The sequence below is a fragment of the Paenibacillus shirakamiensis genome (assembly GCF_017874255.1).
Taxonomy (GTDB): Bacteria; Bacillota; Bacilli; order Paenibacillales; family Paenibacillaceae; genus Fontibacillus; species Fontibacillus shirakamiensis.
On sequence record NZ_JAGGLD010000002.1, the window covers coordinates 1 to 230,686 of the forward strand.

The window sequence follows — 230,686 nt, forward strand, 5'->3', positions numbered from 1 at the left end:
CGCATCGTCGCCTTGGTGAGCCATTACCTCACCAACTAGCTAATGCGCCGCAGGCCCATCCATAAGTGACAGATTGCTCCGTCTTTCATTCTCTCGTCATGCGAAGAAAGAAATTATCCGGTATTAGCTACCGTTTCCGGTAGTTATCCCAGTCTTACAGGCAGGTTGCCTACGTGTTACTCACCCGTCCGCCGCTAAACTTAATTCGAAGCAAGCTTCGAATTAAACTCCGCTCGACTTGCATGTATTAGGCATGCCGCCAGCGTTCGTCCTGAGCCAGGATCAAACTCTCCATTAAGGATTAAAATGCTCTTCTCCAGAAGAGAAGATCTTTTAATCAGGTGTTTGAATTGCTCATTTTGAAACTGACGAGAATTACTTCTCTTAAAATGAATGTCGATCCGACCGAAGTCGTCTCTCGTTCATGTGTTTTACTCACTCGTTGTTCAGTTTTCAAAGATCAATTTCTCTTATACAGCGCCGCTTTGCGTCTCTTTCGATGTCTCAGCAGCAACTCTTATAATATATCATGTTGGTCACTCAATTGCAAGCACTTTTTTTCAGCTAGTTTTTCAATGTTACTGATGGGCTTTCGCGACCGGACTTATAATATATCATTATTTAATAATGATATCAAGTACTAATTATAACTTTTTAAAAATGAATAAAATTAATTGTAATAAAAATAACGCCTATAAAGGCGTTATTTCTCTACTACTCTCTAATCCAGGGATTATGTTGAACTTTTTTTCTTTCACTTCTATTACTTGTTTTTTTTGTATCCTTCATTGAATTTCGTAATTTATTCTGCTCAGTAGCTTTAGAGATAGGTGAACCCGATACTTTAGCTTTGGCTTTACTCTTTGGTGATTTTGTCTTTGCCTTTACTTCTTTATGCTCCCCAAGATTCGAATTCTCTTCTTCCTCATTCTCTCTAAGGATGTCTGAAACACCAAATCCTCCTATAGGGCTCTGAGGTACTACATTTTGATCTGCATAACCACTGTAATTCAATTGAGGGTTATATCCTGGGACCGAGTATCCAAAAGTACTATAATTCTGATGCTGCCCATACGGATTATATTCTTGTTGAGCGTAGGGATTATATTCTTGTTGTTGCCCATAAGATTGATACGGCACCCCTTGAATCTGGCCATATATGTTCTGAGTATGCTCTGGATAACTAAACTGTGGATAGTCCTGTTGTCCCCCTGGAGTTGGCCAGTTCGTTTCTCCAGAGATATTTTCCTGACCCTTATATCCATAAGATTGGTGCGGTTGTGAATAAGGGTTGTAATTCGATTCATAATTATCGGGATATTGAAATACGGGTGGCCACTCTTGCCCAGGTTGACCCGCAATACCGGGGTAGCCATTTTGTATTGGAGATGCATACTCCTGTGATGGACCCTCATTATAATTGTAAGGTGATATTACAGGCTGAGTTTCGGTAGGATATTGTAAAAATAAAGATTCTGCTCCACCTGAATGATCTGAACATCCACAAGGCGATTCCAATACGGGTTGTTGGGGTAGATACTCTGGCTCTTTGTATTCTGGTACATAATTGTAGATAGGCAGTTGCTGCTGTGCCTGTTGCTGCTGAATACTAATCTCAGAATAATCCACATTAATATTGTAATTTGGAGATGGTTGCTGAGCTATAGGCGCTGTAATGATTGGCGTTGGTGCTGGAATATACGGCTGAACAGGAGGAAGACTTGGAGGTAACGCAGGAAGTGGAGATGGAACCGGAGTAGATATAATAGGTGCCGTGTTCTTTTTCTCGTGGTTCCCCCCATAATAATGATGTTCCGCCCCTGTTGCATAGGTAGGTCCATGTGATTGAGATGGAATATTGATAACCTCTCCCACTTTTAGAACATCAGGGTTGTTCAATTGGGGATTACTCTGAATTAGCTCCTGTAGTGGGATTCCCCAAGCATGGGATAGTTTAAATAATGTATCCCCTTGCTTTACAGTATGTTTGTACACGATACCATGATCTCCTCCAACCGATACGCCTGTTGACGGCACTTTTACCTTTTCTCCTACAATTAATACATCGGGGTTGGATAACTGCGGATTAGCATCAATTAATTTTTGCAATGGAACCTGATACTTATTCGACAATTCAAACAACGTATCGCCTTGCTTAACTATGTGTATCTTCACTCGGTCAAGACCTCCTAAAATGTCTTCTTAGGGCCGTGATATTCGCCCGTTGCCCATTTCTACATCCTATGCAGGAGCCCGCCTTTTGACATCAATTTACGCAAAAAAAATCCCTCAGACACTTATTGGGTCGTGAAGGACAATGATTCTCTATTATTCTGCCAGACATAAAGTACCTAGACCTTATTTTTAAGACAATACTTCATAATTATAACTTAGATAAGATCCTAAGATGCGCACTTGGCAACCTAAAGCCTCAATCTCCTCAATCGCAGAAGGCAACAACACCGAATCCAGCGAATGCAGGACATCAATGTAGAAGTAATAGCTACCTAGCTTCTTCTTGGTTGGACGTGACTCGATACGGGACAAGTTCAATTTTCGCCAAGAAAATGCAGAAAGGACCTGATGAAGAGCACCTGGAAAATCAGAAGGTAGCGTTATGAGTACGCTTGTCTTCTCTTCGCTAACTGGGGCTTTCAGTTGTTCCAGCGCTGTGGGTCCAATTAATATGAATCTGGTAAAATTATTATCATGATCTGTAATATACTTAGCCAGAACATCTAATTCGTGCTTTTTCGCGCCCAGTAAGGTTCCAATTGCAAGCCAGCGTTGATTCGGATTTTTCTTCACAATCTCAATAGCTTCAGCAGTACTTGAAGCATTCTCCAACTCAGCATTCGGCATGTGACTGCGGATAAACTGGAGACACTGCGCCATAGCAACAGGATGTGAAATCACTTTGGTAACCTGAGTTAGATCGACTTTCCCACCGGATTCGAACGATGACATAAATTCATCTTGTCGGCCAATCAAATTCTGAAGGGAGGGATAGACCCATTCTAGTCGCATAGGAATATCAATCTCATGCACTAACCAGTCCATATGAAGAGAAACCGAACCTTCAATCGTATTCTCAATGGGAATTACCGAATAGTCGGTTGTTCCGTTCACAGTAGACAAGAAAACATCGGCTATCTGCTTGTAATGTACCAAGGTTATAGGCTCATCGCCGAATAGATGTAGAACGGCTTCATGAGATACTGATCCTTCTGGTAAACATGCGATCCTCTTCATACAGCAACTTCCCCTTTAATGAAATCCGCAAATGAATCTTGAGCTGAAACTTCAATCACTTGGGGACCTGTTAGATCCGGTTTCAACCAGAGCGTTCGGGCATCAATCTCGTGATCCATCAAAACATCCCCTAAAAATTGCTCTAGTTCAGCACCGGTTCCAGCTTGTCGATTAACTAGGGCTAACAAAGTTGGGCCCGCCCCGCTTAATGCAACCCCTAAAGCACCATGTCGATGTGCTTCTTCTAAAATTTGAGTCATCCCAGGAATTAATGCCCCTCGGTACGGTTGATGAATGCGATCTTTCATCGCTGTAGCAATCATATCGAGTCTTCCAGTACAAAATGCTGCAGTAAGTAAAGAAACATGGCTAACATTAAATACAACATCCTGCATGGATAGACTTTGAGGTAGCACTTCACGGGCAGCTTTCGTAGATAACTGAAATTGTGGAATAGCGACTAAAATATCTAAATCAGCTGGTGGAGTTATTTTAATATAATCAGCATGTTCTCCATCCCAAGTAGCTGTAATCATCCCACCAAATAAAGAAGCTCCCACATTATCAGGATGCTGCTCAATCTGAGTAGCCATATCGAATAGTTTGGATAAAGGTAGGGGATGATCAAGGAGTGCATTCGCAGCAACTAATCCACCAACAATAGCAGAAGCGCTGCTTCCAAGCCCACGCGTCAAAGGTATTTCTGAATACATGGATATTTCAATTTCCGGAATTTCTACGCCAGCTTCTACAAAAACCGCCTGAGCTACTTCATAGATCAGATTGCTCTTGTCTAGTGGAATTCCGTGCAACTCTTCTCCATAAAGATGAATTGCTGTCCTATTGGCTATCTTCATTTCAATCCATGCATATAAGGATAAGGCCATACCCAGTGTATCAAAACCAGGGCCAAGATTTGCTGTACTTGCTGGTATCCTCACTCGTACTGCTTTCTGCTGCAAAGAACTCATCATGTAACTCCTTTTCCTAAATGTAGCTTCACTATTAAGTTAAGAAATGTTAAACGTTAACCTTCAACACGGTATACACTTTTCACGCGATGAATGACATCCAGTCCTTCAAAGTGCTTCAATACTTTATTCATATTAGCTTGGCTTGCGTCATGGGTGACAATAATAATTTCTGCATCCGTATGTTGTTCATTCGGCGTCTGTACTACCGAAGCCAAGCTCACGTCAAATTCTGCAAATACTTGAGTAATCTGAGCAAGAACACCCGCTTTATCTGCTACTTGTAAAAGAATAAAGTTCTTAAATGCTATTTCTTCTTCTGTTTTTAGTTTTTTGAGCTTATAAGGCACGATGGCTTTTAGCCCATTCACCCCAAGCTTCAAGTTCTTCACCACGGCGACAAGATCGGCCACAATTGAAGTCGCTGTTGGCATTTCGCCCGCACCCGCACCGTAAAACATCGTCTCGCCAACGGCCTCCCCATATACATAAACCGCATTAAATACGCCATGTACTGAAGCAATAGGATGGGTATTCTTCACCATTGTAGGTTGCACACTGATACTCAGTTGATCATCTTGACGATCTGCAATTCCTAAAAGTTTCATTTCATAGCCAAGCTGCTTGGCATATTGAATATCTTCCTTAGTTACATTTGAGATTCCTTGAACCGAAACGTCCTCTAATTCTACATTCGTGCGGAATCCCAATGTTCCCAAGATGGCCATTTTGCGTGCCGCATCTAATCCCTCTACATCAGAAGTAGGATCAGACTCTGCATATCCAAGTTCCTGCGCTTCGCTAAGAACAGCTTCATAAGAAGCTCCTTCTTGACTCATTTTTGTTAAAATGAAATTGGTTGTGCCATTCACAATCCCCATGATCTTCATAATCCGATCCGAAGAAAAACCTTCAATAAGGGTTCTAATGATGGGAATACCTCCCGCGACACTAGCCTCATAAAAAACATCACATTGCTTTTCTTGGGCCTTAGCTAGTATTTCTGATCCGTGTAACGCCATTAAGTCCTTATTCGCTGTAACGATATGCTTACCACGGTCTAAGGCTTCAAGAATATATTCCTTTGTACCTGTAATCCCGCCCATAACTTCGATAATGACATCGATTTCCGGATCTCGGATGACGTCTAGTGGATTATCCGTTAATTTGCTTGAATCAATAGATATAGTTCTCTGTTTATCCAGACTCTTCACAGCAATACGTTCGATGACAATCGGAGAACCTACCTGACTGCTTAAATCCTCCTGATGTCCTTCTACAATACGCACCACTCCAGTACCTACAGTTCCAAGGCCCAATAATCCTACTTTAATTGGCTTCATCTCTAATTCCTCCCTAGTCTCTATTCTCGTAAATTATCCCTGTCCAATCGTGTGTACTCGGTGTACGCCTGCAATAGTATGAAGGGACAGAGTCAGATCATCTAATTCCGAAGTTAGTCCTGATGTTTCTACGGAAATCACTACATTTGCCTTGCCTTGAAGTGGGATACTCTGACTAATCGTAAGCACATTTCCCCCTAGTCCTGCAATCCGTGCCAAGACCTCAGATAAAATACCCGATCGATGTTCTAAATCGAATGAGAGAGTTACAATCCGATCCCGTTCAAGCTGGTTTAAGAAGTGAATACCCTCTTTATATTTGTAAAAAGCACTACGGCTTAGACCTACTTGCTCCACCGCTTCATGTACGGTTTTCATTTCTCCGCTAGCCAGAAGCTGCTTCACCTGCATGGTCTTAATTAATGCTTCAGGTAATATGTCTTCTCTTACAACATAATAATGTTCCTTCAAGCTCCGTCCTCCCCAGAAAGACTTTTGTACGCCTCTAGTGGACATTATATCGAAGATTAAGAGATCGAGCAATAGTTATAATACACAGCATTATGTAAAAAAAACCGCCTGCAAATCTCATAAAGATTTGTAAACGGTTTTCGTCTAGATTTAATAGTAACTGCTACCTTCAACAAATTCAAATTCAAATTCGCCAATTCTTACGATCGTTCCATCTTTTGCTCCACGTTTGCGAAGTTCGTCATCTACACCCATATAGCGCATAGTACGAGCTAATTTGAGGATAGCTTCATGCGTATTCAACTGCATACGTTTCATCATCCGATCGATCGCAACACTTTCCACTACGAAAGCTTCGTTATCTCGTTTGACGGTAAAGCTGTTATCTTCTTTTTCCTTCAGCTTATAGATCTTACGCTCTTCTACTTCATTCACTTCTTCAATTACTGGGGCATCTGGAATCTGATCCAACAGATCGGCTGTGCGGTACAACAATTCTTGAATCCCTTCACGCGTAAGAGAAGATATAGGTAAAATCTCCAATTCTGGACGAATCTTAGCAAGTTGCTCTTTAAATTTTTCTAAATTCTCTGCGGATTCTGGCATATCCATCTTATTCGCCGCTACCAGTTGAGGACGATTTTCCAAGTCAGCATTGTATAGCTTGACTTCTTCATTAATCTTCACCCAGTCATCAAAAGGATCTCTACCTTCTGAACCAGACATATCTACCACGTGAACAATGACACGAGTTCGTTCTACGTGACGTAAAAATTCATGCCCCAGACCTACACCTTCGTGCGCGCCTTCAATGAGCCCCGGAAGATCGGCCATAACAAAACTTCGTCCTTCACCTACATCTACAACACCCAGATTTGGAGTAATTGTTGTGAAATGATACGCTCCGATTTTGGGTGTAGCGGCAGATACAACGGATAATAATGTTGATTTACCTACGCTCGGGAAACCGACCAGACCCACATCAGCCATTACTTTAAGTTCAAGAATAATGTACCGTTCTTGGCCCTCTTCCCCGTTCTCTGCTAGTTCTGGTGCTGGATTTTTTGGCGTTGCAAATCTTGAATTTCCTCGGCCGCCTCGGCCGCCCTTAGCTACAACCAATTGTTGACCTTGACGCGTCATGTCACCTAGCACTTCTTCGGTATCTTCATCAATAATTAAGGTGCCTGGAGGAATACGTACGATCATATCCTCTGAGCCAGCACCGTGTTGATTCTTGTTCCGGCCTTTCTCTCCACGCTTAGCTTTAAAATGACGTTGATAACGGAAATCTATAAGGGTTCTTAAACCTTCATCCACCTTAAAAATTACGCTTCCGCCCTTTCCTCCGTCTCCCCCTGCGGGTCCACCGTCAGGTACATATTTCTCACGGCGAAATGCTACGAGGCCATCTCCACCATCTCCGCCTCTAACAAAAATCTTCGCTTTATCTACAAACATGCCTTCACCTCATCCTATATTCAACATGGTAGCCGTAGTTCGAAGGAATGTTGCTCAGCGAGAGTCTGTCCAGTCTTAATTCGCTTGCCTATTACATTCTCTTCAATCCGTCTTCTTAGCATTTCGGCGTTACCACAGTTCCCGTCTTGATTAAATACCACTACAATCTCATCTTTTTCTCGGTACATCTTCATAGAAAGTTGAATGACATCTCCCCATGATGATCGACCTGCAAACTGATACGCACGAATCATTTCCCCAATGGCAGCTGTCAATTCTTCAGCAGAATCCTGATCTAACAAATCTCCTAGCTGGAGTCCATCCTGAATATCCACATCTAGCATTATAGAAGTATTCACTTCTCTGAAGGATTGCAGATAGAACACTAATGAGGGAATTCCCAATCTCGATATACTCGTTTCTTTGTTCATTCGTTCTCTTATTCTGTCCACACATTCCATAAGTTTATCATGTTTGTTCAGCTGAATATAACCATACAAAATTTGCAAATCATTCATCCAGTCATGACGATGATGTCCGAGTGTAGCTGCTGCTGTACGTTGTAATGATCCTACGGATCGCTGTTTATCTAGTATATTCAGTTTATGAATATACCTGAAATAGCCCACGGCAACGAAAAGACCCCATAAGCAAGCTAAGAGGTGCAAAATCAGTGAATGGGCAAAATAAACAAGTATCAAAGGAATCGATGCAATGATTGGCATAGCAATTGGTAACAATTTACGAACATTCATCATTTCCCATTCCCTTTTCCCCAAGTAAACATCTTGAGTTTCAGTATATCACAAAAGATTTGGGCTTCCTAAAAATAACATACAAAAAGAACCCCTGGCATAATGCCGGGGGCTCGGGTAGGCCTCAACATAAAGAATTCTTACGCTTCTACTGCAGCTGCTACAGGAGCAACGGCAACAGGGTATACGCTCACTTTTTTGCGATCGCGACCCCAACGTTCGAACTTAACAACACCGTCCACTTTCGCGAACAAAGTATCGTCTTTACCGATTCCTACGTTGTTACCAGGGTGAATCTTCGTACCGCGTTGACGCACGAGGATACTTCCGCCAGTAACAGTTTGACCGTCAGCACGTTTAACGCCAAGGCGTTGAGCGTGGCTGTCACGTCCGTTTTTTGTGGAACCTACACCTTTTTTCGATGCAAATAACTGGAGATCCAATTTCAACATGATTGTCCACCTCCTTCTTCATAAATTCACGTTGTTAATCCGGATATACTTATTATAGGACTGCTCGATCGACTGTAGCATAATAACTAAGGATGATAAAAGAAGTTGAACTTGTTGATCAGCCGATGAAGTTGAGGATTTCGGAAGAAAAGCGCTTAAAAAGCCATTTTTCATTTGAGTATCCATCTCAATACCTGCAAGTGCCTCAATGGAGTTGACTGTACCTACGGTAACCGCTGATACTCCAGCACAGACGATATCTTTTCCTGCATCTGCATAATTAGCATGTCCCTCTACTTTAAATCCCTGAATATTGCTCTCAGCATCATGTAAAATGGAAACGATAATCAATTATCGCACCTTCTTACGCTTGAATTTTCTCGATTGTCACTTTAGTGTAAGGTTGACGATGACCTTGCTTCTTGTGGTAGTTTTTCTTAGGCTTGTATTTGAAGATCGTCAATTTTTGACCTTTGCCGTGTTTTTCAACTTTCGCTGTTACACTTGCACCGGACACCATTGGAGCTCCTGTTACAAAACCATCACCATTAGAAACCGCCAAAACGCGATCAAAAGTCACGCTTTCGCCGTCAGCTACGTCCAATTTCTCGATGAAAAGAACATCGCCTTCTTGAACACGGTATTGTTTGCCACCTGTTTCAATAATTGCGTACATTTATCTGCACCTCCTCAATTCTCAGACTCGCCTAATTCAGGTGTCGCCCGAAGACGCTCTTATACCTGATCGGAGCGGTTACAGCATGTGCAGAAGAAAACGTTCATGACACATACCAAATGATTTTAGCACGACTCCACTTATAAATCAACCTAATTTCTTTTCGTTACAGGGGTTAACCAACCTGTACCTTGACAAACGTTACAAACTTCAGCACTCTGGGCAGTGCTCTCTCTCATTTTTTTTCGTGTTAGCTCTAATAGCCCTAACTTAGTCCAACCCATAATGTGATGCTGTGTGCGATCTGGACGCATGGAGACTTCAAGCATCTCAGACACTCGAATACGATTAGACTCAAGTTCCATATCAATAAAATCAATAATGACGATGCCACCCGTATCTCTTAGTCTAAGCAGACGAGCTATATCAAAAGCGGCTTCCACATTGGTCTGAACTACCGTATCCTCTAAATTCACAGATCCCGTGAACTTCCCGGTGTTCACATCAATGACCGTTAATGCTTCTGTAGAATCCCAGATTAGGTATCCTCCACCAGGTAGCCAAATCTTTCGCTGGAAGTCCTTATTGATCTGTTGCTGAATGCCGTAGACTTCAAAAATAGGCCGCTCTCCTCGGTACGTATGTATACGCGGGGTACTCACAGGTAACATGTCTTGCAAAAAGATTCCGGCTTCTCGTGCTTGTTCCTCATCGTCCATTACGATTTCAGCAGTAGCTGCCGTGTAAGCATCTCTAAATAGCCGCTGAACCATACTTAGTTCTCGGTGAAGTACTGCAGGAGCTTGCTCGCTTTTAGCAAGAATCTGAATGTCAGTCCATTGCTTGCGTAGCATTCTGAAATCATCTTGAATCGCTTCAGGCGGCTCGTCCTCAGCTACAGTACGTAGAATTAATCCTTCTTGTTCATTTCTTAATTGTTCCCCAATTTGTCTGAGACGAATACGCTCCGCTTCCCGTTCCACTCTCTTAGAGACGGCCACATAAGCAGATATGGGCATATATACAATCCAGCGACCGGGAAGGGAATAATGCGTTGTGACTCTCGCTCCCTTGGTTCCAATGGCATCCTTAGTCACTTGAACAATAATCTCTTGTCCCACTTTGAGCAGATCAATAATAGATGGCTTTACCTTAGGCTGCTTGTCGAGGTGCGGATGAAGCACATCATCAATATAGAGAAATGCATTCTTCTTCTGTCCAATGTCCACAAAAGCAGCTTGCATACCTGGAATGACATTGACAACTTTTCCTTTGAAAAAGCTGCCTACCAAACCTTTTGCTTGTGTACGCTCCACCGCAAACTCTACTAGCCTGCCAGCTTCCATTAATGCCATTTGTGTTGAACTTGGCTCACAGTGAATTATCATCTGTTTCATGATCTCACCCCTGCTTGCACTCTGACAGAAATTAACCTTTTTCATTATATCATGGAACTAGTACTCAAGACCGAGGTGTACCCGACAAAAACGAAGTAATCACCTTCTGTTCCGGAACCACAGCCACAATCTGGCCCTCTGGATTCATTACATAGATAAAATGGTACTTCTCTCGTCTTAATAGACGCAAAAGGGTATCTAAAGGTTTCGAAGCCTCTGTGATAATAGGTTGAACCAAGCTCCCGCGAAGCAAATGACGCGTAAAGGCTTGGTCTCGGTGCATAAGAAATCGCAAAAAACGAAATGGAATATGCCGATGATCCATAATGTTTGAATACAGTAGGAAACTTCCGATTAAAAGAATATTCAGCTGCAGCGCTCCCCCATAGAGAATCCAAGGCAGCAATGCATACCCTACTACAAGACAACTGAACACTACACTAATTCGGGAACACCAAAGCAAAGTTGAATGATACGGCATACTCATGCTACATAACGCCTGACAAATTTTCCCACCATCTAAAGGAAGGATAGGTAACAAATTAAAAAGAGCAATAAAAACATTACATTCTATAAAATAAACCGCAAAAGGCGAATCCCAAACGCCTGTCCAGCGAAATATGATCGTAATAATGATTAGCAACAAGTTCTGAAGAGGGCCTGCTGCCGCAATGATGATCTCCGAGTGAGCACCCATATGCCCTCGATCCTCAAGCAGAGCCATCCCGCCAAAAGGAAGCATTTGTACAGCCATTACTTTCACTCCTAGTGCACGTGCAGCTACAACATGACCCATCTCATGGACAAATACGATAGCAAATAAGGCAATGAGTTCTAAAAAACGACCTGTAAATATCGAAGTCAACATAATGATTACGAATAACGGATGCACTGAAAAGCGGATGCCAGCTACATTAATCAAATGGAATCACATCGGCCGGATCTATGTATCTTCCGTCTTTTTTCAAAGCAAAATAAAGAGGAGACACCTTTTGCTTAGCAGAGGCTGTTTTTAAAGTGCCAATCTCTGTCCCGCCTTCGACCCAGTCTCCTTTTTCTACCGTAATACTTCCCAGATGAGCATATACAGACATATATCCACCTGCATGCTGAATTTGGACGGTTAAACCTTGAACAGCATCTTGTGAGATATCAGAGATTCTGCCCGTCTCCACAGTTCTGATCTGAAGACCAGATATGGACTTACTCGCAGGTATAATTTCTATTCCTTTCAAGTTAAGGGCAAACGGCTGAGCAATTGTTCCTGTTAAAGGGGAGGAAAAAATACGAGAACCCTGAACTTTCTCGCCTTGTACTGCCTGTTGTCCAAAGATAGGAATGAATGAAGGTGCTCCTCCAAAATGATTCTCATACCAGACTTCCGCCGCTGTAAAATCCATTTCGTGAGTTAGATTTTCTTTTACAAATAGCGTAATAGGTAACGACCAAGGGGGCTGATACCGCTGAATACCCCATAGCGCACCAAATATTGCGGCACTTAGTAGGATTCTTATTCGCATCATTCTCCAAAAGGAGGAAGACTTGCCGGGCTCCGGTGAAATAGAATCCCCAGGATAAAATGTAGAGGGGCTTTCTCTCCAGCGGCTGCCATTTTGTTTCCAGACTAACTCTGGGTCAGGTTCAGGGAATACCGTTTCTATTTGCTCGGGGTATGGAGTATATACATTTTGAATTCTATATTCTGCAAGATCAATTTCGTTATTCCATAAAGGAAGCGATAGATTGCCTTGATTTTGCGGCTCGGTAAGCAGCTGCTTGATTCTTTCTTCTCGGCGTTTTTTGATATTAGAATTTATATCCATGGGTTCATCCTCCTCCGCGCCTTTAACCTGATTCAGCTTGTTCTTCTATCCTTATGAATGTGCCTTAAGAAATATGAACAAGCTTCCCTAGATTAAAAAACCCGATATGTAAGGAAACCGCAGTTCTAGTGCAGTCTCCTCACATACCGGGTATGTAGAGGTAGTTCTTAAACGTTCTTAAACGTTCTTAGATATCTTGCTTACTTATTGCATATGTTCTTAACCCATTCCGAAAAATTTCTTAAAGCGAACAAACGCCCCTTTTTTCTGATCCAGTTGCATTAAAGGAACGGTATCTCCCAAGATACGACGGGCAATATTACGATAAGCTATAGCTGCCTTAGAGTCCGGATTCATCACTGTAGGTTCTCCACTGTTAGCTGCTTTAATCACAAGTTCATCATCAGGCACAATACCTACTAAATCAATATTTAGCACCTGTAAAATCCCATCGATGTCCAGCATATCCCCAGACTTCACCATATTAACCCGGATCCGATTGACTACAAGCTTTGGAGACTTGATATGAGAACTTTCTAAAAGGCCTATAACACGGTCGGCATCTCTCACCGCGGCATGCTCTGGCGTAGTGACTACAATAGCTTGATCTGCACCCGCAATTGCATTTTTGAATCCTTGCTCAATTCCTGCAGGACAGTCAATAATCACATATTCGTACTCTTTTTTCAGTTCCAGAATTATATCCTTGACCTGTTCTGGGGTCACAGAGTTTTTGTCTTTGGTCTGCGCAGCCGGGAGCATGTAGAGTTCATCAAATCTTTTATCTTTTACTAAAGCTTGATTTAATCTGCAGCGTCCTTCCGCAACGTCTACCAAATCATAGATGATTCGATTCTCCAGTCCCATCACGACATCTAGGTTACGAAGACCAATATCTGTATCTACCAGACATACCTTTTTGCCGAGCAATGCAAGTGCGGTACCGATATTCGCCGACGTAGTCGTCTTCCCTACGCCGCCTTTACCCGAAGTGACGACGATAGCTTCTCCCATAATCTACACCCCTTTAAACGTGCTTAAATCCGGCCGGATTCTTACAATATTCGTTATCTTATCTATCTGCATGACACCGTCTTGGAGATAGGCGAATTCCATACTGGATTCCCGGTTCTCCCATTCATCCGGTGGACGACTGATGACTTCTGCAATCCGAAGCTGCGTTGGAGCCAAAAAAGAAGCTGCTACGATAGCATCCTCTTGTCCGTCTACCCCGGCATGAGCCATTCCCCGAAGAGCCCCTACTATAAAAATATCTCCCGTGCACTGGATAGATCCTCCAGGGTTCACATCACCCAAAAATAATAAGTGGCCCTCATGATGGAGGACCTGTCCAGAACGGACCATGCCTGTCATGGTTGTCACCGTATTCTTATTACTCTCAGGTAATTCAGCTTCGGGCATGTCTACAGAACGAATCAGTAGATTGCCTTTGCTCTTCAGCACGTCTAACAATTCGTTCTTCTGTATATCAGATACTTCGCGGGAACCTAGTTTGACATCTACATGTACAATTGGCCCGGTTAGTATATTTTGATGGCTGTGTTCAAGCTTATAGCGGAGATCCTCAACTAAATCTATGAATTCACACTGATCATTAAGAAGGAATATCAGGCCATCTTTGGTGCCTTTTATCGTAACGTGGTTTGATTTTACTGTCATATGCCTGTCCCTCCCCTTTATTCATTTCGTGAACGGATGGCCATATCCTTCTTCACCCACGGAATTTGACGAATCAGAGCTTATACCGTCTCTTCCTTGGTACGTTTCGTAGCCATCTTCTCGATTTGACGCCGGAGAGGTACATAAATGATAAGAGCAAAGATGACTTGAACAATCATATTGGGTACAATATGGTCCAATAAATTGAACGCATACGTCTCATGCGTTAATTTGAATAAGGTATAAATTCCAAAAAGAATTGAATCTAGCAATAAGCTCCCTACAATTACAGCAATCATCATGACCGACATGGAGGAGCGCCTCGACCTGAACACAAGTCCAATTAGATATGCTGAGAGCCCCATAGCAAAGGAGTATTGCCCCATCATAGCCCCATAAAAGACTACGTCTTGTAGCAATCCAAAACAAATACCCAGTATAAGTCCCACATGTCGATGATCATAAATAGAAGCGAACAGTATAACTACAAAGACTAAATGCGGGACGATACGGGTCTGCCAAGCTTCAGGCAAAAACAGTACAACAATGGTATTTTCGATGATGAAAAGAATAAACAACAGCAGCGTAATTATATAACGCCGAGCCATTATTCCTTAACCTCCGGTGTAAAGACCACGAACAGTTCCTTCCAATCTACGAAGTTGGCAGCTGGCTTAATCGTAGCTGTATAGGTCATACCAAAATCTCCTTTTTGACGGCTTAACACTTTACCAATAATCTGGTATTTTGGATAAATCCCGCCATCCCCACCGGTTACGATAATATCATCCTTTTTCAGTGGACTATCCAAAGGAATTCGGGTCATTAATAAAGTTCCTGTCTTCTCATCGTAATTGTCTACAATACCAAACGTCTCATTTTCCTTGCCTTCTACTTTGGCCGAGATACCTTTGGATTTAGGGTCGGAAGAATCCATACTAGTTAAGAGCTTTACGGTAGAAGTGAAGTTACTAACTCGGCTAATAATTCCTACTAACCCCTCCGTAGAAGTCACACTCATGTTTTCCTTAATTCCATTACGACTGCCTAAGTTAATTACTAGCGTACGGTTCGAAGCATCATTATTGACGCTCACGACTTGTGCAATACGGTAATCATAATTGTTCAAATTCTTCTGATCTTCCGTGAATTTCAAGTCATTCTTAAGCTGTTCGTTCTGCTTCTCCATGGCATTATACTTAGGTTTCTCCCGTGCATAGTGAGCAAGAGAAATCTTGAGTTCTTCATTCTCTAGCTCCAAAGAACGAAGATCAGATACATCTTCAAAGAAGCCCGCTACTGAACGAGCGGGCTTGTAGAATACATACTGTATGAATCCTACGGTATCTTTCACAAATTTCTCCGGCCAGGTTAGACCAACCCTTGAACCTAGTGTAAATCCCATTACGGAAATGAACAAAATTAGTCCGATCAACAAAATAAATAGTCTTTTATTTCCCAGCAGTTTAAACAGATCCAACACCCTCTTATCTTACAATTTCGCTCCCAAAACCAAGGGCTGTTTCATGAAATTATCTTCTTGATTTCATAGCAGAACTACTTCTCGTTTTGAACAAATGAATATTATCTAGTGCACGTCCCGTTCCAATCGCTACACAATCCAGTGGATTCTCAGCAACGATCACAGGCATGCCTGTCTCATTCACCAATAACTTGTCCAAATTACGTAATAATGCGCCGCCGCCTGTTAGGACAATCCCACGATCCATGATATCTGCCGCAAGTTCCGGAGGACATTTCTCTAAAGTTACTTTTACCGCCTCAACAATAGCATTTACCGTGTCCGACAGTGCATCAGCAATCTCATCTGAAGTAATCGTAATGGTCTTAGGTAGACCTGTCACCAAGTCACGACCCCGAATTTCCATGGTCTCTACTTGCTCTAACGGCATAGCAGAACCAACTTCCATCTTAAGTTGTTCTGATGTTCTTTCGCCGATCATTAGATTGTACTGGCGCTTAATATACTGAATGATAGCTTCATCTGCTTCGTCACCAGCAACTCGAACGGAGCGACTAGTTACAATACCTCCAAGTGAAATGACAGCTACTTCTGTTGTACCTCCACCGATATCAACCACCATGCTACCTGTAGGTTCCCATACTGGAAGATCCGCACCAATGGCTGCTGCAAACGGTTCTTCAATCGTATAGGCTTCTCGAGCACCCGCCTGCTTAGTTGCATCTTCTACAGCACGCTGTTCTACAGCTGTAATTCCTGAAGGTACACAGACCATTACATTCGGATGACGTTGGAACAATGAACGCTGCTTCTGAGCTTGCTTGATAAAATACTTAATCATAGTAGCTGTCGTATCAAAATCTGCAATAACGCCATCTTTCATCGGACGAATGGCACGAATATTCCCTGGTGTTCTGCCAATCATCTTCTTAGCGGATTCTCCAACTGCTACAATGCTTTTTGTATCCGTATTAATGGCAACTACCGAAGGCTCCCGCACAATAATTCCTTTGCCTCGAATATACACCAGCGTATTTGCTGTCCCCAAATCAATTCCTAAGTCTTTCGTAAAACCACCTAACATGAAGTAACTCCCTTTCCATTGTGTGTCTAAGCTATTATATTACATGAGCCCTTGCTCCTTCAAACTTACGAACTCTCCGTCACCAATGATAATGTGATCAAGCACATCAATCCCCACAATTTGCCCTGCTTCATAGAGTCTTCGAGTGATTTGGATATCCTCTGGACTTGGACTAGGATCTCCACTAGGGTGATTGTGAGCACAGACAATGGATGCACTACTGCATTTGATTGCGGCTCGGAACACTTCACGGGGGTGAACAATAGAGGCGTTCAGACTGCCGATAGAGAGGGTCTCTTGTGCTATGACATGATTTTTGGTATTTAGAAACAAACAAATAAAGTGTTCTTTCTTGAGGTAACGCAGTTGTTCAAATACTAAATCCGCAGCATCACGTGGCGCACGAATTGTCTTCAGATCAGATGGGTTGCGAGAAGCAGCCATTCGGATTCCAAGTTCCATTCCTGCTTTGAGTTGAACAGCTTTGGCAGCGCCTATCCCTTTGATCTGCATTAACTCATCTACAGTCACATCTACTAAATTACGTAAGCCTCCCACTTGATTCAAAATACGCTGGGCGACATGTAAAGCAGATTCCTGATGTGTACCTGTTCTTAATAATATGGCAAGTAATTCTGCGTGGCTAAGTGCTCCTGCCCCATACTGTAGCATACGTTCTCTAGGTCGGTCTTCATGGGGAATGTCGCGGAGCATATACGTTGAGGCTAGCTCCATTCCAACATCCTTTCTTCCAAGCTACAAATGGATTACAGTATGTTCTTACCTAGAGACTTAAGCATTTCATTTAACAATGACAAAGATAACCCTACTACATTAAAGTAGCACCCATGAATCCCAGTAACCAAGGTAGCACCTAATCCTTGAATAGCATAAGCTCCAGCCTTATCCAGACCTTCCCCTGTGCTAGCATAAGCATTCATTTCGCTATCAGACAAGGAACGCATTGTCACTTCTGTCATTCTGTAATCAGTCAATCTATGATTGGTGTCCACATCAATACATGTGATCCCAGTATAGACTTGATGTGTCCGTCCTTGCAAAGATTGCAGCATCCTATAGGACTCTGCCTTGTCTTGCGGCTTGCCAAAAACCTTGTGATCCAAAACGACAATCGTATCGCTGCCCACAATAACTTGTCCCGGCTGCGACTGTAACCTATGATATACAGCTTCTGCTTTACGAAGAGAAAGTTCTTCTACCATCTGCTTTGGTGACCATTCGCCAGGAGTAGACTCATCAGCATGACTGGGAACCATTTCGAAAGGAATATGTAACCCGGCAATCAGTTCCCGTCTTCGCGGGGAGGTCGAGGCAAGTATAATTTTAAATGAATCATTGTTCTCCAAAAGGTGATTTCTCCTTATTAATGGGGATTCCTCGCCATTTTTTGACACTTTCTTATTATAAGGTGAATCGCATATCAATACAAACAGAAATCCGGCAGGGGGAAGTATTTCCAACTCCCTGCCGGAGACTTGTATACTTTTAGGAAGATTTAGCACCCAGCATCTTCTGTTCAAATAATATATATTCCATCATGGAGGATTGGATCTCCCACAGGTGTGCCTTAGAACCATTTTTATTAAATTCGCCCATAGATTCCACTGCGCTGTTCATTGTTTTTTCTAATTGCTCAGCTATCTTGGCGGACGTGGTAGTCAACCCTTTTTTCACCGCAGCTGAATTCTCTGTCCATTGGCGATGCTTTTCTTGAAGATTAAGAACCTCATTTGCACTGAGTTTTGTACTGCTCTGATCGCTAAGTAACGAGGCTGAAGTTGTACTTAGTAGCTTCACTAGATCCGCACTCTCTTCGAAATATTGATCTAGAATCCCGATTTGGCCCTTGAATGGAATTTCAGCAACCGCAGGAAAACTAACCTCATGCACAAATAGATTCACTCCATTAGCTTTTAAGAGCGTACTGAGCATCTTCGCCTGTTCACGTTCCGGCGAAACCCCCGCGTAGACACGTTGCTTCTCTAATGTATCTGTTGCCGATGCCAAACCCGATAGCTTGAGCGTCTCTTCTGCTTGCTTCACACCCTCGGGCGAACTGAACACACCATATTGGAGGAAGTAGTACGACTGCACGGGTAAGGCAGCTTGTACAGGCAGAATACTTTCATCTGAGTTGTCTTGCTCTCCAAGGACCGAAATGGCTTCCTTGTTGTCTCCCTTAATACTTTGGCTAGATAACAATTTAGGGATGGGTAGATTGAGATCTTTGTTAAATAAGGAGAGTACTACAAAACCAAATAATGTTCCAGTAATGATCGCTGCAGTCACAGAACCTGCTACCTTCCATCTCGAAGGATGATTAGGGGTTAAGTAATAATAATCATCTGTATTTGCTTGATTTCGAAGAGATTGGTCTTCTGAAGAATAGGTTTCATTGCTTAGATACTGCTGTTCAGAAGTGAATGGAATTCCACTCTGTTGCTGGAAAGGGTCCACCCACGTCTCATAAGGCTCAAACCATTTGGATTCATCTTCTTTAGGTTCTAGTTCCATCTCATCTTTTTTTAACTGTTCTACCTTGGTAAAAAAATTTCTAGTATTCGTATCTTGAACAGGCGAACTCCCTTGTTCTGAACCTGAACCTTGTTCATTCAGCGGTGGTCGGCCGTCAAAACGGAACGTCATTCTAGCTTTGTTCACCTGACACACTCTCCTTGTCCAAACCATAGTCTAGTAAGCTATATGCTTGGACTAAGCAACTTATGACTACTAGATGCCGGTGAAAAAGATAAATAAAAAAAGCTGATTTCACCCTTCCGGATGAAACCAGCATGATACATGTTAACTTGAGAAACTCCTAGTGCTGTTCTGCCTTTAGAACTTTAGCGATCGAATCCCCAACTTTCCAAATATCCCCCGCCCCCATAGTGAGCACAAGATCCCCGGGCTGAATACGACCGGTAAGATCATCAAGCACTTCTTGCTTGGTAGGAATATATCTAGCATGTTCGTTACTATTTTGAACAATTAATTCTACTAGCTTGGAAGAATGTACACCTTCAATCTGTTTCTCCCCAGCAGGTGAATAAATATCTGTGATAATGACTTCATCCGCTTCAGCAAATGCTCGGCTGAACGCATCTAGCAGGAAGAAAGTTCTGGAATAACGCTGCGGCTGGAAGATCGCAATGATCCTTTTACCCGTCGCTTTGGCTGCATTAATGGTAGCTTCAATCTCTGTAGGGTGATGGGCATAGTCATCAATGACTAGTACCTCATTCACTTCACCAAGCACTTGAAAACGTCGTTTGGCTCCCGAGAAGCGTACAATGGCTGCGGATGCTTCTTCAAACGTAATCCCTGCTTCTAGACACACAATTAACGTAGCCATAGCATTCATGACATTATGTGTCCCCGGAACTGAAAGTTCTACGGGTCCAAGCAGCTTCCCAAAGGCATGCAAATTAAAGCTTACCCGGCGGTCCCCAAGCTGAATATCGGTAGCTATATAATCATTGCTTGACTCCAGACCATAGGTAATCATTTCACCACTGACTTTAGGGAGGAGTTCTTTGACGTTCTCATCATCTCCGCAAACAATAGCTTTACCACCCGGTTTCAGTTGACTCAAGAATTGCACATACGCCTGCTTGAGACGATTGAAATCACCTTCATAATTCTCCAGATGATCTGCTTCAATATTCGTAACCACAGCTAAAGTAGGATGATACTGAAGGAAGGACCCATCACTCTCATCCGCCTCTGCTACTACATATTTCCCCTGCCCTGCTTTGGCATTCGTACCGATGTTCATAATTTCTCCACCGATAATATACGTAGGGTCTGTGCCGCACTCTTCCATTACTAGAGCAATCATAGAAGAAGTCGTCGTCTTTCCATGAGCACCAGCCACAGCAACGCCATTACGCTCATTCAAGAGCCGCGCCAGCATCTGTGCACGGTGAATGACTTCAATGCCTTGGGACTCTGCTTCTACGCGTTCAACATTGTCTTTTGGCAAAGCTGTAGAGTATACAACTAAATCCGCCCCATGCACTTGTTCAGCGGTATGCCCAATATATATTTTTGCCCCTTTAGCAGAGAGCTTCTCGATTAATTCCTGGGAGGCAACGTCAGATCCAGTCACGGTATATCCCATTTCTAGCATGACGCGGGCAATCGCGCTCATTCCGTAGCCGCCTATGCCTATAAAGTGTACGTGTTCCATTGTTGAATTCGGCAAAATAAGTCACCAACCTTTTTCAGAATCGGTTTGATGTAATAGGGCTGCGCGCACATCAGAAATTAAATATAGTGTACCGGTGACCACAGCGAGATCTTCGGTTCCAGTCTCTTTCTTCAGCCTATTCAAGGCCTCGGTCCAATCCGGTTCCACTATGATTTCCAAATTCGGCTTCGCTTTCGTATTCCGCAGCTCCTGCACGAGATCAAACAGACTCTGCGCATCCATCTTCTTGCGAAAATCAGGCTCGGTCAAGATAAGCGTATCCACTATTGGTAATATATGCTCCAAGTAGTCGCGATGATGCTTATTACTAAGCATCCCCATCATCAAATTGAGTTTATGATAAGAATAAGTCTCCGAAATGCTTGTAACTAAAGACTGGGCCCCCTCCGGATTGTGGGCACCATCTAATATAATGTGCGGATCGGTAGACACGGTCTCTAGACGACCTGCCCACGCCGTATTGCTAAAACCTTGCTCTACATCTTCGTCTTCCAACACGAATGCCATATATTGACGAAGTACTTCGAGTACCATCATAACTCCAGTAGCATTCTTGACCTGATGTTCCCCTTGAAGAGAAATACTCAGTTTCATATCGCGAAAAGGCCCTTTGAAAGTGAACTGTTGCGTCTTCTCATCAAAAGAGTGCCGAACATAGCTGAACTGATCGTTCAGCAGATAGAGGGTGCTCTTACTCTCCGCAGCTTTACTTTTAAGAATCGCTATAGATTCAGGTTGCTCAACACAACTTACAACGGGGACGCCCCTTTTGATGATGCCGGCTTTTTCCCTAGTAATATCCTCCAAGGTATCCCCCAGAATATCTGTATGGTCCATTCCAATATTCGTAATGAGAGAGACAATTGGCGTAACAATATTCGTTACATCCATTCTCCCTCCAAGTCCCGTCTCCCATACAATAACATCTGGATAACAGACCTTTCCGAAATATAAGATAGCCAAGGCCGTGGACACTTCAAACATCGTTGGAGAGCCAAGTTCTGTCTCCGCCATTTCTGTTACCAAGGGATGAAGTTGATTGGCTAAATCTACCAGCGTCTCTTCTGAGATATTCTCTCCATTGAACTGGAAGCGGTCGGTAAACTTTGTGATATAAGGGGAGGTAAAGGTTCCTACAGTATACCCGCTAATCTTCAACGTCTCCGTCAAAAAAGCACAGGAAGAACCTTTGCCATTCGTTCCAGCAACATGAATAAATTTCAAACGCTGATGCGGATTACCCAACTGATCCATAAGCGCAAGAATACGTTCCAACCCAGGTCTGATACCAAATGGAATTAGACCGTTAATCCATTGAACTGCCTCATCATAAGTGCGAAGAGGTCCTGTATGTGAATTCATAGCGATGATCTCCTTTTAGCCTTTGAGTTCTTCGATTCGGGCAAGCACCTTGGAACGTTTATCCGCGTAATCTTGTTGTTTGGCCTTCTCCTCTTCAATCACTTTAGCTGGAGCCTTCGCAACAAATCCCTCATTGCTGAGTTTCTTATCTACGCGGTCTACTTCTTTAGTCAGATGCTCCACTTCTTTCTCAAGACGAGCAATTTCCTGATCGATATCTATTAGACCTGCTAGTGGGAAGTATAACTCCGCTCCCGTAACTATGGCCGTCATCGCTTTATCTATTGTCTGTACTTCTGCAGAAATCGTAAGTTCAGACGTATTACAGAATCTGCGGATATAGTTCTCATTACGGTTTAAAATACTGAGATCTTTTTCAGTGGCTGGTTTTACGATCAATTCTATTTTTTTACTCATAGGTACATTCACTTCAGCACGAATATTACGAACAGAACGAATCACATCAATAAGCAGATTCATTTCTTGTGCTGCTTCTGGCGCTTCTAGAGAAGATTCATAGACCGGCCATGGTGCTAAAGTAATGGTATCACCTTCATGCGGTAGATGCTGCCAAATCTCTTCCGAGATAAAAGGCATGAACGGATGAATTAGACGCTGTGTACGATCTAGTACATAAGCTAGAACAGATTGGGTCTTGCTCTTGGCACTTGCATCTTCTCCGTACAAAGATAATTTAGCAAACTCGATGTACCAGTCACAAAGATCATCCCAAATGAAATTATAGAGTAGCCGTCCTGTTTCACCGAATTCGTAAATATCGATAAGACGCGTGATATCGCGGGCCGTCTCATTAAATCTATGCAGGATCCAGCGATCTGCCGTACCTAGATCTCCAGTGATATCAATCTCCTCATACTTCACACCTTCGAGATTCATCAGAGCAAAACGAGAAGCGTTCCATATTTTATTAGCGAAATTACGGGCTTGCTCAACACGCTCCCAGCGGAATCGAAGATCTTGACCTGGTGTGCTGCTAGTCGCTACCATGTAACGCATCGCGTCCGCACCATACTTCTCAATAACCTCAAGAGGATCTACCCCGTTACCCAGTGACTTGGACATTTTGCGGCCATCACTATCTCGAACCAGTCCATGGATGAGTGCATCTTTAAATGGAATCTGATCCGTGAACTCAAGTGCTGTGAAAATCATACGAGATACCCAGAATCCAATAATGTCGTATCCCGTAACGAGAACATTGGTAGGATAGAATCGTTGCAGATCTTGAGCTTGTTCATCAGGCCAACCTAAAGTGGAAAACGGCCATAACGCAGAACTGAACCAAGTATCCAGCACATCTTCATCTTGACGCCATTCACTGCCTTCCGGTGCTTCTGCCCCTACGTAAATCTCGCCTGTGCCCTCATGATACCAAGCCGGTATTCGATGTCCCCACCACAATTGGCGAGAGATACACCAGTCTCGAACATTCTCAATCCAGTGCAAATAGATCTTCTCAAAACGATCTGGAACAAAATTAACGCCGGTATTCGTCTTCTGAGCTTCAATCGCTTTTTCGGCAAGAGGCTCCATTTTGACGAACCACTGGGTAGACAAGTAAGGCTCAACCACGGCCCCCGTTCTCTCGCTATGTCCTACTTGGTGAACGTGATCCTCAATACGAATGAGAACGCCAGACTCTTGCAGATCTTTAATGATCTGCTTGCGGCATTCACTGCGATCTAGTCCTTGATATACAGCAGCTTCCGCATTCATCGTACCCGTCTCGTCCATCACCGTAATTTGAGGCAGGTTATGACGTAAGCCTACTTCGAAGTCATTCGGATCATGAGCTGGCGTAATCTTCACAGCTCCACTACCAAATTCCTTCTCAACATATTCATCACCAATGATCGGAATTTCACGTCCCACTACAGGTAATACAAGGAACTGCCCAATCAAATGAGCATACCGTTCATCTTCGGGATGAACAGCTACTGCCGTATCTCCAAGCATCGTCTCAGGACGTGTCGTCGCTACAGTGATAAAGCCACTTCCGTCTTTGAGCGGATATTGAAGATGGTATAAATGACCATTCACTTCTTTGTGCTCTACTTCAATATCAGATAAAGCTGTACGTGCAGCAGGGTCCCAGTTGATAATTCGTTTACCGCGGTAAATGAGCCCTTTCTCATATAATTTCACGAATACTTCCCGTACGGCTTTGGATAGACCATCATCAAGTGTAAATCGCTCACGAGAGTAATCCATAGAAAAGCCCATTTTTGCCCATTGATCATGAATGGTCTGTGCATATAGATCTTTCCACTCCCAGACTTTCTCTAGGAATTTCTCACGTCCCAAATCATACCGGGTAATATTCTGTTCGCGAAGCTTCTGCTCGACCTTAGTCTGCGTTGCAATCCCAGCATGATCTGTTCCTGGAAGCCACAACGCATCATACCCTTGCATACGCTTTGTACGAATGAGGATATCTTGCAAGGTAAAGTCTAGCGCATGCCCAATATGTAGCATTCCCGTAACATTCGGCGGGGGAATTACAATGGTAAAGGTCTCAGCATCACTGCGATCCCCAGCCTTAAAATATCCGCCTTCTTTCCAATAACTGTACCACTTGGTCTCCGCTGTCTTTGGATCATAAGTTGTGGGCATATCCAAAGTTTTAGGTTCTTCGTTCAATTCAGACATCTCGCATACCTCCGCTTAAGCTAATGGCTATTTATCCTTCATCATTCCCTTTAATCTCCGGAATAAGAGAAAAAAACAAAAAAAGCCCTACGTCTCAAAGGACGAAAGGCTCATCTTTCGCGGTACCACCTTTGTTTCGCGGGCGTCATGTTCTAAGTAATTACAAGTGTCCCACGACACTCGGACAGGATAACGGCTGTAACCGGCCCACTCTGGCATCTATACACTCAAATGGGCAACTCCCGGGCGACTTCGGCCAGCGCATCCTGCGGAACTTCACAGCACATAGGTTCCACTCTCTGAAGGGCTCACTGCCTATTATTCCCGTTCAATGTTATTCATGGTTTTATCCCTACTATAATACCTTGGAACTGCTGCATAGTCAATAATTTGACACTCTATGTGGTCTTATGCCTTTTTTTCAACAAAAATAAAAACTTAGATCCACAGGACCTAAGTTTTATTAGCATGAATGATTATAGTGCTGATGGGATATATAGAACCTGACCTTGCTCCAAGCTTTGTTCCGAGAGTCGGTTATACAGCAGCAATTCCCGTGGATTCAACTGATATCGATCCGCAATCGCATCAATGGTCTCTTCACGCTGAACAATCACAAGTTTTACTTTGCGAAAAGGAGTTTGTTCCTGCGTGTTTGTGATGAATAAGTTCTTCCACCGTACTTCTTCCCCATCATCTTTGGCGCTTAACTGCTGCTCTTCCAAAAGGACATCTTGACTATCTTCATCATATCCAGGACGACCCGTGCTAAGTAACTTACTGATCGGCACCTGTTCCTGCGCTACATCTTCGGATTTACTATTCAGAGCAATCTTAAGTTCGGGTTTCTCTTCTACTTGGGCTTCTGTAGCCTGAACGATATCTTGCTCACGAATCCCTTGCGCTTCTAAGTATTCATCAGCAGACTGTACCACATCGCCTTCTTCAAACAAAGGCTCAGCATGCAGCGGAGGTTCCTTTTCCCAAGTATGTTCTGTAGACACAACCTGAGGTTCATGTGGAGTGGATGCACTACTCGATCTATCTTGTTCATTAAAAATGTTCCAGTTATCTTCCTTCTTAGCTTCGCGGTATTCCTGTCTAAACGTAGCAGAAGCATTAGCTGCTTCCTTGTCCGCCCATAATGGAGAAAGGGGCCTCTCGGGTTTGCGAACTGGCTGCTCTTCTCGAACGGTCTCCCGGAGTTGTGGTAATTCCGGCGCAACGCGATAAGGTTCGGCAGCATGGGAATTGAAATCATAATATGAAGGTTCATTCGCACTCGGCTCGTTCACTGCCAGATGTACCTGATCGTCCCGGCTAGGTACTTCCGTCTCCGCTTCATGAGCTACCGTATACTCTTCATTTTTCCATTCTTCAGTCGTAGGCACAAAAGCAACCGTCTCAATCCCCCGCAGGGAAAGAACACCAGTGATGTTCAGACTGTGTGGATTCAGCAAGTCCACATCAAAGTTCTCAATCTCCACCGTAATATCCTCTAGACGATTCACACGACTTAAAGGAACGGTGATCTCGACGGGAATCAAGTGAGATAATTCTTGCGTATCCTCATGACCTCGGTATAGTCCGGTTACATGCAAGTGACCACGAAGCGTTGCATATTCATCTCCCGGAACCACCTGAATTTCAGGGAGGAGTTCCAGTTCGATTAACTCTTCAATGCCCGTGACATCAGCGGATAATTGCACGCGTTCATAAATATCGAACCTTAATCCGTAGGATTGATCTGACAAAGGTATAACCTCCTTTTACACATATCAAAAACAGGTTTTATCACTCGTTTTATCTATATGCTTCAAAAAGGAGAGCATGCCACTCTTTTTCAGAGTCTCTTCTCGTTACGAATTAGTCTGTGAAGAAAGGTTTTGATAGAGCTCCATAAATACCGCTGACCATGGATCTACAATTTCAATGGAATTCCCGGTTAAAGGATGGGTGAAATGAAGCTTTTCTCCGTGCAGCGCCTGATGGGATATATAATCAGTAGGCCCGCCATATAAAGCATCTCCTAGTAAAGGATGACCTGCATAACTCATATGTACCCGAATCTGATGGGTTCTGCCTGTCTCTAGTTGAAGGCGAATCAGACTAGCTTCTTTCATCTGCTCAAGCAGGGTTAAATGAGTTATTGCAAGCTTCCCCGTATCCGATACACGCTGGCGCTGTGGGTGATGACGATCCTTACCTATGGGCGCTTCAATTCGCTGAAGTGAAACTGGAACTTGACCATGGGCAATAGCTACATAGGTTCTACCAATCCGCTTGTCGGCCATATCCGCATCCAGCCTAAGTTGAGCAAAATCATTTTTGGCGTACAGTACGGGTCCCGACGTGTATTCATCCAAGCGATGGATATGACGAACGGCAACTGCCTCGCCTGCAGCAGCATAATGAGCCGCAACTACATGGGCAAGAGTGGGTTGCCGTTCATTTCCAGTGGGATGGACTTTGAGTCCAGCCGGCTTATGAGCCACTAGGCAGAAGTCATCTTCATACAATACATTCAGCGGTTCAAATACAGGATCAAATCCATATTCCCGCGCGGGAAAAAGATGTAGGCGAAGACGATCTCCTGCCACTCGGATACCCGCCTCTGCCTGAAGGCGACGAATCAATTTGGGCGGCATGTACAGCGTGTTCGCAAGCCAATTCGCTGCGGAGAGCTGGGCATCTTCCCCTTTTGCTGCAAGTTTACCTGGGGTGAGTTCCAGCCACTCTCCGCGCCGAACAGCACTTCCTTGATAATTCACAGCGTCTTCAGAGCTCGGCGGTGAGCATCAATAGTAGCATCAATGTCTTCTTCCGTATGAACACCAGACACGAACATGCCCTCGAACTGAGAAGGAGCAACACTAATACCCTCTTCGACTAAAGCGGCAAAATAACTACGGAAGACGTTCAAATCACTTTTTTTCGCGATATCATAATTGATGACCTTCTCTTCCGTAAAGAAAGGACATACCATCGAACCCACACGATTAATCGTACAAGCAATCCCTTTTTCCTTAGCATTAGACTCAAAACCTGATTGAAGACGAGCTGACAATTTCTCTAATCGATCATAGACTTCTGGCGTAAGAAGAGAAAGTGTAGTAAATCCAGCTGTCATCGCAAGAGGATTGCCACTGAGTGTACCCGCTTGATAGATGGGACCAACGGGGGCCATGGATTCCATGATCTCACGTTTACCACCATACGCACCTACGGGCAGACCGCCGCCAATTACTTTACCAAGACATGTAAGATCCGGAGTTACCCCATATAGCCCCTGTGCACAGTTCAGATGAACACGGAAACCCGTCATTACCTCATCAAAAATTAGCAAACTGCCATACTTCGTCGTCACTTGCCGCAAACCTTCTAAAAAGCCTTCTGCTGGAGGAACAACACCCATGTTACCGGCGATCGGTTCCACAATTACTCCCGCAATCTCTTCGCCAAACTTCTCGAAAGCTAGTTGAACCGAAGCCAAATCATTATAAGGAACAGTAATGGTATTAACGGCAACTCCATCTGGAACACCTGGGCTGTCTGGAAGTCCTAGCGTCGCTACGCCTGAACCTGCTTTGATAAGTAAGCTGTCCGCATGACCATGATAAGATCCTTCAAATTTCAAAATTTTATTGCGGTGTGTGTATCCTCTCGCCAATCTAATCGCGCTCATCGTAGCTTCCGTTCCTGAATTGACCATACGAACGATATCAATAGATGGAACGCGCTGAGCCACGAGCTTTGCCATATCCGTCTCAAGTAGGGTTGGTGCACCAAAACTTGTCCCTTTGACAACTGCCTCCTGCAGAGCTTGAACGACATCAGGATGCGCATGTCCCATGATTAAAGGTCCCCATGAACCTACATAATCTATAAATGAATTGCCATCAATATCAAACACACGGGACCCTATTCCATGATCCATATAAATGGGGGTAAGGCCTACCGATTTAAAAGCACGCACGGGGCTGTTCACCCCACCCGGAATATACTTCTTCGCTTCATCAAAAGCTTGACGCGAGCGTTCCTCGCGGCGACCTGAAGATTGAATTGTCATAATCAACACTCCCCTGTGTAGTCGTGTATTTTTTAGTCCCGCAACCAGCGAGCCATATCTTTGGCAAAATAAGTGATAATGATGTCTGCACCTGCTCGTTTCATACCAAGTAACATCTCTGTCACAATCGCTCGCTCGTTAATCCATCCTTGCTGTGCTGCTGCTTTCACCATGGAATACTCCCCACTCACATTATAAGCTACAAGCGGAAGATCGAATTGGTCCCGAAGCAAACGAATGATGTCCATAAAAGCAAGAGCGGGTTTGACCATCAACATATCGGCTCCTTCTTGCACATCCGATTCAGCTTCTCTAAGCGCTTCGCGAACATTGGCGGGGTCCATCTGATAAGACTTGCGGTCTCCGAACTGAGGTGCCGAATCTGCTGCCTCCCGGAAAGGTCCATAAAAGGCAGAGGCATATTTTACGGAATACGACATGATGGGAATGTGAGCATAGCCTGCAGCATCCAAGCCCGCACGAATCGCTTGTACAAAACCATCCATCATGTTCGAAGGTGCAATAATATCTGCGCCTGCCTGTGCTTGAGATACGGCTGTACGAGTGAGCAGCGCCAACGATTCATCGTTCAGTACATCTCCATGGATATGGCCATCACGCTCGAATGTGTGTACCATGCCGCAGTGTCCATGATCTGTGAACTCACATAGACAGGTATCTGCGACAACCAGAAGGTCTGGATATAACCGTTTGATGACCCGCGTCGCTTCTTGCACAATACCATGTTCATCAAAACCTGAAGAACCGATGCTATCCTTCTCTGACGGAATTCCAAACAGTAGAACCGATGAAATACCCAGATCCACAATTTCTTTCAGTTCATCTTCCAAAGTATCCAAAGAGAAATGATACACGCCCGGCATAGAGCTAATCTCGTTCTTAACCTCTGTACCGTAGGTAACAAAAATGGGTTGAATGAAATCATCCACCGTTAAGACGGTCTCTCGAACTAAACCTCGAATGCCTGCGGACTGACGCAGACGACGATGACGTACGTTTGGAAATGTCATAAAAAAATGCCTCCTATTGAAAAGCGCTTCAATTTTTTTTCAGTCTTGAAGTGCCTGTATTTGTGAAATTAACGCTGCGCCGACAACACTTCTGCTGCATTCCATGTACAGAGGGCAGTAAGTAGGCTCTCTAGTGTAGCTTGTTCGGCCACTGAGGTAACCTTGAGTCCAGCTTCACGCGCTGTTGCTGCCGTCACCGGACCAATGCAGAAACTATCTATAGACTTCAAGATTGCTTTAGGATCTTCCATTCCCATTTGAGTCAGCCTATTCATTAAGTTAGTGACTGTAGATGAACTGGTAAAGGTAATGCCATGAATACCGTCTTCATCCAATAACTTTAATAATTCCAGATCCTCTTCACAAGTAGGGACCGTCTCATACACGATGGCTTCCGTAACTTCCAAGCCTCGTTCTCGTAGACATGTGGGAAGCCAAGTTCGGGCAAGGTTCCCTTTAGCGAGGAGAATTTTTTGTCCAGTTAACAATTCTTCTCCATACGCCTCCATTAGACCTTCTGCTTGAAACTTCTCTGGAAGAGGTTCTGCTACAATGCCGTAGCGCCGCAATTCTTCTTGTGTAGCGGGGCCTACCGCAACAATTCGAGCTGTGAATAACTCTCTTACATCTAACCCCAATAAGGTGAGATGTTCAAAGAAATATCGCACACCATTCACACTGGTAAAGAAGACCCAATCGTACTCCTTCAGTTGCTTGAGTGCAAGGGCCGTCGAAGCTAAAGTCGCCTCCTCTTGGGGAAGACGGGTCTCAATCACAGGGAATTCGTACGGTTCACCGCCCATGTCCTCAATGGCGTCTACAAGTTCGCTAGCCTGGGCGCGTGCGCGTGTAACTAAAATTCTTTTTCCAAATAGAGGCATATCTTCAGCCCATTTCAACTTATCCCTTTGCAAGACTACATCTCCTACTACAATAACAGCAGGGGGTTTGAAATCAGCTTGTAGCACTTTGTCCTCAATATTTTCAAGTGTTCCTATTAATGTCCCTTGTTCCGCACGAGTTCCCCACCTGACCAACGCGACAGGAGTCTGAGCTGATCTACCATGCTTCATCAGTTGTCTGCTAATATACCCAATCTTGGCAACCCCCATCATAAAGATCAAGGTTCCGGTAGCCTCGGTTAGTTTGTCCCATTGAATTGAATAATCCAGCTTATCTGGACTTTCGTGACCTGTAATAATGGACAAGGAAGAGGCATAATCTCTATGAGTAACAGGTATGCCCGCATAAGCAGGCACCGAAATAGCGGATGTAATGCCTGGAACAATTTCGTAAGGAATTCCATGCTCTCGAAGAAGTTCTGCTTCTTCCCCTACACGTCCGAATATTGTGGGATCTCCGCCTTTCAACCGAGTCACAACCTTGTCTTCTAATGCCAAATCCACCAAAAGCTGATTAATCTCTTCCTGCTTCATCGTATGTCGATCCGGTAATTTCCCCACATATACTTTTTGTGCACCGGGCTTCATTTTTTTCAGCAACCTCGGATTCGCAAGCCGGTCATAGACCACGACATCAGCTCTTTGAATGCACGTTAATCCCTTTACTGTAATTAAATTAGCAGCACCGGGCCCTGCTCCCACCAAGTAGACCTTTCCCCCCACCTAACCTCAGCCCCTAACTTCTGACAATATTTCTTCTGCTCCTCTACTTCGCAGCATTTCAGCTACCTGCTCTCCGAGCTCATGCGGACGCTCGCCTGATGCGGTTTCTTTCAAGATCACAGTTCCATCCGGTGAACCTACCATACCCGTTAAGCGTATACCTCCCTCGGGTGTTTCATCTCCCCATTCTTTATTATGCAGGGAAGCAAAAGCACCGATCGGAACCTGACATCCTCCGTTAAGTGAACCGAGGAAACTGCGTTCAGCAGCAACGGTGGCCGCGGTATCTGGATCATTATATAACGATAAAAGATGCCTTACTTCCTCATCCTCTTCACGGCATTCGATTCCAAGTGCTCCTTGCCCTACGGCAGGAAGACAAATATCCACGGGTAAAAAGGAAGTAATTCGATCTTCCCATCCCATTCGGTAGAGGCCCGCGGCTGCCAATATAATCGCGTCGAATCCTTCTGTCTCTAGCTTGCGTAGTCTAGAATCAATGTTGCCACGTATGGATTCAATATGTAGGTCAGGACGATAAGCTTTGAGCTGACTTGCTCTACGCAGACTACTCGTTCCCACTTTAGCGCCTTGGGGTAGTTCATCCAGTGTTGTACCAACCCGCGAAATCAGTGCATCTCTAGGATCTACTCTGCGCGGTACAGCTCCAGTCATGAGTCCCTCGGGTAACTCGGAAGGCATATCTTTCATGCTATGCACCGCAAGATCAATTTCTTTATCCATCATGGCCTGCTCAATCTCTTTGACAAAAAGACCTTTCCCCCCCACCTTAGACAAGGTAACATCTAGGATCTGATCTCCTTTGGTAAGTATTTTGCGAATTTCAAATTGGAAAGGCAAAGCTTGCAGTTCGCAGATTTGTTTTAGTGCATTAATCACTTGACCTGTCTGTGTAAGTGCTAATTGGCTCTGTCTAGTGCCTACGACAATGGTACGCATATCAATCAATCTCCTTTATGTAAGTTCGTCCATCGTTATTATGTTTCATCCAGCGAAGGACATCGGATTCATCCCACATTTTGAATTGTTCGGAACGGACATATTGCATTAAATCCATATTTAATGCAGCTTGGAGCAGCTTACGCCGCTTTTGAATATCGGGTTCATGTTGCTTCACTGTGGATCGGATCAAGCTTAGGATATCCAAGTAATGCTCGTATTCAGGGCCATATTGATGCTGAAGTTCTTTCGTTATTTGTACGGCTGCTAAAGGACCTGCACCGAGCGTACTTACTGCGATCACTAAATTCCCTCGGGAAAGAACACTAGGCGATAGGAATGTTCCCATATCCCCTTGATCTGCCCTATTCACGGGAATATGTGCACGATTAGCCTCATCTACGATCTTTGCATTTATTGAAACCTGATCTGTTGCGGCATATACGAGATGAGCGTCCCTCACATCACCTGCCTGATAGGGCCGAAGCAAGCATGTAATTCGCTCTCTCGTCCATTGCTCTGTTAACCAAGCGGTTAACTTAGGACTAACTACACGAACAGCCGCTCCTGCCTTCAAGAGCGACTTTACCTTTCGTTCTGCTACGACTCCTCCACCAATGACGATGGCAGTAACCGTATTTCCTTTTAACATAATGGGGAGATAGGAAGAATTCACTGATTAGTTACCTCCCGTCCATTGATGAAATGCGGACCAAGAATTTAGTAAAAAATTACTTATTGTCACTATATACCCAATCAGAGCCCATTTAGCCATCGACATCCCCGTGTAGCGTTTCATTCGTCTTCCTGCAAAATACAAGAGATAAATCACCAATGCCACAAAAGAGAACAATACCTTCATATCTTCTAATATGTCCCATCGATTCTCTGCTACGACAATCGATACAGCAATACTTAGAGAGACGGCCAATAAAAAAGTACCCCAGATCATTGATACATTCACGTACTTCTCCAGCTTCTCTAAGCTTGGAAATCGCCTTACCGTATCATTCCATTTCTTTAATTTTAGCCTACGGTGTAGGAACCAATACATGACTGCAAATACGGCCGACAGCGTGAAGGCTACATAACTAAGACCGGCTAAAATAATATGCAGACTGAGTAGTCCTTGCACAGCATGCCAGTGATCTAAGGCATAAGCATCTGACGATGAACTTAATCGATTTAATATAGTAAGGATGAATCCAATAAGGTTAATTAGAAATGCAGTAAACTCTGATTTTTTCAGAAATGTGAGTATCAAAGCTGTAATGACCAGACTTATGCATATGAGGAAGAAAAAATCATAATTCGAAAAGAGAATACCTGAGCCATTATGCAAAAACCGCATGCTGAAACTAAATAATTGAAGAAGGAGCACACAAACCAAAAGCCCTGCGCCCATCCTCTTGGCACTCCCATTCCGGCGAATGCAGTCCGAGAAATATAAAAGAAGGCTCAGGGCATAAATATAAATAATCGCGTCATACGTTCCGTTTAGAAGTGCCACGGCTCCTCACCGCCTTAAATAGACACCTGAGCCATGCTTAGCGCTCTGTCCTTAATAGATTCATTAACCTTAAGTTTGGGCAGAACGTCTTCTTTATTCGTGTCCGCTGAGGTTTGAGATGTAGCAAGCTGCTCTTCGAGCGCAAAAATCTGTGTGAACATATCCAATGCCTGATCTCCGCGCTTGTCAGCAGCGAGTTCTTTAATTCGGTTAATTGGATCATGCATCATCTGGTTCACAATACTCTTAGTTAATCGACGAATCACTTTTCGCTGATGTTCATCTAGCTCTGGAAGCTTATTGAAAAGACTTTCTAAAGTATCTTCATGAATAGAAGAAGACTTATCTTGTAAGGCACGAATGACAGGTTTGACACCAAGCGTTTGCAGCCAGTTCGCAAAAGCAGCCATTTCCGCATCAATCATACGTTCAATTTTAGCCGCTTCGGTGCGTCTCATTTCCATATTGCTCTCTACTATACCCTCAAGATCATCGATATCGTACAAAAATACATTTTTCAAGTCTGAGATCGCGGGTTCTATATCCCGCGGTACCGCAATATCAATCATAAATAAAGGCCGAGAAGGTCTCTTTTTCATACTTTGTGTCACTTGGGAGGATGTAAGGACATAACCTTCAGCCCCTGTAGAACTGATAATAATATCTACATCCTTAATGTGTTCCATCGCCTCTTGCATGGTACAAGGTAGTCCGTTGAATTTGCTAGCCAGTTCCTGGGCTCTAGCAAAGGTCCGATTAGCCACCAACACTTGCTCCGCACCGTTAGAATACAGATGCTTAACTGTGAGTTCACTCATCTTCCCTGCACCTAAAATCAGAACCTTTTTCCCCGTAAAATCACCAAAAATCCGCTTGCCTAATTCAACGGCTGCATAACTCACGGATACGGCACTTTCTCCAATTGAAGTCTCGGAATGAGCCCGCTTGCTAAGCGTAATTACTTGTTTGAATAGCATATTGAACCACGTACCTGTGGCCTTCTCTGTCTGTGCTTGAAGAAAAGACTGCTTCACTTGTCCTAAGATCTGTGTCTCACCCAGCACCATCGAATCCAAACCACATCCTACGCGGAACAGATGACGTATAGCTTGATCATCTTCATACATATATAAATGTTGGGTGAATTCCTGACGGGATACCCCGAACCATTGTTCAATAAAGCTGCGGATTTCATAGCCACACATTTGTAATCGATCGATTACGACATATATTTCCGTACGGTTGCAGGTCGCAATAATAACGCCTTCCAATACACTCTTGGTACGTTTTAACTCCGCCAGCGCTGCGGGCATATCTTTGTCGGCAAATGTAAAGCGTTCTCTGACCTCCACAGGCGCCGTCCGATAGTTCAACCCGACTACGACGATGTGCATTGCAAGTCCTCCTGCCTCTATAGTTAGTAGAATTAGTATTGCTCGTCTTCGTTAATTATATCACAGACATTTTGGATTACTTCGAAATGAATATGAATAGTTTATGAAGATCTATAGATTTGTAAACATATTTATAGCTCTAAAAACAAATAACCATGGAATCATCCATGGTTATCTTACTGTCCCACAGAGTAATACTCTATGATGACGTCCATTTGTTTGTGTAAAAAATTCAGTCCGTTATATAAGTTGGGCTTGGGCCATTGCAGGAGTCTCCACCTGAAGCTCGCCTAAACCGCGAATCAATTTCTTCGCATATACTTTTTCCGGTTTTAATATGGACACCAGGTAATCAATAGCTAGTTGTGGATCTACTGTCTCTCCACAAGTGTAGCAATCAACGGCTGCAAAACCTCTCTCAGGATACGTATGAATCGAGAGATGGCTCTCTGACAACATGACAAGGACCGTAGCCCCTTGTGGTTCGAATTGCTTAGACTGTACCGACAGTACTGTAGCTCCGCACGCTTCTGCCGCCTCAACTAAATGGGATTGCAGTAATTCCGCGTTGTTAAGCACCTCAAAGTCGACTCCCCAAGTATCAACAGCAACGTGTCTTCCGAAAGTTGAATATTCCATCTTCCGGTTCCCCCTTCCTAGGAATAAAATGTTTGAAAAATTTCATCCGCTAGGACCTACGTCATTCACTTCCCGAGGGAAAAATCTCTCGTAACATTCAATGTCCTGAGTGAATCCTGGTTCCTATATTCTTTTCAACGAGATTAAAAATAACATCTATTCATGACAAATGCAATACTTTTTACAATTTTCCTCAGAAAAAATACCACCCCTGAAAAGGGGCAGTATGTATTAGGCTTCTAATGCGAATAACCGCTGGGTGTAAAGTGTAAGCTGATGATCTATCTGCATAATATCTTGTTCATTTAGTGGTTTGAAGCGCTGATCTAAAAGTTCATTAATTCCGCGCTGAATCTGATAAATCTCTAACTCAACCTCATTCGAGCAAAATAGTCTATTCAGTTCTTCAACCGTGTTCTTATATTCGTAGACCAGTCGAGTAGATACTCCATGATGCTCTTCAATCTTCCGAACTCGGCCAGCTTCATAGTGATATATCACATTCGTACCTTCATAAATTCTGCTTACGATACCCGAACCTTTAAAAGCAGCAAACAATCGACGTACTACATTGGTAATTCGCGGCTTTACCAGACGAAAAGAGGCATTACAGACGTAATAGCCATCTCTGCGGTCAAAAGGCAAATGCAATTCTTCTCCTTCATCATCCACTAGGACAACTTCCTGACCTCCGCCATCCAGAACTTTAATTCGCTGTCTGACATGAGGATCTCCTACGGTATGAATAAACTCGGCCATTTGAACTTCCGACAACTGCAAACTGGCATTTATATACTCTGTGGCTATCCGCTGAGCCATAAAATCTCCTCAATTCTTTATCCTTTGAAATTATTATACACTACTCATTAAAACAAATGCTCGGCGTTTAAATCATGATTTTCCAGCGAATTATTGTAAAAATAGGAATTTGAGCAGTTTTTGAGTGCATATCCATTAGCATGCTCACTTTCCTGCTGGTACTTCTCGTTTTCCCTACTAATCCTGCCAAATCCTCTTAATCTAATCCCGGTTCCACATGAACCGTCTCTGCTAAATCCGAGTCATCCTTCATATGCTTAGTGATTACATTCCAAAGTTCTTCCTTACCCGTCCCTACTTCAGAAGAGAACATAATTAATTCATCGCCAGCCCTAAGAACTAACGCATCTTTTATAATTTTTAGATGTTTTTGCCAGCGGCTTCTAGGGATTTTGTCCGCCTTCGTAGCCACTACGCAGACCGGGAGATCATAATGCTTCAACCAATCATACATTAGCTCATCATCTTTGGAAGGCGGATGACGCAGATCGATAATGAGTAACAGCAAGCGGAGCTGCTCTCGATTCATCAGATATTGTTCAATCATCTTCCCCCACACCTGACGCTGTGTCTTTGAGACTTTGGCATATCCATAGCCAGGAAAATCTACAAAGTAGAGATCTTCATTAATACGGTAATAGTTCAAATGTTGAGTTTTCCCTGGTGTAGAGCTGGTTCTTGCTAGATTCTTACGATTAATCATTCGATTAATCAATGAAGATTTGCCCACGTTAGAACGGCCAGCCAGACCTATCTCTGGCAGACCATCCTCTGGAAATTGTTCAGGCCTTACGGCACTGATAATAAAATTGGCATAGTTAACTTTCATTCTCGGCTTGTTCCTCTCTAATGCACTTCAGACGGGGCCACTAGGGCATGTTGAAGTACTTGGTCCATATGGGATACCGGAACAAATTCCAACTCATTCCTAATACTCTCTGGAATATCCCCTAAATCACGTTCATTGTCTTTGGGTAAAAGAACTTTCTTATACCCCGCGCGATGAGCTGCAAGCGATTTCTCCTTGAGTCCACCAATTGGCAATACTCGTCCGCGCAATGTAATTTCACCGGTCATAGCAATATCTTTAGAAACATATCGATTGGTTAGGGCTGAAATCAAAGCTGTAGCAATCGTAATGCCAGCAGACGGTCCGTCTTTCGGAATCGCACCTTCAGGGATGTGAATATGAATATCATTTTTCTCATGGAAGTCTGAAGCAATACCTAATTCTCCCGCTTTAGAGCGAGTGTAACTGAATGCGGCTTGTGCAGATTCCTTCATGACATCCCCAAGTTTACCTGTCAAAATGAGCTTGCCCGAACCAGGAACAACGGTAACTTCAATAACTAAAGTCTCCCCGCCTACTTCAGTCCATGCCAGACCTGTTACGGTACCAATCTGGTCTTCTAATTCAGCTACCCCATAACGGAACTTGGAGGGTCCTAGATAATCCTGAATATCACCGGCTTCAATGACGATTGATTCTATTTTATCAGAAACAATACGCTTTGCGGCTTTACGTGCCAAAGAAGCGACCTGTTGTTCCAGATTACGAACGCCTGACTCCCTTGTATACTCACGAATCGTTCGAAGTAGAGCCTCTTCCCCTACAACAAGTTGCTCCGCACGTAGTCCGTGTTCACGCTGCTGTTTGGGTAGTAGATATCTTGTTGCAATTTGAAGTTTCTCCAGCTCTGTATATCCAGGAATAAATAACATTTCCATGCGATCTAGTAAGGGACGTGGAATATTGTGAACAGCATTGGCCGTCGTAACAAACATAACATTGGACAAGTCAAAAGGAAGCTCTACAAAATGATCACTGAATGTGTTATTCTGCTCTGGATCAAGTACCTCTAATAGGGCAGCGGAAGGATCTCCACGGAAATCTGAGGCCATTTTATCAATTTCATCAAGCAAAAAGACTGGATTCAGTGTACCTGCTGTCTTCATTCCTTGAATAATCCGTCCTGGCATGGCTCCCACATACGTTCTACGATGCCCACGAATTTCAGCTTCGTCTCGAACTCCCCCTAAAGAAATCCGCACGAACTGTCTTCCAAGCGATCGAGCAATAGACCTAGCGAGGGAAGTCTTGCCGACACCAGGAGGTCCTACAAGACAAAGTATAGGTCCCTTTAACTTCTTGACCAGTTGCTGAACAGCTAAGTATTCAAGAACCCGTTCTTTCGGTTTCTCTAGACCATAGTGATCCTCATTCAGTACTTGCTCTGCTTTATCTAGATCCAAATCATCTTCCGTCGAGGCCGACCAAGGTAAGCTAAGTAACCAGTCCACATAATTACGTATAACGCCGCCTTCCGCGGAACTAGAAGGCATTTTCTCCAGTCGATCAATCTCTTTACTTACTTTCTCATGAATCTTCTCTGGAAGTTGTTTATCTTCTAATTGCCCACGCAATTCTTCAATTTCACCAGCTCGGCCTTCTTTTTCTCCAAGTTCCTTCTGAATAGCCTTCATCTGCTCCCGAAGATAATACTCCTTCTGAGTCTTCTCCATTTGCTTTTTCACACGCTGGCTAATTTTGCGTTCCAACTCCAGCACTTCACGCTCATTATTTAATATGTCGAGTAATTTTTCTAGTCTTGCTCTTACATCTACCGTCTCTAAAATTTCCTGCTTATCTTTAATTTTCAAAGAAAGATGGCTCGTAATTACATCAGCAAGTCGGCCTGGTTCTTCGATATCGGATACGGCTGCTAATGTCTCTGGAGTGACTTTCTTAGATAAGTTAATGTAGTGCTCAAACTGGGTCAGAACTGTACGCATCAAGGCATCCACTTCAGGGTCTGTAGATTCCTCCTCAGGCAGTTCCTTCGCTAGAACTTCATAATATTCCTCATTGTCTAGATACTCTATAATTTCGGCCCGTTCCGTGCCTTCAACCAGCACACGAATCGTACCGTTAGGTAACTTCAGCATTTGTCTCACTTTCGCTACTGTACCAATACGAAATATATCTTCTTGCGTAGGTTCTTCAATGTTCACTTCTGACTGAGAACAGAGGAGAATCAAATTATCGTCCACCATCGCCTTTTCCAGTGCCTTTACCGACTTATCCCGACCTACATCTAGATGAAGGACCATACTCGGATAAACAAGTAAACCCCGCAATGGAAGTAAAGGAAAACGTCGATTTTTAGCTTTATGGCTTCCCATCGTATTCGCACCTCCCAGAGTTCTCTAAGTTACGTACATTCTACCTCAGCAGGCGCTAATTTCACGGCTGGTCAGGAAATATCATTGTTATTTTAACAAATATTGAACCAAAACACCAATGAAGAGCGACTGCTCAGCAGCCGCTCTTCATTGGTAAATACTTTCTTCTAGATGTTCTCACCACGGGGTGAATCCGCATGAAAGAAGGAAGCTGCTGGCGGATTGAACAAGTCCCCTGGGAGCTGAATTTCTGTGTTTTTCTCTTTTGGGGCTCCGAAGATATGTCCAAAGGCTTCCTGAACCGTCTCTACAGCAATTACACGTACGCCTTCCAGCCCTTCGAACATCGATTGCCAGTTTTCTTTAGGCACTAGTACTGTCGTAGCTCCCGCTTGAAAAGCAGCTTCAACTTTGGCGACCACCCCACCTATTGGCTTAACTTTTCCATGGATTCCAAGTTCTCCAGTCATAGCAATTCGGTGATCTACCGGAATTTTTTGCATAGCTGACGTGATCGCTACAGCCATAGCCAGACCGGCAGATGGGCCGTCGATGGGTGTTCCACCAGGAAAATTAATGTGCAGATCATATAGACTAGGATCCAGACCGATACTCTTTAACACAGTGAGTACATTTTCGATCGAACCTTTGGCCATGCTTTTGCGGCGTAGTGTCCGATTTCCTCCGCCAATTTCTTCTTCATCTACAACCCCAGTAATCGTAAAGCTTCCTACTTTACTGGTAGTTAAAACAGCTGTAGCTTCAATCTCAAGCAGGGTACCCATATTCGGTCCATACACAGCTAGACCATTCACAACGCCTACTTGAGGGTTCGTATGAATCTTACGCTCTGGACGAGGAACGAGTTGACTGCTTGTCGCCACCCACTCCAGATCCGTAGCACTCAGCTGATTTCGCTTCTCTGTTAAGGCCAGACCCGCTGCAAGTTGGACCATATTTACTGCTTCTCGGCCATTTGTAGCAAACTTCTTAATGACATCCACAGCCTCTGAGCAAGGTAGAAATCCAATTCGTCTCACAGCATCCTCAGCAATCTGTGCAATCTCTTCGGGCAAAAGAGGCCGAAAGAATACTTCCATGCAACGTGAACGAAGTGCGGGAGGCAAATCTTGCGGCGAACGTGTCGTCGCCCCTACAAGACGAAAATCAGCGGGTAAACCATTTTGAAAAATATCATGAATATAAGCAGGGGTTCCTTGGTCTTCTGAGTTATAATAAGCACTTTCCAAGAAAACCTTTCGATCTTCTAATACCTTAAGGAGTTTGTTGATTTGAATGGGATGGAGTTCACCAATCTCATCAATGAACAAGATTCCACCATGCGCTTTCGTTACCGCCCCAGGCTTAGGTTGTGGAATACCCGCAACGCCCATAGCGCCTGCGCCTTGATAGATGGGATCATGAACTGAGCCTATCAGAGGATCGGCAATCCCACGCTCATCAAATCTAGCCGTTGTTGCATCAATTTCGGTGAATTTAGCATCAGACCGAAAAGGAGATGTGGGATTCTTTTTCGCCTCTTCCATGACAACCCTAGCTGCTGCGGTCTTGCCCACTCCAGGAGGACCGTAGACAATAACATGCTGAGGATTTGCACTACACAGTGCAGCTTTGAGTGCACGCAGTCCATCTTTTTGTCCCACAATATCATTCATCGTGGCTGGCCTAGCCCGCTCTGCCAGAGGTTTCGTTAACGACACAGCACGCAGTTTTTTAAGCTTATCCATTTCTTTGCGTGATTCCCGGTCCACTGCAGACCGATTTCCTTTCTGACTTTTTAGTAAATTCCAGAAATAGATACCTATAACTACAGCAAAAAACAACTGCACCGACATGATAATCAAACTCAAATCCATGTGTACTCTACCTCCCGTTATCGATTAGCTAATACATGGTAGTATAGCCTTTTTCATGGAGGGTAAACGCGATATCAAAGTTTTTCTTCATCCTTTTACAGCTTCTTAATAGAGAAGTCATTCTAACAAAAAAACCGCAGGCACGATGAGATCGGCCTACGGTTATTCTGTATTTTTATGGTCTTAAAATATGCTCTTTGCGACCCGGAATCTCTCCCGTTTGTTCGAACACTTCTACAATGTGATCAATTTCTTTCTTGAGTTCGTTCAACAGTTCAGCTTCGGGCACTTTACGAATCATTTCTCCATAACGGAATAATAATCCTTCTCCTCTAGCTCCTGCAATTCCAATATCTGCTTCTCTAGCCTCACCGGGCCCATTCACTGCGCAACCGAGAACCGATACTTTAATCGGTACCTTAATCTTGGAGATATACTCTTCCACTTCATTGGCAATGGAGAATAGATCAATATCCAAGCGCCCACACGTAGGACAAGAGACAAGCGTAGCTGCATTTGTAATTAAGCCGAAGGTTTTGAGCAGTTCACGTGCCACTTTCACTTCTTCTACTGGATCTGCACTCAAAGAGATTCGAACGGTCGAACCTATTCCCATGGATAAAAGTGCACCAATTCCTGCTGCGCTTTTCACTGTCCCAGTAAATAAAGTTCCCGCTTCCGTAATTCCTAAATGAAGAGGATACGGAATAACTTCTGCTGCCTTAGCATACGCTGCAATCGCCATAGGAACATCCGAAGCTTTAAGTGACACGATGATATCATAAAAATCAAGTTCTTCCAGAATCTTAATATGATACAGTGCACTTTCCACCATCGCCTCAGGTGTAGGGTAACCGTATTTCTCCAACAAATGATTCTCTAAAGAACCTGCATTCACACCAATTCGAATAGGAATCCCGCGTTCTTTACAAGCTTTAACCACGGCTTCCACTTTCTCACGACGACCAATGTTCCCTGGATTAATACGTACTTTGTCTATACCATTCTCAATAGCTTGGAGTGCTAACTTGTAATTGAAGTGAATATCCGCAACTAGCGGAATATGAATACGTTTCTTAATTTCTTTGATGGCTGCTGCTGCTTCTTCATTGTTCACAGTCACACGTACCAATTGACAACCCGCTTCTTCCAGTCGAAGAATCTCAGCTACTGTAGCCTCAACATCAGCTGTCTTGGTCGTACACATACTCTGAATAACAACTTCATTACTACCACCGATGGTAAGATTGCCCACTTTAACGGGACGGGTGTCCTGTCTCAAGAATGTCATCTCTGGTCTCTCCCATAACGCCAAACTCCACCCCGCTAAAGGCCTATACAGACCTGCGAGGTGGAGAATAAGCATGTTATTTAATCACACCTTCGTAAAAACGATTAGGCGCTTTCTTCTTGTTTGTCACTCTTCTGTACTTGCAGTTCAGGAACAATACGTTCTTCCACAACCTTCTCCGTAATCACACAATTCGTAATATCATCACGAGAAGGTACTTCATACATTACATCCAGCATAATGCCTTCAATAATAGCACGGAGTCCGCGGGCACCCGTGTTGCGTTTGATTGCTTCGCGCGCAATCGCTTCAAGGGCTTTATCTTCAAATTCTAGCTTCACATTATCAAGCTCCAATAGCTTCTGATATTGTTTCACTAGCGCGTTTTTCGGTTCCGAAAGAATACGTACTAAAGTCTTCTCATCCAGCGGCTCTAGTGTGGAGATAACCGGTAGACGACCGACAAATTCAGGAATCAATCCAAATTTAAGCAAATCTTCTGGAAGAACCATACCCAAATATTCACCAGGTTTGAGCTCTTTTTGTCCATCGCCAACGGCGTTAAATCCGATGACTTTTTTGCCCACACGACGTTTGATCATTTGCTCTAGACCATCAAAGGCTCCGCCGCAAATAAACAAAATGTTCGTTGTATCAATTTGAATAAACTCTTGATGAGGATGCTTGCGTCCACCTTGAGGAGGGACCGAAGCCACTGTACCTTCAAGAATCTTCAGCAAAGCTTGTTGAACACCTTCACCAGATACATCGCGCGTAATTGAAGGGTTCTCCGACTTGCGAGCTACTTTATCAATTTCATCGATATAAATAATGCCCCGTTCAGCTTTTTCTACATCGTAATCCGCAGCTTGAATCAATTTGAGCAAGATGTTCTCAACATCTTCACCCACATAGCCCGCTTCAGTTAATGAAGTTGCATCTGCAATGGCAAAAGGAACATTCAAAATTTTAGCCATAGTCTGAGCAAGTAACGTCTTTCCTGAACCTGTTGGTCCTAAAAGAAGAATGTTACTCTTTTGAAGCTCAACATCTTCAATTTTACTTTGCGTATTTACACGTTTGTAATGATTGTATACCGCAACAGACAATGACTTTTTCGCTTGGTCCTGTCCAATAACGTATTGATCCAAAATGTCCCGGATATCACGTGGTTTTGGAATTTCCTTAAGGTCGAGCTCTTCTTCGTGACCGAGTTCTTCCTCCACGATTTCTGTGCAAAGTTCAATACATTCATCACATATATAAACGCCTGGTCCAGCTACGAGCTTACGGACCTGCTCCTGGGACTTGCCACAGAAGGAACATTTCAGCTGTCCTTTTTCATCGTTAAATTTGAACATAGATTGGTTGCACCCCTTTATGATGTAATGGGCTTGGTTATCACCTTGTCAATAATCCCATATGACATCGCTTCTTCCGCGCTCATGAAATAATCGCGGTCGGTATCACGTTCGATCTTCTCTAAGGTTTGACCCGTACGATCTAAATAGATTTGATTCAGCTTCTGCTTTGTCTTGATGATCCATTCTGCGTGAATCTTTATGTCAGAGGCCTGACCTTGCACACCGCCCAAAGGCTGGTGAATCATGACTTCACTGTTCGGCAAAGCAAACCGTTTGCCAGGCGCACCTGCAGTAAGTAGCAAAGAACCCATGCTGGCAGCCATACCTACACAAATCGTAGATACATCCGGTTGAATAAATTGCATTGTATCATAAATACCCATACCCGCAGTTACAGAACCACCAGGTGAATTGATGTACAGATGGATATCTTTCTCTGGATCTTCAGCAGCTAAAAACAATAGCTGGGCAATTACGAGATTGGCTACTTCATCGTCAATTGCGTTGCTTAGGAAGATAATACGATCTTTGAGCAGTCTTGAATAGATATCGTAAGACCGTTCTCCGCGATTCGTTGTTTCTACAACCATAGGTACGAGACTCATGCGACCAACCTCTTTTCCATATCGTCTTTGCAACACATCATTATTTTAACATGTTCATTGCCCTATGTCATTTTTCACGGATGTTACAGTGTATGAGTAGACTAACATCGGTTATGCTGAACCCACACAACGTTTCATGGAAAAAATTGTAACCTTTCTCGGGTGAAAAATAAGGCACGCAATAAATATACGTGCCTTAGTAAATGCATAGGTGTGTATGACTAGCTCTAGAAGCCTAAATACAACCGTTTGATGTTATTTTTCTTCTGCTTCTTCTTTAGCTTCTTCTTGTACTTCTTCAACAGGAGCCAATTGATCAGCAGGAACTTCTTTGCTGTTGTCCAAAAGGAACTTAATTGTTTTACGAAGTTGAACTTCTTCACGAAGGCTACCTAGGGAACCATTAGCAGCAAGAATTTGTTGAATTTCTTCAGGCGTACGTTTGTAAGCTTCTGCCATCGTATTCAATTCTTCCATCAATTCGTCTTCAGATACTTCGATATTCTCTTCTTTTGCGATTTGTTCAAGAACCAAGTTGTTACGAACACGCTTTTGAGCGTCTCCATGCATTTGATCTTGCAAGTCTTGAATAGTTTGTCCAGAGAATCCTAGGAACATATCCAAGTTCATGCCTTGTGTACGAAGACGATTATCAAAATCACGAACCATATTTTGAACTTCGCTTTCTACCATAGCGTTAGGAATTTCAACTTCTGCAGCTTCACCGATTTTGTCAACCAAGTAAGTCTCGCGAGTAGCTTCATTTTCTTTGGCTTTACGATCAGCAAGTTGTTTGTTGAGGTCTGCTTTATATTCATCAAGTGTGTCGAATTCACTTACGTCTTTTGCGAATTCATCATCAAGTTCTGGAAGCTGTTTGCGTTTGATTTCGTGTACTTTCACTTTAAAGACTGCTTCTTTGCCCGCAAGGTCTTCAGCTTGGTAGCCTTCAGGGAAAGTAACAGTTACGTCTTTGAAGTCACCTGTAGCCATTCCAACTACTTGGTCTTCAAATCCTGGAATGAAAGAGTTGCTTCCAAGTTCCAAGGAATAACGTTCGGATTTACCGCCTTCAAAAGGTACGCCCTCTACAGAACCATCAAAGTCGATGACTACAGTATCGCCGCTCTTAGCTGTCTCTTCTTCGATAACAACCAGTTCAGCATGACGTTGTTGTAGACGCTCTAACTCTTGGCCTACTTCTTCTTCAGATACTTCTACATTCTCAGCAGCAACTTCAATTCCTTTGTAGTCGCCAAGAGTAACTTCTGGTTTAACAGTAACTTGAGCTTTGAACTTAAAGGTTTGTCCTTTTGCAAATTGCTCAACGTCCACTTCTGGACGATCTACTGGGAAGATATCCGTTTGCTCTACAGCTTCGGAATATACTTCAGGAAGCAGAATGTCAATCGCGTCTTGGTAGAGAGATTCTACCCCATAACGCGCTTCAAAAATCGGCCGTGGAACTTTCCCTTTACGGAATCCAGGTACGCTTGCTTTCTTTACTACTTTGTTAAAAGCTTTATCCAGTGCGGCAGATACGCGATCTGCATCCACTTCGACCTCAAGAACGCCAAGGTTCTTCTCTATTTTTTCCCAAGTTGCTTTCATTTTATGCTTTCCCCTCCAAAATAGTTCACTCTATTGAGTCCTGATATGTATCCGGCTTCAATACTTTGTCGATTTCACGTTCAGAAATAGAACAACCATTACATTATAAACAAAAACTAACGGTTTTACAAGTACACCCGTACCTGACAACGTCAGGAAAAACGAGTCCTTATCTTTACCTCTGGCGCACTGCGCCTACGAACTGCTTCATGGATCTATAAACCTGCTCAAACCTCAATCGAAGCGCATCCGTAATACCATATGTAGAGCGAATTTCTTCATCACTTTTACCATCAGGAAGACTTTCTGAAACGGTCTGATGCAAAGCTGCGGCCCATATATCCAGCGTACTATCTTCGTCCGATAACATCGATCGATAATCCATCGTTCCGTAAGTTCCCATGACGAACTGAAACCACAATTCCTGAGCAAAGTAGAACAAATTTGGGTTGTGTACTTGGGTCTGCTCAGCTACGCGGTCCAATATATGATGGATAGGAGGCGGAAAATCAGCTGACTTTAAAGGAGTGGTGTCAAGCTCAATATCCACAGCTTCCTGGCCTCTAAAGAACTTAACACTACCCGTTGCTCCGCGGCGCTTCAAAGTCTGTAACACATGATATTGCACCAAGGGATGTAGTTGTTCTCTCTGAAGCCATTCTCGCAAGGCATCATCAATCTCAGGCATATCCACATACGATAATTGTTCCAGCGCAAGCAAGGAATGTTCTGATAAAGGCCCTTCCATAGCTGCATGGAGTAACTTATGTCCGTAATCTTTGTCTAAAGCAAGCTTCGATTCAATATGTTGCCTAGCCAAGTCTTCCTCACTGTCAGGCTCAGAGCTTCCTTCGCTTGTCCCATCTAACGAGGTAGGGAAAGCATCCTTGAGCCATTGTAGCAACGCATTCCATTCTTCATATTGCCTAGAATCTTGCCCTTGGCAGCCAAGTAAGAATTCAAGCAACTCTCCAGCTTCACCGTAACGCTCTGTCTCGAGCATACGAGTCAATTCCATTTGGTAAAAATCGAGTGTCTTGGGAAACAATACAACGTTGTCCCTTCCATCGGGTCCTAATTCACTAATGAGATATCTCCTCCAAACTTCCGCACTTGAATTTGCTAAAGATTATAGCACAGGAATATCTATTTCTGAAAATGAACCGATAAGTGTGTTTCACATAACTTAGATAAAAAATAAGTTGATTAGCAAGCCAGCATATGGTAAGATGTTTTTTGTTGTAATTTTCATTAATTTTGTCCCAGTAGCTCAGCTGGATAGAGCAACGGCCTTCTAAGCCGTCGGTCGGGGGTTCGAATCCCTCCTGGGACGTATAATGTACGAAAAAGTCTCTTCCTCTATTGGGAAGAGACTTTTTTTATGTTTCCAGATAAAATGGTTTGTTCTCTCCTGCTCTTAATTGAGTTCACCGGCTTGAAAGGATATAGTTAAAGGGTGAGGCAAATATAAGGAGGAATGATCATGTCCATCTATGATATTCAAGTAACTACGATTAATGGCGATCAAACAACGCTACAATCCTACCAAGGACAAGTTCTCTTGATTGTGAATACGGCTAGTGGATGTGGACTTACACCGCATTATAAAGGACTTCAGCACCTCTATGAAACTTATAAGGACCAAGGCTTCACGGTACTTGGATTCCCTTCCAATCAATTCGCAGGCCAAGAGCCAGGTACTGAGGAAGAAATCAAACAATTCTGTGAGACGAATTACCAAATTTCATTTCCGCTATTTGCCAAAGTAGATGTGAAAGGTGAACACGCTCATCCGTTATTTCAGCATCTAGTCAAAGAAACTCCTGCTCCCTTTAACACCGGTGACATCGAATGGAACTTTGTTAAGTTCCTCGTAGATCAGCAGGGACAAGTCATCAAACAATATAGCGCTCGGACTGAACCTTCTGCTATTGAAGCGGATATTCAAGAGTTGCTAGCTAAATAAACACAGATGGCTACTTTATCTCATATACGATTGATACATTGATAAAAAGAGCGTCTCTTCTTAGCCAGAATCTGGTCTTAAGAGAGACGCTCTTTGTTTTTTTACATTATCATTAAATTATCTTTTTAGTTTGCGGTTATTGAACCACAAAGGAACACGGAACAAAAGATTCATAAATAGTACAACGAATACTAGAACGGCTGCAGATTTATCAGCAATTTGTTTGGCATCTTCTACGATTGCCTCGGACTGAACGTACCATAGATGTACGGCAAGCGTCTCTCCCGGTGAAAATAAATTGAAGTCCCACATTTCTCCAGAAGTACTTAATCCTGCAGTTAATAGAATTACGGCGGATTCACCAAAGGCACGGCCTGCTACTAAACAAATTCCTGTAATAATGGCATGCATCGATACAGGCAAAATAATCGTACGAATTGTCTGAAACTTTGTTGTTCCTAGGGCATAAGAGGCATTGCGAAGATCTGTAGGCACAGAACGTACTGCTTCCTCCGTTACTCTAGCGAGCGTAGGTAGATTTAAAAATGCCAAGCTCACAGCTCCGCCGAGAATCGTTAGACCCACATCGAAATACTCCGCAAATATCGCTAAACCTAATAATCCAAAAACAATGGACGGCACGGAAGATAATGTCTCCACGCAGATGCGTAGACCTTCCGTAAACTTATTATTTGGCGCGTACTCGGCCATATAAATCCCTGCCCCTACTCCAATCGGAATGGAGAAAAGCAAAGACAATATCAGAATGTAGAACGAGTTGAATAACACCGGTCCAATACCGCCACCCACATCCATTTCCTCAGGAAGCTTCGTCAAGAACTGCCAATTTATACCCGGGAGTCCTTTGCTCAGGATGGTATAGAGAAGCCAGAAGACAAACAACAATACCATAGCTCCTAGCAGATAAAATAATCCTGTTGCTGCCTTATCCCAGACGATCGATCGCTTGTTTTTGCGTGTAGGCGTGAAGCTGCTCATGCGGTATGTCCTCCTCGTCTACTAATAAACCGAATTAACATAATTAAGCCAAAAGAGATTATAAGCAACAAGAATGCCATCATGTGTAGCGCATAGTTCCAAGTCGAGTCAAATTCAACATTCGAGATTTGCATAACGATATTACTCGTGAGTACAGATGTAGGGGTGAAAAAGGATTTAGCCAGCTGAGCGGTATTCCCAATGACCATCACCACAGCCATCGTCTCCCCGATCGCACGCGTCATCCCTAAGATTACAGCAGCTGCAATACCTCTCATTGCCGCAGGCAACACTACTCTGAAAATCACCTGAAGTCGTGTAGATCCCAGCGCATATGCGGCTTCACGGTATTTTTTGGGTACAGCCGTGATTGCATCATCACTAATTCGACTGATGGTCGGGAGGATCATGATGGTTAAGACAATAGAAGCCGCAAGCAAACCATCCCCTAAATTTTCCCCACTCAAGTTACGAATTATGGGAATTAACACCGTAAGTCCTAGATATCCATAGACAATGGAAGGGATGCCTACTAGCAAATCAAGTACCGGGCGAATGAATGATTTCAGCCACTTTGGAGCAATTTCAGCTATAAGAATGGCGAGTCCTACAGATATAGGCACAGCGAAGACCATCGTTAGCAACGTAAGTGATAAAGTATTGATGATAAAAGATGCAGCTCCGAATTTTCCTTCTTCGGGCGTCCAATCAAATGACAAAAAGAATTGAGCAAAAGAAATATCTCGAAACGTAAGTAAAGCTGTTTTTCCAATAAAGAAAATAACAAGTGCTAATACTAGACATAAGGCCAAGATACTGAATAAAAAATAGGACTTAAATAGTTTATTCGTAAAACGAACCCGAGCTGCTCGGTTCCAGCCTGAACGGTTCACCGGTTCTTTGAGCTTAGGTGCTTCACCTCTGGCTAAATCATTCACATGGGTACTCATCTCTTCTATTTCCTCCCACACAGCAACCAGCCCCAAAAAGGGGCTGGTCTGTATTCATGCTATTTCATTCAAGGTATTCCTGTAGAAGTAAATCTTATTTCATGGAAGAAATCGGGATGAATTTCAATTTCTTCAATGAACTATCTTGGAATTTCTTGCTTTGTACATAGTCAATGAATGCTTTAGTAGCACCAGTTGGTTGACCTTTAGTCATATAGTAACCATAAGACCACACTTTGTAAGTTCCTTTAACCACATTATCCGCAGTTGGAGCTACACCATTGAAACTCACAGCTTTCAAATCGCCACCACTTACATATACCAAGTCAATATATCCAATAGAGTTCGGTGTAGTGGATACTGCTGTTTTCATGTCGCCGCTTGATCCAACTTCTTTGTAGTTCTTGTCTTTCTTAGTGATATCCCCACCAGCAAGTGCTTTTGCTTGATAGTTAACGCGTGTTCCTGAACCAAATGCACGAGTAATTACAACGATGTCTGCGTTCGCGCCGCCAACATCTTTCCAGTTCGTAATTTTACCACTGAAGATTCCTTTAAGTTGGTCTGTAGTTAGGTTATCCACGCCAACGCTCTTGTTTACTACTGTAGCAAAAGGAATTACAGCTACTTTATTGGCTACTTGACCTGAGAACGCTTTGAATCCTGGAACGTCTGTGCTTGCATCCCAGTCACATGCTCCGATATCTGCAATGCCTTTATTTACAGCTTGAGGACCCGTTACAGAACCTTTACCAGAAGCTGCAATTTTAACTTTTGGATTCAATCTTTGAAATTCTTTTGCTGCTTGAAGTGATAAAGGTAGAAGTGCAGTAGAACCATTAATTGTGATTTTGCCTGAAATTGATCCTGCCGCTTGTGCAGTAGAGCCAACACCTGCAGAAGAAATAACGAATGCAGCCGCAACAGCTACCAAAGATAATTTTTTAACAAGTTTCATGAAAAGTGAACCCCTTTCGATTTTAAACCATTATTTTGTAAGTTCGATGCCTTTATTGCCTTGAACGATAACTACCTTGCCGCCTGAAATGAGAACCAACTTGCCGTCTTTAGAAACAGCGACTTCGCTTACATCATCCGCTGTGTTATAAAGCTCTGTTTTGGTACCAGTAGCACTAACTTCGAATACGCCCGTCTTACCATCCGCCTTGATTCCAGCCACAATCAGTTTGCCTTCACGAGTCACAACATCGAGGGTTACATCAATATCTTTAACGAGATCTGTCGTTTTGGTGCCATCTACAGAGATGTTCTTCAATGAACCAATTCCTGCTTTATCATCTGGATCTGCACTGACGTATACTAAGCTGCCATCGGAAAGGAAAGAAGGAAGCAGCTTGTTATCCGTAGTCTTGGTCAATTGTACAGGCTTAGCTCCTTTTGTAACGGTGTCTAAGCTATACACTTGAGCTCCGGCTCCAGTGTAATCGATAGTCAGAGAATCTTCTGTACTATCAGCATCATTTTTGGCAACGCCTGTAACGTTAACCAAGTAAGCAATTTTCTTGTCTGTTGCATCCACTTGTAAATCCGACTTATTTTCTACTTTATCTGCCAAGAGTTCGGTAATTTTGCCGTCCTCTACTGTTATGTAAGAAATTTTCTCTTGTTTGTCTCCTTGGATAAAGTAAATCTTTTTGCCGTCCGCCGACCAGATTAGATCAGTCTTTGTACTGCTGTCTGCCCCAACTTGCTTCGCAAGTCCATTGGCAAGGTCGTATACGAAAAGCTGACCACTTTCATTCGCAAATGCTCCCCATTTCCGATCCGGTGAAATCGCTGCTCCCGCTGCACTTTCATTGGAGGTAAGGATTTGGTTTGGTGTTCCAAGCGCTGCATTCAAAGCAAATACTTGTAGAGCATCGCCATCATTCTTGGTTACAATAACTTGACCTTGATCATTGAAAGATGGGGATGAAAAATCGCCTTCAAGCCTTTGTTGACTATAAATGCCTGTGCTTGTAAGTTCCGCTCCCAGTGCATTTATTGTGGCTTCCAGCTCGACATATACTACGCCATCCTGAACTTTAGGCGCTGTGGTGTAATCTTGAGATGCTCCATCCACTTGTAATGTTTTTACATTTGGGCGAATGCTCACGGTATGATAGCCATGGGAATCCGTCAACTGAATGTCACCTTTACCTAATTGAATACCTGCGCTCACAGCATCAGCTAGATCACGAACGGCATACAATTTTTCAGTTCCTACTTGAATAGTCTTCACAATACTATTCTGACCATCTACCTGAACATTTGAATTCAGGACTTTAAATTTGGCAGTAGTTTTGGCCGGGGCAACTGTCTGACTAGGTTTAACCGGTTTGGCGGCTGCTTGTGCAGACCCTGCTGCTGCAACCGTAGTTACTAGTGCTGAAGCCACCAGCATACTGAATACTTTACTATTTCTCATCGGCTATACCCATCTCCTCAAAAGCAAAGTGTTTATATTGTCATTTTCATATACTTTTGTTAATAGCGTTCGATAGATTTGTAATGGTTTGTAAAATGTTTAAAAATTCCATGATTTTTCGGGTCGTTAGGCCTGCGCCTTTTGGAATATATATATCTCTCTCGTCACAGATTGGATATAATCGGAAATATATCACTTATTGCGGAGGTAACTATAACTATGAACTTACATTCGGATACTTACTCGGCTATTAATCACAGAAAAGAACCTTTCCGTTACTCCTTGGAGTTACCTTTGCCTTGTGCAATCGAAATTAATGAAATTAATGGTAAGGCTATGAACACAAAACTTGCAGAAGCAGAACTCATTGATCTTAGCCGTGGTGGATGCAAAATACGTATTCCACTCGACCTTCACGCCTCTGCACATACCATTCGAGGGAAAATTCATCTTCAACTTAATGAAGAAAAATTAATTTTTAATACAGAGATTCGATGGCAGAATTCTCAGCAATCAGATCATTACCTTTACGGCCTTGCCTTATATCTAAATACGGAGGACCAAGAGAAGTTAAATGCAGAGTTAAGAACTATGGCCGGTTCCAATAAAATCAAAGTGAATTAAAAGGAATATGAACTAGATTTCCTTTCACATCCTTTTTCCACAATTCTCACATGAGCCTCTCATAGGCGCTTGATAAGATGAAATCAATCTTAAGAAGAGGTGATGATGATGTTGAATTGGAAAAAGAGTCTAGTATCCGTATTAACCGCAATGAGCTTGGTAGTTGGAGTAAGTAGCGCCTTTGCAAGTCCAGCACAACCCGCTGTAAAATCAACTCAAAAAACTGTAACAACGACTACGGCTAAACCCGCAATCGTGAGCAAAACAACGGTGAAAACTGTGAAGACTACAGCAAAACCTATTAAAACTACTGCAAAGCCAGTCACGAAGAAAACAGCTAAGTCAGTAAAAGTAGCCCATAAAGCGACAGTAAAGGCTACACATACAAAAACGGCTAAACCAGCCAAAAAACATCATAAATGTACACATCACAAAGCTAAACACAAGCATCACAAAAACACACATCACAAAGCTACCAAGAAACCAGTCGTTAAAGCGCCAGCTAAAACAACAACAAAAACAACAACAAAAACAACAACTAAAAAATAAGCTAACGCACAAACGGGAAGGCTGAGGCCTTCCCGTTTAAGCTTTAATTTGATAGATTAAGCTGACAAGCATCATTCATTCTCATGTTGAGGGAGGCAGCAGACATGACACATATTTTTGTAGTAGATGATGACCCTTCTATTCTGCGGCTGATTTCTGAATATTTGAGAAAGGAAAACTTCACCGTCTCTGAATTTCCTGATGGTTTGCAGTTAGTTAATCAAGTTAAAGCATGCAATCCAGATTTTTTGATTCTGGACATCATGATGCCACATATAAATGGCCTTACTTTATTAACTGAACTACGTACATTTACCGAGATGCCCATTATTATGGTATCGGCTCGGGGCGATGAGATGGACCGAATCATTGGTTTAGAACTGGGTTGTAACGATTTTCTATCCAAACCATTTAATCCAAGAGAGCTAGTAGGCAGAGTGAAATCCATGCTTCGCCTAGTGCGTAGAACCATCGAATCAGAGCCTGGCGAAACTACAATTCGACTTATTCAAGCGGGTAATCTGAACGTGAATGAGGAATTCCGAAGAGTATTTATACAGGATACGGGCAGCGAGGAGATTGGGGGATCTGCGCAAGTAGATATGGCCCTAACATCAAGGGAATATGACTTGCTGCTTTTTTTTTCCAAACACGTTGAACGCCCATTTACTCGAGAACAGTTAATTCAGCAGATATGGAATTATGACTATTTGGGGGATGTCCGGGTAGTCGATGATCTAGTCAAAAGAATTCGCAAAAAATTATCCGAACAACAATCCACGTTCCAAATTGATACAATATGGGGCTTCGGTTACAAATCTATGGTGAGACAGTCATGAGAACCTTACGCGGGCGTGTTTTGTTTTCATTAATCGCAGGAATGTTCATTACGGTTGCTATCACTGTGTTTCTTTTTGTTCGACTCATTCATAGCCTTACGATAGATCAAGCCAAATCGGAACTACACGGGCAGATTGGAAAAGCAATTGAAATTTTAAATGAAGATCTCCATGCTCTAGATCCAACCGATCTTAAACTGCATTTTAAAAATAGACTCTATAATGTGGACTATTTCATCATTAATTCAGATCAAGTCGTTGTCGCTGCTAGTCATCCCAGCAAGATGGGCTACCGCCTGCATGTGCCTCTTATAAAAGAAGATGGAATTATGCCGCTAGATAACAAAAAGATGCTTTATGCTACTAGAAAGTTAACTACAGATAACTTGCAGATCGTTGTGTATGCCCCTTTGTCCTCTTTAAGCGCAATTACGGGACAGCTGATGCTAACGACTATGGTCTCTATTTTAGCTAGCTTTCTAGTGGTTCTAGTAATCGGCCTCATGGCTGTGTGGAAAACAACAAAACCTTTAAAAGAACTCACCCAAGCTGTTAGTTCATATGAGCCTTACCGCCCGCAACATCCGCTTCCTAAAGGAGATCGAACAGAGATTGGAGAGTTAATTAATACGTTTCAAGACATGTCTTCTCGTATTCATAAGCAGCATCACTCACAAGTGGAATTTCTGCAAAATGTATCTCACGAACTGCGTACGCCTTTGATGTCCATCCAAGGGTATGCTCTAGCCATCAAAGATCAGGTCGTTACAGTCGACCAAGGCCTTGAGGTCATTCATAAGGAATCCAAACGAATGATTCTCATGGTAGAGAAACTTTTACAACTTTCTCGTCTGGAACATCCAGGGGAAAGTTGGCCTTATACGACTGAAGATATGCGAAATATGGCGGATCAAGCGGCTGCCCTGCTAGCCCCTGCAGCTTCAGAATATGATATTGGGCTTGAGGTCATTGGGGATGTGGTCGTTGCTAACATTCCAGCAGAACAATGTTTTCAAGTTCTTATCAATCTTATTCAAAATGCGATTCGTCATGCCCATTCAAGGGTACTTCTGCGAGTAGAAGAAGGTGAAGTCTTATCTTCAACAGAAGATCAACAATCCTTGAAGCTGTGGGCCATTCATATTGAAGATGATGGTCCCGGCGTCCCGCCTGAAGAAGCTCAAGCTATTTTTGAACGATTCTATAAAGGTCAGGATGGTGTAACCGGGCTTGGCCTTGCCATATGCGGCCAAATTGCTGAACGTATGGGGGCAACCTTAAGTTGCACGCGTTCTACCTTAGGCGGAGCAAGGTTCACTTTCATGATGAAGCTTCAAGATAAATAACCTATTGATTTTCATCTTAGTTTCGTTATAATGATACAAACCCTACAAAACAATTCCATGATTGGGAGAGTAAGGATGTATCTCTATGTCATCAGCGAGCCGGAAGTAGTGAGAGCCGGTACAGAGATTCATTTTGAAACGCACCCAGGAGAAGGTCTTCTGAACTAGCAGTCTCGAACTTTACGTTTGGAACTGTAACATAGGAAGATCCGGCCCAGACCGTTATCTGTTGAGTGGTTAGACAGCCCGTCTAACAACGAGAGTGGTACCACGAGCATAAGCCCTCGTCTCTTAAGAGACGAGGGCTTTTTTTATTTTAAGGAGGAGAAAAACATGCTAAGTCACATCATTACCACCCATTTAACAGAAGCTGTTCAACATTTGTATCAAGACCAGAACCTAAATGAAATTAAGGTCCCCGCTATACAACTGGAGCAACCTGCGCACATAGAGCATGGAGACTACTCAAGCAGTATTGCTCTACAACTGGCAAAATCCCTCCGCACTTCTCCTATGATTATCGCTGGGTGGATTAAAGAGCACATGGATCGTCAACAGCATGCATCCATTCTTAGCAAGGTCGAGGTAGTTGCACCTGGATTTATCAATTGTTTTGTAGATTGGAATCAATGGGTTCATATCGAATGGGAGTCCCCTCCTCTCTCAACTGCTAAGGTTGTAGTGGAACATACTTCAATTAACCCAAATAAATCGGCCCATATCGGCCACCTTCGCAATGCTTGTATCGGAGATACCCTCGTTCGCATGTTACGAAAGACAGGCCATACTGTAGAGGTACATAACTATATTGATGATCTTGGTAATCAACTTGCAGATACGTTAGTAGGAATGCTTCATGTCCCTCTTCAAGCAGAATATGATCGATTCGGAGATTATTGCTGGGATCTATATGGCAAGGTGAACAGACTATATGAAGCGGAGCCTGAATTCACTTCGCATCGGGTAAACGTCCTCCATGCTCTTGAAGAAGGGCATAGTAATCTGGCTTGGATGGGGGAATTGGTTGCAGAGCGCATGGCTCATGAACATATCGAAGAGATGAGACAGTTCGGCATTACTTATGACCTTTTGGTATGGGAGAGCCATATTGTGAGGGGAGGATTCTGGTCCTCAGCCTTTGAGTTATTACAGAAGACCCCTCTTTTTCAGCATATGCAGACGGGTAAACTTGCCGGGTGCTGGGTTCTCAGACAGGATGTGTTGGAAGATCAGACGGATGAGGATGAATATACGAAAGATAAAGTTCTGGTGCGCTCTAACGGCATTCTGACCTACACGGCTAAAGACATTGCCTATCATCTTTGGAAATTTGGGCTATTGCATAAAGACTTCGCTTATCGCCCTTTTGAGAATGCGCTATGGACGACACATGCCTCGGGAATAGCTCAAGCATTCGGACAAGCGGATCGCGTCATCAATGTAATTGACTATCGCCAGCACTATCCTCAGACTATGGTCAGACAAGCGCTAGAGCTACTCGGGTATACCGAACAGGCAGATCAACTTCAGCATGTAAGTTACGGAGTGGTCTCGCTTAGTCCTGCTTCGGCTGTGGCTCTAGGTATAGATATCTCTGAAGGAAAGTCTTCTTACGCAATGTCGGGACGCCAAGGGATCGGAGTGAAGATAACTGATCTTATCACCCTCATGGAAAAAGTCATTGAGAAAAACCGTTCCGATCGTACCGGCTTATCGAGTCGAGATATAGCAACAGCATCCATCCGATATTATGTATTGCGATTCAATTTGCAGACCGAAATCATATTCGACTTCAACCAAGCGACTGAAATTTCTGGAAACACCGGGGTGTATTTACTCTATGCCTACGCCCGGGCTTCCAGTGTTCTGCGTAAAGCTGAAGAACAGGGCTTCATTTCAGCTACGCCCCAGCAGATGCCTTCACTAGAAAAAGCAGAGTATGCTTTGCTTCGTCATATTAGCACTTGGCAGGATACTTTGTTGAAAGCTTGTGAAGAGTTAACGCCCCATACGTTATGTAGCTACGCAAATGAGTTGTCTGCCTTGTTCAGTAACTTCTATGCCCTCTGTCCTATTCTTAAGTCTGAGAGAGAACAATTACACCTGCGTCTATGGTTGACTGAGAAATTCAAAGATACTTTAGGTGAGGCACTTGAGATATTGGGACTACCAAAGCCAGTACGTATGTAATAACGCAAGTGAACATACTCTATTATTAAAGTAAAAATAAAAAAAGCCCTCCCCTAAGGGAGGACTTTCCTGAGTTACGTCCCAGGAGGGATTCGAACCCCCGACCGACGGCTTAGAAGGCCGTTGCTCTATCCAGCTGAGCTACTGGGACATAGTATGTAAGGCACCGTAAAAAAGGATGCGTTATTTATTATACCTTATCTCCTCAACTTGTCAAAGACTTTTTTAAAATTGTTGTCCTGCTTTTTTATGCTTATACTATCAGGGGACAAGGGTAATATATAACATAGTATCTAAAAAGGAGCGTCGTCCATGCGCCAAGTTCTCTCTTCATTATCCTACTTCAGTATTTTCTTTGCCCCATTCATTTTCCCCATTATTCTATGGATCATTGCGGGAGATGTTATCGTTCGAAAGCATGCAAGTAAAGCGTTAATGTCCCATCTATTTCCTTTTCTAGCAGCTATCCCGTTACTATACTTTGTATTTATTTCTTCCAATCATCCAGCATCTTTACTTATCTATATTCTAATCTTCGCCATCATTTACTTTGGATCTTTCGTATATAACATTGTTCAAGGAATCCGGGTACTTACGGAAGGGAACTGGAATCAAAGATATTAGAAAAAACAAACGGTTCCCTCTAATCGAATAGAGAGATCCGTTTTTTTAATGGTTAAACCTTTGAATATGTCTGCTATATCCAAGATCCATTCAAGCTAAGACCTAGTCTTTTGTCGGAAGAGATAGTTCCAATTGTGCAAATAATCCATGAGTACCTAGAAGACTATGTCGGAACTCTTCCCTCTGCAAGGCCGCATCTAATTCTCCTTCGTCCCCGAAGTTCTCTTCTGCTATTTCTTCATAGGCATTATGCAGATTGTTATTGTACCAATCCATCACAATATCCGATTCATTCTTGATCATACGAACTATTTCAAAGTCTGTACCTTCCGCATTGCGAGCTACATACACCAAAAGGGAGGGATCTTCATGTCCAAGCGTGGTCACTTCTACTTCTGCACAAGGCGTCCCATTATATTCTGTAGTTCGTGTTACATTGACATCTTTAATTGAATACATGTCTCTTCACTCCTTTGTATGCACTTCTTCGGTTAATGATGAATGATCCATCTGCGTTTTTGTCTCTAAAGTTCCTAAATCATAGATGCTTTGAAATACCGCCTTCATTCGCTTTGAATATCTAGCATTTACCCCTTCCTCCGGGGTATCTGGCCATGGATAGATAAAGTCGATAAATCCATCTTCCTCCGTCTCTCCAATCAGATTAAGCTGCCGCTTGAGCTGCTCTGCTTCTTCCGCTGTAGCTTCAATGGCCCATTCATAGGAGGCTGCACCTTCTTCCTCCAATACAGAACGTCCCTGAACGGAAACGTAATACGTTTTTTTCATGACCTTCCTCCTTTCCATGGCCCCGCCTTTGTAGTTTTCCATAAAGGACAGACATTTTATGCCTTTCTTCGGCATAATTTGTTAACACCGGCGGAATTGAACCGCATAGTCAATTACTATAGAGAAAGGATGAACTTACATGTGCGGCATAACCGGCTTTATTGAATGGAATCGTGATTTGACCCAAGATTCAGAATCGTTGATTACCATGACAGAAACCTTATCCAAGCGTGGCCCTGATGCACGAGGAACTTGGATTTCTGGACCGTGTGCTTTCGGACATCGCCGTCTTAGTGTTATGGACCCAGATCATGGATCACAACCTATGGTTATCCATGAGGAAGATTACGTATATACCATTGTTTACAATGGTGAATTATATAACGCACCTGAACTTCGAGATGAACTGAAACAGCGTGGACGCAAATTTAAAACTAGCTGTGACACCGAGGTTCTTTTGCAAGCCTATATCGAGTGGGGACCAGACAGCGTAGACAAATTCAACGGTATTTTTGCCTTTGCTATATGGGATAGTCAGCGTCAACATATCTTTTTTGCGCGGGATCGCTTAGGAGTAAAGCCGCTTTTTTACAGTGAGATTGGAGACACATTTATTTTTGGGTCTGAACCCAAAGCTATTCTGCAGCATCCCAAAGTTGAGCCTATTGTTGGTGCAGAGGGCATCGCTGAAGTGTTCATTATGGGACCTGCTCGTACACCCGGACATGGCGTCTATAGTCAGCTAAATGAACTTAGATCCGGCCGGGCCATGATCTATAGCAGAAGTGGGCTCACCACCTATACGTACTGGCAATTGGACAGTCATATTCACGAAGAGAATACGGAACAGACGGCCACCAAACTGCGCGAACTTCTTCAAGATACGGTTGAACGACAGCTCCTATCGGATGTGCCTCTCTGCACACTCCTCTCAGGAGGGCTGGATTCTAGTGCATTAACAGCACTCGCTGTTGACTATTACCAACGTACAGGACAAGGGAACATTCATACTTATTCTGTGGATTATGTAGATAATGAGAAGTATTTTAAGGCACACAGCTACCAGCCTGGTGCAGATGCTCCTTGGATTAAGCGAATGATTGAGGAGCTTGGGACAGAGCATCACTGGGTGCAGTTCGATACACCTGAACTTGTGGAAGCACTGAATGCCTCGACAGAGGCTAGGGATCTACCCGGCATGGTGGATGTAGATTCATCGCTGTATTTATTCAGTCGTGAGATCAAAAAAAATGCCACCGTCGCGCTCTCTGGTGAAGCTGCCGATGAGATTTTTGGCGGATATCCTTGGTTCCACCGCGATGAATTACTAAACTCCGGCACGTTTCCTTGGTCCGTCGCCACAGCACTTCGCACTGAATTGCTCTCGGATGAAGTACGGCAATGGATCAAACCTCAGCAGTATATCGAGGATCGTTATAGTCAAGCGGTGCAAGAGGTACCCAAGCTAAGTGGCGAGAAGGGCAAACAAGCTCAGATGAGAGTCATGTCTTATCTTAATATTACCCGCTTCATGCCTACTTTACTGGATCGAAAAGACCGGATGAGCATGGCCGCTGGATTAGAAGTTCGTGTACCTTTTTGTGATCACAGACTCGTACAATATGTATGGAATGTTCCTTGGGAAATCAAGATGACGGGGGATCGTGAAAAAGGGATCTTGCGCAAAGCGCTCGAAGGTGTGCTTCCTGAAGATGTACTCTACCGTAAAAAAAGCCCATATCCCAAAACACATAATCCTGCCTATCTCAATGTAGTAAGGCAGCAAGTCCTCGATATCCTGAACGATAATAATTCGCCTATCCTCCCTTTAATTAACAAAAATAAAATCCTTGAAATTGCCGCCTCCGAGGAAGCTTCGTCTAATCTACCTTGGTTCGGGCAACTTATGTCTGGGCCACAACTCTTCGCTTGGATTACGCAGGTCAATCACTGGCTTAAAGCTTATAATGTTGTAATTCGTTAATAGAGTCTTTAAAAATGACAAAAGGACGGCTCTCCAAGGGAGGCCGTCCTTTCATGATTAGATATACGTATTTTAGCTAGAAGGGTGGATCCCTAACTTCTGTTGTAAAAGCCGAAGTGCCTCACCACGGTGACTGATGGCTTGCTTTTCCTGCATCGTTAGCTGCGCCATAGTCTTATCGTACTTGGATAGATAAAATAGCGGATCATATCCAAATCCGCCTTGACCGACAGGTTCCGATACGATCATGCCTTCTACTGTGCCCTCCGCTTCCGTAAATTCTCCTGTAGCGGGATCATATAGCGCCAAGTGACATACGAATCTCGCTGGACTTAGCAGGGGTTGTTCCGTATCTTCACCAAGGGAAAGCTCGGCTAGATCATGAAGCAGCTTCTCATTGTTCTCGGCGTCACTTGCATGTTCACCTGCATAACGGGCGGAATAGACTCCCGGTCTACCTTCTAGTTGATCTACACATAATCCAGAATCATCTGCAAGCACTCGTAGTCCAAGAACATCGCCTACAGTCTTTGCTTTTTTGCGTGCATTTTCAGCAAAAGTCAGACCATCTTCAATGACTTCAGGAATATCAGGATAATCCGCCATGCTTTTGACGATGGTATCCTGCGAAGATAAAGCATGAACGAACTCTTTAACCTTACCTGAATTTCCAGTAGCAACTATAAGAACCTGCTTAGTTTGATTAGTCATACGCCTTGACCAGACTGTCCTGAACCAATTTTGAGAGCAATCGGTCCCAGAATCTCTTGCTGCTGCGCGATCATTTCATGAATACCCTGCTGAGCTAGCTCAAGAAGACCATTTAGCTCATCCCGTGAGAACGGGCTCTCTTCGCCTGTTCCTTGAACTTCCACAAACTTGCCTTCTCCAGTCATGACCACATTCATATCTACTTTGGCCTTGGAATCTTCTTCATAGTTCAGATCTAGCAAAAGTTCTTCGCCTACTACGCCTACACTAACCGAAGCCAAATAATCAGTGATAGGAAACACGGAAAGATTATGTTTTTGAGAAAGTTTATTCACCGCAATGGCTAACGCTACAAATGCACCTGTAATGGAAGTCGTTCTCGTTCCGCCATCAGCCTGTATGACATCACAGTCTATAATGACAGTTCTTTCTCCTAATGCTTGCAAATTAATAACAGAACGAAGAGCACGTCCAATCAAACGTTGAATTTCCATCGTACGTCCGGTAAGCTTACCCCGTGCCGACTCCCGTTGATTTCTTGTATGTGTCGCTCGTGGCAACATCGAGTATTCAGCAGTGACCCATCCTTTGCCCTGCCCTTTCATGAATGGAGGGACTTTCTCTTCTACGGTAGCCGTACAAAGGACTTTGGTATCTCCAACTTCAATATACACGGATCCTTCCGCATATTTATTAATATCTACAGTCAATTTCATAGGCCTACGCTGATTGCCAAGGCGCTCATTCTGTCTAATCATGGGTATCCTCCTACGTATCTTCCAGTCTAATACTTCCCCTATTCTACCAAAGTGATTCCATAAAAGCATCTTGGGGTAAAGCTCACTCCTTATCTAAACACAGAAAAAGAGGCCTAGATGGGCCTCAGAAATCAAATCTGACCTTATGTTTAGTGAGCCTCTCAGATAGGAATGTCATTTAATGCTAAGGGGCGAGATACGGGCTCGCTATAATTTTTGTCGTCATCACCCAGCACTTCCTTGCTTCCGTTCACCCAAATTTTCACTTTCGATGCACTCGCATTGTTTTCGGTAACAGTGAGTACAAGAGATTGTAAGAGCTGAGACGGAATTTTCTGATCTTTGGTGAACATATCATCCGTTAGAGACACCGTAACGACACCATCTTTAGCTGCATTCACAGAATCTATAGCGGTATTAGATGTTAGCACTTGCTCCAGTCCATCGCCCAGTGTCGGTCCTTGAATAAGCTGATTGAGGGCTGACTTGACCACATCTTCTCCAGAAGGCACAAGCCTAGTAACCGGTACAAAATAGGGAATACCTGAAGGCGTGGCCGCAGAAAAATATACAGTGACTGGGCTTGTCTGCGAGACACTTGCCCCTGGTGTAAGTTCAAGATTAATCCCTACGGTACGGTTCAACGGCTGACTCAGAGGAGTATGTGCAACTGGCATTTCGCTAAGCTGCTGTCCATCCACCCATAACTGAACATTTTGAACATCTTTGCTGCCTGTTAACGTCCAAGTGACGGCTTCCAGCACTTTACGTTCGTCCTCTGCTTTATAATTGTTGAATTCCTTATTGAATTCCACAATAGCTACTTTATTTTTAAGTGTGACATTAGTAACCTGAGTTCCTTTTGGTAATATACCTTTGAATCCATCCGGTAAAGCGGAAGCGTAACTTCCGTCCTGCACTAAGGACTCCAATAAGCGGTTTAATTTCCCTTCTTTGCTGCCATCGGGCAAGTGCAACGATACGGGTGCTAGCAATCCCTGTCCATTCTCGAGATAAACCGTAGTCGGATCTGACTTTTTATCCGCGTTCTTCCCCGTACTCGTCTGATTCACAACGGACGAAGCTTGCAGCATTTGGGATTCAATATCTGAAGGGGGTGGATCAATTTGTGCAGCACGTTCAGATCCTAGCAGACTACATCCCGATAATAATAATGGCACTGCCAGTAACCCAGCAGCTGCAGATAGATGGACTTTGGATAATGATTTCATAGGTTTAGGTTCCTCCCTAACAATTTTCTATAGTTTGTATTAGTATGTATACGAGCCCTCTGTTAGAAAAATAACTACTATTTATAACAATTGGACACACTGCACATTACATGTGGGATCTGAATATTTTAGAAGCCAGAGGTGATCGTTATGGAACAACCCAAACTACCCTATAGCTTAAATAGCAAAAAGGTAGCCGATGCTACGCGGGCTTGGCTTCACAAGCGGGGCGTCAACTTAAATGAAATTGCGGAACTCGTCATGATGCTTCAGCAAAAGTATTATCCAAATCTAACCATGGAAGAATGCTTGGACAATGTAGAAAAGGTACTGCTCAAGAGAGAGGTACAAAACGCAGTACTCACTGGAATCCAGTTAGATATTTTGGCAGAACAGGGCCTGCTTATTCCTGAACTTCAAGATATGATTGAAAATGATGAAGGTCTTTATGGAGTGGATGAAATTCTGGCATTCTCGATCGTTAACGTATACGGCAGTATCGGATTTACGAATTATGGCTATGTAGACAAATTAAAACCGGGTATTCTCGAACGCTTGAATGATAAAAGCTTAGGTCCCATCCATACCTTTCTAGATGACATCGTAGGAGCTATCGCTGCCTCCGCCAGCAGTCGAATTGCTCACCGCAAGCAAGCTGAACGTGAAGTTCAGAATGGTGAACCCAGCGTATAAAAAAAGAAGAGGATTCCCTCCGCCATCCTGTGGCAAAGGGAACCCTCTTTCTTTTTGAAACACTCTTAAGGTTGTTGAACCGCCGTATAAATAGCGTTCAGAAGCTGCCCGCCTGTATTTTGGCCGTATTCCCAGAACATAATTCCTGCCAACCCTTGAGCTTTTAGATATTTTACTTTCTCCGTGAGGGATTGCTCATCATCATAACTTAGGAAGCTTGTGCCATTTGTTAAATAAGGAGCTTTAGCAACATCATCCCATTGACGTGTCCAGCCATTTTTATTAATATAACTAGCTAACAATTCATCATACGTGTACTCCGCTGTACCATGGGAGTAGAATGCGCCACCAATGACAATCTTGCTTGGAGATACGCCATTCGCTTTATACAATTTCACGGCATTGTCTACACTGTAGCTGGAGTTCAAAGAAGACGTGTATAAGTTCGTATGATGCGTATTGTTGCCCACTTGCATGTCGTAAGTCATGATATTGATGTAATCAAAGTATTGTTGCACGGAAGCGAGATCGATGCCTTCGATTCCGTATTGGGAAGCGCCTGTAGCCGCAGTAATTTGATATTTGTTATTACTTCTTCCATCTGCTGCACTTCCCGCATCTAGAACTTCACGAAGTTTCTTGAGGAATAGTGTGTAATTTGCTTTATCACTTGTAGTCGGGTATTCCCAGTCAATATCAATCCCATCTAGTTTGTTCGCGCGGATGTAACTTAGAGCTGAATTCGCAAAAGCTGTACGGTTAGCATCGGAAGAAGCAATACCTGAGAACCCTGCCGAGTTGCCCCAACCACCAACGGAAATCAGAACTTTCAGATTCGGATTTTTCTGCTTCAAGGAGACGAGTTGAGCAAGCTTACCTGTATCCCCACCGCTTACTGCATTGTTCGCTGCGTTCGCAAAAGCATAGTACACATGAGTCAACTTTGTAGCAGGAACGGTATTAATGTCAGGAAAACTCCAATCTGCTACATAAGCGCCAATGACTTTAGAAGGGGTAGTTCCAGGATTTGGCGTAGTGCTTGCAGACGTCGTAACTGAGAGAACATTACTAGCTGCAGACAGATTGCCCGCGGCATCTTTAGCCTTTACAGAGAAGGAATAAGCCGTGCTTGCTGTAAGGCCTGCTACTGTTGCTGTAGTACCTGTGACCGTAGAGCTCAGTGTGGAACCATTGTATACGTTATATCCTGTTACACCTACGTTATCTGTGGAAGCTGACCAAGCTAACGTAACACTTGTAGCTGTCTTTGCTGTGGAAGTCAGACTTGCTGGTGCTGTAGGTGCTGTTGTATCTCCTGTAGGCGGCGTTGTAGTAGTGCCACAATCGGAGATATATTTCCATGCGCCCCACGCAGCAGATTGTTGTGGATTCTCGTTCGTTGTCCACCATTTTGCCTCGTATACTTTTCCATTTTGGGAGACGCGATTCCCTGCTGTGTAAGTTTTGCTCGCATCCCAAGCGGCATCGGTACATGCGGCTACGGCCTGAATGCTGACTGCTGCCGATACATGTCCTGCCTGAACTCCAAATGAAGCGATTAACGAAATGACTAAAGATGTTGCCATAAATAGGGAGAGAAATCCCCGTTTAACCTGACCTTTCATTACCTGTGTACTACTCTTCATTAAATTACCTCCTCTTTAATTTGAACAACTTATGGGTTTTCCCCATATTCACTCGCGTAGTCCGTGCTGAGACCACCTCCTTTTAACAATTAAAGTGAATAGCACCTTAATTATCTAGGAAAGCGCTCTATTTAATAAGGGAGAGTATTTTATTAACAGGGATAACTTTTTCTAAAGTCAGGAAGGTGCTGAAAAGGAACATACAAGAAAACACAAAAAATCCTCTCTGGAATGAGAGGATTTCACTTATGCATACCATTTCGAATTTGTGTTAGTTCACATTAGAACCAAACACAAGCACATTACTGAGCGAACGACCGGGTTGGGTTAGCACCTTACCATTTGCATACAGCGCTGAAGAAGCCCCGCCGTCTAAGTTCATCGCCTGTTTCGCTCCGAGAGCTTTCATAATGGCTGCCCATTGTTGCATGGTTGCCCCGTTTACTGTCGCTAATATTAGAGAACCATCGGGCATAATCGCAATTCCGCTACGAGCTGCACTGCTTGTTAGAATTTTAGGATCGTTGAAGCCTTCAGCCTTCGCATTCAGTTCTACTTGTCCATCTCGAACGAGACGGGGACCAGCTCCAACAGCTGTAACTACGTGTTCCCATGGGAGGGAATTCCCTTGATCATCTTTGTAGACTAGGCTCTCTTCCACCGTAGATCCTTTAACAAATCGGTCAGCACTCTTTTTTTCTGAACCTGTGAATACAAGAACATAGCCATTACTTGGGATCGCTACATTCGTGTTGGTCCCTTTATCGATAACAACCCCTTTTGCAATCGTTACCGCTATACCGCCAGTGAAGCCTACTCGACTTCCTCGGTCTGGCGTGTATTTGATAATGGTATTGGCCCCATCTGATGGAGTTCTGTTCAAGAATACTGCGTACCATCCCAGTGATTGACCTTGAGGGGTGGTTACTGTTCCAGTCAATGAGCTCCGAAGTGAAGCCATTATGGCTGTACCATCTGGGAGGAATCCAATCGATGTTCCATATCCACCAAAATGAGCGAGACGTCCTTTTACAATCAACGTACCATAAGGGTCAGCCGGACCCCCATAAGCATTAAAAAATGCTCCATTAATGGCTGCGGTAGCACGGTAGTTTTTCACAATCGACGTAAATGCTTCAGTCTGTCCCACTTGTCTCTTAGCTAGTCCAAGCGTAACCGGAGTTCCTTTGGGGATAGATACCGTCTGTACTTGAAAAGCTCTTCCACCTGCTTGAACCCTTACGCTTGCTGATGTTATGGCACCCTTAGCTTCAGCAGGCTCTAATCTGATACCTATCACTATTAGAATAGTTACAATTATAAGTGCAATAGCTTTACTTATAAGACGACTTGCCTCTTGTCTTCCACTCAACCTGCCGCCACTCCCAACCATGCGCATATACTCTTCATTTCTAACTCTTCAAATTTGGAGATGACCAATTGATGATCAAATTCTAATCTGCAATGATCCATGGAACATACCAGCTCCACGTCACACCGAATGGTAGCGAGTTCTCTAGAGAGATGGAGCATCTCTAGATCTTGTTCAATCTTTGTACGTACTCCTTTAGATAAAAGCTCCAAATTGCGGAGGACACCTTCTATGTCGTGATATTCCTGAATAAGCTTCACAGCGGTCTTCTCCCCGATGCCGCGAACGCCTGGATAATTATCACTTGGATCGCCCATAAGTCCCTTAACATCAATAATTTGCCTAGGGGTCAATTGTCTTTCTTCCATTAGACTTTCTGGAGTATAGACCATGTAATTTCCATGGCCCTTTTTCATAATTAGAATACTTGTACAATCGTTCACTAGCTGGAGCATATCATGATCTCCGGTTAACACCAGCACATCCATGTCCGAACAATATGCCGAAGCTAACGTCCCAATGCAGTCATCGGCTTCAAAACCTTCCGCACTGATGTTAGGGATGCCTAGACTATCCATCACTTCACGAATCACTGAGAATTGCGGGATCAGTTCATCCGGCGCTTCGGAACGGTTCCCTTTATAAGATGGGTACTGCTCTTTGCGAAATGTTTTGCTACTCAAATCCCAACAACAGGCCACATGAGAAGGTTCGAATTTCTCCACAGCATCCCAAAAATAACGCATAAATCCGTATATTGCATTCGTCGGAAGACCTGCCTTGGTTCTGCGGATATATCCACTGGCAGCCGAAGCATAATATGCCCGGAACATTAAGGCCATCCCATCTACTAACAATAACCGTTCTCTTTCTGTACTCAAAATCTGTTCTCTCCTTCTTCAAGTCCAATCTATGACTCATCTTTTAGTTGTTTTATTCATGTCTGCAAATAGTATATCATAACCCTGCTAGCATTTATGAATGACCAATGACTGACCAAAGTAGAGTCTCTTCAGCATGTTATATCCCCTAATTATATATGAATCCTCGATCAACTACACAGACAAATCAAGGAAGACATTCTCCATAATAAGGGGACAAGCACACAATAAAAGAGAGAAAATCATAGAGTTACAAATTTAAAAATATTAGTGACAGCTTAATAAAAATCAGATCATAGCTCCTATAAAACTGCTGAAGAAAGATGAACTATTAGAAAACATTCGAGAAAGTATACTTCGAAAGAGGTCAAAAAAAACCAACCCACAACTACGGCTGGTCTTTTTGGAATAGAACACTGCTGTTCAGCACACCCATCTTAGTTTGTAATAAAAAAGTAAGCTGCACCGAAGTTTCGCGTGTGAGATAGACTAATAACTCCCCGGGCATAGGGGCAACCTTCAATATAAACCTGCGGCTGTCCACTTTGTTCCGATCTAATTTCGATGTGATGGGGAGTCAAGCTAGTATGATTCTGGTGGATGGCAATCTTTGCGGCAAGTCTAGCCGAGACACGCTCAATGAGCCTTCCTTTACTACGAATCTCCTGAATTTCTTGGGGAGTGAACCAATCCGATAGGACACTATTATTCAAGATCACTTCCAGCCGTTCATTCTCTAAAATAACAAGTGTATAGTTGTCCGAGCACTCCAGTTGATAGAGAGTATGATGGATTAACTTATCGAACATGGATTAGGACCTGTACTTGCCTATGACAAGGCTTGTATAAGTCCCCCCATAAGCAGAGGAATTGATCATGAAGGTCTCCGCTCTCTGCAAGCGCTCTGCGTGACCCGCAAGCCGAATAGAAGCAATGGGATTATCGTTAGCAATGGCTGGAATGACATGCTCCTTGAGTGCGAAGACAGCCGCCGCCGTATGAACAGGTGTTAGACCGCCAACCGCATATCCGTTCAATCCAGCTAAAGACGTGACGGGTACTTGATCTTTAAATATTCTGCGAACGGCATTAGCTTCTACCATGTCAATGTGCTTGGAGCCACGAGCATCCGTAAATATAGCATCAATCTGTTCCTTAGTCTTTCCGCTATCTTGAAGTGCTAATTCAATGGAACGGGCATAGTCTTTTCCACTTGATTGATTCCCAGCAATTCGGTAAGCATCGGAAGCGATTCCATATCCGAATACTTCTCCGTACACTTCGGCGCCTCTTCGTATCGCATGTTCTTCCGATTCTAGCAGTATCGCCGTACTTCCCCCGGACAAAGCGAATCCTCTTCCTTCACGATCAAACGGGACAGGAATGGTATCCGATAACACACCTAGTCGATCGTAACCTGCATGCAACGTTTCATTATATTCGTCTGAAGCAATAACAAGTGCAGCATCGACGATGCCATCCTTGATCATCTGATGTGCATAAATAATGGCTTGACTCCCTGACACGCCGCCCGAACAAATTGTAGTCGAAGGACCCTTAATTTGAAATGCAAGACAAATATGTCCTGCGGCAGCATTCATGACGGTATTTGGGAAAAGACTAGGATTTACTTTGTCGGCACCTTGTAATACGATGGAACGATTTACCGCTTCAACCGTCTCAATCGGACCTGAACTTGTCCCAAAAATAATAGCGATGCGTTCGCAATTATCCCTATTAACTTTAAGCTTTGCATCGTCCAGAGTCATCTTGGCACTGGCCATCGAATACTTGCTAAGCATATCCAGTCTTCGGACAACGGATGGATTGATATATTTAAGATACTGTTCATTATCCAACAAGGCTCCTACACGTGAATGGTAGACTTCATTCTGGAATGGGATATCTTGAATAGCACTCTTTCCATTCACTATTGCTGAGAAAAACGATTCCTTTCCAATACCGAGCGGTTGAACGATTCCCAATCCTGTTATCACCGTTCGATGGTGTGCTACATTTTGAGGCTCTGTAGATCTAGGGGAATGATCATAATTTTGAAAGAGAAGAGATACATTGTTACCACCAAAAGCAAAAGAATTAGATAAAACGGTATTAACCTGTTGCTTGCGGCTAGTATTCGGAACGAAGTCCAGTCCATACGGATTATGACTCTCATCAAAATTGACAGTTGGCGGAAGTGTATTATGCATCATGGACATCACACAGGTGATGGCTTCAATAGCTCCCGCCGCCCCTAACGTATGTCCTATCATAGATTTCGTACTGCTCACAGGAATGGGTTTCTTAGAATCACGGAACATATTTTTCAGTGCTGAAGTCTCCGCCGAGTCGTTGGCTCGCGTTCCCGTGCCATGACCGTTGACATAATCGATTTCATCTAAATTCAGCGAAGCTTGAGCCACCGCTGTATGCATCGATTTAAATGCACCAGCGCCGCCTGGATTCGGAGCTGTGGGATGGTAAGCATCACTGCTTAGTCCACATCCTCCCACCAAGCCAAGAATAGTCGCACCTCTGCGCTCAGCTAGATCTAATCGCTCCAAAATCAGCATCCCTGCACCTTCGGCAATGGTAATGCCTTTACTTTGACAATAAGGCGAACACGGATCACTTGAGAGCGCCTTTAAGCTATTGAACCCTGATAGCGACAGCATAGATAAGGGGTCGGTACCTCCAACAATGACCAAGTCCGCCTTCCCTGCATTAATTAGTGTTGCACCATAACCTATAGCTCCACTACTGGCCGAGCAAGCTGTAGATATAGTTATTTTGGGACCCTTCAAACGAAATCGGATACTCAAAAAATCAGCAGAGGTATGAAGCGGGTAAGCTAACAATAGCGATTCATCAGTCTGAATGTAGCCATCATGTAGCCACTGGCTATGAAATACCTCTCCGTTAGGAATGCCCCCCAGTGAAGTGCCAATTACAACACCTTTTCGATCATCACTATATTGATCCACTGGCAGGGAAGCATTTTCGAATGCTTCCCATGCTGCCGCGAAGGCAAGCTGGGAGCAGCGTTCCGTTTCGTGCAATTCTTGTTCGCTCATATACTCGCTTGGATCGAAGTTCCTGACCTCACCCACAAAGCGAGTCGACAATTTGCTAGCATCAAATCGGGTCATTTCTTTCAAGCCGCTTCTTCCTAGACGGATGGATTCCCAGAAAGCCTCCCTACCATTGCCTACAGCGCTAAGAACTCCTATCCCTGTAATCGCTACTCCCATAATGCTACCTCCTATGCCATCCGAATCGATAAGCTTTTTGCATAGATCATAGGACTTGAGACCGATTCGATAAGTTCCTGGTTGTCGAGAGCATAGGTGATGCCCGATGCAGCATATTTCACATCTATATAGGAGACTCCTATTTTGCATTTTAGCCCGGGTGAGTACAAGACATGTTGAATATGGCCTATGGTTTCTCCATCTACGACAATGGACTGGTTAGGGGAAATCTCATTAGCAGTAGACTTAAAACAGACTAATTTACGCTGTAAGCCATTTTCCAACACCTCAAGATTTGATCCTTTACCAACAAACTCTTTCCTTAGATCCATCAGCCAATTCACACCCGCCTCAACAGGCAAATAACCCGTTGCTTCGCTAGATAAATCAGGAAATCTTACTTCAAGCCTGCAAACTTCCAACGCCTCAATACCAATCGGTTGAATCCGATTCTCTCCAAGCTTAATATCGGTGGTAATATAACTCCACAATTCTTCAACTGCTTCGCTGGGCCCAAAAATTTTATATCCATACTCAGCCGTATAACCCAGCCTTGCAGCGAATAGCTCATATTCTTGAAACTCGAAAAGGGCAAAGTTCTTATAAGGCAACACTTCAATAGGAAACGACACAAGTTGCTGCATAATTTCCCATGAACGCGGACCTTCGAGCAAGATCATCTGAAGCTTGTCCGATACGTCTTCTAAAGTAACATCTTCTCTCTTATTCTTCTCAAGAATATCGAGTACTTCTTCCGAATATTGAGGCCAAATTTCAATTAAATAGTACTCGTGCATTACATAGATAATAATTTCACCCGCTATCGTTCCATTCTCATGAAGAAGTAGACAAGTTAGTGTCTGCTCTTCAGATAAAAACTCAAGATCACGAGTTACTAGTTGTTGCAGAAATTGTAATGCCCCTGTTCCTGACACACTTACTCTGGTCGTAAAAGATAAATCTAGTAGAGCAACCTCATTACGAATAGCGTGATACTCATCTTCTAATGTAGTCAGTACAGATGGCACTTCAGTATTACCGATTCGTTTTGAGGAGACCTGTCCGTTCAGACAGGCTTGATACCGTTCAATTGTTGTCGCCATAAATAAAGCCCCCCATGTATATAAATTAATAAGTTATACCTTCTCAGACACGTTAATTATGCCTTCTACAACGTTTTTTCCGTCCACATCTGCGAATACTTGGACCTGACTCATCGGTCCAAACTTGCCGACGATAGTAGCCCGCATGATGAGTTGATCGCCAGGAATTACCTTAGCCTTGAACTTCATATTTTTGAATCCTAGCAAATAACCTACCTGATCCGAAAACGGAATATCATGGGTGGCGTAATCATCCGCCTTTTCCATACTTTCGGCAATATAGATGAGGGCTATCAACTGAGCCATAGCCTCAGCAATTAGCACGCCTGGCATAACTAACTCCTCTGGGAAATGTCCTTGGAAGAAAGGTTCATTGATTGTTACATTTTTCAGCGCCGTACCTGAAACCCCAGGTTCTAATTTAGTTACTCGATCAACTAGTAAAAAGGGATAACGATGAGGAAGCATTTTCTTAATTTGATCAGCATAAATCGGCATATTTAGTTTGGTTGAAGTGTTCATAATTCACCTCTGGGATTCAATAAAATCAGCTATTTTATTCACTGAACCCAATACTTCCATATTGTCATCTGTTAACATACAATCAAATCTATCTTGCAATCCGATTGTGATCTCAAGTGTATCAATGGAATCGAGTTCTAGCCCCCGACCGAACAATGGCTGATCATCGGCAATCCATTCTGGCTGAATGCCTAGTGATAACTGTTCAATAATCATTTCTTTGACCTCTCGGCACAGCTGTTGTCTTGCTCCTACTTGGTCCAATAAATTTTCTTTTGAGTTCGTAAATGTACTCATATACATCGCTCCTTTTCGTTGAATACGTATTCAAATAGCTAATCCCCCGTCGACTACAAGACATTGCCCTGTAATGTATGAGGCATGGGTAGAAGCTAGGAATAAGACGGAACTGGCCACTTCCTGCGCTTCGCCAACACGCTGCAAGGGAATATGTCTCAAGTATTCCTGCAATTGATTCTGGGGCATATTTAAGGTCATACCTGTCTCGATAAAACCAGGTGCAACAGCATTTACGCGGATTCCGTGAGAAGCAAGCTCCTTGGAAGCCGTTTTGGTCATAGCAATGATTCCACCCTTGGAAGCCGCGTAATTAATCTGACCTGTCTGACCCGTAATCCCACTAGTTGAGGAAATATTAACTATGGAACCGGATTTGAATTTGCTCATCATCTTTGCCGCTTCCCGCATGCATAAAAAACAGCCTTTCAAATTAATATCGATGACCTCGTCCCAATTTTTGTCCCCCATCATCATCATCCAGCCATCTCTTGTAATTCCAGCATTATTCACAAGGATATCTAATCGGCCCCAGCGCTTCTTAATTTCTTGGAACATTTGCTTAATTTCTTCAGCATTAGATACATCTGCTTTGATGGCTATACCCCTTCCTTCAAAAGAAAGAAGCATGTTCGCTAACTCTTCGGAAGATCGCCCTTCTTTGGAGTAATTGCATATAACAATAGCTCCGCTCTCTAGGAAACTTCGTGCGATGGCCCTACCGATTCCTCTACTTGAACCTGTTACAAGCACAACCTGATCGTTAAACAGAAGCCTCTCTCCTTTTTAAGCCGTGTGAATAGGCTTTAATTTTTTACTTATCATGTTCCACTCTTGGATATTGCCCACGTTCAAAATCTGTTGACTTCTATCCATAGATTTAACGAGACCGCTTAATACTCTGCCAGGACCAATTTCAATTAGACAATCCGGAGCATATTGGAAAATGGTTCTCACACTGCTTGCCCACTGTACAGGTGAAATCATTTGTATCCGCATTGCGTGGTCTATATCTCCGACTTCGGTCAACTGCGTACCTGTAGCATTCATAACAATCGGGAGCTTTGGAGACGATAACTGTTCTTTGGACCATACCTTTAGGAATGCGATATTAGCTTCCTGCATAGCTTCTGTATGGAAAGCACCACTCACTTGTAGAGGAGCAATTCTGAATGCATTTCGTTCAGAAGCCAATTTTGAAGCATGTTCCACAGCCTTTACACTTCCGCTAATCACCATTTGAGTAGGTGAATTATAATTCGCAATTCGCAATATTTCCCCCGTAGTATGACGAGCTTCCTCACAAATATCAGCCACAACTTCTGCACTCAAACCCAACACAGCAGCCATCTTCCACTGACCTTTGTCTGCTGCTAAAGACATATATTTCCCTCTAAGACGTACCATCTGAAGCCCGGTCTCAAAGGAAAGGACACCACCTGCCACTAGAGCTGCATATTCTCCCAGACTATGTCCTGCTACCACAAGAGGTTGGAAGCTTAATTCGGCGCACATCATCTCGTATAGTGCAACACTTATGCCAAAGATGTAGGGCTGGATTATTTCAGTACTTAAGAGCATTTGCTTCGACTTCAAGTCCACTAGCACATCTAAAGGTAATTGAAGACTTGCTGCCACCTGCTGCATACGCTTTTTAAACATAGAAATTTGCATGAGATCTCTTCCCATACCAAGGAACTGACTACCTTGACCAGGGAAAATTAGGGCTGCTCTCATAAGAACTACTCCTTTGCTTAATTACAATAAGTTAATGAGGTACAAATGAGTTCTTCACTATAGATTTGGTATGTTCCCTTTATATGTTCGAAATCTATCTGCATCTGACGGGCTAGCTCACTGTATGGTGGATACAACTTAATCTCTAGGGAGGAATTGGCTTGAATCAGCACTTCAATTTGAAGAAAGGAAGTCGCTGGAGGTAACCCGCCCGTCAATTTAATCAAACTTTCTTTTGCTGAAAATAAAATAGGGTACAAATCTTCAGCAGTTTCGTTCCTCTCACGCTCTGAAAGAATACGGTGAAGAAAAGATATCCCGCTACGCTGTATAGCGTGTTGAAATCGACTGAGTTCCAAAATATCCATTCCAGCACGTTGTACTACATCTTTCATTGGATGACTTTGTTCGGAAAAATTCCAGCATCTAGGAACAAATCTCGATATTCTTCTGGCACTTTAGTGACCAATTTTCTCGTCTTCCTATCCACCAAGCAATGTCTGGACGTTCCTTCTACCAACACCTGTCTTCCAATCGCACGCTGAATTTGATATTGGAAGGAATACTGAGGTACTTCGGGATATCTGATCGCCACTCTTACAATCAAATCATCTAAATAACGAGCAGGTGTATGAAATTTGGCATCACAATTCATGGTAAGTACATCTACTCCGGTATTTATATAATCCAAACCCACCGTTAAAATTAAGTGTTCTCTTGCTAGATCGAAATAAGTAAAGTAGTTCGCATAATACACAATCCCTTGGGAATCTACCTCAGACCATCTAACACGTGTACGCGTCTCAAACCATTTCATTCTCCATATACTCCTTTCTTCTGCGTGGTCTCATAGGCTCCACCCACCGTCAACAGGGATGCATGTACCTGTAAGGAACTCAGCTTGCTCTGACGCTAAATATATGACTAGGGAAGCAATATCCTCCGTAGTCCCCAATCGACCTAAGGGAACATGAGATAACTCCATTAGCATTTGAGGCCCCCCTTTTACGCTTTTGGCATCTGTGACTAACGTATTGATGAACTGTGTCTGAACAGAACCTGGCAGAATCGCATTCACTCTTATTCGGTCTGGAGCCAATTCCTTAGCTAGACAACGGGTTAATTCTGTTAACATGGATTTCGTGAGACAATAAAGCATGGCCCGGTGCTCATGTATGTCCCCCAATATAGATGACAAGTTAATTATGGATGGTGAGTTTTGAGACTTTTTTAAAAGGGGCACTGCTTCCTTTATGCAATGTACCGCAGTCATAATGTTGCTAGAGAATGCCTTATTCCATTCGGAAATCTCTACATCTAAAAGGCCACCAAATTTCATCCATCCGACACCGTTGAATAATACATCTATATGTCGTTCATGAATGGCAATCCTTTGAAAACAGAGCTGAACTTCCTCGAGTTTGCATACATCACAACTCATCGGTACGTATTGAAATTCATTCGAATTTTCGGTGTTTCTTTGTAATGCCTCTGCATTACAATCCAAAGCATACACACGGAAACCTTTCTCTATTAAACGTATTGAAACTGCTAATCCAATTCCAGATGCCGCACCCGTCACGACAGCAACTTTTGACATAATATTCTCCTTATAGTCCATGCATTCTCCCATTCTTTTTTAGTTGTATAGAGTAGAACTAATTCTCACTTTGATAGACTCCGCGTGTGATGTAGGGCATGATAACAACCCCTGTAATATGTACTAATTTTCATAAGAAACGGACAAAAGATATATGCTTAAACTATCAATATTAGCTAACTTTACCTAATATACCCTATTCATGCAATAGCTGTTATTGTTAATATTTGTCGTAATATACGAAATATTAGATTATACAGTCCAATTACCTATATTAATTTCTAGGCTAGCTTTTAAAAAAAATAAAACCACCTTAATTAAGGTGGTTTTATCGTACTTATATATTTATTTGAATTTAAAATATAGAACAGGGTTGGCTCTATCCCCAGACTTCCGAGAACATATCTTCTTTAAAGCCAACTGTAACCCTGGTTCCATCCGTAACAATAGGCCGCTTTATTAACTTACCATGGGAAGAAAGCAATGCGATTTGCTCTAACTCACTTAAAGTAGCGAGCTTATGCTTCAGACCAAGTTCCTTATATACTTCCCCACTCGTATTGAAGAACTTCTTCAGATCCAAACCGCTGTGCTCAACTAGTTGTGTCAGTTCCTGTTCAGTTGGGGGAGCCTCAACGATATGCCGCAGATCTAATTCATAACCAGCCGCTTGCAACCATTTTACTGCATTACGACAAGTGCTACACTTGGGATATTGATAGATAATTAATGTACTCAATGCAAATCACACTCCACAATCACAATGATTTAGTATTGACCGCTATTCATGTATTAATTGATTTTTTAACATTTGCATGTCTATTGGAAGTGGGGCTTCAAACACCATAGGCTCACCACTTAAAGGATGTACAAAACCAAGCTCTGCTGCATGTAAAGCCTGACGTGGAATCCAACTATCCCGACGGTCGATGACTTTAAGATCATCCTCTGTCCACTGACCTCGATCGTTATGACAATACATCTTGTCGCCAATTAATGGATGTCCCATAGATGTCATATGCACCCGGATCTGATGCGTTCTCCCGCTACCAAGCCGCAGCCCCACAAGAGATGAGTGAGAGTAGGTCTCTAGTGTCTCATAAAATGTCAGCGCCTCATAACCATCTGGCGTTACAATTCTGCGATGAGGCTCTAAGGGATCTCTATCAATCGGGCCTTCGATTTGTCCTAGCAGAGGATTGGGGTGTCCATGTACCAGCGCTTTATATTTCTTCATCACTTGTCCGGCAATCATTTGCTCCGAGACATGCTGATGAACATAAGCATTTTTGGCAATAGCCAGCACGCCGCTCGTCTCTTGATCGAGTCTATGTATCGGGCGAAATCGTACCCTTTCTCCTTTTTGCTGCCAGTAATATACGACTCCATTAGCCAGAGTTTCAGTATAATGACCATGCGTGGGATGAACAATAATTCCAGGCGACTTATTAACGACGAGTAAAGCTTCATCTTCATAAAGGATATCAAAATCAATAGCTTGAGGCAGGATATCCTCACTGCTCTCTTGCTCCAGACGAATGGCGATGAGATCTCCCTTTTGCACAGGAACGCTAATATATACCCGTTCGCCATTCACTGTAATTCCTTGATCGGTTAACTTGATTTTTGACATCAATTTGCGGGATACTCCTAATCTGCGCTGTAATACCGTCTTCAAGAGCATACCCTCATCAGATGCAGGAACGACATAGGTAATTGGGGAATAATATTCAGTGTTCATTTCGTACGGAATACGTTAGCGCTTCGCTCGTAATCTATATCCCTAACCCCTTCTCTAGCATTCGCTGTTCGCGATATAGAGAAAAACAGATCCGATAATCGGTTCACATATTTCAGTACTTCCGGATTTATCTGCGTTCGTTCCCCTAAAGTCACAATACGACGCTCGGCACGGCGGCAAATAGTGCGGCATACATGAAGCACTGAAGCTAGCTGTGTCCCCCCTGGCAAAATGAACTTCTCCAGAGCAGGATTCTCCTCTTCATAGGCATCAATCCACTTTTCTAATATTTCAACCATAGAGGCCGTAACTTTATAACGGGACTCAGTCACATTCACAAAAGCAAGGTCTGATCCACAGTCGAACAGCTCATGTTGGATTTGCAGCAAATGTTCTCTCATATCTGTAAAAATGTCGATCTCGGCTAGACTAATCGCCTGTCCTACAAAGCTATTTAATTCATCTAATGTACCATAGGCTTCAATACGCGAATCATCTTTACTTACTCTTCCTCCAATTACGGAGGTCTGACCCGCATCACCTGTTCTTGTATAAATATTCATGTGAAAAACCTCCTCTTTCAGCCCGTATGTCCTATAAGAACAATATATCATAACCCGTTCGCTTCTATACGTCAAAAAGAAAAGAGGACCCTGTACAGGACCCTCTTGGTAGCGCATATTCTGATGAGGTGCATGCTTCTTATTTATGATGGCGATTCTTCATAAACTCATTAATCTTCAAGTCAAGTAGACTACTAATCTCAATGACGATCTCGGCTGTAAAAGATTTCTCTTGCAGGAAGAGTCTTTCCATCTTACTGCGGAGCAGTAGAATCTCGTCTTCCAAGGAATCGGACTGGGGTGAAGTGAAGCCGCTGTCTTTGTTCATCCAGTGGTCCAATTTATTGCTCTCTGCAATATAACCACCGTATTGTTCGGGCAAGTTATAATCTCCACGATACACGCGCGATCCCTCCTTGAAAAATGACAGCTGTATATTCATACAACCAAAAAGCTTCTACACAAAAATAAATTATAGCACGAGCCCAACCCAGTTATCAACCACAAAAACTAATATTTGTTAATTCCCGAGTTTGATCTGGTGTACTAGTTCACCCATACGATGAATCGCTTCATTTAGATTGGATACTGAAGTAGCATAAGAGCATCGAAGGAATCCTTCTCCCCCAGCTCCAAATACATTCCCTGGTACTGCAGCAACTTTCGCTTCAAGTAACAAACGTTGTGCAAACTGTTCAGAAGATAGTCCTGTTGAAGTAATACTAGGAAAAGCATAAAATGCACCCTCAGGTTCATGACAAGTTAGACCGATATCTCGGAGTCCCTTCACTACAAGGCGTCTACGCTGATTATAAGAATCAATCATACGATCCTTTTCTTCTAGACCATTCGTCAAAGCTTCTAGTGCAGCTACCTGTCCCATCACTGGAGCGCACATGACCGTATATTGATGAATCTTGAGCATCGCGTAGATCAGTTCAGGATGCCCGCAAGCATACCCCATACGCCAGCCCGTCATCGCAAATGCTTTGGAGAAGCCACTAACCAGAATCGTACGATCTTTCATGCCTGGAAGCGCGGCAAAGCTTGTATGGCGCTGATTAAAGGTAAGTTCTGCATAGATTTCATCTGATATGACAATTAAATCATGCTCTTCCACCAACTTAGCGATGGGAAGCCAGTCTTCATACGTCATAATTCCGCCCGTAGGATTACTAGGATAATTCAAGATTAATACTTTTGATTTCGGAGTAATCTTGGCACGTAGCTGATCTGCCATCAGTTTGAAATCATCTTTGGCAAATGTCTCGATCTCCACAGGCACTCCGCCACTAATCGACGTGATAGGAGAATACGAGATATAGCATGGAGCTGGCACAAGAATCTCATCTCCTGGGGAGATTAAAGCTCGAAGAGCAAGATCAATGGCTTCACTTCCCCCTACGGTAACCAGCACTTCATCTTGAGGATTATATTCTACTTGGAAGCTGTCATTTAAGTAATGGCTGATGGCCTCACGAAGTTCAGGAGTTCCTGCATTGGAAGTATAGCTCGTATACCCTCTCTCGAGAGAGTACACACAGGCTTCACGTACATGCCAAGGGGTGATAAAATCAGGTTCCCCTACGCCAAGCGTAATGATATCCTTGCTTCCATTCGCTAGATCAAAGAAACGACGAATTCCCGAAGGCTGCATCTCTTGAACCCTAGGCGTTAGGTAAGAGCTCATCGATTTGACCGCCTGTTCCTTGGACTGTTCTTCTTGATTAATTAACATGACATAACTTCCTTTACGGAGATATCACAAGACGATGATCTTCTTCATGGTCCTCGAAGACGATACCATCTTGCTTATATTTTTTTAGAATAAAATGAGTTTTGGTGGAAAGAACTGATTCCAATGTTGACAATTTGTCGGATACAAAACTCGCGACTTCTTTTAAATTCCGACCCTCAACTTCAACAAGTAGATCATAGGCTCCCGACATCAAATATACGGATTTCACTTGTGGAAATAAATATACACGTTCCGCAATCGCCTCAAACCCACGGCCACGCTCCGGCGTAATCTGAACCTCAATGAGTGCTGTGACTTTCTCATCATCTAACTTCGTCGGATTCACTACTGTTGCATACTTAACGATAACATGGTCCTCTTCAAGCTCTCGAATCGCGTTCTTAATGTCATCTTGTGAGACGCCAAGGAGAGTAGCCAATAGCTCAGGACTGTGTCGGGCATCTTCTTTGAGAAGATCCAGCACCTTCAGTTTCAATTCGCTTAATTGTTTCATACATTACCTCCAGCGCTCTTTCTTACGTCACTTCAGTCCTCGCACCTTTAATGCAGCAGGGAAGCAAAGTTCGTTGTATCTATATTACATGATTTTCTATGTTCTGCAAACAAAAAACCGTCACTCCATGTAAGGTTCGCATGGATAAGACGGTCCATTTATTAACTGCTTAATTCCCCTTCTAGAAGGGTTAATTATAGTAAGTAGGCTGACTGTTAGGTTGATGCTCTGGAACATTAGGCTGGCTATAATTGGATAAATTTGATGTTTTTTGTTGTGCAAATTGTTGGGCTTCTTGCTGTGTCTGTCTAGCTTGCTGAAGTTGCTTATCGACTTCTTGTTTTTGCACAGGTGCTGCAGCCGTATACATATTGTTCTGCTTCATAATGTCGAAAAGTTCTCCTTGAAGTCGGAGTGTGTTGTCTGTAAGCTGGGTGAACATTTGCCGGACATCAGGACATCCGGCTTCCGTAGTTGCTGTCGAATATTCCCGAGCTATGCGTCTAAGATCAGCCAAAATGATGTTCAGAATATCTTTCTCTGGAATTAGCGCATTGTTATTTGGCATATTCATTTAACATTTCCTCCTTCTTAGTGAGCCTGTGTTGGAGCAACTACAGAATGCTTTTGTAATGCATCTGTTAGCTGCTGAAGATGTTGTTCATGTTCGGAAATGTACTGAACTAGCGCTTGTTGAATGGTTGGGTTTTGTGAAATCGTCGCCGCAACCGCACATTGCTTGATTTGACGATCTTCACTAGATATGGAATCGGCAATGTAGTCTAATTCCTTGCTACTTAGCGGTTGTAGATTTATTTGATTCAATTCAGTCTTCCTCCTCTGTTCATTTCGTCCTTGACTTCACCTATTATTTTCAAAGACAGAATCAATTATTCTGTAAATTTGTCCATAAAAAGTATTTATAGATAACTTACTTTGTTGATCAGAATAGTAATTTAAAAACTGAATTTAATGTAAAAGGGGATTATATAGATGAAGCTACATGCTGGCACTTTACTTTGGGAGAATACACTATTGAACAAACCAGAATACCCAGCACTACAAGAGGATGTAGAATGTAACGTATTAATTATTGGTAGTGGTATGGGAGGAGCCCTCTGTTCAGCCAAGTTAGCCGAGAAGGGAATCGATACCATTCTCATTGACAAAGGTCCAGTTGCAGGAGGTAGCTCTACAGCCAATACGGGACTTCTCCAATTCTCAAATGACAAGACGTTGACTTCATGTATTCATACGTTTGGTGAAGAAATCGGCGTTCAATTTTATACCCTATGTAAAGAAGCGGTTACCGATCTTGCTGAGATGGCGAAAAAGCTTGATATCGATCCAGAATTCATCCCCCGTAGCAGTCTTTATTTTGCTAGTAGTGAAGATGATATTCCTATGTTACAAGAAGAATATGATACCTTAATAAAATTTGGTTTTCCTGTCGAATGGTGGGATGCAACTACAATTAATCATCACTTTCCATTTGCAAAACCAGGTGCGATCTATACGCATGGTGATGCAGAAGTAAATCCATATCGCTTCGTACATGGCTTGGTGGATTATGCTTCCAAACATGGAGTGCGCGTATTTGAACATACCCCCGCTACTGGCATGCATTTTGAAGAAAATGGGGTTTTGGTCTTCAGTGGAGATTATCGAATTCGGGCCAAGCAGGTCATCTTTGCCTGCGGTTATGAGACCCAAGAGATGAAAAAAGACCGGGGTGCCGTACTCATGCAGTCTTATGCTATTGCTACGGAAGTTACAAATGCTGTCGATTCATGGCATGAACGATGTCTGATCTGGGAGACGGCAAGACCCTATCTCTATATGCGAACTACAGCTGAAGGACGAATCGTAATTGGTGGTTTGGATGAAGAACTTCATCATGGAGTATTAGATGAGGCTCGGCATCTCTCCCAAGGAAAAGAATTAATTGATACATTGCATGCTTACTTTCCAGAGACCGCTCCAACTCAGGCTGAATATGCATGGGGTGCAGTTTTTGGGGGAACACACGACGGACTTCCTTTCTTTGGACCTCATGAGGATTACCCTCACTGCTTTTTTGTTGAGGGATACGGAGGGAATGGTACGGTTACAAGCATGCTAGGCGCTACTTTAATTGCGGATATTATCTCGGGTACGGATCGGCCTGAACTTGACCTCTTTGCTCTAGATCGGACAAGCAAGCCCAATCCACCTACAACAAGCTAAAGTTCATACTAGTATTCAGACAAAAGTAATTAGAACAGAGCAACAAAGTAATAAGAAAATGAATAGCAAGGTAATTAGAAATAGAATAGATTGAATAAAAATAACCCAGCTCTTACTTAACGTAACAATACTAATGCTAACGTTAGGTAAGAGCTGGGTTCATTGCTACTTATAGATGTAATGTCACAGTTAGGGCTGAATGATCTTCTGTATCATACGAAGTTTGTCTTCCTCAACGAGAAATCTACTTACATGGAAGCAGGATGGACATACATATACACTAGTACGGTAAGCCTCTTCCAGGATGGGCTTCAAATTTGTTACTTGAGCCGTAGCTACGGCCGTATTCTGCTCTTGACCTGCATATAGCATGTAAGCTCTACATTGCGGACATTCGGGTACGTCTTCCTGCTGGTTCAGCCTTTTTTCGACAGCAGATTCATATTCAAGCGGGTCTGAACCTGCGGCTGAAAAGGTATTGATGTGCTTAACCATCCTTGGATTAACCTCTTCTTCATCTCCCCAATAGCCAAGCATGGCTTTAGGATCTTCATCCATATCCTCAGGCGCTCCAGACTCTTCCTCTTCTCCTAGATCAATTTGCAGCGTCCGATACCCCTTTAGTTCATTATGACAATGAGGACATTCTTCTTCCGGTCCAATTTCCTCATCCCATACAATTTCAGTCTGACACCAAGGGCATATTGTCGTTTCCATAGATGTACTCCTCCTTATTTAAAGTGTGAATTATGATCTTGCCATATAAATAATCCCGGCGACAAAAAAGACTACCGCGGCGACAAATAATACACGTACTAAATTTTTGAGCATAGATCCTCCTTCATTCCAGCAACAGCTAGCCTAGAGCGCTTATCAATTCAGACTGGCACCAATTAAGAATGAGAGGGATACCGAAATAGATAGAGCTAGAACACCTACCGCACGATTATCTTCAGCGATCTCCCGATCAATTCGAAATACTGGGGTTACGAACTCGAAGAGCAAATAAGAAAGAAACAGCAATACAGTTCCGATAAATGACCATACGATAAAATCATAAATGGTCGCCTTGCTTGATGCATAGCGGAAAATATTACATATCCCGAAAATTTTGCCCCCTGTAGCCAGAGCTGCGGCCATATTTCCGCGCTTGATTTCTTCCCAGCATCGATATCTTGCAGCCCACTCAAAACAAGACAGGAATACAATTAACTCTAAAATCGCTACTGAAAACAGACCTAATGTCATCCCTAATGGATGTTGCAGTATGGGATCCACTGATCCAATCATGTTGGGTCCCTCCCCCATTACTTGAGTTCTGCTACAGTCACTCCCATGCCGCCTTCACCATAATTCCCGATCCGATAGCTCTTCACGTTTTTATGCTTACGCAAGTATTCCTGAATTCCGGTTCTTAGAATGCCTGTGCCTTTGCCATGAATGATGTGGACCTGACCTAGATTACCGAGGAATGCTTCATCAATGAAGCGATCTGCTTCCATAAGGGCCTCTTCTAGATTAGCTCCACGCAAGTCAAGTTCACTACGTACATTCTCGTCTCGAGTTCGTTTCAAGTTCGTAACGGTCCGCTGTGCCGGACGCTCTGCTGCTGCATGCTGTATTAGTTCCAAATCATCCAAAGCGACTTTCATCTTCATGATCCCTAGTTGAACCACCGCTTCCTTACCGGATAATTCAATTACGGTCCCTCGCTGATTCAAGCTATATACACGAATATCATCACCGGGACCAATAGTCTTCGGTTTGAGCGCCTTTCGGACGGCTGCTGCCTTCTTCCTCGGTGCAGGTTCTGCTTCATCTAGCTGTTTGCGTGCCGCAATCAGTTTGTGCTCCTTGACGGATGCTCCTTCTTCCATCGCCAGTTTCCTTAGGTCTTGAATGATTTGCTCCGCTTCACTTCGTGCTTTAGTAATTATTGCTTTGGCCTCTAATTCTGCTTTCTCTAGACGTTTATCCCGCTGCTGCTCTAATTGTTCTAATTCGGAAGCATGACGAGCCTTTAACAGTTCAAGTTCCTGCCTTAGCGTTCCAGCTACTTCCCGTTCTTGTTCTGCGCCTAGACGATTTTCTTCCAAGGAAGCAATCATATTCTCTACTCTTAAATCCTCTTCCTTCACTTCACCCCGAGCAAAATCGAGGATATCAGACGGCAATCCAAGACGGGAAGCGATAGCAAAGGCATTACTTCGCCCGGGTACGCCTATGAGCAGGCGATAGGTTGGACTCAGCGTATTCACATCAAATTCCATACTTGCATTGATAACGCCTTTACGTTCATAGGCATAGGCCTTAAGTTCGCTGTAATGTGTTGTAGCTACCATCCGGCAGCCTAACGCATGAATATGTTCCAATATAGCAATAGCTAGAGCCGATCCTTCCGCAGGATCCGTACCTGCACCGACCTCATCTAAAAGCACAAGACTCTTCACCGTCATTTTGCGCAATATCGAGACGATATTGGTCATATGACTAGAGAATGTACTGAGATTCTGTTCGATACTTTGCTCATCTCCGATATCCGCATAGATCGCATCAAAGACACAGAGCTGACTTCCGTCCTCAGCGGGGACAAAGAGCCCAGACATCGCCATTAGACTAAGCAAGCCGATCGTCTTCAGGGTAACGGTCTTACCACCCGTATTCGGCCCTGTAACGATAATCGAAGTGTGCTGATTACCAAGTTCCACTTCAATAGGGACAACCTGTCCGATGGGAATCAGCGGATGTCTACCACGCTTGAGCTTCAAGAATCCCCGATCATTCATCATCGGAAGAGTAGCTTTAAGTTCACGTGCCAGTCTCGCTTTGGCAAAGACAAAATCAAGCTGAGCTAGCACATCGCAATCATACAGAAGCAGCTCGGTCTGTTCTCCAACAAGGGCGCTTAGCTTTTGTAGTATGACTTCAATTTCGCGTTCTTCTTTCAGGCGAGCCTCTCTCAGTTTGTTATTCATCGCAACAATGGACTCCGGCTCAATAAACAGCGTAGCTCCAGAACCGGATTGATCATGGACAATCCCGCCGAAATGCGCACGATATTCGGCTTTCACCGGAATGACAAAGCGGTCTCCTCGAATAGTAATCAATTGATCTTGGAGCATTTTGGCTACAGAGGAGGAACGAATCATAGCATCCAGTTTCTCACGAACTCGAACTTCCCCTCCACGCAGTTCGCGACGAATTTGTGCAAGCTCAGCGCTTGCGGAGTCTAGGATTTCGGCTGTATCACTAACACAAAGTTGAATTGACTGCTCTAAAGACTTCTGCTCACTGATTTCGTGGCATAGAGTAGAGAGAAGGCGCAGCTCGTCTTCTTCGTGGAACGCAAGCAGGTACCTTTTTAGGCGACGAGCACCAGAAAGGGTGGTCTGCACCCCCAGCAGTTCCTGCGGGCCCAGCGTACTGCCAATACGCGCTCGCTTGATCGCCAAGGTAACGTCCACAATTCCGCCAAAAGGAGGTGCTCCTTTGATCCGATCGACTTTGAATGCTTCATCTGTTCCCTGAAGCCGTAGTTTGACATCTTCCAAATTAGAGACAGGTAGCAATCGCTCTGCCATATCCTTGCCTAAGGATGTTTGGGCGAATCCTGCTAATTTATTTAAAATTTTACGATATTCTAAGGTATGAAAAATTTTCTCATCCAAGGATGTTCACAACTCCTCTCGGGTATGCATACATTATAAACGAAATTGCTATTGTTACGCTATTTCAATGCCTGTACACATAAGCTTAAACTGGCAGGTACATTCTAATCTTTATACGTAAGGCAGCTAAATAAAAAGTCAGGGAGGCTGATTCATGAGTTTTTTTGGGCACATTATACGTTTTGTCGTATCCGCACTGGTTCTGATGTTTGTGGCATGGCTGGTACCTCACTTTTCCGTGGGCGGTTTCGGTAGTGCTTTGTTGCTTGCTCTAGTTATCGCACTTCTAGGCTGGATCATCGAAGGAATCCTCGGCACACGAGTGACCCCGTTCGGAAGAGGGATTGTCGGGTTTTTAGCTAGTGCGCTGGTCATTTGGCTATCCCAATATGTAATGGGTCATGTATCTGTTTCTGTAACTGGCGCTTTGCTGGCTGCTTTAGTTATCGGCATCATCGATTTATTTACACCTCTTGCCACACCTTTCAACACGCGTTAATATTGAATACAAAAAGCCTCCGTTCCCAAAGAACGGGGGCTTTGCTCTTGTATGCCCATGTGCTATCGTTACGCATAGACCACTTTATTTTTACCCGTTCGCTTAGCTTTATATAAAGCATCGTCTGCTTTCCGAAAAAACTGTTCCTTCCCATCCCCCGGGAGATAACTACATATTCCTATACTAATGGTTATGGGCTGCCCTTGGGTTCCCGCAAAAGGTAAGTTCTGTATGCCCATTCGAATCTTTTCGGCTTGCGCACAAGCTTCTTCATTTGAGGTATCGGTAAAAATGACAGCGAACTCCTCACCCCCATAGCGAACAGCGAAGTCATTAGGGTTCAGCAAATCCGTAATTTTTCCTGCCACTTCTTTGAGCACAATATCTCCTACCCAATGACCCAGCGTATCATTAATTTGTTTGAAGTTATCAATGTCGAGCAAAGCCAGCTGAACAGGTATGCCGCTCGTCTCGCAATGTTCAATGAGACTATCCAAGTACTCATGAAATGTCTTTTGATTATATAGTCCCGTCAGTGCATCGATCTTCAAAAGCTTATCTGAGATCACATTCTCTACGATTAATTTCTGCTCCGATTGGACCAAAGATTCCATATGGTGTGTCATTTCACGAGACCGCATTAACACAGCATGACCAACTTTCACTCCTAAAACAATCAGAGCAATAACTAATAACCATCCTAACCAACCCTCGGTCTCATGAACTCTATGAGAGCTAATAAAGACTAAGGTATAGATAATTATACTGGTCCAACCCGCCACATACAGCATCGTCAAGTCAAAAAATACCAAAGACAGCATGATTGGAATTAATAAAATAAGCTGAGCTACATCAATATATGGCATCATTACAAAGAAACCTAAATCACTGATACACACTCCACTGATCAGAAGATTACGGTGTGAAACGGTACCCTTCCAAATCTTCCATTCCGTATATTTTAATATGAATAAGATCAAGAGATCTAGACCTACAATAAGTTCAACTGCAAAGGGTGAAGTGATACGTACATTCGGTATCATATAGATTACTTCTGCTGCTAGAAGAACGACAGCTGACCACCAATAACCATTCATAAATTTCCGGGTCCAGTCTGCGTTGCTACTCATCTTAGATAAGCTTCGAATATCCATCCCCTACTTCAATTCGTATTGAATATATCAGAAATATTATATCCTATTTCTCCCTTCTGTCCAGACAACGCGGCCCAGTTGTTCACGAATCCTTCATAGGAGGGGATTCAAAAACCAGACTATTTACGGTACGATAAGACTAGCTTCTATTTGACTTCATCAAACTAAAGGAGATAGATATGAGAAAAATTACAACACTTATGTTGTCCATGCTATTGATTTTCCTTCTAGCTGCTTGCGGAAGCAGTAAAAGTGGAAGTGCAACCACGGATTCAAATGTAGTCCCACAATATGAAGTGAACATCTCCGCTACGAATTATGCCTTTGACAAGAAAGAATATCGCCTCAAAAAAGGAGTTCCCGTCAAACTTATTTTTAACAATGTGAAAGGGAATCATAGTGCTCTCATCCCTCAGCTTAATGTTCAACTTGATGCTAGCCATACTTCCGCAGTAGTTACCCCTAAGGAGGCAGGAGAATTTGAAATGGCCTGCTCCATTATGTGTGGTACTGGACATTCTCAAATGATTACTAAAATTATCGTTGAATAAAATAAAGACAGCTTACCTTAAGGTAAGCTGTCTTTATTTGTCTCATTTTTGATTTACTGCCTCTGATCTTGCTCAATCAGTTCAATCCACTCATTGTATTCCATTTGGAGTTTAGCATATTCGTCCTTAAGACGCATGAACTCTTCCTGATGGGTATGATTCCGATTTCTCTCCATTTCCCGCTCCGTTTGTAACAATCGATATTCATGGGAGATGACTTCGTATTTGCTACCTAGATCTTCAAGCTGATCTTGCAAAGCCTTACGTTCTGATTCCAGACTACGTTTATCATGAGATAGTGTGCTAGAAACTTCATCTGCTGCAGCCACTTGCTTCTCCCAAGTCTCTAATTGTATGGTTAGAGCCTTCTCAGCTTCTTGAATATTCGCAAGAGATTCTTCAGCCGATTCACTGCGGATTTGCCATTCTAACTCACGATTCTCGCTTTCTTCTAACGCATGTTGTTTGTCCCGCAAAAGCTTGTCAATGCGGTCTTTCTCCGCTTGCAATTCTCTGATCTGACTCTGAGTTGACTCATATCTCTTCTCCAGATTACCGAAGCGTTCCGATGCTTCATGTTCATGCTTAGATTTAGTATCAAGCAGTCGTTCAAGCTCTTGAATCTTACCATTTGCTTCTTCTACTTCTTCTAATCTTCGAAGCTGCTGAAGTTCCTCGGTTTCCAATTGATCTTTCAGCGAAGTTACTTCAGCTTGCGCCATTCGCAATTGTTCTTGTACTGAGGAATTAAAGCGGGTTGCCGCACGTTCTCGTTCGGTGATAGCTTCTAATGATTGCTCTAATGTAACCATTTTACCTTGAGCTTGCTCCACTTCTTCTAATCGCTGAAGCTGCTCGAATTGTTCCTCTTCCAATCTGCTTCTCAAGGACGTCACTTCATCTTCCGATGCTTTTAGTCCTTGTTCTAATCTATCACTATGCTCAGCTGAGCGACGTTCCTGATCCATACTTTGTTGTAATGCCTTCTCCAAATCACGAATAGTGACATGGGCTTGTTCGACTTCTTCCAACCGCTCTAGTTGCTGAAGTTTCTCTGCGTCTAATCGTTCTTTCAGGGAAGCTACTTCCCCATGAGATTGATCTAGCTCTTGCTGAAGCTTCTGATTATGGCTCAATGTGCTGCGCTGTTGTTCCGTAAATTGCTGTATTGCCTTCTCCAAATCACGAATAGTGACATGGGCTTGTTCGACTTCTTCCATCCGCTCTAGTTGCTGAAGTTCTTCTGCATTTAGTCGTTCTTTCAAGGAAACTACTTCCTCATGAGACTGTTCCAATTCTTGCTGAAGCTTCTGATTATGGCTCCATGTGCTGCGTTGTTGTTCCGTGCTTTGCTGTATTGCCTTCTCCAAATCACGAATAGTAACATGGGCTTGTTCGACTTCTTCCAACCGCTCTAGTTGCTGAAGTTCTTCTGCATTTAGTCGTTCTTTCAGGGAAGCTACCTCTCCCTGGGATATTTCGAGTTCTTGTTGTAACTTCTCATGTGCAGCTGCTGAGGTACGTAGTTGCTCATTGCTAGAATGGAGATCTTGCTCCATTTTGCTCATTTTAACAGTTGCTTGCTCTATTTCTTCCAAACGCTCAAGTTGCTCCAACTCTTCATTATCAAGTTGTTCTTTGAGAGAGTTCACTTCATTGTGAGCTGTTTGCAGCTTAAGCTGTATTCCTTCATTATGTTTTGCTGCTTTACGTTCCCGTTCCAATGCTGCTTGATGAGACTGTTCTAATTCTTTCAATTTTGCCGTCTCTTGTTCAAGCTGCTCTAGCTTTTGCATGTGCTGAATCTTTTCAGATTCTAATTGATCTTTAAGAGAAGCCAGCTCATCTTGAGCCGTTTTGAGTCCTTGTTCTAAAACTTCATTATGTTCTGATGCTTGCAGGGTATCCACTTCAAACTGAGTAATTTGCTCTTGATATTTTTCTGCAGCTTGTCGTAAAGTAGCGATATTCTGTGCGGATTTAGCCGCATCGTTCCTCAACATTTCTTCGCGCTTTTTGGCTTCGTCTAGTGACTGCTCTAAAGTTTTAATTGATGCTTGTGTGATCTCATCCTTTTTCTCTGCTTCAGTTAGACGATTCTCTAGAAGAGTCGCATGTTCTTTGAATTGAATGAGGTCCGCGGAGGAGACTTTCTCTCTTTGCGCTGATTGCTTAAGCAGTTCATCGCGCTTAGCCGTCTCTTTCTTCTCCATTGTTAACTGCTCTTCGGCTGTTCTCAGCTTCGTTTGAATTTGTTGAGTATTCGTCTTTTGATCGCCTAGTTGCTTCTCCAAGGTTTGGATACGCTCCGTGTGTTTACGAGCTACATTATCCTGTTCTATGCCTTTAAGCTCAGCTACTCGCTTTTGTTCAATAGCGTCCTGCTCCATAGAACGAATCTGTTCGTTCAATTGTTGTTGTCCTTGCTGACTTTGCTTGTACCGTTCTTCCATTTCATCAGCTTGGGATTGAAGCAACGTATAATGAGATTCCTGCTCAGCAATTTTGGCGTCTAAGCCCTTCTTTTGCTGATACAGTTCATTGAGTTCTTGTTCAAGCATACTCATTTTCTGCACTTCTTCAGCCATATGCACGGCAGCAAGCACCGCGATTCTCGGAATATCTAAATAAGCATGTGCTTTTGCAATTTCCATCATCTTATCGTTCACTTGCCGGGCTACTTGACGCGTATATTCAGCATTGCTGCCAACAATTTTATAGGCATTACCATAGATTTCAACAGTTACACTAATTCGTTCGGGATTAGTCACAGGTTGTACCTCCTTAAGATCTGATGTCGAGTTCTTGATGTCATAGCTAACTTACAAAAAACCACACCGAATCACATATAGAATAGATTCGATGCGGTCTGCTGTTCTCCTGCTACTTCCTTAATTCAGCGTCAAAACTTTGCACCAATTCATTCACGACTTTATCATGCACCTGAGTAATATCTTCTTCGGTCAATGTACGGTCTTTATGTTGGTACGTTAGGGATATTGCAATGCTCTTTTTGTTCTCTCCAAGCTTACTACCTGTGAAAACATCGAAAACTTGAACGTGGGTCAACCACTCGCCTGCAGATTCACGGATGGAACTCAGCAAAGAACCAGCTTCTACAGTAGTATCTACTACAAGGGCAATATCTCGCTCAACCGATGGGAACTTAGGTAGTTCACGAGATACGATAACGCGGTTAGCATGTTGATATAATGGTTCAAGAAGAATTTCAGCTACATAGGTATCATCCAAATCCTTATTGCGTGCTAGGTCAGGATGAAGCTGCCCCAATACACCTACGCGAACTTTGTGATCATGCACATTTAAAAATAGGGAAGCAGAGCGTCCAGGGTGGAATCCCTCAGGTCGATCGGCTACGTAGGATACGAGATCTGTCAGTCCAAGGTAAGTGATTACACTTTCAACTGCACCTTTTAGATCGTAAAAATCTACTTTTTCTGCAGGTACATTCCACTGCTTCTCTTGACGTAGTCCCGCGAGGAAAAAGCCTAACACCGACTGTTCCTTTGGTTGACGAGTCAATTTATCTTCTTCGGTCAAAAATATATTTCCAATCTCGAATAATGCCAAATTGTCTTGCTTCCGGTTTCGGTTATATGCAGCGATATGCATAAGTTCAGGAATCAAGCTTGTTCTTAGCACACTGCGATCTTCACTCATCGGAAGGGATAATTTCACAGCCTTGTTCACACCCGTAAGTGTTGGGAATAGGGCTGTTGAAGATTCATGAGTAAAGGAATAACTAATGACTTCATTCCATCCTCCGTGTGTGAGTAACCCTCTTAAGCTTCTACGCAGTGCTTGATTACGTGTATAACCACCTGAAGTCGATTTACCTTCAATTGAAGTCGTAGGAATGTTCGAGTACCCATGAAGTCTTGCAATTTCCTCAATCAAATCTACATCTCGTGTGATATCGCCGCGGCGTGTAGGTACGATTACTTCCACTTCCCCAGGACCATCAGCAAGTTCAAAATTCAAACGTCCAAAGATTGTTTTCACTTCGAGCATGGAAATATCCGTGCCCAAGTAAACGTTAAGCTTGTCTAACGAGAGCTTAATTCGCTTCTCCTCAGGCTTTGATATCACTTCTTCCACCGTGCCATGATACACCGTTCCACCTGCATATACAGCAATTAGACTTGCTGCGCGATCTAGTGCGGGAATGACGTTGCTTGGATCCACTTCTTTCTCGAATCGAAGCGAAGCTTCGGAACGAAGACCCAGCTGACGAGATGTCTTACGTACACTTCCTCCGTCAAATCTAGCGGATTCAAGCACAATATTTACCGTCTGATCTGTGACTTCGGAATTCAGCCCCCCCATAACTCCTGCAAGGGCAATCGGTGTACGTTGTCCGTCTGAAATCAAGAGTGCACCCGCTTCGAGCTTACGCTCTTGTCCATCTAAAGTGGTCATCGTTTCGCCATCTTCAGCTTGGCGAACAATAATGGAATTCTCAGCAATATGATCGGCATCAAAGGCATGAAGAGGTTGACCATATTCCATCATGACATAATTCGTAATATCTACGATGTTATTGATCGGCCGAACTCCTGCGGCTGCCAATCGATTCTGCATCCATTGCGGGGAAGGAGCAATCTTCACATGCGTAAAATAACGTGCTGCATAGTGACTGCAAAGATCATGAGCTTCTATGGAAATACGCAGATGATCCTTAGCTTCATCAGCAATTTCAATCAGTTTCTTATCAGGCTCTGGAAGCTTCACTGATCTTCCTAAAATTGCACCCACCTCATACGCTGCACCAATCATGCTCAAGCAATCCGAACGGTTAGGAGTCAAGTCGAAATCTAATACTTGATCATCTAGACCGAGCACGAGATTAATCGGTTGTCCTACGGAGATATGTTCAGGAAGTACGAGAATACCTTCTTGTTGTTCTTTAGGCAGCAGCTTATCATTTAAGCCCAGTTCCTTTGCAGAACAAATCATTCCCTGAGAAGGAACGCCACGAAGTTTTGCATTTTTGATCTCCATACCACCGGGCAGCTTTGCACCAACTAAAGCTACGGGAACCTTTTGACCGGCATCGATGTTTTTTGCACCGCATACGATTTGAAGATCTTCACCTAAGCCTGCATCAATAATACATACATTCAGCTTATCTGCATCGGGATGTTTCTCCTTACTTTTCACATAACCTACTACGACCTTACTAACACCTTCGCTGCGTCTTTCTACAGAATCAATCTCTATCCCGGAACGGGTAATTTGTTCTGCCAGTTCTTCCATGTCTACATTCTCTAACGATATATAATCGGACAACCATTCGGCTGATACTTTCATACTATTGATCCCATCCTTTCCCTAATTAATTCCTAGCAAATTGCTGGAGGAAACGCAAATCATTACTGTAGAAATTACGAATATCTTCAATCCCATATTTCAGCAAAGCAATTCGCTCTACACCCATACCAAAGGCAAAGCCTGTGTACTGTTCTGAGTCGTAACCGCCCATCTCAAGCACTTTAGGGTGAACCATTCCGCAGCCTAGAATTTCAAGCCATCCTGTATGTTTACAAATTCTACAGCCTGAACCGCCACATTTTACACAGGTTACATCTACTTCAGCACTAGGCTCAGTGAAAGGGAAGAAACTCGGACGTAGACGAATTTGTGTATTGGGACCAAACATTTCACGGGTGAATTGAAGAAGAGTTCCTTTGAGATCACTCATGCGGATACCCTTGCCAATAACTAGGCCTTCAATTTGATGGAACTGGAAGGAATGTGTCGCATCATCGTCATCCCTACGATATACTTTACCAGGGCAGATGACTCTGACTGGCACTTCGCCCTTCATGGACTCCATCGTACGCACTTGCACAGGTGAAGTCTGCGTACGCATCAAAAGATCTTCTGTAATGTAGAAGGAATCCTGCATATCCCGAGCGGGGTGATTCTTAGGAAGATTCAAGGCTTCAAAGTTATAATAATCCATTTCCACTTCAGGACCTTCCGCGATACGGTAGCCAAGGCCGATAAAAATGTCTTCGATCTCTTGAATCACTTTGGTCAACGGATGAATAGCACCTTGTTTTAGTGCGCGGCCTGGCAAAGTAACATCTACTTTTTCAGCTGATAATCTTTGCTCGGTTTCCTGATTCTGAAAATAGCTCGCTTTCGATTCAATAATGGATTCAATCGCCGCACGTACTTCGTTACCGACTTGCCCGATTACGGGCCGCTCTTCTGCACTTAGAGCACCCATGCCACGGAGAATTTCCGTTAAGGCACCCTTCTTACCCAAATACTTCACTCTAAGATCATTCAATTGTACAGCATCCACTACTTGATTCAGATGTTCAATGGCTTCAAGCTTTAGCGCTTCTAAACGTTCTTTCATATATGACCCTCCTATTGTTATGAACATTCACGGATCTACAAACAAAAAAAGGCCCTCTCTCCCGTAAGGGACGAAAAGACCGTGTTACCACCCTTGTTAGAACCATTCGCCTATACACAGGCATTCCAGCTCTCACTCTTCGAATTAACGGATCGTGTTCCGGCAGCCTCTACTGTATGAAACCATCTCATAGTTCAAGGTGCAGCTCCAGAGTGAAATTCAGCAGTCTTATTCTGTAGAAGCGCTCTCAATCTATGACGCTTCCTCCCTGTAAAGAGGCACTGCTTACTGGTCTCCATCGTAGCTGTTCATATATGTAATCTCCAATTATTATATGCAAATCCTAGGCGGAAGGCAAGCTGAGGGTCATTAAGTTTTGGAATCTATCGTAAGTTATGTTATCTTAATTGTATTTCCTAAAAGGAGACTCGCCCTTATGAACGGTACAGAACGCAAAAATATTACAGCAGGCAGAACTGTCGATATTGTCCTCAAAGCAGATCAACGATCAGGCAAATTAACTCGCGGCGTAGTGAAAGATATCTTGACCAATTCGCCTACACATCCTCATGGAATTAAAGTTAGACTTCAAGATGGTCAAGTAGGCCGTGTAAAAGTTGTTATTAGCAGCGGGGAATAAATGAAAAGGCACGTGTCCACACTGCGTTATCGCAGGGCGAACACGTGCCTTTCATTATTCAGTTATTTACAATAAGTTATCGCTTCCCTGGATCATAGGCTGTACCTAGCGCCGCAGGAGCTGAAGATCGCCCAACAGCCGCAGCAAGTACAATAATGGTAAGCACATAAGGCACCATGTAAATGAATTCTGATGGAATGTGGCTTGACCAGTCAAACAATGTTACATAACTGCGGATCGCTTGGGAGAAACCAAAGAATGCCGCAGCGCCGAATGCACCAATGGGATTCCATTTACCAAAGATCAATGCCGCAATTGCAATATAACCTTGGCCTGAAATTGTATTGTGCGCAAAAGTACTTGTTGTAGTTAGAGTAACCGTAGCTCCCCCAACAGCAGCCAAAGCCCCACTGATCATAACACCGATATAACGCATTCTCTTTACATTGATCCCCATTGTATCTGCAGCACTTGGATGTTCGCCGACTGCACGCAAGCGAAGACCAAATGGTGTTTTGAAAAGAATATAATAGGATAAAAATACAACAATAATCGCAATATATGTGGTTGGATAGTTATTAAACAGTCCTTCACCAATAATTGGAATTTTAGATAATCCTGGAATAGCATATTTAGTAAATGCTTCTTTCAGACGCTCTGTTTCTCCTGCTCCGTTAAAGATCAGCTTTACAAGATAGAGCGTGCTTCCTGCTGCCAGGAAGTTAATAACGATACCGCTTATAATTTGATCTGCTTTGAACGTAATAGAAGCTACAGCGTGAATTAATGAAGCTAATATGCCTACAACGATGGCTGCAAGAATACCAATATAAGGTGAGGCTGCGCCCATGCCTGCAACTTCAGCATAATGAGATGCTACCCCTGTCGAGAAGGCACCAAATACCATGAGTCCTTCAATCCCTATGTTAGTTACCCCGGAGCGTTCAGAGAAGATGCCTCCCAAGGCTGCAAAAACAAGCGCTGTGGAGAAGACAAGCGTTGTATTCATGATTTGGCCAAGTGTTGTAACCCAATCCATTTATAACACCTTCTCTTTCTTACGTTTGGAATAGAAAGGTTTGAGGACCCAACGAACAATCCCCTGAGCTGCGATGAAGAAAATAATGGAACCAATAACAATCCGGATCAACTCTGGAGGAACGTCCGCACCAAAGCTCATACCCGCAGATCCGTAAGTAAGAATCCCGAACAAGCTTCCCCCAAGCAAAATACCAAATGGATGATTCATTCCGATTAGAGCTACTGCAATTCCATCAAAACCAGTACCTGGTGTACCTGACATAATCGTCTGATAGTGGAACACGCCTAAAATTTGAATAGCGCCGGCTAGTCCAGCAAAAGCTCCACTAATGAACATCGCTTTTACTACATTGCGTCCTACGTTCATCCCTGCGTATTCTGCTGCATTATGATTGTGTCCTACAGCCCGAAGTTCAAATCCTTGTTTGCTCTTCCATAAGAAATAATAGAAGAATATAGCTGCAAGTATCGAGAGGAACATTCCCCAGTGAATTCTCGCATCATTAAAGAACGAAGAAAGAGACTGAATGGAGATCGAAGCAGAATCTTGAATATCAAAAGACTTATCCATTCCTGATTTCATAAGGAAATTAGTAACGATGTAATTCCCTAGATAAAGAGCTGTCCAGTTCAACATAATCGTTGTGATAACTTCATTTACGCCTCGCGCTGCCTTCAGATATCCTGCGATACCAGCCCATATACCGCCGCATACAGCACCAACAATCAGCGCCAAAGGGGCATGAATATATGCCGGTAGACCGGTAACCTTAATTCCTATAAACGTAGCGGCTGTCATTCCAATAATAAACTGTCCTTCGCCCCCGATATTAAAGAGCCCTGCACGGAAGGCAAACGCTACTGCTAGTCCCGTAAGAACAAGTGGGCTAATCTCCCGAAGCGTTTCACCAAAGTCATACTTATTACCAAATACTTGTTCAAATAGAGATTGATAGGCTAGGATCGGATCATAGCCCCCAATGAGCATTATGATCGCACCTACTATCAGACCAAAGAGAATAGCCACTAGGGAGACCACAATATTACCGGTGAAAATTTTGCTTAATTTACTCATGTGATTTTCCTCCCACCGTACTTCCCGCCATCATCAGACCTAATTCTTGATCATTGGTCTTCTCTGGATATACCTCACCAACAATACGACCCTCATAGATAACAATAATCCGATCGGATACGTTCATAATTTCATCCAACTCGAACGAAATGAGCAGAACGGCTTTATTTTGATCACGCTGAGCTACCAATTGTTTTTGTACAAACTCAATAGCTCCGACATCCAGACCCCGTGTAGGCTGCGCTGCGATAAGCAAATCTGGATTCTTATCTATTTCCCGGGCTATAATGGCTTTCTGCTGATTACCACCTGAAAGTGATCTAGCTAGGGTATCTAGACTTGGTGTTCTTACGTCAAATAACTCAATAAGACGTTTGGCCTGTTTGGTAATCGCATCATAGTTAAGGAAACCTCTTTTGTTATATGGTTTCTTGTAATAGGTTTCAAGAACCATATTTTCTTTCATAGAGAAGTCAAGAACTAGACCATGTTTGTGGCGATCTTCTGGAATGTGGGATACCCCATGTTCACTGATTTGCCGAGGTGAAAGATTAGCTACCTGTTCACCTAATAATTCAATGGATCCACTATCTATTTTGCGCAGGCCTGTCAAGGCTTCTATTAGTTCACTTTGTCCATTGCCATCTACACCTGCAACTCCAAGAATCTCACCTGCACGAAGTGTAAAGCTTAGCTCGTCCAGCACAGCAATTCCATCTTTGCTTTTGGAAGAAATTTTGTCTACTTTTAGTACTGTAGACCCAGGTGTTGCTGGTATTTTATCAACTTTGAAAGAGACCGCTCTACCCACCATTTTTTCAGCTAATTCCTGTGGAGATGATTCTTTTGTAATCACTGAATCTATGACTTTACCTCTACGAATAATTGTAACTGTATCTGAAATCTGCATAATTTCTTTGAGCTTATGAGTAATCAGAATAATGGACTTACCTTCAGCAACTAGACGGCGCATAATCTCCATTAACTCTGTGATTTCCTGTGGAGTAAGAACCGCTGTAGGTTCATCAAAAATCAAAACATCCGCTCCGCGATATAGCGTTTTCAAGATTTCTACACGCTGCTGCATCCCGACAGAGATATCATGGATCTTAGCATTGGGATTAACCTTCAATCCGTATTGTTCTGACAATGCCTTAATTTTAGCTGTAGCAGACTTATAATCGAGATTAATTCCTTTTTTCGGTTCCATGCCTAAAATAATATTCTCGGTCACCGTAAACGGTTCCACAAGTTTGAAATGCTGATGCACCATGCCGATTCCTAGATCAATAGCCTTGTTAGGATTATCAATAAGAACGGGTTGACCATTCATCTCGATGGTGCCTTCTTCAGGCTGATATAGACCAAAAACAACGTTCATTAATGTAGATTTCCCTGCACCATTCTCGCCTAATAGTGCATGAATCTCACCCTTGTTCAGCTTTAAGCTAATTGAGTCATTCGCTACGATACCAGGAAAACGTTTGGTAATTCCCTTGAGCTCCAAGACAGGAGATGCAGCTGACATGTGATCACCCTTTAAGAAAAATAGTCGTTTAACAACGGAACAAGGCTAGTTAGATAACCAGCCTTGCCCTATTATAACCTATATTACATTGTTGTGAAGTTAGAATATTGTGACAGTAAAGGGAGATCTATTTCTCTTCTGTAACTGGAACTTTAATTTCGCCGCTCACGATTTTAGCTTTGTAATCTTCTACAAGTTTCAGCACGTCAGCAGGTACATTTTTGCTAGAAGTATCTGGAATACCTACGCCATTATCTTTCAACGTCAATTCTTCAGCTCCACCTTTGAATGTACCATCTACAACTTCTTGACTCACACGTTTAACGGCTTCATCGACACGTTTAACCATGGAAGTCAGCGTTACGTCAGGATACTCAATGGATTGGTCTTTGTCTACGCCAATAACCCATACTTTTTCGCCTTTTTTCACACGTTCAGTTGCTTCGTTAAATACGCCTGTTCCTGTACCACCCGCAGCTTGGAATACGATGTCAGCTCCGTCATTATAGAAAGTAGCTGCTGAAGTTTTGCCTAGATCCGGTTTGTCAAAAGCTCCAGTGTACTCAATGTATACTTTAGCTTGTGGATTTACAGCTAGTACGCCTGCTTTAAAGCCCGCAGCAAATTTCTCAATAACTGGAATTTTTGTGCCGCCAACAAAACCAATTTTGTTAGTTTTCGTCATTTTACCTGCAACAACACCAACCAAGAAGCTACCTTCGTTTTCTGCAAATGTAACAGATTTAACGTTAGGCTCATCAACTACAGCATCAATAATGGCAAGTTTTGAATCTGGGTTTTGTTTGGCAACCGTCTTAATCGCATCACCCAAGCTCATTCCAATACCCCATGTCAAAGCATATTTGCCTTTAACATATTTGTTCAAGTTCGTGATATATTCGTCAGCTTTTGTACTTTGAAGGTAACTTGGTTTAATTTTTCCGTCTTTTTCTAGTGCTTGAAGACCTTCCCAAGCAGATTGGTTAAAGGATTTATCATTTACGCCACCTACGTCAGTAACCATACCGATTTCGACTTTTTTGTCGGAACCTGCGCCAGTTGTGCTACCTGCGTTATCATCCTTTTTACCACAACCTGCAAGAAGTACGGACAAGGACAACATCATGACCATCGACAACTTCAATGTTTTTCTCATTGTTTTTATATCCCCCTAGAATGTTTTTACAAGCTTGCCTACCCGACACATTATACATTCAATTGTTACGAAAATCCACACATTAATGACCGCAGTTCAATAAATCTTCGGGTCTAGAAAAATGAAACCGTTTTATGCATACCGAACCATGTCACACTTGCGTGAATGCATATGAAATCAGCATTTTAATTTTGCGCTTAGCTTTACCTCTATTCACAAAAATATCATATTTTGCGCACAAAAAAACCCTTTTCTCAAAGGGTCATAAATTTGTAAATGGAGCGGGTGATGGGAATCGAACCCACGCTATTAGCTTGGAAGGCTAAAGTTCTACCATTGAACTACACCCGCAAATATAATGGTCGGGACGACACGATTTGAACATGCGACCCCCTGGTCCCAAACCAGGTGCTCTACCAAGCTGAGCTACGTCCCGTAATCTATGCAAAAGCAGCAAAACTTTTGTAAAGACAAAATACATTATATCATTCCACTATCATCATTGCAATAAAAAAATCAGACATATTAACTTACTTGTTGGCTAAGAAATCGATCCTCAAATTCCATCGCGCTTAACGGTTTACTAAATAGATACCCTTGCGCATCATGACAATCTTGAAGCTTCAAAAATTCAAGCTGTTCGTGATTTTCTACGCCTTCCGCGGTAACCTTAAGTTTGAGGTGGCGAGCCATTGAAGCAATGGTGGATACAATGGCAGCATCATTATTATCTTCCATGACTTCTTTTACAAAAGATCGGTCGATCTTTAGGCGATCGATAGGCAGACTTTTCAAATAATGCAAAGAGCTATATCCCGTGCCGAAATCATCTATACTAATAGCTACACCTAACTTCTTAAGGCTTTTCAACTGACCAAAAGCCGCTTCTTTGTCAAATGTCATACTTTCCGTAATTTCTAGCTCTAAATATTGTGGATCCATCCCAATTTCGGTGAGGATATGTCCGATTTGCTCTGAGATTTGGAATTGTCGGAACTGACGCATCGATAGATTCACTGAGATCACCATTGGCGTATAGCCCATCGTCTGCCATAACTTATTTTGAATACATGCCTGACGCAGCACCCAATCCCCCAAAGGAACAATCAGCCCACTTTCCTCAGCCAAAGGGATAAATTCTCCAGGGGCTAACAAACCTTTCAGAGGATGATTCCACCTTACCAGAGCCTCCATCCCCACAACAAGACCGCTATTCAAATGAACTTGGGGCTGATATTCAATGAAGAATTCCTCACGCTCAATACCGATTCTCATTTCGTTCTCTAGATCCAGACGAGATTTAGCATGCATTTGAAGCGTTGGTGTATATCTATTCCACTCTAACCCAAATTCCTTGGCATTATGAACAGCCATATCAGCATTTTGTAACAATTGTTCGGCAGAATCACCATCTTTGGGGAACACGGCTAGACCGAGATTTAAGCTAACTTGATATCCTATATTATTGAAAAGAACTGTGCCGTCCATTGTACTTAAGAAATGCTCCATACGATTGTATAAGTCGGGTCCCTCGGATATTCCTGGAATGATCACCGCAAATTCGTCCTCACCCATTCGGTAAGCTTGCTCCGCAGGTGAACACTGCTCAGTAAGCCTGGCACTTACTGTCTGTAATAACTGATCTCCCGCACTGTATCCCAACGAGTCATTAATAGCCTTGAAGCGACTAACGTTCAGGACAATAACCGCTGTAGATACTTGTACATCTCTAGACAGCTCTAAATATTCCCTTAAATTCTCTTTTAACTTACGTTGATTAGGAAGTCCCGTGAGCTCATCAATATACAACAGCTGATAAATATCTTCGGGAGTGAATTGTTGATTATGTATTGGAAATTTTCTCTTTAAGAATCGCAAACCATGAATGAGGTTATCGAAAAATAGGATCTGCATGATGGTTTTCCTCTCTTTGTTAGTCGTTCCCATTGTCGCTCACCCACCCGCTTTATAGTGTTGTTTTTATCTTATAAACTATAGGTTCCACACGCAACAGATTTATCCTGCTTTCCGCAAAAAAAACCGGCAGAATTATGCCGGTTTTTGTCTAAGTACCTAAAAGAAAACTATTTCTTCTCGAAACTAACTTCAGGTGTCGTTAATTTGTCGAAGAAGCCTACGACTTTATCCTTAGCATCCGAGGCTCGAAGTGCCATAGCAGAACGAGGATGTTCATCTAAAGAACCTGTAATCATGTAAGGGATGAGATAGCCCCACTCCTCTTTTTCACGTAAAGGAATCAATAGATTCTCCAATACTTCCAGTACAGGACGAATTTTATAGTGTGTATTCTTCAAATGTGTCACAAGCAGTTCTGTAGGACAATTCCCTGCAGCTCGGCCCATACCATATACGGAAGCATCTAATAGCTCTACCCCATTTTGTGCAGCTACTAAGGTGTTAGAAAATGCTAGCTGCATATTATTATGCGTATGAACGCCAAGACGTTTGTGTGGTAAATGTGTCTTGAACTTCTGAACAAGATATTCTGTATCTTTATAATCCAGACTACCATAAGAATCTACAATATAGACTACATCTACTACGCTCTCATTGATCATTTCAAAAGCTTCTAATAGTTCATTCTCCATCACATTGGATAACGCCATAATATTCAGTGTAGTCTCGTAACCTCTATCGTGGAAAGTCTGAACCAATTGAAGTGCTTTATCCACATCTTTAATGTAACAAGCTACTCGAATCAGATCTAGCATGCTCTCTGTTCTAGGTAGAATATCATTCTCATCCACTCGGCCAATATCTACAAGAGCCGAGAGCTTCGTAGTCCCCTTATTGGGAATCACTTGGCGTAAAAAATCATCGTTCAGGAAGCGCCAAGGGCCAGCTTCATCTGCACCCGATAGAAGCTTTGGAGAATTCTTATATCCGATTTCCATATAATCAACACCAGCTTCATTCAACCCTGCATATAACTGCTGAACGAATTCAATACTGAAATCCCAGTTATTCACAAGACCGCCGTCTCGAATTGTACAGTCTACAATCTTGCAATGGTTCGTTTTCATAGGGAAAATTACCTTCTTTACTCTTTTCTTAACATCTTACTTGAATAGAAAAGCAAAAGTAAAGGAATATCCCGAATATCAGCTCAGAAAAGTTGCTTTACCGCGGTTCAGGCCTGCCGAGTTAATGGAAGCGATACCACAAATACAGTTCCTTCTCCTTTCATACTGTCTACAGAGATGGTTCCTCCATGGTTGCGAATGATGCGATAACTTACAGATAGACCAAGTCCCGTTCCTTGCTCTTTAGTTGTGAAAAAAGGGTCAAATAACTTACCAAGTAATGTCTTGTCCATTCCATTTCCATTATCTTGAATGGAGATATTTACCCGATCTCCTTCTTGCTTAATTCCAAGTTCAATCATCCCCGCATAGTGAATGACACTCACTTCATGAATAGCATCCATCGCGTTTTTGATTATGTTCAAGATAACCTGCTTAATCTGTTTGACATCAATAGATACATATAGATCTTCAGTTTGTTGATGAAGTCTCATCTCACATCCAATCATCAATGCTTCGCTCTCCGTAAGCAACATGGCATCTTTGAGTAATGAAGATACACTAACAATTGTCTTTTGCGGCGCCGTAGGTTTGGATGAATTAAGAAATTCATGAATAATATCGTTAGCCCGATCAATCTCCATTAAGATGATTCTTGCATATTCATCTTTGCCTAACTGAATCAAATGTGGCCGAAGTAATTGAATAAAACCCCTTATCGCCGTGAGAGGATTGCGAATCTCATGTGCAATAGCAGCAGAAATTTTACCTAACATAGCCAATTTGTCATTTTGATAAGCGGTCTGTTCAATCTGCTTATAGTCCGACACGTCTTTCACACTAAGAAGGAAGTCTCCCTCCATCTGGTCTCCATAGACTACGGATATTAGCCAATGTCTTCCATACTCATCAATTAGTTCATGGTATTTGCGGCGGTGAAATATAGTCTCTCTATAGATTCGAGCAATCTTCTTTTGTTTGAAGCGACTGAGGTAGGGATGACGCATTAATTGAAGAAGATTACAACCAATTAAGGACTGACGAGGAAGTTCGAGGAGCTTGGCCATCTGTACGTTAATAAATGTCAGGACACCTTCACTATCAAAGAGAAGTATACCGCTGTCTAAATGTTGCAAGACATTCTCGTATTTATTTTTCACAAGCTGAGTCGACTGGAAGGCTTGGACAGATTGCAGTAAAGTTTCTTGAAATTCACTCAACAAGTTGATCCCCCCCTTTTTTTATTAATGATGTAGCTGCCTTACCGACAAAATTCCATCATTTAACGAAAAAAGAATCCCATAAAACATCTGAAAGACTTCTCTTTCAGGGGTATCCTATAGTGCATGTTATGACCTCTCTATCCATGCCCATTATGCTGAATTGTGTATGTAAAAATCGATCTCTAAGGTACAAAACACCTATGTTGTAATTTCTTTATATATATCGATACGCTATATATCAGACTGTCATATATCAGACTGATAAAGCTCTGATTTCATCATATTAATTATGGTAAAAATCGTCAATCAGAGAAACTGTCGAAATAGGAGGAATAATATCATTTTTTGTATAATAGGTATCAATAAAAAAAAGGCCTCCACTTAAGGAGGCTATCTGGTTGTTCCACGGCTATTTTTAAGGAGGAGCTTGGTACGACGTTGACTCATTACAGCGAGTCTGCGCTTCAGTTCGCTTTCCCATTTTTCATCCTTAATATGTTTGGCTACAGCTAGTAGGTCTAAGGACATATCAATTTGATTCTGAATAATATCTAAAGGTTCTTCACTTTCATCATTCACGCAGTTTCCAAAGATGGATTCTTCATCTTCCATTATGAAATCTTGGAAGTCAATCTCAGAAGCTCCATCATCATGAGCATATTCTGCAAGGATCTCGTACTCATTTTCTACTTTATAATGAACCTCTACCCGATGGCACACAGGGCAGAATAACAAGGGAACATTATGGACTTGCGTACGATAATGTTTTAATGTTCCTTTCGTCCCAACCATACTTGCTCCACAACAAAAACTCATTCCCCATCACCTTCCCTATTCGGCTCGTTGTCTAAGAATATTAGTTGCTGATTTTCTATAACTTATTCGCTCACTTGACTGTAAATTCCTGTGCTTACGTTGAATTTCAAGCCCAAAATATTAAGAATAAGACCGAAGTCCTGGATAAGGGATAAAAAGCCCCCTAAAGGTAATTGATCACCTTGAGGGGGCTTTCCAGACAGAGCACAATGAGTGAATTAACCGTTAAGGGTTTTGTCGCCTGGCTTCCAATTCATTGCGCATAATCCGCCAGATTGAAGAGCTTGAAGCACACGAAGTGTTTCTTCAACGCTACGTCCAACGTCATTATGGTTAACAACTTGGTATTTGAGTTCGCCTTCTGGATCGATAATGAACAATCCACGAAGAGCAATACCTTCCTCTTCAATAAGAATGCCGTAATCACGAGCAACACTCTTCGTAATATCAGCAGCTAGAGGGAAGTTCAATTGGCCAAGACCATTGCTATCCTTAGGTGTGTTAATCCAAGCTTTGTGGCTGTGCACGGAATCCGTACTAGCACCCAGTACTTCTGTATCCAATGCTTTGAATTGATTGTAAGCATCACTCAAAGCTGTAATTTCAGTCGGGCATACAAATGTGAAATCTAGCGGATAAAAGAATAATACTAACCATTTACCACGATAATCGGACAATGAAGCATGTCCAAATTTTTGGCCGTCTCCAGAGACAGTCTCCATACTGAAATCTGGTGCGGGTCTTCCTACCAAACGTTCTGCCATTTTGAATAATCCTCCTTTAGAATATGTAAGAGAACGAGCCAATAGGCTGCCTTCTCTAATCTGAATAAGTGTCGAAATCACAATTAAAATGGTATCATCTCGCACACTTCAAAGTCAAGATTATATTGATTTCTTTTTTATAATTATTATAATTAAGAATTTTCTATTACATTTATTTTTTGATGGCTGCTACAATTAATTCGCCCATAGCTGTTGTGCTAATGGCTTGACTCTTATCAACTGCAATGTCTCCTGTCCGGTGACCTGCATCCAGCACTTCAGCTACCGCTGCTTCAATGGCATCGGCTGCATCTGCATAACCAAACGTTAACCGGAACATGAGAGCCAAGGAAAGGATAGTCGCGATTGGATTGGCCACGTTTTGGCCTGCGATGTCAGGAGCAGATCCATGTACCGGCTCATAAAGTCCAAAACTACCTTCACCCATGGAAGCGGAGGATAACATTCCAATTGAACCGGTTAGCATGGCTGCTTCATCACTCAGAATATCTCCGAACATATTCTCTGTTACTATGACGTCGAAGCTCGAAGGTCTTCTCAGTAACTGCATAGCACAATTGTCTACTAGGACATGCTCAAGTTCAACATCGGGATAATCCGGAGCAATACGAATGACTACCTCTCTCCAAAGTCTTGAAGATTCAAGCACATTCGCTTTATCTACGGAAGCTAATTTCTTACGGCGCTTCTGGGCAATTTCAAAGGCTTGACGAACAATTCGCTCAATTTCTGTTTCATTATAAGCACATGTATCCACTGCTTCTTGCCCAAACTCTGTATCTCGGCGGAATTTCTCACCGAAGTAAATTCCGCCTGTAAGCTCTCGAACGACCATAAGATCTGTACCTTCTAGAACCTCAGGCTTTAATGTAGAGGCATCTTTCAGACAATCAAACACTACGGCAGGACGCAAGTTAGAGAAAAGACCTAGTGCTTTCCGAATACCTAGCAAGCCCGTTTCTGGACGTAAATCTGCTGAATTGCTATCCCATTTCGGTCCGCCCACTGCGCCTAGCAGAACCGCATCCGATTTTTTACAAATTTCTAATGTTTCCTCTGGTAAGGGTGTACCTTTCTCGTCTATCGCAACGCCTCCGAACAAAGCATGTTCTGTCTCGAAGCGATATCCGAACAACTCTTCTGTGCGTTTCAATACTTTCTCCGCTTCAGCAACAACTTCCGGTCCGATTCCATCTCCAGCAATAACTGCAATTTTTTTGATCTCTGACATATATAATCCGCTCCTTTAAATTCATTCTTGGTAACCGATAAACACTCTCACTCAGTTGTAACACATGTGTCATACATAAGACCAAGATATAGAAGCTATCAGTTTAATAGTTTTTGCCTATATACAAAATAGTTAACAAAAAAAAGACACTCTGGTTTCATCCAGAATGCCCTTGAGTTTTAACCCGCTTTATACTTTCGATAAAGAATCACGTTTATCCGAGAGACGGTTAAGCGCATCCACATAAGCTCTAGCACTTGCTTCAAGGATATCAGTACTCACTCCACGACCTTGAACAGAAATGTCCTGCTGAGTTAGAACAACATGCACTTCCCCTTGAGCATCTTTACCATGACTAATGGATTTAATCGAATAATCGGACAATTCCACATCTTCTTGGGAAACTTTATCGATAGCATTATAGATTGCATCTACAGAACCATTTCCTTCTGCTTCTTCGTTCACGGTACCGCGTCCTTGAACCTGCACTCTTACTTTGGCAGTCGGTGTAGATTCATTTCCATAAGATACGAAGAGAGTCTCCAAGTGATAGACTTCTGGAGTATCCAGTAATTTTTCATCCAAAATTGCTGAGATATCCTCGTCTGTAACGTCTTTCTTCTTATCAGCCAAAATTTTAAATGCATTAAAAGCTTCGTTCAACCGCTCATCTTCTACTACGTAACCCAGATCCACTAATTTCTCTCTAAAAGCATGTCTTCCTGAATGCTTACCCAGTACAAGCTTACTTTCTTTGAGTCCGATCGTCTCGGGTGTCATAATTTCATATGTGCTTTTCTCTTTCAGCATACCATCTTGATGGATTCCCGATTCATGAGCAAATGCGTTAGCACCTACAATTGCTTTATTGCCTGGAACTACCATGCCTGTCAGACGGCTAACCAAACGACTTGTGCGGGCAATCTCAGATAATTGAAGAGAGGTCTTCGCACCAAAGAAATCTTGACGCGTCTCTAAAGCGAGGGCTACCTCTTCAAGCGCTGTGTTCCCGGCACGCTCGCCGATACCATTAATTGTTCCTTCGATCTGGTCAGCCCCGTTCAAGATTGCCGCCAAAGCATTCACTGTAGCCATACCTAGATCATCATGGCAGTGGGCGCTGAGCTGTACCTTTTCAATTCCATGAACACGCTCTTTGAGCGTTTTAAAAATTTCCCCATATTCATAAGGACTCAAATAACCGACAGTATCGGGGATATTAACTACAGATGCACCTTCTTGAATGGCCATTTCGGTCATTTCTATTAGAAAATCCATTTCCGTGCGCCCCGCATCCTCAGCAGAGAATTCAATACTTGAGAAGTATTTCGAAGCATAGCGCAGCGCTTCTCTTGCTGTGTCCAGCACCTGCGCCTTATCCATTCTTAGCTTGTGTTGTCTATGAATAGGGGAGGTAGCCAAGAAAATATGGATTCTTGGATCTTCCGCTCCCTTTAGAGCTTCACGTACAGCATCGATATCTTGTGTTCTAGAGCGAGAAAGTCCGATTACACTTGCATTCTTCACGGCACGTGCAACGGCATTTACTGCGGCTAGATCGCCTGGAGAAGCTGCTGGAAATCCCGCTTCGATTCGATCTACGCCCAGCTTCTCAAGCTGATAGGCGATCTTCACTTTTTCTCTAGTATTCAGGTTGACGCCGGGAGATTGCTCTCCGTCCCGAAGCGTGGTGTCGAATACATAAATCTTTCGCATACCTGCACCTCCTGATAAGTTCATGAATAGGTGTTCCATAAAAGCACTCAATGCGGCTCACGCTGATGCACGGCCGCATTGAATTACTAACACTATGATTCTTTATTTCCCCACCGTCTTAAAGTGAAGACCTGTAACGCAATCATCAGAAGACGTATATATAAGTTATATTACTTCTTAATCCAGTGCATCAGACCACGAAGTTCTTTACCTACCACTTCAATTGGATGATTCGCTTCATTACGACGTGTTGCAGTTAGGAAAGCACGATTGGATTGATTCTCAAGAATAAAGTCACGAGCAAATTTACCTTGTTGAATATCTGCAAGAACAGCCTTCATAGCTTTCTTCGTCTCACTTGTTACAATACGTGGGCCCGTAACATAGTCCCCATATTCAGCTGTGTTGGAGATGGAATCACGCATGGTTGCGAGACCTCCTTCATAGATCAAGTCTACGATAAGCTTAAGTTCATGAAGACATTCGAAGTATGCCATTTCTGGTGCATAACCCGCTTCAGTCAATGTCTCAAATCCAGCTTTGATCAATTCACTTACACCACCACAAAGTACAGCTTGCTCACCGAACAAATCGGTTTCTGTTTCTTCACGGAATGAAGTCTCAATTACCCCTGCACGAGTACAACCAATTCCTTTTGCATAAGCCAAGCCGATTTCTTTAGCTTGTCCTGTAGCATCTTGATGAATAGCGATAAGTCCAGGTACACCAAATCCTTCAGCATAAGTACGACGAACCATGTGTCCTGGGGATTTAGGAGCAACGAGCAATACATCATTGTCTGGAGCGGGAACGATTTGACCGAAATGAACATTGAATCCATGTGCGAAAAGGAGTGTAGCTCCTTTTTTGAGGTTCGGAGCAATCTCACTGTTATATACAGATGCTTGCGTCTCATCAGGCATCAAAATTTGAACTACATCTGCGCGACGAGTAGCCTCAGCTACGGGCAATACTTCAAAACCATCTTCTTTGGCTTTATCAAACGATTTACCTTCACGAAGTCCGATAACCACATTGAGTCCACTGTCACGCAAGTTTTGTGCATGGGCATGCCCTTGGCTTCCGTATCCAATAATTGCGATGGTCTTTCCTTTAAGTACGTTCAGATCCGCGTCTTGTTCATAGTACAATGTTACTGCCATTTCGTTAGTCCTCCTAAAAAGTATTTGGTCGATGCTTAGGAAAAGTTATGGTATTCTCGCTTCCCAAAAGCTCTCGCCGGTTGATCAAACCCTCCACATAATGAATGGGTGTATCAAAGGACCTTCATATCGGCGTATAGATCCTCTCACACCCCCATTCATTAAGGGGGCACCACTGAATTCATATCTATTCTAAAATTTATGCGTTACCTCGTGTCATAGCCGTAACTCCAGTTCGTGCTAATTCCTTGATACCATAAGGACTTAGCAGCTCAATCATGGCATCAATTTTCTCGGTATCTCCTACCACTTGTACCATAAGACTATGCGTTCCGATATCCACTACAGCAGCGCGGAAGGTCTCAACCAGCCCCATAATTTCGGGCCTTTCCGTAGGCTCTGCCTTAACTTTAATCAATGCAAGCTCTCTAGCTACCATTGGTTTGGCGCTCAAATCAACGACCTTAATTACGTCAATCAATTTATAGAGCTGCTTCTCAATTTGTTCAAGTGTTTTGTCATCGCCTTGAGTAACAATGACCATACGGGAAAGTCCTTTTTCTTCAGATTGCCCGACCGTAATGCTCTCAATATTAAATCCTCTTCGTCCAAAAAGTCCCGATACTCGTTGCAATACACCCGGCTGGTCATTAACTAATACGGAAATGGAATGGCTTTTTATCATTATTCACTATCCCCCATCAACATTTGATCAATGGCGGAACCCTGTGTAACCATCGGATATACATTTTCGTGTTTGCGAACCACGAACTCGACCAATACAGGACCCGGCGTCTCCAAAGCCTCCTGCCAAACTTTTTTGGCATCTTCCTTATTCGAGGCTCGTAGACCTTTCACGCCATATGCCTCAGCCAATTTGACAAAGTCTGGGCTTCCCGACAAATCGATATGACTATAACGATTCTCATAGATCAGTTCTTGCCACTGACGTACCATGCCGAGCACTTGATTGTTAAGGACTACGATTTTGACCGGAATTTGATTAATTGCACAAATGGCTAGCTCTTGGGAACACATCTGCATTCCGCCGTCTCCATTAATTGAGATGACCAATCGTTCCGGGAAAGCCATCTGAGCACCAATCGCAGATGGGAATCCGAATCCCATAGTTCCAAGTCCCCCTGATGTAATCCATGATCGAGGCTGATTGAATTTGTAGTACTGAGCTGCCCACATCTGATGCTGGCCCACGTCCGTAGTCACAATCGCTTGACCATGTGTCGTCTCGTTCAAGTGTTCTACAACCCATTGCGGCTTCAATTCTTCATCTGAATCAATATATTTCAAAGGTTTTTCTTTTTTCCAAGTAGCAACGGTCTCTCTCCAAGCATCGGCTTTTGCTGCATATACTGGATTTTGATTCAACTGTTCAAGCACTGTCTTCGCATCCCCAACGATAGGAATATCCGCTGGCACGTTCTTACCGATTTCCGCAGGGTCGATATCAATGTGTACAATTTTAGCAAGGGGGGCAAAACCACCAAGAGCACCTGTGACCCGATCATCAAATCTAGCTCCAATATTAATGAGTAAGTCCGCTTGTTGAATCCCGTTGTTGGCGGTAAAGGTTCCATGCATACCTGGCATACCCATCCATAGCTCATGACCACTTGGGAAAGCTCCGAGAGCCAACAATGTAGTCGTTATTGGGATGCCTGATTGGGTGACAAATTCGTAGAGAGCTTCATGCCCACCTGAGTAAATCACACCGCCTCCTGCAAGAATGACTGGACGCTCAGCTTCCCGAATAGCTGTCTGCAGACGATCAAGTTGAAGTCGATTAGGTACAACCGTAGGATTATAGCCGCGAAGGTCAATCGTCTCATGCGGATTAAATAACGCTTTCGCTGCAGATACATCCTTAGGTATATCAATCAATACCGGCCCTTTACGCCCCGTGTTAGCGATGTGGAATGCCTCGTGAATGACACGCGGTAAATCCTCAACATCACGAACCAGATAACTGTGTTTCGTAATCGGCATGGTGATTCCCGTAATATCTGCTTCTTGGAAAGCATCCGTGCCGATGAGCGTAGTTGCAACATTCCCGGTAATTACGACTAACGGAACGGAGTCCATATATGCGGTAGCAATACCTGTAACTAGGTTGGTGGCTCCTGGCCCTGAAGTAGCAATACATACTCCCACTTTGCCGCTAGCCCTTGCATATCCGTCTGCTGCATGGATCGCACCTTGTTCATGCCTTGTCAGGAGATGCTTGAAATCCTTAAATCCGTAAAGGGCGTCGTAGATATACAGAACAGCTCCACCCGGATATCCAAAGACGCAATCTACACCTTCTAAAAGTAAGCTTCTCAGCAAAATATCAGAACCTGAGATTACTTCGGGTTTACTCCATTTCTCAATCAATTCATCTGTAGTCCGTACTCCTGGAATATGAGCGTTCATTAGTCATCCTCCTCTCAAAAGTTGCCTTGCCAACTTACAACAAAAAAACCTCTCGTCTCTCCAAACAGACATGATCTGCTTAGAGGGACGAAAGGTTATCGCTTCCGTGGTACCACCCATGTTTACCCAGAACTTCACAGTACTGAGCCTTATCGAGTAAGCAAAGACATCTTTTCTTACCCTAAGTCTGTAACGTAGACTGTACGATTCTCCCTAATACCCTTCTCTCCATCCAAACACTTGGAATGTAAAATCTAGAAAGAAAATTTTCAGGAGAACAGCTCCGAGGTGAGCTCGTATAAAGGGATATTGGTGGAGGTTACAGCTGATCCATCCACTCTCTGAACAATAGAGCCCTTAGCACTTCGTCCTCATCATAGCCGATCGCGTTATCGCGTTAAAATGTTTAGAAACATTATATGATCCATTCAAGCGAATAGTCAATACCCTTTATTTCGTATTTTTCTTTGGAACCCTTTTCTTCTATATCCATATGATGTAATACGTTGCCCACGATTATGTAGGGTAAGGAGGAATAGCCGCCTATGATTCGCTATCGAAGACCCCGTCAAGATGACCCCGTAATCTATCGTCTGATCGAACAGGAACTGGTCCCCCACTCCCATTTATCTAAGGGAAGTCTGGATGCTGTCATCCGGGAATTACCTAAGCGCCTTACGCGTGGTGTGACACTTATAGGATCTCCTAACTATGAAGCAGATGCAGTTGCATTTGTACATTTCATGATTCATGGCGATCTTCTTTATATCGATATGATGGCCGTAGCCCCCGCAGAACAGCGCAAACGCTATGGAAAAACGCTCCTGTCACAAGCTGAGAGTTTTGCAACTTCCCGCGGGTGCAATCGGGCCAAAGTGATGGTAGATAAAGATAACAAACGTGCTAAAGTCTTTTATAAGAAGCTAGGCTATAAAACTACGAGATATGTCCCCATTTCTCTTTGTTATGAGATGGAGAAAACGTTACACACAAGATTCATACATTAATTCTTTAGAAAAATCCTCCATTGTAGCCGCCATAGCCTGGGCCAATTCCGGGTCCATAACCACCATAGCCGCCACCGTATCCAGGTCCATAACCACCACCATAGCCACCACCGTAGCCGCCGAATCCACCACCAAAAGCATAAGGGGCAGTTCCGACTGCAAGCAAGTCAAACAATACCAATGGTATAATAGCCTTCGTCTGCACTTTTTTACCTTTAGTTCTTTCAAGAATAAGACGGTTACCGCTAATTTTTAGCAATTTCCCTGTTACTCTGCTTCCGTCCTTTTTATAAGCTACAATATGTTTGCCGACCAGCTTCAGAGCATCTTTTTTTACTGTAGATACGCTCATTATTTCCCCTCCTCCCTATGTTCTCCTCAATGTATGCCCCAAGCGCTGGCCTCGCTTGTATCTTTGTCCTACACAACGAAAACAGGCGTCCCCGAAGGGACGCCTGATCTCTATTCGTATTGACTTAAGCGTTAATTTTTTCTTTAGCTACAGAAGCCAAAGAATTGAACGCGTTCAAATCATTAACAGCCAAATCCGCAAGAATCTTACGGTTGATGTTAACTTCAGCAAGCTTCAAACCATACATCAATTTGCTGTAAGACAGACCGTTCAAACGAGCAGCCGCGTTAATACGAACGATCCACAGTCTGCGGAAATCACGTTTCGTTTGACGACGGTCACGGTATGCATACATGAATGATTTCATTACTTGTTCTTTAGCTGTCTTAAAAATACGGTGTTTGGAGCCGAAATAACCTTTAGCAAGCTTCAAAACCTTTTTATGACGACGACGAACGACGAATCCGCCTTTTACTCTTGCCATATCAAAAAACCTCCCAGAAAGTGTGTTCTACTACTTAAGATTGGACAAACCTTGTTTCAAACGTTTCACGTCTCCTGAATACATTACAGGACTACCAGCCAATACGCGCTTAGCGCTCTTGGATTTGCCAGAAAGCAAATGGTTGCGGCCTGCTTTGTAACGTCTTACTTTACCGGATCCGGTAATTTTGAAGCGGCCTTTAAGGCTGCTGTGTGTTTTCATTTTAGGCATTTTATTTCCCCCTTATAGGTTATAAGCATAATCGCTTAGTTTTTCGGTGCCAAAATCATAATCATACTGCGACCTTCCAATTTTGGCAGCCGTTCAATAGCAGAGAGTTCTGCAACCTCTTCTTTGACACGATCCAAAATCTTTTTGCCGATGTCAGCATGGGCAATCTCACGGCCACGGAAACGTACGGAGCACTTCACTTTATCGCCTTCATTTAAGAATTTGATAACATTACGTAGCTTCGTTTGATAGTCATGTTCATCAATGTTGGCACGGAACCAAACTTCCTTGATGTCGACAATTTTTTGATTCTTACGAGCTTCTTTTTCTTTCTTTTGTGTCTCATAGCGGAACTTGCCATAATCCATAATACGGCATACCGGCGGCTTCGCCGTAGGAGCTACGTTCACTAAGTCAAGATTCAGATCGATAGCCATTTGCAGTGCTTCACGAATCGGCTTAATTCCGATCTGCTCCCCTTCTGCACCTACTAACCGAACTTCCTTCGCCCGTATTTCATCATTGATCATATGTTCTTTACTGATAACTGTCCACCTCCAAAGATTATTATTGATTTCATGCCTAGTACTTTAATTTTACATAATAAAAAAGGGATACAGGTATATCCCCGCATCCCTTATTGATCGTCAATTCTTCATGAACGTTCACATTCATAAATCATTGGATCAAAACCCGCCAACCAAAGTCAGTCAGGTGAGAAGCCTGGGCCTCTGCTTGCAATCCAAAAACTTGCTAACAGCAATACTTGATATACTATATCACAACAGAAAACTATTATCAAGTATAATCCCATAAAAAAAACAGGGATCATTATCCCTGTTTACTTTGTACTTCTTCCAATCGAACAACACGTGTATGTTCGGTATGGCTCCATTGCTTGTTGTTTTGCGTAAAGAAAGCATAAAACGTAATGGGCCACCAAGAGATGAGATAAATCGGGAACAAGACAAGATATAAATATACTTTCTTGTACGTAATTTTCTCAAGTGCCATAGCCATAACAAAAATAAATACGTTCATAACAATCGCTACGACCGAAACCCAGAAAGGCAGATAACTATACATCGTAGTGAAATGAGGTCCGTTAAACAAAGACTGATCTACCCATATAAAAGCGGTTAGCAAGAAGGTGATCAGCACGATGTATACATTTACCGCATATAGTGCTAAATCGAGCTTAGCTATACTACGTTCCTTAATACTCTTCCAGAGCATAGGCAGGAAATATCTCCGAGCTACGGTGAAATGACCTTGCATCCAACGTAGACGCTGACGTGCAGAGGCTTTAAAAGTGAGAGGCTTCTCATCAAATACTTTGGCATCATAATTAAATTTAGGATATATATTTTGACTTGCACAGCGCATCGTAAATTCTAAATCTTCTACAAGGCTAGTAGCTCCCCATCCAATTTCTTTCAATAGCTCAGTCTCGAAGCACATTCCTGTACCTCCGAGGAAATTAGCCATACCTAGATTGTGACGTGGAAGCTGCCATAACCGATTCACATACCAGTAAGATACGCCATAAGCAGCAGTAACCCATGAATCTTCAGGGTTTTTAGTATCGATGTAACCTTGAATTACGCGTGCACCCGTACATAAATCATTATTCATTTCGTTCAAGAAATCAGGATGTGCTAAGTTATCGGCATCGAACATGACGACGGCGTCATACTGACGAGGCAGCTTCCATAATTCCTTAAGCATCCATTCAATTGCATACCCTTTACCTCGAAGCGTTGGATTGGTTCGTTCACAAGCATTCCAGCCATGACTCTTAACGATGCTAGCCGTTCCATCCGTGCAGTTATCACAAATTACAAATACATCATACAAATCTTTTGGGTAATTCAGAAGCTTCAAGTTCTCCATTAAAGCACCTACAACCTGCTCTTCGTTATGTGCAGCTACTAGAACCGCAAATGATTTGGAAGGAGCAAATTGTTGCTTTTTCTTTTTCTTGTACATGCCAAACAAAGAGAACACGAACTGATAAACACCAATTGCTGCCAAGAAGACCTGGAGCACAATAATAATGGCATCCAACATGATTCCCTAGAAACCCCCTTTTAACCCTCATGAAATTGAACTACATTCTTTCTCTCTAGATCATTGATATTCGCAGTTGTAAATATGACCCTATTTCATTAGTAACTGTTATATCAAAACCCTACCCTATATATTTATGTTGGGCAAAAGTCAGACATATCGATTTTCTATGAAATCACTCCATTTGTCAAAAGGCTAAATCCTCTTTTTTGGGGTGAATTTTGCCTTCAGAAAGGATATAAGCTATTGATTCCTTACCTCGTCCTAACTTTCGCATCACTTAGGTCTTATTTTCATCCATTTCGACCAATTTTATTTCATCATATCTCTAAATGTAGAGGATGAATTGAAAAAACGAAGAAATATATTTATACAAACGAAACAACATTTAAAAGTTGACACAAAGCTTCACTTATTTTTAAACTTTTTTGATATCATCTGAATCATTGTATAAGGTGGATACATAAGAAGTCAAAAAACTCTACCTGCTTTGAAATCTAAAAATAAGCTATACTCAGATTTGTATGTTTCTATGCAGGTTAGAATATATTCTAAATTTTGTTCATGATAGCTCCAACTGGTTATATGGTTAAGACATATATTCTCAATGATCAACAAAAGAATGAATGTGTAGAGAAAGATGCGAGCTTACCTCAGAGCTCGTTCATGTGGAGGGATCATATGCGCCGTCTTGTACTGAACTTCAAACGCTGGGACCAGCGAATTTTCATAGGCATTAACACTGGACTCCATCGAAGCTTTCTTAACTTTTGGTTATTTTATTTCACCCATCTAGGCGGAGCAACATTTACTATCGCTTCCACCCTTGCTATATGGATATTTGCAGCTAAACCTTACAGCCATACAGGTCTTATTGCAGCAGTATCTCTCGCCATCAGTCATATTCCCGTTGCTATTGCTAAAAAACTATATCCACGAGTGCGACCCTACCTAGCCATGCCAGATACACGAACATTCCGGGGACCCTTAAGCGATCACTCTTTCCCCTCTGGTCACACGACGGCTATTTTTTCCGTCACCATGCCTTTTATGATTATGGAGCCTATGCTTGCTTTGCTACTTGCCCCCATCGCTCTAATCGTCGGTTTCTCTAGAATATATCTTGGACTTCATTATCCTTCAGATGTATTAGCAGGAGCAGTGATTGGAACGGGCGTTGCAATTGGAACCGTTGCATTGTGGCCTTAAGCCCGATCATGATAAGATACATGATAAGTTAATGTAAAACCTTGCGGAAAAGGTGAAATCAACGTGGACAAACAAAGAGTCTTGCTTTTATCGGAGGGATTCGGGGCGGGACATACTCAGGCGGCCTACGCACTATCCAGCAGTCTTCGCAAACTGTCGCCTGATGTACAAACAAAAGTTCTTGAGCTCGGTAGCTTCTTGAACCCCAGAGTCGCTCCCTTTATAATTACAGCCTATAAAAAGACCCTTTCCACCCAGCCTAGGCTGGTACGTATGATGTATAGAAGTAATTACAAAAAATCTCTAAATCGACTGACGACGCTGGCTCTTCATCGAATTTTTTATACACAGACAACACAGCTTATCCGTCAAATTCATCCTGATGTTATTGTGTGTACCCACCCCATCCCAAGTGCGGTGATTGCAAGAATGAAGCGACTTGGTTTGGATGTACCTTTATGCACGGTCATTACGGATTATGATGTTCATGGTACTTGGATTAGTCGTGAAGTTAACTGTTACTTAGTCTCTACACCTCAGGTTAAGAACAAACTCCTGGAACGCGGTGTAACTGAATCTAACATTCAAATCACAGGCATCCCTGTTCACCCTAATTTTTGGGAACGTCATAGTAAAGAAGATATTTTAGATCAATTCGGGCTGAAAGATATGCCGACTGTCCTTGTTATGGGTGGAGGCTGGGGGTTTATGAAGGACGAGACTGTCAATGCCCTTCTTGCCAGGTATCGTGATCAGATTCAAATTATCTTTTGCTTCGGGAGCAATAAAAAGTCACTCCATAAAATGGAGGAGGATTCTCGCTTTAAGCATCCCCATATTCATCTCTTAGGATTTACCAAGGAAATAGATAAGCTCATGGAAATCTCAGATTTGCTTATCACCAAACCCGGAGGCATGACCTGCACGGAAGGGCTTGCAAAAGGAATTCCTATGTTGTTCCACCAACCTCTTCCTGGTCAAGAAGAAGAAAATTCACACTATTTCACAGCACAAGGTTGGGGTACACCCATTACGAACCTCGAAATTATAAAAGATTGGATTCACCGTCTTACAGAACATTACGACGATGTTCAAGCAAGACGTCAGGAAGTTATTCAGCAAATCAATTGTTATCATCCTAAGCAAAGTGCACAAGCAATTATGAATTTACTAGAAAAAAAACAAGGGGCTGTCCGTTAGTCAATGACTAATGAACAGCCCCTTGTGGCATGAAGAAACTTGCGGATTGTGTATCCACAGGTGAAATAGCCAAAGCACTACTGGAAGAAAAATTAGAATTTCTCCATCTTGTGCTCGTGGTATTGCTTAAGTGCCTGACTACCCATCTTTACTTCCACTCGGTATATCGGCATGTTCTGATTGTGGAATTTTGTCTCATACTCTGTCATAATGTGCGCTTCGTTAATTCCTTCACGATGCAAACTTAGCGAGATGTCGCTCATTTGCAGCCCACTTGCCGCAAAGGAATTCAGTGAGAATTCGAATAAGGTCAACGAATCCGTCTTGAAATGAATCTCACCTTTATCATTCAGCACCACTTTATATTTATCTAGAAATCTTGGATGGGTTAGACGGCGGCGTCCATGACGCGATTTCGGCCAAGGATCACTAAAGTTCAAATAGACTCGCTCCACTTCGTCGGGTGCAAAGAACTCTTCCAAATCCTCAATATTCCCAAGTGCTAACTTAACGTTAGGAGGCTCATTCTCTCCCTGCTCAAGCCAAATATTGCGAGCCTTTTCGCTAGCCCGGCGGATCAGTTCATCATACATATCCATACCGATAAAATTACAATCTGGATATTTAGCACTCATCCCGCTAATGAACTGCCCCTTTCCCATGCCTAGTTCAATATAAATCGGATTGTCATTTCCGAAAAACTCAGCCCAACGACCTTTATATTCCCGGGGATTTAATACAACCAGTTCCTGCTGAGCCTCTAAATTCTCCCGAATTCCTTTTCTGCCACGTAAACGCATTTCATATCTCCGCCTTCTACATGTAATCCATTGTCGTCTTTGTCCACTACCAGAATATTGTGCCGAAGTTCATTATAAATGTAAAGCCCAGTCTACCCCAAAAAGAATGAAAAAAGAACCCTGCACCGCGCGAGCAGGCAAGGTTCTCTCTTCGAATCTATTTGGAATTGGGGTCCAACGATCTTCAAGGTCCGCTGAGCGGATTCCGCGTCGTTCTAGGACGTTCGCTGTCTAAAGTGACGATATTATTCTGTTCTAAGCTTATCAGGCCGACGCTGTAAATAAAATAGCACAAATGCGAAGCCAATTGCAACCAGACCGGGGAAGTTCCCTTTTATTTGTGTTTTTTGATACAATGTATTAGAAATGTAAAGTCATTACGTCTGTATTAAAGGAGTTCTCATGAGTATACAAAACCCTACCTCACCGACCTTGTGGAGAGATAAGCGCTTTCATACATGGAATACCGAAATGCACGATGCTTTAGGTGGCAAGGTGTTCAAAGTGATGCTGGATGCTGGATTTACTTGCCCCAATCGGGATGGTTCTATAGCCAAGGGTGGCTGCACCTTTTGTAGTGCAAGGGGCTCGGGTGATTTTGCCGGCAGTCGCCGGGATGACTTGGTAACTCAGTTCAACAATATTAGAGATAGACAGCATACTAAATGGCCTAATGCGAAGTATATTGGCTATTTTCAGGCGTATACCAATACCTATGCCCCTGTAGAAGAGCTTAGAGAATATTACGAGACCATTCTCGCACAACCTGGTGTAGTCGGGTTATCGATTGCAACGCGGCCTGACTGTCTGCCTGATGAGGTGGTTGATTATTTGGCTGAACTCAATGAACGGACGTATTTATGGGTCGAAATGGGCCTCCAGACGATTCATGAATCGACCTCGGAGTTAATTAACCGCGCCCATGATTCGAAGTGTTATATCGAAGCAGTTGAAAAGTTGCGCAAACGTAACATTCGAGTCTGTGCCCATATTATTTACGGGTTACCACAAGAAAGTCATGAAATGATGCTGGATACAGGACGTGCCGTGGCTAACATGGATGTACAGGGCATTAAGATTCATCTCCTTCATTTAATGCGCAAGACACCAATGGTTAAGCAATATGAAGCAGGATTACTTCGCTTCCTTGAGCAAGATGAATATATTAAGCTGATTGTGGATACCCTTGAATTTCTGCCTCCTGAGATGATTGTCCACAGGCTTACAGGCGATGCGCCGCGAGATCTCTTAATCGGACCGTTGTGGAGCTTAAAGAAATGGGAAGTATTAAATACTATCGATGACGAATTAAAAAAAAGAGATACTTGGCAGGGCAAGTTCTGGAGGGGACGTTAAGCTATGGGATTTCTCTCTGTTCTTAGCATGGCGCACCGCCTTGTCGGCGAGCGGCTGCAGCCGGGTGAGATCGCTGTAGACGCCACGGCAGGCACAGGGGCGGATACACTATTTCTAGCTAAGGCTTGTGGCCGCCGCGGGCAGGTGTACAGCTTTGATGTTCAGGGCGAGGCCCTGGCTCTGACAGAGCAACGTCTTGCGAAGTCAGCGGCCTTGAATCTCGCCCGCGTGACGCTCGTGGAGCGAAGCCACGCAGAGATGTGTGCGGCCGTAGCCGAGGAACATCACGGACGCGTGGGCGCGGTGATGTTCAACTTAGGCTATTTGCCGGCTGCTGGCGCCGATGCGGCGCTGATTACGCAGACCGCAAGCACGCTAAAAGCGCTTGCGGCTGCGCTGGTTCTTTTGAGACCGCGGGGGATTATTACCGCGGTCTTGTATCCCGGCCACCCCGGTGGGGAGGCCGAGGCTCTTGCCGCCGAGGCATGGGCGGCGGGCCTGCCCGCGGAAGCGGCGCAGGCCATTCTCTATAGACAGCCACAAAAGGCGGCAGCTCCTTATTTAATGGCTATAGAGAAGCGATAAAGCAGATTTTAACAAGAAGAAAAGAGGCAATACCATGAGTGTCCATAAAATTGAACATATCGGAATCTACGTATCAGCACTGGAAGATTCCATTGAATTTTATATAAGGGTTTTGAATCTCAAGCATTTGTATACGTTAGGTGAAGTTGAAGATGATGTGCGTCTTGCATTTATGGGGTTTCAGGGGCAGGATAGCGTCGAAATTGAACTTATATGGAAAAAAGATGCTCCCGATCTAGCTAGTGAAGGACGCGTCAATCATCTGGCATTCACGGTCAGCCATATAGAACAAGAATATTCTCGTATTGCTGAGCTCGGCCTGTCTGGGCGGAGTGCACAGATTCAATCCTTGTCCAATGGAAGTCGATATTTCTTCTTCAATGGCCCAGATGGAGAACGTATAGAATTTTTCGAACCTGCACGTTTAACTCCTTAAAACTTAAAGCTCAAAACTCAAAACTTAAAAATTTAAAACTTAAAAATTTAAAAACTTAAAAACTTAAAAACTTAAATGAATAAAGAAGGTGAATGATCTTGGAAGCACGGAACTTCAATATGTGGAGTGCAGATGGTAAAGACATTTATGTCTATCACTGGTTTCCTACAGAAGCAGAGACGGGCTCCCCTTCTTCTTCACCCAGAGCCATCATTCAAATTGCTCATGGGATGGCTGAGAATGCCAAACGATATGAACGATTAGCTGGAGCATTGACTGCAGCTAACTTTGCCGTCTATGCCAATGATCACCGTGGTCATGGAAGAACCGCTGGAAGCCCTGAAGAGCTTGGGTTCTCCGGTGAAGATGGCTTTCACTATATGACGGAAGATATGAATCAATTAGGCCAGGTCATTCAGGAACGACATTCTAATACACCTATCTTTCTATTAGGTCATAGTATGGGGTCCTTTTTAACTCAAAAAATGATGTATTCCTACCCGGAACGATATGCAGGCTTTCTTCTATCGGGAACTTGCGGCAAGCAGAGCATGATTGGCATCGGTGAAAAGGTAGCTCGCCTTCTCTTCAAACTTCAAGGAGCTCGCCACCGCTCTATGATTCTAAACGGACTCGTATTCGGTAGATATGAAAAGATCTTCAAACCTTCTAGAACGCCCTTCGACTGGCTATCTAGAGATGCTGAAGAGGTCGATAAGTACATGAACGATCCCGACTGCGGCGTCGTAAGTAGTACCGGATTCTTCCGAGACTTCTTCCGACTATTGCTAGAAATCCATCGCCCGGAACAGATGGCTCTTATCCCCTTGGATAAGCCTGTCTATTTGTTCAGTGGGGAGGCCGATCCTGTGGGTCTTCAAGGAAAAGGAGTATTGTCTCTCGCCAAAATGTATGAGGAATTAGGAATACAGGATGTATCCTACAAGTTATATCCGGGAGGCAGACATGAGATTCTTAATGAACTGAACCGGGAAGAAGTCACGCTAGATGTAATCCATTGGCTAGATCAACAGCTGCCCTCTTCCTCTTTCTCTTCACTATAGTTAATACCAAAAAACCTTTCCCGCTAAGTGCAGGAAAGGTTTTTGTCAAGGCAGTATCTAGAGGTGAATTAGAGAATGCGATTCACTATTAGCCACGTATTTCAACATTAGTCTAACTATGAGCTTGTCGAAGCATTTCTTGCATGGGCATCGTGAAGATGAAAGGACGTTCTTCCTCATTTTGCTGATAAATCACGATTAGCATATGCGGAACGGGCTGAGATGACGCAAGACCATCTAGCACATGGGTTAAGGAAAATGAAATCTCTTCTACGACAGCATGTTTAAGCAATTCTTTCTCATCGATCGCTAAGCTAGCAAAGTTTCCAGATACAGCTGAGGGATTCTCCAGCATGAGCTTGTATAATTTGCTTCGGCGTTCTTTATCCACCGCAGGTGCCCACCAAATTTTACGTGGTTTATACTTGTGTCCCATGAAGTAATCGAGCTGCATGAGTCCTCTGACTATGGCAGGTTCTTTCAGCCCGCGATCATCTAAGAACGCTTGCAATCGTGTAAATAAATCCTCCAGTTGATGCCCGATTCGCTGCCATCCTTGGGACTCCCAGTAGTTACCGAAATCTTGGAAGAAGTCAAACGGAGACTCAAACTCATGAAGCATCAGATAATGGAGAGTATTGTCTAGTCGGTGCGCGTTCCAATACTTTTCCAGCACATCTTCAAGACGCTTAAGTCTAACAATATCCGTAAAAGGAAGGACGTCGTTCCCCAAAATTTCATAAGGAGCGTGATCCATATACGTGTAGTTATATTTCTTTGCATCCATACGCAGACCTGTTCCACGCAACATTTTGAGAAATCCCAGTTGGAGTTCTTCAGGACCTAGGGCAAACACATCGTTAAATGTCTTGCGGAAAGAATCATAATTTTCGTCCGGAAGTCCAGCAATCAGGTCTAAATGCTGATCAATTTTCCCACTATTTTTAATCGTCGTAACCGTCCTTGTAAGCTTCGTGAAATTCTGGCGACGCTTCACTAATTCATTGGTCTCATCATTCGTCGATTGTACACCGATCTCAAAGCGGAACGTACCCGCAGGTGCATGCTCAGCTAAAAAGTCTAGCACTTCTGGTCGCATAATATCTGCCGTAATTTCAAACTGGAATACGCATCCTTGATGGTTATTGATAAGAAATTGAAACATCTCCATCGCATAGCTCCGATTGATATTGAATGTCCGATCTAGGAACTTAATGATTTTGGCACCATGCTCAATGAGATACAAAATATCCGATTTCACACGTTCGATATCATAATATCTTACACCGACCTCTATGCTAGACAGGCAAAATTGGCAGTTGAAAGGACATCCTCGGCTTGTCTCGAAATAGATGATACGTTTGCCTAGATTCGGAATATCTTCAGGAAAACGATGCGGAGAAGGTAGCTGATTTAGATCACTTTTAGGGTGAGATGGCATAAGAATGATCTCTTCGCCCTTACGGTAAGCTATTCCATATACAAAATGGAACTTGCGGTCTCCCTCTAATTCCTCTAACAAACGATGGAATACTTCCTCTCCTTCGCCCATGACGATGCAATCCACAGCTGTTGCACGCTTCATCCAATACTCCGTGTCGTATGACACTTCTGGCCCACCAAGCACAATCGTTACATTTGGCATAACTTTTTTGAGGATTTCTACAACTTTCAACGTCTCTTCTATATTCCAAATGTAGCAGGAGAATCCAACAACATCCGGCTTTTTGTTGAACAAATCGGAGACAATATTTAAAGCGGGATCCTTAATCGTGTATTCGGCTAAATCAATATCAAAGGCATGATCACTATAGGCTTTGAGTAAGCGAATAGCTAGCGACGTGTGGATATACTTAGCATTAAGTGTAGACAAAATGACCTTCATGCTTCACCTTCCTTATGTGTAATGAATTGAAGGGAATTGAAACTAATCCAACAAGTCTGAATCTGCTACTCCAGTATTTTGAAAAAATTCCAAGAACGGGCGACCATATTTAAGATATTTCACTTCGCCTACCCCTTTAATCTTTAGCATAGCCGACTCTGTCTGTGGACAAACCACACTCATTTCTCGCAAGGTAGCATCATTAAAAATAATATAAGAAGGAACTTTCTCACTCTGCGCTAACTCGCGGCGAATCAGACGAAGTTGCTCAAATACCGTCTCATTTACCGCCGATGGACCTAAATCTACTGTAGATCCTCCTCTACGGCGAGAGCTGGATGCGGAAGCAGCCACTGGAAGAGGGGCCCGCTGCATAACCTGCATCTGACCCTTTAGTACGTCTACTGCAATGGGTTGGAGCTTGACCACAGGATACTGCCCTTCAGATAATGTGAGATATCCCTCAGCTACAAAGGTGTTAATAAGTTCCGAAATCTCCTTCTCGGTCTGAGTTCTCATCATCCCATACGTAGGCAAGCTATCAAATCCGTTCTGTAGTACTTTCTTGTTCTGTGAACCTTTCAGCACACCAGCCACCATCGTTACCCCGAAACGCTCCCGCATCCGGTAAATACAAGAAAATATAATTTGGGCTTCCTTCGTCATATCTGTCAGTTCACGTTCATCCCGGCACGAACTACATATCCCGCAAGGCTTCTGATCGTGCTCTTCGCCAAAATATTCAAGCATCGCGAACCGCAGACAACGATGGGTATAGCAATACTCAATCATTTGCTGAAGCTTGCGGTACTCATTGCGCTTGCGATCACCTTCCTGCGGATTCTGTTCAATAAGGAATTTTTGCGTCATAATATCCTGTGCACTGAACAAAAGGATACAGTCACTAGGCTCCCCATCTCGGCCCGCACGGCCCGCTTCCTGAACATAAGCCTCCATGTTTTTAGGCATATTATAGTGAATGACATATCTTACGTTAGACTTATCAATGCCCATCCCAAAAGCATTGGTCGCCACCATGACCCGAATATCGTCATACAGGAAAGCTTCTTGGTTATCCGCTCTCTCTTGATCGGGTAGTCCCGCGTGGTACCTTCCGGCCTGAACACCTGATGCACGTAATCTATCATACAGATCATCCACATCCTTACGCGTAGCCGCATAGATGATGCCCGGCTGGGATTCATGCTGGGACGTATAATTCATAACGTATTCTCTCTTATTCTCGCCTCTTAACACAGACATCGCCAAATTATCTCGGCCAAGTCCCGTTACGAAAATCGCAGGTTCCTGAAGTCGCAATAATCGAAGCATATCATCCATAACTTCAGGTGTAGCTGTCGCGGTAAAGGCTGCAAGTATAGGACGCCTAGGCAAAGAAGCTACAAATGGCGCCACGGCAAGATAGCTCGTCCGAAAATCATGGCCCCATTGAGATACGCAGTGCGCTTCATCTACAGCAACACAGGCAATATGCAGTTCAGCCATCTCATCACGGAACCAGTCCAGCTCAAGTCGCTCGGGGGCAACGTACAACATTTTGAGTTCGCCACGCTGCGCTGCCCGAATTCTAACATTCACTTCTTTTCCACTTAGGGAACTATTAATATATGCCGCTGGAATGCCCATGGTCGTCAGCGCATCCACTTGGTCTTTCATTAATGAAATCAATGGTGATACAACTAGTGTTAAGCCCGTGAGCAGCATCGCAGGGATCTGATAACAGATAGATTTCCCGCCTCCTGTTGGCATAATTCCTAGCGTATCTTCCCCTTGTAGAAGACTTTCCACAATTTTTTTCTGTCCCTCACGAAAGTCAGGGTATCCATAAAATGTCTGCAGCAACTGCTGCGCACGATCCATTGTAAGTTGTTCGGTATCCATCATTAAGGCTCCTTACTGTACTCGTCCTTCAAGCGAAGGCGTCTGTATTCTTTAAGTGTAACGGGCTTTGTCCGATAGGGCAACCGCGTGGACGTTGACCAGAGGCCAGAAATAAAGGTATCATCGGTCTAGATCAATTCCGGATATCGGAGCTAGAATTCAGGAGGTTCATGTTGTTATGAAAAAGAAAGATTCAGCTAAGAAACACACGACGCGGCCAAAGCCAAAGGCCGGAGCTAAACCCAAGTCGAACTACACATCCAAACCAACCCGAATCAGTGCAGCTGTTAAGCCGCGAATCTGTACGGTAAAAGAAACCACGGAACTGCTACCTTTTCTTCTGGAGACCTTTAGTAACTTAGGAAGAAATGCAGTCAAAGCTATTTTGGCACGCGGACAGGTTACAGTGAACAGTGAGCCAACTACGGCTTATAACTATCAGCTTGAACCTGGCTACATCGTAACGATCTACAAACAAAAAGCAAAAGCAGCACCTGCTTTAATTGGTATGAAGATTATGTTCGAGGATGATGACATTATCGTCATTCAAAAGGAGCACGGCTTACTTTCTGTAGCTACAGGGCAGGAGAATGAAATTACCGCCTATCGCCAATTGATGGCTCATGTGCGAGCAGAAGATGAGAAAGCACGCATATTCATCGTACATCGACTGGATCGGGATACGTCAGGCGTGATGCTTTTTGCTAAGAAAGAAAGTATCCAACAGAAACTGCAAAATGCTTGGCAGGATATGGTCAAAGAACGTTCGTACGTAGCTCTAGTGGATGGAGAAGTGAAGAAGCAAGAGGGAACGGTTCGTTCATGGCTAAAAGAAAGTGCGACGCTTAAAATGTACTCTAGTCCTCATCCAAATGACGGACTATTAGCTATTACTCATTACAGAAAATTGCAAGGAGATAAATTCTTCACCTTGCTAGAAGTGAATCTCGAAACAGGACGCAAAAATCAAATCCGTGTGCATATGGAAGAAATCGGTCATCCGGTGGCAGGCGATAAGAAATATGGATCCAAATCCAAATTACTAGGCCGTCTGGGACTTCATGCTCGCGTTCTTGCTTTTGAACATCCGACAACAGGGATTGTTATGCGGTTCGATACGGACATTCCGAAAATTTTCATGAAGCCTTTCCGCATTACTCCTACTCGTTAAGACGCGGAGACCTAGATGTTATGGTTCTTTTGGAATGGGTATAAGAATGTATGAAATACTATGCAAGCTGCGGCATTCATTATAAGCTTTGATAAGGGGAATCCACTGATGAAATTGACACCAGAAAAAGCCATTGAACTGCATGGCTTCAACAATTTGACCAAATCCTTAAGTTTTAATATGTATGACATCTGCTATACCAAAACAACGGAAGAACGAGATGCCTATATTGAATATGTCGATGAGCAATACAACGCGGATCGCCTAACCAAGATTTTGATCTCTGTGGCTGATATTATTGGTGCAAATGTGCTTAATATTGCCAAGCAGGATTACGTCCCGCAAGGCGCCAGTGTAACGATGCTCGTATCCGAAGGTCCCATTGTAGAAGTACCTAATGAGTCTTACGATGAAACGCCCGGCCCATTACCAAGTTCCGCGGTAATCCATCTGGATAAGAGTCATATTACCGTACACACGTATCCAGAGTCTCACCCCGACGAGGGTATAAGCACCTTCCGTGCAGATATCGATGTTTCTACTTGCGGCGAGATTTCTCCTTTAAAAGCATTGAACTATCTCATCCAGTCATTTGAACCAGATATGATGACGATGGACTACCGGGTGCGGGGATTTACTAGAGATATTAACGGACAGAAGTTATTTATTGATCATGATATCAGTTCCATTCAGAACTACATTCCAGATAAAGATAAACGTCTGTACGATATGATCGATGTGAATGTATATCAGGAACATATATTCCATACCAAATGTAAACTCAAAAAATTTGATCTGGATAACTATTTGTTTGGCTATACCAAAGAAAAATTAAGTTCTGAAGAACAAGCTGCCATTACAGAACGCCTTAAGATTGAGATGGACGAGATTTATTACGGCAAGAACACAGAACGCGGCTCACTTCGAGAAGAAGAATAACTTGACAATTCTTTCGATAATATGCATAAATATTTACATTAATGAGACACAGCTACAGCATACTTCAATATTACAAGATCCAAAAGGCGCTTGACTAAGAATCAAGATGCAGATACGGCAATCCAGAGAGGAAGTTCATCGGCTGTAAGACTTCCCTGCACATTTCTGCTTCTTTCCTGTCTTAGAAGCCGCAGCTCTGCTGCCGGTTCATACCGTTATCTATGATAAGAAATCAGCGTTAAGATCTACGTTGATAAATTAGGGTGGTACCACGAACGCATTCGTCCCTTGACGATTGCGTTCTTTTTGCGTCTAAACCTACACTCAGCACTGTGAAAAGGAGTTGATCCGGATGAAACAATCCAAGCTTTTCATTCCTACGCTAAGAGAAGCACCTTCCGAGGCAGAAGCCATCAGTCATCAAATTCTAATTAGAGGCGGCTATATTCGTCCCTTAGCCTCAGGCATCTATACCTATTTGCCACTTGGCAAACGTGTCCTCCAGAATATTGAAACTATCATTCGCCAAGAAATGAATAAATCTGGTGCACAAGAAATCACGATGCCCGCCATGCAGCCAGCTGAATTGTGGCATGCCTCCGGAAGATACGAGCGTTATGGACCGGAACTTATCCGCCTACAAGACCGCCATGGCCGAGAATTCGCTTTAGGTCCCACACACGAAGAAGTCGTGACCACCTTAGTTCGTGACGAGATCAATTCATATCGCCAGCTCCCACTGAGCCTCTACCAAATACAGACCAAATATAGAGATGAAAGACGCCCTCGCTTTGGTCTGCTCCGAGGCCGTGAATTTCTAATGAAAGATGCTTATTCATTCGATAAGGACGGGGATGGACTTCATCTAAGCTACCGGGCTATGTATGAGGCTTATACCAATGTATTCACCCGAACGGGTCTAAATTTCCGAGCTGTACAAGCCGATGCTGGAGCTATTGGAGGGGAAGGAGAAACCCATGAATTCATGGCACTGGCTGACATTGGAGAGGACACCCTTGCTGTATGTACTGCTTGCGACTACGCTGCTAATTTGGAAAAAGCCGAATATCGTGCTGTAGAGTCTACTTCTAGTCTAGCTAATAGGGGACTCTATTCAGAAAATAATCAACTTTCCCCCTCTCCTATCGTAGTCTCTACACCCGGTGTTCATACTATAGATGAACTTGTAGATTATATGAATGTGGAAGCTAGTTCCTTTATCAAAACATTAATTTACCTTTGTGATCAACAACCCGTGGCCGTCTTAATTAGAGGGGATCATGAAGTGAACGAGATCAAGCTTAAGCATAAAGTTGGAGCAGAACAAGTTGAGTTAGCAGACGCGTCTACAGTATCTCAAGTGACGCAGGCACCTGTAGGTTTTGCTGGCCCTATTGGACTTACTATCCCTATTCTGGTCGATGCCGATGTTAGTGTAATGACAGCAGGGATTACAGGTGCAAATCAAGTAGATACTCATCTTACTGGCGTGAGGCCAGGTATTGATTTTGCATTTCATCACGTAGCTTCTCTTCGCAATGCTTCTGTAGGAGACCACTGTCCTATTTGTAATCATACTTTGGAATTCATTCGCGGGATTGAAGTAGGGCATGTCTTTAAATTAGGAAATAAGTACAGTAAGACTTTAGGCGCTGTATTCACAGATGCGCAGGGCAAGTCACAAGAAATGGTTATGGGTTGTTATGGCATTGGAGTATCTCGAATTATGTCTGCCGTCGCCGAGCAGTATCAACATGAGTCTGGCATCGTGTGGCCTACTGAACTAGCTCCTTTTCGGGTTCATATCATCCCCATTTCAGTGAAAGATACACATCAGATGGCTCTAGCTACTGCGCTCTACAACCGTCTTCTTGATTCTGGCGTGGAAGTACTCTTGGACGACAGAGAAGAACGAGTAGGTGTAAAGTTCAAGGATGCCGATCTCATCGGCTCTCCTATCCGAATTATCGCCGGGCAACTTGCAGACCAAGGGCAGTTTGAATGGAAAATACCCGGTACTAAAGATCGAGAGATTATAGATTTCGACACTGCTTTTCATCGGATTATAAGCTAATTGCCTATTCTTGTTGCTATGTATATAAAGAATGATTTTTTCTTAAATACAAACCAAAAGTCCCTATGAATCTAGGGGCTTTTTTTATATATTTAATATTTACAGAATACCCTATTTATAGTAGATTCTAATTGATATCGAGGAGGAATTGAATTGATGGACTTTGTCATTCTAGGCATGCTGTTAGAACGCCCTATGAGTGGATATGAACTAAAAAAAACGGTAGACGTAACGATTGGCTTATTTTACAAAGCTAGTTATGGCAGTCTATATCCCGCTTTAAAAAGATTGGAGAATAGAGGATGGATTGGCGTAAATGAATCAGATAATCAAAAGAATAAAAAAACCGCATATATTCAGCCTGAGGGGAAAGCAGCTTTCTTAGATTGGCTACAGATTCCTACACAATTGAGTCGAAAAGAACAAATGCTTCGGTTTTTTTTCTTTGATTATCTGGACCAGCCTACACGCCAAAAGAGGCTTACTGAACGAGCAGACACGTTACGTAAAGAAATCAAACAACTTGAGCGTGTGGAAGCCGATCTAGCAGATAAATTTCATAATCGTGAACAAGCCACCAATCACAATTACCGTATTCATGTTCTCCATTATGGATTACAATATTTAACTGTCGAACTGAACTGGATTCAACAAATACGAGAGGATGAACCTTAAGCATGTGGGCTTCTTGGGGGCTTTGTAGAAGAGAAGCTGTTGCTTCCTCTACTGATGATCCGAAATTATATCCTTCCTCTCATGGCCTATCACTTCATACATAACCATATTCAATTTATCAGTATTGACTCACAAACATTTAATACCTATGACCTACTCATTCCTGCTCTACTTTCTGTCCACAGCATCTGGATCATAATAAGTCTGTGTCGTCCAACAGAGCCTAAATCTCCATCGTTTGTTCTAGACCCTACTAGGACAATTCAAAGAGCAGTTCCGCGAACGGACCTGCTCTTAGCCTTTTATATGTCTCTATGCCTGTCAGGTCTCAACTTTATCCTTTGCCTCTAAATTAATTAACAATTCTTTCATGAATATTAGATCATCTTCAATTCTATGGAGCTGCGTCTGCATTTCATCAATTTCAGATTCGGCCTTATAGTTAATTGCAAAATCGATAATAGATTCATGTTTGTCTCTAGCTGCTTGACGATTCTGACTCATCATAATGATGGGCGCCTGAAAAGCCGCTACAAAAGATAAGCAAAGATTTAATAAAATAAAAGGTGGTCCATCATAATGATGTGTAAATGGAACCGTATTCCAGATTAGCCAAGTACTTAAAAACAACGCAAACAGGATCATGAATTTCCAGCTCCCCCCAAAGGAAGCAATTGTATCGGCCACCCGGTCTGGCCACCTGGTCTTACGAATATATTCATCATCTAGATGAGCAAGGATACTCTTCTCATAATGATCAACTAAACGATCTATACGAGCGGTATGATTCTTATTCAGTTCAATATCGAATCCTTGAATGGCTGAGGCTTCTACCGAAGGTTGTTTGCGAATATGATAATGCTTTTTGCCCATCTCGATTCCCTCCCCTAAGTAGAGGAAGTCTTCAGGAGCCTGGTTCACCCTATAGGCAGACAATCAAGTTGAATCCAAGTCCAGACCATAGGCCGCTGTGACCTCACCCTCAAGACTTCCCCGTAAATCCTGCCTTCTAACGAGCTTTGGCTACTCCTATGACTGTCCATGCAGACGATTCAACTCCTCTCGTTCCAGGTTGAAATGGAATTACCTTCATAGTATATTCTAGTCACCATCTATTGGTACAGCAGTATTATATTTTTAACCTTTGAATGGTCAGACGTCCAAAAAATTCAATCTCAATGCTCATAATACCCTCATCGCTGAGCCCTATCCGCTTAGAACATTACGGTTCGCATATCTTTCCACTCCATCCATATCCCTTAGATTGTTATGTCTATGATGTTAAGCATGCATAGATGAAAAGGCAAATTTTTCCTATATAAAGCTCCCTAATTTCCCTCCTAAGTATGGTATACTAAACCAGCTAGACCGATATAGAAGACAATCCATGCAGCTTATAGCTCATGGGAGAGGTTCGAGAACTCCCTCTATAAAAAACTATGATTGCCCGTTTGCGTCCGCGAACAGGGTCTATTTTTTATCGATGTCAGTTCAAGAAACTCTCACTCTTCGAAGCGTACCCGATGTAATTCGAGTACACTCAAATTCAGAAGATGGAGAGGTTTTTTTGCATGCTCAAAAATGAAAAGGCGTTTGTAGTGTTTAGTGGAGGACAGGATAGCACGACTTGTCTGTTCTGGGCTTTAGAACAATTTAAAGAAGTGGAGACTGTTACGTTCAATTATGGACAAAGACATGCTCAGGAACTTGAATGTGCTCGTCAGATCGCGCAACAACTGAACGTCAAGCACACAATCCTCGACATGAGTCTTCTTGGCCAACTTGCGCCTAATGCGCTAACGCGGAGTGATATCGAGATCACTGAGAACCCTGGAGAACTCCCGAGTACGTTCGTTGAAGGTCGCAACCACTTGTTCCTAAGTTTTGCTGCAGTTCTGGCCAAAACGCAAGGAACTCGGCATCTCGTAACAGGCGTATGCGAGACCGATTTCAGTGGCTATCCCGACTGCCGAGATAGCTTCGTCAAATCCTTGAATGTCACTTTAAATTTAGCTATGGATCATCCCTTTGTTATTCATACGCCGCTCATGTGGCTAAATAAGGCGCAGACTTGGCAACTAGCCGATGAGCTCAATGCCTTTGAATTCGTCCGAGAACGTACTCTGACTTGCTACAACGGTATACAGGGAAGTGGATGTGGAACATGCCCAGCCTGTAAGCTCAGACAAGCCGGACTAGATCAATATCTAGCACAAAAAAATGAACAGGTATCCCCGTTATGAGCCAGTATCCGGGACCTTTTCGCATCGTAGATACATTACAGCAGTTCGGCACCGACATTCAGCAGCATGAACTCCGTTATCATACGCGTAGAGTTCTAATTAGCAAAGAATTCACCTTCGATGCTGCCCATCATCTACATGCCTATGAAGGCAAATGTAAAAATCTACATGGTCATACGTACAAAGTAGTATTGGGTGTAAGTGGAATTCCCGATGCATCCGGTCTCATGATGGATTTTGGCACACTGAAGCAGCTCTGGAAAGATCGGATTGAACCTTATCTCGATCATCGATATCTGAATGAAACTCTTCCCAAGATGAACACTACCGCAGAAAATATCGTCGTGTGGTTATATGAACAAATGGAAGAGGCGCTCAAGCTTGATCCAGATAACCAAGTTAGCCAAAGTCGCACCGAGTTTGTGCGTCTTTATGAGACGCCTACCAGTTATGCAGAGATTCGGCGGGAGTGGATGCTCGATGTCTAGCCCTTTGAGCTTGGCACCTGAAAGGAAGATCCCGGTTATGGAGATCTTTGGCCCCACGGTTCAAGGAGAAGGCATGGTTATTGGACAGAAGACGATGTTCGTTCGGACCTCAGGTTGTGATTATCGTTGTAGTTGGTGTGATTCTGCCTTTACTTGGGATGGAACAGGGAAAGAAATGATTCAGCTCATGAGTCCAGAAGATATTTGGGCTAAGCTACACTTAATAGGCGGAACCCGATTCTCCCATGTTACTTTATCTGGGGGGAACCCAGCTCTCCTCCCGCAGATGGCTTCCCTTATTCAACTTCTAGAATCACAACACATCCGCATCGCTGTAGAGACGCAAGGATCTCGCTGGCAGGATTGGTTGATGCAGATCCATGAGGTTACCGTCTCGCCAAAACCGCCTAGCTCCGGTATGATCACAAATTGGACCGTCCTAGATGATCTAATCAGCAGATTATCAACAAGAGGCACGGCTTATAGTTACAGTCTCAAAATCGTTATTTTTAACGAAGCTGACCTCGATTTTGCCAAGCAGGTCCACTTACGCTATCCCTCCAGCCCCTTCTATCTGCAAGTAGGGAATGCGGATACAAAAACTGACGATATTCCAGGGCATGCTTCGAGCTTACTTCATGAGTACGAAGCGCTGATTGAAGCTGTGATGAAATCAGATGTCCTCAATGATGTACGTGTCTTACCGCAGCTTCATACACTCGTCTGGGGTAACAAGCGGGGCGTATGAGGGCTTTCTGATAACATGTATAACTTATATCTATTTTCTTAATTCATATATATTTAAAGGTGGAGAACATAATGACTGGCAGACAGCCACAAGACATGAAAGACCTTACGCTGCTTGGGAACCAGGGAACCCAGTATGCTTTTGAATATAATCCAAAGATCCTTGAATCGTTCGAGAATAAGCATCCCTACCGAGATTATTTTGTTAAATTCAATTGTCCTGAGTTCACAAGTCTGTGTCCGATTACAGGCCAGCCGGATTTTGCTACGATCTATATTAGCTATATCCCAGATATACACATGGTCGAGAGTAAATCCCTTAAGCTGTATTTGTTCAGCTTCCGTAATCATGGAGATTTCCATGAAGACTGCATGAACATTATCATGAATGATTTGATTCAATTGATGAAACCTCGGTATATTGAAGTATGGGGAAAATTCACCCCGCGCGGCGGCATCTCTATTGATCCTTACTGCAATTATGGACAACCGGGGACACGCTTTGAAGCGATAGCAGAGCATCGATTAATGAATCACGATCTATATCCGGAGACTGTGGATAATCGGTAATTTGTGAGCATCTCATCTTAGATTTGAGAGAGGAGTAGGTACCGTGCAGAAACCTCAAATTTTCATTGCAAAACCGATTCCTTCTGAGGTACGCGAATATCTGGAGCAGCATGCAACCTGCACGTTCTGGGAGAAAGAGACGCCCGTTCCGAGGCAGGAATTACGGGAGCACGTAGCACAGGTAGAAGGACTACTTACAGCTGGGGGCAAAATTACAAGTGAACTATTGGATGCTGCTCCAAAGCTCCGTGTGGTAAGTACGATGAGTGTAGGATACAACCACTTTGATATACCTGCTTTTCGAAAGCGAGGTGTTATAGGAACCCATACCCCAGGCGTATTAAATGATACTGTGGCAGATCTAGTTATGGCTATGATGCTTACGGCAGGACGCCGCATTTCTGAACTCGATCGGTACGTAAAGGACGGCCATTGGCAACGTGGAGATAATGAGAGCCTATTCGGTCTCGATATTCATCATAAGATTTTAGGGATTATAGGTATGGGCGGCATTGGAAAAGCTGTTGCAAAACGTGCAAAATTCGGTTTTGACATGTCGATCTTATATCACAATCGCCATAGAAACCCAGAAGTAGAGCAAGAATTCTGTGCCAGTTACTGTAGCTTGGATGAACTCCTTCAACAATCGGATCTCATCGTTCTGATGACACCGCTCACGGAAGAGACCCGACACCTCATAGGAGCGCAGCAATTTGCTAAGATGAAAAAGACCGCAATATTCATCAATGCCTCTCGAGGCCAGACTGTGGATGAACAAGCCTTAATTCAAGCTTTGCAGACGAAGCAAATCTATGCAGCGGGTCTGGATGTTTTTGAACAAGAGCCCGTAGATAGGGATAATCCACTTCTCTCTATGCCCAATGTGATTACTTTACCTCATATTGGCTCAGCTACAGAGACCACTCGAGACCAGATGGCAATGCTAGCCGCACAAAACTTGATTGCCGCTCTTCAGGGGTTAACCCCTCCTAATCTAATTCCCGAGCTTCGTTCTTGAACGGATCCTTAACATTAAAATAGAAGAAAAAAAAGACCTCGGTCCTAACAAGGACTGAGGTCTTTCTATCTCTATTATTCAAAATCTACTTTGTATTTTTTCTCCGTGGAAGACGTATGTTTCGTCTCCTCTTTGTTCTTCTCATCGAGCACCTTTTCGTTCAGTTCTTCTACAGGAATAGGATCTACCGTCTGTTCACTTTCAAATCGGTCGAATAGACTCTCCTCATCGGTCTTGTACTGCTCAGGATGATCCATACCGGAAGGTCCATTGCCATCAGGCTTACGATCTGTCATGTTCACTCACCTCATCTTGAAGATTTAAGTTACTTCTTTTATACCTTCATCTGCGATAAGTTAAACATGCATCTTCCTAATCGTCGATTAAATCTATCCGTTCCCCCATCTCAGCAAGCAGTCCTGCTTCCGCATCTTCGTACAATTTGCGAAGCCATTTAAGTTCAGTGAGTTCATGTTCGTACCTTCCTGCCATCAAGTACAGGACACTCCGAGATACCGTACCAACATGGTCTTGATAGATTTCATAATAAAAGTTGACCTGATGCTCTGTCTTACGAACCCGTTCCTTGAGCACAGCAGCTATTTTTTTCTGATCCCCATATTTGGCAAAGGCTAACGCAATATACATAGGATGGTATACAGGTTCCATCATCTCAAATTGCTGCATAAGCAACTCTTCAAAATAGGCTATACCTGTATCTGTGATGTGATAGACCGTTTTATCCGGTCGTTTGTCACTTTTGATCACTTCAACAACTTCTAAGTAACCCTGAAGAGCTAATTGATCTACCGCGTAATATAATGACCCTATTTGAATTTTGGCATTGCGATCTACAGCTTTTTCTTTCATCTTTAGACGCATCTCATAAGGGTGCATATCTTTTTCTAATAAAATGCCTAAAATCGCTAACTTCATAGACATGGATAAGCCACTTCCTTTATCCCTGAGAAGGTTCTACAGGTGTGCTTGATTTCTTCGCGTGCAGCTTTAAGCGATCTTTAGGCATAAGGAAGACGAATATGACCGCAAAGGCTACAGGAATTAGAGCCCACATAAAGGAATGTGCAATAGAAGTAGATAACGCAGCGGTAATCTTTTGCAGTACAGGTTCTGGAATTAATTTGCGATTCTCTGGATCGAGGGCTTGCTGAGGATTGCTGAATGTAGGGCCGCCCTCTGATGAATTACCAAAAGATTGCTTAATCTGATCTGAGAACGTATTCCGCTGAATGATACCGAAGATCGTAATTCCAAGGGTCATCCCCAGTGAACGTAGGAATGAGTTCGTGGACGTCGCCGCTCCCCGTTTGCGATAGTCAAAATGGTGGATGGCCGCCATACTCAGCACGGAGAAAGAGAATCCTACGCCAAAGCCAGTAAATATGCTATACAAGGTTAGTAAGCTTTTCGGCGTGTCTTGTGTCATTGAGCTCAGTAGTACGATGCCTAACAATAAGGAACTTACTGAAATCATCATGATATTCCTGAACGAAGTTTTCGTCGTAAGGAATCCACCCGTTTGAGAGCCTACTACGGAACCTATCATCATCGGCATGAGGATGAGTCCAGAGTTCGTGGCAGAACCCCCATATACACCCTGAACGAAAATAGGAATATATACGGTGGCTACGATAAATACAGATCCGTACATTAGCGCAACGAGGTTACTTGTCGCAAACAATCTCGTACGGAACATTTCAAAAGAAATAATAGGCTCGGAGACTTTGCGCTCAATCATCAAGAAGAGGACGAAAAGAATTGTAAAACCTGCGAACAATGTCAGTATCGTAGTTGAATCCCATGCATACTTCTTACCTCCGAGTTCTAACGCGAACATGAGGCAGATTACCGCTCCAACTAATGTAGCTGCGCCGCCCCAGTCAATTTTTTGCTTCGCATGACTTAAAGACTCTTTGTAGAACACACTGATTAAGATCAGAGCTACAATGCCTAAAGGAATATTAATATAGAACACCCAGTTCCATCCGAACGACTCCGTAATGAACGCACCAAGCAGTGGACCAAAAATGCTGGACATCCCAAATACGGCTCCAAATAATCCGGTAGCTTTCCCTCTCTTCTCCGCTGGGAAAATATCGAAAATGATCGTGAATGCAATCGGCATAAGCGCCCCGCCACCAATACCTTGAATGGCCCGGTAAATGCTCAACTGTGTAATCGATTGGGCTGTTCCGCACAGAATTGAGCCCAACAAGAAAATGATCAGGCCAAAAATAAAGAACCTTTTGCGTCCATACATATCAGATAACTTGCCGAAAATCGGTGTACCTGCCATTACTGTAACCATATATGCAGAAGTAACCCACACGAACTGGTCGAGTCCTCCTAACTTGTTCACTATGGTGCCCATAGCCGTCGTAACAATGGTATTATCCATTGCTGACATCAAGATGCCGAGCAGTAGCCCCGCGACAATGAACTTCATGTTTTTCGCATTGCTGTTTATCATGAATCTAACACACCTCTACCTATTCAAATTTGAATACATTTTTTATTATATTCGAATTTAAGTTTATTTCAAACATTTTGTGCTTATATATAAATACTGATATAATCAGCGAGTACATTATATGTTTATGAGGAGGCCCTTATGAATCACAATACTCTGATTAGAAATCAAATATTTGAACTTGTACAAGACCTTAATGAAGACCAAATTAACCAGAAACCTGCCCCTGATAAATGGAGCATCGCTCAAGTGATGGACCATCTCTATCTTATGGAGCGGACGATTGCTCATCAGATCGGGGTGACGATTAAGAACGATGTCGATGCTCCTACAGATCTGAAACCTTACAAGCTCACACTAGATCGTACGCGTCACGTTGATGCTCCTCCGAATCTAGTACCGTCTGAAGATCGTCTAACTATGGAACACCTAAAATCTGAATTAGCTCAATCTAGAGAAGCGCTTATCGCTTCCTTAGCAGGTCAAGATCAAGAAAAGCTTAAGCATTTATCCTTTCTGCATCCTGTATTTGGCATGATGGATCTGACGCAATGGGAAGATTTCGTAGGGATTCATGAAGAGCGACATATGGAACAAATTCGGGAAGTTAAGAATAGTATTCTATCCGCTTCATAAAGCAATCATATTTTGTATTATTTTCCCATTCGAGGTATAATGAAGGTGCAAACTGGACATTACCTTAGGGGGATATGTTATGAATTATACACTCGGTATACTTGCTGCTGCTTCTCTGGTCTTAGTCTTTGCTATTATGGTTCGAGTTCAATACGGCTATATTAGTCAACTAAGAGGTCAGCGTCACAAGACGGGTTCTGAACAGAATACTTACTATGAGAAGATGACTTTTGAAGAAGAGCAATTGCACTACAATCAACAAGGTGGCTTCTGGCCAGCATCCTTGGTAGCCTCTATTATATACAAAGCGAGACACAAGAAAGCTGCGCACTAAGACAGACGACAAGACGGCACCTATGCTAAGGTGTCGTTTTTTTGTATTATTATCAATTTTAGACCATAATTAATATACACATAGGAAGGATGTATGCAGAAATGACAGCAAAATGGAATGTATTACAGCAGCATATGAAAGACAACGGAGTACATACGCTCCTGATTACCGACCCAAAGCATGTGTATTATTTGACAGGATTCTTGAGCGATCCTCATGAACGTTTCCTCGGACTTGTTGTACCTTTAGGTGAAGAGCCTCTGCTCATTGTACCCGCACTGGATGAAGAAGCTGCACGTGCGGCAACGGGTATGGAACGCATATACTCACATAGCGATACAGATAATCCTTTTCAGATTCTAAGTGGGGCGTTGGCAGGGTCCATCGGTACTTTAGGTTTGGAAAAGGACTATGTTACAGTAACTCGTTTTGAAGCATTACAAGACCAGCTTGGTATTTCAAAATATCAAGATATAGGTCCTTGGCTTCAACATATGCGTGTGCGGAAATCCCCAGAAGAAATTGTAAAAATGAGACATGCCATCTCATTAATTGAACAAGTCCTTCATGAAACTCTACCCAAGGTGACAGCCGGGGTTACAGAGAACGAGCTTGTAGCGGAAGTAGAATACCAAATGCGCAAGCTTGGGGCAGATGGTCCTTCCTTTGATTCCATGGTGTTATTTGGGGAGAAAACAGCCCTTCCTCACGGAGTTCCCGGCTCTCGCGTGTTACGTACAGGGGATATGGTTATGTTCGATATTGGCGTGTATGCCGGTGGCTATGCCTCCGATATCACAAGAACATTCGCTTATGGCGGAATTACAGAAGAACAAACGCGTATCTACAATACGGTTCTTCAGGCAAATGAACAAGCTATTCAAGCTATTCGACCTGGCGCGACTTTCGCTTCCATTGATCTAGCTGCAAGAAATTTAATTGAAGAAGCTGGATACGGACCACAATTCATGCATCGCCTAGGACATGGTCTAGGGATCGATGTCCATGAGTACCCTTCTATTCACAGTCTTAATCATGAGAAACTAGAAGCGGGGAATGTCTTTACTGTCGAACCTGGAATTTACGTGCCTGGCGTAGGTGGTGTGCGGATTGAAGACGATATTCTGGTTACAACAGAGGGCGTAGAAGTACTGACTTCCTATCCCAAACAATTAACCATTCTGGGGTCTTAAAACTTATAAGAGAACCTTCATAGAGTGTGTAATACACAAGAGGCCAGTTGGAAGATACATTCCACTGGCCTCTCGTCTTTTATTAAAGCAATGCTCTAAGTTTATTGAAGCACTGCTCTATATTTATTAAAGAACTGCTCTGGTACAAAGATGACTCTTCTGAAATTTACATTCAGCTAGAGGAAGGGATCTCATCATCTGGATGTTTGAAATTTCTTGCAATATACAGGAATGGTGTGCCCACAGCTGTGAGAACAAACTTAATAATATAGGTTGTGAACAGAATCTCTAACCAATCACTCCAACTATGCAGTCCATAGAAGGCTATGGAACAAAAGATCAGCGTGTCCACAAAAGAACTAATCATCGTACTTCCATTGTTCCGAATCCATAATTGATTGCGAGCCGGGAAAAATTTACGTATCCATGCATAGAGTCTTACATCCAGGAACTGACTGACAAAATACGCAGTTAAACTACCTGCTGCCAGTTGTGGAAGCAGTCCGAATATCGTCTCCATAGAAGGTTGTGCGATATCGTTCTGATCCGGGGTGAAGAAGAGAACCATTTGCATCATAATCGTGGTCATAATTAAGGTGAAAAAACCGAACCAGACCGCTTTACGTGCTTCCTCACGTCCGTACTTCTCATTCAAGAGATCGCTTGTAAGATACAAGCTGACATACATCGTATTTCCTAGAGTCATGACAATGCCGAACATATCTATCGTCTTGACGACTTGAATGTTAGCAATAACCGTAGCCACTCCAATCCAAGCATATAACCCCTTCTTGCCAAAAAACTTGTAACATAGTAAAAAGAACGCGAAATTCACTAGAACGAACACGACGCCCCAACCAAAATTAAACATCTATCTGCTTCCTTCCTAGTTTTGTTTACGCGGGATGGTTACGAACCGCGGCAGCCCGAAGCCCGGGCAAAAGCAATATCCACTCTACCACAGCAAATCAGATTATGCCATCCTTTTTCATATGTAATTATTTTCATAAATCTCTTTTCAATTAGGAATGATTTCCTATAGAATAGTCCATGAGCACTTAGGCACAAAGGTTTAGAAAAATTAGCTTGTACACTACATAAGGTAATTACCAGAAGGAGCTTCCTATGCTAAGGATCAAAATGTCATTAACACGTAAATTCATGTCCATGTTCACCCTGATTATCGTGATATCTTCCCTGCTTTTTAGTCTAAGTTTCTATAATGTAGCGATGGGAATTATTCAAGATAATGTATTTCCCCAGTTCGATCGCGTTTTAGAAAGTAGTGCCAAAGATACATATAAAAATCTGGATTCCAGTCAGACCTTGCAACTAGCTAGTGGAAAGACAAACGCTCAATTTTCGGTAGAATCTTATCTCTCTCAAATGGTGAAAGATAACCATCTAGATAGCGCCTACTTAGCGCTCGTCGATGCATCTAAGCAGAAAGCTACACTCTTTGCATCAAGTGAGACATCGTCTTTAAAAGCCGGAGAATCCATTGACCTCCAACCCGCATTAAAAGAGGCTCAAGCTACCAGCAAACAACAACTAAGTAATGTCTACTCTGAAAAAGGAAAATCTTATAAGACGGCCTATGTATCCATTCCCGGAAGTTCCATCGTTTTAGCCATGAATATGGATGCTACTTTCGTTGTAGATAAAGAACAGCAAATCTTCTGGATTTGTATGGGAATCACCTTACTGGTCATTATTGTTGGGATGAGTATTGCATATCTCTTTAGTAAAAAAATAATTCGTCCAATTAAGGAACTGGCCTCTCTTACGGAACGTATGGCGGAGGGAGATTTCAGTCACCACATACAATTCAAGGGTAATGACGAAGTCGCCGCTCTCGCTGCAAGCTTCGTATCTATGATTGATAAATTAAAGTTGATCCTCACCAAAGTCACACATACCTCGCATGGTGTGGTCAAAGAATCCGATCAGCTATTATATAGTGCGAAGAATGTAGGTCAAATGATCAAAACATCAACAGCCGCTGTTCAACAAATTGAACAAGGAAGTATTACGATGGCTTCCGCTTCTGCGGAGAATGCCCGGGCAATGGAAGAAATCAGTCAAGGTATCCAGCATATTGCTTCCTCCTCCGCCGAAGTAACCGAACATGTGGGTCAAGCTTCAGGTGAAGCGGGTACAGGGAATCAGTTAGCTCAAGGTGCAGTATCTCAGATGCATAACATTGAACAGGTTGTTGGAGAATCACTACATCATATCCAACAGATGAAGTCGAGCACCGAATCGATCGCACAAGCGGTTAGTACCATCTTTGCTATTATCAAACAAATTCAAATTCTTGCCTTGAATGCATCTATTGAGGCTGCGCGGGCAGGAGAACATGGTAAAGGATTCGCGGTTGTAGCTCAGGAGGTGCGCCAGTTATCTGAACAGTCAAGAATTTCGGCTGAAGATATCTCCGTTCATTTGCAATCTATTCAACAAGACTCCACTGGTTCAGTCTTGGCTATGAACCGCGTCAGTGAAGAAGTGCAGATCGGGGCGGATAAAGTAAAGGCAGCGGGTATTGCTTTTACGAACTTAGCAAATATGATTCAGCAGGTGAATGCCACGGTTCAATCGGTATCGGCTTCTACGCAGCAAGTATCAGCCAGTACCGAAGAAGTCAGTGCCTCTGTAGAAGAAGCCGCTAGCATTACCGCCAAGTCACTTCAGAACGTAGAGAATATTGCGAGTAATGCCAGTCAACAAAATGATGAAATTCAGCTCTGGTCTCAAACCCTTCAAGAACTTCATAAGGATGCTAAAGCTCTGCAAGAACTTGTTAGTACGTTCAAGTTTTAACGAGTTATGACATGAATGACTATGTGAAATAAAAAAAAAACAAAAAGGCATAGAATAAGGACAACCTTGGTTGCCCCATTCTATGCCTTTTTTGTGCGTTGTTCAGTTAGTTATTCCATGAATGATGAGTAGAACCATAAGGATTACCACTTCAAGCCCCTCATTTAGAGCCCCGTAGTTATCTCCCGTGAGCCCACCTAATCTTCGATGCATATAATCTGCTGCCCAAGAGCCCACACTGTACGCTACTAAGGGGGTAAGAATCAAGGGAAGTACGAATGTTATAAGTGAGAACGTCCCAGAACAACCAAATACCGACAACAATATAAGACCTGAAAAGGACACAAGTATACTGTAGATTGTGGTATACCACACCTCAGCAAGGGGCAATCCATTGAACTGTGCAGCTAACCCCTCTCCCTTTCGGGCTCTTGGCCATTTACGAATGGCGTAGACCATGAATCCTCGACTCCAGACCGGAGCTAGGATTAAGGCAGGACCTAAAATTGTCGTACCCATTAAAGAGGCAATTAATGTGAATTTGAATAATAATAAGAGTACACAAGCTATGACGCCCATAGCACCCACACGGCTGTCCTTCATAATTTCTAGCATGCGTTCTCTAGAGCGATAACTGAGTAGTCCATCTGCGGTATCCATCCACCCATCCAAATGAAGTCCCCCCGTGATATAGATCCAAGCTATCAAGATGATAACTGATGCAGGCATAGTCGGTAATGACCACGATGCAAGAAGCGCTATCACGCAAAGAACAATGCCGATGCACGCGCCAACAACTGGATAGTAACGAGTGCTTTTTTGCTGAAGATCTGCATTATAATCTAGTTCAGCATGCACGGGAAACCGAGAAAGAAATTGAAACGCAGCCCGCAACGGATCTCCGCGCTTCATCATCGGTAAGCTCGACTTTTGAGCTCGATAGGAATTCCAGCAGTGACAAGATACACTTCTTCAGCATATTCGGCAACCCTTCGATTCAAGATGCCCGCTAAATCCCGATATACACGGCCCAATCGATATTCTGGCACAATCCCGCTTCCCACTTCATTGGTAACCATAATGAGCCTACCTGGGTACTCCTTAGAAGCTTGAAGGAAATGATCGATCTTCTTCTCTACAAGTGAAAGGGAATCCTCACTCTCCCCTGCGGTTAACAGAACATTGGTTAGCCAAAGCGTCAGACAATCAATAAGCACAGTCGGTGCCTCGGGGGTAGAGGGTGTAGTTGAAGCTGATAGACGAGCTAGAACATCAGGTAGAGCCAGAGGTTCTTCCACGGTAGTCCACTGATAGTGCTCCGCATTTCTCTGATCCTGATGGCGCTGAATCCGTTCCTTCATTTCTTCGTCAAACGCTTGAGCTGTTGCAATATAGATAGCTGAGGAAGCATGCTTCATACACCACTTCTCGGCAAATGTACTTTTTCCGCTTCGCGCTCCGCCCGTAACCATAACAATCATAAGGTATGCTCACCTGAGATGCCTGCACTCTCAAATGTAGCCATCTCCGATGCAAGATGACTAGCCGCATCGATAAGGTGCAGCGCCAGGACTCCGCCGGTTCCTTCGCCTAAGCGCATATGCAAATCCAGCATGGGGTCAAGTCCTATCTCTTTCAGGAGCAGAGCATGTCCCTGTTCCTTAGATACATGCGAAGCAATCATATAGTCTAGTACCTGCGGAGCAAGGCGCTGTGCAACTAGAGCTGCCGCTGACGATATAAATCCATCGATGATGACAGGGCAGCGATGCATCGCTGCACCTAGAATAACACCCACCAAGCCTGCAATTTCAAGGCCGCCTACTTTAGCTAATACATCGATGGGATCGGTCGCATCAGGGTGATTCAGTTCGATGGAGCGCTGTACAACCACGGCTTTGTGGCGCACGCGTTCATCATTCAGACCCGTGCCACGCCCCACACTCTCAAGTGGCGTAATACCGGTTAATGCACTCATCATCGCCGAGCTTGCAGTAGTATTTCCTATGCCCATCTCTCCCGTAATGAACAGCCCATACCCCTCAGCTACAGCGTCACGAACAACATCATGACCTATTTGAATAGCTTGTTCAGCTTCTTCTCGAAGCATCGCTGGTCCTTTAAGCATATTCGCTGTGCCCTGACGGATATTGCGACCTATCAAGTGTGGATGTTCCATGCTGTCCCCAGCTATACCTATATCAACACAGCGCACATCAGCATCCGCCTGTCTAGCCAACACGTTCACAGCCGCTCCCCCGCTTAAGAAATTGAGCACCATTTGACGGGTAACCTCAGAAGGAAACGCACTGATCCCTTCTTCACATACGCCATGGTCAGCGGCCATAACGATAACCGTACGCTTGTTAAAAGAAGGTAAAGGGTGACCTGTAATGCCTGCTAGACGTATGAATAATTCTTCTAATCTTCCTAGACTTCCTGGTGGCTTAGTCAAGTTATCTAACCGCTGGGCAGCTAGAGCTGAAGCCTCAGTATCCAAGGGGGGGATAGATGATAGATGCTGCAGTATTTGTTGAGACATTACTTTCCTTCCTCCTTACGTTTCAAAAGAATTTGTGGTACACCGGAATCTGGATGAGGTGTAGCCGAAGCTTGTACACCAAATACTCGTTCAACCATCTCTTCCGTAAGTATATCGTGAGGACTGCCATCAGCAACTATATTTTGTTCATGAAGTACCAGTAGTCTACTACAGAAAAGAGAAGCTAGATTTAAGTCATGCATTACTGCAATAACAGTTAGACCCTCTTCCTGCTGCCACCTCGACACAAGTTCCATGAATTGAATCTGGTAGCGTATATCCAAATATGTAGTAGGTTCATCCAACAAGAGCACAGCAGGTTGCTGCGCCATGACTTTTCCAAGCGCTACCCTCTGACGCTGCCCCCCACTAAGCTCACTTACAGGTCTTTCTGCTAAGGCATGAAGCTCTAACCTATCCATAATTAAAGTGATGAGCTCCTCCACCTCGGCATATCGATCCCGTCCTAGCCAATCTAGAAAAGGATAACGTCCCATGCGAATCACCTCATGAACAGGGAAGGAAATAGCAGGAATACCGTCTTGCTGAAGCACAGCCAACTGCTGAGATAACGCTTTGCGAGAGTATGAACTTAGGGGCTGTTCCATAATATGAACTTCACCCTCTGAGGGCGTCACAGCCCCGGAAATGAGATGAAGCAGGGTCGTTTTTCCGCTGCCATTAGGTCCGATAATACCTACGAACTCTCCAGATTGAATATGAATATTTAGATCACAAAGTACTTTTTGTGTCCCGTACACTTTGTTAAGATGAGAAAGCTGAATCGCGCTCGAAGGAGAGATCGGAGGCTTATTCATGAATTCACGCCCATTCGTTGTTTCTTATTTCGGCAGAGTAAGTAAGCAAAGAACGGTGCACCAAGAAATGCAGTAATAATACCTAAAGGAATCTCAGTAGGAGCCAAAACCATCCGCGCAGCGAGATCACTCCACATCATAAAAATTCCTCCACAGATTGCAGATAAAGGCACAATCAATCGATAATCAGGGCCCGTCACCATCCGAATCATATGGGGCACAACCAGTCCTACGAAGCCAATAACCCCCGATACGGATACGGCTGTAGCGGTAAGCAGTGTAGCTACAACTAAGACGATGAATTTCGTCCGCTCCACATCCAGTCCGGAGTGAGAAGCTTCTCTCTCTCCAAGCGCAAGTAGATTCAATCTTCTTGCATAACTCCATAATACAACGAGTCCCACAATCACATACGGGAAAAGGATGGCCGTATAGGACCATCCACGTAGACTGAGACTTCCTAGAGTCCAGTACAATATTTCATTAATCGTCTTCTTCGACATCGCCGTTAGGAAAGCCACTACCGCTCCCAAAAAAGACTGCATCACTACCCCCGAAAGGATCAGACTTTCCGTGGGGATCTTCCCCTTCTCCTTCGCCAGCCACAAGACAATCCATAACGTAATTACGCCACTAAAGAAGGCGACGGCTGGCAGCGTCAAGGCACCGATTAAGGAATACTGCCATCCAAAAAAAATCAGGACTGCTGCGCCAAGAGAAGAACCAGAAGATACGCCTAGTGTAAAAGGATCTGCCAAGGGATTGCGAAGCACACCTTGAAAAGCCGCGCCCGCCAGGGCTAACGATGCCCCTACCAGCATGCCCAGTACAATGCGGGGAAGTCTAACATTCAAGACAATTTGTTCCGAAGAAGGCGACCAGTCTATTGAAATCCCCTGTCCCAGTATAGGAATTTGACGCAGTAGAATTCGGGCAATTTGCCCGATGGGCAGCGAGACAGGTCCTGTCCCAACACAGATGAGCAGTGTCAGAAGCAGTATGATAGAGCACAATAGACCGTATCCCGCTAGCTTTTTGCTCATTTTACTAGATCCGGATAAATAGCTTTAGCTACTTCTAAAAGACCTTCTGTTACGCGGGGACCTGGACGACTAAGCAAGTTATCATCCAAAGCTACAATGCGGTTGTCCTTAATGGCCTTGATTTGATTCCATCCACTGCGTGCTTTGATAATATCAGCAATCGTCTCATTCTTGTCATTCACTACACTCTTCGCGTATAAGATTACATCGGGATTGGACTTAATAATGTTCTCTTCATTGATGGCAGCCCATCCTTTGATATCTGAAGCTACGTTCACACCGCCAGCTTCTGTAATCATCTCATCCATAAATTCACCTTTACCGACCGTCCAACCGGGGGAGAACTCGATATAGACTTTTTTCTTCTGTTCAGGCGTTAAAGATTTCACCGCTTCTTTGACTTGTAAGCGATCCGCAGCCATTTTGTCTGTTACTTTTTTGGCCTGAGCTTGATGATCGGTGATTTGACCGTACACTTCAATATCTTTAGTTACATCATCTAAGGTCTTCGGATTGAACTGGTATACTTTGATCTTCTGTGCACGAAGATTTTTAATCGTCTCTGCGTCCGTAAGTGCCGCTACAAACACCACATCGGGCTGCGCTGCGACAATGGATTCCATGTTGACTTTCATGCCTGACATTTTGGGTTTGGACTTCGCAGCCGCTGGGTAATCGTCATATTCCGTAACGCCTACAATTTCTTGATCCAGACCAATGGCGAACAAAGATTCTGTCTCCGACGGCGCAAGAGAAATAATTTTGGCTGGTGCTTTGTCAAACGTTACGCTTTCACCTGTTGCATCGGTTAAAGTCAAAGGATACGTCGTCTTCGCTGAATCCTGAACTACCGGTGTCTCCTGCTTTGCAGGTTCTGTACTCTTTGTTGGTGTAGCTGTTGAACCACAACCTGCAGTCAATGCAAGCGTTAAGGCTAAGAGCCCTGTTGCCCAAATTTTGTTCCATGTCTTCATTTTATTCTCTCCCTTGTCTACAATTGTAGTCCTTAATAGATTCCTAAACCCATGCGAAGCTTACCTGTTACCCCAAAAAGAAAAGACCTGATCCATTATGGATTAGGTCGACGTCTACGAAATTTATGTTCCAATATGCAGCTTCCCTGAAAGGATGGCTCATCAGAACAAAGGTTATCCCGGCAGAACGTTGCCCCTTCCTCGGAGGACCGCTGTGTTCCGTTAGGCAGGTCTCCTGACTTCCGAGTTAAGACAAGGCTCGCCTTCCCATACCTACAAAAGTACAGTGGCATATCGTGAGCTTGTCCTCGGTTACAGTGGCGGGACCGTGCCGGAGTTGCACCGGCTTCCCTATTCACCTACAGCTTACTTCTGCAGGACCTAACGGATTGAATACTTCATTCGCATATCGAAGTGAATCTACTCTACTGGATTATAGGGGATATTTCCCTGCGGTACAATAACGCAATAGGACTTTTTTTCAACAAAAACCCAAGTGTGCTCTGGAATGAGAAGTGCGAATGCGAAGCACACTTCCGTTGTCCACCATCGCATCCTTGAAGTGTGCACCTGGAATTAACACTGTCCGTAACAACCGGATCACGCCTCCATGGGTGACGATGAGCACTTGAAAAGCCTCACCTTCCGGCGGGGCATCTTCTATCTTCAGTCTAGTCACGATCTCTTCTAAAACCGACAGCACTCTCCTCTCTAATTGAGTCCACGATTCCCCTTGAGGTGGAGTGTGGTCTGCAGGATGATCAATCCATTGTCGATAGCGGGGAATATCCTTTAGTTCCTCGTACGTAAACCCCTCCCAATCTCCAAAGTCCATTTCACGTAAGCGTTCATCAAAGGTCGCAATATTCTTAAGATCGGGTCTCACACGCTCTAAGGTCATTCGGCAACGCTGTAGATCACTGCATTGAACGATAGGAAATTTTGTAGAAGCGAGCTCCTCTCGTAGTGATTCCAACCCTGCATGCCCCCCATCTAAAAGAGGGATGTCCATATGACCTAGATAACGTCTTTCTACATTCCACTGTGTTCGGCCATGTCGTACTAGATGCCACTCTATCTCGAATTGTGCTTCTGATTCCATTCTTATCCGCCTCTCACATTACTATGTATAAAGCAAGGATACCACTGTTTCTGTCAACTACAACACGCCTATTAGAAACCATAATAGTAGAAACAAAGTTCCTATTAAAACGGCTGCGTTCGATACCCATATTAGCAAGGCTGCTGTCGTGGGAATGTCCGCAGGCTCCAGCTCACGCGTGCGTTCCCCCATATATGCCCGGAACGAGCTTACGCCGTGATAGACGTTCTCTCCTCCGAGCTGAATTCCCAATGCGCCCGCGACTGCGGATTCTGGAAACCCACTATTGGGACTGGGATGGGCCCGTGCATCTCGCTTCATAGAATGCAGTGCACCCTTGGCACTTAGGCCAGAAGTACACTTGGCAGCCGCTATTAAGAGCAGGCCCGTTAATCTTGCGGGAACGTAGTTAGCTACATCGTCTAGACGAGCTGAAGCCCATCCAAGATCGATATATTTCTCATTCTTATAACCCACCATTGAGTCCAATGTATTGATAGCTCTATAGGCCATAGCCAGTGGCGCCCCCCCAAGTAGAGCATAAAAAAGTGGCGATATCACTCCATCTACAATGTTCTCTGCTATGGTCTCCACTGCGCCGCGGACCACGTTCGGCGTGTCTAGGTGGGCCGTATCTCGGCCCACGATCATACTTAAGGACCTTCGCGCTGCGGGAAGGTCCTGGTTCTTGAGATGCCGGAAGACCTCCATCCCGGCATCCTTCAGTCCTTTGGCGGCGATCGTGGTCCAGATCAGCCATACCTCCGCTGCGGCGGCAAGCCAGGGACTGATCTGCGCAAGTAGGCGGATCAGTCCCAAGCTTAAGGCGAAGGCACCGCCCGCCACGAGCAGCGGCAGCACTACGCCCGCGAGCTTGAAGCGGTGCGGGGGAACCAGGCGGCGAATGGCCGCCTCGATCCGCGAGATGGCCTTCCCCATCCCGACCACGGGATGAGGAAGCCTGCGCGGATCGCCGAGCAGCCGGTCGACGCCGTAGGCGACCGGCAACACCCACCAAGCGCTCACCGCCGGACTCCGGCGGCAGTGAGCGCTTCGGTGACGGCGGCGTAGACCAAGCGGCCAATGCGGCCGCCTAGGTCTGACGCCGTGCCTGCGTACGGGTGAAGCACCTCGTACGCAGGGTTCTGACTGACGCCGATAACTACGGCGTCCGTGGTCGTGCCCGTGGCCGTAAGCCCATTCTCGGCATCGGGCACATGCAGATCGGCGAGGGCAGCCGCCTTCGCCTCTGTAGCTGTAATGATCGCATTTACCATAGCGGCCGGAGTCATCCGGCCGTCCACCGCGATCATCAGGTTGATCGTTCCCGGCACATAATCTGCCGGGAACGTGGTCCGCTGCACACCGGCGCGTGCACCATTAGAGATACCTGCCGTCGCGCAGACCACCACCGCAGCAGCGCCGTCCTGCTCTTCCGCCACTGCTGTATGCTGAAGCTGGACTGCGGTCAACAATCCCGCCGTTCCTTTTCGCGCATAACCCCATTCAGAGAGACTAGCTTCAATATCCCTCACGGGGTCAGCACAATGATAAAATCGATCTACGTATATATTCACTACAGCTTGTAGAGGCTGCATCCCTCCGCCATAGACAGAACTTCCTAATCCTTCGACTTCCTCAGGAAAGCGCATCAGAATATGCCGTTCTTTGCGAAAGATTACCAGATTTGCATACACCTTAGAAGGGTATTCCATATTTTCTTGATCCTCTATACCTAGAAATGGTGTCGTCATTCCCGCTCACCTCCTAACAAGGTAGAAAGTTCTTGAAGTAACAGAAGATTCTCTGACTCTGTTCGTACTGCAACCCGGATATCTCGTGAAGTCAGCCCTGGATACATCGCGCAACTACGAATAAGAATACCTCGTCTTCCTAGCGCTTCCTGTACCCTTTCTGCAGTCCATTCATCAGGCATACGAACTAACAAAAAATTAGCCTCTCCTGCCCATGCATAACAGCCCAGTTGCTGCAACCCATCTTTTAGCCGACTTCTCTCCCGTTGAACAAAAGAGATCGTTGCCTCCTCAAATGCTGTGCCACTACGCACACAATATTCACCTGCCAACAGAGCAAGCTGATTCACACTCCAAGTAACCTGCTTCTCCGCGATAGCTTGAATAATCTGAGCATTCGCTACCGCATAACCTAGACGAAGACCTGGAATCGCATAAAATTTCGTCATAGATCTCACCACGATTAGATGGGGATAACGATCTAACTCGCTTAGTAGACTGTGACGTTGATCCAAAGGAACGAAATCGATAAAGGCCTCATCGATGACTAACCAAGTTCCATAACGCTCTGCGTATTCTGCATAGGTATTCAACTGATTCATGGTGTATTGTATGCCATTTGGGTTGTTAGGCTGACCTAAAAAAATCAAATCGGATGCTCTGGCTAGGTGCTCTAGATCCTCATCTGTAGCCCTGAATCCCCGTTCCTCATCAGTAATCACACACATAACGTCTGAACCCACTTGCCGCGACAAGGTAGCGTATTCGGAGAAACAAGGTTCTATCACGCCCACAACCTTTGGAGATAGGGCGAGCAAGATGAGTGACATCACTTCCGCTGCGCCATTTCCAACCAGAATCATCTCTTCTTCTACATGAAGCAGAGAAGCTAGCCTGTTCTTAAGGTTGCGATGCCCCGGATCTGGGTACTGCATGACCGAGGGTAACACTTCTGTTAAATACATCATTAAGCCAGGCGGCATGCCCAGCGGATTAATATTGGCACTAAAATCTATGAATTCCTCAGCTCTTCTTCCATATCGCTGTCCCGCACTATGTATGTCTCCCCCATGCCCATAAATCTCAAGCATTTTGGCACCCCACTTTAATTTCATATGGTCGCTAGACCCTCTATGTGTCTCATTATGAACTGATCGTACTTTTTGCGTCAACTTGGTCCCTAATTCTTTGGTTTCCCGGCAAATTTGGTTTACAATGATGAGGTATGGCTCTAACCATTAGCCGCCTATTTAGAGATATGGAGGAAAGATACTCATGCTGTTCATCGACAACCAAGGGATTACCGATCCGGCTATCAATCTAGCCATTGAAGAGTATGTTCTGAGATACCTTCCAGCAGATGAGACCTATTTGCTGTTCTATATCAATGCACCTTCCGTCATTATTGGCAAGCATCAGAACACGATCGAAGAAATTAATGCTGAATATATTAAAGAACATGGAGTACAAGTCGTCCGACGTCTTTCTGGTGGAGGAGCGGTGTATCATGACCATGGGAATCTGAACTTCAGTTTCATAACAAAGGATGATGGACAGTCCTTTCATAATTTCCGTAAGTTCACCCAGCCGGTTGTGGAGGCTCTCCATCAACTAGGTGTACATGCCGAATTATCGGGCCGTAACGATCTCCAAATCGGGGAACAAAAAATTTCAGGGAATGCTCAGTTCTCCACACGTGGCCGGATGTTCAGCCATGGCACCTTGATGTTCAACCTGAATTTAGATGATGTACAAGCTTCCCTTCATGCCAATCCAGAGAAATTCAAATCGAAGAGTACGAAGTCTGTACGCAGCCGGGTAGCGAACATCATAGATTTTCTTGACACAAAAATGACGATTGAGGAATTCAGAGCTGATTTACTACGTCATATTTTTGGCATGGAAGCCGATCAAGTTCCCATGTATGTGCTTCAGGAACAGGACTGGACCAAAATTCATGAACTTTCCAAGGAACGCTATCAGAATTGGGATTGGAATTATGGACTCTCACCAGAAAGCAATGTAAAGCATACGAAGAAGTTCCCTGTAGGCATTATAGATCTTCGGATGGATATCAAAGATGGACACATCGAGAACATTAAGATTTATGGTGACTTCTTTGGCGTTGGAGACGTAACAGATATTGAACATGCGCTACGTGGTCTTCGCTACGAGGAATCCGAAGTGCGTCATGCCATGCAAGCCATTGACATCCCCCACTATTTCGGGAAATTAGACCCGGAAGATTTCATCGGGCTTGTCTTCCTTGAAGAATAACCTGATAAGTCTATGAATTTCACACGCTCCCAAATCGCAGATCTTAGCCTGCTTCTCGTGGCCCTGATGTGGGGATGTACATTTATTATGATTCAACATGCCATTCATGCCTTACCGCCGTTCATGTTCAATGCCGTTCGCTTTATTGGAGCTGCAGCATTGCTCGGACTCATCATCACGATATTTTATCGTCAGATGTGGTCTAGCTTTTCGGTTCGTATGCTAGTACACGGAAGCCTGCTTGGCCTATTTCTTTTTCTTGGCTATGGGTTTCAGACGGTAGGTCTATTGTATACCACCACATCCAACGCAGGTTTCATTACAGGACTATCCGTCATCATAGTGCCCTTCTTATCCTTGATGCTTCTTCGTCAAAAGATATCTTGGATGACTTGTACCAGTGCTTTACTTGCCGCGGCTGGACTATATCTTCTAACATTCTCAGGCGGAAGCATGAATCTGAACCGCGGAGATGTGATGGTATTATTCTGTGCCATAGCTTTCGCTTTACATGTAGCATTTAGTGGCCGCTTCGCTCCCCGTTATCCTGCATTACTTTTGGCTGCGATTCAGCTTGCCGTGACGGGAATACTTAGTTTGCTTACTTCGTTGGGTACCGAGACGAATGGATCTTGGACAGGCTTTGCTCAGACCCTGATGCGTCCCGAAGTAGCCTTAGCTCTAATCATTTCTATAGGCCCTACCAGCGCCTTTGCCTTTTGGATTCAAATGGTCTGCCAGCAGTATACTACCCCGAATCGAGTAGCTGTCATTTTTGCTATGGAGCCTGTATTTGCAGCTCTTACGGGAATGCTGTTCGCCGGGGAGCAGCTTGGCTGGATCGCATTAGCAGGATGTGTATGTATCTTAACAGGTATGATTATTGCAGAATGGAGAACACCCCCTATTATAGACAAAGAGCCTGAACCTTCAGCGCTCTAATTAAAGGAGAGATACCAGATATGTATAAATTGATTGCGATTGATATTGATGACACCTTGATTAATGACCATAAAGAAGTTACCCCAGCTACGCAGCAAGCGTTAGAAGATGCAGTTAAAGCAGGTGTAGTCGTTACGCTAGCTACAGGACGCGCCTATGCTTCTGCGAACAAAATTGCTCGTCAGACAGGACTGAACGTACCGATCATTACGTATCAAGGTGCGCTTGTAAAAAACTTACTCGATGAAAAGGTTCTCTATGAGCGCTATATGCCCATCGATGCTGCCCGCAAGTTATTTCAATATTGTATCGAACATGACCTGCACTTACAGACCTACATTGATGACAAACTATATGCCCGCGAAGAAAATCAAAAGCTTAAAGACTATGCCGGCTTAAATAATACGCAATACCATATCGAACCCGACTTCGAGAAATTGATTGCACAGCCCACTCCCAAAATGTTAATTATTGATGAGCCTGCTTATCTCGATGAGCTGATTCCTGTCTTTAAGGAACTGCTAGGGGATGGTGTGCATATCACGAAATCCAAACCTAACTTTTTGGAGTTCATGCACAAAGAAGGGACTAAAGGCGCTGCACTTACCTTCTTGGCGGATCATTTCGGTTGTGACTTGTCTGAGACAATTGCGATTGGAGACTCATGGAATGATCATGAGATGCTTGAAGTTGCGGGCCTTGGCGTAGCGATGGGCAATGCGATCCAACCCCTAAAAGAACTAGCAGACTATATTACGGCAAGCAATAACGAGGATGGCGTCAAACAAGTGATTGAAGAATTTGTACTTAAAGCCAAGTAATTTAGTTTAAGGCACGGTTTAACTATTAATTATGCTTAAATGAGCATTATACGATTTTACTTCAATGACTTGTCTCATCTAAAAAACCCCTTCTAGTCAAAATAGAAGGGGTTTTGGATTTTTGGATCTTATGTCGATCTTACCTCTATTGTTTATCTATAGAAGATTTTTTGATCTTATGTCAATCTTACGTCTATCGTTTGTCTATCGTTTGCAAATTTTAAATGATAACAGTAAGCGGGTCTTTTTTAAAACGATTCTCAGCTACCCAATTCTCTTCATAGTTATATAGATATGCTCGGTGTACCAGCACTCTCACTTCTTGCCCTACTTCCAGATTATCTTTCTCCAAGGAATGATAGGTGACCAAATGATGCCCACCTACTTCCACCTCGACCAACCACTGATTTCCGCGGAAATGCAGATGTTTGATGATCCCTTTATCTGTAGCCGACAAGATTCTAAAATCATGTTCGCTACCTATTTCAATATATTCCGGACGTATCAGTGCTTTGGTTCCCGGCAGCGCTGCTTCATCAAAACCTTTAAGCTGAGAAGCATCGTCTACCAGCGTAGACTCACCAATGAATTTAGCTACAAACGGAGTCGCAGGCTGCTGGTAGATATTCCACGGTGTGCCCTTTTGTTCTAATTGACCTTGACTAATAATCATAATCTCATCCGCTACTTCAATAGCCTCATCTTGATCATGTGTAACGAAAATCGACGTAATCCCAACCCGTTCTATTAATTCACGAAGCCATGAACGCAACTCCTGACGGATCTTCGCATCAATGGCTGCAAACGGTTCATCCAGAAGTAATAGCTGTGGTTCAGGGGCTAAAGCTCTGGCAAAAGCTACACGCTGACGTTGGCCTCCCGACAATTGATGGGGATAACGCTGTTCGAACCCGCTAAGTCCGGTTAACTCTACCAATTCCATGACACGGCTCTGAATAAAAGACTTATTTACTTTCTTAACTTTAAGTCCGAAGGCTATATTCTCGTATACGGTCATATGTTTGAAGAGTGCATAACTCTGGAACACGAATCCGATTCCGCGTTCCTGTGGGGAGAGGTGATTTACTTTCTTTCCATGAAAAAGAATATCTCCATAATCTGGTGACTCCAGTCCAGCTAGCATTCGAAGAATCGATGTTTTCCCTCCACCACTAGGTCCAAGCAGGCCAATTAATTGGCCTTTTTTTATGCTGAAACTGACATCCTTTACTGCATGAAATGTACCGAAATGCTTATCCAAATGGTTGACTTCTACATGCATTTCCAACACGTCCCTTCATCACTTCGCCGCAAGTTCCTGTTCTATGTAACAGATGAGACCTCCATGATGAAGGTTCATACATTCAAATCTCATGAGTTTACTCGGCTTTTAGTTATGTATTACTTTACCAAACAACAGTAAGCACCGTCAATTGGAAGCTCATGTTTAAAATTACAGAAATGGTGTAATGGATAAAAGAAGATTCATCCCTGCTATTTTGTCTCTCCCAATTCATAATTGCCGATGGTCCCTAATCTAAATCTATTGATACACCATGATGCATACAGTACAATATAACTAGAACTATTTACCTATACTCCCGACAAGGAATGATGATAATGGAACTAAAAGTAGACAATTGTCCTAGTTGCGGGTCGGTATATCAAAAGAATTTCAGAAACTTATGTACAACCTGCAGCCAATCTATGGATAATTCGCTCCAGCGCTGTTTAGATTACTTATGGAGACATCCTTCTACCCATACGGAAGAACTTAGTCAAGTGACCTCTATTCCCAAGAGCTTATTATATACTTGGATCAAAGAAGGCAAACTCTCTACAAGTTATAAGCAACTCACCTATCCTTGTGAATCCTGTACTTCGTCCATAAGGCATGGAAGACTTTGCAGTAGGTGCCACACTACCTTTAATGAAGTAGCAGAAACTTTCAGAGCTTCGTTCAATTACCATACCAACCACAGTTATATAAGTAAAAGAACCTAAACTTGCCGCCGACCTAGAAGCCCATGGCTTCTTTTTTTTCAATATAAGACAGTAGAATAAAATAGCCGAGCATCTAGACTTTGTCCAACATATTTAAGAAAGTAGGTGCATTCATGTTCCAGAACTTTCAGATCTATACCAGCCAACGAGATGAAATGAGAGAAATCACCAGAGATATCCGAAATGCAGTCAAACAGACCGGTATCCAGGAAGGGCTTGCTGTCATTTATTGTCCTCACACTACCGCGGGCATTGCCATTAATGAGAATGCCGATCCCGATGTCAAACACGATGTTCTAATGAGGCTTGATGAAGTCTATCCTTGGCAACATCCACAATATCAGCATGCTGAGGGCAATACCGCTTCGCATCTAAAATCTATAACTTCGGGTCCATCACAGACCGTTATTATTCATCAAGGAGAATTGCAGTTGGGACGCTGGCAGGGCATTTATTTCTGCGAGTTCGATGGGCCGAGACAACGGGAATTCTTTTTAAAATGTATAGAAGGTTAACAATAAGCCCCGACTCTATAAAGAGCCGAGGCTTATTTACTAATTTAACGTTTTGAAGAGGTACAGCAACACTAATGTAATTCACTAAAGCAACTTAATAAAAATATATACGTCATGGGACGTGAAGGATCAAATACTGTGATTTAACATTTTAACGTGAGCAATGGCAGCCTGGTCGATTTCTTCAAAGCTGAGACGATCTTGGATGTAGTAAGAGATAAATCCATGCAGGCCCAAAAACATACTTAAGGGAACTGAGGTATGTCCCGCTAAGGCGTGGCCCTCTTCCTTCAAATATTTCTTCACAATAGAAGCGAATAGATCGAAGCATCTGCCCTGTTCTGTACGACAGTAAGCAAGTATTTCTTCATCGCGAAGCATGAACATAATTTCATACTGGTGAGGATGATCTAATCCAAATTTGATGAATTCCAGCATCAACTGCTCTACCTTCGTTAATCCTTCGATCATCGGACTGCACAGAACTTGCCTGAACAGCAAATCTACGTGATTAAAATCTTGTACGACAATGGCATAAAAAAGTTCTGCTTTTTCCTTAAAATGATAATATAAGGAACCATGACTATATCCCAGATGTTGACCGATACTTCGCATGGAGATCGCCCGGTATCCCTTGGTGATAAATAAATGTCTTGCCGCATCCATGATCCTTTCCCTCGACAACTCCTGCTCCACAGCTCTACGCGCCATCATTTATTCCCCTTCGATAAAGTAAACCCTCTCACCTTCTGTTATCGTGGATTGCCCTTGGGTAATATCAGTCATCCAAGCTATGAAAGACTCCGCTTCGCTCTCGATGGGTAGGCATAAGACGATTACTCTGTCCGTAAATCTAGATGGACCTGTTCGGATCTCACGATTCCGCAGTTCGTTCTCAATTTTGCCTAGCCAAGTATAATCGACATCAACGAGTACCTCACGGTGGAGCACCTTCGTGATTGCGCCTCCTGCTTCAATTGCAGCTACTGCACCATCCGTATAGGCACGTATCAATCCTCCAGCTCCCAGCATAATTCCCCCAAAATAACGGGTCACTACTATGGCAACATTCTTCAAGCCTTGGTGTCTGATTACTTCAAGGATCGGCTTCCCAGCGGTTCCGCTAGGTTCACCATCATCGGACTGCTTCTGGATTTCATCTCGCTCACCAATCATATAAGCAGAGCAATTATGAGTTGCATTCCAGTGCTGTTTCTTTATATCCTCAATAAAGGTGATGGCTTCCTGTTCTGTTACTACGGGTTTAACATGACCGATGAACCTTGATTTCTTGATGACGATTTCTTGTTGACCGGTTTCTCTCACGGTCTTATACATGTCTAACATAATTCAACCTTTCGGACGTAAAGAATGATGTACCAAGAGCAGCCCGTTCTCGGAGATCGGACTGCTCTTGATGCATACGGCTTTTATATCAAGGAATTCTATCTACATCTGCACATCATTAGATCTATAGTTAGCCTAAAATCTCTTAGGGCATCCTATTCTTCTGTAAGTCTAGCTTCAAGCTTCGCTTTCTCTTCTTCATAGCCTGGTTTACCTAACAAAGCAAACATATTTTTCTTGTAAGCTTCAACGCCTGGTTGATCGAATGGATTCACGCCCAGCAAGTAGCCACTAATTCCACATGCTTTCTCGAAGAAATATACGAGATAACCAAAGGAGTATGGGGAGAAGTCTGGAACATTCACCACGAGGTTAGGGACTTGTCCATCGGTATGAGCAAGCAGTGTACCTTGGAATGCCTTTTTATTTACGAAGTCTAACGTTTTGCCCGTTAGGAAGTTCAGTCCATCTAAGTCGTCTGGGTCCGAAGCAATCGAGATATGGTGATCGACGTTAGCTACCTGAATAACCGTCTCGAAGATGTTACGATTACCCTCTTGAATGAATTGACCCATGGAGTGAAGATCAGTAGAAAAGTCTACTGCTGCTGGGAAGATACCTTTGTAGTCCTTACCTTCACTTTCTCCATAAAGCTGTTTCCACCACTCTGAGACAAAATGCAGGGAAGGTTCGTAATTGACGAGAATTTCTGTTGCTTTCCCTTTACGGTAAAGGGCATTACGTACAGCTGCATATTGGTAACTTGCATTCTCAGCAAGGTTAGGATTACTGAATTCTTTTGAAGCATCTGCCGCTCCTTGAAGAATGTCTTCCACTTGAATGCCTGCTGCTGCTATAGGCAAGAGACCTACTGCTGTCAAAATGGAATACCGTCCACCTACATCATCAGGAATAACAAACGTCTCATATCCTTCTTCATTAGAAAGCTTCTTGAGTGCTCCTTGTTCACGGTCAGTAGTCGCATAGATCCGCTTACGTGCTTCTTCCTTGCCATATTTCTTCTCCAGCTCTGCACGGAAAATACGGAATGCAATCGCAGGTTCTGTAGTTGTACCTGATTTGGAGATGACATTGATGGAGAAGTCCTTACCCTCAATCAGATCAAGCAAATGTGTGACATAAGTTGAGCTGATGTTGTTGCCTGCAAATAGAATTTGCGGTGTTTTGCGTTTGTCTGAAGAAAGCACGTTGTAAAACGAATGAGACAAAGCTTCAATTGCTGCACGTGCACCGAGGTAAGATCCCCCAATTCCAATGACGATGAGTACTTCGGAATCGCTTTGAATTTTCGCAGCAGCTTTCTTGATCCGTGCGAACTCTTCTTTGTCATATGCTGTGGGAAGGTCGATCCAGCCTAAATAATCTGAACCGGCACCTGTGCCGTTATGCAATTGCTCATGAGCTACTCTTACGGGCTCTGCCAAGTAGTCAATCTCATGCTGTCCGATAAAACCAAGAGCTTTTGAGTAGTCGAATGTTATTTTTTTTGACACAATAATTGCCTCCCCTGTATGTGTATATGGGTTATACTGCCTATCCTTGGAACAACTTAAACCTAGAATACTGTATATTACACCTCAAGACAAGGGTAACAATCTACTCCTGCGGCATTGGGCGTGGTAAAATGGACCTGTAAGATATAACAAGGAATCGAAGGTGATCGTATGCAAAAAATAGGATTTATAGGTCTAGGAACAATGGGTGCTCCCATGGTATCTAACCTTTTGAAAAAAGGATATTCTGTATCTGTATATAATCGTACTCCCTCCAAAATGAATGCATCTGTAAAAGAAGGTGCCGTAGCAACTCAAAGCCCTCTTGCGGTGGCAGAGAAAGCCGAGGTTATATTCACCATGGTTAGTGATGATACCTCCATCGCGGACGTATATGAAGGCGAGAACGGGCTTCTTGCGGGTCTGCGCAAGGGTGCGGTTGTCATAGACAGCAGTACGATCTCTCCGTCTCTCTCCAAGCAACTGGCAGAGCGAATTGAAGCACTTGGAGCTTCTTTCCTAGATGCCCCCGTTACTGGCAGCTCCCCAGCAGCCATTGCGGGTACATTGGTATTCATGGTGGGTGGACCCGGAGAGATTCTGGAATCAGTACAGGATATTTTTGATACACTAGGCAAAAAGGTCATTCATATGGGCGAGAATGGGACAGGTTCTGTAGCCAAGCTTGCGCATAACACCATGGTAGGCATTAATAACCTTGCGGTTGCTGAGGGATTTGCGATTGCTTCCAAGTCTGGTCTACCTCCTGAAGCTTTCTTCGAACTCATTCAGCTCGGTTCGGCTGGGAGTAAGGCCGTTGATATGAAGGGGCAAAAGATTATCGATCATGACTTCACGAATCAGTTCTCCCTAGCGCTAATGCTCAAAGATCTGAAGCTAGCTTCTACATTAACCGATGCCGCTTCGATTCCCTCTCCAATGCTCAATCTTGCCAAGAGCTTATTCCAAGCGGGACAGACGCAAGGATATGGGGATGAGGATCTTTCTGCAGTCGTGAAAATCTATGAAGCTTGGAACGGTCAGACCATTGCCGGTAACAAACTCAGCTAACCTTAGACAACAGAGATATGGGCTTGTTATGCCGACATCTTAATTCATGACTATATATGCCTATTTAAAGAGCCAGTGCTTTCTCATCTAGAGAATGTGCTGGTTTTTTGTGCAAGGATAGGACCAACTTCAACTTCAACTTCAACTTCAACTTCAACTTCAACTTCAACTTCAACTTCAACTTCAACTTCAACTTCAACTTCAACTTCAACTTCAACTTCTCAATTTTTGCATGGGTGCAGTATAGAAGGTTATATAATGAAATTTCATCCCTCTAATATTTCACTTTCAATTATTTCACTTTCTATAAAAGAAAAGCAGCATACTTGGTCACCCAAGTATACTGCCTCCTCTTAATTCCCATTTGCAGGCATGACATTTATTTGTAGCTGCACACGTAATCTGTAACCTTACTAACCTCAAGTTTGAACTTACGATTTGCCGGAACGACGAACTCTCCTGCTCCTTGGATCGTTTTCCACTCCGTCTCATCCGGGAGAAGCACAGTAAGCTCCCCCGATTGGATGGTCATAATCTCCTCAGTATCTGTTCCGAACTCATAAGAACCCGGCAACATAATTCCCAGTGTTACTTTGCTTCCATCTTGCAGATGGACGGTGCGGCTCGTTACTTTTCCATCAAAATATACATTTGCAGCTTTATCTACAGTGACATTCTGAAATTGCGGCATAAGATCTCCGTTCCCCTTTGCGGATAGTTTGGTCGCTTAGTTCAATTGAGCTTTTACGTGTTTGACAACATTCTCTACAGTGAAACCATATTCTTCAATCACTTTATCTCCCGGCGCAGAAGCACCGAATGTATCAATACCAATGATTGAACCTTTCTCACCTACATAACGCTCCCAACCAAATGGATGAGCCATCTCGATAGCTACACGTGCTTTCACATCAGGCAAGATCACGGAATCTTTGTATGCTTGATCTTGTTTGTCGTATAGATCCCAGCTTGGCAAGCTGATGACACGAGCCTCGATGCCTTCTTCTGCAAGCGCAGCTTGAGCACGAACCGCAAGTTGAACTTCAGAACCTGTAGCAATCAATTGAACGACAGGTTTACCGCTTGGTGCATCGGAGATTACATAACCACCGCGCTTGATTCCTTCACGAGCAAGCTCAGCTGAGTTGGCCAAGATTGGCAAGTTTTGACGAGTTAGAACCAAGGCTACCGGGTTGCTAGTGTTCTCGACTGTATAAGCCCAAGCCGCGGAAGTCTCGTTACCATCTGCAGGACGAATCACCGTCAAGCCTGGAATTATCCGGATGGATGCGAGTTGTTCGATCGGCTCATGCGTAGGACCGTCTTCACCTACTGCAATACTATCATGCGTAAGCACGTAGGTTACAGGCAATTTCATGATGGATGCAAGACGAATAGCTGGACGCAGATAGTCTGTGAATACGAAGAATGTTCCTCCGAAAATTTTCAGACCACTATGAAGGGCAATCCCGTTCATGGCAGAAGCCATACCGAATTCACGTACGCCATAGTAGATATTACGGCCTTCGTAGCTTTCAGATGTGAAATTGCTTAGACCTTTCAGATGCGTCATTGTTGAACTTTCAAGGTCAGCAGATCCACCAAGCAATTGAGGAACATTGTGGATAAGACCATTTAATGCATTACCAGAAGCTACACGTGTGGACAGAGCTTTATCTTCAGAAGAGTATTTCGGAAGATCTGCATCCCATCCTTCAGCTAGTTTGCCAGCAGTCGCAAGTTCGAACTGGGCAGCAAGTTCTGGGAATTCTGCTTTGTATTTCGCATACTTCTCATCCCATGCTTTATTCGCTTCCATACCGTGAGCTTTTACCGTAGCAAAATGTTCACGCACTTCATCAGGTACATAGAAATCTTCTTCATAGACCCATTTGTAGAAGTCTTTAGTAAGTTTTGTCTCGTCTTTACCTAGTGGGGAACCGTGCGTACCTCCGTGGCCGCCAATCCCTTGCTTGTTCGGGCTACCGTAACCAATCACAGTCTTCACTTCAATCAGTGTAGGACGAGTGCTGTCTTTTTTACCTTCTTCAATCGCTGCTGCGATTTCGTTCAGGTTGTTACCATCTTCTACGAGCAACGTCTGCCAACCGTAGGCATCGAAGCGTTGTCTAACACTTTCAGAGAAGCTCAAGTTCAGCTTACCATCAAGTGAAATATCATTGGAGTCGTAAAGGAAGATCAATTTGCCCAATTTCAAATGTCCTGCGAATGAAGCCGCTTCTGCAGATACACCTTCCATCAAGTCTCCGTCGCCACAAATACCATACGTATAATGATCTACTACTTTGTGTTCGCCTTGGTTATAAGTAGCCGCCAATTGCTCTTCAGCAATCGCCATCCCTACAGCCATAGCAATACCTTGACCTAGAGGACCTGTAGTTGCATCTACGCCTGCAGTATGACCAAACTCTGGGTGACCCGGTGTTTTGCTTCCCCATTGACGGAACTGCTTAATATCGTCCATAGAAAGGTCGTAACCCGTTAAGTGAAGCAAGCTATACAAAAGCATGGAGCCATGTCCAGCAGAAAGAACAAAACGGTCACGGTTAATCCACGTTGGATTTTCTGGGTTGTGGTTCATAGTCTTTGCGAACAATTGATAGCCCATAGGAGCTGAACCCATTGGCATACCTGGATGGCCGGAGTTCGCTTTCTCAATCGCATCAATAGAAAGGGTACGAATCGTCGCAATGGACAGATTGTCAATGATGTTATTAGTAGTCATAGTCTAAAATTCCTCCTTGATAGATGTGTAGACAAAAATTGAGCGCTCATAAATTATACGGTCGATTTGAAAAAGTCATTTTGACTTATTTATACATTGTACCATAAAAGAAGCATGCATTTCTACACTATCCCCCAAAACATTGAATGACATTACATTTCATTCATCCTATATCTAACTTTACAAAATGAAAGCTTCAAATAGAAAAATTCACATGTGCTGAAAGGGAGCCCTATTTAAAACATAAAACAATCTAGGCCACCGGATATATTCCGGCAGCCTGTTTGATATGCTTAGTTGAACACTACAGTTTTATTATGATGAACCAGTAAACGATCTTCAATGTGCCATTTCACAGCTCTAGCCAGAACGACACGTTCAATCGTACGCCCGATCCGCTTCAGTTCATTTACATTATCACGGTGACTTACTCGCTGAACATCTTGTTCAATGATCGGTCCCCCATCGAGTTCTTCGGTAACATAATGTGCTGTAGCACCAATGATTTTGACACCACGATCGTAGGCTTGAGCATAAGGCTTGCCCCCAACAAAAGCAGGCAAGAAAGAATGATGAATATTAATAATCCGGTTACGGTAGGGTTCAATAAGAGCCGGAGATACAATCTGCATATAGCGGGCAAGGACAATTAGATCTACTTTCCCATCTAAGAGCTCCAATTGCTTGGCTTCCGCCTCTTTTTTCGTATCTGGTGTCACCGGAATATGATGATATGGAATACCAAATGATTCAATGTAAGCCTTCATATCGGGGTGATTACTAATGACCATCGAAATCTCCGCATCTAGATCACCCGCCTGCCATTGCCATAATAACTCAACTAGACAGTGGTCTTCTTTGGAGACCAGAATCGCTATCTTCTTTTTCTTCTGGAGAGGAAAAATGTTCCATTCCATTTTAAATGTTGTCGCAATTTCTTGAAAGTCCGCCTCAATTCCTTGGAGCCTCGTATTCAGATTTTCAAGATCAAACTCCACTCGCATAAAAAACATGCCGCCTTCGGGGTCCATCGAATATTGATCAGACTGAACGATATTCGCTCCGTGCTGATGGAGGAAATGAGAGACAGCCGCTACGATTCCTGGTCCATCTGGGCAAGAAATCAGCATCCGTGCCCGATTTTTCTGATATTCTTTGATAGGTAATAATCCTGCCTTGGTGTGTGTGTCCATGAACTTCAAATATCCTCCTTCAATATCTACCTTTGCAACTATATTAAGCTTGTAACTTCAGATCATGAGCTGCTAGCCAGCCGATCAGACGTTGATTGATTTGTTCTTCGTTCAAATGCGGCAGAAGCGATGCCTCCACGACCAGATCATAGAGACGCTCCAGAGGCTCTCTTGGATCTGCTTTTTTGGCTTTTGGATCATTTTTCAGCAGTTCCCATGTACTAATAACGAAAGCACGTGGATGGATATCTTGCTGGGTAAAGAATTGATGGAGCTGCTCCACTTCCGTTAAGTAGCTCTCTCCCAATCGCTCAGCTGCAGTACCGCGTAGAAGTGCAATTTCAGCTTCATACATCGGACGCTGAGTTTTGGCGTCTTTTCCAATCCAAGGGGTCTCTAGAATGAACGGCTTACCCGCTAATTTCTCATGATGAACCACCCGATTTATAGCCTCAAAGCCAATCCAACCCGTTCCAATAGGCGTATGTCGGTCTTTATGAGATCCTATAGGATTCTTGCTGTCATTGATATGCACGACACCAATTTTGTGGAGCCCAATAAGGCGGTCAAATTCTTCTAATACACCATCCAAATCGTTCACAATATCATAACCAGCATCATGAATATGGCAGGTGTCTAGGCAAATCGTTAGACGCTCGTTGTGCTCCACCTTCTCAATAATGCGGGCGATTTCCTCAAAAGTGCGACCGATCTCTGTTCCTTTTCCAGCCATCGTCTCTAAGGCAATATTAACGTCCGTCTCACTCGTACCATTAAGCACCTCATTCAGACCTTCAGCGATACGGTCGATACCATAGTCGGCATCCTTGTCCGTAAATGCACCGGGGTGAAGAACGATATTCTTTACACCAATTGCGTGGGTGCGACGAATTTCTTCTTGCAAGAACTCCACAGCCAATTGATAAATATTGGATTTATAAGAACCCAAATTCACTATATATGGGGCATGGACAACGATGTCATCCAGCTGAATCCCAGCAGCGCTCATCGCTGCGCGACCCTCTTCCAAGAACATCGAATCAATTGGCTTGCGCCGCGTATTCTGGGGAGCTCCTGTATATATCATGAACGAGCTGGAGCCGTAAGATGCGGCTTCTGCTGTGGCACTAAGCAAACCTTTGTCGGAAAAAGATACATGCGAACCTATTTTTAGCACGTGAAAGGAACCTCCTTCGAATATAAGCTTGTATTGAATTTATTTTATCGTGAATGTGGAAATAAATCTAGGTGAGTGAATTCGGGGGCCTCTGTCACTAAAGTAGTAGAAGGATTAGAGCATTTTATTCCATATAAATGATCGATATAAAATGGGAAATAAGGTATAATTTCTAAATAGTAATGAGTAGTAAATGATGAGACTGAACGAGGTGAAACTATCGATGTATCTTTTTAATAACCTACTTTACGCAGCCGTAGAAGGACCGAACCGCTGGTTTATGAATTCAATTGCTTTTTGGGGTTTCGTTATGTTAGCTACGATGACTGTGGGCGGATTTTTCATGTTCCGCAAGTTCCTCAAGGTATTACCCAAAGCGGACGGCAAATCTAAACTGGATTGGCAGAATTATTGGGTTGAACGCAGTCGCCCGCTATGGACGGATGAAGCAAAGGGTTTCTTAGATAAGCTGGTATCCCCTGTTCCTCAAGCATTCCGTGATATCGCAAAGCATTCCATTGCAGCCGAAATCGGTAAAATCACGATTGAAAGTGGCGCAAGCGAGGTTACACGTGACCACTGTATCAAAGGGTATATCATCGCTACCCCAAAGCGAGATAACAAGTTCCTTATGAAATTTCTGAAGAAGAATGAGATAGACTACCTGCCTTATCAACATTTAATCAATAAATAATAAGATTAACCTATACAAGCAATTCATGTGCGTAGAAGTAAAGCCACATATACAGACAAACCCACCGACAGACGGTGGGTTTTGTTATAGGAATGGGTAAAATAATGAAAAGGAGGTTGAGCAAAATGAAGATGGCTATTGCGGGGGGAACAGGATTCATTGGGAAAGCCCTATCCTCGTATTGGGTGAGTCAAGGACACCATGTTCAGATTATTACAAGAAAGAGACCAGAGACTTCGGAACAACAATCTCAACCTATTCCTAATAGTGCCTCACATACCCCAACGAATCCAAAAGAAGGACAACGGACATATGTAACCTGGGACGAACTGGAGAAAGATTCGTCATCGCTCGAGAGCATGGATGCCATCGTTAACCTTGCAGGAGCCTCGCTTAATCAGCGGTGGACTTCTAAAGCAAAGAAGCAAATTTTAGATTCAAGGCTTAGCTCAGTCCATTCCTTACTTAAAGTTGTAGCTACACTATCACATAAACCCGCAGTTATCATACAAGGATCGGCTGTAGGCTATTACGGGACTTCACTGACCGAAACTTTTGATGAACACAGTGCGAGCTCGGGCACCGATTTTCTATCCAATGTTACCCGCCAGTGGGAACATGCTTCCCTACCTTTTAAAGAAGAGGGCATAAGGCTGGTATATCTAAGAACTAGTGTAGTTTTAGGGAATACCGGGGGTGCGTATCCTCTTATGCGACTGCCCTACAAACTAGGTGTAGGCGGAAGAGTAGGCTCTGGGAAGCAGTGGGTGTCTTGGATTCATCTGCATGACATGGTACGGCTCATCGATTGGTGTATCCAGCAAAAGGCACTCTCAGGTCCAGTGAATGCAGCAAGCCCCGAACCTGTCATGAATGCTGAATTTGGACGTGTTGTTACTCGTGTTCACCACCGGCCCTACTGGTTCCCCCTTCCAGCCTTTCTCTTAAAAACCATACTAGGCGATCAGTCCACCTTACTGCTGGACGGTCAACGCGTACTTCCTAGGAAAGCGCTAGATCATGATTTTCATTTCAAATTTCCTTCTTTACAAAAAGCAGTGAAAGATTTAAAGGAATAATAAAGACTTCCTGTGATTAAAGGGTTTTGAATTTTGTGTTTTTGTGTTTTTGTGTTTTTGTGTTTTTGTGTTTTTGTGTTTTTGTGTTTTTGTGTTTTTGTGTTTTTGTGTTTTTGTGTTTTTATGTTTTTATAATTATTCTGATTTCTTAACGTTCTGCTGTTTCAATTCTTCATTTCTTATATTTTTATTTTCTTATTTTCTTATTTTCTTATTTTCTTATTTTCTTATTTTCTTATTTTCTATATTCTTGTGTTCTTTTCTTATTTTTTGTGTTCTTGTGTTCATGTGTTCTTAGTCTGATAACGTAAATTGATATTTTATCCCAGACACAACTTGAATTCAGTTGAAGCAATGGAAAACACATCTCCATTAGCAAGGGGATACGCTTTGTAGGGGGCCATGGGTTCCCCTTTTAGCTTGGTGCCATTCCGAGAGCCGAGATCTTTAATAGTATATGTCTTTCCCTCTAATGCCACTTCAACATGCGCTCTTGAAATTCCCACAGTCTTGTCTACATACTGTACTACTTCCTGCGATCTTCCAATAACAAAGCTTGCTCCCGTAAGTGGAATATCTTCCTTTACGCCATTAGTAGCTTCCTTCCTCTCAAGGAAAGGTGTATTCATCACGGAAGAATCTTGGGTGAGCAGTGTGGTGGCTTGTGGAAAAGGAGGATTTAACAGCTCCGTGTGAAATGCTGGATTCATCTTCGTATTCTCGAACTTTGAAGATGGAGTTCCAGATCTGGAAAGTTGCCAGGCGTCTGAAATGTCAGCGTGACTAGAAATATGAGAATAAGATGTTACATCCTTCTCTAATAGATCTCCATTTCCAGATTGAACTAGATGATTTAAGTTGGGCGACTGTGGCACATAAGCTAAGTTTTTATAAAAGTTATCTTCTTCTAAAGGCTTATCATTCCAACGCCATGCCTTCTCGTTCCATCCACGTTTTGAAAAATTTTCGTCACTTGCTTGATCATTCGAATTCTTAATAGGCTTCTGATTATGTTGGTTATCATGACGTCTCCATCGTAATGCAGATACCATTCCTAATATGAATAGTAGTGTTAATCCTGCACTAATATATAAAGTGGAGGTACTTATATGATCTAGGTAAGCTAACTTCCAGCTCAAGGCAGAAGCTAACAGCGCGGTTAACATTACATACGTACGTGTCTTTCCCGTTATCCATAAAACCTTCTCATCCAGTTCAGTAGATTCCGGCCTCATAAGTGTTGCCGGGTCTAGATGATTAGGCTTAGAAATAGGAACAGACATTGAATATTTATTTTTATTTAAGTGAGATTGATTATGTATTCTATCTTCTGAATCCAATTCGCAATCTCTCTGATCCTCACGGTAACAGGTTACAGAGGTAGTGGATGTACGTTCCTGCGAAATAGGTGATTCAGAATAAGGTAGCTGATAATACATCTGTCCTTGTTCTTCCCCAGCCAGCAACTTTTGTAGTAGCCTGAGCAATCCATCTAAAGAAAAAGCTTCATCATTACACATCTGAACAAGCTTCTGAATCCCTCCACCTTCAAGCTGTGTTACACAAGTCATACACTTCATAATTAATGAGGAAATTTGAGAAGCCACGGATGGACCTACATTTAACTGCTGTAATGGAATATAGGTAAAGTATAGCTTCCCTGATCCTAGTTCTCCCTCAACAAAAATAAACTCTTCATGAATCCTATAGCTAGAAGGATGAAGCATGTATTGATTACACTCCTGCAAGGCTCTAACAATCTGAATAAAAAAAGCATAAAACTCCGGCATACTCATTCGATCGCCGCGCATACGCTGAGACAACATGCGCTTTCCCTGAATATCATATTGAAGTCTAATATACAGATCAATTTCTTTCACATTCATTTTCAGAAGATGGGGAATATTTACAGAAGCCATCATACTGCATTGCACATGACTCAAATCACTTGATTGTAATGGGGGCTCTGTGGTAAGCACCATGAATGTGCCGCCATGATGTACATAATCTACTTGGAATTCATGCACTTTATTACCTCCTAAATATAATAATAGGCTATTAGAACTCCGGGCAGAACTGCTAGCATAAATGGAAATGTGAGCATTTCTTTAGGTTCAAGACGTAATACACTAATCTGTCTTAAAGCAATAAATCCAACTATATTAGCTGCTACTTTTCTGAAACGGCTGAACAATTCTTTACGTAATATCACAATAAATAAACCCAGTAGTCCTGCGAAAATTATAGAATACATCATCGAAGAGAGAGCGAAGGTTACTCCCATCCATGAGCCGATCCCTCCAAAAATTTTCACGTCCCCTCCTCCTACTGCACCGCAAAAATAGAGTACCATCATAAACCCAAATCCTACTGCCGTTCCGATTACACTTACGTACAAACCAGATGGACCTTCCCAAAACAAGTGGAATATCCATCCGCTCCAAATTGATGTTACCGAGATTGCATTTGGAATTTTCATATAACGTAAGTCTGTTACAAATGCCAAGAGCAGAAATACCATACACCCCATAAAAACTAGCATTCTTGTGCTGCTTCTCCCTTCTCATCCATAGTCCTTAAATGTTAGACCGGATTATTACTGTTGCTTACTGTTCACTTCAAAATGATCTGTCGTCGTCACACCCTCTTCGGTCTCAAGTATAAAGCTCCACGTTCCCAGCGTTGTATTTCCAGAGACGAGCCAGCTCCAATCCACATATCCCGAGGCATCAGCTGTAGCCTGTCCTAAGTATTTAGCCGTGCTTTTTCCACTCTTGTAAAACACAGTCAGACTTACTCTACTTCCAGGCTTCGCGCTTGCTGATATAGTAGCCTTATTCCCGCGATAAGCTGGAGAAGGCTTGCTTAATACTTTCGCTCCCTCGTAAGCCTGTGAAATATTTCCCTCGCCCGCTATACCTCCCTCTTGCTCTTGGGTGTCCCCAATCCAAAGACGTTCAAGAGCCTTAGACTGAATTACTATGGGTTGGGATGTAAAGGGAATACGTATGGGTAACTTATAATTAAGCTCCAATCCAAAGTATGGAGACTTTCCTGTTTTCATGTCTGGCACAATGACACGGCTAACATGAACACGTTCTTCTTGAAGCTGAGTCCCTACAAGTAATGGATGCAGAAGTGGCTTCAACCATGGATCAAGCACCGCTTCAGACATTTGATTGCGCATATCCTGCAACGGCTGTTCTCCATTAGTAATGCCTTCCTTAATCCAGTCTGATAAGGGTGACGGCAGTTGTTCTGTATATTTGGAAGACCACTCACTCAGCGACAATTTAGGCATTTGCCACGATGTAATAGATGTAGAATCCGTAGAACCCGAAGAATCCTTCGATTTCATGGCTATTGCTACCGGATACATATGTGCAGCCACATTTTTCACACTGTTTGATGCTACCGTATGTAACTGTGAAGAGAAGACCGTCACTTGAACCATATAGATCAAGAAGAAGATAACCATAACAAATACAGGCATAACTAACGCAGCTTCTAGCACTACACTTCCTCTATTATTCATAGCAAAAGCTTCTCTCACTTGTCCTATGAATATATTGAATAGAAAGAACGGACGGTAACGCTTTCTTTCTGTGATATTAGTAGGAATAGTCCGCTTGTTTAACCGCATAATACTTATTCCCTTCTACAATTCCTGATAGAACACCTGAGGACTGCATAAGTTTAGCTATACCCGGAAGGAACCACACAGGCATAGCTAAGCTTACCTCACCAGATATATAGGAAGGTTGTTCATCTGGATTCACGCCTGTGTTCATTCGAATTAAAGCTAACATTCTGGAAATTCTGGATTCACTCCCCCCTTGCATTAACATGAACGTTCTTAGAAAATCACGATAGCTAAGTTCTACCTTTAGATAGTCACTCAGCTGAATACTTCCTTTTTCGCAAAGGCGAATCATATCTAGTAAGGCATGTTCGATTCCATATAATAAAGCCATCGCGAGGATCAATAATGGATTACCCGCAGAAGTATTTTTTATTAATCCTTCCATAGTACGAACCGCTAGTCTCGCAGCAAATATTTCTCCATATGCAGCTGCGATATTGCCTGTGGGATTCTGGAAGCCATACAAAACATACTCCAGCTCCTGTTGTTTTGGACCGAATTCATTCCCAATCGTACGAATCGAGCCTCCTTTTGCAAATTCTTTAAGCCTTGTAATATCGAAGGGGTTGAAATACTCAGCTGCATATTCTGTCTGAAATGCACGGTCGCTCATACCTTGAATTAAGCTGGAAAAAGAGTCATACAATTGATCCATACCCGACATAGATTCACTTACAGATTGATAGGGATCATGTTCTTGAGGTCCAATTGCAGCTTCTGACAGAGAATCACTTCCACCATTCGCATTTAATTTTTTATTGTTCAGGTAGTAACTATCTAGCGTGTTAAATTCCCCCTGTTTTTCTTTGAAGGAATTACTTGCATTCGAGAGCCCCTTCACAATACTCAGAGCATTCCCTAGTTTTACCTTAGCCTCTTGCTCTGTCTTCTTCCGAGCATCATCATAAGCTCGATAAGATTTCAAAGACTGCTCTTCCTGCTGAATTAAATTTTGTGCACCGCTATCGAAAAACGTATGTAAGTAATTGTCTGCTTCTGAAGCAGCTAGTGATATTGTAGATTGTATATCGGCTGAGCTATTTCCTGGATTCAGTAATGTTGTTTCTTTGGATCTAGTTTGTAAAAGGGAGTGCTGAAGTCGATTAAAGCTAACCTTTTGCTCCGTTAGATGATCTTCAATCTGCTTCCAAAGCGTATCAGGTATAACTAATGCATCTGTCATATTTCTGATTTTGGAGATTTCAGTACTTCCACCTGCCTCATCCTCCCCCTCAGCTCCAACCTGGTTATACTTCGCATCCACTGCTCGATTTTTAGATTCCTCAATCACTTGTTTCATTTGTTCATTAAGGATTTTAGCATCCTTTAATGAAGATTCCGCAACCATTACATGTTGAGGGTGGGCTCCCTGGGCTCGCACAAGATCGGATGCAAGACTACTAAACGTCTGGGATACACTCTGCCGATAAGACTGAATTTCAGCTTGATATATCTGATCTTTTGGAAGCTTCCCACCATCTTCGGAAATCTTTGTACAATACTCATCATAATGGGCCGCTGCATCGGCCGCAGTCTGGACCGATAGACCTAAACCCGAGTTAGATGGGTTTCTTTCCCCATGAACCGCGTTCCAACCTGATGCATTTTTGGCGGAAACCATAGCCTGCCGCTGATTGGCTAATACCTCATCTAATTTAGCTTCTCGCTTGTCGTATAATTTCTGCAATTTACCCATGACATTCACAGTGCTGGATGCTTCTTTCATAACGTTAGACATAGGCTTGAATTTGTTAACAATCTCAAGTGTTAGATTAATAGGTGCCTTATATTTCATTTGCTCCCGAACTTGCTGTATAAATATGGGGTATAACCCCACGGGACGACTCAGCTCAAGGGACGAACTTGCTACTTTTGCACGTAAAATGGGTAGATCATCACTTCGTGAAGATAGATTAGACTGCTCTTGAAGAACCTTAGATAATATGTAAGATTCATTTGTGCCTCCATATGCAAACAATCCATACTTCTCAGCCAGATTAGGATCATATGCTGACATTACAGACCGGACAGCAGCGTTAGAAATTTGTTCAGCTTGATTCTGAAGGGCCGCAATTCTAGCATAATCAATGAGTACCGCCACAAATGCAAAAATCACGGCAAAAATCATAATTAGAAAAACAGTCACCGCGCCCTGCTCGGAGCGCTCTTGCTGAAATATAGGTCATATCTCCTTTCGGATTTCAATATGAGTTATTTTTTATTATTTTCCAAATCTCTGTAGAGCTTGTCCTGCTTTCTGAGGTGAAAATCCATCCTCTCCCTGTTTGAACTTAGCTCCATAATACCGAGTAATATTCACGTTTCGAATCCATTCCATAGGCTCTACCACGTACGCGCTACTTGAAGCTGCTTGCTGCATATCACGATGTAGAAATCGTTCTAGCGGTGCGAGATGAACTACTCGTTGTAACGATACAGTAACCCTTCGGTTCATAAATTGGTGCTGATAATCCATAGTCCCTTTTAAATTTTCAGGAACAAGACTGCCTATACGGAGCAATTTCGTTGTTGCTAAATCCTCAGAAGATGGACTTGCTGGTAAAGGAATCTGAGATCCTCCCTTAGCACCAGCCCACCCAAATAAAGCGCTAATCATCGAGTCATCTTTTAATCTCCAATACAGACCATCATATATTCCTAATGGTACAGAACCTGATTTAGAATCTTTGTGACTGTTATCCCAATTGTAAGCCGCTCTCTCGGCTGCCACTGCCGAAGCTTGCTGTAACATAGCCGTCTGATATAAATACAATCCAAAGAATAAGAACAGTATGAGAATCCACATGATTACAGGCATGACAAGGGAAGCTTCAAGTGTATAGCCCCCCCTTGCATCCTTTATAAATTTAGAAATCACTTATCATCCATAAAATCATTCGTTTTGGAATTCGCCTTGCCTAGCAAGCTTTTGACAATATTGGATAACTGATCCCTGAAAATCACAGCAATAATTACAATTACAGCAATGATCAGAATCATCTCTAACATGCCTAAACCGCGCTCGTCCTTCCACATAAGGCTCATTTTCTTTTGAATACTTAACATGCTAAATCTCTCCTTCATATATTGAATGGTAGGGTTATTCAAACGACTCAGAATGTTCTTCATGTCATAGACTCATTGCCATAAATGCAGGTGCACCCATTAAAATAACAATAATGACAAACAACAAAACCATCGGGAACACCAACTTCGAAGATGCTTGTTCACCGCGGGTGCGGCTTACAGCTTTTCTTTTCTCCCACAGCGTATAGGACAGGTCCTTTAAACATAAGACGAAATCTTGACCTCCCCTCTTGAAATTAAGAAGGACAGCAGTAGAAAAAGAAGATACTTCCTGAATAGCACAGCGTTTGCTGAATGCTTCTATTGCCTGCTGAAAAGAATACCCACTGTCCATTTCTCGAGACATTTGGAACAATTCCTTGTATAACGGGTGTTCTGCTTGTCCTTTTTTTCTATCCAAACAGAGGCGAATGGCTTTCTGTACCGTCTCCCCCGCTCCTACAAGCAAAATAATTTTACTAAGCAATTCCGGAAGTTCCAGTATGATCTGTTGTTCTCTTATCATCACTTTCTTACGAAGATCTGCTATTAACGCTAGTGGGACCAGAACTGCAAGGGAACAACCGAGTCCAAATCCCATCCCATCCCCACCCATACATAGGGAAAATATGCAGCCTGCCACAAGAAATAGGTAGCTGTAATTCAGCATTTCCGCAAGGAAAATTAAAGTATAATCCCCCACTTTACGAGCTCCAGACAGCTTCTGGACAGATCTTTGAATTTTAAAAAAGAAGATAGGAAATCTCCCCGCAACTTGGATTTTGTTCAGTACATATAACATTGGAGGTGCAAGCAGCTGAAGCCGCAGACCTTCCATCTTATAAGAGGTACAATCCAGATACGAACTTCTCGCTAGTCGATACAATATGACCCAACACAAAATGAACAATAGCAATAAGGATGACCACAACAACATATATTCACCTTCTACACTTCAATATTCATAATTTTGTTCGTCATCCAAAAACAAGCCAAAAATAACAACAATGCAGTACCAGATATGAACAGACCTGTCCCACTGTAAAGTGGAAGCATGTACTCTGGAGACGATAGGTCCATAAATATTAAAAAGAATACCGGTGTTCCCAGCAAAGCTTTAGCCTCAAAACGTTTTTGCGCCATCATCACCGAAATCTCCTGTCTAATCTCCAGCTTCTCGCTGATCATACCCGCAGTTCGGCGAACGATTTCAACTAGATCTCCACCTGTACGTTTGCATGTGGTGAACACATCTGCAAAATTCGTAATGTCTTCCATGTCAGCACGATGACTGAAATCCTGAAGTGCTTCTTCAATGGGTTGACCATATTCAAGCCGAGTACAAATAATGCTTAATTCAACAATAAGGTCGTTCTGCGCATCCGGATATAAGAGACGCAAATCGTTAATAGCTTCCCTAAACCCATTTTCTACAGATCGCCCTGCTGCAAGCGATGAAGATAAAGAGCCTAAGGCTTGCTTGAAATGCATGGAGAGCGCACTCCTTCTTCTCGCTAACCTATACCGACTCCAAAACTGAGGAGCATACCCTCCCCCTAGAGAAAGTACTGCTGCAATAAACCAAAGATGAAAGAATATATATCCAATTCCATAGCACAGAATTCCTCCGATTACAGTACAGAACACTTTTTGCTTCAAAGTTAAATCAAACACATTGTACATAGGTAGGACTACGCCCTGTTGTAATCCTTTTTTCATACTGTTCGAATCTTTAAATGGATTACTCTGTGCCAGTAGGCTAACTCTACTGCGCAGTCTGGAAGCCGGTTGAAATTTCATGTTCCACCTCCATGCATGAGCGAACAGATTTCCATTCCAGCCATGCTTAACTTCTCTGTATGTATAATTGCGTTCCCCGTAGATACTAAGCCACCTAAAATCTTGCCATCCTTTTCTCCTGTCTCTTTAAATACATATAAAGGATTTAAGATTACTTCTCCTCCCTCCATCCCCATAACCTCTACGATCTCTGTAATTCGGCGTGAACGATCCCGCATTCTTGAAAGATGTACAAAAATATCGATAGCCGAACTAATCTGTTGACGTACAACTTGAATCGGTAAATCTGCTCCACTAAGCACCATGGTCTCCAGACGACTAATCATATCTTTTGTGCTATTGCTGTGTCCGGTTGAGAGCGATCCGTCATGTCCGGTGTTCATAGCTTGCAACATATCCAAAGCTTCCAATCCCCGTACCTCGCCGACCACAATTCGATTGGGTCTCATCCGCAGTGAAGAACGAATGAGTTCTCTTACTGTAATCTCCCCTCGTCCTTCTGTATTCGCATTACGTGTCTCTAAGGAGACTAAATTCGGAACGGTCTTAATCTGTAGTTCTGCAGAATCTTCAATCGTTATGACTCGCTCATCGGAAGGAATGTATTGAGAGAGTGCATTAAGGAATGTTGTCTTCCCTGATCCCGTTCCTCCACTTATAAACAAGTTATATTTGCTCCGCACTAAAATCTTGAGCATTTCTGCGGCTTCCTGAGATAGGGAACCCATGTGCACGATGTCATCTATGGACATGGGATGCTCCGGAAATTTACGAATGGTTACGGTCGGGCCTTTGAGCGCAATGGGTGGAAGGACTACATTAACCCGTGAACCATCTGCAAGCCTAGCATCTACAATAGGGGAAGACTCATTCACTACTCGGTTCATTCCGGCTACAATGGATTGAATAATATCTTCTAATCTCTCCTGAGATTCAAAAGCAAGATCAGACTTAATGAATCCCCCTCTCTGCTCAATAAATATCTCTTCATGACTGTTAATCATAATCTCCGTTATGGATTTGTCGTCGACCAAAGGCTGGAGCACATCCAGTCCTCGAAATGAATCATAGATTCGTCTTACCCAGCGCCTCTTGGCTTCTGCTGTTAGATGACGAACCTGCTCTTCCCGTAGTACACGTCGTTCAATCAGATTCATTAACTCCGCATCACTTAGACTTGAAGTAACATCTAATCCAGATCTGATCTCATTTCGAAGTAGGCGAAACCCGTCCTCACTCATAACTTCTCCTCCTTGCTGATTCCCCATGAGGAGTCTGCTGACCACCACTCAAGTGGTAGCATAGCTGCATCAGATCACGCTGGAAGATAGGAGAAATCTGCAATTTATCCTCTTCCTTCAGCTGCTTCCAAGTAGGGATGTAGGGTAATGTAGCTAACTCCTCTCTAGCAGTAAAGGCGAAATCATTCACCAGATTTCCCATATAGCGATTCACAATAAAAACCGTCTTGTTCATCCATCGCATATGTTGTTCTTTATTTGAATGTTCAAGGTGCGATAACCAACGACTATTTTTTTGAAGTGAACCTGAATCATCTGTTAACAGCCATACGATCTGGTCGCATTGATCAAGAGCCGACTGTGTCGCTTCACTAGGATAGCTATCCATATCTAGAATAATTTGATCATAGCGAGCCGACTCCACTAAATATTGAAGTAAGTGCTGCATATCTTGATGGCGCATCTCCATCATCTCATCCATATTAGCAAGTGGTTCGTATACCTCCGCTTGTACATGAACCTGGTAATTCACATACTCTGCTGGTGAGATCTGTAAGGATTCCTTTCTTTCGTTAGCTGCTTTCAGATCATAAAGTAGTCTGGCCAGATCTGGACCCTCCTGCTGCGTCGAACTCCCCCAGCTAACACTGCTTACGGCCTCCAAATTCAAATAAAGAACCTTGTTCCCTTCTGATCCCATTTGTCTTGACATCTGAAGAGCTACTGTCGTCTTCCCACTACCTCCCGCCGCAGAATATATACCGATTACTTCCGTTGAGGTTGGGCTACCCCTGACTTGCCTTCGTGCCAATGGACGAACCAACTGATCTGACAGAGTTTGTAATAACACAGGTAATGACTGGTATTTAAACAGCCTCTCATCCCCCTCAGATCCTGTGAATTCTTCACTTAGGATAATCCAAGGTAATTCCCTTCCTGATAAAGCATTCCATTTGTCCTTGAACATAGGCTCTGCTACTATGGCATCGGCCACTTCTTCTTCAGTAAGATGATAGTGTTCAAATGCTTGCCACTGGCTAAAAGCTGTTATTCGAAATTGCTCAGCAAATTCGCTTTGACTTACGTAATGCAGGAAGGGTTCTATATACTGCTCATCCTGCACCGCAAGTACAATTTTTACAGAAGCCATCTCAACCTCCTGACCGAAACAACAAAAAAGCACCGCTCAAAAACCGATAATTCGGTCCATGAACGGTGCTTCCGTTTGACGTTGTTCCTTAATTTTACAAGTAGAATACCACAATTAAATATAGCCCGCAAGCTATTTTATTTTGACTTGTACCCTATAAGTGCTAACTGAGAAAGCGATCTTTTGTCTCTGCTGTAGGTAACATGCATGATTCCGATTGTCCAAACCACTGATACCGATGACGAGCTATGAACTCATAGATTGCATCCCTTAAAAAAGGGGGAATAACGACTCCAATCCACAACAAGGGCCAAGGCCAAGGAAGGTGTCTAACCAATCTTAGCGCAGCTTTCGATCGAGTATAAAAATGTCCATTCTCGAAAAGAACAAAACTGCTGAATGTATGAAGATCAAGCCCCCCTTCAGCAAGGAGATTCTGCCCTAAATCAGATTGAAGGGAAGCAAAACGAAAATAGCCTCGTTTGTCCCGGCGAATGATGAACCTTGTCACGCCCTGACACAAGTTACACACTCCATCCATTAATACAATTGCATGTTTTACGGATGTCTTGCTATTCATTCCCAAGATCACCTCAGCTTCTATAGGTCCCTTATTCATACATCATACTGTTGGTTAAAGATAATAATAAACTATAGATCCATTTATAGAAATGAAAAAAAGCGCGAGCATTCTACTCGCACTTCGTTAATGTGAATTTCGTCATGTAGTTATTTCGTTGCTGCGTGCTCTAAAAATTGTCCCTCAATCAACTGATTGTGAATATCTGCTGTGAAGTTATCCATGCATTTACAGATAAAATCTTTGCGGCAGATAGGGCAAGGATTTCGAAGTAGACGGCTGATATTCGTCAATTTCCACTCCGGATAACGTTGGTAAAATACACGTGTTTGTGTACCGTCTTCCATGTTCACCATGAATTCATACAATCCGTCTTTATCATTATTACTAGCTTCGGTAACCTTATTTACAATCGGTCTGTAAGACATGCTCATCACCCGTTTACTCAAAATTTCGTTCTAATTCAGTACTTAGACATATTAAAGAATTTTGAGCAGCATGTCAACTCACCACAAGGTAAGCGTGTGGGCAGACTCATCTTTCTTAACCCATCTTTTATCACCTAAGGAGGATTAATTCATATGAATCAACCCAGAGTCAAATGGATCAGCACCGTAGTGTTGTGTCTTATGTTAAATACAGCTTGCAGTAATCAGGAGGCCTCCCCCTCTACTAATGAACCCGCACCTTCCAAAGATACAACACAAACCTCTTCTCCAACTGCCAAGCCCTCTCAACCACAGCAGTCATCCCCATCCTCTGAGGCCACACCGGATCATCTTATACAACAGATTAAAGCAGCTGCCGATCAAGGAAAAGTGCCTGACAGTGAATATGCCGTCAAATCGGGAGACTGGATCGAGATTCAGAAACAATGGGGCAAGCCAGATCACATTGAAGCTGCTGGAAAAGGTCGCTATGCGACCTATACGAAGAGAGGAATTTCCTTTGGTATCAATAAAGGTGAAGCCATTTTTGACGTTCGATCTTACCGTGAGAATCTGCGAAAAATTACCCTTTCAAGCGTAGTGGACACCATGGGAAAGGAGATGTTCCAAACGACCGCACCTGGGCAAATCATTCTGAATTATCCGGCTGGGGATAATTTTCTACTGAAATTTATTTTTAGCAAATCGACATCTGAAAAACCGGACCCCACGTTAGATCACATTTCCATCTATAATCCTCAAGGGGCTAAAAACAATATGGCTGGTTAATGTAAAAAAGGCTTCCTGTCCAAAGGACGAGGGAGCCTTTTGATAAGTTATAGTGCTACATTACCGCATTGAGTTTCACTTCAATATTGCCCCGAATCGCTTTCGAGTAAGGACAGAAATTGTGAGCTTTTTGGATCAAATCTTGCAACACACGTTCTTCGACGCCCGGGACCTTAATATCTAATTGAACCGATAGCTGGAACCCACCATCTGCCGGATCTTTTCCAATGTTAACGTGACTAGTAACTACAGCATTGTCCGCCTTAATTCCCTCTTTACGAGCGACATTTGTCAAGGCACTTTCAAAGCAGGCTCCATAACCAGCGGCAAATAATTGTTCTGGATTCGTACCCTGGCCACCAGGGCCGCCTAATTCCTTAGGCATCCGAAGATCGTGCTTTAATGTGCCATCCGATGATTCCACTGAGCCTGATCTTCCACCTACAACGGTTGCTGTGGCTGTATACAATGCTTCCATACTTGATCACTCCTTCTCTAAATTGGGTAAGACATGTTGTACATGTAAAGCAATGATGCGCATTTGAAACTTATTTTGGAGAAAGCAACTATAGGATGTTGCCTTTTCCCTAAATCATGCATACATATAAAAAGCAGTTGTGCTGCACGTTAAAAATTAGAAATTAATTTCTTTTAAAATAAATTTAAATAAACCGTTTTCATTAAAAAGTTTCCCTAGACAAAAATATTTGTAGGTGTACAATACTAACAACAGCACTACTACAATTAACTTTCTTTATCCATTTCAATAAAGGAGTGACACTCGTGGAAGAAGCTCAAGCGCAAGATCCTATTGTACGGGAAGTAGCCGGCGGCTGGAAATCGAATGCCTCAGCAGGGCTTCCTTCCCTTCCAGAAGCTCACCGCTCACTGAAAATACCAAAAAACGCTAAATGGTTCCGCAAATTTCTAGCTTTTGCCGGTCCAGGATATATGGTCGCTGTCGGGTATATGGATCCTGGGAACTGGGCAACCGATATCGCAGGGGGGTCAAAATTCAGTTACACCCTTCTCTCCGTAATTCTTCTTTCTAATTTGATGGCGGTCTTACTACAATCTTTGGCAGGTAAACTGGGCATTGTAACGGGGAAAGATCTAGCTCAAGCCTGCCGAGATCATTTTTCCAAACCCGTAGTTATTGGCTTATGGATTTTATGCGAGACTGCGATTGCCGCCTGTGACCTTGCTGAAGTCATTGGAACCGCTATTGCTTTGAATTTATTATTTGGACTGCCCTTAATTTATGGAGTCACCATTACGGCTGTTGATGTTCTTTTAATTTTAATTTTGCAAAACAAAGGGTTTAGGGTACTTGAAATGCTCATCATCGTACTCATCGCAACCATCGGGGTATGCTTTGGGATTGATTTATTTTTGACGGCGCCAGATGCAGGCAGTGTATTTCGAGGATTTGTCCCTTCTGCGGAAATTGTGAAAAATCCAGAAATGCTGTATATCGCCATCGCCATCTTGGGTGCAACAGTCATGCCACATAATTTATATCTCCATTCCTCTATTGTGCAGACTCGTCAGATTGACCAGACGCCGCAAGGCAAACGTCAAGCTATTAAATACATGACATGGGATTCCACCATTGCCCTAACGCTAGCTTTATTCATTAACGCTGCAATTCTGATCGTCTCGGCTGCTGCTTTTCACTCCCAAGGTCTAACGACGGTAGCAGATATCAGTGATGCTTATCATTTACTTACTCCTATTTTAGGCACAACTATAGGCAGTATTATGTTCGCTGTAGCGCTGCTGGCTTCTGGTCAAAACTCTACTTTAACGGGAACGCTTGCCGGTCAGATTGTCATGGAAGGGTTCATCAACATTCGCTTGAAACCTTGGCTTCGCCGCTTAATTACCCGCTTAATCGCCATTGTACCTGCCGTTATCGTTACCATTTTGTATGGAGATTCTGGCGTACAAAAGCTGCTTATTCTTAGCCAAGTGATTCTTTCATTACAACTTCCCTTTGCCGTAGTACCGCTCGTACGGTTCACCAGCAGCAAAGCCAAAATGGGAGAGTTCGTAAATAAACTATGGCTCAGCATCCTAGCATGGTTCATTACAGCCGTAATTATTGTTCTTAATATGTATTTATTAATTCGGACGCTGTTCTAATCGTTCCAGTAGTGTCATGCCAAAGCACACGGCCTCTTCAAAAGAGCCGTGTGCTTTTATTTTGCTAAACATATATGTTAGAGTTAGAGTTATACAAAAAAAAAAGAACCCTTGCATATTCATGCAGGATTCCATTTCTTAAAATATATATGCGGTCGAGAGGACTCGAACCTCCACGGGTATACACCCACTACCCCCTCAAGATAGCGTGTCTGCCATTCCACCACGACCGCGTGGCAAGCGCTTGAATTTCAAGCGAACATTTCATATTATATAGCTCAAGGACTTAATTGTAAAGTGGATATTTATTACATGAGTGAATATATAGTTGAATTAATGAAGATCATCATCCTTGATTTTTCTATACCTTGTGAACGCCAGATACTCTTGAATAAACTTCTCTTCATCTAAAGATAGCTCCAAAGATCCTTTAGCATTCGGTTGATCTGTCAGATAGGGTTCTAAAGATTCTTTGACGCTAACCAGATTGCGTTCTCGGCCCGTCATTAACCAATCCAGACTTATATCAAAATAAATAGAAATCTCTATGAGCTTGTTCGTACTGGGCGTCGATTTGCCTCGCTTCCAATCTCCCAGATTTCCGGTACTTATGGATAGCTCTGAACAAAATTTTTTCTTAGTCATTCCTTTTGCTTGGATTAAAAGTTCAATTCGATCATATATGGATTGCATCCTTCGACCTTCTTTCAGATCATATTCAAAACATAAAATGACGCAAATAAGTAATTATAGGTTGAGGAATGACGTAATTACGTGTATACTTAAACTACTCGCATAAAATTACACCTTCATCCAAGTAAAGTATAACGAATCACCAGTTACTTAAGTTAGGGGCTAAGTACTTATGCGGCTATGGAAAGATGCCATTCATTCATTAGCACAAAGTGTCATTATTATCGATTTGCAAGGTCAAGTAGAACTAGTAAATACATCTTGGATTCAGCTTGGTAACCGTCATGGTATTCCTTCCACATTCGAATGGACATCTGCCAATCTCCTAATGATTGCGGAAGCTTTAGCGAGCTCAGGTGATCCTTTTGCTCAGTTGCTGTTAACTCATTATCATTCTATACTTGAACATCTAATTCCTTCGTCTACTACGGAAATGCATAACTACTATCCTGACCGGACAGAGTGGGGTCTACTTCAAATGAATCCTCTGAAATGCCCAGTAACGCACGCCGTTACTGGAATCATAATATCGGTGACCGACATTACAAACATCAAACATACTCACACTAAAGATCATATCTGCACTAGCTCTACGCTAGGACTTGAAGGTCTTCTTCCTATTTGCGCTGTCTGCAAAAACGTCCGTGATGAACATGATGAGTGGCATACGATAGAACAATATTTAGCCAAGCATGCCGCAGTGGAATTCACACATGATATTTGCACGGATTGTATTCGAGTGATCTATCCTAAATATTCTTCTTTTTTGGACAGGAGTCCAGAAGAACTTTGAAAAAATAAGCAGATAGATCTAAATTGTAGCATACTCGGAATAGGTATGCGAAGAACAAAAAAAGATCATCCAAAGGATAATCTTCTTCATAATCTACGGAATTACATATAAATGCGGTCGAGAGGACTCGAACCTCCACGGGTATACACCCACTACCCCCTCAAGATAGCGTGTCTGCCATTCCACCACGACCGCATATGAAATTAATGGTGAGCCATGAAGGACTCGAACCTTCGACACCCTGATTAAAAGTCAGGTGCTCTACCAACTGAGCTAATGGCTCTTGATGCCTAATCTAGAAGCTGCCTACCTGAATCCTAGAGGAAGGATAATGGTGACCCGTAGGGGATTCGAACCCCTGTTACCTCCGTGAAAGGGAGGTGTCTTAACCCCTTGACCAACGGGCCTTATTTATTCGACAACAGAATTGAGTATACCAAATCTCAATATAGTTGACAAGCATTATTTTTATTAAAAATAAATCGGTTCAACCCCTTTAAGATCCAATGAATAATTCGGTTTTAGAACTTGTCTATAAGCTCTGCTTCAGAACCATTTTTACATAGAATCGAATAAAACTTGTTCAAAAGGGATTAGAAGAAGTAGTAGACTTTGAGTTTTTGTTTAAAGAATTAACGAACGAAAGAACTAAAAAAACCTCCGTTAGGAGGTTCTTACATTAGGACCGTATGACATCCATAATTAAAATTCTAAATGGCGGAGAGAGAGGGATTCGAACCCTCGCACCGCTTACGCAGTCTAACCCCTTAGCAGAGGGTCCCCTTATAGCCACTTGGGTATCTCTCCATGGCTCCCCGAACAGGGCTCGAACCTGTGACAACTCGATTAACAGTCGAGTGCTCTACCAACTGAGCTATCAGGGAATAATGACTTCTGTACAAAATTTATCACGCTTACATTTAAAAGTCAACATTTCCTCTATCATTCATTCCACAATGTACAACCGGGAAAGACCCGGCCGATTGGCCGAGTCTTTGAACGAGAAACTCAGGAATCCTTACCGTGGTGATCCAGTCCGATGATCATAATGATAAGCACCAGCAGTTGAATAAGCAGTTCAGCACTCATGTGCCTCGCCTCCATCCGCAAATAATGCTCCTTCGGACGGTTCTCCTCTCCCTTTCAGAACACCTGTTGTCTCCCAATTCATATATATGCGGGACATGTCATCTTATGAACACAAATCAAGAACAGATGAATGTACATAAAATAAAAAAGAACCATCATCTCCGTATGTGGAAATCAGGTTCTTATGTTTGACTTTATACAGTTGTTCATGCCGTGTCTTCGTCGTTCTTGTTCGTAGATCCGCAGAAGCAAAAGGGCTTCTACCGGCTTCTGGATTACGTTTGCCTTCGCGTATTAGACGCTCCCGAAGCTTTTTGGCTTGCGATTTGGCCATGGTTAATACACTCCTCAACTTAAAGATATATTTTATTTCATTATAGCTCATTCTTCCCGCCTCTGCTGCACCAAAAATAGGATAACTTATAGTTTACAGGTTAAATAGCGCTAACGTTCCCGAGCATTTGCCGCATCGATATCGATTAGGGTCCACCCTTCGCTTACGTAGGTATTGATTGCCGCAGAGATGACAGACCAGCTTATATTTATGCGGAAGAGCACGTCGTGCCTTGGCCCCAGGTAACGATTGGCAGTAGCGACTGCCTCCTACATGCTTGAGCAGTGTTTTGAAATCTTGATCTCGGTGCTGATATCCTCTACCTGCAATATGCAGATGATAATGACATAGTTCATGCTTAATGATTCGCTCTAATTCTTCGGCTCCATATTCCGCTAACTGATGCGGGTTCATCTCAATATGATGACTTTTCAAGAAATAACGTCCACCTGTAGTCTTCAGCCTAGGATTAAAAGAAGCCCGGTGGCGAAAAGGAACACCAAAGCTCTCTAGAGATATCTGCATAACCCACTGCTGAAGTTCCTCATTCGTCAAGGTACATCCTCCTCATCTACTTGAATTTTAACTTCTTCTTAGGCTACACTGTCAAGTAGGAAAAGACGGAAGGGGACGAATTACGCCATGGCAACCATGCGTTATGTCATATTACAACATCACGAGGATTTACAATTTGTTGAGATGCCCAGAGATTATGCGTATCAACTCAGTGCACTCAACTTACGTCTACATAAGGAAATAGCTAAACTCACAGCAGATCAAGTTCCTACGCTGCCTAAGGCGATCGCGGAATGTGACCAGCTCGACCTGCTCGATGAACGGCGCCATATTGTAGGCGGTCTGGACTATATTAATGTGCTTGAGCAATCCTTTGCCTCCATTCAGGAGAATAACTACCCTCTGATTTCGCTTTTAACGGAAATTCGCGCGCTTCAGGCTCAACTTGAGCAATGGTACGAAGAAGAAGCTGAACAATTGCACTAGGACCTGCACACTTCTGGGCTTCTCCCCATATGCTAAGCATACAAAGGCATACAAAGGAAAGTGACAGGAGAGTGAGCCCCTTGCCGAAATGGCTCTGTAATCAAATTATGCGTGCTTTTCACAAGAAAGATCAGCGTCAAATTCGCCTACTCAATGATTGTTGGTTCTTCTATCATCGTGAGAATGGTCAGGACGCGGGCCAATTATAATTAAAAGGATCTACCAAAAATGGGAGTGGCACCACCTACAATTAGGCGGAGCGACTCCCATTTTTGCTATTTCTATTTAGGTTCACGCATAGTGAGACCTACACGACCTTTTTTAGTATCCACGCTTAGCACCCAGACGGTTACATTATCTCCTACAGAGACCACATCCATCGGATGTTTCACGAATCCATTACTGAGCTGCGAGATATGAACAAGTCCATCGCTTTTGATGCCAATATCTACAAATGCACCAAAATCGATAACATTTCTTACCGTACCTTGCAATTCCATCCCTGCTACTAAATCCTCAATCTTCAGCACGTCTGTACGGAAAATTGGAAGCGGCAATTCCTCCCGTGGATCACGGCCAGGGCGCTGCAAGCTCTCCAAAATATCTCGCAGAGTAGGTACACCTACACCCAAGTTATCGGCTAGTGGCGCCGCATCGGCTTCAGCTAGTCTAGCAGCCGTGTCCTTTGATCCTAGCTCTTTCGGTGCAATACTTAATTCCTTGAACAACTGATTTACTACCGAATAGGATTCAGGGTGGATCGGTGTGCTATCCAGCGGATCTATTCCCCCTGGAATCCGTAAGAAACCTACGCATTGCTCAAATGTTTTGGCACCCAAACGCGGAACTTTCTGTAATTGTTTGCGGTTCGTGAATTTACCATTCTCTTCGCGGAATTTGACGATATTCTTAGCGGTCGTTGCGTTAACACCGGACACATAGGACAACAGCGAAGGAGATGCGGTATTCACGTCTACACCCACATGGTTCACGGCAGACTCGACCACAGCCTTCAGGCTATCCTCCAAAATCTTCTGAGACACATCGTGCTGATATTGACCTACGCCAATCGCTTTCGGGTCAATTTTGACTAGCTCGGCAAGAGGATCTTGCAGTCTGCGTGCGATGGAGACTGCGCTTCGCTCTGCGACATCCAGCTCAGGGAATTCTTCCTGAGCGAGCTTGGATGCAGAGTAGACGCTTGCCCCGGCCTCGCTCACGATCAGGTAAGCGAGGTCTGCACTCTTGTGTTCGTCGATGATGTGAGCGACGAACTGCTCGGTCTCGCGCGAAGCGGTTCCGTTGCCAATGACAATAAGCTGGATACCGTAGGTATCAATCAGCTCATGGAATTTGGCAGCCGCTTCGCGCGTTTTGTTATGTGGCGCTGTCGGGTAAGTGACCGCCACCTCAAGCAGCTTGCCGGTGTCATCGACCACGGCAAGCTTACAACCTGTCCGGAAGGCGGGGTCTACGCCAAGGACATTTTTGCCTTTAACCGGAGGCTGCAGCAAAAGACTGCGCAGATTCCCTGAGAAAATGGAGATCGCCTGCGTCTCCGCTTTCGCCGTCAATTCAGCACGCACTTCACGTTCAATGGACGGTGCAATCAGCCGTTTGTAGGCATCTTCAATCACTGCTTGAAGCGTAGGTTGCAGAGGGCTGCTCCCTTTAATGATTTGCTTGGCCATATAGAGATGAATGGGCTCGACAGTGACATCTAAGCCCACTTTAAGTATGCTCTCTCTTTCTCCGCGGTTAATCGCAAGAATGCGGTGAGCCGGCATTTTCTTGGCTAGCTCTCGGTAATCATAGTACATTTCGTAGACACTTTCTGCCTCCGCATCTTTCACCTCAGATAAAATCGATCCGTGGTCAAGCGTATAGGTACGAATCCAGCGCCGAATGACAGCATCATCTGCGAATCCTTCTGCCAAGATGTCCATGGCCCCTTGAATAGCGTCGCCGACATGATCAACCGCCTTATCTGGGTCTACATAGCGAGCTGCTTCCTGCTGAAGATCGCCACCCTTCGGCTGGGACAAGATCCAAGTTGCCAACGGATCCAGCCCCTTCTCTTTGGCTACGCTTGCTCTTGTTTTACGTTTCTGGCGATAAGGTCTATATAGATCTTCCACTTCTTGAAGTTTGGCTGCCTTCTTAATCGAGGCTGCAAGTTCTGGAGTTAACTTGCCTTGTTCATCGATGATTCTTACAACTTCTCGTTTGCGATCTTCTAACCCTTTCAGGTAAGCTGCTCGCTCTTCAATATTGCGAAGCTCGTTCTCATCTAACTCACCCGTCATTTCTTTACGATACCGAGCGATAAATGGAATCGTGTTCCCCTCAGCCAATAAACCTACGGTTGTGCGGACTTGCTTTATTGATATATGTAGTTCGCTGGAAATCTGCTGAACGATGCGTTCCTGTTCCTCTGCTTGTTCTTTTTCCCGATCGACTTTCAATAATGTATCCTGCTCTGACAATCCAATCCCTCTTTCCCCTGATTAACTTCAGTGTTCCTATTATCACAAACTTCGGCCCGAATTTCCAGTTTGGGTAGTAAAGAACTAAACAAGACGCTGTCTATCCCTCAACTTTTGAAGTACATTTATAAATCAAATAAACCCGTATAGTATACGGATTTATTCTCGGTACTGTTTGCCTTCTATACGGCGTCCGTTCTTAGTACGAAGGCATATTCGTTCACCTCATTCTTCCCTTGAACAACAAGCCGGAACCCTCTATATACAGCCCCTTTTTCATAATCTTTTATATTAGAACTGGCATGAGCAAACAAGTTCCTCTCAAGGATGAACGTTCCCGTTCCTTTGTCTAATTGGAGATTTACAGGATGCACCGTACGCAGATCATATTTCAAACTGCCATCTTCGCTTAGGATATACTCCATTAACTCACAGGATTGTATCGATGGATCTGCAAGCGTAATTTGGATCTTATCCCCCACTATTGTATAAGGAACATCCTGAATCTTTTTCATCCTATTTTCAAATACGTCCATATAATCTGAAGCTTGTATAGCCTGTAAATTAATTTTCGGTCCCGCCTCTTGGCTAATCGCAGTAACTTTTATGTATTCACTTGGACTCTGCTTCATTAGACTGCTGCAAGCGGTTATCACAAAAATTAGACTCAAATATAATCCCACAAACTTCATAAATATCCCCCCGCTTATTCAGATCTACTTCATTACATTCGAATATAGTGTTCCATTATTTACGAACATAGTGTTCCATACGCTAATAATTATGTTATTTTATGTAAATCTGTGCAAGTCTTCATTTAATTAGGTAAATTCATCTGCTCTTGTCTATCACAGAACACAAAAAATACGCCTAGGCCTAAGCCATAGACGTATCCCATCTAGTCAACAACTTATTATCCAATTATCTATCCATCGCGCATCCAGTACTTAGAAATCGATCAAGCCCACACTAATTAATAAGGATTCGTCTACTTTTTTCATTGTCTCTTCATCCAAATGGGTGATTTTGTCCGTAAGTCTCTGTTTGTCAATGGTGCGAATTTGTTCTAGCAAAATAACCGAGTCGCGGTCAAATCCATGGGTAGCTGCATCTATTTCCACATGGGTAGGCAGCTTTGCCTTCTGAATCTGAGCCGTAATGGCAGCAACAATAGCCGTAGGGCTAAATCGGTTCCCAATATCATTCTGGATAATAAGCACCGGTCTTACCCCTCCCTGCTCGGAACCAACTACAGGTGAGAGATCGGCAAAAAACACATCACCGCGCTTTACGATCAATAGTCACACCCCGCTTACTAGCCGATCCAGAGTGCTGTCCGCATCTTCTTCCGCATGGAACGCTTCAGAGGCCATGGTCAGGTTAATTTTCGCCATTTCCATGTATCCACGCTGCATCGATTCCCGGATATACCGCTTCTTCCGTTCATTTAAATACAGCTTCATTGCCTGTCTGATTAATTCACTGCGGTTGGAGTTCTCCAAGGCCACGATCCCGTCCACTTCTTGCAAAAGATGATCTGGTAAACTGATCATAATTCTCTTGGTGTTCTGCAAATTGGCCAATTCCTTACACCCCCAAAACCTCTCGACCTACTTTCCATGAAAACAGTATAGCTGTATTCAAGGAAAATTATACAAAGGAGTATATGCTCCGTGTATATCAAGTATGCTGCATTTCATTATAAACCAAGACGGACTTGACCGTACATACTTATTGTCATATTCCGTCGGCATACTTGATATATTCGGGGAAAGCTTCAGCAATACCTTCATCGTCGCGAAAAGTTTTAGTCAGTATTTGGAAATTCAGATAGATCCGATAATCGGATTCACGATGTCCACCGTTATTCCTGAACGAATATATCTTCTTGGCACGCGATGTGCCAGCATGCAGACCACTTCGTAGTGAATCGTACCCATATGAGAAGCTACCTCATCTGCCGTAATAACTTCAGCAGACTGGGAGCCGATGAGAACAACCTCTTCTCCAGCTTGAATGTCTTCCGCCTCTTCGGCGAAGGCTTGCAATGTTACCATACACTGGTCCATACAAATCGTACCCACGACAGGGACGCGGCGTCCGCGTATAAGTACCTGTACTTTACCGCCAAGTAGTCTGGAGAATCCGTCTGCATAACCAATAGGCAATGTGCCAATTCTTTCTTCTTCGGTCGTTACATAATGAACTCCATAGCTTATGCCAGAATTTGGCGGTAGTGTTTTGACAAAAACAATTTGGGTTTTCAGCGTCAATACTGGACGGAGTTGAATCCGTGTCGTATTCACTTCGGCAGAAGGATACAGCCCATACAGGGCAATACCAATCCGAATCATATCGCAGGAAATCTGTGGCATGTCGACAGCAACGGCACTGTTGCCCGTATGTATAATGGGGATCTTGATGTCTTGTTCCCTGAGCGCGTCGCTCGCTCCCTGAAAACGCCGGTACTGTTCCAGTGTATATTCTTTATTGTGTTCGTCTGCCGTAGCAAAATGCGTAAACAGCCCTTCTACTTCAAGATGTGGCACGTCTACCGCACGCTGTATAAAATTCAGAAGCCGCTCTCCAGGTAGTAGACCTAATCGTCCCATTCCTGAGTCCACTTTAATATGAACTTTAAGCTTTACTGTTGAATCCTGGACATCCAATTCTCGAATAGCCCCTAGAACTTCCTCACTGAACAAACTGATGGTAATGTCTTGCTCCCACGCCGTTTGGATTCCATAAGGAGGAACATAGCCTAGTACCAGAATTGGCATTCGTATGCCTGCATTACGTAGTTCCAGCGCCTCATCCAAAAAAGCCACGCTTAAATAATCGGCCCCTAGACGCTCCATCTCTCTAGCAACCTGAACCGCACCATGTCCATAAGCATTCGCTTTAACACAGGCCAAAAGCTTCATGCCTATAGGCAGACTATGTCTAAAGGCGGAGTAATTCGCTTCCAGCGCCTCCAGATTGATCTCAGCAACGGTCGGTCGATAATTAACTTGCAATTTGGGTCACCTTCTCTAATGTATGAAAATCTCGTTCTGGATGGTTTACCAACAGAATCCATTACTCCAGACACCGTACGATAAACTAATGGTACTGGTCCCACCGTCGGCTGTCAATTCCGTCAGAGATTTGGGCTCCCCACAAGTTCCTTATCCTATGCACAAAGAGGGATATAGGTACCTAAGCAAATATAAAAAATAGACGGAACGACGGTGCGCAGAAGGACCATAGTCATGGTCCTCCGCAGCCGTTATCCGTCTGTCTGTTATTATTTACCCGTTTGATCCTGCATAGAAGCGGCAATTTGAATCATTTCATTAACGGGTAAATTGTCACTATTGATATTGAACTGCAATCCGTCTACCGTCCAAGTTAGGGTCTGCAAATCGGTTCCCGCCAGATATCCAACGGTAAATCCGAGATCAATCGCCTGTGCATCTTTGGCTAAAGATACCGCACGATCTAAGGCTCTAGATTCTGATAACGTATATTGATACTGGCCGTCGTACCGAAGGAGAACCGCACTATTTTTGCTATCGGTCACGACCTTCTCATCCTTCTTCTGTGTTCCTTCAGGATTATAAGTTGGCATGACCACGCCAAAAGGTTCATCAAGTGCTGGTAATTTAGCTGAACTTTCGCCGCTAACTGCTCCGGAAGTGCTTGAAGGATCTGTTGATTTATTCTGATCACTTAATGTTTTCTGATCATTAGACGCTGTGGAATCATTTGTAGAAGGTGTTTCCACCAACTGCCCTTTTTCATCCACTTCGAGTAAAGTGCCCTTTGTATCCGGTGTGGAGGCATTCAGATTCTGCTGCATATCAAAAGACTTCTTGTCGAACGGAGCATCAAATTTAAATGAATCAAAATTTACTTCAACCACCACATTGTTACTAGAATCCGACACTTGTACTTTTTGAGGAGCATAGTCTTTTTTGTTCAACCAAATTTTCTGACGAACTAGGCTCTGCGTATTGTAATTCGCGGCTACATCAAATACATAATTATTGCCTTCCGTTACGAACTGACGGGACGTGTCTGCCAATATGCTGTGTACCAACGTCTGATACAGATAGACCTGCCCTTGATTATCAGGCCAATCACTCTGGAAACGGAAACTTTTATTCAAACTCGGTGTCAGAACATATACTCCTTGGTCATTACGAAGCACAATTTGAGTAATGTCCTTCTGCTCGTTCGTTAAGGCAATACGGTAATACGAAGGGTTCTGATACCATACCACTACTTTGTAATTTTGGGGTTTGTCCCCGGTATGTAGGGTCATCGTACCTGAACCTTCATAGCTTTCCAACTTATTCACCACTTGATCCAAATCTTTCACCACATCGGTAGAATCTTTTTTGCCACAACCAGCGAGCGTGAGCGAAAATGCAATCACAATGGTCAGTATCCATGTGATTCGACGCATGGTATCATCCCCTTAGTACGAATATTTTCCGAATCTTGATACATGTCTATGAAGGAACTTGGACAATTATGCGGACTGGTTTGACAAGCTGGCAAAGTTGTCCGAAATTTCTCCAATGTTAGGGATGAGATTCCTACATATTCGGTGTAAGTGTGACTTGAATGAACAGGAGCTGATGGATTGTGGCGAGAACAAGAGTATTCACGGGATCTCCTTGGGAACCTGAAGTAGGTTACTGCAGAGCCATTCGTGTGGGTCAGCGTGTTGATGTAGCAGGAACAACGGCCATGAAAGACGGAGAAGTCGTAGGTGCTGGTAATCCTTATGAACAGACGAGATATATCTTACACATCATCGAACAAGCGCTAATTGATCTTGGTGCAAGTCTGTCAGACGTCGTACGCACTCGTATGTTCGTTACGGATATCAGCAAATGGGAAGAGATTGGAAAAGCACACGGGGAATTTTTTAGAGATATCCAGCCTGTAGCCTCTATGATTGAGGTTAAAGCACTTATTGATCCTCTTTTACTTATTGAAATTGAAGTGGAAGCTTATATTGAATAAAATACTTCACTTATGAAGTAATTCATTAGGCCGGCCAAGAAAGAACCTTAAAAACACCCCACTACACACAAGCAAAGTATGTGTTGGGGTGTTTTTGAGGTTTGTTAGAGTATTATCACATGATAACGTTGGAATGCATGAGCTTACTATTTTTATTGCGTAATGCTGAGCTAGTAGAATCGTCTTCTACCACGTCTAGGTTCAAGTAAGACAATTGCTAACAGATCGAACAGCACTAAAGGCAGGATAAACGGAAAAAATGTAGCCCGTACTTTGCTGCCTTTATAGTGCGCAGATGTAGCTTTTAGATATATCTTTTTACCGCTTACTTTGACTACCGTTCCGTATAGAACGGCCCCTTTTTTTGTCTTAATTTTCACACGTTTATTTAAATATTGATGCGGAGCATTTATAGCCACAAGGGCACACCTCCTGAGGGTTATGACACACTATACGTTAAACGCTGACAGAGGTGTGGGCCCGGGGCTTTCTGGGTATATTTTTAACAGAGGAAGTGTTCAGCGTGAAGGATATTGAACTATATTGTTCAGTAATTTAACCGGTCTAAGCGTCACCGAATCAGTCCGCAAAAGCATATAGAATATAGGTTTTTCTTATTTTGTGGATGGGGTGGATAATCCCGCGCAATAGGTTTATATTGGGTAGGTAACTATCCTATTTATTAATCGTTAAGGGGAGACATACATGATAACTTATACATCGTCAACTAGAAATGAAAGCGATTTCTTAGGAACGCTGGAGGTGCCTATAGATGCCTATTACGGTATTCAGACGTTGCGAGCTGTAGAGAACTTTCCAATTACTGGATACAAAATTTTACCTGAACTTATCGTCTCTCTTGCTCTGGTGAAAAAGGCTGCAGCCATAGCTAACATGGATATTGGACAGCTCGACTCCACCATTGGTCAAGCCATCGTTACCGCAGCAGAAGAAGTCATCGCTGGCAAATTCCATGATCAGTTCATCACAGACCCGATTCAGGGCGGTGCAGGAACTTCTATGAATATGAATGCAAATGAAGTTATCGCTAATCGTGCTATTGAAATTCTAGGTGGGGACAAAGGAAATTATCATCTGGTTAGTCCGAACAGCCATGTGAATATGTCCCAATCCACCAACGATGTATTTCCAACGGCTAACCATATGGCCATCCTTACCTTACTAGATCGTCTACTAGAGACTACGCGTAAGCTAAGTGATACCTTCTTACAAAAAGCGTCTGAATTCGATCATGTGATTAAAATGGGACGAACGCATCTTCAAGATGCCGTACCCATTCGATTAGGTCAAGAATTCGAAGCTTATAGCCGGGTTATTCGGCGTGATATTCGCCGTATGGAGCAGACTCATTCTTCCTTATATGAAATTAATATGGGCGCGACAGCCGTCGGTACGGGGCTTAACGCCGATCCCAAATATATTGAACGCGTGGTACAGATGTCCGCAGAGCTGAGCGGCTACCCCTTAGTTAGTCCAGGACACTTGGTGGATTCGACGCAGAACTGTGATGTGTATGCAGAAGTATCGGCTGCTCTCAAAATCTGCATGATTAACATGTCCAAAATTGCCAATGATCTAAGGCTTATGGCCTCGGGGCCTGCCACCGGGTTTGGCGAAATCGCCCTGCCACCTCGCCAACCGGGATCTTCCATTATGCCCGGTAAGGTGAACCCTGTCATATGCGAGGTCATCAATCAAGTTGCTTTCCAAGTCATTGGCAACGATCATACGGTGGGGCTAGCTACAGAAGCAGGTCAATTCGAGCTCAATGTAATGGAACCTGTACTCTTGTTCAATTTATTGCAATCCCTGCATATTATGAACCAAGCCTTCCGTACGTTTACCAAGAACTGCTTGGAAGGCATCACAGCCAATGAAGAGCGCTGCCGGGAATATGTAGAACACAGCGTAGGTATCATCACCGCACTGAATCCGCATTTAGGTTATGAGACGGTATCCAAAATTGCTGCGGAGGCGATTCGAACAGGCAAATCTGTTCGTGAATTATGCCTTCATTACAACGTACTTAGCGCAGAACAGCTTGACGATATCCTTCATCCTCTAGAGATGACAAGTCCAGGCATAGCGGGTGCAAAATATTTACATCGCGAAAAGGTGTAGACTTACAAATCATATAGTTATACAGCAAAAAAACTGTATCTGACGCTCATGCCACTGAGCGACGGATACAGTTTAATTTTTTTCATAATTACAGTTTGTACTTTTTCATAATTATTGTTGTTGAGCGGAGTATTATTGTGCAGTCCATCCGCCATCAATAACAAGTTCAGAACCTGTTACGAATGAAGATTCGTCAGATGCCAAGTATAGTACGCCGTAAGCGATATCTTTTGGCTCGCCCATGCGAGGAAGTGGTGTCATCATTTTGAGTCCTGCCATCATCTTTTCAGTAACTGCCGCTGCTACCATTGGAGTCATGATTACACCTGGATGTACGGAGTTCACGCGGATTTTGTCTGCTGCAAGTTCCACAGCTGCTGTTTTGCTAACTAGAGTAAGTGCACCTTTGGATGCAGAGTATCCATTGGTTCTGCTCATAGCTACAAGACCTGCTACAGAAGAGATGTTAACGATAGAACCGCCGCCCACTTTTTTCATTTCAGGAGCAACAAGTTTCATACCTAGAACACTACCTGTAAGATTGATCTCGATAATTTTGTTCCAGCTGCCCAGATCGAAATTCTCCAAGTTTTTGTCTGTAGTAATCCCAGCATTGTTAACCAGTACGTTAATTTTACCAAAATGCTGAATAGCTTGAGCCACTACATTAGCCCAATCTTCTTCAGAGGCTACATTATGCTTCACGGCAATGGCTTCGCCACCGTTATCTGTAATTTCTTTAACTACAGCTTCCAAAGCTTCAGTCTGAAGATCGGTTGCTACGATTTGCGCGCCTTCATTTGCGAACAATTTCGCTTCCTCTGCTCCTTGACCCATAGCTGCTCCAGTAATAATAACTACTTTACCTGATAAACGTCCCATTCTAATCATCCTTCCAGTAATATATGTGTGATGGTTCATTTGTACGGCCTCCAGTAATCACAACGTTAATCATTTACTATCCGTTGTTGATTATTCGTGAAGACCGAATATTTGATATTAACTTACTTTATATAGTGTAACTTATTTTAACGTTAAAACAAAATAGTGAAATCAAAATTTTTATGGACTAAATTGTTGAAATTGGTATTGACAATTAGCTCATAAAACCCGGGGGGCCCTGCTATTTTTCGAATTTGGAATTTCGTTTCTATTATGCTTACTTTTAACAGAAAGATGTGAACCCACGACCCATTTTCCGAAAAGTAGCAAGGCCAACAACCAGGTGAAGAGGCAGCACATGAGTACACAAAGCAGGAATGCAACCAAGGTACGTATTGTTACACTCCATTCAACCAACCACCATCCTTCCATGGCAAAGGATAATCGGAGTACCCCCGCATGCATTAAATATGCCCCATAGGATAACATGCCCATTCCAGATATACAGCGAACCCAGAATCGGTCCTCTACAGTGCTCAAATACATAGCTAGCCGATAATACACAAGGATGGAGCTCGTCAAAAAGATAGCCATAGCTGGGCGAAGCAGAGCAAGGCCCTCAAATTGAATAACGATGCCATCCCCAGTCTGAAATCCTTCAACAATATGATAAAGGAACCAACCGAGATACACGGTAAATACGGTCCCATATAAAAACTGCGTTTGCTTCACTACATTGCGCCAATGTTCAATATGAAGTCCTGCGGCTGCACCTAGCACAAAATAAAATAAATAATACAACGCGTTGCGATCTGCATATATAGTGAATAATGCTGTTATTCCAGGAATATTCGCTCGTTCAAATCCCGGCATGATGGTGAAGATGAATGGCAATAAGGCGGTGTATGCAATACCTGAGCCTATAACGGCCACGGTCCGCCATCTGGCGCTGAGCCTTTTGAACACGCTCAATACTAACTTTCGGAATAACGGAAATAAGAGATAGAACTGAATAATCATAAATACATACCACAGATGGTAACTGGATTTACCTGTTATGATCATTTCCAAATTAGAAAGAATACCTTGAAGATTGTTACCCTCCCAAGCGTGATTTAGCGTGATGTAAAAAATGGACCACAACAGAAAGGGAACTCCGATGTCCTTTGCTCTTTTTGCGTAGAATTTTCCGTACTTCATTTCGTCTTGATAGTTGTAGAACATCAATACACCAGTTATAAATATAAATACGGGTACAGCAAACTTAGACAGTAAAACAAGCAAAGCTAGTAGCACACCATCACCCAAACGAATCGCTGGATCTGCACCATAATGAGCCATCGTATGTTGGAACACGACTGCGGCAAAAGCTAGACCACGCAGCACCTCAATCTCTTTGATCCTCCTAGAAAGGACTGGACTTTCAGACATAACCTATTCTCCTCTAGCAAATTGTTTTCTATTCATAATCATCCATTATATACCATAAAAGAATGAAATATATAAAATCCGCAACAAAATCTAATATAGAAAAAAGTAAAACCACTTTCATTGACTCTCTAGGTCTAGTTGATTATGCTGGATTAGAATATTTTTCTGTAAGGAAAGGAACATGCACCTTGGCACAGTTATATTTCAAGTACGGAGCAATGAACAGCGGCAAATCTATTGAAATTCTCAAAGTAGCTCATAACTACGAAGAGCAAAATAAACCGGTGCTGATCTTCACTTCCGCTGTAGATCATCGCGACGAAGTCGGTTATGTATCTTCCCGCATTGGCATGCGCCGCGAAGCTATTCCAATCTACGATGATACCGATATTTTTGGGATCGTCAAAGGACATAAGACAAAGGTATATTGTGTCTTAGTGGATGAGTGCCAGTTCATGAATAAAGAGGGCATACAGCAGTTAGCTCGTATTGTGGATGAACTCGATATTCCCGTCATGGGTTTTGGACTCAAAAATGATTTTCAGAACCACTTATTCGAAGGTAGTGAGCAGATGCTAATCTATGCGGATAAGTTGGAAGAAATGAAGACCATCTGCTGGTTCTGCGAGCGAAAGGCTACTATGAATCTTCGGGTTGAAAATGGTAAGCCTGTGTACGACGGAGAACAAATTCAAATTGGCGGTAGCGAGGCTTATTACCCCGTCTGCCGAAAGTGTCATGCCAATCCACCTTTATAATGGCGTGCGTACTTTATTTAGAATAAAATAAACCCCTGTGACCTTTGCAAGGTGTATCCGTATATGTGAAATAAAGAAAAACCATCCTCTCTTAAAAGTAAAGAGGATGGTTTTTGATATCTACAGATTGACTTTTTTTAGCCATGTTCGCTTAATCTAAATCGTAGATCGAGCCTACTTTCATGCCATATAGTTCATTGTAAATTTTCTCAGCATAGGCATCGGTCATGCCTGCAATATAATCGATTACCATGTGTTCCCAAGTCCAAATCGGCTGATTCAGCCGCTGATCACGATCAAAACGCCGCAACCAGTCGCCAGGGATAATGGATTTGGATGTAGCTGGGTCTACGAAGGCATCCCATAATCGCTGGATCATCCATGCGCTGCGCTTCTGCAAACGCTGAACTCTCAAGTCCCGAATCATAGTCACCCATGCAAAACTTTTCAAAATACTGACCGTTCTCAGCATATCCACGTCTTCCTTATCCTCTTTAACGAACGTAACTTTTTTCCAATTCCCCTCTTCAATGACACCCAGACTACCTACAAATAAGCTTACCCAGTAAGCTTTTACTTCACGCCGTGTACGAGAATGATCATGATCACAGAGTGGGAATTTCATCTGCCATACGGTTAAAAAAGCAGTTAGTACCTCTTCTGCCTTCGCTCGAATACGCTCATCATTCCACCCTTGCCAGAAAGCATCATCCAGCGTCTGAACCTTCTCTACAATCAGTTGTAAAATATGCGGATCTCGCATGAAATGCTCGTGAACCTCAATTTTCCCAGCCTTGATTCCATCCTCCAAATCATGTGAGGAATAGGCGATGTCATCGCACAAATCCATAAGCTGTGCTTCTAATGTCTTCTTGCCTTCCGGGATGCCCCACTGTGTGCGAATCTCGGATATGTAGCTCCATTCATGCAGATACATCCCTTTGTGATTCACGATTCCAGAAAAAGGATATTTGTTCGTACCGAGTAAGACAGCATCGGTTAGATTCAAGCCATCGATATTTTCGCGTTTCTCCAAGAACATAATCAAGCGAAAATTATGGGCATTTCCTTCAAAATGCTCGTACTTCCGACGGATTTCTCGACGAATCGTGTCCGCCTCAGGCGATAATGGATTCAGATGTTGTATGTTTTGCGTAATTTTATCTTGAATCAGACGCTCTAAAATGCCAGAGAGCACTTCTTCCCCTTTATGACCAAAAGGAGGATGCCCGAAATCGTGAGAAATCGCAGCACATTCCACCACTTCAGAATTGATGACCAAACCGGGATGATCCGTAGATTCGATACCGACCTCTGGATAAGCACGAAGGAGTCCTCTGGCGGCTTCTCTTGCAATTTGGGCTACTTCTAGGGAATGGGTAAGCCTAGTGCGATAATAATCTCCAGTTCCTGCACCGAATACCTGCGATTTCCCCTGAAGCCTTCGAAATGTAGGAGAATGAATCAGTCTAGAATAATCTCGCTCATATGCGGCCCGAGTAGGTTCGTGGCCTACGCTATCTGGATGCTGACGATGTTGTCTCCGTTCGCTTAGATTCATGGTGTTCGCTCCTCAACAGTCTCTATAGTAGAAATTTCTTTTATTGTATATATTAAACGAGCTTTAAGAATTTGTCCCTCTTCCCCCTAAGTAAAACTTGAGGTGATCTCAACGTTGTCCTATTCGCATCCTGCTCTTATTTTATGATATGTTAACTTCAACCATACAGCAAAAAGGAGTCTTCCTCATGCCCATTACTAGGCCGCTACTTACAGACCAAGATCTTCAAGAAGCTATGGACACGCACAAGCGAATTCGTGTATTTCAAAACGATCATCTGATTGGCTCAGGTGGCAACATTATCCGCTTCGATGATCAGACCGTGATTATACAATCAGGCGTAAGTGATCTAGCTTACCATACGCGGCGAGACTGTCAGTTCTTTGAAATACGAAAATGAGCACGTCGACACCCACCATTCCAACTCGCTGCGAGCTGTGCGGTCGAACCGAAGTCAAGACGACAGAACACCATTTAACCCCCAAGGAAAAGGGGGGTACTTTTCTTCCCACCGCACAATTATGCACGTCCTGTCACAAGCAAATCCACGCTTTGTACACGAACGGTGATCTCATTCATATGGAGCTGACTACCATCTCAGCTTTACAGCAGGACCCACAAATTGCTAGCTATCTAAAATGGATACGTAAACAGCCCTCAGGTGTACAGCCCAAAGTGCGCAAGTCTGCCCGTGTCCGAGGTCGCAAAAGATAATTTTGAACATTCATATCATTAAAAGGAGGAATATCTATGCAATCCCCCCGTTCTATTGTCGCCAAAAACTGGCTGCTTGCTCGTCTGTATGAACAGGATATCGTCATCGCAGACTGCCGTTTTCAACTAGGACAGTCCGCATCTGGACGCATGGCTTATCAGGAGGATCATATCCCGGGTGCGGTGTATTTCGATCTAGAACAAGATCTTTCTGCACCGATCCAGACTCATGGAGGTCGGCACCCTCTTCCCAATGTGGAGGATCTGGAGGCTTGCTTCAAGAAAGCAGGAATCGGACCTGAGACACGCGTCATTGCTTATGATGATCAAGGAGGAGCTATGGCCTCTAGGTTATGGTGGCTACTACGCTGGCTGGGTCATGACCAAGTCTATGTGCTGGATGAAGGCTACTCTACTTGGAAAAATGCTGGCTATCCGGTGAGTTCAGACACACCAATCGTTGTACCCTCTTCCTTTGTAGCCAAGGTTCGTCCCGAACGGGTCGCTACAGTAGATGAAGTAAGAATAGCCTCGTCAGCTTCTGCTGAGGATCAAGCAACGGATCGCCATTCGCTTCATGAAGGGGAATTTGACGTTTCACTTTTAAAGGCATCTGATCGCCTAAGTACTGAGTCTTCCGTGGTAGAAGGATTGGAAGCCGCTTTTGGACTGGAAGAAGGCGCGGATCAAAGTGAACTGACTTCGCTAAAAGCTCCCATTTTAATCGACTCTCGTGAGCCTCGCCGCTATGCGGGATTTGAGGAACCTATAGACCATAAAAGTGGCCATATTCCTGGCGCTGTGAATCATTTCTGGAAGAACTCCATCGGGGAGCAGGGTCAGTGGAAGAGTATACAGGAGCTGGAAGACCAATTTATTTCCATCTCCAAAGATCGCGAAGTCATCGTCTATTGCGGTTCGGGTGTGACGGCTTGCCCTAACGTACTCGCCTTGGAACAAGCCGGCTATCAAAACGTGAAGCTCTATGCGGGGAGCTGGAGCGACTGGATCAGTTATGAGGGGAATCCGGTGGTAACTGAGGAAGACAATAAGCTCTAAAAACAAACGTTAGAACATGAGAAAAGCCCACAGAAATGTGGGCTTTTCTTCTTGGCTTATTTAAATGAAAAATTAAAACTTAACATTGCTAATTTGCAGTATTTTTATCATAGATTGCAGAATCTAAAATAGAATACTTCTAACTCAAAGTTTCACGGACTGTCCGATTCACTTCTACGGGGTGCCTACGCATAGGTGGAATTGTCCAGTACGTTCCTGCTCTCCAGATCCACTCGAATGGTCCGTAATAGAAATGTTGAAGCCACAGCTTGCCTACCCACATTTGTAGGGCAAAGAAAGCAAGTCCTATAGGAAGCAATACGACAAAAGGGACGGGATGTACAAAGGCTAGTTTACCGAGTAGGCTAAAACTTGCACTTATAAAAATAGAAGAGAATACTATCGACTGCATCAGATAATGGGTTAGACTGATTTTGCCGACCCACTCAAAAGGTTGAGTGAACCGAGAAAATCTTGTGGAATTAGACAAATATAAGAACAGAAATACCAATCCTAAAGATACAGAAAAATGCCAGAAGATCGTCTGATTTAAAAATGGAAAATCTATATTGGTATTAAGTTGATATTTTGTCCATATTCCAGTTATCAATAATATGACACCCAAAACTCCCGTAATGATACCGTGCTTAAGGTGGAATAACTTTGCTCTATAAGCAGCCATTCCGAATAAGAAAAAGCTTAAATGCTGAGTGGCTTGGCTAAATTGGTAGGGGAAACTTAGATTTAATCCGTTTAGTACATTGCTAATAAAAGGATTTCTACCAGGAAGTAACAAGAAGTATTGTGAGAGATCTATAGGGCCTCCTTGGCCATCTAAATATACAAAAAAAGGTGCTGGTTGATAAAGACATATCGCTAATAATCCGAAAAGAAATAACGGCCAAGCCGACATAGAAACAAAGAGCAACAATATTAATCCGTCCATAGCATACATGAACAAAATATCTCCTTGCCATATCCATATATGATGCATAGCCCCTACTAATAGTAAAATCAACATACGTCTGAACAGAATACTATAGGCATTCTTTTGCCGCTCAATGGCCCGATCATACATAATGACCATTGTAATGCCAAACATAAATGCGAATAATGGACGGGAACTATTGGCGAAAATGATGTTCACAATCTCGAATATTCGATCTGAGAGCGTAAAAGACTTATATGTCCAAAACATCGTATCTCGCTGAATCCCACCAAGCTGATTTAGATTGACCAAAAAAATGGTAAGCAAGGCGAACCCTCGCAACTGATCTAGAGATATAATCCGTTCATTTCTATTCTCATTAGCTAACACTTTACTAACTCCTTTTATTAATGGCTTTTTTCGTATGTTGAAGATCCAACAATCGCATATTCCCCTGAATTCGACCCATCTTGAGAGGTGAAACTGATTGCATAGTAAGTTCCAGACAAACTATGAACCATTTTTTCATAACTTTTCATTGCTCCTTTTCCAAAATACCTAGGTATTATTATTTAGAATAAATACTATATAATTTTACTTTTTCTAGCATTTCATCCTTCTATACAATACAGCAATAGGATTATTTTGGAAATATTTTGTTTGTAACTACTAGATTTGGAATATAATTTTTTTGATTAGCTCAACGTTTATAAGTGTTTTTTTTTACAGTCCTAATTTATTTGATACTATTGAAGAACTTTCACCATATACATCGCGTTAACATATATGTCTATGAACTCTCTAAATACAACTAGATTCGGGAGAGTACTATTATCACCAAAAAAACTAGTTTTTTTAAGTTAGATAAGGAGTGCGCGTACATGAAAGTATTTATACTTACAGGCACTTCCCGTGGGCTAGGTTTCGAAATGTGTAGTCGGCTGATCCAATGTGGTCATCGGATCATCTCTATCTCCAGAACTGCCCATGACGAGCTAGAGCAACTAGCTGCCCAGCATCGTGTTCCCTTTCATTTTTTGAAGTATGATCTGCAACAAGTAGAAGGAATCTCTGATGTGATGCAAGGGATATTGGAACACATGCCTGTAGAACATATAAAGTCCATTACTTTAATCAATAACTCTGCGCAAATCACCCCTTTGGGCTCTATCCAACTATACTCACCAGAAGATATCATTAGAAATATACAGGTTAACTTTACGGCTCCTGTGCTTTTGACTCAATTATTGTTGAAGTATACAGAACATTGGAATATTCATAGAAATATAGTCAACATTTCCTCCGCTTCTGCCCACTATGCAGCACCGGGGATGAGTATGTATTGCGCTTCTAAAGCTGCTATTCATATGTTCACTTGCTGCATACAACTAGAGAATCATAAAGATTTAAGTATATATACCATCGATCCTGGGATGATGGACACCACACTGCAAATGTCCGCTCGGAACGAGAAACGCCTATCCATCGCTCCTTTGTTCAGAGAGGCCAAAGAAAAGGGAGAGCTGAGAGCACCCGGTGAGGTTGCCGAAGAAATTGTCGAAAAGCTGTTAACGATGACTATATAGATGATCTTTTATACCATTTTTACTTTATTTCATTAGAAAGGAGGGATTCCCCTGCCTCGTATGCTGTACGCTGCACTGATTCTGCTCAGTCTCATTTGGGGAGGTTCCTTTTTCTTTATCAAACAATTGTTAGAACACTTTGGGCCATGGACCATTGCCTTTTTGCGATCAGCGCTTGGCTTCGCTACGATTACGTTCCTGATGTTGATTTTAAGAAAACCGTTTGACCTCCGGCGCATGCCTTGGCTGCTTATCGCTATTGTTGCTCTAGTGAATACGGCTATTCCATGGGCCGTTATTGGGTTCAGCGAGACTCGACTAACCAGTAGTATGACTTCGATATTAAATGCAACGACGCCGCTATGGACGGTAGTAGTCGGAGCATTGTTCTTCAAAGCTACTACACATCGGATGCAATGGATTGGACTAGCGATCGCTTTTGTGGGTCTAATCATTTTACTCGGAATTAATCCCGTCTCTATAATCTCTATTGATGGAATCGGCTTCCTCTGCATGATGACCGCTACCTTATGTTATGCCGTAGGCTCACAGCTATCTGCTAGACTTCAACAATTATCCATGTATCAGATTTCGTTCGGCACCCTACTTTGTGCTATGGTCAGTTGTGGAGGAATGGCACTCTCTACAGAGACCATTTCTTGGACAAGCGTAAGCTCCCTCACCATCCTTCCGCTTCTCATTGGACTCGGTGTATTTGGTTCTGGTATTGGTTATATTCTCTTTTACTACATGATTCAAAAAGGAAGTCCGGAATTCGCCACTACGGTCACCTATTTGGTTCCGGCCAGCGCTATCATATGGGGAGCGACATTATTGGACGAGAAAGTTCACTGGAATATGCTGATTGGGGTCACTTTTATTTTAGCGGGTGTGTATCTATCCAATAGATCGCGCAAGTATGCGGAGCGAGCTTCCGATTCTGCTTCAAGTTCGGTATGATATACAGACAAAGTTAGCATCTAGGAGGTTAGAAAAAGCATGATTATGCAAGTACAGCATGTTGAAAAAAAAGATGGATTATACCATATCCAATATATAGCAGGGGGACCTCTCCCTTTTGACCCTCATGATGTTGTGCTTATCCGTTCCGCCCACTATTTTATCGGCTCTATTATGGAAGTACATCCAAGTTATGTCGTGCTCCTCACACATGCTGATCATGAGCCCCATCTTGCTGGAACCTTAGAACTTGAACTTGCCTTCTCCCCTACCGTATCGATACTTGGCGCCGAAGCTATTATCGAAAAGCTGGGATATTTTCCCCCTTTCCATTACGACCGAATAACAGACGCTAGCTTGAATTCGGGCAACATCTCACTCACGATCGAGTTATCTGCAACTACTGTGCTGGTTCCACAATCCGCGGATCTAACGCCTTCAGATGTTGCACCGCTCCTTCCAGAAGGGATATTCACTGAAACTGATATTCCCAGGTATGCCATCACATTCATATTCGACCAGACCACCGATGTAGGACTCACCCCGCTTGAGTCTGAAAATATTATTCTTCAACTGGATTTCCGTTATGAAGATACAGATATGGTCATTGATATTGACGCTCTTCGCGGATTGTCAGGCAGCTTCTTATGCGGTGGCATTCGAGCTGAGATTGTACAGTTATAACAGAAGATTGGAACGACCCAGCTAAGCAGCTGATCTACTTATTAAAGAAGAGCCTAAAGTGACCGCAAGAAATGTTGGCAGGAAATGTTGAGTATGCACAAGAAAAGCACATGCCATGAACTTCATGGGATGTGCTTGTTTGCAAGAGAACCTAAATAAATGGTCTTCCTCTTTTAGTCGTTACAACATTTTGCTCACATACATCATGGCATGTTCACCATAACTTGCGGCAAGCTAAGCTTCATACTTAAATAAGCTAGCATTTCATGCTATATGGAGGAGCGAACACTAGTGAAACGTCCGAATATTTTGTTCATAACCAGCGATCAGCAGCACTATAATACCCTTGGAGCGTTCAACCCTGAGATCGTTACACCAAATCTAGATCGAATGACGCAAGAAGGAACGACGTTCACCCGTGCCTACTGTCCGAATCCTACTTGTACACCAACAAGAGCTTCGATACTGACCGGCATGTATCCAAGTCAACATGGAGCATGGACACTCGGTACCAAATTATTAGAAGATCGAACCACGGTATCTCAGCTGTTCTCTAATGCAGGTTACCGAACGGCACTCATCGGCAAAGCTCATTTCCAGCCCTTGCAGGGAACGGAGAGTTATCCTTCGCTTGAGGCTTACCCCTTGTTACAAGACCTAGACTACTGGCGTGAATTCCATGGACCCTTCTACGGTTTTGACCATGTTGAATTGGCTCGGAATCATACGAATGAAGCTCACATTGGACAGCATTATGCGCTTTGGATGGAGGAGAAAGGCTGTCTGAACTGGCGAGAATTTTTTCTAGCCCCTACCGGAACTATGGATCCTAACTTAACTCATACTTGGCATATCCCAGAAGAATACCACTATGATACGTGGATCGCCGAACGGACAAATGCATTACTTGAGCAGTATGCTGCTGAGGATGAGCCCTTTTTCCTGTGGTCCAGTTTCTTCGATCCTCACCCTGATTACCTCGTGCCTGCACCTTGGGATACCTTGTATCCTCAAGGCCAACTAACGATCCCTCACCTTAGCCCTGGGGAACATAATCACAATCCACCTCATTTTGGAAAAACTCAGGAGGAACATCCATATTTTGATTACCTAAAAGAAACAGGCCTCGGTATCCATGGATACCACTCTCACCTCCTGCCTGAAGCCGAACGCACACAGCTCGTCTCAACCTATTATGGCATGATCAGTATGATGGATAAGTACATTGGGACCATCCTTCACAAGCTCGATGAACTCGGTCTAACCGATAATACGATCGTGGTGTTCACCTCAGATCATGGTCATTTTTTTGGGCAGCATGGTCTTCAGTACAAAGGAGGATTTCACTACGAGGATTTGATTAAAGTCCCTTTTATTGTTCGTTATCCTGGTCATGTACCTGCGGGAGTGAAGTCCCATGCCATCCAGTCGCTTGTTGATTTAGCGCCAACTTTTTTACAGTTATGTAGTCTAACGATTCCTCCAGCCATGACGGGCGTGGACCAAAGTAAGGTCTGGCTTGGACTTGAGACAGAGGCCCGCGACCATGCGATATGCGAGTTCCGTCACGAGCCTACGTCCATTCATCAGAAAACCTATGTTAATTCACGATACAAAATCACTGTATATTACAACCAAACCTATGGAGAACTTTTCGATCTTGTCCAAGATCCAGGTGAATTGAACAACTTGTGGGATAATCCGTCGCACTCCTCCTTGAAAATGGAACTTCTTCTCCAATATATATGGGCTGAATTAGGTAAAGAATCCATGCCGATGCCTAGAATATGGCACGCCTGATATTTTCATATATTAGATTCGTATGAGTTATTCTAAGAATTAGATGGGTAGGCTACATTTCATTGATGGGGAGCGAATAGTTGTGAAAAAGAAAATAATTTATTTTCTTATGGGAGTTGTTGTTCTACTATTAGTAGGATTCGCTAAAAATCGGCTAACTACATATACAGTCAATCCAGACATTGTAGTCGTGAACAAAATTATGAATACCGATCATACTTTAGCACTGAGCGGAGATCTGATTAGCAGCGCTACACAGTACGAAGGATACACCGCAAGAAAAGTTGGAGATAAGTTGTATCTGTCCTTACAGGCTAACGATCTGATTTATCTAGGTAAAAGAGATGGATCTTTTCAAATTACCCTTCAAGAAGATGGGCAATCCATCTCGGAAATATACTTAACTCAAGATTCATACCACAAAAAAATATGGCCCGCATTATAAGAATCTTAGAATGAATTTTTATCCATTAAACATGGAGTTAATCCGCCTATAACATATGAGCCTCATACTTGGAACTGAACTCATTAATGCTAAAAGGATGGCTGAACTCATGGGAATCCATACGTACTTCCGATCGCTGAACGAGCTGGAACGTATTATCCGTTGTCCGGGTAAATTTAAATTCGAGGAACACAGTGTCTCCGCCCACTCTTGGAAAGTCGTCCAATATGCCAAAACTTTGGCCGATATAGAAGAAGCACATGGAATTCAGATCGACTGGAAAAAACTTTATGAGATTACGAGCAGCCATGACTATGGCGAAATATTTATCGGAGATATTAAGACCCCCGTTAAGCATTCTTCCGTTCAATTACGCCAATTGATTCAACAAGTGGAGGAAGGTATGGTCGACCACTTCATCGATGAACATATTCCTGAGGATTTCAAAGCGATCTTCCGTAGGCAGCTGCGCGAAGGGAAAGATAGTTCTGTCGAAGGCTTGATACTGGAAGTCGCTGATAAAATGGATCAAGTGTACGAAGCATTTACCGAGCTACAAAGAGGAAATACCGAAAAGGAATTCGTCATTATGTACCGCAATGCCCTGATTAAGATTAAGCATATTCAGCTCAATTGTGTGGAATATTTTCTAGAGCATATTTTACCGGATATGATGAATGAAGAGACCCTTTCCCCGATTGATATCCGTAGGATCACGGAAGAGGCACTAGCAGTATAAGGGCGGATTGATACTAAAAAGTAGGCTATAGTCAATTTACTTGAAAGATATTGTAATCATTAAAATTTTGACCTTATCATAAAATATATAGCAATTAAATATCTAGCAATAAAAAAGGAGCCCTCTCGGCTCCTTCTTCATATATACATAATAGACTCATGGTTATATCGTCTCTTCCCACACTTTGGCTTCATACGCCTTGACCTGCGCTTCAGATGGGGCAGGGTGAACCGTACGGAACGGATGATGCTTGGCCTCAATTACTTCAACCATTTTATCAATCATATCCTGCGGATCGAATTGGGAAGCTAACATAAGCTCACTTTTAGCGATATCGGAACGCTTCGTGAAATTCGTAGATTCGTCATACCACTTCTCTTTTTCCTCGAACATCATATCGTTAAATCCTGTCTTATAAGGACCTGGATTGATCGTTGCTACCTGTACGCCGAACTCGGCTAGTTCGCCTTTAAGCGCCTGAGCCATCGCTTCAACAGCATGTTTCGATGCGCAATAAGCTCCGAGATACGGGGTTACGCTTAAGCCTGCAATCGAGCTCACGAAGATGATTTTACCTTTCTTCTTAGCAACAAATTTGCGGGCTACAATCTGCGCCATTTCTAAGGAACTGAACACATTCGTATCAAAAATTCTCCGTACGTTCTCCACCGGAATCTCTGCTAGAGGGCCACCTTCACCAATGCCTGCATTCGCTACATACACATCAAAATCATATTTCTCTAGTTGACTGCGATCCAGAGGATTGTTGACGTCCAGCTTGATGACTTCCATATCCAGACCTTGGGCCTTAGCTTCTTCTCTTAATGAAGTGACCTGGGAAATGGTCTCTACCGATGCTATCACCTGATGCCCTTTGTGTGCTAGTCCTAATGCGGTACCTTTACCAAGTCCGCTACCTGCACCTGTAATGAAAATCGTCTTTTTGCTTCCAAACATACAATCTCCTCCTGTTCGTGTATCTGTGGAAATATATTTAAATGATCATTATGCTGAACGATTCTTTATGTCCCGTCAATGTCATACACGATTACCCGCTTCCTAGAAAGATTAATCAAAACTAGTTGTCTACTTGTAACCTAGTTGAATTAAAAAACACAGCGCGGTTATAGTTCTCCCTAGCCACACTGTGCTTTTAGATACCTTGTGTTATCTTAGAAAAGGCTCAAAACGTTCATCACATTTCGTAATCTGAATCTCCGTAATCTCATAACTTGCTACTTCATGGTGATAAAAAGGATCTTGTTGTAGAACATGTTCTAATTCATCTTGGCTTGTCAGATTAGAGAGGATAACGCCTCCTGTACGTGGAACTTTACGGCCTGAGAATATGAAGGTCCCTGCCGCATATTGATGATTAAGAAACTCCTGATGCTCTTCAAGAAATGTATCTACAATCTCTAAGGGTTGCGTATAGTGGATCGATATTAAAAACATGAGTTCTCTTCCTTTCTATTCATCCTCATATGTAAAATAACGTTAATAATTATCCGTTTACCCTGGGATATTTTGACACCTGTGAATATGTTGGCTAACATATTCATTAAGAACAAATCGTTCTTTAAACTATATATTACCCTGTTAAAAAAGAAACACCACAGGGAAATAACAACATTCAACTATAATCATATTTAATGGGGAGGACAAATCATGTATAACACTATTATTTTTGATGTCGACGGAACCTTAATTGATACCGAACGTGCAGTCATTGGATCGTTACAAAAAATGCTCATTGCCGATTACAGCCGCCATATGGAAGCTGATGAACTCAATTTTGTCCTTGGCATTCCGGGAGCAGACTCTCTGCCTAAGCTAGGTATTGCAGACATTCACCTTGCCAATGAACGGTGGAACTTTTTTATGAAGGATTTTCTGATTTCTATCGAAGTATTTGACGAGGTGGAAGAAGTACTGCGTACGCTACAGCGCAGACAGATCTCTCAAGGAATCGTAACTTCCAAAACCAAGACCGAGTTGCGGGATGATTTCGAACCGATGGGATTATCCAAATACTTAACTCATACTGTATGTGCTGATGATACAGAGCTACATAAACCACACCCCGAGCCGCTTCTGAAATTCCTTCGAATCTCGGGAACCCCAGCGCATCAAGCTATTTATATTGGAGACACAATATATGACTATCAATGTGCGAGAGATGCGGGGGTACATTTCGGTCTCGCGAGCTGGGGATGCAGACAACCCGAAGGCATTCAAGCAGATCATATCTTTCAGACTCCGATGGACATTCTTCGTATTATATAGGTTACGCAACTCGAATTTAAAACCAGCAAAAAAGTGTGAAAGCTCTTTTAAATGATGCGACTATACCCTAATCATTACAATAATAAAGTAAAGAAACCCCTGCCGACTTGGCAAGGGGTTTGCATATGAAGTGTAATTATACTTCAGTTATACTTCAGTTATACTCCAATTACTTTCCATTCACTTGCACTTGCCAGTTACTCTTCAACTGTATTTCAATTCATTTTTCATTTAGTTTTATTTACTTCCAAGTACTCTCCAGACTTTCCATCTTCAATTGCTTCCCTGTTACTTTCCATCTAATTTTCAGGTCCTCGCCTTACTCTATGCATCTAATCTAAGCTGAATAGACTCTAGCTTCTCTGGATTTTTTATTACATATATCCCTTGGATATGCGAGGATCCTTCGCTTAACTGTACACACATGACAGCCTCAAGTTGATGTTCATTCCAGAAGAGAACTTGCATCTCACCATTCAGTTCAACAAAGGTTACACGAGCGCGGCGCAAAGCTTGGAATGTCTTAGGCGATGCCGTGAACGCATGGACTCGGGCTGCTCCCTTAATGGGATTGATGGCAGAGTGTACCTTACCCCCGCCATCCGTGATCATGATTGCATGTTCCGATAATAACTCACGTAAAGTGTCCACCTGATGCCGTTCGAATGCAAATATGAACCGATCTAACAGAACTTGTCTGCTTGCAGCTGCTTCGGCCAGTTCCATGTCACGTTTAGATGAAGTATCCTCGCTAATCGGCTTAGTCGGACGAAGTTTGCGACGTGCCCGGCTACCTAACTGTCGACAAGCCGCTTCATTTTTGCCTAGTAGTTCCGCAATGCTGCGATAATCATATTGATAAACTTCATGCAGTAGAAGGACAGCCCTCTCGGCTGGCAGTAGCTGTTCCATCAGTACAAGATAGGCATACTGTAAGCTTTCTCTATGCTCTACTCGTTCTAGAGGACCCGGCTCTAATAAGCGATGGTGTAGGGGGTCAGGAAGCCACTGCCCCACGTATTCTTCTCTTTGCTTCCGAGCAGACTTCAGTACATTCAAACTACGGTTGACTGTAGCTCTTGTTAGATAAGCCTTAGGATAATCCATCTGAGGAATGCCCTCTCCTTGAAGCTCAGCGAATAGATCTTGCACAATATCCTCCGCATCTTCGACCGAACCGAGCATACGATAAGCTATGCCTAGTAGATATCCTCTCCAAGCTAAATAAAAGGAATCTGTCAGCGGAAGCGCTACACCTGACTCCATTAGTCAAAACATCCTGGATACATTCCCGTGCCGATGGAGATTCGATTCCAGCCACTAATCATATTCACGACTAAGATGATGTCCAGAATCTGCTTCTCTTCAAAATACATACGTGCATGATCGTAGATATGCTGCGGGACGCCTTGGTTAGTAATTTGTGCTAAATGTTCGGTTAGCTGAAGTGCTGCTCTTTCTTCGGCAGTGAAACATGGGGCATCATGCCAGACACTAAGCAAAAGTAATCGATTCTCCTGATTCCCCTGCTTCAACAGATCTTTCGCGTGCATGTCTATACAGAATGCACAACCGTTAATCTGCGATACCCGAATTTTAATCAGTTCTTTAAGTACAGTTCCAAGCGTCCGCCCCGATACCTGATCCATACTTGCCATGGCTTGATAAAATTCCGGAGCCACGTTTCGATGGTTCATCCTTAGTTCCATCATTCTCATCTCTTCCTCTCTATATGGACCCAATTTATGGACTCTATATGTAGACAACTCAGCAAGATATTATGTGACACTCATGCTTAAATGCACGTTATCACTCCACCTAATAATATTAAAAAGGCCGTCCGCTAAGACGACCTTGTCTCCTCAATCCATCAAATGTATCCTTGAATCAGCTTTTACCATCCCTATAAAATCCATCATATCCCATTGTTCTACTTGTTCATCCTGAATGACATGAGTGGAACATAGCGCCATGCAATACTGATCATCCACGGGGTACTGACGCAAATACCATGGTTTAGGATCAGCCTCTGAGATACAGCGGAATTCTCCTGAATCTACATCTTTGTAGACTGAAAATGATTCCAATGGCATCGATAAACCTTGCCCGGTAGCTTTCATATAACTTTCCTTGAGTGACCATATTTCATAGAATCGTCGAAGCTGTTCCTCCTCAGCAATACCCTCTTCTTGTAAGTACTGATTCTCCAGCACTGTGTAATAACGCGCTGCGATATCCATCTGATTCGATCCAATTTGCTCAATATCTAGTCCTACCGGTTCCGTATCGAAGGCACAGACTACGTAATCACCCGAATGTGAGATGCTATATTGAAAATCCTCATGTCCCATTAAAAAAGGCTTACCATACGCTCCTTCTCCAAAGCTAACCTGCACACCTGTTAAGCCTAAATTCTGCTCAATCACATACCGAACAATAAGCTCGGATAATAGTGATCTTTCCGCATCCTTTTTGTAGACAAAACGGAGAATTCGCTGTTGCCGCTTAGGTGAGACCTCCAAGCATAATTCTTGAAACTGCATATCTGGTATAGAACGTGTCATTCTGACGATGATGATTCTCATCTGTTCGCCCCCCCAAAATTCAAGCCGTCTGGCTAACCTTCATGTTAGAAAGACAGGCGTCCATTCTCTTGCTCAATGACCCTACCCTCTTTCTTCCATTATACTTCAGCAGCAGCTTGTACGGTTGACTTATAATCTCTGAGTTTATTTTTACGGCAAATATCGTCCATCAGTAGGATGATTGCTGCTCTTTCCACTTCGTAGATTTCATCAAGGGAATGAATGATATTGGTAATTATCGCTTTATTTTGCACAATAAAATATTTCAGGAGCATACTGCGCAGCATGTGGATGTCTTTTTCGATTTTGCGAAAAGCATCTAGAGACTTCGTCTCCTCCAAATATCCCTGCTCCTGCAGATATAGAATTCTGGAGATCATTAGCTTCTTATGCTCCCACAGCAAATGCAGCTGCCGAACATCGAGATTAATTTTATCTTCATATAATAACGTAAAGAATTGATGCAGCCCTTTATAGATATCCATACCATAGAACCCATCCTCAGGGTTCTGATAAAGCCGAAGTCGCTCTCGCGTATTCCGGCCGTGAAGATAATCATCCATCATGTCTACCATAAGTTCCAGATCGAAGTCGTAATGACCAATCTTCATGTCATACTTATAGCTGTCATATTCGCTTGGAGCCACTTTGCGAAGCATGCTGATATAATCCTGCCGCGTCTCACTGTGATACGCTTGATCAAAATCCTCGAAACTAAGCTCACGCATAGAAAATTGACGTTGATCATCGAAAATAGCCACGTGATAGAGCTGCCGATTCAGATCATAGCCAAATATAAAGATGTCATGTGTAAATTGATATTTCTGGTAGCTCAGCGTATGTGGAATATAGAAATCATTCACATAAGTGAAGCAATAATACCCCCGATCAATATGATCGATAATGAAATGGTGGATATCCACGTCAAGCCGTGCCAGCGACTTCTGATCCGTCCGGTGATATTCCAGCCAAGGCACATTGGCAAAAATCATCAGCAAGTCCGGGAGGAAATCCAGCCGATATTCGTTCATATCAATATAATGCTGCGAAATATAGAGCTGAATATAGTTGTTTTGCAGCCATGCTTCGCACTCCTCATAGTTCTCTAATATGGCACGAACATAAGCATGTCCTAGAAATCCATACACCTGAGGCTGTGTAAAAGGAAGTATATTCTCCCGCAGTGGGTTCACTTTGTGATTAAGCCTCTTCATCGTCTGCTCCATGGAATCTCCCCCTATATTTTAGAATGATTCCTTATCTGCGAATAACCGCGTACACCGATTGCATACCATCAGATTACTCGTCTTCATATAATCACGGAATTTCACAGCCCGGTCGCCTTCCCACAATTCTTTGAAAGATTGTTCATAGATATTTCCGTATTTATAATCTGGAAAATCCACACAAGGATACACATCTCCTGTACGCCGAATGACCATTTCATGCCAAGGTGCTACACATTTGGTACGGCCAAATACATTATCAATATCCGCATAATACTGCTGAATGTCCACGAAGCTCGAAGTGTCAATGCCTTCAGCTTGCCACAAGTCTTGTAGATCTTGCTTGAGGATATCCGTATCGAAATCTGTGCTCAGAGACTCTTCAACGAAACCTTGCCAAGCGGGAGAGACATCACAGTCCAGATGTTCTTTCATCTGCGCGGCGTAAGCTAGTCCTCTCTCCTGCGTAGTGAACAAGAGCGGAGCGAAATTGACGGAGAGATCTCGCCGCTTCATCCAAGGATTCTTGGAATCATGGAGTACGACATTCGCATCCTTGAAGCGTTCACGAAGCGCCGCCATGAAGTCTTTGGCACTACGATAATTGTACTTGGAGAGAACCATCGTAATATTGATGAATGGGAACATCTTGTTCCGTTTGCGCTTCTCTGCGATCAATGAATCAATATTCTCGCAAATCGTCTTGAAGCTGCCTTTCCCGCGAATAGAATCATGGAACTCTTCAGGACCATCGATCGAAATATTCATGGCAACGATGTTCTCCATAATAAACTGTACTTTATTTTTGATGAGAGATCCGTTCGTTAGAAGATAAATGTTGGCCTTTTTACTGCGTAGATGCTCCACGAGTTCGGTGAAATGCTTATATAACATCGGCTCTCCACCTGTAATAATGACACCCAATTTCTTAGTATTTGCGGTGACGTCATCCAAAAAGCTTTTCAACACATTGATGTCTAGTTGTTCACGAATTACGCGTTGAGGCTCTTTGAGCGCCCACCCTGTCTCCCCCCAAATATGGCAAAAGCTGCAGCGATAATTACACATTTCAGATGGAAAAAGAGTTAATTGCTTGATTTCAGGAGACAGTTGCTGAATATGCTCTACACTTAATCCGCCTACACTTGCAGCTTTGGTTAACATAATGGTGATTCCCCGCTTTCATCGGTTGGATAGGTTGGTAGATCCGCATTGCTAGGCTGAGATAGAACAACAACGAGCACAACAGACATCTAGTATCAAATGAAAATTAATATCCAATTAAAAAGCCTATTCTACCTTAGACTCCGTAATGTAGTTCATAATATGATTGACCGTTCTAAAATTACGGAAATCCAAATCCTCATCACTCCACGACACCCCAAATTCCATCTCGGTAGCAATGACCAGCTTGATGAACGTCATAGAATTGATACCTAGGGTAGATAAATCCGTATCTGGATCAATGGTGGCCATCTCGGAGGCACCCTCTAAATTTTCTTTCAGCATCTCAATAATCCGTTCCTTTAATTCTTCTCTTGTTTCCGTTGCCATGGTTAACTCCTCCTTATACGTGTAGGGTCTCTCTATGTTCTTTAAGCCTTGAGAGTAAATGGATATGATAAGTTCGTTCATCCTCTGCTAGGTTCAGGATAAGTTCCCCTAACCTCTGCATGACATCAGGGCGGTAGATAGGCTGGTAAAAGAATCTCATGATCCCTTTGCGCACGGTATCCCACTGCTTCGTTAGCTCAGCTTGATAATGAATCAGTTCATCTTCTTGGTGATCAATCAGTTCATCACCTTGGTCATCAATCAATTCATTAGACTTGTGATCAATCAGTTCATTAAACTTCTGATCAATCATTTCATCACCTTGGCTGAACAATCTCAGCAAGCGATAACGATCGACATGCTTGGTCTGAATTACATTATTTAGGAAGGAGATGAGGTCTTCAATGTGCGCTTTAAGCTCATCTTCGTGATGTAGAATGCGATAAGTCTGCGCTGCCCACTCCTCTAGAACGGACAAGCTCTTTTGGATGTGATCTTGATAATTAGACATCTGATCTGCAAATCTAAGAAGCAAACTATGCTTAGAAGTACCTTCTAGCTCCTTGTTCATAGAGAGATCAATTGCTGTAGATAACCGCGACTTCTGTGTATCAAATATATAGTGAGTGTCTTGGTGATCACGGGACAAATAGTAATTGGTGAACCCTTCGCATGCTTGAATTAAATCTGCACATGGCACTGTTCTTTTCGTGTAATTCAGATTTTCACGCCGATCATGTTCAATGATATACAGCAGTTGATCTTGTTCATTGAACCCATACACAAGAAGGGTATGGTCGAGATGCTCCTTCTGATACATATCCTTGCGCATCGGAAGATCATAACAATCTACCCATACAATCACTGGTTTCCCTTGTGAAATGTGAAGTTTGAGATCCTGCATAATCTGAGAGTTATCCTGACGCGTGTCCACATGCAGACCAATCCGTTCGAAAATTGTCGGCAGTGGATCGAACGATTCATAGTTAACTGTATACGCTGTACATTCACTTGAAGACGCTGGAAAATGCTCAGATAGATGCTGCGAAAAGTCCGTTTCCTCGATCTCATATTTAATCCAGTCATTGAGTAGAAAAGGTAGGATACTCTGCCCAAAATGTGTAACTATCGGAAACATAGCATTATAGAGACAATTCCGATAAAAAATATCATTAAACGGCTCGATATTGGGAATCTCCCAGACGGATGACGTGGGAGCTTGATGCGCTTGCTGATCAGATCTAACTTCTTTGTTACGCTCAACAAGCAGCTCTTGCACTACTAAATCGCCATCACGATTAAGAAATTCGGCTAATTTCTTAATCGTTCGGTACCGATATACATCATCTGAATTGACCTGTAAATCAACCTGTTCTAACTCAACTTCTAGCTTGATGGCAACAATTGAATTGCCGCCGATATCAAAGAAATCATCTTCGATATCTATTTCATAGAGCCCGAGTAGTACACCCCAAGCCTGCCCAAGCTTTTGCTCCGTTTGAGAGTAGATGGCATTGTCTCTTCCCTTAAGCACAACAATTGGCTTCTGCACTTCATGCCTAGGAGCTGCATCTGAAGTTAGCTGATATCGCGTGGACTGTACATTCTCCGACGGGTCAATCCAGCACCGGCTTTTTTGAAAAGGATACGTCGGAATTCGAACGATTTGGTGGGGCATAGAGCTGTACATGACCTCCCAAGCAATATCAGCGCCTTGAATATAAAGCGTGCATAATCGCTCCATCTGAGGGCTTGACAGGGGTTGCCCCCGTACCTTATACACAAGCTCATCCGCTTCTTGACTGAACGCTCGAAGTTCTTCCCTTGACCATGCTCCGCTAATCCGCGATTCTCGCCGTGCATGAAGGATACGATGTTCCCCATAAAAGATGCCTTCTTGGGCATGATGCTGAAGTCCCTGCTCTGCACTCCATCTTAATTTCCGGAGCAATTCCTGATGGTTATGCGCGGATACAATTAACCGATGACTGTAATGTCCCCGGCCTACATGGGCCGTGAAGCATAGATCAGCCAAGCTGATCTTGTTGCTAGATGCCAGGCTTGAGATGTACAGCTGAATAAGGTCCATTATTGCCTCATAGCTTTTGGCTGACAAAGCTAGTAGATGAGCAGGATCTGTAGGTTGATCTAAGGATAAGTGCTTAGGATGCTGTAGCGCAGGAGTAAGATCACGATCATAGTTGGGTTCGTGTTTTGGTTCGTGTTTTGGTTCGTGTTTTGGTTCGTGTTTTGGTTCATGTTTTGGTTCATGTTTTGGTTCATGTTTTGGTTCGTGAGTTAGTCCTAGATTTGGTTCATAATTCGGTTTATCGGTTTTATGATCTAATACATTGTTCGATTCATTAGGTTCATAGCTTGGTTGATTGATTTCTGATGCATTGTTCGCTTCAATGGGTCTATTACTTGGTTCATTGGATTCTGTTTCCTTATTCAGTTCATTCGATGCATAATTAAATTCATAGCTGTTCACTCTGAATGGAGCTTCCTCCAGAATCAGGTGACAATTAGTGCCGCTGAAGCCAAATGAACTTACCCCACATCTGCGAGGGACTCCTTCCGTATCCCAAGGCTCCAACTGGCTGTTCACATAAATTGGTGAATCCTCGAAAGGAATTTTGGAATTCGGCTTATGAAAATGTAAAGTTGGCGGAAGCTGCTTATGCTGTAATGCTGCAATGGCTTTGGCAAGACCCGCTACACCGGAAGCACCATCCAGATGACCCACATGGCTTTTGACAGAACCGATGCCACAAAACTGCTTCTTTTCCGTATAGTTGCGAAATGCTCTGCGCATCCCCTCCACCTCAATCGGATCCCCAAGCTTAGTCCCTGTACCATGCGCTTCCATGTAGGTTATCGTCTGCGGATCTATATCCGCATCTTTCCAAGCTTGCATCAATAGCTCTGCTTGAGAAGCAGCACTTGGTGCTGTAATTCCTGCTGATGTTCCGTCTTGATTCATCGCACTTCCCTTGATCACGGCATGTATAGCATCGCCATCACGCTGAGCTTGTGCCAATGGCTTTAGCAGCAATACCACGGTGCCTTCGCCCCATACCGTTCCATCCGAACTATCGTCGAAGGTACTTGTCTGATGAGTAGAAGACTCGATTCCGATCTCAAATACTCCATCTACGGGCATCAAGCTCACCTTTACCCCACCCGCAATGGCCATATCGCATTCTCCATTTCTTAGTCCCCTACAAGCCAGATGCACCGCCACAAGGGAAGAAGAACAGGCAGTATCCACTAGAAAAGCAGGTCCTTTCAAATCTAGTAGATAAGAAATTCGGCTAGCGATCAGAGAAGGGGTATTCCCCACACTAGCCATTTCGATATTCCCGGGTTGATGTTTGGTGATGTACTGCCCGTAGGCAGGCCAATCGGCATGTCCTAGATAGACACCTGTTCGGCTTCCCACTATTCTTTTCCCGCCATACCCTGCATCTTCGATGGCCTGCCAAGCCCCTTGAAGGAATAACCTCTGACTAGGGTCCATGAGGGAAGCTTCCTTAGGAGAGAGACCGAAAAATTGATAATCAAAGGTGTCCACCTCATCCAAAAAACCGCCATAACTGAACTGAATATCTTCTTCTGGCACGTTCGTGAAGGCACGAATGAAGGCTAGACTATCTTCCTGACGGGTCATAGGGAATGGACGGATCGCATCCCTTGAACTTGTTACGACGTCCCAATATTCGTCTAGAACAGTAGCTCCTGGCATATTCAGCGATAGACCAATAATCGCAATCTGATTATCCGGTTCTGAGCGATTACCATTCGAATTTTGCTGTTTGAGTGCATGCAGCATTTCCAAGCCACTTTGCTGATCGAGTTGCCCGGAAGCGACCTTTTCAAATATCAAGCCTGCGAGTCTATCCATCGGCCACCTCCAGCGATTGATAGTGATGAACGGCTTCATTAAGCGTAAGCTGACCTTGCTTCATTTGAAGGAATAAGCTTAAAATTTCTTGCTTGAATCCCTCATCATTCATGGTCATTTCCTTGAGACTAAGGGATGCTGTATCGGATTCACTCAGAGTTCTGAGATACTCCGACATTTTGGATATCGTGGGATAGGAGAACATATCTGCCATCAAAATTTGGCCTGGGAAAACTTGATCCAGTAGGCTATGAACTTTCGTAATAAGAATGGAGTCCCCACCAATCTCGAAGAAATTGGAAGCCACGTCTAACTCTTCATAGCCAAGTACCTGCTTCCATACCCCCGCCACTTTATGCTCGATTTGCGAATAACCTAGTCCCTCCTTATCCTTCAGTCTTACTGAAGTTGGAGTGCTGCGTAAGTTCTTCTCAGAACGCATGGCCTTGTCCTTATGTTGAGTTGATTTTATTCGCTTCAATACCGTCTCCGACAGTCTAAAAGGAAGCCTATCCCCTAATGCGTAAAGCTCAGCCTGCGGATTGAGTTCTCCTACATAAACCTGTGTGATCTCCTTATGCAGGAGCTGCTGAAATGCCGTCACCGCTTGAGTTGGTGCAAGCACTCGGAACATCTCCTTGTGCTCTTGAATCTCCGCACCTTCAGCAAGTCCCGTATTGTGCCAGGCCGGCCAGTTGATCACTAATGTACGTAGGCTCTGACTTGCCCGATGGGCAGCAAATCCATCCAAATATGCATTTGCTGCAATATATGGCCCTGAACCAAGTCCCCCAATTAGCGTAATAGCTGAAGAACATAATACATAAAAATCGGGTTGATCTTGCTGCGTTACCTGATCAAGCAGCCAAGTCCCCTGTACTTTAGGAGCCATAATTCTAGCGAACTCTTCTTTTGTCAGCTTGCCAAGTATATTGCCTTCTCCAATCCCAGCAGCATGTATAACCCCTCGGATACGGCCATAGGAATGACGGATCTGTGCAACCGCTGATTGCAAAGCATGTTCATCCGCTACATTCACTTGCACAATAGTAACGGTAGATCCTTGCGCTTCAATGGATTTTATTTTAAGAATCTGACGAACCTGCTTAGTTGGCGTACCCGCTTGAAGTACAGCATCCCAGGTCTCTCTCGCCGGGAACTCGCTACGGCCAAGTAAGGCTAGGTGCACCGGGCCCTTAGTAGCCAGACTTTCTGCTAAGTAAAGACCGATCCCTCCGAGTCCACCCGTGATGAGATATACCCCGTCTTGGCTGAAAGTAATAGGATTATCCAAACATGAAGCCAGATCTACAGTAGTCAGACGCTCTACATACCTTTTACCTGAGCGGTATGCTACTTTATATTCAGATCCACCGTGGCTTAACTCCTGAAATAAAATCTCTGCGCTCCCTGTATTATCCATATCTATACAGCGAACCTCGATCTGAGGATATTCCCAGTTCACTACTTTGCCAAGAGCGGTCAGGGCATGATGCTCAGGCATGACGAAAGCTTGTAAGGTTAGCCCCTTATCTGAATTTCCCGTTTCCAAGTGATTTTGAGTTTGATCTTGAGTTTGATCTTGAGTTTGATCTTGAGTTTGATCGTGTGTTTGATTTTGATTCTGAGAGTGAAGAGTAGGTCGAGATTGCAATTCTCCAACTGGCTCAGCTAAGCTCGTTACTACGAACACCTCTACAGACGACTGACTCATCGGACTAAGAACTATCGATTGAATAAGCTGGAACAGACTATAGACTCCTTCGTCCAAACGGCTCTCAACATCCGATAATGTCGCCCTCTTGCATGATTCTGAACTTGCTACAGAACGAAGATGTACAACCCGAGTAATAGGATGGTCTTGCCCTTGTTGCTGTACTTGGTTAAGCAGCCATTCATAATCAACTGAATGATCACGAATACAAAAAGTGGATGGACCCGTCTGCCGCATCTCATCTCCATAACTCACTTCAATCACTTTACATCCTGCGTTCCTTAGCTTGTCAGACAGTGTAATGCCAACATCTTGTTTATCTTTGAACAAGAGATAGGAGTGCTTAGCTGAAACGGAATCGGAATTCCCCCTTTCCAGCCCCTCTGACTTCCAATTCAGCCTATAATAGAGGCTGCTTCCTGACTGTAACGAACCTTCTTCTCCATGGATGCCAATTCCATCGTTCCATTCTCCCTCTGAGAAATGTTGCTGGGGCCTGGATGGAATATCCAACCAACATCGGATCTTATCAAAAGAATAGGTGGGGAAGCTGACCCGTCTTCGTTTTTCTTTGCTGAATAGTTGTTCCCAAGGAATATCCCCACCCTGCACGTATAGATCTGCTAAGTGTTCAAGATAAGATGTATCTTGTCTTCTCCCTTGAATATAATGCTGAACCGTTGTCTCGGCTTTGGAGTTCAGTTCCTGCACAGAAGGGAATTTGCCTGCTATGTCCTCTTTCTGCTCTTGAACGGATAGTCCTAATCCATACCTCCCAGAAGAAGAATAGGAGGTTGTATTGCCCTGAGATCGCCCTTGTTCCTGTAGCATCTGAACGTATAACTCGGGAGTATCCACATCAAGCAAGCTGGTCTTTAAAGTCTCCAACCCTTGAATCCATTCCTCCCTATCCCTCCCTACAACCGCAATACGATAAGGATAGTGACCTCGGCCCGTACTTAAGGTGTAACTACTATCTCGCAGGCTAATCTCTGGGTGGTCTTGAAGATATCGATGAGCAGCAGTGACCCACGCAAGAAGTGCTGACTTGGATTTCGCTGATCCGACTAAAATCTCAGACGTAACCTTGCTGCTGCGCTCACTACTACTTGGCGTGACAACAGGAGCTTCCTCCATCACGATATGACAGTTGGTCCCACTCAGTCCGAACGAGCTCACACCGCACCGTCTCATCCCCAACTCATGGGTCCACGACGTGAATTGTGTGTTCACATATACTGGAGATTGTTCAAATTCAATCTGTCGATTCGGTCGTTCAAAATGAAGGGTGGGTACAAGTTGCTTGTGTTTCAGAGACAAGGCGGCTTTCACCAATCCTGCAATTCCTGCACTGTTATCCAAATGACCAATATTACTTTTTAGAGCACCTATGGCGCAGAATTGCTTTTTATCCGTATATCTTCGAAAAGCATTCTGAATGCCCTCCATTTCAATAGGATCACCAAGCTTCGTACCCGTTCCATGTGCTTCCATATAACTGATGGTCTCAGGATCGATGGCGGCTTTTCTCCATGCTTCAACAATGACCCGCTCTTGAGCATCCGCATTCGGTGCGGTAATGCCTATAGAGGCTCCATCTTGATTGACCGCACTGGATTTAATCACAGCATAGATATGGTCACGATCTTCCTGTGCTTGGGTAAGTGGCTTCAGCATAATAGCTACGGCGCCTTCCCCTGTGCCTGTACCATCCGAGCTATCGTCAAATGTTCTAGCTCTTGAGGTGGAGGACTCAATTCCCACTTCAATCTCCCGTATGGGAATCAAATGGAGCTGAATCCCTCCAGCTATAGCCGTATCACATTCCCCATTTCGAATCCCCTGACAAGCTAGATGAACAGCCACAAGTGACGAGGAGCACGTCGTATCTACAACTAGACTCGGTCCTTTCAAATTCATTAAATAGGAGATACGGCTTGCAATAATGGGGCGGACATTGCCAGGCATCGACAAGGAGGCAGATTCGGGTTCAATCTCCTGAATCATTCGTTTATAATCCGCATCGGACCCAAATCCAAGATACACACCCATGGCGCTTCCCCTCAGCTGATCTCCCCCGTACCCTGCATCTTCTATGGCGTTCCAAGCCGTCTGCAAAAAAATTCTTTGGTTAGGATCAAGCAGACTAGCTTCTTTCGGAGACATTTTGAAAAAAGAATAGTCGAACGTATCAATCTCTTCCAAATAAGCAGCCTCACCATACTGAATCTCTTCCGGTGGACTCCCTCTCCACTGAAAATATCGATCCGTGTCCTGCTTACGGCGAGGTGGAATGTCTCTCACGCTATCCATACCTTCGCAGAGGTTGTGCCAAAAAGTCTCTGGGGTATCCGCTAAGGGAAGCTTCAAGGCTATACCGACAATAGCGATATCTTGAGCTTCTATCCTATCCTCCTCGGGACCATCCTCGTCCTCCATAAAAGTCGTGCCTAATTGAATAGAACGAAAATCCATACGTGTCACCTCCCAGATTCGTAAGCCCAATCTCTTTGCTAATTCCATAGGTTTGGTGATGCACTAAAGTCTGTAGAAGTCTAGAACCACTATGCTATTTGTTGTTCAGTTGTTCATTGTTGTTATTGGATTGTTCATTATTGCTATTAATTGTTTATTATTGTTATTCGATTGTTCTTTGCTGTTTTCGATTGCACTTTGCTCTTATATGGTTGTACTGTTGCTGTTTAGTCAAGCTAGTTGTAAAGCAAGCAATTCATCGGCGAAAAGAGCTGCTGTACCGCTTAGTTGTAGAATGTTGTGGATTCGCTCACGTTGCTCAAGATCAG

222 protein-coding genes, 10 tRNA genes, 1 rRNA gene, 3 riboswitches and 4 other annotated features (1 of these 240 cut by a window edge) are annotated in these 230,686 nt (G+C 43.3%); of the genes, 60 read left to right on the forward strand and 173 right to left on the reverse strand.

What is annotated here, in order from left to right:
* The 44 genes from J2Z69_RS06865 to J2Z69_RS07080 all read right to left on the reverse strand — a co-directional run.
* Positions 1-298 (reverse strand): 16S ribosomal RNA (locus tag J2Z69_RS06865); the annotation flags it as partial.
* A gap of 416 nt (positions 299-714) precedes the next feature.
* Positions 715-2,175, reverse strand: coding sequence for a LysM peptidoglycan-binding domain-containing protein (locus J2Z69_RS06870; RefSeq protein ID WP_209860585.1), 1,461 nt, complete (start codon positions 2,173-2,175; stop codon positions 715-717).
* A 189-nt stretch (positions 2,176-2,364) separates the two neighbouring features.
* Positions 2,365-3,252 carry a prephenate dehydratase gene (gene pheA / locus J2Z69_RS06875; protein ID WP_209860587.1) on the reverse strand — a complete coding sequence of 296 codons (888 nt, stop codon included), beginning with the start codon at positions 3,250-3,252 and terminating at the stop codon, positions 2,365-2,367.
* On the reverse strand, positions 3,249-4,223 hold the full coding sequence (thrB, locus tag J2Z69_RS06880) for a homoserine kinase (protein ID WP_209860589.1): 975 nt from the start codon (positions 4,221-4,223) through the stop codon (positions 3,249-3,251). Before thrB ends, pheA begins: the two co-directional genes overlap by 4 nt.
* Positions 4,224-4,279: 56 nt before the next feature.
* Positions 4,280-5,566 (reverse strand): homoserine dehydrogenase, encoded by a 1,287-nt coding sequence (locus tag J2Z69_RS06885; protein ID WP_209860591.1) that lies wholly within the window; start codon positions 5,564-5,566, stop codon positions 4,280-4,282.
* Between the two features lie 33 nt (positions 5,567-5,599).
* On the reverse strand, positions 5,600-6,037 hold the full coding sequence (locus J2Z69_RS06890) for an ACT domain-containing protein (protein ID WP_209860593.1): 438 nt from the start codon (positions 6,035-6,037) through the stop codon (positions 5,600-5,602).
* A gap of 150 nt (positions 6,038-6,187) precedes the next feature.
* A complete protein-coding gene (gene obgE / locus J2Z69_RS06895) occupies positions 6,188-7,498 on the reverse strand; it encodes a GTPase ObgE (RefSeq protein WP_209860595.1) in 1,311 nt (436 codons plus the stop codon).
* A gap of 20 nt (positions 7,499-7,518) precedes the next feature.
* Positions 7,519-8,253 carry a Spo0B domain-containing protein gene (locus tag J2Z69_RS06900; RefSeq protein WP_209860597.1) on the reverse strand — a complete coding sequence of 245 codons (735 nt, stop codon included), beginning with the start codon at positions 8,251-8,253 and terminating at the stop codon, positions 7,519-7,521.
* A 140-nt stretch (positions 8,254-8,393) separates the two neighbouring features.
* Complete coding sequence (gene rpmA / locus J2Z69_RS06905; RefSeq protein ID WP_209860600.1) at positions 8,394-8,705, reverse strand: 50S ribosomal protein L27; 312 nt, start codon at positions 8,703-8,705, stop codon at positions 8,394-8,396.
* A gap of 18 nt (positions 8,706-8,723) precedes the next feature.
* Positions 8,724-9,056 (reverse strand): ribosomal-processing cysteine protease Prp, encoded by a 333-nt coding sequence (locus J2Z69_RS06910; RefSeq protein ID WP_209860602.1) that lies wholly within the window; start codon positions 9,054-9,056, stop codon positions 8,724-8,726.
* Positions 9,057-9,069: 13 nt separating this feature from the next.
* Entirely contained in the window at positions 9,070-9,381 is a 312-nt protein-coding gene (gene rplU, locus J2Z69_RS06915; protein WP_209860603.1) for a 50S ribosomal protein L21, read from the reverse strand.
* A gap of 13 nt (positions 9,382-9,394) precedes the next feature.
* Positions 9,395-9,471, reverse strand: a sequence feature (ribosomal protein L21 leader region).
* Between the two features lie 62 nt (positions 9,472-9,533).
* Positions 9,534-10,778, reverse strand: a complete 1,245-nt coding sequence (locus tag J2Z69_RS06920) for an Rne/Rng family ribonuclease (protein ID WP_209860604.1) — start codon at positions 10,776-10,778, stop codon at positions 9,534-9,536.
* A gap of 64 nt (positions 10,779-10,842) precedes the next feature.
* Positions 10,843-11,700: a M50 family metallopeptidase gene (locus tag J2Z69_RS06925; protein ID WP_209860605.1), complete on the reverse strand. Its 858-nt coding sequence runs from the start codon at positions 11,698-11,700 to the stop codon at positions 10,843-10,845.
* Complete coding sequence (locus tag J2Z69_RS06930; protein ID WP_209860606.1) at positions 11,693-12,601, reverse strand: M23 family metallopeptidase; 909 nt, start codon at positions 12,599-12,601, stop codon at positions 11,693-11,695. Before J2Z69_RS06930 ends, J2Z69_RS06925 begins: the two co-directional genes overlap by 8 nt.
* Positions 12,602-12,820: 219 nt before the next feature.
* Positions 12,821-13,615: a septum site-determining protein MinD gene (minD, locus tag J2Z69_RS06935; protein WP_209860607.1), complete on the reverse strand. Its 795-nt coding sequence runs from the start codon at positions 13,613-13,615 to the stop codon at positions 12,821-12,823.
* Positions 13,616-13,618: 3 nt separating this feature from the next.
* Positions 13,619-14,281, reverse strand: a complete 663-nt coding sequence (minC, locus tag J2Z69_RS06940) for a septum site-determining protein MinC (RefSeq protein WP_209860608.1) — start codon at positions 14,279-14,281, stop codon at positions 13,619-13,621.
* Between the two features lie 80 nt (positions 14,282-14,361).
* Positions 14,362-14,889: a rod shape-determining protein MreD gene (gene mreD, locus J2Z69_RS06945; RefSeq protein ID WP_209860609.1), complete on the reverse strand. Its 528-nt coding sequence runs from the start codon at positions 14,887-14,889 to the stop codon at positions 14,362-14,364.
* On the reverse strand, positions 14,889-15,764 hold the full coding sequence (gene mreC, locus J2Z69_RS06950) for a rod shape-determining protein MreC (protein ID WP_209860611.1): 876 nt from the start codon (positions 15,762-15,764) through the stop codon (positions 14,889-14,891). The genes mreD and mreC overlap by 1 nt, the downstream gene beginning before the upstream one ends.
* 49 nt (positions 15,765-15,813) lie before the next feature.
* Positions 15,814-16,848, reverse strand: coding sequence for a rod shape-determining protein (locus tag J2Z69_RS06955; RefSeq protein ID WP_209860614.1), 1,035 nt, complete (start codon positions 16,846-16,848; stop codon positions 15,814-15,816).
* Between the two features lie 39 nt (positions 16,849-16,887).
* Positions 16,888-17,583: a RadC family protein gene (gene radC, locus J2Z69_RS06960; RefSeq protein WP_209860616.1), complete on the reverse strand. Its 696-nt coding sequence runs from the start codon at positions 17,581-17,583 to the stop codon at positions 16,888-16,890.
* Between the two features lie 32 nt (positions 17,584-17,615).
* Positions 17,616-18,215 carry a Maf family protein gene (locus J2Z69_RS06965; protein WP_209860618.1) on the reverse strand — a complete coding sequence of 200 codons (600 nt, stop codon included), beginning with the start codon at positions 18,213-18,215 and terminating at the stop codon, positions 17,616-17,618.
* Positions 18,216-18,354: 139 nt separating this feature from the next.
* The gene (locus J2Z69_RS06970) at positions 18,355-19,530 is read right to left on the reverse strand and encodes an SPOR domain-containing protein (RefSeq protein ID WP_209860620.1); all 1,176 of its coding nucleotides are present in this window, start codon (positions 19,528-19,530) and stop codon (positions 18,355-18,357) included.
* 157 nt (positions 19,531-19,687) lie between these two features.
* A complete protein-coding gene (gene murC / locus J2Z69_RS06975) occupies positions 19,688-21,058 on the reverse strand; it encodes a UDP-N-acetylmuramate--L-alanine ligase (protein WP_209861407.1) in 1,371 nt (456 codons plus the stop codon).
* A 21-nt stretch (positions 21,059-21,079) separates the two neighbouring features.
* Positions 21,080-22,441, reverse strand: a complete 1,362-nt coding sequence (locus J2Z69_RS06980) for a bifunctional folylpolyglutamate synthase/dihydrofolate synthase (RefSeq protein WP_209860622.1) — start codon at positions 22,439-22,441, stop codon at positions 21,080-21,082.
* 15 nt (positions 22,442-22,456) lie between these two features.
* Positions 22,457-25,111 carry a valine--tRNA ligase gene (locus tag J2Z69_RS06985; protein ID WP_209860624.1) on the reverse strand — a complete coding sequence of 885 codons (2,655 nt, stop codon included), beginning with the start codon at positions 25,109-25,111 and terminating at the stop codon, positions 22,457-22,459.
* 94 nt (positions 25,112-25,205) lie between these two features.
* Positions 25,206-25,452, reverse strand: a binding site (T-box leader).
* Between the two features lie 135 nt (positions 25,453-25,587).
* On the reverse strand, positions 25,588-26,865 hold the full coding sequence (locus J2Z69_RS06990; protein WP_209860626.1) for a LysM peptidoglycan-binding domain-containing protein: 1,278 nt from the start codon (positions 26,863-26,865) through the stop codon (positions 25,588-25,590).
* Between the two features lie 105 nt (positions 26,866-26,970).
* Entirely contained in the window at positions 26,971-27,882 is a 912-nt protein-coding gene (locus tag J2Z69_RS06995) for an RluA family pseudouridine synthase (protein WP_209860628.1), read from the reverse strand.
* Positions 27,879-29,180: a glutamate-1-semialdehyde 2,1-aminomutase gene (hemL, locus tag J2Z69_RS07000; RefSeq protein WP_209860631.1), complete on the reverse strand. Its 1,302-nt coding sequence runs from the start codon at positions 29,178-29,180 to the stop codon at positions 27,879-27,881. Before hemL ends, J2Z69_RS06995 begins: the two co-directional genes overlap by 4 nt.
* A gap of 32 nt (positions 29,181-29,212) precedes the next feature.
* Entirely contained in the window at positions 29,213-30,211 is a 999-nt protein-coding gene (gene hemB / locus J2Z69_RS07005) for a porphobilinogen synthase (RefSeq protein ID WP_209860633.1), read from the reverse strand.
* 68 nt (positions 30,212-30,279) lie between these two features.
* On the reverse strand, positions 30,280-31,836 hold the full coding sequence (gene cobA, locus J2Z69_RS07010) for a uroporphyrinogen-III C-methyltransferase (RefSeq protein WP_209860634.1): 1,557 nt from the start codon (positions 31,834-31,836) through the stop codon (positions 30,280-30,282).
* Between the two features lie 6 nt (positions 31,837-31,842).
* The gene (gene hemC / locus J2Z69_RS07015; protein WP_209860636.1) at positions 31,843-32,796 is read right to left on the reverse strand and encodes a hydroxymethylbilane synthase; all 954 of its coding nucleotides are present in this window, start codon (positions 32,794-32,796) and stop codon (positions 31,843-31,845) included.
* Position 32,797: 1 nt separating this feature from the next.
* On the reverse strand, positions 32,798-33,472 hold the full coding sequence (locus J2Z69_RS07020; protein ID WP_209860638.1) for a precorrin-2 dehydrogenase/sirohydrochlorin ferrochelatase family protein: 675 nt from the start codon (positions 33,470-33,472) through the stop codon (positions 32,798-32,800).
* A gap of 3 nt (positions 33,473-33,475) precedes the next feature.
* Positions 33,476-34,306 (reverse strand): cytochrome c biogenesis protein CcsA, encoded by an 831-nt coding sequence (gene ccsA, locus J2Z69_RS07025; RefSeq protein ID WP_342591568.1) that lies wholly within the window; start codon positions 34,304-34,306, stop codon positions 33,476-33,478.
* A 14-nt stretch (positions 34,307-34,320) separates the two neighbouring features.
* Positions 34,321-35,700, reverse strand: a complete 1,380-nt coding sequence (gene hemA / locus J2Z69_RS07030) for a glutamyl-tRNA reductase (protein WP_209860640.1) — start codon at positions 35,698-35,700, stop codon at positions 34,321-34,323.
* A gap of 240 nt (positions 35,701-35,940) precedes the next feature.
* Complete coding sequence (gene speD, locus J2Z69_RS07035; RefSeq protein ID WP_209860642.1) at positions 35,941-36,339, reverse strand: adenosylmethionine decarboxylase; 399 nt, start codon at positions 36,337-36,339, stop codon at positions 35,941-35,943.
* A 231-nt stretch (positions 36,340-36,570) separates the two neighbouring features.
* On the reverse strand, positions 36,571-37,158 hold the full coding sequence (locus J2Z69_RS07040) for a non-ribosomal peptide synthetase module (protein ID WP_209860644.1): 588 nt from the start codon (positions 37,156-37,158) through the stop codon (positions 36,571-36,573).
* A gap of 196 nt (positions 37,159-37,354) precedes the next feature.
* Positions 37,355-37,987, reverse strand: a complete 633-nt coding sequence (gene yihA / locus J2Z69_RS07045) for a ribosome biogenesis GTP-binding protein YihA/YsxC (RefSeq protein ID WP_209860646.1) — start codon at positions 37,985-37,987, stop codon at positions 37,355-37,357.
* Positions 37,988-38,004: 17 nt separating this feature from the next.
* Positions 38,005-40,341 (reverse strand): endopeptidase La, encoded by a 2,337-nt coding sequence (gene lon / locus J2Z69_RS07050; protein ID WP_209860648.1) that lies wholly within the window; start codon positions 40,339-40,341, stop codon positions 38,005-38,007.
* Positions 40,342-40,508: 167 nt separating this feature from the next.
* Positions 40,509-42,218, reverse strand: coding sequence for an ATP-dependent protease LonB (lonB, locus tag J2Z69_RS07055; RefSeq protein ID WP_209860650.1), 1,710 nt, complete (start codon positions 42,216-42,218; stop codon positions 40,509-40,511).
* Between the two features lie 175 nt (positions 42,219-42,393).
* Entirely contained in the window at positions 42,394-43,509 is a 1,116-nt protein-coding gene (gene ispG / locus J2Z69_RS07060; protein ID WP_209860652.1) for a flavodoxin-dependent (E)-4-hydroxy-3-methylbut-2-enyl-diphosphate synthase, read from the reverse strand.
* A gap of 104 nt (positions 43,510-43,613) precedes the next feature.
* Entirely contained in the window at positions 43,614-44,870 is a 1,257-nt protein-coding gene (gene clpX, locus J2Z69_RS07065; protein ID WP_209860654.1) for an ATP-dependent protease ATP-binding subunit ClpX, read from the reverse strand.
* Positions 44,871-44,887: 17 nt separating this feature from the next.
* Positions 44,888-45,478 carry an ATP-dependent Clp endopeptidase proteolytic subunit ClpP gene (gene clpP / locus J2Z69_RS07070; RefSeq protein ID WP_209860656.1) on the reverse strand — a complete coding sequence of 197 codons (591 nt, stop codon included), beginning with the start codon at positions 45,476-45,478 and terminating at the stop codon, positions 44,888-44,890.
* Positions 45,479-45,733: 255 nt separating this feature from the next.
* Positions 45,734-47,089, reverse strand: coding sequence for a trigger factor (gene tig / locus J2Z69_RS07075; protein WP_209860658.1), 1,356 nt, complete (start codon positions 47,087-47,089; stop codon positions 45,734-45,736).
* Positions 47,090-47,264: 175 nt separating this feature from the next.
* Complete coding sequence (locus J2Z69_RS07080; protein ID WP_245339118.1) at positions 47,265-48,092, reverse strand: hypothetical protein; 828 nt, start codon at positions 48,090-48,092, stop codon at positions 47,265-47,267.
* Positions 48,093-48,348: 256 nt separating this feature from the next.
* Here J2Z69_RS07080 and J2Z69_RS07085 point away from each other — a divergent pair.
* Both J2Z69_RS07085 and J2Z69_RS07090 read left to right on the forward strand, forming a co-directional pair.
* A tRNA-Arg gene (locus J2Z69_RS07085) sits at positions 48,349-48,422 on the forward strand.
* A gap of 150 nt (positions 48,423-48,572) precedes the next feature.
* Positions 48,573-49,055, forward strand: a complete 483-nt coding sequence (locus J2Z69_RS07090) for a glutathione peroxidase (RefSeq protein WP_209860661.1) — start codon at positions 48,573-48,575, stop codon at positions 49,053-49,055.
* A 117-nt stretch (positions 49,056-49,172) separates the two neighbouring features.
* On the opposite strand, the gene pstA is transcribed toward J2Z69_RS07090, so the two are convergent.
* The 4 genes from pstA to J2Z69_RS07110 form a co-directional block, all read right to left on the reverse strand.
* Entirely contained in the window at positions 49,173-50,054 is an 882-nt protein-coding gene (pstA, locus tag J2Z69_RS07095) for a phosphate ABC transporter permease PstA (RefSeq protein ID WP_209860663.1), read from the reverse strand.
* Positions 50,051-51,004, reverse strand: a complete 954-nt coding sequence (pstC, locus tag J2Z69_RS07100; protein WP_209860665.1) for a phosphate ABC transporter permease subunit PstC — start codon at positions 51,002-51,004, stop codon at positions 50,051-50,053. The genes pstA and pstC overlap by 4 nt, the downstream gene beginning before the upstream one ends.
* Before the next feature lie 94 nt (positions 51,005-51,098).
* Entirely contained in the window at positions 51,099-51,962 is an 864-nt protein-coding gene (locus J2Z69_RS07105; protein WP_209860667.1) for a phosphate ABC transporter substrate-binding protein, read from the reverse strand.
* Positions 51,963-51,992: 30 nt separating this feature from the next.
* Positions 51,993-53,432 (reverse strand): TolB family protein, encoded by a 1,440-nt coding sequence (locus J2Z69_RS07110; protein WP_209860669.1) that lies wholly within the window; start codon positions 53,430-53,432, stop codon positions 51,993-51,995.
* 219 nt (positions 53,433-53,651) lie between these two features.
* Between J2Z69_RS07110 and J2Z69_RS07115 the strand changes: the two genes are divergently transcribed.
* From J2Z69_RS07115 to J2Z69_RS07135, 5 genes are all read left to right on the forward strand, one after another.
* Positions 53,652-54,056: a PilZ domain-containing protein gene (locus tag J2Z69_RS07115; RefSeq protein WP_209860670.1), complete on the forward strand. Its 405-nt coding sequence runs from the start codon at positions 53,652-53,654 to the stop codon at positions 54,054-54,056.
* A gap of 108 nt (positions 54,057-54,164) precedes the next feature.
* Positions 54,165-54,605 carry a hypothetical protein gene (locus J2Z69_RS07120; RefSeq protein ID WP_209860672.1) on the forward strand — a complete coding sequence of 147 codons (441 nt, stop codon included), beginning with the start codon at positions 54,165-54,167 and terminating at the stop codon, positions 54,603-54,605.
* A 104-nt stretch (positions 54,606-54,709) separates the two neighbouring features.
* The gene (locus J2Z69_RS07125) at positions 54,710-55,444 is read left to right on the forward strand and encodes a response regulator transcription factor (RefSeq protein WP_209860674.1); all 735 of its coding nucleotides are present in this window, start codon (positions 54,710-54,712) and stop codon (positions 55,442-55,444) included.
* Positions 55,441-56,790 (forward strand): sensor histidine kinase, encoded by a 1,350-nt coding sequence (locus tag J2Z69_RS07130; protein WP_209860676.1) that lies wholly within the window; start codon positions 55,441-55,443, stop codon positions 56,788-56,790. Before J2Z69_RS07125 ends, J2Z69_RS07130 begins: the two co-directional genes overlap by 4 nt.
* 48 nt (positions 56,791-56,838) lie before the next feature.
* Positions 56,839-57,085: a binding site (T-box leader), on the forward strand.
* A 38-nt stretch (positions 57,086-57,123) separates the two neighbouring features.
* On the forward strand, positions 57,124-58,980 hold the full coding sequence (locus J2Z69_RS07135; RefSeq protein ID WP_209860678.1) for an arginine--tRNA ligase: 1,857 nt from the start codon (positions 57,124-57,126) through the stop codon (positions 58,978-58,980).
* A gap of 77 nt (positions 58,981-59,057) precedes the next feature.
* Here the strand turns inward: J2Z69_RS07135 and J2Z69_RS07140 are convergent.
* A tRNA-Arg gene (locus J2Z69_RS07140) sits at positions 59,058-59,131 on the reverse strand.
* Between the two features lie 161 nt (positions 59,132-59,292).
* Between J2Z69_RS07140 and J2Z69_RS07145 the strand changes: the two genes are divergently transcribed.
* Positions 59,293-59,604 carry a magnetosome magnetite crystal formation protein family gene (locus J2Z69_RS07145; RefSeq protein WP_209860680.1) on the forward strand — a complete coding sequence of 104 codons (312 nt, stop codon included), beginning with the start codon at positions 59,293-59,295 and terminating at the stop codon, positions 59,602-59,604.
* Between the two features lie 102 nt (positions 59,605-59,706).
* Here J2Z69_RS07145 and J2Z69_RS07150 read toward each other — a convergent pair whose 3' ends face one another.
* Both J2Z69_RS07150 and J2Z69_RS07155 read right to left on the reverse strand, forming a co-directional pair.
* Positions 59,707-60,063, reverse strand: coding sequence for a hypothetical protein (locus J2Z69_RS07150; protein ID WP_209860682.1), 357 nt, complete (start codon positions 60,061-60,063; stop codon positions 59,707-59,709).
* Between the two features lie 6 nt (positions 60,064-60,069).
* Positions 60,070-60,393, reverse strand: coding sequence for a hypothetical protein (locus J2Z69_RS07155; protein ID WP_209860684.1), 324 nt, complete (start codon positions 60,391-60,393; stop codon positions 60,070-60,072).
* 139 nt (positions 60,394-60,532) lie between these two features.
* On the opposite strand from J2Z69_RS07155, the gene asnB reads away from it, so the two are divergent.
* Positions 60,533-62,377, forward strand: a complete 1,845-nt coding sequence (gene asnB / locus J2Z69_RS07160; protein ID WP_209860686.1) for an asparagine synthase (glutamine-hydrolyzing) — start codon at positions 60,533-60,535, stop codon at positions 62,375-62,377.
* 72 nt (positions 62,378-62,449) lie between these two features.
* On the opposite strand, the gene J2Z69_RS07165 is transcribed toward asnB, so the two are convergent.
* The 3 genes from J2Z69_RS07165 to J2Z69_RS07175 all read right to left on the reverse strand — a co-directional run bounded on the left by J2Z69_RS07165 (position 62,450) and on the right by J2Z69_RS07175 (position 65,078).
* Positions 62,450-63,088, reverse strand: a complete 639-nt coding sequence (locus J2Z69_RS07165; protein WP_209860688.1) for an XTP/dITP diphosphatase — start codon at positions 63,086-63,088, stop codon at positions 62,450-62,452.
* Complete coding sequence (gene rph / locus J2Z69_RS07170) at positions 63,085-63,846, reverse strand: ribonuclease PH (protein ID WP_209860689.1); 762 nt, start codon at positions 63,844-63,846, stop codon at positions 63,085-63,087. Before rph ends, J2Z69_RS07165 begins: the two co-directional genes overlap by 4 nt.
* Before the next feature lie 161 nt (positions 63,847-64,007).
* Positions 64,008-65,078, reverse strand: coding sequence for a GerMN domain-containing protein (locus tag J2Z69_RS07175; protein ID WP_209860690.1), 1,071 nt, complete (start codon positions 65,076-65,078; stop codon positions 64,008-64,010).
* A gap of 150 nt (positions 65,079-65,228) precedes the next feature.
* Between J2Z69_RS07175 and J2Z69_RS07180 the strand changes: the two genes are divergently transcribed.
* Complete coding sequence (locus tag J2Z69_RS07180; RefSeq protein ID WP_209860691.1) at positions 65,229-65,771, forward strand: phosphatidylglycerophosphatase A family protein; 543 nt, start codon at positions 65,229-65,231, stop codon at positions 65,769-65,771.
* Positions 65,772-65,836: 65 nt separating this feature from the next.
* On the opposite strand, the gene J2Z69_RS07185 is transcribed toward J2Z69_RS07180, so the two are convergent.
* From J2Z69_RS07185 to J2Z69_RS07285, 21 genes are all read right to left on the reverse strand, one after another.
* Positions 65,837-67,417, reverse strand: coding sequence for a glycosyl hydrolase family 18 protein (locus J2Z69_RS07185; RefSeq protein ID WP_245339089.1), 1,581 nt, complete (start codon positions 67,415-67,417; stop codon positions 65,837-65,839).
* A gap of 271 nt (positions 67,418-67,688) precedes the next feature.
* Positions 67,689-68,789, reverse strand: a complete 1,101-nt coding sequence (locus tag J2Z69_RS07190) for a phosphodiester glycosidase family protein (protein WP_245339090.1) — start codon at positions 68,787-68,789, stop codon at positions 67,689-67,691.
* Positions 68,786-69,673 (reverse strand): 5'-3' exonuclease, encoded by an 888-nt coding sequence (locus J2Z69_RS07195; RefSeq protein ID WP_209861411.1) that lies wholly within the window; start codon positions 69,671-69,673, stop codon positions 68,786-68,788. Before J2Z69_RS07195 ends, J2Z69_RS07190 begins: the two co-directional genes overlap by 4 nt.
* A gap of 434 nt (positions 69,674-70,107) precedes the next feature.
* The gene (locus tag J2Z69_RS07200; RefSeq protein ID WP_209860692.1) at positions 70,108-70,479 is read right to left on the reverse strand and encodes a holo-ACP synthase; all 372 of its coding nucleotides are present in this window, start codon (positions 70,477-70,479) and stop codon (positions 70,108-70,110) included.
* Between the two features lie 3 nt (positions 70,480-70,482).
* A complete protein-coding gene (locus J2Z69_RS07205) occupies positions 70,483-72,921 on the reverse strand; it encodes a beta-ketoacyl-[acyl-carrier-protein] synthase family protein (protein WP_209860693.1) in 2,439 nt (812 codons plus the stop codon).
* A gap of 11 nt (positions 72,922-72,932) precedes the next feature.
* On the reverse strand, positions 72,933-74,024 hold the full coding sequence (locus J2Z69_RS07210) for an aminomethyltransferase family protein (protein ID WP_209860695.1): 1,092 nt from the start codon (positions 74,022-74,024) through the stop codon (positions 72,933-72,935).
* Positions 74,025-74,057: 33 nt separating this feature from the next.
* Entirely contained in the window at positions 74,058-74,546 is a 489-nt protein-coding gene (gene fabZ / locus J2Z69_RS07215) for a 3-hydroxyacyl-ACP dehydratase FabZ (protein ID WP_209860696.1), read from the reverse strand.
* Between the two features lie 3 nt (positions 74,547-74,549).
* Positions 74,550-74,843, reverse strand: a complete 294-nt coding sequence (locus J2Z69_RS07220; protein ID WP_209860698.1) for a phosphopantetheine-binding protein — start codon at positions 74,841-74,843, stop codon at positions 74,550-74,552.
* A 30-nt stretch (positions 74,844-74,873) separates the two neighbouring features.
* On the reverse strand, positions 74,874-75,614 hold the full coding sequence (gene fabG, locus J2Z69_RS07225; RefSeq protein WP_209861413.1) for a 3-oxoacyl-[acyl-carrier-protein] reductase: 741 nt from the start codon (positions 75,612-75,614) through the stop codon (positions 74,874-74,876).
* 15 nt (positions 75,615-75,629) lie between these two features.
* On the reverse strand, positions 75,630-76,580 hold the full coding sequence (fabD, locus tag J2Z69_RS07230) for an ACP S-malonyltransferase (RefSeq protein ID WP_209860700.1): 951 nt from the start codon (positions 76,578-76,580) through the stop codon (positions 75,630-75,632).
* 17 nt (positions 76,581-76,597) lie between these two features.
* A complete protein-coding gene (locus J2Z69_RS07235) occupies positions 76,598-76,975 on the reverse strand; it encodes a 4'-phosphopantetheinyl transferase superfamily protein (RefSeq protein ID WP_209860702.1) in 378 nt (125 codons plus the stop codon).
* Positions 76,972-77,397 carry an acyl-CoA thioesterase gene (locus tag J2Z69_RS07240; RefSeq protein WP_209860704.1) on the reverse strand — a complete coding sequence of 142 codons (426 nt, stop codon included), beginning with the start codon at positions 77,395-77,397 and terminating at the stop codon, positions 76,972-76,974. Before J2Z69_RS07240 ends, J2Z69_RS07235 begins: the two co-directional genes overlap by 4 nt.
* A gap of 30 nt (positions 77,398-77,427) precedes the next feature.
* Positions 77,428-78,180, reverse strand: coding sequence for an SDR family NAD(P)-dependent oxidoreductase (locus J2Z69_RS07245; RefSeq protein WP_209860705.1), 753 nt, complete (start codon positions 78,178-78,180; stop codon positions 77,428-77,430).
* A 379-nt stretch (positions 78,181-78,559) separates the two neighbouring features.
* The gene (locus J2Z69_RS07250; protein WP_209860706.1) at positions 78,560-78,919 is read right to left on the reverse strand and encodes an arsenate reductase family protein; all 360 of its coding nucleotides are present in this window, start codon (positions 78,917-78,919) and stop codon (positions 78,560-78,562) included.
* 42 nt (positions 78,920-78,961) lie between these two features.
* Positions 78,962-79,921, reverse strand: a complete 960-nt coding sequence (locus J2Z69_RS07255; RefSeq protein ID WP_209860707.1) for an RluA family pseudouridine synthase — start codon at positions 79,919-79,921, stop codon at positions 78,962-78,964.
* On the reverse strand, positions 79,918-80,601 hold the full coding sequence (locus tag J2Z69_RS07260; RefSeq protein WP_425354987.1) for a cob(I)yrinic acid a,c-diamide adenosyltransferase: 684 nt from the start codon (positions 80,599-80,601) through the stop codon (positions 79,918-79,920). Before J2Z69_RS07260 ends, J2Z69_RS07255 begins: the two co-directional genes overlap by 4 nt.
* A 22-nt stretch (positions 80,602-80,623) precedes the next feature.
* The gene (locus J2Z69_RS07265; RefSeq protein ID WP_425354988.1) at positions 80,624-80,887 is read right to left on the reverse strand and encodes an aspartyl-phosphate phosphatase Spo0E family protein; all 264 of its coding nucleotides are present in this window, start codon (positions 80,885-80,887) and stop codon (positions 80,624-80,626) included.
* Positions 80,888-81,004: 117 nt separating this feature from the next.
* Positions 81,005-82,222 (reverse strand): aminotransferase class I/II-fold pyridoxal phosphate-dependent enzyme, encoded by a 1,218-nt coding sequence (locus J2Z69_RS07270; RefSeq protein ID WP_209860709.1) that lies wholly within the window; start codon positions 82,220-82,222, stop codon positions 81,005-81,007.
* Positions 82,223-82,235: 13 nt separating this feature from the next.
* Entirely contained in the window at positions 82,236-82,736 is a 501-nt protein-coding gene (locus J2Z69_RS07275; RefSeq protein ID WP_209860710.1) for an Lrp/AsnC family transcriptional regulator, read from the reverse strand.
* 190 nt (positions 82,737-82,926) lie between these two features.
* Positions 82,927-83,310: a spore coat protein gene (locus J2Z69_RS07280; RefSeq protein WP_209860711.1), complete on the reverse strand. Its 384-nt coding sequence runs from the start codon at positions 83,308-83,310 to the stop codon at positions 82,927-82,929.
* Between the two features lie 17 nt (positions 83,311-83,327).
* Complete coding sequence (locus J2Z69_RS07285) at positions 83,328-83,561, reverse strand: spore coat protein (RefSeq protein ID WP_209860713.1); 234 nt, start codon at positions 83,559-83,561, stop codon at positions 83,328-83,330.
* Positions 83,562-83,729: 168 nt separating this feature from the next.
* On the opposite strand from J2Z69_RS07285, the gene J2Z69_RS07290 reads away from it, so the two are divergent.
* A complete protein-coding gene (locus tag J2Z69_RS07290; protein ID WP_209860715.1) occupies positions 83,730-84,962 on the forward strand; it encodes an NAD(P)/FAD-dependent oxidoreductase in 1,233 nt (410 codons plus the stop codon).
* A 189-nt stretch (positions 84,963-85,151) separates the two neighbouring features.
* On the opposite strand, the gene J2Z69_RS07295 is transcribed toward J2Z69_RS07290, so the two are convergent.
* The 3 genes from J2Z69_RS07295 to J2Z69_RS07305 all read right to left on the reverse strand — a co-directional run bounded on the left by J2Z69_RS07295 (position 85,152) and on the right by J2Z69_RS07305 (position 88,630).
* Positions 85,152-85,679, reverse strand: coding sequence for a hypothetical protein (locus J2Z69_RS07295; RefSeq protein ID WP_209860717.1), 528 nt, complete (start codon positions 85,677-85,679; stop codon positions 85,152-85,154).
* Positions 85,680-85,835: 156 nt separating this feature from the next.
* Complete coding sequence (locus J2Z69_RS07300) at positions 85,836-86,252, reverse strand: DUF350 domain-containing protein (protein ID WP_209860719.1); 417 nt, start codon at positions 86,250-86,252, stop codon at positions 85,836-85,838.
* Between the two features lie 17 nt (positions 86,253-86,269).
* Positions 86,270-88,630, reverse strand: coding sequence for an endonuclease MutS2 (locus J2Z69_RS07305; RefSeq protein WP_209860721.1), 2,361 nt, complete (start codon positions 88,628-88,630; stop codon positions 86,270-86,272).
* 154 nt (positions 88,631-88,784) lie between these two features.
* Between J2Z69_RS07305 and J2Z69_RS07310 the strand changes: the two genes are divergently transcribed.
* Positions 88,785-89,129, forward strand: a complete 345-nt coding sequence (locus J2Z69_RS07310) for a phage holin family protein (protein ID WP_209860723.1) — start codon at positions 88,785-88,787, stop codon at positions 89,127-89,129.
* A 68-nt stretch (positions 89,130-89,197) separates the two neighbouring features.
* Here J2Z69_RS07310 and J2Z69_RS07315 read toward each other — a convergent pair whose 3' ends face one another.
* Positions 89,198-90,259, reverse strand: a complete 1,062-nt coding sequence (locus J2Z69_RS07315; RefSeq protein WP_209860725.1) for a GGDEF domain-containing protein — start codon at positions 90,257-90,259, stop codon at positions 89,198-89,200.
* Between the two features lie 203 nt (positions 90,260-90,462).
* On the opposite strand from J2Z69_RS07315, the gene J2Z69_RS07320 reads away from it, so the two are divergent.
* Complete coding sequence (locus J2Z69_RS07320; RefSeq protein ID WP_209860727.1) at positions 90,463-90,834, forward strand: cupredoxin domain-containing protein; 372 nt, start codon at positions 90,463-90,465, stop codon at positions 90,832-90,834.
* 53 nt (positions 90,835-90,887) lie between these two features.
* Here the strand turns inward: J2Z69_RS07320 and zapA are convergent, their stop codons facing one another.
* The 3 genes from zapA to pheS form a co-directional block, all read right to left on the reverse strand.
* Positions 90,888-93,605 (reverse strand): cell division protein ZapA, encoded by a 2,718-nt coding sequence (zapA, locus tag J2Z69_RS07325; RefSeq protein WP_209860729.1) that lies wholly within the window; start codon positions 93,603-93,605, stop codon positions 90,888-90,890.
* Positions 93,606-93,717: 112 nt separating this feature from the next.
* On the reverse strand, positions 93,718-96,165 hold the full coding sequence (pheT, locus tag J2Z69_RS07330; RefSeq protein ID WP_209860731.1) for a phenylalanine--tRNA ligase subunit beta: 2,448 nt from the start codon (positions 96,163-96,165) through the stop codon (positions 93,718-93,720).
* Between the two features lie 25 nt (positions 96,166-96,190).
* Positions 96,191-97,225: a phenylalanine--tRNA ligase subunit alpha gene (pheS, locus tag J2Z69_RS07335; RefSeq protein ID WP_209860733.1), complete on the reverse strand. Its 1,035-nt coding sequence runs from the start codon at positions 97,223-97,225 to the stop codon at positions 96,191-96,193.
* A gap of 63 nt (positions 97,226-97,288) precedes the next feature.
* Positions 97,289-97,536 (reverse strand) — a binding site (T-box leader).
* 125 nt (positions 97,537-97,661) lie between these two features.
* Here pheS and J2Z69_RS07340 point away from each other — a divergent pair.
* Entirely contained in the window at positions 97,662-97,865 is a 204-nt protein-coding gene (locus J2Z69_RS07340) for a YwbE family protein (protein ID WP_209860735.1), read from the forward strand.
* A 76-nt stretch (positions 97,866-97,941) separates the two neighbouring features.
* Here J2Z69_RS07340 and J2Z69_RS07345 read toward each other — a convergent pair whose 3' ends face one another.
* From J2Z69_RS07345 to ilvB, 16 genes are all read right to left on the reverse strand, one after another.
* Positions 97,942-98,904, reverse strand: a complete 963-nt coding sequence (locus J2Z69_RS07345; protein WP_209860737.1) for an ABC transporter permease — start codon at positions 98,902-98,904, stop codon at positions 97,942-97,944.
* A complete protein-coding gene (locus tag J2Z69_RS07350) occupies positions 98,905-99,981 on the reverse strand; it encodes an ABC transporter permease (protein WP_209860739.1) in 1,077 nt (358 codons plus the stop codon).
* Positions 99,974-101,509 (reverse strand): ABC transporter ATP-binding protein, encoded by a 1,536-nt coding sequence (locus tag J2Z69_RS07355; RefSeq protein ID WP_209860741.1) that lies wholly within the window; start codon positions 101,507-101,509, stop codon positions 99,974-99,976. Before J2Z69_RS07355 ends, J2Z69_RS07350 begins: the two co-directional genes overlap by 8 nt.
* Before the next feature lie 127 nt (positions 101,510-101,636).
* The gene (locus J2Z69_RS07360) at positions 101,637-102,665 is read right to left on the reverse strand and encodes a BMP family lipoprotein (RefSeq protein WP_209860744.1); all 1,029 of its coding nucleotides are present in this window, start codon (positions 102,663-102,665) and stop codon (positions 101,637-101,639) included.
* A 277-nt stretch (positions 102,666-102,942) separates the two neighbouring features.
* Positions 102,943-103,016 (reverse strand) — tRNA-Gly (locus tag J2Z69_RS07365).
* Between the two features lie 8 nt (positions 103,017-103,024).
* A tRNA-Pro gene (locus tag J2Z69_RS07370) sits at positions 103,025-103,101 on the reverse strand.
* Positions 103,102-103,190: 89 nt separating this feature from the next.
* Positions 103,191-104,579 carry a putative bifunctional diguanylate cyclase/phosphodiesterase gene (locus J2Z69_RS07375; protein ID WP_245339091.1) on the reverse strand — a complete coding sequence of 463 codons (1,389 nt, stop codon included), beginning with the start codon at positions 104,577-104,579 and terminating at the stop codon, positions 103,191-103,193.
* Between the two features lie 170 nt (positions 104,580-104,749).
* Positions 104,750-105,709 (reverse strand): aldolase catalytic domain-containing protein, encoded by a 960-nt coding sequence (locus J2Z69_RS07380; RefSeq protein WP_209860748.1) that lies wholly within the window; start codon positions 105,707-105,709, stop codon positions 104,750-104,752.
* Positions 105,710-105,816: 107 nt separating this feature from the next.
* Positions 105,817-106,932, reverse strand: coding sequence for an ATP-binding protein (locus tag J2Z69_RS07385; RefSeq protein WP_209860750.1), 1,116 nt, complete (start codon positions 106,930-106,932; stop codon positions 105,817-105,819).
* Positions 106,933-107,322: 390 nt separating this feature from the next.
* Positions 107,323-107,748 carry a hypothetical protein gene (locus J2Z69_RS07390; RefSeq protein WP_209860752.1) on the reverse strand — a complete coding sequence of 142 codons (426 nt, stop codon included), beginning with the start codon at positions 107,746-107,748 and terminating at the stop codon, positions 107,323-107,325.
* Between the two features lie 218 nt (positions 107,749-107,966).
* Positions 107,967-108,512, reverse strand: coding sequence for a peroxiredoxin (locus J2Z69_RS07395; RefSeq protein ID WP_209860753.1), 546 nt, complete (start codon positions 108,510-108,512; stop codon positions 107,967-107,969).
* Between the two features lie 172 nt (positions 108,513-108,684).
* Positions 108,685-109,764 (reverse strand): 3-isopropylmalate dehydrogenase, encoded by a 1,080-nt coding sequence (leuB, locus tag J2Z69_RS07400; protein ID WP_209860756.1) that lies wholly within the window; start codon positions 109,762-109,764, stop codon positions 108,685-108,687.
* 189 nt (positions 109,765-109,953) lie between these two features.
* Positions 109,954-111,480, reverse strand: a complete 1,527-nt coding sequence (locus J2Z69_RS07405) for a 2-isopropylmalate synthase (protein WP_209860757.1) — start codon at positions 111,478-111,480, stop codon at positions 109,954-109,956.
* Between the two features lie 170 nt (positions 111,481-111,650).
* Complete coding sequence (ilvC, locus tag J2Z69_RS07410) at positions 111,651-112,643, reverse strand: ketol-acid reductoisomerase (RefSeq protein WP_209860758.1); 993 nt, start codon at positions 112,641-112,643, stop codon at positions 111,651-111,653.
* 199 nt (positions 112,644-112,842) lie between these two features.
* Positions 112,843-113,328, reverse strand: coding sequence for an acetolactate synthase small subunit (gene ilvN, locus J2Z69_RS07415; protein ID WP_209860759.1), 486 nt, complete (start codon positions 113,326-113,328; stop codon positions 112,843-112,845).
* Complete coding sequence (gene ilvB / locus J2Z69_RS07420) at positions 113,328-115,073, reverse strand: biosynthetic-type acetolactate synthase large subunit (protein ID WP_209860760.1); 1,746 nt, start codon at positions 115,071-115,073, stop codon at positions 113,328-113,330. The genes ilvN and ilvB overlap by 1 nt, the downstream gene beginning before the upstream one ends.
* Before the next feature lie 545 nt (positions 115,074-115,618).
* Here ilvB and J2Z69_RS07425 point away from each other — a divergent pair.
* The gene (locus tag J2Z69_RS07425) at positions 115,619-116,080 is read left to right on the forward strand and encodes a GNAT family N-acetyltransferase (RefSeq protein ID WP_209860761.1); all 462 of its coding nucleotides are present in this window, start codon (positions 115,619-115,621) and stop codon (positions 116,078-116,080) included.
* Positions 116,081-116,084: 4 nt separating this feature from the next.
* Here J2Z69_RS07425 and J2Z69_RS07430 read toward each other — a convergent pair whose 3' ends face one another.
* From J2Z69_RS07430 to J2Z69_RS07450, 5 genes are all read right to left on the reverse strand, one after another.
* A complete protein-coding gene (locus J2Z69_RS07430) occupies positions 116,085-116,432 on the reverse strand; it encodes a hypothetical protein (RefSeq protein WP_209860762.1) in 348 nt (115 codons plus the stop codon).
* Between the two features lie 124 nt (positions 116,433-116,556).
* Positions 116,557-116,916 (reverse strand): 50S ribosomal protein L20, encoded by a 360-nt coding sequence (gene rplT, locus J2Z69_RS07435; protein ID WP_209860763.1) that lies wholly within the window; start codon positions 116,914-116,916, stop codon positions 116,557-116,559.
* 30 nt (positions 116,917-116,946) lie between these two features.
* Entirely contained in the window at positions 116,947-117,147 is a 201-nt protein-coding gene (rpmI, locus tag J2Z69_RS07440; RefSeq protein WP_209860765.1) for a 50S ribosomal protein L35, read from the reverse strand.
* A gap of 35 nt (positions 117,148-117,182) precedes the next feature.
* A complete protein-coding gene (infC, locus tag J2Z69_RS07445) occupies positions 117,183-117,677 on the reverse strand; it encodes a translation initiation factor IF-3 (protein ID WP_209860767.1) in 495 nt (164 codons plus the stop codon).
* Positions 117,678-117,978: 301 nt separating this feature from the next.
* On the reverse strand, positions 117,979-119,217 hold the full coding sequence (locus J2Z69_RS07450; protein WP_209860768.1) for a glycosyltransferase family 2 protein: 1,239 nt from the start codon (positions 119,215-119,217) through the stop codon (positions 117,979-117,981).
* A gap of 681 nt (positions 119,218-119,898) precedes the next feature.
* Between J2Z69_RS07450 and J2Z69_RS07455 the strand changes: the two genes are divergently transcribed.
* Positions 119,899-120,426: a phosphatase PAP2 family protein gene (locus tag J2Z69_RS07455; RefSeq protein WP_209860770.1), complete on the forward strand. Its 528-nt coding sequence runs from the start codon at positions 119,899-119,901 to the stop codon at positions 120,424-120,426.
* A gap of 63 nt (positions 120,427-120,489) precedes the next feature.
* On the forward strand, positions 120,490-121,626 hold the full coding sequence (locus tag J2Z69_RS07460; RefSeq protein ID WP_209860772.1) for an MGDG synthase family glycosyltransferase: 1,137 nt from the start codon (positions 120,490-120,492) through the stop codon (positions 121,624-121,626).
* Between the two features lie 92 nt (positions 121,627-121,718).
* On the opposite strand, the gene trmB is transcribed toward J2Z69_RS07460, so the two are convergent.
* The gene (gene trmB, locus J2Z69_RS07465; RefSeq protein WP_209860774.1) at positions 121,719-122,426 is read right to left on the reverse strand and encodes a tRNA (guanosine(46)-N7)-methyltransferase TrmB; all 708 of its coding nucleotides are present in this window, start codon (positions 122,424-122,426) and stop codon (positions 121,719-121,721) included.
* Positions 122,427-122,828: 402 nt separating this feature from the next.
* On the opposite strand from trmB, the gene mnmL reads away from it, so the two are divergent.
* From mnmL to J2Z69_RS07485, 4 genes are all read left to right on the forward strand, one after another.
* On the forward strand, positions 122,829-123,782 hold the full coding sequence (gene mnmL / locus J2Z69_RS07470; protein WP_209860776.1) for a tRNA modification radical SAM protein MnmL/YtqA: 954 nt from the start codon (positions 122,829-122,831) through the stop codon (positions 123,780-123,782).
* A 3-nt stretch (positions 123,783-123,785) separates the two neighbouring features.
* Positions 123,786-124,367 carry a tRNA 5-(aminomethyl)-2-thiouridylate-methyltransferase MnmM gene (gene mnmM, locus J2Z69_RS07475; RefSeq protein ID WP_209860778.1) on the forward strand — a complete coding sequence of 194 codons (582 nt, stop codon included), beginning with the start codon at positions 123,786-123,788 and terminating at the stop codon, positions 124,365-124,367.
* Positions 124,368-124,401: 34 nt separating this feature from the next.
* A complete protein-coding gene (locus tag J2Z69_RS07480) occupies positions 124,402-124,803 on the forward strand; it encodes a VOC family protein (RefSeq protein ID WP_209860779.1) in 402 nt (133 codons plus the stop codon).
* A gap of 92 nt (positions 124,804-124,895) precedes the next feature.
* Complete coding sequence (locus J2Z69_RS07485; protein ID WP_425354989.1) at positions 124,896-125,867, forward strand: alpha/beta hydrolase; 972 nt, start codon at positions 124,896-124,898, stop codon at positions 125,865-125,867.
* 112 nt (positions 125,868-125,979) lie between these two features.
* Here J2Z69_RS07485 and J2Z69_RS07490 read toward each other — a convergent pair whose 3' ends face one another.
* Both J2Z69_RS07490 and recQ read right to left on the reverse strand, forming a co-directional pair.
* Positions 125,980-127,752 carry a B12-binding domain-containing radical SAM protein gene (locus tag J2Z69_RS07490; protein ID WP_209860780.1) on the reverse strand — a complete coding sequence of 591 codons (1,773 nt, stop codon included), beginning with the start codon at positions 127,750-127,752 and terminating at the stop codon, positions 125,980-125,982.
* Between the two features lie 42 nt (positions 127,753-127,794).
* Positions 127,795-129,654 (reverse strand): DNA helicase RecQ, encoded by a 1,860-nt coding sequence (gene recQ / locus J2Z69_RS07495; protein ID WP_209860781.1) that lies wholly within the window; start codon positions 129,652-129,654, stop codon positions 127,795-127,797.
* Between the two features lie 178 nt (positions 129,655-129,832).
* Here recQ and J2Z69_RS07500 point away from each other — a divergent pair, with 178 nt between their 5' ends.
* The 4 genes from J2Z69_RS07500 (at position 129,833) to J2Z69_RS07515 (ending at position 134,513) form a co-directional block, all read left to right on the forward strand.
* Positions 129,833-130,825 (forward strand): RluA family pseudouridine synthase, encoded by a 993-nt coding sequence (locus tag J2Z69_RS07500; RefSeq protein ID WP_209860782.1) that lies wholly within the window; start codon positions 129,833-129,835, stop codon positions 130,823-130,825.
* A gap of 108 nt (positions 130,826-130,933) precedes the next feature.
* Complete coding sequence (gene speD / locus J2Z69_RS07505; protein WP_209860783.1) at positions 130,934-131,764, forward strand: adenosylmethionine decarboxylase; 831 nt, start codon at positions 130,934-130,936, stop codon at positions 131,762-131,764.
* A 352-nt stretch (positions 131,765-132,116) separates the two neighbouring features.
* Positions 132,117-133,838, forward strand: a complete 1,722-nt coding sequence (locus tag J2Z69_RS07510; RefSeq protein WP_209860784.1) for a proline--tRNA ligase — start codon at positions 132,117-132,119, stop codon at positions 133,836-133,838.
* Between the two features lie 156 nt (positions 133,839-133,994).
* The gene (locus J2Z69_RS07515; RefSeq protein ID WP_245339093.1) at positions 133,995-134,513 is read left to right on the forward strand and encodes a PadR family transcriptional regulator; all 519 of its coding nucleotides are present in this window, start codon (positions 133,995-133,997) and stop codon (positions 134,511-134,513) included.
* 321 nt (positions 134,514-134,834) lie between these two features.
* Here J2Z69_RS07515 and J2Z69_RS07520 read toward each other — a convergent pair whose 3' ends face one another.
* A complete protein-coding gene (locus tag J2Z69_RS07520) occupies positions 134,835-135,386 on the reverse strand; it encodes a DUF1003 domain-containing protein (RefSeq protein WP_209860786.1) in 552 nt (183 codons plus the stop codon).
* Positions 135,387-135,916: 530 nt separating this feature from the next.
* A riboswitch (PreQ1 riboswitch) is annotated at positions 135,917-135,955 on the forward strand.
* Between the two features lie 129 nt (positions 135,956-136,084).
* On the opposite strand from J2Z69_RS07520, the gene queC reads away from it, so the two are divergent.
* The 5 genes from queC (at position 136,085) to J2Z69_RS07545 (ending at position 139,579) form a co-directional block, all read left to right on the forward strand.
* Positions 136,085-136,756, forward strand: a complete 672-nt coding sequence (gene queC, locus J2Z69_RS07525) for a 7-cyano-7-deazaguanine synthase QueC (RefSeq protein WP_209860788.1) — start codon at positions 136,085-136,087, stop codon at positions 136,754-136,756.
* Positions 136,753-137,244, forward strand: a complete 492-nt coding sequence (gene queD, locus J2Z69_RS07530; RefSeq protein ID WP_209860790.1) for a 6-carboxytetrahydropterin synthase QueD — start codon at positions 136,753-136,755, stop codon at positions 137,242-137,244. The genes queC and queD overlap by 4 nt, the downstream gene beginning before the upstream one ends.
* Positions 137,237-137,992: a 7-carboxy-7-deazaguanine synthase QueE gene (gene queE, locus J2Z69_RS07535; RefSeq protein ID WP_209860792.1), complete on the forward strand. Its 756-nt coding sequence runs from the start codon at positions 137,237-137,239 to the stop codon at positions 137,990-137,992. Before queD ends, queE begins: the two co-directional genes overlap by 8 nt.
* A gap of 71 nt (positions 137,993-138,063) precedes the next feature.
* On the forward strand, positions 138,064-138,561 hold the full coding sequence (gene queF, locus J2Z69_RS07540) for a preQ(1) synthase (protein WP_209860794.1): 498 nt from the start codon (positions 138,064-138,066) through the stop codon (positions 138,559-138,561).
* Between the two features lie 43 nt (positions 138,562-138,604).
* Complete coding sequence (locus J2Z69_RS07545) at positions 138,605-139,579, forward strand: 2-hydroxyacid dehydrogenase (protein WP_209860795.1); 975 nt, start codon at positions 138,605-138,607, stop codon at positions 139,577-139,579.
* A 74-nt stretch (positions 139,580-139,653) separates the two neighbouring features.
* Here J2Z69_RS07545 and J2Z69_RS07550 read toward each other — a convergent pair whose 3' ends face one another.
* From J2Z69_RS07550 to J2Z69_RS07560, 3 genes are all read right to left on the reverse strand, one after another.
* Positions 139,654-139,875, reverse strand: a complete 222-nt coding sequence (locus J2Z69_RS07550; protein ID WP_209860797.1) for a hypothetical protein — start codon at positions 139,873-139,875, stop codon at positions 139,654-139,656.
* 76 nt (positions 139,876-139,951) lie between these two features.
* Positions 139,952-140,521, reverse strand: a complete 570-nt coding sequence (locus J2Z69_RS07555) for a PadR family transcriptional regulator (RefSeq protein ID WP_209860799.1) — start codon at positions 140,519-140,521, stop codon at positions 139,952-139,954.
* Positions 140,522-140,537: 16 nt separating this feature from the next.
* On the reverse strand, positions 140,538-142,070 hold the full coding sequence (locus J2Z69_RS07560) for an MDR family MFS transporter (protein ID WP_209860801.1): 1,533 nt from the start codon (positions 142,068-142,070) through the stop codon (positions 140,538-140,540).
* A 141-nt stretch (positions 142,071-142,211) separates the two neighbouring features.
* On the opposite strand from J2Z69_RS07560, the gene J2Z69_RS07565 reads away from it, so the two are divergent.
* The 3 genes from J2Z69_RS07565 to J2Z69_RS07575 all read left to right on the forward strand — a co-directional run bounded on the left by J2Z69_RS07565 (position 142,212) and on the right by J2Z69_RS07575 (position 144,233).
* On the forward strand, positions 142,212-142,706 hold the full coding sequence (locus J2Z69_RS07565; RefSeq protein ID WP_209860802.1) for a DinB family protein: 495 nt from the start codon (positions 142,212-142,214) through the stop codon (positions 142,704-142,706).
* 79 nt (positions 142,707-142,785) lie between these two features.
* Positions 142,786-143,040, forward strand: coding sequence for a DUF3949 domain-containing protein (locus J2Z69_RS07570; protein WP_209860804.1), 255 nt, complete (start codon positions 142,786-142,788; stop codon positions 143,038-143,040).
* 101 nt (positions 143,041-143,141) lie between these two features.
* Positions 143,142-144,233: a M24 family metallopeptidase gene (locus tag J2Z69_RS07575; protein ID WP_209860806.1), complete on the forward strand. Its 1,092-nt coding sequence runs from the start codon at positions 143,142-143,144 to the stop codon at positions 144,231-144,233.
* A 172-nt stretch (positions 144,234-144,405) separates the two neighbouring features.
* On the opposite strand, the gene J2Z69_RS07580 is transcribed toward J2Z69_RS07575, so the two are convergent.
* Positions 144,406-145,104 (reverse strand): queuosine precursor transporter, encoded by a 699-nt coding sequence (locus J2Z69_RS07580; protein ID WP_209860808.1) that lies wholly within the window; start codon positions 145,102-145,104, stop codon positions 144,406-144,408.
* A gap of 9 nt (positions 145,105-145,113) precedes the next feature.
* Positions 145,114-145,159, reverse strand: a riboswitch (PreQ1 riboswitch).
* 199 nt (positions 145,160-145,358) lie between these two features.
* Here J2Z69_RS07580 and J2Z69_RS07585 point away from each other — a divergent pair.
* Positions 145,359-147,056, forward strand: coding sequence for a methyl-accepting chemotaxis protein (locus J2Z69_RS07585; RefSeq protein WP_209860810.1), 1,698 nt, complete (start codon positions 145,359-145,361; stop codon positions 147,054-147,056).
* 102 nt (positions 147,057-147,158) lie between these two features.
* Here J2Z69_RS07585 and cobS read toward each other — a convergent pair whose 3' ends face one another.
* From cobS to cobD, 10 genes are all read right to left on the reverse strand, one after another.
* Positions 147,159-147,971, reverse strand: coding sequence for an adenosylcobinamide-GDP ribazoletransferase (cobS, locus tag J2Z69_RS07590; protein WP_209860811.1), 813 nt, complete (start codon positions 147,969-147,971; stop codon positions 147,159-147,161).
* Positions 147,968-148,537: a bifunctional adenosylcobinamide kinase/adenosylcobinamide-phosphate guanylyltransferase gene (gene cobU, locus J2Z69_RS07595; RefSeq protein ID WP_209860812.1), complete on the reverse strand. Its 570-nt coding sequence runs from the start codon at positions 148,535-148,537 to the stop codon at positions 147,968-147,970. Before cobU ends, cobS begins: the two co-directional genes overlap by 4 nt.
* On the reverse strand, positions 148,534-149,598 hold the full coding sequence (gene cobT, locus J2Z69_RS07600) for a nicotinate-nucleotide--dimethylbenzimidazole phosphoribosyltransferase (protein WP_209860813.1): 1,065 nt from the start codon (positions 149,596-149,598) through the stop codon (positions 148,534-148,536). Before cobT ends, cobU begins: the two co-directional genes overlap by 4 nt.
* The gene (locus tag J2Z69_RS07605) at positions 149,598-150,416 is read right to left on the reverse strand and encodes an ABC transporter ATP-binding protein (RefSeq protein ID WP_209860814.1); all 819 of its coding nucleotides are present in this window, start codon (positions 150,414-150,416) and stop codon (positions 149,598-149,600) included. Before J2Z69_RS07605 ends, cobT begins: the two co-directional genes overlap by 1 nt.
* Entirely contained in the window at positions 150,413-151,459 is a 1,047-nt protein-coding gene (locus tag J2Z69_RS07610; RefSeq protein ID WP_209860815.1) for a FecCD family ABC transporter permease, read from the reverse strand. Before J2Z69_RS07610 ends, J2Z69_RS07605 begins: the two co-directional genes overlap by 4 nt.
* Entirely contained in the window at positions 151,456-152,433 is a 978-nt protein-coding gene (locus J2Z69_RS07615; protein ID WP_209860816.1) for an ABC transporter substrate-binding protein, read from the reverse strand. Before J2Z69_RS07615 ends, J2Z69_RS07610 begins: the two co-directional genes overlap by 4 nt.
* Before the next feature lie 208 nt (positions 152,434-152,641).
* Positions 152,642-152,833: riboswitch (cobalamin riboswitch) on the reverse strand.
* A gap of 81 nt (positions 152,834-152,914) precedes the next feature.
* Entirely contained in the window at positions 152,915-153,535 is a 621-nt protein-coding gene (locus tag J2Z69_RS07620; protein ID WP_209860817.1) for a histidine phosphatase family protein, read from the reverse strand.
* 57 nt (positions 153,536-153,592) lie between these two features.
* Positions 153,593-154,561, reverse strand: a complete 969-nt coding sequence (cbiB, locus tag J2Z69_RS07625) for an adenosylcobinamide-phosphate synthase CbiB (protein WP_209860818.1) — start codon at positions 154,559-154,561, stop codon at positions 153,593-153,595.
* A complete protein-coding gene (locus tag J2Z69_RS07630) occupies positions 154,558-155,289 on the reverse strand; it encodes an adenosylcobinamide amidohydrolase (protein WP_209860820.1) in 732 nt (243 codons plus the stop codon). Before J2Z69_RS07630 ends, cbiB begins: the two co-directional genes overlap by 4 nt.
* On the reverse strand, positions 155,286-156,380 hold the full coding sequence (cobD, locus tag J2Z69_RS07635; protein ID WP_209861421.1) for a threonine-phosphate decarboxylase CobD: 1,095 nt from the start codon (positions 156,378-156,380) through the stop codon (positions 155,286-155,288). Before cobD ends, J2Z69_RS07630 begins: the two co-directional genes overlap by 4 nt.
* A 184-nt stretch (positions 156,381-156,564) precedes the next feature.
* On the opposite strand from cobD, the gene lplA reads away from it, so the two are divergent.
* From lplA to J2Z69_RS07650, 3 genes are read left to right on the forward strand one after another with little or no spacing between them, the layout of a single operon-like run.
* Positions 156,565-157,566, forward strand: a complete 1,002-nt coding sequence (lplA, locus tag J2Z69_RS07640; protein WP_209860822.1) for a lipoate--protein ligase — start codon at positions 156,565-156,567, stop codon at positions 157,564-157,566.
* A 12-nt stretch (positions 157,567-157,578) separates the two neighbouring features.
* Entirely contained in the window at positions 157,579-158,508 is a 930-nt protein-coding gene (locus J2Z69_RS07645) for a DMT family transporter (protein ID WP_209860825.1), read from the forward strand.
* 20 nt (positions 158,509-158,528) lie between these two features.
* Complete coding sequence (locus tag J2Z69_RS07650; protein WP_209860827.1) at positions 158,529-159,329, forward strand: Cof-type HAD-IIB family hydrolase; 801 nt, start codon at positions 158,529-158,531, stop codon at positions 159,327-159,329.
* Between the two features lie 220 nt (positions 159,330-159,549).
* Here the strand turns inward: J2Z69_RS07650 and J2Z69_RS07655 are convergent, their stop codons facing one another.
* The gene (locus J2Z69_RS07655) at positions 159,550-160,611 is read right to left on the reverse strand and encodes a sulfate/molybdate ABC transporter ATP-binding protein (protein ID WP_209860829.1); all 1,062 of its coding nucleotides are present in this window, start codon (positions 160,609-160,611) and stop codon (positions 159,550-159,552) included.
* Here J2Z69_RS07655 and J2Z69_RS07660 point away from each other — a divergent pair.
* Positions 160,606-160,752 (forward strand): hypothetical protein, encoded by a 147-nt coding sequence (locus J2Z69_RS07660; RefSeq protein WP_209860831.1) that lies wholly within the window; start codon positions 160,606-160,608, stop codon positions 160,750-160,752. The genes J2Z69_RS07655 and J2Z69_RS07660 overlap by 6 nt on opposite strands.
* A 694-nt stretch (positions 160,753-161,446) precedes the next feature.
* Entirely contained in the window at positions 161,447-161,848 is a 402-nt protein-coding gene (locus J2Z69_RS07665; RefSeq protein ID WP_209860833.1) for a secondary thiamine-phosphate synthase enzyme YjbQ, read from the forward strand.
* Between the two features lie 129 nt (positions 161,849-161,977).
* Here the strand turns inward: J2Z69_RS07665 and J2Z69_RS07670 are convergent, their stop codons facing one another.
* From J2Z69_RS07670 to J2Z69_RS07680, 3 genes are all read right to left on the reverse strand, one after another.
* On the reverse strand, positions 161,978-162,559 hold the full coding sequence (locus tag J2Z69_RS07670) for a TetR/AcrR family transcriptional regulator (protein WP_209860835.1): 582 nt from the start codon (positions 162,557-162,559) through the stop codon (positions 161,978-161,980).
* A 3-nt stretch (positions 162,560-162,562) separates the two neighbouring features.
* Positions 162,563-163,195, reverse strand: a complete 633-nt coding sequence (locus tag J2Z69_RS07675; protein WP_209860837.1) for a YigZ family protein — start codon at positions 163,193-163,195, stop codon at positions 162,563-162,565.
* Between the two features lie 155 nt (positions 163,196-163,350).
* The gene (locus tag J2Z69_RS07680) at positions 163,351-164,709 is read right to left on the reverse strand and encodes a glucose-6-phosphate isomerase (protein ID WP_209860839.1); all 1,359 of its coding nucleotides are present in this window, start codon (positions 164,707-164,709) and stop codon (positions 163,351-163,353) included.
* Between the two features lie 171 nt (positions 164,710-164,880).
* Here J2Z69_RS07680 and J2Z69_RS07685 point away from each other — a divergent pair, with 171 nt between their 5' ends.
* Positions 164,881-165,780 carry an NAD(P)-dependent oxidoreductase gene (locus tag J2Z69_RS07685; protein ID WP_209860842.1) on the forward strand — a complete coding sequence of 300 codons (900 nt, stop codon included), beginning with the start codon at positions 164,881-164,883 and terminating at the stop codon, positions 165,778-165,780.
* A gap of 379 nt (positions 165,781-166,159) precedes the next feature.
* Here J2Z69_RS07685 and ppnP read toward each other — a convergent pair whose 3' ends face one another.
* The 4 genes from ppnP to J2Z69_RS07705 all read right to left on the reverse strand — a co-directional run bounded on the left by ppnP (position 166,160) and on the right by J2Z69_RS07705 (position 170,896).
* Positions 166,160-166,471, reverse strand: a complete 312-nt coding sequence (gene ppnP, locus J2Z69_RS07690) for a pyrimidine/purine nucleoside phosphorylase (protein ID WP_209860844.1) — start codon at positions 166,469-166,471, stop codon at positions 166,160-166,162.
* 36 nt (positions 166,472-166,507) lie between these two features.
* Positions 166,508-168,526, reverse strand: coding sequence for a transketolase (gene tkt, locus J2Z69_RS07695; protein WP_209860845.1), 2,019 nt, complete (start codon positions 168,524-168,526; stop codon positions 166,508-166,510).
* A gap of 293 nt (positions 168,527-168,819) precedes the next feature.
* A complete protein-coding gene (gene purU, locus J2Z69_RS07700) occupies positions 168,820-169,719 on the reverse strand; it encodes a formyltetrahydrofolate deformylase (protein WP_209860847.1) in 900 nt (299 codons plus the stop codon).
* A 43-nt stretch (positions 169,720-169,762) separates the two neighbouring features.
* On the reverse strand, positions 169,763-170,896 hold the full coding sequence (locus J2Z69_RS07705; protein WP_209860849.1) for a deoxyribonuclease IV: 1,134 nt from the start codon (positions 170,894-170,896) through the stop codon (positions 169,763-169,765).
* Positions 170,897-171,119: 223 nt separating this feature from the next.
* On the opposite strand from J2Z69_RS07705, the gene J2Z69_RS07710 reads away from it, so the two are divergent.
* Together J2Z69_RS07710 and J2Z69_RS07715 are read left to right on the forward strand one after the other, a co-directional pair.
* Entirely contained in the window at positions 171,120-171,590 is a 471-nt protein-coding gene (locus tag J2Z69_RS07710) for a DUF2621 domain-containing protein (RefSeq protein WP_209861423.1), read from the forward strand.
* A 125-nt stretch (positions 171,591-171,715) separates the two neighbouring features.
* Positions 171,716-172,669 carry a TIGR01777 family oxidoreductase gene (locus J2Z69_RS07715; RefSeq protein ID WP_209860851.1) on the forward strand — a complete coding sequence of 318 codons (954 nt, stop codon included), beginning with the start codon at positions 171,716-171,718 and terminating at the stop codon, positions 172,667-172,669.
* A 320-nt stretch (positions 172,670-172,989) separates the two neighbouring features.
* Here J2Z69_RS07715 and J2Z69_RS07720 read toward each other — a convergent pair whose 3' ends face one another.
* From J2Z69_RS07720 to J2Z69_RS07775, 12 genes are all read right to left on the reverse strand, one after another.
* Positions 172,990-174,696, reverse strand: coding sequence for a DUF6382 domain-containing protein (locus tag J2Z69_RS07720; protein WP_342591569.1), 1,707 nt, complete (start codon positions 174,694-174,696; stop codon positions 172,990-172,992).
* 11 nt (positions 174,697-174,707) lie between these two features.
* The gene (locus tag J2Z69_RS07725) at positions 174,708-175,199 is read right to left on the reverse strand and encodes an A24 family peptidase (protein WP_245339095.1); all 492 of its coding nucleotides are present in this window, start codon (positions 175,197-175,199) and stop codon (positions 174,708-174,710) included.
* A 66-nt stretch (positions 175,200-175,265) separates the two neighbouring features.
* Entirely contained in the window at positions 175,266-176,204 is a 939-nt protein-coding gene (locus J2Z69_RS07730; protein WP_209860855.1) for a TadE family protein, read from the reverse strand.
* Between the two features lie 76 nt (positions 176,205-176,280).
* Positions 176,281-178,440, reverse strand: a complete 2,160-nt coding sequence (locus J2Z69_RS07735; RefSeq protein WP_209860857.1) for a hypothetical protein — start codon at positions 178,438-178,440, stop codon at positions 176,281-176,283.
* Between the two features lie 93 nt (positions 178,441-178,533).
* Positions 178,534-179,130: a pilus assembly protein gene (locus J2Z69_RS07740; RefSeq protein WP_209860859.1), complete on the reverse strand. Its 597-nt coding sequence runs from the start codon at positions 179,128-179,130 to the stop codon at positions 178,534-178,536.
* 56 nt (positions 179,131-179,186) lie between these two features.
* On the reverse strand, positions 179,187-179,378 hold the full coding sequence (locus J2Z69_RS07745; protein WP_209860861.1) for a Flp1 family type IVb pilin: 192 nt from the start codon (positions 179,376-179,378) through the stop codon (positions 179,187-179,189).
* 64 nt (positions 179,379-179,442) lie between these two features.
* Entirely contained in the window at positions 179,443-180,315 is an 873-nt protein-coding gene (locus J2Z69_RS07750; protein WP_209860863.1) for a type II secretion system F family protein, read from the reverse strand.
* Between the two features lie 11 nt (positions 180,316-180,326).
* Positions 180,327-181,178 (reverse strand): type II secretion system F family protein, encoded by an 852-nt coding sequence (locus J2Z69_RS07755; protein ID WP_245339096.1) that lies wholly within the window; start codon positions 181,176-181,178, stop codon positions 180,327-180,329.
* Complete coding sequence (locus J2Z69_RS07760; RefSeq protein ID WP_209860865.1) at positions 181,175-182,419, reverse strand: TadA family conjugal transfer-associated ATPase; 1,245 nt, start codon at positions 182,417-182,419, stop codon at positions 181,175-181,177. Before J2Z69_RS07760 ends, J2Z69_RS07755 begins: the two co-directional genes overlap by 4 nt.
* Positions 182,412-183,569 (reverse strand): AAA family ATPase, encoded by a 1,158-nt coding sequence (locus tag J2Z69_RS07765; protein ID WP_209860867.1) that lies wholly within the window; start codon positions 183,567-183,569, stop codon positions 182,412-182,414. Before J2Z69_RS07765 ends, J2Z69_RS07760 begins: the two co-directional genes overlap by 8 nt.
* A 163-nt stretch (positions 183,570-183,732) precedes the next feature.
* Positions 183,733-184,149, reverse strand: coding sequence for a thiol-disulfide oxidoreductase DCC family protein (locus J2Z69_RS07770; protein ID WP_209860869.1), 417 nt, complete (start codon positions 184,147-184,149; stop codon positions 183,733-183,735).
* Between the two features lie 149 nt (positions 184,150-184,298).
* On the reverse strand, positions 184,299-184,577 hold the full coding sequence (locus J2Z69_RS07775; RefSeq protein WP_209860870.1) for a hypothetical protein: 279 nt from the start codon (positions 184,575-184,577) through the stop codon (positions 184,299-184,301).
* A gap of 153 nt (positions 184,578-184,730) precedes the next feature.
* Between J2Z69_RS07775 and J2Z69_RS07780 the strand changes: the two genes are divergently transcribed.
* Positions 184,731-185,366, forward strand: coding sequence for a YjgB family protein (locus J2Z69_RS07780; RefSeq protein ID WP_209860872.1), 636 nt, complete (start codon positions 184,731-184,733; stop codon positions 185,364-185,366).
* 55 nt (positions 185,367-185,421) lie between these two features.
* Here J2Z69_RS07780 and J2Z69_RS07785 read toward each other — a convergent pair whose 3' ends face one another.
* On the reverse strand, positions 185,422-185,844 hold the full coding sequence (locus J2Z69_RS07785; protein WP_209860873.1) for an organic hydroperoxide resistance protein: 423 nt from the start codon (positions 185,842-185,844) through the stop codon (positions 185,422-185,424).
* 332 nt (positions 185,845-186,176) lie between these two features.
* Here J2Z69_RS07785 and J2Z69_RS07790 point away from each other — a divergent pair, with 332 nt between their 5' ends.
* Positions 186,177-187,511, forward strand: a complete 1,335-nt coding sequence (locus J2Z69_RS07790; protein ID WP_209861429.1) for an Nramp family divalent metal transporter — start codon at positions 186,177-186,179, stop codon at positions 187,509-187,511.
* A 150-nt stretch (positions 187,512-187,661) separates the two neighbouring features.
* Here J2Z69_RS07790 and J2Z69_RS07795 read toward each other — a convergent pair.
* Positions 187,662-187,744: transfer RNA gene (locus J2Z69_RS07795), tRNA-Leu, on the reverse strand.
* 100 nt (positions 187,745-187,844) lie between these two features.
* Positions 187,845-188,204, reverse strand: coding sequence for a helix-turn-helix domain-containing protein (locus J2Z69_RS07800; protein WP_209860875.1), 360 nt, complete (start codon positions 188,202-188,204; stop codon positions 187,845-187,847).
* Between the two features lie 172 nt (positions 188,205-188,376).
* Here J2Z69_RS07800 and J2Z69_RS07805 point away from each other — a divergent pair, with 172 nt between their 5' ends.
* Entirely contained in the window at positions 188,377-188,997 is a 621-nt protein-coding gene (locus tag J2Z69_RS07805) for a nitrogen regulation protein NR(II) (protein ID WP_209860877.1), read from the forward strand.
* Between the two features lie 112 nt (positions 188,998-189,109).
* Here the strand turns inward: J2Z69_RS07805 and J2Z69_RS07810 are convergent.
* The 7 genes from J2Z69_RS07810 to J2Z69_RS07840 all read right to left on the reverse strand — a co-directional run bounded on the left by J2Z69_RS07810 (position 189,110) and on the right by J2Z69_RS07840 (position 190,975).
* Positions 189,110-189,192 (reverse strand) — tRNA-Leu (locus J2Z69_RS07810).
* 12 nt (positions 189,193-189,204) lie between these two features.
* Positions 189,205-189,280 (reverse strand) — tRNA-Lys (locus J2Z69_RS07815).
* A 49-nt stretch (positions 189,281-189,329) separates the two neighbouring features.
* Positions 189,330-189,404: transfer RNA gene (locus tag J2Z69_RS07820), tRNA-Glu, on the reverse strand.
* Between the two features lie 308 nt (positions 189,405-189,712).
* Positions 189,713-189,804, reverse strand: a tRNA-Ser gene (locus J2Z69_RS07825).
* 1 nt (position 189,805) lies between these two features.
* Positions 189,806-189,881, reverse strand: a tRNA-Asn gene (locus J2Z69_RS07830).
* Between the two features lie 308 nt (positions 189,882-190,189).
* Complete coding sequence (locus J2Z69_RS07835) at positions 190,190-190,420, reverse strand: hypothetical protein (RefSeq protein ID WP_209860878.1); 231 nt, start codon at positions 190,418-190,420, stop codon at positions 190,190-190,192.
* Between the two features lie 93 nt (positions 190,421-190,513).
* Entirely contained in the window at positions 190,514-190,975 is a 462-nt protein-coding gene (locus J2Z69_RS07840; protein ID WP_209860879.1) for a SprT family protein, read from the reverse strand.
* Between the two features lie 87 nt (positions 190,976-191,062).
* Here J2Z69_RS07840 and J2Z69_RS07845 point away from each other — a divergent pair, with 87 nt between their 5' ends.
* Together J2Z69_RS07845 and cmpA are read left to right on the forward strand one after the other, a co-directional pair.
* Positions 191,063-191,422 (forward strand): hydrolase/acyltransferase, encoded by a 360-nt coding sequence (locus J2Z69_RS07845; RefSeq protein ID WP_209860880.1) that lies wholly within the window; start codon positions 191,063-191,065, stop codon positions 191,420-191,422.
* 80 nt (positions 191,423-191,502) lie between these two features.
* Positions 191,503-191,631 (forward strand): cortex morphogenetic protein CmpA, encoded by a 129-nt coding sequence (cmpA, locus tag J2Z69_RS07850; RefSeq protein WP_209860881.1) that lies wholly within the window; start codon positions 191,503-191,505, stop codon positions 191,629-191,631.
* Between the two features lie 72 nt (positions 191,632-191,703).
* On the opposite strand, the gene J2Z69_RS07855 is transcribed toward cmpA, so the two are convergent.
* From J2Z69_RS07855 to J2Z69_RS07880, 6 genes are all read right to left on the reverse strand, one after another.
* Positions 191,704-193,908: a Tex family protein gene (locus J2Z69_RS07855; protein ID WP_209860882.1), complete on the reverse strand. Its 2,205-nt coding sequence runs from the start codon at positions 193,906-193,908 to the stop codon at positions 191,704-191,706.
* 182 nt (positions 193,909-194,090) lie between these two features.
* The gene (locus J2Z69_RS07860; RefSeq protein WP_209860883.1) at positions 194,091-194,600 is read right to left on the reverse strand and encodes a hypothetical protein; all 510 of its coding nucleotides are present in this window, start codon (positions 194,598-194,600) and stop codon (positions 194,091-194,093) included.
* 255 nt (positions 194,601-194,855) lie between these two features.
* Positions 194,856-195,206: a type II toxin-antitoxin system PemK/MazF family toxin gene (locus J2Z69_RS07865; RefSeq protein WP_068615401.1), complete on the reverse strand. Its 351-nt coding sequence runs from the start codon at positions 195,204-195,206 to the stop codon at positions 194,856-194,858.
* Between the two features lie 3 nt (positions 195,207-195,209).
* Complete coding sequence (locus tag J2Z69_RS07870; protein WP_209860884.1) at positions 195,210-195,491, reverse strand: CopG family ribbon-helix-helix protein; 282 nt, start codon at positions 195,489-195,491, stop codon at positions 195,210-195,212.
* Between the two features lie 243 nt (positions 195,492-195,734).
* Positions 195,735-196,925 carry an alanine racemase gene (gene alr, locus J2Z69_RS07875; protein ID WP_209860885.1) on the reverse strand — a complete coding sequence of 397 codons (1,191 nt, stop codon included), beginning with the start codon at positions 196,923-196,925 and terminating at the stop codon, positions 195,735-195,737.
* 269 nt (positions 196,926-197,194) lie between these two features.
* Entirely contained in the window at positions 197,195-198,358 is a 1,164-nt protein-coding gene (locus J2Z69_RS07880) for a LolA family protein (RefSeq protein ID WP_209860886.1), read from the reverse strand.
* A gap of 182 nt (positions 198,359-198,540) precedes the next feature.
* Between J2Z69_RS07880 and J2Z69_RS07885 the strand changes: the two genes are divergently transcribed.
* Entirely contained in the window at positions 198,541-198,924 is a 384-nt protein-coding gene (locus tag J2Z69_RS07885) for a RidA family protein (protein ID WP_209860888.1), read from the forward strand.
* A gap of 170 nt (positions 198,925-199,094) precedes the next feature.
* On the opposite strand, the gene J2Z69_RS07890 is transcribed toward J2Z69_RS07885, so the two are convergent.
* On the reverse strand, positions 199,095-199,343 hold the full coding sequence (locus tag J2Z69_RS07890) for a hypothetical protein (RefSeq protein WP_209860890.1): 249 nt from the start codon (positions 199,341-199,343) through the stop codon (positions 199,095-199,097).
* A 286-nt stretch (positions 199,344-199,629) separates the two neighbouring features.
* Here J2Z69_RS07890 and aspA point away from each other — a divergent pair, with 286 nt between their 5' ends.
* Entirely contained in the window at positions 199,630-201,066 is a 1,437-nt protein-coding gene (aspA, locus tag J2Z69_RS07895; RefSeq protein WP_209860892.1) for an aspartate ammonia-lyase, read from the forward strand.
* Positions 201,067-201,198: 132 nt separating this feature from the next.
* Here aspA and J2Z69_RS07900 read toward each other — a convergent pair whose 3' ends face one another.
* Together J2Z69_RS07900 and J2Z69_RS07905 are read right to left on the reverse strand one after the other, a co-directional pair.
* Positions 201,199-201,948, reverse strand: coding sequence for an SDR family NAD(P)-dependent oxidoreductase (locus J2Z69_RS07900; protein WP_209861431.1), 750 nt, complete (start codon positions 201,946-201,948; stop codon positions 201,199-201,201).
* A gap of 219 nt (positions 201,949-202,167) precedes the next feature.
* Positions 202,168-203,379 (reverse strand): acyltransferase, encoded by a 1,212-nt coding sequence (locus tag J2Z69_RS07905; RefSeq protein ID WP_209860894.1) that lies wholly within the window; start codon positions 203,377-203,379, stop codon positions 202,168-202,170.
* Between the two features lie 188 nt (positions 203,380-203,567).
* On the opposite strand from J2Z69_RS07905, the gene J2Z69_RS07910 reads away from it, so the two are divergent.
* Complete coding sequence (locus J2Z69_RS07910; protein WP_209860896.1) at positions 203,568-204,137, forward strand: thymidine kinase; 570 nt, start codon at positions 203,568-203,570, stop codon at positions 204,135-204,137.
* Positions 204,138-204,288: 151 nt separating this feature from the next.
* Here the strand turns inward: J2Z69_RS07910 and J2Z69_RS07915 are convergent, their stop codons facing one another.
* Positions 204,289-205,698: a deoxyguanosinetriphosphate triphosphohydrolase family protein gene (locus J2Z69_RS07915; protein WP_209860898.1), complete on the reverse strand. Its 1,410-nt coding sequence runs from the start codon at positions 205,696-205,698 to the stop codon at positions 204,289-204,291.
* Positions 205,699-205,885: 187 nt separating this feature from the next.
* On the opposite strand from J2Z69_RS07915, the gene J2Z69_RS07920 reads away from it, so the two are divergent.
* Genes J2Z69_RS07920 through J2Z69_RS07930 form a run of 3 tightly spaced genes read left to right on the forward strand, consistent with a single transcriptional unit; the run spans position 205,886 to position 207,471 of the window.
* Entirely contained in the window at positions 205,886-206,098 is a 213-nt protein-coding gene (locus J2Z69_RS07920; protein WP_209860900.1) for a hypothetical protein, read from the forward strand.
* Entirely contained in the window at positions 206,095-206,412 is a 318-nt protein-coding gene (locus J2Z69_RS07925) for an HNH endonuclease family protein (RefSeq protein WP_209860902.1), read from the forward strand. The genes J2Z69_RS07920 and J2Z69_RS07925 overlap by 4 nt, the downstream gene beginning before the upstream one ends.
* Before the next feature lie 36 nt (positions 206,413-206,448).
* Complete coding sequence (locus J2Z69_RS07930) at positions 206,449-207,471, forward strand: sulfurtransferase (protein WP_209860904.1); 1,023 nt, start codon at positions 206,449-206,451, stop codon at positions 207,469-207,471.
* Between the two features lie 139 nt (positions 207,472-207,610).
* On the opposite strand, the gene J2Z69_RS19415 is transcribed toward J2Z69_RS07930, so the two are convergent.
* Positions 207,611-208,789, reverse strand: coding sequence for a DUF418 domain-containing protein (locus tag J2Z69_RS19415; RefSeq protein ID WP_209860905.1), 1,179 nt, complete (start codon positions 208,787-208,789; stop codon positions 207,611-207,613).
* Between the two features lie 491 nt (positions 208,790-209,280).
* Between J2Z69_RS19415 and J2Z69_RS07940 the strand changes: the two genes are divergently transcribed.
* The 6 genes from J2Z69_RS07940 (at position 209,281) to J2Z69_RS07965 (ending at position 214,613) form a co-directional block, all read left to right on the forward strand.
* Positions 209,281-209,985 carry an SDR family NAD(P)-dependent oxidoreductase gene (locus tag J2Z69_RS07940; protein ID WP_209860906.1) on the forward strand — a complete coding sequence of 235 codons (705 nt, stop codon included), beginning with the start codon at positions 209,281-209,283 and terminating at the stop codon, positions 209,983-209,985.
* Positions 209,986-210,036: 51 nt separating this feature from the next.
* Complete coding sequence (locus tag J2Z69_RS07945) at positions 210,037-210,945, forward strand: DMT family transporter (protein WP_209861432.1); 909 nt, start codon at positions 210,037-210,039, stop codon at positions 210,943-210,945.
* Positions 210,946-210,984: 39 nt separating this feature from the next.
* Positions 210,985-211,629: an Imm50 family immunity protein gene (locus tag J2Z69_RS07950; protein ID WP_209860907.1), complete on the forward strand. Its 645-nt coding sequence runs from the start codon at positions 210,985-210,987 to the stop codon at positions 211,627-211,629.
* A 273-nt stretch (positions 211,630-211,902) separates the two neighbouring features.
* Complete coding sequence (locus tag J2Z69_RS07955; protein WP_209860908.1) at positions 211,903-213,429, forward strand: sulfatase family protein; 1,527 nt, start codon at positions 211,903-211,905, stop codon at positions 213,427-213,429.
* 82 nt (positions 213,430-213,511) lie between these two features.
* Complete coding sequence (locus J2Z69_RS07960; protein ID WP_209860909.1) at positions 213,512-213,874, forward strand: hypothetical protein; 363 nt, start codon at positions 213,512-213,514, stop codon at positions 213,872-213,874.
* A gap of 109 nt (positions 213,875-213,983) precedes the next feature.
* The gene (locus J2Z69_RS07965) at positions 213,984-214,613 is read left to right on the forward strand and encodes a YfbR-like 5'-deoxynucleotidase (RefSeq protein ID WP_209861433.1); all 630 of its coding nucleotides are present in this window, start codon (positions 213,984-213,986) and stop codon (positions 214,611-214,613) included.
* Positions 214,614-214,775: 162 nt separating this feature from the next.
* Here J2Z69_RS07965 and J2Z69_RS07970 read toward each other — a convergent pair whose 3' ends face one another.
* Both J2Z69_RS07970 and J2Z69_RS07975 read right to left on the reverse strand, forming a co-directional pair.
* A complete protein-coding gene (locus tag J2Z69_RS07970; RefSeq protein WP_209860910.1) occupies positions 214,776-215,570 on the reverse strand; it encodes an SDR family oxidoreductase in 795 nt (264 codons plus the stop codon).
* Positions 215,571-215,780: 210 nt separating this feature from the next.
* Positions 215,781-216,068 carry a YciI family protein gene (locus J2Z69_RS07975; RefSeq protein WP_209860912.1) on the reverse strand — a complete coding sequence of 96 codons (288 nt, stop codon included), beginning with the start codon at positions 216,066-216,068 and terminating at the stop codon, positions 215,781-215,783.
* A 213-nt stretch (positions 216,069-216,281) separates the two neighbouring features.
* Here J2Z69_RS07975 and J2Z69_RS07980 point away from each other — a divergent pair, with 213 nt between their 5' ends.
* The gene (locus tag J2Z69_RS07980; protein WP_209860914.1) at positions 216,282-216,899 is read left to right on the forward strand and encodes an HAD family hydrolase; all 618 of its coding nucleotides are present in this window, start codon (positions 216,282-216,284) and stop codon (positions 216,897-216,899) included.
* Between the two features lie 324 nt (positions 216,900-217,223).
* On the opposite strand, the gene J2Z69_RS07985 is transcribed toward J2Z69_RS07980, so the two are convergent.
* From J2Z69_RS07985 to fabD (J2Z69_RS08025), 9 genes are all read right to left on the reverse strand, one after another.
* Complete coding sequence (locus tag J2Z69_RS07985) at positions 217,224-218,165, reverse strand: sigma-70 family RNA polymerase sigma factor (RefSeq protein WP_209860916.1); 942 nt, start codon at positions 218,163-218,165, stop codon at positions 217,224-217,226.
* Entirely contained in the window at positions 218,165-218,596 is a 432-nt protein-coding gene (locus J2Z69_RS07990) for a carboxymuconolactone decarboxylase family protein (protein ID WP_342591571.1), read from the reverse strand. Before J2Z69_RS07990 ends, J2Z69_RS07985 begins: the two co-directional genes overlap by 1 nt.
* Before the next feature lie 165 nt (positions 218,597-218,761).
* Positions 218,762-219,484 (reverse strand): 4'-phosphopantetheinyl transferase family protein, encoded by a 723-nt coding sequence (locus J2Z69_RS07995; protein ID WP_209860919.1) that lies wholly within the window; start codon positions 219,482-219,484, stop codon positions 218,762-218,764.
* 98 nt (positions 219,485-219,582) lie between these two features.
* Positions 219,583-220,710 carry a hypothetical protein gene (locus tag J2Z69_RS08000; RefSeq protein ID WP_209860921.1) on the reverse strand — a complete coding sequence of 376 codons (1,128 nt, stop codon included), beginning with the start codon at positions 220,708-220,710 and terminating at the stop codon, positions 219,583-219,585.
* Positions 220,711-220,728: 18 nt separating this feature from the next.
* Positions 220,729-221,874 carry a radical SAM/SPASM domain-containing protein gene (locus tag J2Z69_RS08005; protein ID WP_209860923.1) on the reverse strand — a complete coding sequence of 382 codons (1,146 nt, stop codon included), beginning with the start codon at positions 221,872-221,874 and terminating at the stop codon, positions 220,729-220,731.
* Between the two features lie 126 nt (positions 221,875-222,000).
* Positions 222,001-222,264: an acyl carrier protein gene (locus tag J2Z69_RS08010; protein WP_209860925.1), complete on the reverse strand. Its 264-nt coding sequence runs from the start codon at positions 222,262-222,264 to the stop codon at positions 222,001-222,003.
* 13 nt (positions 222,265-222,277) lie between these two features.
* Positions 222,278-226,168, reverse strand: coding sequence for a beta-ketoacyl synthase N-terminal-like domain-containing protein (locus J2Z69_RS08015; protein ID WP_209860926.1), 3,891 nt, complete (start codon positions 226,166-226,168; stop codon positions 222,278-222,280).
* A complete protein-coding gene (locus J2Z69_RS08020) occupies positions 226,161-230,357 on the reverse strand; it encodes a type I polyketide synthase (RefSeq protein WP_209860928.1) in 4,197 nt (1,398 codons plus the stop codon). Before J2Z69_RS08020 ends, J2Z69_RS08015 begins: the two co-directional genes overlap by 8 nt.
* A 231-nt stretch (positions 230,358-230,588) precedes the next feature.
* Positions 230,589-230,686, reverse strand: the 3' end of a protein-coding gene (fabD, locus tag J2Z69_RS08025; protein WP_209860930.1) for an ACP S-malonyltransferase. It continues 1,198 nt past the right edge of the window; the window shows 98 of its 1,296 coding nt (coding positions 1,199-1,296); the start codon falls outside the window, past its right edge — the gene reads right to left on this strand; the stop codon is at positions 230,589-230,591.

Bases quoted from the DNA above. Each gene is read 5' to 3' on its own strand.
- J2Z69_RS07480 (WP_209860779.1), top strand. From the start codon at position 124,402: ATGAGTGTCCATAAAATTGAACATATCGGAATCTACGTATCAGCACTG.
- lonB (WP_209860650.1), bottom strand. From the start codon at position 42,218: ATGGATTTGAGTTTGATTATCATGTCGGTGCAGTTGTTTTTTGCTGTA.
- J2Z69_RS07670 (WP_209860835.1), bottom strand. From the start codon at position 162,559: ATGGCGCGTAGAGCTGTGGAGCAGGAGTTGTCGAGGGAAAGGATCATG.
- fabZ (WP_209860696.1), bottom strand. From the start codon at position 74,546: ATGAACACTTCAACCAAACTAAATATGCCGATTTATGCTGATCAAATT.
- J2Z69_RS07150 (WP_209860682.1), bottom strand. From the start codon at position 60,063: ATGTATTCAATTAAAGATGTCAATGTAACACGAACTACAGAATATAAT.
- recQ (WP_209860781.1), bottom strand. From the start codon at position 129,654: ATGGATACCGAACAACTTACAATGGATCGTGCGCAGCAGTTGCTGCAG.
- J2Z69_RS07130 (WP_209860676.1), top strand. From the start codon at position 55,441: ATGAGAACCTTACGCGGGCGTGTTTTGTTTTCATTAATCGCAGGAATG.
- trmB (WP_209860774.1), bottom strand. From the start codon at position 122,426: ATGCGTTTACGTGGCAGAAAAGGAATTCGGGAGAATTTAGAGGCTCAG.
- J2Z69_RS07485 (WP_425354989.1), top strand. From the start codon at position 124,896: ATGATCTTGGAAGCACGGAACTTCAATATGTGGAGTGCAGATGGTAAA.
- tkt (WP_209860845.1), bottom strand. From the start codon at position 168,526: ATGACTACTAATAACATCATTGACAATCTGTCCATTGCGACGATTCGT.
- J2Z69_RS06930 (WP_209860606.1), bottom strand. From the start codon at position 12,601: ATGGATATAAATTCTAATATCAAAAAACGCCGAGAAGAAAGAATCAAG.
- clpX (WP_209860654.1), bottom strand. From the start codon at position 44,870: ATGTTCAAATTTAACGATGAAAAAGGACAGCTGAAATGTTCCTTCTGT.
- purU (WP_209860847.1), bottom strand. From the start codon at position 169,719: ATGGACACACACACCAAGGCAGGATTATTACCTATCAAAGAATATCAG.
- ilvC (WP_209860758.1), bottom strand. From the start codon at position 112,643: ATGGCAGTAACATTGTACTATGAACAAGACGCGGATCTGAACGTACTT.
- J2Z69_RS06955 (WP_209860614.1), bottom strand. From the start codon at position 16,848: ATGTTAGGTGGTTTTACGAAAGACTTAGGAATTGATTTGGGGACAGCA.
- J2Z69_RS07610 (WP_209860815.1), bottom strand. From the start codon at position 151,459: ATGAGCAAAAAGCTAGCGGGATACGGTCTATTGTGCTCTATCATACTG.
- cobS (WP_209860811.1), bottom strand. From the start codon at position 147,971: ATGATGAAGCGCGGAGATCCGTTGCGGGCTGCGTTTCAATTTCTTTCT.
- minC (WP_209860608.1), bottom strand. From the start codon at position 14,281: ATGACAGTAAAATCAAACCACGTTACGATAAAAGGCACCAAAGATGGC.
- hemB (WP_209860633.1), bottom strand. From the start codon at position 30,211: ATGACATTTCCAAACGTACGTCATCGTCGTCTGCGTCAGTCCGCAGGC.
- J2Z69_RS07835 (WP_209860878.1), bottom strand. From the start codon at position 190,420: ATGGCCAAATCGCAAGCCAAAAAGCTTCGGGAGCGTCTAATACGCGAA.
- J2Z69_RS07980 (WP_209860914.1), top strand. From the start codon at position 216,282: ATGTATAACACTATTATTTTTGATGTCGACGGAACCTTAATTGATACC.
- J2Z69_RS07660 (WP_209860831.1), top strand. From the start codon at position 160,606: ATGCATTTCCAACACGTCCCTTCATCACTTCGCCGCAAGTTCCTGTTC.
- tig (WP_209860658.1), bottom strand. From the start codon at position 47,089: ATGAAAGCAACTTGGGAAAAAATAGAGAAGAACCTTGGCGTTCTTGAG.
- J2Z69_RS08015 (WP_209860926.1), bottom strand. From the start codon at position 226,168: ATGGATAGACTCGCAGGCTTGATATTTGAAAAGGTCGCTTCCGGGCAA.
- cobT (WP_209860813.1), bottom strand. From the start codon at position 149,598: ATGTCTCAACAAATACTGCAGCATCTATCATCTATCCCCCCCTTGGAT.
- J2Z69_RS07450 (WP_209860768.1), bottom strand. From the start codon at position 119,217: ATGTTGGATGCCATTATTATTGTGCTCCAGGTCTTCTTGGCAGCAATT.
- cobD (WP_209861421.1), bottom strand. From the start codon at position 156,380: ATGCTTGAGATTTATGGGCATGGGGGAGACATACATAGTGCGGGACAG.
- J2Z69_RS07115 (WP_209860670.1), top strand. From the start codon at position 53,652: ATGAACTTACATTCGGATACTTACTCGGCTATTAATCACAGAAAAGAA.
- J2Z69_RS07245 (WP_209860705.1), bottom strand. From the start codon at position 78,180: ATGTCAAAAGTTGCTGTCGTGACGGGTGCGGCATCTGGAATTGGATTA.
- J2Z69_RS07575 (WP_209860806.1), top strand. From the start codon at position 143,142: ATGACAGCAAAATGGAATGTATTACAGCAGCATATGAAAGACAACGGA.
- J2Z69_RS07090 (WP_209860661.1), top strand. From the start codon at position 48,573: ATGTCCATCTATGATATTCAAGTAACTACGATTAATGGCGATCAAACA.
- J2Z69_RS07300 (WP_209860719.1), bottom strand. From the start codon at position 86,252: ATGATTGGATCAGTGGATCCCATACTGCAACATCCATTAGGGATGACA.
- J2Z69_RS07725 (WP_245339095.1), bottom strand. From the start codon at position 175,199: ATGGGGTGTATGGTATTTCTGCTCTTGGCATTTGTAACAGACTTACGT.
- J2Z69_RS07985 (WP_209860916.1), bottom strand. From the start codon at position 218,165: ATGGAGTCAGGTGTAGCGCTTCCGCTGACAGATTCCTTTTATTTAGCT.
- J2Z69_RS07165 (WP_209860688.1), bottom strand. From the start codon at position 63,088: ATGACTAATCAAACTAAGCAGGTTCTTATAGTTGCTACTGGAAATTCA.
- J2Z69_RS07620 (WP_209860817.1), bottom strand. From the start codon at position 153,535: ATGGAATCAGAAGCACAATTCGAGATAGAGTGGCATCTAGTACGACAT.
- J2Z69_RS07135 (WP_209860678.1), top strand. From the start codon at position 57,124: ATGCTAAGTCACATCATTACCACCCATTTAACAGAAGCTGTTCAACAT.
- J2Z69_RS07200 (WP_209860692.1), bottom strand. From the start codon at position 70,479: ATGTTCGATAAGTTAATCCATCATACTCTCTATCAACTGGAGTGCTCG.
- J2Z69_RS07310 (WP_209860723.1), top strand. From the start codon at position 88,785: ATGAGTTTTTTTGGGCACATTATACGTTTTGTCGTATCCGCACTGGTT.
- rph (WP_209860689.1), bottom strand. From the start codon at position 63,846: ATGATTAGACAGAATGAGCGCCTTGGCAATCAGCGTAGGCCTATGAAA.
- J2Z69_RS07565 (WP_209860802.1), top strand. From the start codon at position 142,212: ATGAATCACAATACTCTGATTAGAAATCAAATATTTGAACTTGTACAA.
- J2Z69_RS07280 (WP_209860711.1), bottom strand. From the start codon at position 83,310: ATGAATATGCCAAATAACAATGCGCTAATTCCAGAGAAAGATATTCTG.
- J2Z69_RS07490 (WP_209860780.1), bottom strand. From the start codon at position 127,752: ATGAAGGTCATTTTGTCTACACTTAATGCTAAGTATATCCACACGTCG.
- J2Z69_RS07740 (WP_209860859.1), bottom strand. From the start codon at position 179,130: ATGCCTGTAATCATGTGGATTCTCATACTGTTCTTATTCTTTGGATTG.
- rplT (WP_209860763.1), bottom strand. From the start codon at position 116,916: ATGGCAAGAGTAAAAGGCGGATTCGTCGTTCGTCGTCGTCATAAAAAG.
- J2Z69_RS07425 (WP_209860761.1), top strand. From the start codon at position 115,619: ATGATTCGCTATCGAAGACCCCGTCAAGATGACCCCGTAATCTATCGT.
- J2Z69_RS07880 (WP_209860886.1), bottom strand. From the start codon at position 198,358: ATGCGTCGAATCACATGGATACTGACCATTGTGATTGCATTTTCGCTC.
- J2Z69_RS07920 (WP_209860900.1), top strand. From the start codon at position 205,886: ATGCCCATTACTAGGCCGCTACTTACAGACCAAGATCTTCAAGAAGCT.
- J2Z69_RS06900 (WP_209860597.1), bottom strand. From the start codon at position 8,253: ATGAATGTTCGTAAATTGTTACCAATTGCTATGCCAATCATTGCATCG.
- J2Z69_RS07320 (WP_209860727.1), top strand. From the start codon at position 90,463: ATGAGAAAAATTACAACACTTATGTTGTCCATGCTATTGATTTTCCTT.
- J2Z69_RS07175 (WP_209860690.1), bottom strand. From the start codon at position 65,078: ATGAAATCATTATCCAAAGTCCATCTATCTGCAGCTGCTGGGTTACTG.
- J2Z69_RS07800 (WP_209860875.1), bottom strand. From the start codon at position 188,204: ATGCAATCCATATATGATCGAATTGAACTTTTAATCCAAGCAAAAGGA.
- ilvB (WP_209860760.1), bottom strand. From the start codon at position 115,073: ATGAACGCTCATATTCCAGGAGTACGGACTACAGATGAATTGATTGAG.
- J2Z69_RS07615 (WP_209860816.1), bottom strand. From the start codon at position 152,433: ATGAAGACATGGAACAAAATTTGGGCAACAGGGCTCTTAGCCTTAACG.
- J2Z69_RS07755 (WP_245339096.1), bottom strand. From the start codon at position 181,178: ATGAAATTTCAACCGGCTTCCAGACTGCGCAGTAGAGTTAGCCTACTG.
- J2Z69_RS07080 (WP_245339118.1), bottom strand. From the start codon at position 48,092: ATGCTCGAGACAGAGCGTTACGGTGAAGCTGGAGAGTTGCTTGAATTC.
- J2Z69_RS07205 (WP_209860693.1), bottom strand. From the start codon at position 72,921: ATGGGAGTAGCGATTACAGGGATAGGAGTTCTTAGCGCTGTAGGCAAT.
- J2Z69_RS07270 (WP_209860709.1), bottom strand. From the start codon at position 82,222: ATGTTAATTAATCAAGAAGAACAGTCCAAGGAACAGGCGGTCAAATCG.
- J2Z69_RS07220 (WP_209860698.1), bottom strand. From the start codon at position 74,843: ATGAGTACATTTACGAACTCAAAAGAAAATTTATTGGACCAAGTAGGA.
- J2Z69_RS07765 (WP_209860867.1), bottom strand. From the start codon at position 183,569: ATGGCTTCTGTAAAAATTGTACTTGCGGTGCAGGATGAGCAGTATATA.
- lplA (WP_209860822.1), top strand. From the start codon at position 156,565: ATGCTGTTCATCGACAACCAAGGGATTACCGATCCGGCTATCAATCTA.
- queC (WP_209860788.1), top strand. From the start codon at position 136,085: ATGCTCAAAAATGAAAAGGCGTTTGTAGTGTTTAGTGGAGGACAGGAT.
- J2Z69_RS07750 (WP_209860863.1), bottom strand. From the start codon at position 180,315: ATGTTGTTGTGGTCATCCTTATTGCTATTGTTCATTTTGTGTTGGGTC.
- hemC (WP_209860636.1), bottom strand. From the start codon at position 32,796: ATGCGTACCATTGTCGTAGGCACTAGACAGAGCCAATTAGCACTTACA.
- mreD (WP_209860609.1), bottom strand. From the start codon at position 14,889: ATGGCTCGGCGTTATATAATTACGCTGCTGTTGTTTATTCTTTTCATC.
- J2Z69_RS07185 (WP_245339089.1), bottom strand. From the start codon at position 67,417: ATGAAGAGTAGTACACAGGTAATGAAAGGTCAGGTTAAACGGGGATTT.
- J2Z69_RS06985 (WP_209860624.1), bottom strand. From the start codon at position 25,111: ATGTCTGAATTGAACGAAGAACCTAAAACTTTGGATATGCCCACAACT.
- mnmM (WP_209860778.1), top strand. From the start codon at position 123,786: ATGGGATTTCTCTCTGTTCTTAGCATGGCGCACCGCCTTGTCGGCGAG.
- J2Z69_RS07970 (WP_209860910.1), bottom strand. From the start codon at position 215,570: ATGTTTGGAAGCAAAAAGACGATTTTCATTACAGGTGCAGGTAGCGGA.
- ispG (WP_209860652.1), bottom strand. From the start codon at position 43,509: ATGACATTCTTGAGACAGGACACCCGTCCCGTTAAAGTGGGCAATCTT.
- pstA (WP_209860663.1), bottom strand. From the start codon at position 50,054: ATGAGCAGCTTCACGCCTACACGCAAAAACAAGCGATCGATCGTCTGG.
- J2Z69_RS07975 (WP_209860912.1), bottom strand. From the start codon at position 216,068: ATGTTTTTAATATCGATCCACTATACGCAACCCTTAGAGATTGTAGAT.
- J2Z69_RS07295 (WP_209860717.1), bottom strand. From the start codon at position 85,679: ATGGAAACGACAATATGCCCTTGGTGTCAGACTGAAATTGTATGGGAT.
- J2Z69_RS07340 (WP_209860735.1), top strand. From the start codon at position 97,662: ATGAACGGTACAGAACGCAAAAATATTACAGCAGGCAGAACTGTCGAT.
- hemL (WP_209860631.1), bottom strand. From the start codon at position 29,180: ATGACAATTCAATCTTCAGGTCGCCGCGAGGAACGCTCGCGTCAAGCT.
- J2Z69_RS06920 (WP_209860604.1), bottom strand. From the start codon at position 10,778: ATGAAACAGATGATAATTCACTGTGAGCCAAGTTCAACACAAATGGCA.
- J2Z69_RS07350 (WP_209860739.1), bottom strand. From the start codon at position 99,981: ATGAGTAAATTAAGCAAAATTTTCACCGGTAATATTGTGGTCTCCCTA.
- J2Z69_RS07585 (WP_209860810.1), top strand. From the start codon at position 145,359: ATGCTAAGGATCAAAATGTCATTAACACGTAAATTCATGTCCATGTTC.
- J2Z69_RS07710 (WP_209861423.1), top strand. From the start codon at position 171,120: ATGTATCTTTTTAATAACCTACTTTACGCAGCCGTAGAAGGACCGAAC.
- lon (WP_209860648.1), bottom strand. From the start codon at position 40,341: ATGGGAAGCCATAAAGCTAAAAATCGACGTTTTCCTTTACTTCCATTG.
- J2Z69_RS07675 (WP_209860837.1), bottom strand. From the start codon at position 163,195: ATGTTAGACATGTATAAGACCGTGAGAGAAACCGGTCAACAAGAAATC.
- J2Z69_RS07145 (WP_209860680.1), top strand. From the start codon at position 59,293: ATGCGCCAAGTTCTCTCTTCATTATCCTACTTCAGTATTTTCTTTGCC.
- obgE (WP_209860595.1), bottom strand. From the start codon at position 7,498: ATGTTTGTAGATAAAGCGAAGATTTTTGTTAGAGGCGGAGATGGTGGA.
- J2Z69_RS07605 (WP_209860814.1), bottom strand. From the start codon at position 150,416: ATGAATAAGCCTCCGATCTCTCCTTCGAGCGCGATTCAGCTTTCTCAT.
- J2Z69_RS07775 (WP_209860870.1), bottom strand. From the start codon at position 184,577: ATGTCTTACAGACCGATTGTAAATAAGGTTACCGAAGCTAGTAATAAT.
- J2Z69_RS07665 (WP_209860833.1), top strand. From the start codon at position 161,447: ATGTTCCAGAACTTTCAGATCTATACCAGCCAACGAGATGAAATGAGA.
- clpP (WP_209860656.1), bottom strand. From the start codon at position 45,478: ATGAGTCTCGTACCTATGGTTGTAGAAACAACGAATCGCGGAGAACGG.
- yihA (WP_209860646.1), bottom strand. From the start codon at position 37,987: ATGAAAGTTAACTATGCCAATTTTATTATCAGTGCCGTAAGGCCTGAA.
- J2Z69_RS07650 (WP_209860827.1), top strand. From the start codon at position 158,529: ATGTATAAATTGATTGCGATTGATATTGATGACACCTTGATTAATGAC.
- J2Z69_RS07860 (WP_209860883.1), bottom strand. From the start codon at position 194,600: ATGAAGTTTGTGGGATTATATTTGAGTCTAATTTTTGTGATAACCGCT.
- leuB (WP_209860756.1), bottom strand. From the start codon at position 109,764: ATGTCAGAGATCAAAAAAATTGCAGTTATTGCTGGAGATGGAATCGGA.
- J2Z69_RS07645 (WP_209860825.1), top strand. From the start codon at position 157,579: ATGAATTTCACACGCTCCCAAATCGCAGATCTTAGCCTGCTTCTCGTG.
- J2Z69_RS07155 (WP_209860684.1), bottom strand. From the start codon at position 60,393: ATGAAAAAAACGTATTACGTTTCCGTTCAGGGACGTTCTGTATTGGAG.
- J2Z69_RS07500 (WP_209860782.1), top strand. From the start codon at position 129,833: ATGAAAAAGAAAGATTCAGCTAAGAAACACACGACGCGGCCAAAGCCA.
- J2Z69_RS07940 (WP_209860906.1), top strand. From the start codon at position 209,281: ATGAAAGTATTTATACTTACAGGCACTTCCCGTGGGCTAGGTTTCGAA.
- J2Z69_RS07685 (WP_209860842.1), top strand. From the start codon at position 164,881: ATGCAAAAAATAGGATTTATAGGTCTAGGAACAATGGGTGCTCCCATG.
- J2Z69_RS07345 (WP_209860737.1), bottom strand. From the start codon at position 98,904: ATGGATTGGGTTACAACACTTGGCCAAATCATGAATACAACGCTTGTC.
- J2Z69_RS07235 (WP_209860702.1), bottom strand. From the start codon at position 76,975: ATGAAAGATGTAGTACAACGTGCTGGAATGGATATTTTGGAACTCAGT.
- J2Z69_RS07955 (WP_209860908.1), top strand. From the start codon at position 211,903: ATGGAGGAGCGAACACTAGTGAAACGTCCGAATATTTTGTTCATAACC.
- J2Z69_RS07275 (WP_209860710.1), bottom strand. From the start codon at position 82,736: ATGAAACAATTAAGCGAATTGAAACTGAAGGTGCTGGATCTTCTCAAA.
- J2Z69_RS07655 (WP_209860829.1), bottom strand. From the start codon at position 160,611: ATGCATGTAGAAGTCAACCATTTGGATAAGCATTTCGGTACATTTCAT.
- J2Z69_RS07455 (WP_209860770.1), top strand. From the start codon at position 119,899: ATGCGCCGTCTTGTACTGAACTTCAAACGCTGGGACCAGCGAATTTTC.
- J2Z69_RS07515 (WP_245339093.1), top strand. From the start codon at position 133,995: ATGGACTTTGTCATTCTAGGCATGCTGTTAGAACGCCCTATGAGTGGA.
- murC (WP_209861407.1), bottom strand. From the start codon at position 21,058: ATGGAACACGTACACTTTATAGGCATAGGCGGCTACGGAATGAGCGCG.
- J2Z69_RS07125 (WP_209860674.1), top strand. From the start codon at position 54,710: ATGACACATATTTTTGTAGTAGATGATGACCCTTCTATTCTGCGGCTG.
- cobU (WP_209860812.1), bottom strand. From the start codon at position 148,537: ATGATTGTTATGGTTACGGGCGGAGCGCGAAGCGGAAAAAGTACATTT.
- J2Z69_RS07735 (WP_209860857.1), bottom strand. From the start codon at position 178,440: ATGATTTTTGCCGTGATTTTTGCATTTGTGGCGGTACTCATTGATTAT.
- J2Z69_RS07520 (WP_209860786.1), bottom strand. From the start codon at position 135,386: ATGGGCAAAAAGCATTATCATATTCGCAAACAACCTTCGGTAGAAGCC.
- J2Z69_RS07260 (WP_425354987.1), bottom strand. From the start codon at position 80,601: ATGCGCTACCAAGAGGGTCCTGTACAGGGTCCTCTTTTCTTTTTGACG.
- J2Z69_RS07770 (WP_209860869.1), bottom strand. From the start codon at position 184,149: ATGAATAGCAAGACATCCGTAAAACATGCAATTGTATTAATGGATGGA.
- J2Z69_RS07785 (WP_209860873.1), bottom strand. From the start codon at position 185,844: ATGGAAGCATTGTATACAGCCACAGCAACCGTTGTAGGTGGAAGATCA.
- J2Z69_RS07580 (WP_209860808.1), bottom strand. From the start codon at position 145,104: ATGTTTAATTTTGGTTGGGGCGTCGTGTTCGTTCTAGTGAATTTCGCG.
- rpmA (WP_209860600.1), bottom strand. From the start codon at position 8,705: ATGTTGAAATTGGATCTCCAGTTATTTGCATCGAAAAAAGGTGTAGGT.
- hemA (WP_209860640.1), bottom strand. From the start codon at position 35,700: ATGCACATCGTCGTAGTCGGGTTGAACTATCGGACGGCGCCTGTGGAG.
- infC (WP_209860767.1), bottom strand. From the start codon at position 117,677: ATGATCAATGATGAAATACGGGCGAAGGAAGTTCGGTTAGTAGGTGCA.
- minD (WP_209860607.1), bottom strand. From the start codon at position 13,615: ATGGGAGAAGCTATCGTCGTCACTTCGGGTAAAGGCGGCGTAGGGAAG.
- J2Z69_RS06885 (WP_209860591.1), bottom strand. From the start codon at position 5,566: ATGAAGCCAATTAAAGTAGGATTATTGGGCCTTGGAACTGTAGGTACT.
- aspA (WP_209860892.1), top strand. From the start codon at position 199,630: ATGATAACTTATACATCGTCAACTAGAAATGAAAGCGATTTCTTAGGA.
- asnB (WP_209860686.1), top strand. From the start codon at position 60,533: ATGTGCGGCATAACCGGCTTTATTGAATGGAATCGTGATTTGACCCAA.
- J2Z69_RS07715 (WP_209860851.1), top strand. From the start codon at position 171,716: ATGAAGATGGCTATTGCGGGGGGAACAGGATTCATTGGGAAAGCCCTA.
- J2Z69_RS07290 (WP_209860715.1), top strand. From the start codon at position 83,730: ATGAAGCTACATGCTGGCACTTTACTTTGGGAGAATACACTATTGAAC.
- J2Z69_RS07355 (WP_209860741.1), bottom strand. From the start codon at position 101,509: ATGTCAGCTGCATCTCCTGTCTTGGAGCTCAAGGGAATTACCAAACGT.
- J2Z69_RS07240 (WP_209860704.1), bottom strand. From the start codon at position 77,397: ATGAAATGGTTTGAGACGCGTACACGTGTTAGATGGTCTGAGGTAGAT.
- J2Z69_RS07995 (WP_209860919.1), bottom strand. From the start codon at position 219,484: ATGAGAATCATCATCGTCAGAATGACACGTTCTATACCAGATATGCAG.
- J2Z69_RS07180 (WP_209860691.1), top strand. From the start codon at position 65,229: ATGGAACAACCCAAACTACCCTATAGCTTAAATAGCAAAAAGGTAGCC.
- J2Z69_RS07990 (WP_342591571.1), bottom strand. From the start codon at position 218,596: ATGAACCATCGAAACGTGGCTCCGGAATTTTATCAAGCCATGGCAAGT.
- J2Z69_RS07550 (WP_209860797.1), bottom strand. From the start codon at position 139,875: ATGACAGATCGTAAGCCTGATGGCAATGGACCTTCCGGTATGGATCAT.
- J2Z69_RS07255 (WP_209860707.1), bottom strand. From the start codon at position 79,921: ATGAACACTGAATATTATTCCCCAATTACCTATGTCGTTCCTGCATCT.
- J2Z69_RS07555 (WP_209860799.1), bottom strand. From the start codon at position 140,521: ATGTCTATGAAGTTAGCGATTTTAGGCATTTTATTAGAAAAAGATATG.
- J2Z69_RS07745 (WP_209860861.1), bottom strand. From the start codon at position 179,378: ATGTTAAGTATTCAAAAGAAAATGAGCCTTATGTGGAAGGACGAGCGC.
- J2Z69_RS07210 (WP_209860695.1), bottom strand. From the start codon at position 74,024: ATGGCGACAACAATTGAACGGTATCAAGCCTGTCTGAACGGACAGGTC.
- J2Z69_RS07105 (WP_209860667.1), bottom strand. From the start codon at position 51,962: ATGAAACTTGTTAAAAAATTATCTTTGGTAGCTGTTGCGGCTGCATTC.
- radC (WP_209860616.1), bottom strand. From the start codon at position 17,583: ATGGAGCTAGCCTCAACGTATATGCTCCGCGACATTCCCCATGAAGAC.
- J2Z69_RS07405 (WP_209860757.1), bottom strand. From the start codon at position 111,480: ATGCGAAAGATTTATGTATTCGACACCACGCTTCGGGACGGAGAGCAA.
- J2Z69_RS07915 (WP_209860898.1), bottom strand. From the start codon at position 205,698: ATGAATCTAAGCGAACGGAGACAACATCGTCAGCATCCAGATAGCGTA.
- J2Z69_RS07570 (WP_209860804.1), top strand. From the start codon at position 142,786: ATGAATTATACACTCGGTATACTTGCTGCTGCTTCTCTGGTCTTAGTC.
- J2Z69_RS07730 (WP_209860855.1), bottom strand. From the start codon at position 176,204: ATGAATAATAGAGGAAGTGTAGTGCTAGAAGCTGCGTTAGTTATGCCT.
- J2Z69_RS07120 (WP_209860672.1), top strand. From the start codon at position 54,165: ATGTTGAATTGGAAAAAGAGTCTAGTATCCGTATTAACCGCAATGAGC.
- J2Z69_RS07430 (WP_209860762.1), bottom strand. From the start codon at position 116,432: ATGAGCGTATCTACAGTAAAAAAAGATGCTCTGAAGCTGGTCGGCAAA.
- J2Z69_RS07965 (WP_209861433.1), top strand. From the start codon at position 213,984: ATGGGAATCCATACGTACTTCCGATCGCTGAACGAGCTGGAACGTATT.
- pstC (WP_209860665.1), bottom strand. From the start codon at position 51,004: ATGAGTACCCATGTGAATGATTTAGCCAGAGGTGAAGCACCTAAGCTC.
- J2Z69_RS07040 (WP_209860644.1), bottom strand. From the start codon at position 37,158: ATGGCTCAGCGGATAGCCACAGAGTATATAAATGCCAGTTTGCAGTTG.
- J2Z69_RS07845 (WP_209860880.1), top strand. From the start codon at position 191,063: ATGGCAACCATGCGTTATGTCATATTACAACATCACGAGGATTTACAA.
- J2Z69_RS08020 (WP_209860928.1), bottom strand. From the start codon at position 230,357: ATGGATTTTCGTTCTATTCAATTAGGCACGACTTTTATGGAGGACGAG.
- J2Z69_RS06980 (WP_209860622.1), bottom strand. From the start codon at position 22,441: ATGAATTCACATACAGGACCTCTTCGCACTTATGATGAGGCAGTTCAA.
- speD (WP_209860642.1), bottom strand. From the start codon at position 36,339: ATGGAATATTCAACTTTCGGAAGACACGTTGCTGTTGATACTTGGGGA.
- J2Z69_RS07380 (WP_209860748.1), bottom strand. From the start codon at position 105,709: ATGAAAACGAACCATTGCAAGATTGTAGACTGTACAATTCGAGACGGC.
- mnmL (WP_209860776.1), top strand. From the start codon at position 122,829: ATGAGTATACAAAACCCTACCTCACCGACCTTGTGGAGAGATAAGCGC.
- J2Z69_RS07760 (WP_209860865.1), bottom strand. From the start codon at position 182,419: ATGAGTGAGGACGGGTTTCGCCTACTTCGAAATGAGATCAGATCTGGA.
- J2Z69_RS07395 (WP_209860753.1), bottom strand. From the start codon at position 108,512: ATGGCAGAACGTTTGGTAGGAAGACCCGCACCAGATTTCAGTATGGAG.
- J2Z69_RS07950 (WP_209860907.1), top strand. From the start codon at position 210,985: ATGATTATGCAAGTACAGCATGTTGAAAAAAAAGATGGATTATACCAT.
- queD (WP_209860790.1), top strand. From the start codon at position 136,753: ATGAGCCAGTATCCGGGACCTTTTCGCATCGTAGATACATTACAGCAG.
- J2Z69_RS07110 (WP_209860669.1), bottom strand. From the start codon at position 53,432: ATGAGAAATAGTAAAGTATTCAGTATGCTGGTGGCTTCAGCACTAGTA.
- ppnP (WP_209860844.1), bottom strand. From the start codon at position 166,471: ATGCCGCAATTTCAGAATGTCACTGTAGATAAAGCTGCAAATGTATAT.
- J2Z69_RS07360 (WP_209860744.1), bottom strand. From the start codon at position 102,665: ATGAGAAAAACATTGAAGTTGTCGATGGTCATGATGTTGTCCTTGTCC.
- queF (WP_209860794.1), top strand. From the start codon at position 138,064: ATGACTGGCAGACAGCCACAAGACATGAAAGACCTTACGCTGCTTGGG.
- J2Z69_RS07315 (WP_209860725.1), bottom strand. From the start codon at position 90,259: ATGAGTAGCAACGCAGACTGGACCCGGAAATTTATGAATGGTTATTGG.
- J2Z69_RS07510 (WP_209860784.1), top strand. From the start codon at position 132,117: ATGAAACAATCCAAGCTTTTCATTCCTACGCTAAGAGAAGCACCTTCC.
- pheA (WP_209860587.1), bottom strand. From the start codon at position 3,252: ATGAAGAGGATCGCATGTTTACCAGAAGGATCAGTATCTCATGAAGCC.
- J2Z69_RS07390 (WP_209860752.1), bottom strand. From the start codon at position 107,748: ATGAGTTTTTGTTGTGGAGCAAGTATGGTTGGGACGAAAGGAACATTA.
- rpmI (WP_209860765.1), bottom strand. From the start codon at position 117,147: ATGCCTAAAATGAAAACACACAGCAGCCTTAAAGGCCGCTTCAAAATT.
- thrB (WP_209860589.1), bottom strand. From the start codon at position 4,223: ATGAGTTCTTTGCAGCAGAAAGCAGTACGAGTGAGGATACCAGCAAGT.
- speD (WP_209860783.1), top strand. From the start codon at position 130,934: ATGAAATTGACACCAGAAAAAGCCATTGAACTGCATGGCTTCAACAAT.
- J2Z69_RS07780 (WP_209860872.1), top strand. From the start codon at position 184,731: ATGAATCAACCCAGAGTCAAATGGATCAGCACCGTAGTGTTGTGTCTT.
- pheS (WP_209860733.1), bottom strand. From the start codon at position 97,225: ATGAAAGAACGTTTAGAAGCGCTAAAGCTTGAAGCCATTGAACATCTG.
- ilvN (WP_209860759.1), bottom strand. From the start codon at position 113,328: ATGATAAAAAGCCATTCCATTTCCGTATTAGTTAATGACCAGCCGGGT.
- J2Z69_RS08010 (WP_209860925.1), bottom strand. From the start codon at position 222,264: ATGGCAACGGAAACAAGAGAAGAATTAAAGGAACGGATTATTGAGATG.
- rplU (WP_209860603.1), bottom strand. From the start codon at position 9,381: ATGTACGCAATTATTGAAACAGGTGGCAAACAATACCGTGTTCAAGAA.
- J2Z69_RS07925 (WP_209860902.1), top strand. From the start codon at position 206,095: ATGAGCACGTCGACACCCACCATTCCAACTCGCTGCGAGCTGTGCGGT.
- J2Z69_RS07930 (WP_209860904.1), top strand. From the start codon at position 206,449: ATGCAATCCCCCCGTTCTATTGTCGCCAAAAACTGGCTGCTTGCTCGT.
- J2Z69_RS07900 (WP_209861431.1), bottom strand. From the start codon at position 201,948: ATGGGACGTTTATCAGGTAAAGTAGTTATTATTACTGGAGCAGCTATG.
- J2Z69_RS07375 (WP_245339091.1), bottom strand. From the start codon at position 104,579: ATGCAGATCCTATTTTTCGATAACCTCATTCATGGTTTGCGATTCTTA.
- J2Z69_RS07630 (WP_209860820.1), bottom strand. From the start codon at position 155,289: ATGACGACACCATTTCTAGGTATAGAGGATCAAGAAAATATGGAATAC.
- J2Z69_RS07560 (WP_209860801.1), bottom strand. From the start codon at position 142,070: ATGATAAACAGCAATGCGAAAAACATGAAGTTCATTGTCGCGGGGCTA.
- J2Z69_RS08000 (WP_209860921.1), bottom strand. From the start codon at position 220,710: ATGGAGCAGACGATGAAGAGGCTTAATCACAAAGTGAACCCACTGCGG.
- J2Z69_RS08005 (WP_209860923.1), bottom strand. From the start codon at position 221,874: ATGTTAACCAAAGCTGCAAGTGTAGGCGGATTAAGTGTAGAGCATATT.
- fabD (WP_209860700.1), bottom strand. From the start codon at position 76,580: ATGAGAGCAGCCCTAATTTTCCCTGGTCAAGGTAGTCAGTTCCTTGGT.
- pheT (WP_209860731.1), bottom strand. From the start codon at position 96,165: ATGAAAGTATCAGCCGAATGGTTGTCCGATTATATATCGTTAGAGAAT.
- J2Z69_RS07905 (WP_209860894.1), bottom strand. From the start codon at position 203,379: ATGTCTGAAAGTCCAGTCCTTTCTAGGAGGATCAAAGAGATTGAGGTG.
- J2Z69_RS07805 (WP_209860877.1), top strand. From the start codon at position 188,377: ATGCGGCTATGGAAAGATGCCATTCATTCATTAGCACAAAGTGTCATT.
- queE (WP_209860792.1), top strand. From the start codon at position 137,237: ATGTCTAGCCCTTTGAGCTTGGCACCTGAAAGGAAGATCCCGGTTATG.